A 227968-nucleotide genomic window follows, 5' to 3' on the forward strand; every position below is an offset into this window, starting at 1 on the left:
ATCTTGTAGAGGTCGTCTTTCAGCAACACACGCTCGGCAAGGCTATGGCCAGCGGCTTTCAAGCGGTCAACGAACAGTTGTCCGGAGGTGTCGGTTTCCAGCGTGCGGGTATCGCTGACGGTCAGAACGGCGATATTCAGGGGCACGAATGGCGCATCGGCCTTGTGGCTCATGGCAGGCTTCCAGTTGTCGTGAACAATGGCCGGTGTTATACCACAGCGCCACCGCCGGAGACCCTGCCATGCCTACTTCAGCCCCGCCCCAAAGCCTCTCGGTGGTACTGCTCGCAGGCGGGCGCGGTCAGCGTATGGGCGGCCGCGACAAGGGCCTGGTGCACTGGCAGGAGCGGCCAATGATCGCATGGCTGCACGACCAGGTTCGGCCACTGACCGACGACCTGATCATCTCCTGCAACCGTAATCACGAAGCCTACGCGCCCTACGCCGACCACCTCGTCGGCGATGACAGCGCCGACTATCCGGGTCCGCTGGCCGGTATTCGTGCGGCCCTGCAGATCGCCCGCCACCCTCTCCTGCTGGTGCTGCCCTGTGACGCCCCCAGAGTCGACCGCACGCTGCTCGATGAACTCCTCGCGCTGGCCGGCGATCGCCCGGTCATGGCCAAGCGCGACGGCCATTGGGAACCGCTGTTCGCGATAATTCCCCGCAGCCTTCTACCCTCCCTGGAGCAGGCCTGGCAGGCCGGTCAGCGCAGCACCCAGCGCTGGCTGAAGGATCATCAACCTGTGGCGCTAACCTGCGCGCCAGACGATCCGCGCCTGAGCAACGTCAATTCACCGCAGCTCATTGAGTAGAACGGACTTGCAGTGCAGGCCAGCCAAGCAGTAAATACAGTGGAACTTGGGCTCGAAGCGCCCGTCTTAGCCCAAGTAATCATTCAGCTTCGATTTAAGGAGACATGTCATGAAGCAACGGACTACCGCTGCATTTCTACTCGCGTTCGGCCTGGTTACCCTGGTCGGTTGTTCCACGCCGTCGGTCATCACTCTGAACGATGGCCGGGAAATCCAGACCGTAGATCGCCCTGATTTCGACGACGACACTGGCTTCTACGAGTTCGAACAACTAGATGGCAAGCGCACCAAGGTCAACAAAGACCAGGTTCGTACCGTCAAAGAGCTGTAAGCACCTTTGACCCATCGTGGGCGTAAGCACCAAGCGCTGCGCCCCGATTTAAAATTTTTTGCTAAGCCCTTGTGCTGTAAAACTTTTTCAGTACAATTCGGCGCATTCGGAGTGTAGCGCAGCTTGGTAGCGCGTCTCGTTCGGGACGAGAAGGTCGCAGGTTCGAATCCTGCCTCTCCGACCAGATCCCGGTTTCTAGCAGCTCAAACCTGCTACGAAACACCTCAACAAAGCCCGCCTTGTGCGGGCTTTGTTGTATCTGGCTGCTGGACTAGACCTCGGTATGACAAAGCTCTGCTAACCCCCTCGCGCGTCTGCCACCCGTGAAATCCGCGCTGGTCGAAGCTAGCCGCTACTAGCGCACCCATGGCAGCAACCAGCCAGAAGCGCTGATAGGTCGACATCTGAGGGCGTAATCAGGCTCATGCTGGATGATGGCGCTCTACTTTCTCCGATGTGAAGCACTCGCCCCATGCGGCGCCTTTTTCGGTATCTTCGCAACACCAAGTTGTTCTCTATCCTGCCCAGAGCCTTTGAGCGTGCCTAGATTCCGTCTGTTTTCAGTGGGAGGCGGCTTCTGCCTTGCCGTCTTGCTGGGCCTCCTAGTGGTATTTCTGCTCGATCCGCTGCCGGTACAGAAAGTCCGCAATGCGGTTTTCGACCAGTATCAGCGTTGGCAGCCACGCCATTATCAGGATGCGCCAGTGCGTATCGTCGATCTGGACGAGGAAAGCCTCAAGCGCATCGGCCAGTGGCCCTGGCCTCGCACGCAGGTCGCTGCGCTGGTGGACAAGCTCGAGCAGGCTGGCGCGGCTGCAGTGGTGTTCGACGTACTGTTCGCCGAGCCGGATCGCACCTCACCTACCCAGCTTCTGCGCAACAACCAGTTGCCAGCCGAGTTGGCCGCCGGGCTGGCAGCCTTGCCGGATCATGATGCACAGTTCGCTGATGTACTGAAGCGCGGTAACACAGTGCTCGGATTTGCCGCTGAGCGAAGCGGTCGAGAGGTCGGGCCACCGCTGAGTCGCTTCGGCATGGTGCTGCAAGGCCCCTCCCCGCTTGCGTTCGTGCCGGCCTTCCAGGGCGCTACGCGCCCGTTGCCACAGCTGGAGCAGGCGGCTCGTGGCATCGGTGCCATGACGTTCAGGCCCGATGCTGATGGTGTGGTTCGACGCGTACCGCTATTCGTATCGCTGGCTGGTGAGTTGCGCCCATCGCTGGTGTCGGAGGCCCTGCGTGTTTCACAGCGCACCGGTCGCTACCGGATCATCAGCAGTGAGTCCGGGGTACAGCGGGTCGATATTGGCCAGCTGCAGATTCCGACTGCTGCCAGCGGCGAACTCTGGGTGTATTTCACCCCTCCACAACCCGAGCGCAGCATCCCGGCCTGGCAAGTGCTGGACGGGTCGGCGCCGCCCCTTGCAAACAGCATCATCATGATCGGCACCTCCGCCCAGGGCTTGCAGGATCTGCGCTTCAGCCCATTGGGCGGGATCATTCCTGGGGTAGAGGTTCACGCCCAGGCGCTGGAACAGGTGCTGACGGACACCTTACTGCTTCGGCCGAGTTGGGCGCTGGCGGTGGAGAGCCTGACCCTGCTGCTGGGCAGCCTGGTACTGGGGCTGCTGGCGCTGAACGCTCCCGCCCTGGCATCAGCTGTGCTCATGGTGATAGTGGTCGCGCTGCTCAATGCTGCTGCCTGGTATGGCTTCGTCACTCATAGGCTGCTGCTTGATCTGTTTACCCCATCGATCGGGCTGATGCTGGTGTACGGTGCCACCAGTATCGTGCGGCACATGGCTGCCGAGCGCGAACAGCGCTGGATACAGGCCGCCTTCTCACGCTACGTGTCCCCCAATCTGGTCAGCCATCTGGTGGCACACCCGGAGCGGCTGACACTCGGTGGTCAGCGGCAACTGTGCAGCTTCGTGTTTACCGACATCACCGGGTTTACTTCGATGATGGAACGCCAGACTCCCGAGGCGGCGGTAAGCCTGCTCAATGATTACCTGGAGCAGGTCATTGGCATTGCGTTCCGCCATGAGGGCACGCTGGATCGAATCGTCGGGGATGCGGTGGCGATCATGTTCTCCGCCCCAATCCCGCAGGCCGATCATCAACAGCGAGCGCTTTCCTGCGCACTGGAGATCAATCGTTTTGCCCAGTCCTACGTCGCGTCGTTGCGCGAGCAAGGCATCGAGTTCGGCCAGACGCGCATTGGTGTGCACTGCGGCGAAGTGGTGGTGGGCAATTTCGGCGGCTCGACGATCTTCGATTACCGCGCGCTGGGCGATCCGGTTAACACCACGTCGCGCCTGGAGAGTTTGAACAGGCAGATAGGCACCCTGCTGTGCGTGTCCGAGGCGATTCGTGAGAACTGCCCTCAAGTGCCGATGCGACCGGTTGGCGAAATCGTGCTCCAGGGAAAGGTCGAAGCCGTGCAGGTATTCGAGCCGCTTGAGGCGATGGTCGTGCCCGTTGTTACCTGCGACCAGGCTTACGAGGCCGCCTACCTTCTGCTGGAGAGCGCCGATCCTGATGCGTTGGCGGTATTCGAGAGCCTCAGCGAAGAGCGCCCGGGGGACGGGCTGGTCGCCTTTCACCTTCAACGCCTGCGCAACGGTGAGCAAGGCACCCGCCTGGTGATGGCCCGCAAGTAAAGGCCAGCCGATGCAGGCTTCAGCGGACGGTGACTTCGACCCGCCGGTTGGCGGGCTCCGGTTTGTTGTCCGGGGTTTTCACCAATAGGTTGCCTTCGCCATGGGAAGTAACCACGAGCTCCAGCGCCTGAAGACCATTGTCTTGCAATTGGCGGGCAATGGCACGGGCACGCAACAGCCCCAGTTCTTCGTTGTATGTCTTGCTGCCAACGGTGTCGGTATGGCCGATCACTGAAACTGCCGAAGGCCCGCGTTCCCTGACGGTCTGCAGCACTTCCGGAATTTCCGCCTGAGACTTCCTGGTCAGGCTGGTGCCGCCCGTATTGAAGTACAGCAGATAGCTTTTCGGCAACTCAGGCTGTGCTGCCCGTGCGGCGGAGAAATCCTTGTCGAGCCTGGGTTCATCCACCTGGAACGGCTTGGCGCTGCTGCCGTCGAGGTTCACGGCATAGCCCTTCTGGTCGACGCGAGTGAGACCTTTATCGGTTTTGACCTCAATGGCGCCTGTACTTCCGTCGGGGCTTTCTACCAGCACCACATAAGATTTGGAGGCGCATCCACTGCCCAGCAATGCGAAGAGAAGAACGGCGATTACGTACGTATAGGTTGGAGGCATGCCGTATTCGAACTCAATCGACCTTGACGAGGAAGTGGGTGCCACGCACGCCGATGGTGCCGGTAGGGGTGTTGATCTCGACGGCCTTGGGCTTGAGCTTAGCGATAGTGCCGGAAATGTAATCAAGCGTGCCGTGAGTGATCTTGGCACTGAGTTTCAATTCGTCCTGTGCCGGATCGAAGAGGAACTCGTCGATAGTCAGCTCGCTATTGGGGCCGAAAGACATCACGGTGTTGTCCTTCAGGGTCACCCCCATCGAGCCCGCCGAACCGGTTTTCACCACGCTACCGACGTACAAAGGTGTGCCAATCGTCGCCGATTGCGTTGTGCCATCTATGCTGACGGTGGCCTCTCCCTGTACCTTCATCACGTAACCTATTGATGTAGCTGGCTCAACTGCGAGCGCTGCCGATGCCAGCAATGCGCTGGCAAGTGGCAATATCCTGAAGCGAGCAAACACAGTAATCTCCTTCTTCATTCTATTTCCCTGAGTTGAACTGAGCGTTGCACATCCAGCCGCAGCACCGCTGCGTGGCCGGATGTACGAAGTAGTACGCGATGGGACTCTAGCGCAGGTTGCAGCATGTCATCAGGGCAAATCAAGCCGAGATTCAGACTACGGTTCAAGAGCAGTAAGCTGGTGGTCACCACCTTCCTGCTTTTGCAGCTGGTGCCTATATTGGCGCTTACCCTGGGTGTTCCGCCAGCGGTCTCGCTTTGCCTGTCCATTGTGATAGTGCTGTGCACGATGCCGCTGGTGCTGGGCGGCATGGAAAGCATTGATCGCACCATCAAGTTGCTGATGCAGGACACCCAGAAAATCCGCCAAATGGATTTTTCCGGCGAACTGCCGCCGGCTTCGATGTTCGCCGAAATCGAGACCCTCAATCGCAACCACATCGAGATGAAAGCCGCCCTGCAAAGCCAGACCCAGGCGTTGCAGGCTTCACAGATGAAGCTTTCCAGCCTGGTCGAGAACGGCTTGCTGTTGTCATCCGAGCGTGACCGGGATGCGCTGCTGCGCCATATCCTGATGCAAGGAAAGCGCATCTGTAATGCCCAGGCCGCCACCATGTACCTCAAGACCGAGCACAACACGCTGCGCTTCGCGTTGCGCTCCATGGACGATGAGCTGCCGACCATCGAACTGCCCCTGCATGATCCGCAGACCGGCCTGCCCAACGAACGGCATGTGTCGACCTACGCTGCACTGCACAACGAAACCGTCGTCATAGACGACGTATACGCCGAGAGCCGCTTTGATCTCAGCGGCACCCGCGGTTTCGATAGCGAGTCCGGCTTTCATACCGTCTCCATGCTGACCGTACCGCTGGCGCCACGAGGCGGCGAAGTGATCGGGGTGCTGCAGTTCATGAACGCCCTGGACGTCGAAACAGGCGGCGTGATCGCCTTCTCACCGCAAGTGATGTCATTCATTGGCGCGCTGGCCTCCCAGGCGGCCGTCGCGCTGGAGAACCATAACCTCATCGATTCGCAGCGTGCCCTGATCGACGGCATGATTGAAGTACTGGCCGGCGCGATAGACGCCAAGAGCCCCTACACCGGCGCGCACTGCGAGCGTGTACCGGAGCTGGCGATGATGCTCGCCGAGGCGGCCAGCGATGTCAGCGAAGGGCCGCTGGAGCACTTCCGCTTCACCACTGCAGACGAATGGCGCGAGTTCCGTATCGGCGCCTGGCTGCATGACTGCGGCAAGATCACCACGCCTGAACATGTGGTCGACAAGGCCACCAAGCTGGAGACGATCTACAACCGCATCCACGAGGTGCGCATGCGCTTCGAGGTGTTGTTGCGCGATGCGCAGATCGAGCGCCTGCAGCGAGTGCTCGACGGTCAGGATCGGTTGCAGGCCGATGCGCAGTATCAGGAGCTCGCCCAGGCGCTACAGGATGAATTCGCCTTCATTGCCGGGTGCAATATCGGCGGCGAGCTCATGAACCCCGAGCATGTGGGCACCCTTCACAAAGCGGCAGAGCGAACCTGGTTGCGGCATTTCGATGACCGCCTGGGGCTCTCCCCCGCCGAGTTGGCGCGCGTCGCCGAACTGCCTGGGGCGCCTCTGCCTGCCGTTGAACGGCTACTGGCAGACAAGCAACAGCATATCTTCCCGCGCCCGGAGACCAAGGCGCTCGACCCCAAGTACGGCTTTCAGGTCAGCGTTCCCGAGCACCTCTACAACCATGGCGAGCTCTACAACCTGAGTATCAGCCGTGGCACGCTGACCGCCGAAGAGCGCTTCAAGATCAACGAGCACATCATCCAGACCATCGTCATGCTCGAAAATCTACCGCTGCCTTCGAACCTCAAGCGGGTGCCGGAGTATGCCGGCACCCACCACGAAACCCTGCTCGGAACGGGATACCCGCGAAAGCTGGACAAGAGCCAGCTGTCCATTCCGGCACGCATCATGGCCATCGCCGATATCTTCGAAGCGCTGACCGCCTCCGACCGCCCCTACAAGCAGGCGAAGACACTGTCAGAGTCGATTGAAATCCTGGCTAGGCTTCGCGACAAAGGCCATATCGATGCCGACCTGTTCGCACTGTTTCTGCAGGCAGGACTGCCGATGCGTTACGCCGAGCGCCACCTGCACGCCGACCAGATCGACACCATCGACGTTGATCGTTTCCTGCTGGAGTAACTAGCCCGTAACGCTGCCGAAGGGTCGCACCCTCTTTGAGGGTTCTGTTTGGGACAACCGATATCAACCTAGGGCTGGCGTCTTTGGCTAAATGTTGGTGGAAGTGGGCGGCAGTTACCGGCAAAAACCGTCGTTTGGCGTTTTTGTCATTTCTCTATATAGCCTGCAGGCCAAACGATCAGGACGTAGTTTATGTATATAGGTGAGCTTGCTAAACGGGCGAACTGCACGCCGAAGGCTATCCGTTTGTATGAGCGGATGGGGCTGATAGCCCCTCAGCGCCTTGGCAGCTATCGGCTCTACACCGCACATCATTTGAAGCTTGTTCAGATGATCCGCCAGGCCCAGGCCGTGGGATTCAAACTGGCGGAAATGAGCGAGCTGCTGGCCGCCAAGCAACACCAGGTGCCCTTTCCCCTGGCCCTTGCCAATCAGGGTATCGAAGCCAAGCGCGTGGAGCTGAACGTAGAAATCCAATCCCTGTTAAGTCGCCAAGCTAATCTCACCCAGCTACAGCAACAACTCAACGAGCAATTCGGCCCCGCTTCAGGTGTCAACGCGCCAGCAGGTACGTGAACGCTTGCGTCAGCGCTTCTTGCGCAGGGCGTGGCTGATAATCCAGTTCGGTGACCGCTTTTTCGATGCTGTAACGCTGCTGCACGCCGTAAAACATTCGTACCTGACTTCGCAACAATTCGGCTGGTTTGCCGGTGATGGCTGCACGCTGCTCTTGTAGCCAGGCGATCAGCAGGAGTAATGCCTTGGGTGCACGCGGTGGCAGTCGATAGCCGGGGCAGCAGGCGTTAAGCGCTAAAATCACTTCGGCCAGTGATGATGCTTGCGAGTTCGCCAGAATGTAGCGTTGGCCAGGGCGGCCGCTCTCAGCCGCGCGGATCAAGCCATCGGCGACGTCACGAACATCGACAAAATTGAAATGAAAATTCGGATCAATTACCAGCCTGCGCTCAAGAACGGCAGCGAGAAAGCCCATGGTGTCGGTCAGCCGTGTAGCATTCGGGCCGATGATCGCTGACGGCAATATGGCAACCATCGACAGATCGAGAGCTTTTGCGGTTTCCCATGCAGCACGCTCAGACAGAATCTTCGAAAGGTAGTATGGATTCTGCGCCTCGGTGTTCCAGATAGTTTCATCCAACCGCTTGCCGTTGTGCCCCACGGCGGCCACCGAGCTTACATACACCACGCGTTTGACGCCCGCCTCGGCAGCAGCATGCAATACGTTTCGTGTGCCCTGCACATTGACCTCAACGATTTCGGCGTACGGTTTTTTCGCCCAGTGCTTGAACACAGCTGCCACTTGGTACAACACGTTGACGCCTTTCAAGGCATGGCGCAACGAGTCTGGATCTAGCAATTCGGCACGAACCACATGGCAGCCGAGCGCGTTCAAATCGGTGGGCTGTTGCGGGTCACGAACGCCTGCGCGCACCTGCTGCCCTCTGGCGAGCAGTTCCTTGACCAAGGTGTTGCCCAGATGCCCGTTGGCACCGGTGACCAACGATAGCGTTTGCATACATAGCCTTATCCACGAAACGTGGAATTCGAAGCGGATAAGACATCGTGAGGGTTGACCATAGGGGCAGAGTCAACGAGAACGGGAGCAGATTGATTTTCTACTTTAAAAAGCCGTTCTTGGCATCCGCTTTCGGCCAGAAGCGGTTCCTCAAGTCTGCGTGTCCAACGTCTGAAGTCGACGCCGGGGGAAGATGCTTTTACGGCGCATCACACGCAGGTCGACCAGTTCGCGCAGGGGCAGTAAGAGGAATACCTTCCGCCGCATGATGTTCCCATGGTGGGCAAGGCGACCAAGCCTCAACAAGCTTATCGATGAAGAGTCGAATTTTTGGAGAGAGGTGCCGCTTGCTAGGGTAGATAACCCGAATAGGCTCGGCAGCCTCCGCATATCCTGCAAGCAATTGAACAAGCTTGCCGCTCCGCAAATCATCGTTAACCACGTAGGAAGGCAGAGTCGCAATACCCAGGCCAGCTAAAGCTGACTGGTGTAATGACTCAGCACTGTCCATCTGTAGCCTTCCACCATGAGTAACGGACACAGAGCCACCATTCACGCGAAAATTCCAAGGAAGCAATCTCCCACCGCTCACGAAATGCAGGCACTGGTGCTCGGATAAATCCTCAGGCGTTTTAGGCTCGGCATGCTCAGCCAAATACTTGGGGGAAGCGCAGGTAATCATTTGTTGGTAGGCCACAGTGCGCGTTAACAACCGAGAATCTTCCTTCGGTGACCCGATGCGCATGGCCAAATCAAATCCCTCATCGATCAGATCGACCAGCCTGTCAGAAAAGGTGATATCCACGCTCAGGGAGGGCCAATCCTTAAGACAGCACTCAATGTGCTGAAGGACATGGAGTCTACCCAACGCAACCGGCAGACTCATCCGCAGTCGCCCACTGGGTGTCGAACGACGAAACGCAAGGGCATCCTCCACGTCATCCAGATCCTGAAGAACGCCCACACAGCGCTCATAAAGAACCTGGCCGTCATCGGTCATGCTCAAACTACGCGTGGTGCGATTCAGTAGACGTACCTGTAAACGAGCCTCGAGCCTGACTATCGACTTTCCCACTGCAGAGCGCGTGAGGCCAAGCTGTTTTGCCGCCGCAGTAAAGCTTCCAGCGTTTACCGAGCTTACAAACGCGGCGATATCATTCAGGTTATGGAGTTCCATGCGACCTCTGGGGGTCTCAACGTTCGGGCGGCTTAGCACCTGTTATGGGGAACCCTATTCCCCAATACTAAGCATAGTATCTCAATTAGACAATCCACTCCCAACAATCAATTGAGGTCATTATGAACACTAAAGTACAAGCAGCCGTCCAAACCTGGGCCAACAGCCTTAGCGATCTGGTACCCGTTCTTAAGGGAATCGATACCACCACAAAAATGAGCGACATCCGCGACTCTTACGCAAAAATGCTCGCGCAAAATCCAGCGCCAGCTGGCGTTAAATTCGAAGCAGTCGACATGGGCGGCGTACCCGGCACACTGGTCACTCCGGACGAGATCAAAACCGATGCGGTTGTGATGTACATCCACGGCGGCGCCTACATTGTAGGTCGTCCAGACGGCTACCACGGCATCGGCGGCAACTACGCGAAAATGCTCGGTGCACGTGTGTACATGCCGGACTATCGCCTTGCCCCTGAGCACAAGTTCCCAGCCTCTATTGACGACACACTGCGCGCCTACGAGTGGCTGCTTGAGCAGAAAATCCCGGCTAACAAAATTGCATTCTGTGGCGAGTCGGCTGGCGGCGCGATGGTTGTCAGCGTCATGGTTGCGGCTAAATCGAAGGGGCTTCCATTGCCTGCGGTTGGCTCCTCCATCTCGCCATGGGCGAACCTTGAACACACCGGTGCTTCCATGAGCAACCGTGAAGGTCTGGATCCTCTGAACTCCAAGCCTGTCTTGGACATACTCGCCAGAGCATTCCTAGGCGGCACATTGGCCAATCATCCTCTGGCCTCACCAGTGTTCGCGGACGTCACCGGTCTTCCACCAATCTTGGTGCAGATCGGCGAGAACGAGCTGATGTTGAGTGATGCAATGCGCCTTGCAACTCACCTGGCTGATAACCGCGTTCGCGTGAACCTGGAAGTATGGCCTGCGATGTTCCACGCCTGGCACTTCTACGCCACCATGCTGCCAGAAGGTCAGCAGGCTATGGAGAGTTCCGTTCGCTTCATCGAGAGTGGCTTGGCCGACGCTAACCGCTAAAGCGCAGACCGACCGTGACAGTTTCCGGCTGTCGCGCCTCGCCCTTTGGCATTCAGCGAGTCCGCCTCGCTCATGGCATCCACCACGGCCTTTGCGCTACGCAGGTAGGCGGCGCCTTCTTCAGTCAAGGTGAGCATCCGGGAGCCGCGCTGGAACAAGCGCACCTGCAGCCGATTCTCCAGCCGGGTGATCAGCTTGCTCACGGCCGATGGCGTCATCTTGTGCACCCGGGCAGCGGCCGAGAAACTGCCACATTCTGTGGACCAGATGACGAAGGAGTCATAGCGCTTCTTGGTGCAGAACCACCAATAGATCGAGAAGACGATGATCATCGGCACCGGGAACAGCAGAAACGCCAGGCGCCAGTTCTCCGGGCCGTAGGCATTGAGCAGCGCACTGATCGCCAGACCGCCAATCAGTGTGCCCCATGGATACCCGGTGTGGTGCAGGCCCAAGGCAAAGCCACGGCGCTCTTTAGACCACCACTCGGACACCGAGGTGACCTCAATGGCCTCCCCGGCACCACCAAATGCGTGGGAAATAATCTGCAAGGCCACCAGCATGCCCAGCGAGGCGGTCAGAAAGTTCAGGCCCGTCAGGAAGGTAAACAGCGTGTAGGCAATGACTATAGGCAGGTGGCGATACTTGCGCATCCAGCCCTGCCCACCCTTGTCCGCCCAGATCATGCACGGTACTGCGATCAGAGACGTGGCGACCGTGATGATGGCGGCCAACAACCCCGTCAACTCAGGACTGGTCTTGAATTCGCTGGTAATGGAGGGCAACAACATGAAGAACATCTGGCGAGAGTTCGCGTCCATGGCATAGACCAGCCAGAGCAAAATCATCGCGCCCCAAGAAGCGGCGCCCGCGCCCTTGGAAACTTTTTTCAACGACAGCATGACACCGGCTTTTTCTTGCGCGAGTCCCATAGGGGAGTCTCCGGATAATTTTATTTTTATTGTTCCGAGTGATCGTGCAGGGCGAGCATCGGACTACCAGTGGCGAGGGAAAGCGTCCCGATCCATTGCGCTTGAGACTACGACTGATAAATATCCATCCGATATAGGCAGAAAATCATACCTGCTTTGAATTTTCGGTACAGGTCGGTGCTGTAGCGCCGGAAACGACACCGCGCTGCCCGGCTCAAACAAGCCAAGCTGCGAATGTGCTGTGTTTGGTACTGCAACGCGAAAACACCATCCGCACACCGGGCGCGAGTAAGAAAAACACAGTGGCGTGATACGTCTGTTTAACCCAATCTATGACCATCCTGCTGGCACCCGATGTCGGGTTGGCGAAACGGGTGTTCCTGATCGCTCTATAGAGAGTCGCGTTTAGATGCTCGACCTGAACGACGTTGCTTTATTCGTGCAAGTGGTTCGCAGCGGCAGCTTTGCCGAAGCCGCACGGCAGTTGGGCATGCCGCCCAACACCTTGAGCCGACGCATTCAAATGCTCGAGGCCCACCTCGACACACGCTTGCTGCAGCGCTCGACTCGCAAGCTGACGCTCACCCACGCAGGTCAAGCTTTTCATGACCGCAGTGTGGGTCCAATTGACGGGCTGCTGGGTGCAGGCCAGGAGCTCATCACTGGTAGTCAAGAACCCATCGGGCGCGTGCGTATTGCGGCTATGGCTGACTTTTTCGACTTTTTCCCGATGGAGTGGGTCGGCGGCTTTCTGAGCGTACACCCACGGGTTCAGCTTGATTTCGTGCTCAGTGATGGGCGTGCCGACCTGATCGCCGACCGCATTGATGTCGCGTTTCGCGGAGGCCCGCTACCTGACTCGGGCTATGTTGGCAGGCAGCTCATCCATGCCAGCCGCGAAGGGTTGGTGGCCAGCCCAGCCTATATCGCGACACACGGAAACCCTGGCGCACTTGCAGATCTGCTCGACCATGACAGTGTTAACTTCGGCAATCCCAGTGGTTTCACGACCTGGCGCCTTGTCGGGCCGAGCGGTACCGAGGAGGACGTACAAATTCCCACTCGGTTTACCGCCAACACGGCGCAAGCCTTGCGTAAAGCCACCCTCGCAGGCTTAGGTATCGCGTTGCTTCCACCCGCGCTCACCAGTGTCGACCTCAAGGCCGGCCGGCTAGTGCCAGTGCTGCCGCAGTACCACCGCAAGAGCCACGGCTTACATGTGCTCTATCCAAGCCGTCGGCATTTGCCATTGGCGGTCTCGGCTTTTATCGGGCTGGTGATGGACAAACTCAAGGCAGAAGCCTTCCCGGCCGAGCCATCGCAGTCCGGTTGATGGCTAGGTGTGCAGCGCTAGGGTTTGCGCGCAGAGGCCCAGCGCAATTCTGCTTGGCATCGAACGGCCACTTGCCAAGCGATGTAGAAACTTGCGCGAAAAAATAGCCGTCTTGGAAGATTCTCCAAGCGCCCATCAAAAGATAAATGCGCACCTCCATTACACTCCTAAATGGACGAGTGCAATCCAACTTGGCCATCTTATCTAGTAAACGGGTTAGCCATATTCTTGCGACATCGAGGGCCGACGCTCTCCCACCAATGTCACGAGGATGCCACTCTATGAATACCCCCACTCCCTTGCACAGCTATCAAGATCATGAGCTCGGCTACACCACAGAGCGTACCTACGAGAAAGCGCGCGCCATCGTCCACCGTACTCACGGCCGCGCGCATGGACTGGTCACTCGCCTGGTAAGCCCAGGTGATCTCGGTCAGTTGCTGAAGCCGTTTGTCTTTCTCGATATTTTCAGCACACAGCCGAACGCCAAACCTCAAGGTTTTGGCATGCACCCGCACTCTGGTATCGCCACCCTGACCTTCATGGAAGCAGGCGAAGTGATCTATGAAGACACCACCGGCAAAAAGGGCGTACTACCCACCGGCGGCGTGGAGTGGATGCGCGCTGGTAACGGCATTTGGCATTCGGGCACGCCGGTCGGCGAAGGCGCCATGCGCGGATTCCAGTTGTGGGTCGCCCTGCCCGCGGCGCTGGAAAATGCCCCCCCTGAAAGCCACTACCTCGCCCCTGAGCAGGTTCCCCAGGAAGGCCCGGTGCGGGTGCTGCTCGGTCGCTACGGCAATGCTCAGAGCGCTATCCCGGCACCCGCGGACATGACCTACCTGGCCATCACTTTGAAGGAGGGCGAGCAGTGGCGCTACACGCCGCCAGCCGGTCACGACGTGGCCTGGGTGGCTGTCAGTGAGGGTCAGCTCAAGACAAACAGCACGATTCGTTCTGGCGAACTGGCGGTGTTCGAGGAGTCGAACCAAGCCATCAATTTTGCTGCTCTGGGCAAGACGACCTTTGTCTTGGGCTCGGCCGTTAAGCACCCGCATGAGCTGGTGACCGGCTACTACTCGGTTCACACCAGCAAGGAAGCCCTTGCCCAAGGCGAGGCGGAAATTCAGCGCATCGGTACAGTCCTGCAGCGCAAGGGTTATCGGCCCTGACGCGAGGCGGCGCAAGGATCAAGCATACGAACGCAACCACTTGCCAGGAGTTAACCATGCACATTCTTCACATCGACTCGAGCATCCTCGGGGCCCATTCGGTCAGCCGCACGCTGTCTGCACAACTGGTCATAAAACTGCAGGTGGATACACCGGATGCAGTGGTGACCTACCGCGACCTGTCGGCCGCCCCCATCGCCCACCTGTCCGGCGCCTATCTCGGCGCGCTGCAGAGCCCAGGGAGCGAACAGACACCCGTGATGCAGGACGATCTCACAACCGGCGCCGCCGCGCTGCAGGAGTTCCTTGCCGCCGACATCGTGGTGCTGGGTGTTGCCTTCTACAACTTCACCGTCCCTAGCCAGCTCAAGGCCTGGATCGATCGCGTCCTGGTTGCCGGACAAACCTTCCGCTACACCGCCGAAGGGCAGTTGGAGGGGCTTGCTGGCGGCAAGCGGGTCATTCTTGCGGTTGCCCGTGGTGGCCACTACGGGCCGGAATCGCCCATCGCAGCGATGGAGCACGGTGAAACCTACCTGCGCAGCGTGCTCAGCTTTATCGGTATCCATGACCCGCAGGTCATTGTTGCCGAGGGTATTGCCCTGGGCGCTGAGCAGCGCGCCGCCGCAATCGCTGCCGCAGAGCAACAGATCAGCGCACTTAACGCCTGACCATTCTGGATCGCGCAGCACATACAACAACGCCATAGGTAGGGCCAACCCAGGCAATGCCTGACAAAGCGCTGCTTAGCCTTCAGGGCGCTGACAGCGCTCAACTTTCCGAACCTTCGTTATCAGGAGAACACCATGAGTATTGGCATTATCGGTTCCGGCGCCCTCGGCTCCAACATCGCACGAGCGCTCGCCCAAAAAGGCATTTCCGCCACCCTCTCCAACAGCCGCGGGCCTGCATCATTGGCCGCACTGGTTGCAGAACTCGGCCCCACCATCAAAGCAGGCACAGTCGAAGAAGCCGCACGCGCAAATATCGTGTTTGCCGCTGTGCGCTGGAGCGATGCCGAAGCGGTAATGAGCAGCCTGCCAGCGTGGAATGGCCGTATCGTGGTTGACGGCACCAACCCCGTCGAGTTTCTCGACCCGGATTCGCCCGATGCCAACGACCCGAGCAACCCGCTCGCAGCCTACGGTATCAAAGCAGTCGATCTGGGCGGCAAACACTCCAGCGAGCTGTTCAGCCAATTCGTCCCAGGCGCACGGGTGGTCAAAGCGTTCAACCACCTCGACGTTAATGTCCTGCCAGAGCCAGAAGTCGCGGGCGGCAAACGCGTGCTGTTCTACTCGGGCGATGATGCTGCAGCAAAAGCAGACGTGCGTCAGATCATTGAAGACGCCGGTTTCTACCCGGTAGACCTGGGCTCGTTGGATGTCGGTGGGCCGCTGGCTTCACTGCCCTTCGGTTCGCTGGCCGCACAGAACTTCATCAAGATCTAAGCGTAGCGTTGAGCGCCGGCTCTCGTGGGGGTTGTCTGCCTGGTGCAGCAGCCCTCAGAGAATAGACGGCTGCACTCAGCGATCACCTGCCTGACGCTGTTGCTCACTGCTCGCCAACAGCTCGACGAAGGCACGAACCTTCGCTGGGCGAAAGCGCGCCGCCGGGAACACTGCATGGATACCACCGCTAGGCAGGCGCCACTGCGGCAGCACCTGGATCAGGCGACCATTAACAAGGTCGTCGGCAATCACGTAGTCCGGCAGCACCGACAAACCCGCACCTTGGCACACGGCTTCACGTACAGCGAGTGTGGCATCGAGAAAGATCGAGGCCTGCAAGGTGACAGTCTGCCGCTCGTGTTCGCCGCGTGAAAAAGTCCAGCGCAGGTGCTCGCGCAAAGCCGTATTGGCCACGAACGGCAGTTTGCCGATTTCCTGTGGTTGCGCGAAGCCTGCCACCTGGGCTGCCAGACTCGGCGCGGCAACCAGCAGTTGCTGGAAGGCGCCGATCTTACGCGCTTGCTGGCCGGTCTCCGCCAACCAGCCTACGCGAATGGCGAGTTCGATATTGCCCGACATCATGTCCAGCGTCTGATCACTGAACGTCGCATCGACCTTGCACCCCGGGTAACGCTGGGTAAACGCGGCAATCGCAGGAACCACGACACCGACGCCATAATCAAACGGAGCGGTGATGCGTAAAGTGCCCGTCGGTTCCTGAGACGCATCGCCCAGCTCGTCGAACGCCTCCTCCGCCTCACGCAAGATCCGCGCGCAACGCAGATAAAACGCCTGGCCCACCTCCGTAGTACGCACGCTACGTGTGGTGCGCACCAAAAGAGAGGTTTTGAACTCCCGCTCTAGCCGCGCCACCTGCTGGCTGACCACAGCTTTGGTAATACCCAGGCGCTCGGCCGCCGCCGTGAAGGAGCCGGTTTCCACCACGGTTGCGAAGTAGGTGAGGCGCCGCAGGTTGCTGAAAGCGCCGAGGCCTGTTTCGCCTTGATTGTATGTCTTTAGCATACTCTTCATATATCGCGTGTGTATTTAATAGTCAATCGGCAGCGCCTAAGCTAAGCCTCAAGAAACGGAGGCATCCCCATGAGCAAAACCCTGCAGTATTTGTACGACCCACTATGTGGCTGGTGCTACGGCGCCATGCCAGCGCTTGCCAAGTTGCAAGGCGTGGCCGGCCTGACCCTCGAACTGCTACCGACGGGCTTGTTTACCGGCCAAGGCGCCCGCGCGATGGACACTGATTTCGCCAACTTCGCCTGGTTCAACGACCAGCGTATCGCCACACAGACAGGACAGGATTTCAGTGAGGCGTATCGGCAGTTGGTGCTGGCTGATCGTCAGCAACGCTTCGACAGCGGCCCGGCCACCCTGGCGCTTAGTGCCGTGGCTGCGACAGCCCCGGCTCGGGAGTACGACGCGCTCAAGGCGATCCAGTTGGCGCGCTACGTGGGCGGCCGCGATGTCACCTCAGCAGTTTCACTCGTTGAAATTCTGCGTGCGCTCGACCTGAGCGAAGCCGCTGCACTGCTGGCCCATCCAGAGCCGGCGCTTGTCAGCCTCAATAAGGCGCGCACAAGACAAGCGCAGGAGTTGCTTCAGGCCTTTGCTGCCCGCGGCGTTCCTACTCTGCTTCTCGAATCCGCCGGGCAGCGCTCCGTGCTGAATAGCAGCGCCTTGTTTGCCAACCCAACGGCGCTTATCGAGCAGCTCGCAGCAGCCTGAAACTGTCCACCCCATTGTCAATTGCGCTGTCAGCGCAGCAGGAGAAACTCCATGACCACACGTCGCACTGTCATCAAAGCTGCCGCCACTCTCGGTGCCGCAGCCGCAGTTCTAAGCAAAGGCGCTTGGGCTACCGGCACCGGGCTGAGCTGGCGGCATTTCCCCGCAGGCGAGAACGGTTTCTTCCGCGCGCCAGTACTACTCTCGGGAGCCCGTGAGGCCGTGCTGATCGATGCTGGCTTTACCCTGTCCGACGGCCAAGCCATTGCGCAAGCCATCAAGGGCAGCGGCAAACAGCTGACCACCATCTACATCAGCCAGAGCGACCCCGACTATTACTTCGGCCTGGGCCCGATCAAAGCCGCGTTCCCCGACGCACGGGTAATTGCTGCGCCCGCTACCTTGACCGCCATCCAAGGCAACGTAGCCAAGAAACTGGCAACCTGGAGCCCGCAATTGAAAGAGAACGGGCCGCAGACCCTGGCAGACATCGTCATGCCTGAGGCATTCGACGGCCCGACACTCACACTGGAAGAACATGCCATCGAGATCGTCGACGCCAAATACCTGGCCAACCGTCGCTACCTGTGGGTGCCGTCGCTGAAGGCCATTGTCGGTGGCGTACTGGTGTTCGCCGATGTGCATGTCTGGACCGCCGACACCGCTGGCGCGGAAGGCCGTGCAGCCTGGATCCGTAACCTGGATGCCATGCTCACCCGTAACGCGGCCGTGGTCGTCCCCGGCCACATGAAACCTGCCACGGTGACCGACGCCTCGGCCATCCGCTACACCCGCGATTATCTCCTGGCGTTCGAGGAGGAGCTGGGCAAAGCAGCAGACAGCGCTGCACTGATCGCCGCAATGACTGCGCGCTACCCGGATGCCGGCATGGGCGTTGCCTTGCAAATCGGTGCCAAAGTTGCCAAAGGCGAAATGCAATGGGGGTAACAGTATGAACAATCTGGAGATTATTCGCGCAACCTATGAAGGCAGCTCAGAGGACAATGGCAAGCACCTGCTTGCTACCCTGGCACCGACGGCCACCTGAACCGAGGCAGCGGGCTTTCCGTACGCGGGCACTTATACCGGGCCGGACGAAATTGTCGCCAATGTGTTTAGCCGATTAGCGAGCGAATGGCTGGACTACCGCGCCACGGTTCACACCTACCTCGCCGATGGCGACCGGGTCGCGGCCTTTGGTGTGTATTCTGGTACCTACCGGGCCACCGGCAAAGCCATGAGCGCCACCTTCGCGCACCTATACCGCCTTGAGGACGGCAAGATCGTCAGCATGGAACAGTATGTCGACAGCGCGATCGTTCGACAGGCGATGCTGGGGTAATAACCTCTGCTGAGCATATCGAGGTTCCACGCCTGCGGCTCCTCGTCTAGTAACGCGTGATAGGCCGGATCGAGAAGGTACTTGCCATTGGTGGCACGGTTTGGTGAAGACATCAAAGATTCCGGCAATGGACAGGTATCACCCGCCAGGCTCACCCAAACCGCAGAGCAATCACCAGCGACAGGAAAATAGGGGCAACCACGTGACCGGGGATCAAGGCCGACGCAACATTTCCGGTTCCTGGCGATAGCGTCCGGCAGACATGAGCACTGCATTCTCAGTCCGCTCGCGTGTCAATCCCGTGCTGCTATACCGTTCAAGGCGTAGTAGCTGCGGATGATCTGGCTGTCGTCTGCGCGACCCTCTCCGCGCCCCGAGGTGGCTAGAAAAAGCTGATGCGCGACTGAGGCAATCGGTAGCGCTGCTTTCGCATCGCGCCCAGCCTCAAGGACGATGCCCAGATCCTTGACGAATATATCAACGGCGCTGCTGACCTCAGGATGGGCTTGTAGCATTCGTGGCCCGCGGTCTTTGAGCATCCAGCTCGATGCCGCCGAGCCACCCATGATTTCCAGCAGCACAGGCAGATCGACACCTACCTTGGCTGCGAGCGCAAAGGCTTCGGCGACCACAGCGATGTGCACGCCGCACAGTAGTTGGTTGACGGCCTTGACCGTGGCCCCCTGCCCGGCTCGCTCACCGACATGAAAGATACGCTGGCCAATGCCCTCGAATGTTGGCTGCACCGCTTCGAAGGTGGCGCGTTCGCAGGCGGCCATGATGGTCAGCGAACCGGCCATAGCGCCTGCGGTGCCGCCTGACACCGGGGCATCGACGAAACGGCGCCCCGTTGCCCTCACCCGCTCGGCGATACGCTCGACGGCGGCGGGTGGACAGGTGGCCATCAAGCAGACAATGCCATTCTCGGCCAACGCGGCCAGCGCATCGTTGTCGAACAGTACCTGCTCGGCCTGGACGGCATTGACCACCATCAGAATCAGCACCTCGGCGCCATCGCAGGCGGCCGCCGCGCTCGCTGCCGGCTCACCACCAGCCTCCGCAAGTTCGGCCAGGGCAACCGGGTTGAGATCTATCCCGCGCACAGGGTGGCCGGCGGCCAGCAGGTTCTTGGCCATGGGCAGCCCCATCGAGCCAAGCCCGGCAATTGCAATAGTAGTCATGAGAACTCCTTGCATGACGCGCCCCCGGTGAAAACCGGGGGCGCACCGATCAGTAGAGGATTAAGGCAGGCACGAACGAGACCAAGCCGAGCACGATGATGGCTACCAGATAGAACGGCCAAAGCTCGCGCACCACCGCACCAACCTTCTCGCGTGAAATCGCCGAGGCGATGAACAGCGTGGTACCCACCGGCGGGGTGAACAGGCCGATGCTGAGGTTTACCACCATCATGATGCCGAGCTGGGTCAGGTCGAGACCGATGGCGTTGCCGATGGCGACGAACGTCGGCCCAAGCAGCAGGATCGCTGCTGGTAGGTCGAGGAACATGCCCACCACCACCATGATCAGGTTGAGCATGAGGATGACCATCCACGGCGAACTCAGGGTTTGCGCCGGTCCATTCAGCCACGGCGGTCGGCACGGACTCCACGGTAAGGACATAGCCCACTAGGCTCGAGGCGGCGATCACCAGCATCACCACACCGGTGGTAATGGCGGTGTGTACTAATGCGTCATAGAGCCGGCGCAGGGTCAGGTCGCGATAGACCAGCATGCTCACCATCAAGCCATAGAACACTGCCAGCACACTGACCTCGGTCGGTGTCGCGATGCCGGCGCGCAGCAGGATCACTATGAATGCCGGCATCGCCAGCGCCGGCGTTGCCGCAACGGTAACTCGCAGCACCCCTTTCATGGTGACTTCACTGGCCAGCCGTTTGAAGCCACGCAGGCGCCCCGACAGGTAGCAGGTCAGCATGAAGCCGACGCACAGCAGTAGCCCAGGAACCAAGCCGGCGAGAAATAGCGCGGCAATCGATTGGTTTGACACGGCAGCATAGAGAATCAGCGGAATCGACGGCGGAATAAGCCCGGCGATGGTCGAAGACGATGCTGTGGCGGCAGCAGCAAAAGCGCCAGGGTAGCCCTCGCGCTTCTGCCAGGGAATCAGCATCGAGCCGAGCGCCGACGCCTCTGCTACTGCGGAGCCGGAAACCCCACCAAACACGGTGGAACCCACTACCGTGACCTGCCCGAGCCCGCCATGGAAACGGCCGACCAGCATGGTGGCGAAATCGATCAGGCGCTTGCCCAGCGTACCACCCATCATCAGGCTGCCCGAGAGCATGAAGAATGGAATAGCCAGCAGCGGGAAGCTCTGCGTGGGCTGAAAGATCTTCACGATTGCCGCTACGCTGGGGATGCCGCCGACGGTGACAGCCGCAACACCCGAACTGATCAGCAACGCGTAGCCGACCGGCAACGCCAGCCCCAGCAGTACGGCGAAGACCAGAAGCATCATGAGCGTCATACGTCGTCCTCGATTTGATGTGCGCGAACAGCAAGGGGATCACCGGCATACAGCAGGTGAACCAGCGTGGTGAGTGCGGTGAGGGCAAGGCCGACGAAGCCAACGATCATGGCAAGATACGCCCACTTGGCCGAGATTCCGGTGACCGGATATATCTCACCACCAGTGATCTCGATCACATCGAGACCAACCCACGCCAGGTAGAAAAAGGTGGCGCAGATCAAAGCTTGATGGCCGACCAGCAACACCCGATTGCCACCTCGACCGATCCAGCTCTGGATGGCGGTGACGGCGATGTGCTGACCGCGTTGGGCAGCCAGCACGATGCCGCCCATAACCAACCAGGGGAACAAGATGTTGGGCATCTCGGTGGGCCAGCCCATGCCCTGATTGGTCAGGTAGCGCACGACCACCTCGGCCATCAACGATGCGAACATGGCCACCAGCGCGGTGATCACGGCGACCACGCTGAGCGCCACGATCACGTTGTCCATCCACCTCGCCATCTGCGCCAGAGCGCCGGACTGCAACGGCTCGTTGCTGGAGGTTTGGACGGCCATCATTGCTTACCTGCTTCCGAAACCATCAGCTCCACCAGCTCGGGGTATTGCTTCGTCCACTTGTCGTAGACCGACTTGGTCTTGGGGGCGAATGCGGCCTGGTCAATTTCGTTGATCTCCACACCGGCCTCGGTCAGCTTGGTCCGCAGTTCTATATCCGCCGCCAGCGACATCTCGCGATTCAGCTTGCCGGCTTCCACCGCCGCTTCCTTGATCGCCGCCTGATCGGCCTTGGATAGGCCGGCCCAGATCATTTTGCTGGCCAGCAGCGGCGTGGTCTCGTACTTGTGCCCGGTCAGCGAGATGTACTTCTGCACCTCGTAGAGTTTGGACGAATAGATGTTCATCAGCGGGTTCTCCTGACCATCGAATACCCCCTGTTGTAGGGCGATGTATAACTCGGAGAAGGCCAGCGGGCCTGGGTTGGCACCCAGTGCCTTGAAGATGTCCAGGGTCATGGCATCTGGTGGGGTGCGCACCTTGATGCCCTGCAAGTCTTCGGGTTTTACGATCGGGCGCTTGTTGTTGCTGGTGTGTCGGATGCCGTTATCCCACAGCGCCAGTACCACCAACCCCTTCTTGTTGGCGGCCTCATCGAGCTTTGCACCGACCGGGCCATCGACCACCTTGTAGGCATGTTCAAGATCGCGGAACAGGAAAGGCAGGCCGACCACGTTGAACTCCGGCACCACACCTGCAGTGCTGCCCTGGGAGTTGGTGCTGAAAGCAAGGGTGCCCAGGCGCATATTGGTCAGCGATTCGACATCATCGCCGAACTGCGCGCTGCCGCCCACCTCGACCTTGACCCGACCTTCGGTCTTCTGCTCGACCAACTCGGCGAACTTCAGGGATGCCACCGCCTTCGGGTTGCCCGGTGCGGCGTTATGGGAGAGGCGCAGCACTTGCTGTGCCCAACTGGTGGAGGCAGTAGCCAATGCAAAGGTTGCGGCCACAGCAATCAGTGTCTTTTTCATGAGCTTTACCTTGCGTTTCTTATTGATATTGTCTGCATGTCTTGCTTGTTGCAGGTCGTCCGTGCGGACCTTATGACAGTGCCCGCACGTGGCCAACCCGGTGCTGCTCAACCGTGGATGAGCATGCCACCGTTGACGTCAATCACCGCTCCGGTGATGTACGCCGACAGGTTCGAGGCGAGGAAAAGGTAGGCACCTGCTACCTCCTCGGCATTTCCCAGGCGATTGAGCGGGATGCTAGCGGCGATCTCGGCCTTCTGCTGATCGCTGAGCTTGCCGGCGCTGATATCGGTCTGGATCAAGCCAGGGGTCACGCAGTTGACGCGGATGTTGCTCGGCCCGAATTCGCGTGCCATGGCCTTGGCGAGCCCCAGCACACCGGCCTTCGCCGCCGAGTAGTGCGGGCCGCCGAGGATGCCGCCACCACGCTGAGCCGACACCGACGACATGCAGGCGATAGAACCACTGCCCTGCGCCTGCATGTGCGGAATAACGGCCTGAGACAGGTACAGTACGCCACGCAGGTTGACATCGAGGATGCGATCCCAGCTCGCCGGATCGATTTCCAGAGTCTTCACCGGCTGGGTGATGCCGGCGTTGTTGATCAGTACATCGATCTGGCCGAAATCGGCGATGGCGCGTTCGGCGGCCTTCAGACAGGCGTCCTTGTCCGTCACGTTGCAGGCATAGCCGCGATGCTCGAGGCCGATGGCAGCCGCTGCTTCGACAGCGGCTCCTTCATCCAGGTCGAGAATTGCCACCTTAGCGCCGTGACTGGCGAACAGGCGAGCGGTGGCCAGGCCGATGCCGCGCGCCGAGGCCGCGCCCGAGATCATGGCGACCTTGCCATCGAGAAGAAGAGCGTTGTTCATGCAAAATTCCTTGCGGTGGCGCCGGTAGCCGGCGCGTAGAGAGAGTGGTTAGCGGGACGCCGCGGTCAACCGAGCCAGCCCTTTATGGTTGCCGACATCGCCTCGGTAGAAATCCCGTAGCGGTCATGCAGGGTCGGCAGCGCACCGGCATCGAGGAAGGCATCGGGCAGTGCAATCTGACGAAACTGCGGGGTCACGCCGGCAGTCAGCAGCGCCGTCGCGACGGCTTCGCCGAGCCCGCCAACCGTGCTGTGGTTTTCCGCCACGACGACCAGGCGTCCGGCGCGACCTGCTTCACGCAGGATGGTCGCCACGTCGAGCGGCTTGATGGTCGGTACGTGCAGCACGCCGACGTCGACCTTGTCCGCTTGCAATGCCTTGGCCACTTCCAGTGCGCGCATGGTCAGGATGCCGGACGAGATCACCAGCACATCTCGGCCGTCGCGCAGCATCTTGGCCTTGCCCAGTTCGAAGCTGTAGCCGTACTCGTCGAGCACCAGCGGCACGTTGCCGCGCAGCAGGCGCATGTATACAGGGCCGTTGTGGTTGGCGATCTGCGACACGGCCTGTTCGGTATCTAGGGCATCGCAGGGGTCGACAATGGTCATGCCTGGGATGCCACGCATTAACGCGATGTCCTCGGTGGCCTGGTGGCTGGGCCCGTAGCCGGTGGTGAGGCCAGGCAGCGCGCAGCACAATTTGACGTTGAGGTTTTCCTCGGCGATCACCTGGTGCACGAAATCAAAAGCGCGACGGGTACCGAACACCGCGTAGGTGGTGGCGAACGGCACGAAGCCTTCCTTGGCCATACCGCCGGCTGCGGCCATCAGCAACTGCTCGGCCATGCCCATCTGAAAGAAGCGATCTGGGTAGGCTTGGCCGAACAGATGCAGGTCGGTGTATTTAGCCAGGTCAGCGGTGAGGCCGACTATTTCGGGGCGGTTGACGGCCAGTTCGACCAGGGCCTTGCCGAACGGAGCTGACTGCACGCGCTGCCCTTCAGAGGCAATCGACGCGATCATCGCCGAGGTGGTCAGGCGTGTTTTTTTGACGGTGGTGCTCATTGGGCAGCTCCCTGGGCTTGGTCGAGAATGTCGAGGGCCTGCTGCCACTCAGCCTGGTCGACACGAATGAAGTGATTCTTCTCACGTGCTTCGAGGAACGGCACGCCTTTGCCCATCAGGGTGTCGCAGAGGATCACGCGCGGTTTGGCTTCGGTGAGATTGCGCGCGGTGTCGAAGGCAGCGATCACCGCAGCGAGGTCGTTGCCGTCAACGCGCTGTACGTGCCAGCCGAAGGCTTCCCACTTGTCGGCGAGCGGCTCGAAGCCCAGCACCTTGGTCGAGGGACCGTCGGCCTGCTGGTTATTGATGTCGACCAGGCAGATCAGATTGCCCAGGCTGTGGTGGGCCGCGCTCATAGCGGCTTCCCAGGTTGAGCCTTCATCCAGCTCACCATCGGACATTGAGTTGTAAACGAAAGCCGGGTTGTCCTTAAGGCGCAGGCCGAGGGCTATGCCAACCGCGATAGGCAACCCCTGACCGAGCGAACCGCCGGACATTTCCATGCCTGGGGTGTAGGTGGCCATACCCGACATCGGCAAGCGGCTGTCATCGCTGCCGTAGGTCTCGAGTTCTTCTTCGGGGATGACTTTCGCCTCGATCAGTGCTGCGTAGAAGGCGATGGCGTAGTGGCCGTGGGATAGCAGGAATCGATCTCTGCCCTCCCAGTCCGGGTCTTCGGGTCTCAGCGTCATCGCATGGCAGTAGGCTGTTGCCAGGACATCGGCATAGCCCAGCGCCTGGCCGACATAGCCCTGTCCTTGCACTTCGCCCATCCGCAGCGCGAAACGGCGGATGCGGTAGGCACTTTCAGCGATCCTGGCGTGGATCGGTGAGATACTATTTTGCACGGCATTCTCCTTATTATTAGTTCGGCGTTGCAGTTCGCTGGAAGGTCATCATTCGTCCTATTTGGCAAATGAGCCGTCGCACTGCGTCTCTCACTTAGCAGCGCTTTTGGCGAGTAGAAGAGAGCCTATTCCCTTGCTTTTTCGTGCTCAAACGAATAGTTATGACGGATAGGTGAACTGAGCTCATGTGAAACTCAATGCACAATCGGATATCTCTTAAGGCTGTACAGGCTTTCGAAGCCGCGGCTCGGCTGTCGTCATTTGCACTGGCGGCTGAAGAATTATTCGTGACTCCATCGGCGGTCAGCCATCAGGTAAAGTTGCTCGAAGAGCAGTTCAGCGTCCGTCTGTTCCACCGTGTTCACCGCGCAGTGGTGCTGACCGATGCAGGGCGCATCTATGCGGAAGAGGTCTGCGCTTCGTTTGCGAAGATAGAGATGGCGACGCGCGAGTTGGGGCGTACGGCCAAGAGCGATATCCTGACCGTGCACTCGACGCCCAGCTTTGCCACACAATGGTTAATGCCACGTCTCGCACGCTTCAGCGCTGTAGCGCCAGACATCGACGTACGACTCAACGCCTCTTATCCGCCCGCCGCGGATCTGTTGACGCAAGGGGTGGATATCGACATTCGTTATGGCATGAAGCGACTTCAGCCCGCAGGGACGATGGTGTTGCCCTTCCCGCCGGAGACTATCGTGCCCCTCTGTGCTCCTTCGCTGGCAGAAGAGCCGCATCTAATCCGCGCGCCCGAAGATCTGCGTCATCACACATTGATCCATAGTGAGGTGTGCTTGGTGAGCTGGCGAGACTGGATGCGCCAGCACCGCAAGGTGCCGCTCGACATCTCGCGCGGGCCCCGTTTCGATCGCTCTTTCATGGCAATCAGCGCAGCGGTCGACGGTCTTGGGGTGTGCCTTGAAAGCCTGTTGCTCGCGCAGCGAGAGCTTGAGACGGGCCGCCTTGTTGCACCACTCGGGCTCACTGGACCTAAGGTGCAGGGCTATACGTTTAACGTGCTGAAGTCGCGCGCTGAGCTGCCCAAAATACGCAGCTTTCAGGAGTGGCTTTTTAACGAGCTCGAAAGCCGCGTCCCACGGATGTAAGCTTACGACCGCAATTAACCGGCGGTTAGCAAATTCTGACCTTCGATTAGACGTGGTGTAACTGAAAAACATAACAGTGTTGCCCATTTCAGGCGAGCGCGTGCACCAGGTCATAGCGGGGTAAAACGGGGCTACTTGTCCTGATCTGGTTGCTAACCCTGAGGACTGCTTTTAGAGACGGATTCAACCGGTGGCTTCCACCAAGAGTAGACGCTTGGTCTCAGGCGCAAAGCCCTTTCCCACCGACGCCCTAATTCCCAAGTAGGAGTCGAACCAGCTTAGGGGATGCTTAGTGATAAGACTTAATAACTGCCACGCCGCAATTGTCTACACTTACGAAAGTGCGGGTCGCATTAAATTCTTTTGCGACTCCGTTTTTTGTTGAATATTGTACCTTGTGAGAAAACTCAAAAACACCGTCACCGGCGCCTCCGACACGCTCCCAGAAGCCAAACCAATCACCTTCGAGCAAACCCATGTACGACTACAGCAAGCTGGATTGGCCTTGAAAAATTCTGACTCACTAGGGTAAATCAGCAACTTGAAATTCCCCCTCATAAATTCATGACCAACCATACTTCCATTACTATTTTTTTCAATGTACGCCATCTCATGAAAATCAGTAGAGTCTTGATTTTCTAAATATTCATCTACTGCAATATTCAAGCGCTCATCTGTGGTTAGCTTAACGTCATGCACTTTTCCTGCACTAACGCAGTATCCTTGATAGTTATGAACCCCAACGTAAGCCCAGCTTCCGAAAGCATAAAAAACCAACGCCGCCACACAAAGCATGAAAACAAAAACAACTCTCCAAACAACTTTCACTGGCATCAGTTGCCTCCTTGCAGCGTTAAAAATGCGACGCGAGCACACATCCATACAGGGCAAACAGGACGGACTTACTATTTATGCACCGATGTTGCCCAATACATAAGTCTGCCCCACCTCCCCATCAACAGCGCCTAGATCAGCGTAGATCGCGCCTGGTCTGCGTAATCTTCCTCCCCACACTCAACGCGATTGCGCCCTAACATCTTGCCTCGGTAGAGCGCGGCATCGGCTTGCTGCATTGTTTCGTCCAGCGCTTGCGTACTGGTGAAGTTATCCGAAACGCCGATGGTTGCCGTACAGCGGATCGGTTGGTGCAGGCCGATGCCAGGCACTTCGATTTGCTCGATTGCCGTACGCATGCGTTCTGCCAGCTGCCTGGCACCAGCCCCGTCAGTGCCGAGGCAGACGACCGCGAATTCCTCTCCGCCCAGCCTGCAGGTCAGATCGCCTTCGCGGGCGGTAGCGCTGAGAGCCTCGGCAACATGGCACAGCACGAGATCGCCCACTTTGTGGCCGTAAGTATCGTTGATGCGTTTGAAGTGATCGATATCCACAATGAACACGTACGCAGGCCCGGCCGTTCGGGAGCGGAAATGCGCGTCCAGCCCATCCGTCAGCCCGCGCCGATTGAGCAATCGGGTGAGCGGGTCATGTGCGGCCATGCTGCGCAGCTCGTCGGTAAGGCGGCGCAGAACCAACCAGACGACACAGGGAGGAAGCACCGTACCCAAGAACGACATGTAAATGTAGAAGATCTTCTGGAAGCTGGTGTTCATGTCGAGCGCCTCCAATCCCCCGCCGAGAATCATCACCAGCTTTGCCGCATTCAGGGCACAGATGCCGCCGATCAAAACGGCAAACACGACCATTTCGACGCGCAGATCCCTGGCCAGGTTTTGTCTGACATGGAGAGCCGTCGCTGCCATGGCCAGAAAAAGCACCGCGCACGAACCCGCCAGCAACGCATGGCGTGCCTCCAGCCCGAGCGTCGATTGCACCAGCAGTTGCACTGCCGTGTAGGTGCCTGCCAGCGTGAGCAGTGGCCGCCATACCGAGGTTGGGCGGCCAAAGAAACGCATGGCGCCCAGGACATACGCAACGGGGGCGCAGAGCGTCAATGTGTGGTTGACGACACTGATCACCCCACCACTCGCAGGCCCACCGAGCAACTGCAAGATGTAGGCGAGCCCCAGCAGAAGGTTGCCTAGTGCAAAGACATCCATGCCCAACTTCTTGCCGCTCAGCCGGGTACTGATCAGCAGGAACATCACGCAAAAACACAGTAGGTGCACGCAAAGCATGCCAAGGATGACGGTGGTGACCATGGGTTCGCGCATGTGGAGAAAGGGTAGGAGCCGGGCAATGAAGGGGTGGCGAAAACGCGCGCATCCCGCTTTAACGCACTCGGCTATCTAAGGCTGTAAATAGTAATCGCATATAGCCATATCAGGGCAATCAATCAACTCGCGGTAAGGCCAAGGCTACGAGGACGGGGACGGGGACGGCCGCCTCTAACGCCCTGAGGGGTTTGGCACAAACTACCGGCATTGTGTGACCAGCATTGCATCGCTCCGAGGTCGACGCGCCTGCATCGGCTAAGGCTTGCCACTCCCCCACTCTAAAACCAACGTTGGAGAATAGTAGCAATGCGCCCTACCCGCTTCATGTTGGCTTCTTTCACTGCGGGATGATTCACGCGCCCCGAGCATTGGTCATGTGTTTTCGTCGCTCATAAAAAAGCCCGCCACAAGGGCGGGCCAGGTGACCTCCCCCTAGCCGGGAAGGTCGACGACATCAGCTATCAGGAAGCCTTGCCAGCGGTTTCGCCAGGCAGGGTCACGATATCCGGACGACCACCGGAAGCCAGCTCGCGCTGCAAGGTGTCTTCGTCCAGCTCTTTACACCACTTGGCGACCACGATGGTGGCGACGCCGTTACCGACCAGGTTGGTCAGGGCGCGGGCTTCGGACATGAAACGGTCGATACCCAGGATCAGTGCCAGGCCAGCGACCGGCAGGTGACCAACCGCAGAGAGCGTAGCGGCCAGGACGATGAAACCACTTCCGGTCACGCCGGCTGCGCCCTTGGAGGCCACCAGCAGCACCAGCAACAGGGTGATCTGGTGAGTGATGTCCATCGGCGTGTCAGTGGCCTGAGCGATGAACACCGCGGCCATGGTCAGGTAGATCGAGGTACCGTCGAGGTTGAAGGAGTAACCAGTAGGAATCACCAGGCCGACGACCGACTTGTTGGCACCGAGTTTTTCCATCTTGGTCAGCATGCGTGGCAGCGCCGACTCGGACGACGAGGTGCCCAGCACGATCATCAGTTCTTCACGGATGTAGCGGATCAGGCGCAGCACGCTGAAACCGTGAGCGCGGGCGATGCCGCCGAGAACCACGAGCACGAAGAACACGCAGGTAATGTAGAAGCAGATCATCAACTGACCGAGCTGTACCAGCGAGCCGACACCGTACTGACCGATGGTGAAGGCCATGGCGCCGAAGGCACCGATAGGCGCGAGCTTCATGATCATGTTAATGATGCCGAACATCACGTGAGCGATGCGATCGATGAACTCGAGCACCGGACGACCGAACTCACCCATGCGCTGCAGGGCGAACGCGAAGATCACCGAGAAGAACAGCACCTGGAGGATGTCGCCGTTGGCGAACGCACCGACCACGGTGGACGGGATCACGTTGAGCAGGAAGCCGATGGTGCTCTGCGCTTCACCCGCCTGGGCGTAAGCAGCGATCTTGCTGGCATCCAGAGTGGCTGGGTCGATGTGCATACCGACGCCTGGCTGCACGACGTTGACCACGACCAGACCGATGATCAGCGCAATGGTGGAGACAACTTCGAAATATAGCAACGCGTAACCGCCGGTCTTACCGACGGCCTTCATGTCCTGCATGCCGGCAATGCCGCTAACGACGGTGCAGAAGATGATAGGCGCGATGACCATCTTGATCAGCTTGACGAAACCATCGCCGAGCGGTTTGAGGGCAACGCCTGTTTCTGGGTAGAAGTGACCGAGAAGGATGCCCACGGTGATGGCAACCAGCACCTGGACATAGAGCATTTTGTAGAACGGTTGACGGACAACATCGTTCGCTGTGGCAGTCATGGTGAATCCTCGTGGGCGCGGCAATGACATCCTGCGACGTCCGCACCACCTTTCTTGTTTAGGCGCCAACCCTCCTGACCTGAAGGGATTTGTTATAGGCACGCTTATCGCGACCTTGAACCTGCAAAAGCAAGCGCCATGCCACACAAGAAAAACTGGATAAACCTTTGATAAACAGGCCTTTTAGACAAGACCTTTGCGTTGCAAAGAAAGCATTTGGCGGTTTTCCGCACGGTGCCTCAGGCAAGCGTGGCGGATTCCCACCAAAGCAACTGAAGAACGTCTCGGGCGTGTTCGGGCTTACTGTGACGGCCTACCACTCGGTGAGTCGGGGAGACGCTCGAAGCGACTCTAGATCCGCACCCGAAACGCCGCGCCGCCCAGTTCGGAGTCCTCAAGAAATAGCTCACCTTCGTAGCTCTCGAGGATATCTTTGACCACCGCGGTGCCGATGCCCTGCCCCGGATGTTGAGCATCCAGACGCTCACCACGGCGCAGAATGCGCTCGCGCTGGTTGACCGGCACACCAGGCCCGTCGTCTTCTACACACAGCTGGCAGACGCCATTTTCGATACTGGCGCAAATCCGCACCTGGCCCAGACACAGCCGGTAGGCGTTCTCCAGCAGGTTGCCAAGCAACTCGAGCAGCGCCGCGCGTTCCATGGGGATTTCCAGCCAGGGCTCGAACTGACGCTGCACCGTCACCTGTTTGTCGCGGTAGACCTTGTCGAGGGCATCGCAGAGGTTGTCCACCACACCGGCCATGGACACTCGGTGGCGCACCAGGCCGCTCTTGCGCAGGCTGGCCCGCTGCAGCTGATAGCCGATCTGCTGGCTCATGCGCTCGATCTGCCCCTGCAGGATCTGCGACTGCTCACGGTTTTCCGGCTTGGCGGCGATCACCTCGGCGGCGCCCTGCAATACCGACAGCGGAGTTTTCAGGCTGTGCGCCAGGTCGTCCAGGGAGTGACGGTAGCGCTCGCGCTGCTGACGTTCGCTATCGAGCAGGCGGTTCAGCGAGCCGGTGAGGCGCAGTAATTCGCGGGGATGTTCGTCGCTGAGGCGCTCGCGTGTGCCACCCTCCACTTCGTCCAGCTCCTCGCGCAACCCACGCAGGCTGCGAAATCCCCAGGTCAGGCCGAACCACAAGAGGCCGAGAAGCAGCAACAGGGCGCCACCGAGCCACAGGTAGAGCTGCGTCATGAAATCGTTGTAAAGGGCCTGCGTGTCGCTGGCCGGCTGCATGGTGACGATGCTGAAAGCAGCGCTCTCACCGCGCAGCAGTTTGATCTCCACGTCATAGATATAGAACTCCCGGCCCTGGCGATCTATGACGCGCAGCAGTTCATCACCACGGCCGTCATAACGCGGCATGTAGGACACGGAAATGTCCCGTGTCGAGGGCGACTGCCAGACCAGGCGCCCGCCACGGTCATAGATGAAGCCCAGCAACTGGGCGTCGGGAATGTCGAATTCCTCGTCAGGCAGCTTGCTCGGCATGCGTAGCTGGCCGTCGTCGGTGCGAGCCGCGGAAATCAGCGCGCCGGCGTCGGCGGCCAGGCGTTTCTCGACGGATTTTTCCAGGGCGATCAGGAAGGCGCCCCGCAGAGCTGGCAGCAGTGCCAGCATGAACAGCACCGCCAATACGGTGCTGCCAAACATCAGGCGCAGACGCAGGGAGGAAATCCAGCGGCCTCGCAATCGCCTGAAGCCTGGTGTCATCGGCAGCGCTCGGTGAACAGGTAGCCCTGACCACGAACCGTTTCGATGGGTTTGAAGCCGTTGCTGCTTTCCAGCTTGCGGCGCAGACGACCCACCAGCACTTCGATCACGTTGGGATCGCGCTCATCGTCATCGGGATACAACTGCTCGATCAGGCGTTCCTTGGGCACCACCTGCTGATGGTGGCGCATCAGGTATTCGAGGATGCGGTATTCGTAGGCGGTCAGGCCCATGCCGGTACCATCAATCAGCGCCTGCTTGCGATTCATGTCCAGCAACAGGGGGCCGGCTTCGATGGTCGACTGAATAAAGCCGGAGGATCGGCGTAGCAATGCATTCAGGCGCGCCTCCAGCTCTTCGAACTGGAATGGCTTGACTACGTAGTCGTCAGCGCCCGATGCCAGGCCTTCGACCTTGTCCTGCCAGTTGCCACGGGCAGTCAGGATCAGGATGGGAAAGGTCTTGTCACGGCTGCGCAACTGGCGAATCAGATCCAACCCGCTGATGCCCGGCAGGCCGAGATCGACCACGGCCAGATCATGGTGGTATTCATCGACGCGATACAGCGCCTCTTCGGCGTTGGCGACCGCGTCCACCACGTGGCCCTGTTCGCCGAGTCGGGTATACAGATGGTGACGCAACAGCGCCTCATCCTCCACGACCAGCAATTTCATCGTTGCATGCCCTCTTCATCAGGAGTGAAGCCGGGTCACCCGTCGAGGTGACCCGAACCCTCTACAACAGATTTAGAACTTGTAGTTGGCACCCAGATACCACTGACCGCTGCTATGCAGGTCGAGGGAGCCGACCTTGCCCTGCTCGTGCGGGGCGAACTCGGTGCTGGCGTTGGTGCGCAGATAACGATAGCCACCTTCGACGGAGGCATTTTCGTTCACTTCCTGCAGCAGCCCAGCCTGCAGACCGGCAGCATACCCGACATTGGTATCACGCGAGACACCCGGGCTGTTCTGCTCCAGTTTAACCAGACCCAGCGTGCCACCACCGAACAGCTTGGTGCCGTTCTCGTTCAGCGGCAGGAAGGCGTCGTAGCTGCCGAGCAGGTTCTGCTGGCGCAGCTTGAGGCCGTTGTTACTGCCGGAGATGTATTCGTAGGTCGCGTAGTAACGACCAACGTCATTCTGTTGGCCGGCACGAACACCCCAGGTGCTGGTGTTGTTGATGACGCTGTCGAAGTTCGGATTGCCCATATTGGCGTTAAGCGCCGAGGACTTCTGGATGTTGTTGCTGGTCTGGCCCCAGGTCAGGCCAGCGAAGTTGTTGTCGGCGTGGGCAACTGTAGCAGCGCCGAACACCATGGAAGTCGCCAGAGCCAGCTTGGTAAGAGTCGATTTCATGAGATGCCTCTCGAATGGCAGTGGGTGAATGAAAAACTCGAGAATCATCTTGCCTGGCGTCGACTGAACCTCTCCTGAACCCTTCCTGAACCCCGCCTGAACACCCCACCCACTCCCCGCTTCGGTGGTCTGCCACGGAAAAACCACGCGGGATATTGATTCGCATCACTACCTCACAGGTCAGTGAGATTAAGGTCGAGGCCTGGCCAGTGGCGAAGCCACCTGCATCGACTGCCACAACGACATCGCTCACAAGCTGCCTGACATGAGCGGCGTACACGGCTGGTAAGGACGTGGCTGGCGCGGCAGAATGCCGGCCATGAATACAGCCCACCTGCCCCGCTGCTGCAGCCCTCTCGACGATCACTGGCCGTTCTCGCGGCCGTTAGTTGGTGCGCAACTGATCAGCACGCATTTCGACTCCGCGCTAGTCGATGAAACCGACTACTCGGCCGCTGGCGTACCCCCGGTTCGCGGCGTCGCCAAGCGTCAGGCAGAACACCTGGCAGGACGCGTGTGTGCTCGCGAGGCCTTGTATCGGGTAACGGGCGTGGCAAGCGCGCCAGCGGTCGGTGAGGATCGCGCGCCCCAGTGGCCGGAACAGGTCAGCGGCTCGATCACCCACGGCCAGGGCTGGGCAGCCGCAATCGTTGCGCCAACGCAGCAATGGCGCGGCTTGGGTTTGGATGTCGAGCGGCGTCTGTCGAGCGAACGTGCCGAGCGGCTGGCGGGTGAAATTCTCACCGCAGACGAGCTAAGCCGCATCACGCATCTAACGTCCGAGCAGCGGGCTTGGCAGATCAGTCTGACTTTTTCCCTCAAGGAAAGCCTGTTCAAGGCGCTCTATCCGCTGGTACTCAAGCGCTTCTACTTTCAGGACGCTGAGCTGCTCAGTCTCGACCGCACGCAGAGCACCGCACGTTTGCGCCTGCTGATCGACCTGAGCGAAGAATGGTCAGCCGGTAGCGAGCTGACCGGCCTGTATGCCGAGCGGGACAATCAGCTGCTCAGTCTAGTGGCCGTCGCAGCGGATTGATCAACGGCTCCTGTAGCCTGCGGTTGAGCGCAGCGATACCCAGGAGGGGATTCACATAACAAGCCGACTTCAATACGGCTCCCGGGTATCGCTTCGCTCAACACCGGGCTACCTGAACTGATCCCAGCATACGCAAGGAAACGTCAACAGCGCCGGGGGCAAATCCGATAAACTCGGCGTATTGCCGTCCGGAGTGCCCCATGCGCGAAGAACTGAACCAAGGCCTGATCGATTTCCTCAACGCCTCACCTACCCCCTTTCACGCGACCAGCAGCCTGGCCATGCGCCTAGAGGCAGCTGGTTATCGTCACCTCGATGAACGCGCGCCCTGGCAAACCGAGCCCGGTGGCCGTTACTACGTGACGCGCAACGACTCCTCGATCATCGCCTTCAAGCTGGGCATGCGCTCACCTCTCGAAGGCGGTATCCGGCTGGTTGGCGCCCACACCGACAGCCCGTGCCTGCGCGTGAAGCCGAACCCGGAACTGCAACGCCAGGGCTTCTTCCAGCTCGGCGTAGAAGTCTACGGCGGCGCTCTGCTCGCGCCCTGGTTCGACCGTGATTTGTCCCTGGCCGGCCGCGTGACTTACCGCCGCGATGGCAAGGTGGAAAGCGACCTGATCGACTTCTACCAGCCTATCGCCGTGATCCCCAGCCTGGCCATCCACCTCAACCGCGAGGCCAACCAGGGCTGGGCGATCAATGCGCAGAACGAACTGCCGCCAATCCTCGCCCAACTGGCGGGCAGTGAAAGCGCCGATTTCCGCGCCCTGCTCAGTGAGCAGTTGGCCATGGAACACGACTTTAACGCCGATGCGGTGCTCGATTACGAACTGAGTTTCTACGACACCCAGAGCGCCGCGGTAGTTGGCCTCAATCAGGACTTCATCGCTGGCGCGCGCCTGGACAATCTGCTGTCCTGCTACGCCGGCCTGCAGGCCCTGCTGGACGCCAGCGACGATGAAACCTGCGTGCTGGTCTGTACCGATCACGAAGAAGTCGGCTCCAGTTCGGCCTGTGGCGCCGATGGCCCGATGCTCGAGCAAGTGCTGCGCCGCGTGCTGCCGGAAGGCGATGGTTTCGTGCGCACCATTCAGCGTTCGCTGCTGGTTTCCGCCGACAACGCCCACGGCGTGCACCCGAACTACGAGAGCAAACACGACGGCAATCACGGCCCCAAACTCAACGCCGGGCCGGTGATCAAGATCAACAGCAACCAGCGTTACGCCACCAACAGCGAAACCGCCGGCTTCTTCCGTCACCTGTGCCTGGAAAACGAAGTGCCCGTACAGAGCTTCGTGACCCGTAGCGACATGGGCTGCGGCTCGACCATCGGCCCGATCACTGCAAGCCAGCTCGGCGTGCGTACCGTGGATATCGGCCTGCCGACCTTCGCGATGCACTCGATCCGCGAACTGGCCGGTAGCCAGGATCTGGCACACCTGGTGAAAGTACTCGGCGCCTTCTACAACAGCCATGACCTGCCCTGAGGCCAGCATGATCGAACATATCCGCAACAGCCTGATCGAAGCCCAGCGTGCGCTCGATGCATTTCTCGGCAACGAGCAGACGCTGGCCAATATCGAACACGCCGCCAACTTGCTGGTGACCAGCTTCGAGGCCAAGGGCAAGGTGTTCTCCTGCGGCAATGGCGGCTCCATGTGCGACGCCATGCACTTCGCCGAGGAGCTTACCGGGCGCTATCGCAAGAACCGCCCGGGCATCGCTGCGGTATCGATCAGCGACGCCAGCCATATCAGTTGCGTGGCCAACGACTTCGGTTACGACCACATCTTCTCGCGCTACGTGGAATCCCACGGCCGTGAAGGTGATGTGCTGCTGGCCATCAGCACCAGTGGCAAGAGCCCCAACGTGGTCAAGGCCGCCGAAGCGGCCAAGGCACTGGGCATCAAGGTGATTGCTTTGACCGGCAAACCCGGCTCGCGGCTGGAAAGCCTGGCCGACGTCAGCATCTGCGCGCCGGGCGGCGATTTCGCCGACCGCACCCAGGAGCTGCATATCAAGGTTATCCATATCCTCATCGAGCTTGTAGAACGCCAGCTCAGCCCTGAAAACTACGCGTGAGTGAGGTGCGCCGTCGGTTGAGGGCGCTCCTTGAAATCCCGCCCGCGTGATGGAGAACTCGCGCGTGATCCGCCTCAACAATCTGCTGCCCCATCTACTGGTTCTGCTCCTTCTGGCCCTGCCCTACTCTGCCGTTCAGGCGGCGGGCATACCGGGTCTGTTCGGCACGGGCAGCAGCGGCAGTAGCCAGACTCAGGCGGATCAGCCGCTGGATCGTTCGCTCGATGAAGTGATCCAGTCGCTGGAGAACGACAAGCAACGCGCGCAACTGCTCAATGACCTCAAGACCCTGCGCGACAGCACACAAAAAACCCAGCCGGATACCCCCGATGGCGTGCTCGGGCTGATCGGCAGCACCCTGACGGGCATCGAAAAGCAGTTTTCCGGCGACCATAGCCCGCTGGCGCGCTGGCAGCTGGAGATCGGCCGTAGCCAGGACGAGCTGGCGGCGCTGATGCCGGAAGCTGGCGAGCGCCTGGCGCTAGTCAGCAACTTCGCCCTGATTCTCGGCATCTGGAGCTTACTGGCCTTCGGCCTACGAGCCCTAAGCCATCAGGTGCGCCTGCGTTTCGGCCTCGCCGAAGAACTGCCGCAGAACCCGCGGCCCACCGACCTGCTGCGCTTCGCCCTGCGCAAGCTCGGCCCCTGGTTCGCCGCACTGCTGATCACCGGTTACCTGAGCTATGTGCTGCCAGCCTCGCTGGGCCGCGACCTGGCCATGGTGCTGGCCTACGCCCTGGTGATCGGTACCTGTTTCTCGGCAATCTGCGTGATCGCCTTTTCCCTGCTCGACGGCCCGCACCGGCGCACGGCCCTGAATATTTTGCGCCGTCGCGCGTTCCACCCACTGTGGCTGATCGGCAGCTTCGCGGCCTTTGGCGAAGCGCTCAGCGACCCGCGTCTGATCGCCAGCCTGGGCGCCAACCTGGCGCACACCACCGCGACCCTGACCAACGTGCTGGCGGCGCTGTGCACCGGCCTGTTCATCCTGCGCTTCCGTCGGCCAATCGCCCACCTGATGCGCAATCAACCGCTGGCTCGTCGCCTCAAACAGCGCGGCATCAGCGAGACAGTGGAGCTGCTCGGCAGCTTCTGGTACCTGCCGGCCCTGGCGCTGGTGGGCATTTCACTGGCGGCCACCTTCGTGTCCGCTGGCGACACCAGCACCGCCTTCCGGCAATCGCTGGTCTGCACCGTGCTGCTGGTGACCTGCATGGTCATCAATGGGCTGATTCGCCGGCGCATGCACAAGGCCCGTTTGCGCCATCGTCGCCATGCCGCCTATTTCGAGCGTTTCCAGAGTTTCTTCCACTTCCTGCTGAGCCTGATCATCTGGTTGTTCTTCATCGAACTGGGGCTGCGCGTGTGGGGGCTTTCGCTGATCCGCTTCGCCGAGGGCGACGGCCACGAAATCAGCATGAAACTGTTCGGCCTCGGTGCCACCCTAGCGTGCGGCTGGCTGGTGTGGATTCTCAGCGACACGGCGGTGCATCACGCCCTGACACGCTCACGCAAGGGCCAGACCAACGCCCGCGCGCAGACCATGATGCCGCTGATCCGCAACGTGCTGTTCATCAGCATCTTCATCATCGCGTTGATCGTCGCCCTGGCCAACATGGGCATGAACGTCACGCCGCTGCTCGCGGGCGCCGGCGTCATCGGTCTGGCCATCGGTTTCGGCGCGCAGTCGCTGGTAGCGGATCTAATCACCGGGCTGTTCATCATCATCGAGGACTCACTGGCCATCGACGATTACGTCGACGTCGGCGGCCACCTCGGGACTGTCGAGGGCCTGACCATTCGCACCGTGCGCCTGCGCGACATCGACGGCATCGTGCACACCATCCCGTTCAGCGAGATCAAGAGCATCAAGAACTACTCGCGGGAGTTCGGCTACGCCATCTTCCGCGTCGCGGTGCCCCACGACATGAACATCGACGCTGCCATCAAGCTGCTGCGCGACGTGGCCAGCGAGCTGCGCAACGACGTGCTGATGCGCCGCAACATCTGGTCGCCACTGGAGATCCAGGGTGTGGAAAGCTTCGATTCGGGCAACGCGGTACTGCGCGCGCGCTTCAAGACCGCGCCGATCAAGCAGTGGGAGGTGTCTCGTGCCTTCAACCTGGCGCTCAAGCGGCACCTGGACGAATCCGGCCTGAGCCTGGCAACGCCGCGCCTGAACATCCAGATGAGCGCCGTCAGCCCGACCAACTACGGTCCCCAGCCGGACGCTGACTGACAACGCGACCCCGCTCACATCCAGAACAGGATCATTCGGCCTCCTGCGCACGGCCTGACGTACTTTCCGCTACCATGGCGGCACATTTTTCCAACCGATAGGGACATCTCATGGATATCTCCACCCTCATCATCATTGCCGTACTGGTCGCGGTGGTGTTCTACGTGATCAGCATCTACAACCGCCTGGTCAACCTGCGCAACCGTTACCAGAACGGCTTCGCGCAGATCGAAGTGCAGCTCAAGCGCCGCTACGACCTGATTCCCAATCTGGTAGAAACCGCCAAGGCGTACCTGTCCCACGAGCGCGAAACCCTGGAAGCCGTGGTTGCCGCCCGGAACGGTGCGGTGGAAGGCCTCAAGCAAGCCTCGGAGAATCCCGGCGATGCCCAGAGCATGAACCTGCTGGCCAACGCTGAAGGCGTGCTGAAGAACGCCATGGGTCGCCTCAACGTGACGGTCGAGGCGTATCCGGATCTCAAGGCCTCGCAGAACATGCAGCAACTCAGCGAGGAGCTGAGCAGCACCGAGAATAAGGTGGCTTTCGCTCGCCAGGCCTACAACGACGCGGTTACCGCCTACAACGCCTATCGTCAGAGCTTCCCGCCGGTGGTACTGGCCGGCGCCTTCGGCCATGGCAGCGATGCCGCCCTGCTGGAGTTCGCCGACAGCGTGGCGATCCAGGAAGCCCCGAAAGTGTCTTTCTAAGCGCGGCGGATTAGATGGACTTTTTCGAACAACAGGATCGGGCCAGGCGCAACAGCTCACGCTTGGTCATGCTGATGATACTGGCGGTGATTACCCTGATTGGCACCACCACCCTGGTGATTGCCATTGCCTGGCAGGTCTTCCAATACGGTAATTACAGCCTGCAGGCGCTCAGCGGCGAGCTGCTCGCCAGCGTGGCGGTAGTCGTGATCGGCGCTGTGTTCCTCGGTTGGGCATTCAAAGCTCTGCAGTTGCGATCAGGCGGCAAGGTGGTTGCCGAACGGCTCGGCGGGCGCTTACTCAACCTGAACCCGCAGGGCCTGCACGAGCAGCGCGTGCTCAACGTGGTGGAAGAAATGGCGCTGGCGGCTGGCACGCCGGTGCCACCGGTGTATCTGCTCGAGGAGCCCTCGATCAATGCGTTCGCTGCCGGATTGCGGCCGGAGAACGCAGTGATCGGGGTGACCCGCGGCGCCATCGAAAAGCTCAGCCGAGATGAGCTCCAAGGTGTCATCGCCCACGAGTTCAGCCACATCCTGCATGGCGACATGCGTCTTAATACGCGTCTGGTAGCGGTGCTGCACGGCATTCTGCTGATCGGTCTTATCGGTGAACTGGTGCTGCGCGGCGGCAGCCACACCCGTCACGCGCCGCGCAGCAGTTCCAACGACAAGGGCAAAGGCAATGCCGTCGCGCTGGTTATGGTGGTCGGCCTGGCGCTGTTGATCATCGGCTACGCCGGTACCTTCTTCGGCAACCTGATCAAGGCGGCGGTGAGTCGCCAGCGCGAGTTCCTCGCTGACGCCTCGGCCGTGCAGTACACCCGCAACCCTAACGGCATCGCGGGAGCGCTGAAGAAGCTCGGCGGCGGATCGCAGATCGAAGCCGGGCATGCCGCCGAGTACAGCCATATGTATTTCGGCCAGGGTCTGGCGCTGAGCAAGATGATGGCCACTCACCCGCCACTGGAAGAGCGCATCCGCCGCATCGATCCCAACTGGGACGGCGTGGTGCTTGGCAACGAAGTATTCGAACGCCCCGCTCGCCCATCAGCGAACGTCCAGGAGGAAACCTCAGGCTTCAGCGCTGCTGCTGCGGGCGTGGCCATCGCCAGTATCGGTGAGCCGCAGTCGCTGCATATCGAAGAGGCACGCGAGAGCCTGGCGCAGATCGACGAGCGTCTACGTAATGCGGCTCATGATCCTCACGGCGCCCTGGCGATCCTTTATGGCCTGCTGCTCGGCCGTGATGCCGACACGTGCCAGCAACGCATGACCTGGATGCAGGCCAACCTGCCGCCGCTGCTGTCTGATTGGCTGCTTGAATTGGAACCGATGCTGGAGCAGTTACCGGACGGCCGACGTCTGCCGTTACTGGAACTGGCGATTCCGGCACTCAAACAACTTGAGGCCCAGGATTTCGTCAGCCTCAAACGCGACATCGGTACCCTGCTGATCAGCACGAAACAGCTGGATCTGATCGAATGGGCGCTGCTGCGCATCGTCGAACGCAACCTGGGTATGCAGCGCGCCGTTCAAGGCCGCTTGCCGCTAGCGGCATTGGGCACCGAAAGCTGTGTGCTGCTGGTAGCGCTGTCGCGGGCTGGCAATGCCAGCGAAGAAGCGGCTACCGAGGCGTTCCAGGCGGCCTGGAGTACCCTGCCGTTTACCCCACGGGTATTTGCCGAACAACCGCAGGCGAGCATCACTCAGTTGAACGATGCCCTCAACCGCCTCAACCAGATGCGTCCACTGCAGAAGCCACAGTTGCTCAAGGCCATGGCCCGTTGCATCGAACACGATGGCCGCATCAGCGCCAGCGAAGCGGAACTGATGCGTGCAGTCGCCGACACACTGGACTGCCCGATGCCGCCGCTGTTGAGTGATGCTCAGGCTTGAGTGCCAGGGTGATAAGCCACTAGCCATTCATTCGCACTCGGTGGAATGGCTGCTATTGGTGGGCTGAAGCGGATCGCCGCCCGGCCCACCCTACGTTAGGAAGACGGCGCCTGCGTAGGGTGGGCTTTAGCCCACCAAATCTATGCTAATCCTGCTTAGAGGCCTGACCGCCCCGCCGCGCCAAACACCTGCGTCCAGTAGATGGTCGCCTGGCTCTGCGGGTTGCTGGCGTAGGCGGCGCCCATGTCGCGAAAGTCCGGGTTCATCAGGTTGTAGCAGTGCGAAGGGCTGGCCAGCCAGCCTTCGACCACCTGCTGCGCACGGCCCTGGCCGGCAGCGATGTTCTCGCCGATCACCGTCCAGGCATAACCGGTTGAAGTAGCGCGAGCACCCACCAGGCTGCGGTCGCTGCCCTGGTGGCTGAACAGGCTGTTCATCGCCATGTCGCGGCTGTGGGTCAGCGCGGCTTGGCCGAGAGAATCGTTCCAGCTCAACGGCTCGGCGGCATCGAACGGCTGATCGCCACAACGCCTTGCAGTGCCCCGCGCTTCATTGACCGCCGCCAGAATCGCCTTGCCTTCTTCCTGCCAATCGCCAAGGCGTGCCGGTAGTAGCGCGCGACCGAGTACCACCTGCCAACTATTGCCTTCGTGCAACACGCCGACATCAGCAAACTGGGCATCCAGCAATTGCGCGCAGTACGATTGCCGCAGCATGGCCATGGCAGCCTCGGCACTGTCCGGCCCCGTCACCCTGATCAATTGCACGGCCTCTGGCTGGTAACCGGCCTGTTGCAGAGCCTGCTGCAGTTGCTCGGACGAGTTGACCTTCTGGCCTGCCAGACGCCTGTCGGGTGCCAGCGGGCCGGCCGCCGGGCTCGGCTGCCCATCGCACCCCTGCCCTGCTTCCCGGTAGCCGTTGATCAGCTTGGTCAGTTGCACCGCATCATCAGCCCATGCGCTACTGGCGACGCTCGCGCATAACAGCATCACCACAGCGGCCACTTGCCGAACGTGCTTGGGTGAATCACTCATCCATGCTTCCTCTTAATCCGCACTGCCTATCTGTTCATGGACAGTGGCTTAGGCCAAACGCTTCACTCAATCGCCTGATCAAAGCGAAACCGCGCTAAACTCGGGCCCATGATTGTCACCGAAACCACCTTATCCCTCGACCCTGAATCCCTGCTGGAGAGCCTCTCAGGCACCGATAACCTGCTGATCATCCAGGATCTGGATGGCGTCTGCATGAGCCTGGTGCGCGATCCGCTTACCCGTACCCTGGAGCATCGCTACATCCTCGCGGCCCGCGATCTGGATGGTCATTTCCAGGTGCTCACCAATGGTGAGCATATCGGCAATCGTGGTGTGAACAGCCTGATCGAACGCGCCGTCGACACGCCCGGGCAATGCCGGGAACAGGGTCTTTACCTGCCAGGGCTGGCTGCTGGCGGGGTACAACTACAGAATCGCCACGGACAGGTCTCTCACCCAGGCGTCAGCGCCGCAGAGCTGGCCTTTCTGGCTGCGGCGCCTCAACGCCTGAGCGAGTCGCTGCAGCAGCTGCTGAGCCAGCCACCCTACAGCCTGGCCAAGCCGCTTATTGATCAACTGCTGGCAAGCAGCGTGCTCGACAACCCGGTTTCGCCCACTCTCAACCTGAACGCCTTCCATCACCACTGGCACGAAAGCCCAGCGCTCTACGCCCGCTTGCAGGTGGATAGCGCAGACCTCGTACAGGCGTTGCTCGAAGATGCCGCCAGGCAAGGACTGCAGCAATCGTTTTTCATCCACTACGCACCCAACCTGGGGCGGGATGCCGAGGGCCGCGAACGCATGCGGCCAGCGAGCGCCAGCAATGCCGGCACCACGGATCTGCAGTTCATGCTACGCGGCGCCGTCAAGGAAGCTGGCGTGCTGGTGATCCTCAACCGCTTTTACCAACAGCGCACTGGAAACTATCCACTGGGCGAGGACTTCAACGTACGCCAGGCACCCACCAATATCGACGCGCTATTGCAACTGGCCCGCGAGCGCTTCGACCCGCTGCATATGCCGCGCCTCGTCGGAGTCGGCGACACCCTGACCAGCTCTCCGCTCGAGGCCAATAGTGGCGCAACAGCCTGGCTGCGCGGCGGCAGCGACCGTGGCTTTCTCACCCTGGTGCAGGACTTGGGCACCGCGTTCGGGCAGGACAATCGCGTGCTGTATATCGACAGCAGCCGTGGCGAAGTGCAGCGCCCAGGCGTGGATGCAAACTACCTGCGTGAACACCCGGCGGAGCCCTGGCCGGCACTGCTGGGCATCACCGATCCCCAAGACCCGCTGCGCCTGAACAGCATTTTCAGCGGTGGGCCCGAGCAGTACATTGATTTTTTCTGCGCGCTGGCGAAGGCACGTCGCAACCGCTGACTCCTGAATTTCAGAACCTTTGTCACCGCTTCACGTTCGAAGCTCTGCACTTTCGCTTTCATCCCTGCAGAGAATCCCACGTGATGCACTCGATCACCCGCGGTTATCGCTACCTTTTCAAGACCTTTGGTTATGTTGGCTGGTCGCTGTTCTGGCTGCTGATCTGGGACATCATCGTCACCGTGGACTACATGCTGTTTCTGGATCGCAAGATCAATCTGCCCTCCATGCCGCTGACCCTGCTCGGTTCAGCCCTGGTGGTATTGACCAGCTTCCGCAACAGCAGTGCCTACAACCGCTGGTGGGAGGCGCGCACCATCTGGGGCGCACTGATCAACAGCTCGCGCAGTTTCGCCCGTCAGGTGCTGACCCTGATAGACGACGATGATGGCGGCAACTCGGTGAAAGTGGTGCTGCTGCGCCGCCATGTGGCCTATATCAGAAGCTTGTCGGCGAGCCTGCGTAACGAGCCCTGCGCCGACGAAGTACGCTCCTTCGTGGCGGCTGACGAGTTCGAGCGTCGGCATACCACCAATAATTTCCCCAACGACATTCTCAACGGCTCAGCCGCCATGCTGGCCAGTGAATACAAGGCTGGACGCCTGGACAGCATTCGCCTGACCCGACTGGAGTCGACGTTGGTCGACATCTCCAATTGCCAGGGCGGTCTCGAGCGTATCGCCAACACACCGTTGCCCTATCCCTACGTGTATTTCCCGCGCCTGTTCATCACCCTGTTCTGCATGATCGTGCCCATCGGCCTGGTGGAAAGCCTGGAATGGTTCACCCCGCTGGCATCGACCGTGGTCGGCTTCATGTTGCTGGCGATCGAGCGGGTAGGCAGCGACCTGCAGAGCCCGTTCAAGGCCAGCGAACACCAGATCCAGATGGATGCACTCTGCGAGACCATCGAGAAGAACCTCGAATCGATGCAGCGCGATGCTCAGCGCGAACGTGATGGGCGCCTCTTCGCCAGCTGACCCGATGGTCATTTTTAGGCGCAGCAGACACCTCGGATCAGATTTCCAGCAATCTTGTAGTGACTTTAAAAAAACACTACAAAACCTATTGACGACCCCTTCGCGCTTTTGCATGATGAGCCTGCCTCCCCTGACGGGAGCCCTGACAAGGGCACTTGGGCAAACTCGGTAACACCAGCCGAGCGTTCCACGATATGTACTGCCCACAAGGCAGATTGATGAAGTCGAGCGTCCTGCGAGGACGAGAGCGTTAGCGAGACATTGTCATGATGCCTGTGGCTGATCCTGCGGATCACCTGCATCCGGCCCCGTCTCAGCTGATTTCCTCTCCCCGCATCGTCCCGACCTCCGTTAGCCGCCGCTGCGTAGCGATACCTACACATCGCTACACGGTCTTCGGCAGCACTCAAACGCCACGGGCAATGACGGCACCGCACCGCAAGCGGGCGCCTTAGACAGATCAGCGAATGAAGGGGTACACGCCATGAACCTGAACAAGAAACCGACCATCGAAGACCTCGCTCAACTGTTCGCCAAGCGCAAGGACAGCCTGGACAACCATATCCTCTGGGTCTGTGAGTCGGGCGAAGTTCGCATCGACTGCCTGCCGGCGGATCAGGAGGAACACGAGTTCGTCAGTCAGCGGCCGAACATGCGCACTCGCCTGCGCACCTACCGCCGTGGACAAGGCTACGTAGGCCGCCGCGCCGCCGCAGACCGCGACTTCCTGGGCAACGTACTGCGCACCCTGGAGCATGAGTGGACAGGCCAGCCGGCCAAGCAGGATCGCCTGCTCGATCGCTACTGCTGAAAACCTGATGCGGTGGGCTGCCTTGGCCCACCGCTTTCAAGATCCCCGCCCTGCTGCGCCCAGCCATTGCGCTGTAAACTGCCATGCACTCCTGAAGGAGTCGTTCGTCACCGCGCAATACGTGATGAACGCTAAACCATCACGCTGCCTGACAGGGCAGTGTCTGCGAGAGCAAGGTCAATGGATAACCTGTATCAAACGCCCAGCGCCCCACTACTGGTCGACGAACGCCCCCGCGACAGCTTCTTCGTCACCTCCACCAGCAAACTCTACGCGCTGTTCTTCACGACGCTCGGGTTCTACGCGGTCTACTGGGCCTACAAGCAATGGGATAGCCAGCGAGCGACCATGCGCCCTAAGAAGATCAGCCCGGCAGCGCGCTCGATCTTTCATATCTTCTTCATCCATTCACTGTGCCGGCTGATCCTCACACAACTGCAGGCCAAGGGTCTGGGCGACTGGAAATATGCGAGCGCGGCGTGGATGTACATTGTCCTGGTCTTCGCCAGCAACGGCCTTTCGCGCCTGGACGGCCATATCGGTGTGCCCCTGGAAATCTTGCTGCTGCTCGCTGGCACCATGCTGCCGGCGTGGCCGCTGTCGATCATCCAGGAGAAAGCCAACCTGGCCAGCGACGATCCAACCGGCCAGAGCAACAGCCGCTTCAGCACCGCGAATTATCTGTGCATGCTACCGGGCAGCCTGCTGTGGCTGCTGATCATCATTGGCTCTTACATCTGATTTCCCGGATCGCCGCTACGGAGGTCAGGGACGAAGCGCTTTTCCATCGACCAATAAAAAGCCCCGGCACTGGCCGGGGCTTTTTTGTCAGCGCAGTGCTGCTGTCAGCGCTTGTCATCCTCGCGCGGATTGTTCAGATCCATCACGCTGGAAACACGCTCCGGTGCTACCGGTGGGGCGATCTCGGCTTTGGCCTCAGGCTGTACCTGCGGCTCAGGCGCTGCAGGCTGAGGCTGCTCCTTCTTCTTTCCTGTCATGCGCCGCCATACCCAGCCAATCAGCAGTACGGGCAGGAACCACGCCTTCTTGAGCAATATCAGTGCGGCAGCGAACAGGCCAACCTTGGCAGCGGCCTTGCCGGCGATCAGCGCGCCGAGGCCATAGGCCGCGACTTCGTCGAGATCGGGGTTGAAGTCGGCATAGCGGTTACCGTCGTTGAAGTCGGTCATGGCCAGCACTGCCGGCAGGTTCTCTTCTATCTGCGGCAACTGATGCATGCCGGCGATGAAGTTCAGTACCAGTACGCCTTTGCGGCCCAACACGCGGATGTTGTAGTTGAGGATGTGCTCTTCGCTATCGCCGAATTTCACTTCCTTGGCCCAGTGCAGCTTCTTGCCGGCGGCATCGTAGTGCGGTGCGGAGGCCCAGCCGACGATAGCGATGGGCTCGTAACCGTTTTCGGTGCGCCACTCGTTCTCGGCCTTGGCGCCGTCCTGCAGATCCTTGAGCATGTCGGCGTAGTCGATGTCCGCGGCGTCCTCGTCGGACACATAGCCGTTTTCTTCGTACTCCACGGTAACGGCCCAGGATTCGTCCGCCATCGGCGATACACCTTTGGGCAGAATCATGCCCAGCGGCAGCTTGTCGTCTGGCGGGTTGCCCCAGGCTTCGACCAGCACGCGCTCGGCGTCGGCACCGTCGAGAAACACCAGATTTTCCGGGAGATCGAGGGTCGCCAGGTTGCTGCCGACCACCACTTTGCCGGAACGGAAATCGAGGCTGTCGAGAAACTGTTCCTCGCTGATGTAATCGCTGTCAGCGGCTTCGGCAGCGGGGGCTTCCTGTTCGGTGGGTGCCTGGTTGGCCCAGGTCAGGGGAACTACCGTGGCCAACAGGCTGGCCAGCATCAACTCCTTGAACAACATGTAACGCTCCATGAGATCGGCTTGAATTTCGGGCGCTAGCCTACCATCGACAGAGGAATCATTTAGTAACTTCCTGTCATTTTTGGATACATCTCACAAAGTGGCGCCCAAATCTCCTGCTTTATGAAGCCCGCACGGTCAGCTGAACCAGGCGCAGCACCACAGGCCGAACGCCCATCACGCAAACGAACGCCACCGGCATAGCCAGTTGGTAAGCCTCCAGCACCGCTCCCAGATAGCCATCGCTGAAACCGCGGTTGGTGGCGGTGATCACCAGGCTCATGAGAAACGCCATGATGCCGGACATGAAAAAGGCGAAGGCCACCGGCGACAGCTTGGCCGGCAACTTCCAGTTTCGGCGAGTACGGCTGCGGGTTGCTTCAGGCATGGGCTAAATCCTTCGAATAGTGAGATGCCGCCAAGGTGCGGCAGAGGCGGCCATTATCGCGGCGGCCCGTTGCAGCGAGTAGCGGGCCGCAGGTAAGGTCAGTACCAAGCTAACCTTATCAATTCGACCATCAGTAGAAAGCTTTACCATGGATACCTTGCGCGGCATCGAGAGTTTCGTGAAGGCGGTGGAAACCGGCAGCATCGCTGCGGGCGCTCGCCTGCTGGGTATCAGCGCCGCTGCAGCCAGCCAGAACATCGCCCGACTGGAGTCTTCCCTCGGCGTGAGGTTGCTGACGCGCACAACCCGTAGCCTGGCACTTACCGAAAGCGGTACGCTGTATTTCGAGCAGGTGCGCGATGTGCTGCGCGACCTGGAGCTGGCACGCAGCACGGCCACGCAAGCACACGACACGCCTCAAGGTCGGTTGCGGATCGCGTCCAGCGCCGCATTCGGTCGGCATGTCCTCGCGCCGTTGCTGCCCGCCTTCACCGCCCGCCACCCGCGTATCGCCTGCGAGCTGGTCACCACCGACCGCAGCGTCAATCATATTCAGGAGTCGGTGGATATCAGCATCCGTATCCCACAGCAGCTCGAAGATGGCCTGGTGGCACGGCATATTGCCAGCGTGCCATCGATCTACTGCGCGTCGCCGGCCTATCTGCACAAAGCCGGAACGCCAGTCACCCCAGAAGACTTGCGCGAGCACGATTGCCTGGCTTTCAAGGTTGCCGTGGACGGACGCCTGATGCCTTGGCGGTTCGTACGCGATGGGATTCGCTTCGATGCACAGATTCGCGTGGCGCTGGTCAGCAACGATATCGACGTGCTCGCCAGGGTTGCCGCCAACGGTGGCGGTATCACGCGCCTGGCTGCCTTTGTCGCCGAGCCCTATCTGGCCAGTGGTCGCCTTCAGGAGTTGTTTGCCAACCCGCAGCATTCGAGAAGGCAGGCGCTTACTGAACCTCTGGACTACTACCTATGCGTGCGTGATCGCTACGAACTGACGCCCAAGGTGCGCGCCTTCGTGGAGCATCTGCAAGACAGCCTGCGCGACGACTGGCGCCCCTAACGAATTTGACTCACCGAATGAATCCGGTACGCTCGGCAGCTCATTTGAATGGAGTGTTTCCCCCATGGCCAAAGCCACTGCCCGTCACATCCTGGTTGCTACCGAAGACAAGTGCAACGAACTGAAAGCTGCCATCGAAGGCGGTGCCGACTTCGCCCAGGTCGCCAAAGACAACTCCAGCTGCCCGTCCAGCCGTGACGGCGGCAACCTCGGCTCGTTCGGCCCGGGCCAGATGGTCAAGGAATTCGACACCGTCGTGTTCAGCGCGCCGGTCAACGTGGTTCAGGGCCCGGTGAAAACCCAATTCGGTTATCACCTGCTCGAAGTGACCAGCCGCCAGGACTGATCATCCCGCGCCTGGTGCCCCACGGCACCAGGCCGCTCGCCCGCTTTCCCCGGCACGCCGCCCTGGCCACAGAAAATGCCGGAACCGCCCCACCACCGCACCACTCTATCGCTCCGGTAGTTCCCACCTTCCGCGAGGCCATGATATGAACCGGTTCTTCCAAGCCCTCGGCCTGCGCATTGGCGATTCGGCAAAACAGGCTCGCACGCCCAGCCAGAAGGCATTGGGACAATGCACCTGCGGCCAGCCGATTTTCTTCCGCAACAGTCAGTGCCTGGCCTGCCAATCGCCGCTGGGCTACGAGCCAGAACGCGGCCAGGTGGTAACCCTGGTGGCCAGCGAGCAAACCGACGTATGGCGGGTGGACGGTGATCCGCAGGGCTGGCGCTACCGGCGCTGCGACAATCTGCATACCGCCGCGGGCTGCAACTGGCTGCTACCGGCCATGTACGGCGCCGGTCTGTGCACGGCCTGCCAGCTCAACCGCACCATTCCCGACCTGTCGGTGCCGGACAACGATAGGCGCTGGGCGCGCTTCGAAACCGCCAAGCGCCGCCTGGTGGCGCAGTTGCTGACCATGGGCCTGCCGCTGATCAGCAAGACTCAGGACGAGATCAACGGCCTGGCCTTCGACTTTCTCGGCCCGGATGCCGAAGGCAAGCAGCCCACCACTGGGCACGCCAATGGCTTGATCACCCTGAACATCGCCGAAGCCGACGACGACGTGCGCGAGCAGACCCGCATCCAGTTGCGCGAGCCCTACCGCACCCTGCTCGGCCACTTCCGTCATGAAGTCGGCCATTACTATTGGGATCGGCTGATCGCCAACAGCCAGTGGCTGAACGATTACCGGATGCTGTTCGGTGACGAACGTGCCGACTACGGCACCGCCCTGCAGCGTCATTATGAGCAGGGCGCGCCGGCCGACTGGCAAACTTCCTTCGTCAGCGCCTACGCCACCATGCACCCCTGGGAAGATTGGGCGGAAACCTGGGCCCACTACCTGCACATGATGGATACCCTGGACACCGCCCTGAGCTTCGGAATGCGTGCCGGTGACGTGGAGCTGGAATTCCGGCCCTTCACCCGAGCGGCGTTGTATGACCCGAACGATCCACTGGCAGAAGAGTTCCTGCAGTTCGTCAACGCCTGGATCGAACTGGCTGCCATGCTCAACGAACTGGCGCGCAGCATGGGCCAGAAGGATCTCTACCCCTTCGTGTTGCCCGCCGCGGTGATCGGCAAGCTACAGTTCATTCATCGTGTGGTTCAGGGTGCGTCTCCCATCCAGTAGGCGCGCAGCGGCTGCACCGAACCACCGGCTAATTTTTAGGAGCGCGCAGCATGGCTCATCTTGAGAAACACGGCAGATGCCTGTGTGGGGCGGTCAGCCTTACGTTGCGGGTCAGCACTGCAAACGTGAGCGCCTGCCACTGCGCAACGTGCCGCAAATGGGGCGGTGGCCCGCTGCTGGTGGTCGAAGGGGAAACCGCGCAGTTCAGCGGGCAACAGCATATGCGCACCTACGCGTCTTCAGAGTGGGCCGAGCGTGCATTCTGCGCGGAATGTGGCACCCACTTGTTCTATCGTCTCACCAGTGGTGGGTTCTACGCAGTGCCGGTGGGCCTGCTCGACGGCGAGGAGAACTGGCAGTTCGAAAGCCAGGTATTCATTGATGCCAAACCCGCTTACTACTGCTTCGCCAATCAGACGCGGGAGCTGACCGGCGAACAACTGTTCGCGCAATACAGCTCCACATGACAATGCCTCAATCGGCGTCCAGCGACGGGCCGACCATAGCCGCCAGCTGTTCGTAGACACCCGGCGCGGCGACCAGATAGGGATTACCGCCGAGCAGCCCATCGCCACGCAGAAAATCGTTATGCCGACCACTGGCCTCGCGTACCAGCACCAGGCCGGCCAGGCAGTCCCAGCTTTTCAGGTGGGTTTCGTAATAACCGATCAGGCGACCAGCCGCCACATAGGCAGTCATCAGGGCGCCGGAACCGTTGCGCAGGAACATGCCACCCTCATCCAGCAGCGCACCGACGAAGGGCAAGAAGTTCTCCTTGCCCGCCCGGTGAGTAGTGCCCACGCCGACCAGCCCCTCACGCACATGGCAGGCGCTATGAACCGCCAGCGGCGTTTTGTTGACGAACGCACCGTGGCCGATGAACCCATGGAACAGCTCATCGTGATTGGGATCGGCAATCGCCCCGAGCAGCGGCTGCCCATCCACCAGCAGACCGATGGACACGCACCAGTTGTGCAAGCCATTGAGAAAGCACGCGGTGCCGTCGATGGGATCGATCACCCAGATGCAGCGAGCCTCCAGGCCACCGCTACCGCCCTCCTCGCCAACGATGCCGTCCTCGGGAAAATGCGCGGCCAGCTCGGCGCGAATGAAGGCCTCCACGTCCTGATCGGCGATGCTCACCACATCCTGCAGGTCATCGCCCTTGTGCTGCACGGCCAGGCTGTGGCGCCGTGCGTAGTAGCTCATGCCGCGCTCGGCGGCTTCCACGGCTACGCGTTTGGCAAACGCGTAACGAGCGGTCAGATCCTGGTTGGTTACGTTGCTGGCGTTCGACATGCTCGGGGCACTCCTGAGTGACAGCGGGAATCAGCCGACTTGCGATGCAGCGGCAACAGCCTCTACCCTGCGCGCTTCCTGATCGGGCTGCAGTGCAATGACCCTCGTCGACCTCTTGTTGTTCGCCATTCCGGCAGTTTTTCTCACCGGCCTTTCCAAAGGCGGCTTCGGCGGCGCGCTGGGCGGCATCGCGGTGCCGTTGCTGGCCCTGGCCACCTCACCGATGCAGGCGGTGGCGGTGATGCTGCCGATACTCTGCCTGGCCGACGTGGTCGGGCTCAAGGCTTACTGGGGCAAGTGGGACGTGGCCAACCTCAAGGTCATGCTGCCCGGCGCGCTGATCGGCATCGCCATCGGCTCGCTGACCTTCGAGCTGCTCAACGAGAACCTGATCGGCCTGCTGATCGGCCTCATCGCCATTTCCTTCGTGTTGATGGGGTTGCTCAAGACCGACCCAGCACCTCGCCCACTGCAGCCAAAGCGCGGCTTGATCCTCTCGTCGCTGGCCGGCTTTACCAGCTTCGTTGCTCATGCCGGCGGGCCACCGGTGATGATGCACCTGCTCCCGCAGCAGTTGGAAAAAGTGCGCTACGTGGCCACCATCAATATGTTCTTTCTGCTGACCAATGCCATGAAACTGATTCCCTACACCTGGCTCGGGCAGTTCAGCCGGGAGAATCTGCTGCTCAGTCTGATGCTCGCGCCCATCGTACCGCTCGGCGTATGGACGGGCCTGTGGCTGCAGTCGCGGATCAACCACACCTGGTTCTACCGCATCGCCCGCATAGGCATGCTGGTCGCAGGGCTGCAGCTGATCTGGAAGAACATCTGAACTACAAGGCCGACAACGTGCGGTATTCGTCCTGTGCATGCTGATCGGTCATGCCGCTGATGAAATCCTGCAGCAAACGGCAGCGGTAGTAGAACTCCCAGGCGGCCTGATCGCTCCCGACTGACTCGCGCACAGCCTGACGGTAGGCCTTGAGCAGTTGCCCCGGCAGGCGCCGCACAAGCATCTGCAGATAGGCCTCACGACGGCACTGACCCTCGGTCAATTCCAGAAAGGTCTGCGCATCGACGCGCAGCAGCGCGCCATAGCTGTCCAGCAAGCCCTGGATGATTCGGTAGCCCTGCAACTGCAGGGTTTCCACCTCGCGGTGGCAGAACACTCGCGCCATGGCGACATCCTTGAAAGTCTGCACGATGGCGTGAGGCAGGCTGTCGTCCTCGATCAGCGCACGGTCCAGTGTGCCGGCGTATACCGATTCGATGTTATCGATGAACTGACGTGCAGCGTGCTGCACCAGCGGGTGGATCATGCTGACCCGTAGCTTGACGAAGAACTCACCAGCCTTGTTGATTTCTTCCTGGTGATAGCTCTCCAGCGCCTGCTCCACCAGGCTGCGGAACGAGTGAAGCGAGCCGGGAATTTGCACATCGGGCGACTGCATGCCTGCGAAGGTGTCGATCAGCAGCGGCGCCAGCTCGGCAACGCCAAGAATGCCCTTCTCCACCGAATCCTCGATATCGGCGAGGCAATAGGAAATGTCATCGGCCGCCTCCATGATGTAGGCCACCGGATGGCGCGTCCCCGGCTGCTGACCCAGCTTCTGCTGCAGGCCCGTGACGAAGTCTTCCTCGGAAAGATAGAAGCCCGGTTTCTTGTTCAGGTAGGCGTTGGCAGCCCCTTTGGCAGGCTTCGGCTGATAGGCGGGGCGCAGGTATTTGAGCAGACCCGCGGTCTGGGTGTAGGTCAGGCGCAGGCGCTGCAGGTTGACCACCAGCCTCACGGCCTGGGCATTACCTTCGAAATTGCGCAGGTCGGCACGCATTCGGGTGTGCAGTTCGTCGTTGTACGGCGGTTGCGGTAAAGCTACGGCAAACAAGCCGTCCAGCCCACGATCGAACCACTCACCGATGGCGAACTCACCAAAGTGGCCAAACGGCGGATTGCCGATGTCATGCATCAGACAGGTCATTTCCACCAGGCTTTCCAGCGCGCCCTGCAAGCCATCCAGGCCGTAATCCACGGCGCGCTCACCTAGTTGCACATACAGCGTGCGGACGATGAAGCGCCCTGTCTGCTGCACTTCCATCGAATGGGTCAGGCGGCTGCGCACCGCGGCGTTTCGCTCCAGGGGAAATACCTGGGTGCGCTGTTGCAGACGGCGGATGGCCGCAGAATTGATGATGCGCCCACGGTCGCTTTCGAAGGCATAAAACAGATCGACATCGGCTGCTACGCCAACCTGATCGCCAGGGCGCAGTGCAACAATCCTGTCTTTGAAATTCACCACTGAAAGCATCGCTTGAGTCTCGACCAGGCGCAGAAACCGCGAGCCTAACGCGCAAGGAGCGGTTTACCAAGCATCTGCACGTGGCGAGAATGGGCACCACGCCCATTGAACCGCAAGAGATCTCGCTATGAGCCGCGCCGACTTTCACCAGCAACAAGCCGAGCAGGCCAGCGCCGAAGCCCTGCGTCTGCTGGAGCAGCAGGCGGCGCTCGGGCCTCGCTGGCTGGGCTGGGTAGCCAGCGAGCTATACAGCCTGTCGCCTCCCGAGTACGCGGCCATGGTCAGGCGCGAGCTGCAGCGCCTGACGGAGGTTTAGCTAAACCGGCTTGCTCTCGTGTAGGCGCACGTTGAGCTCATCGACCACCGGCGCCCACTCGGCGTCTTCGAGCAGCTCTTCTTTCAGAAACGCCGCCTGGGATTCGTTCCAGAACGGCGCCTCGGACACCTTGACCTCATCGGGCAATGGATAGTGCTCGGCAATGAAGGCGTCGATGCTGGCCGGGTCGGAATCCAGCCCCAGCTGTGCGAACAGGGTGCCGAGGTCTTTATTGGGAAGTTCCATGTAGGTCTCCGTCAGGTAAGTCGGTTTTCATGCACGTACGCAATAGAGCGACGTCGACGAACGACAGTTCAACCTCTCCGGCCCACGGTTCAGCGGCTGCTCGCTGCCGTTATCGGCTATGGTTGAAGCCAACAGCCATGATCGGGAAAGCACCATGAGCACCAGAGCCGCATGCCGCAACGCCCTCGTTCTACCCGCAATCGCCCTGCTGCTCGGTGCCTGCGCCAGTTCGCAGACACCTCCGGCCGAAAAACCCGAGCGGATCGGCCGTGCCCAGGATCTTTACGAGCTGCGTCCGGCCTACCAACCTGGCACCTACCGGCACATGGACGAGCTGTTCTTCACCCGTACCGTGCCCCGCGGCCCCAAGGTCTATCCACTGCCAGCCCGTGCCGAAGTACCGGTGCAGTACAGCGTCGACGGCCAGTCACTGGGTGTCGACGAGTTCATGCGCCGCAATCAGGTCGGCGGCGTGCTGATCATCAAGGACGGCAAGGTCGCGCTGGAAAAATACGCCATGGGTAACGACGCCAGTACCCGCTGGACGTCGTTCAGCGTGGTCAAGTCGATCTCCTCGACGCTGATAGGTGCCGCCGTGCAACAGGGCAGTATCGCCAGCGTGAAAGACCCGCTGACCCGCTACCTGCCACAACTCAAGGGCGGCGCCTATGACGGTGTGAGCGTCGAACAGATGCTGCAGATGAGCTCGGGCGCGGCCTGGGACGAAACCTACCGCGACCCTAAATCCGACCGGCGTCGCATGTTCGAGCTGCAACTGGCCAACAACCCTGGCGCCCTGCTCAAGCAGATGTCCGGGCTCAAGAAAGCCCACGCCCCAGGCACGACATTCGCCTACAGCACGGGTGAGTCCCACCTGCAGAGCGAACTGGTTCGCGCAGCAACCGGCATGACCACCAGCGATTACCTCTCCGAGCGCATCTGGTCGCGCCTGGGTATGGAGCGCGATGCCTTCTGGCAACTGGACAGCCGTGCTGGCCAGGAAATCGGCAGCAGCGGCCTGTCCGCAACCCTGCGCGATTACGGACGCTTCGGCCAATTCATCCTCAATGACGGGGTGATCGACGGCGAGCGCATCCTGCCTGCCGGTTGGCTGGTAAGTGCCACCCGCGCCACCCCAGGTTCGCACCTGGAACCCGGCAAGCTGTATGACGGCGAATACGCGCTCGGCTATGGCTACCAGTGGTGGCTGTTCCCCACCGGCGCCGCAGCGCTACCGGAGCACGACGGTGGCGCCTTCGAGGCCCAAGGCATCTTTGGCCAGTTCCTTTATATCAACCCCAAGGAAAAGGTCGTGGCGGTGATCTGGAGCACCTGGCCAAAGCCGGAAATGGATGAGCGGGAAATGGAAACCTATGCCTTCATCGGCGCTGCGGTGAAGGCATTGCGTTGATCGGGCCGGCTCGCGCGCACCACAAAGATCGTCGGTTGGTCGAACCCGGCGACGCCGTGCTGGTCGATACATCAGATTTGCCTGAGGGATACCTATGATTGATTGCCGACACGGCGTTGGCTGCCTGCTGCTGAGCCTGATGCTCGGTGGCTGCGCCTCCTCGACTTCCTGCGACGAGCCCCTGAGCGGCGACAGCTGCCGCGACCAACAACTGCTTTACCAGAACGATATGCTGCAAGCCAAGATGCTGGTGGCGTCCGGCGACATGGAAAGCCACGAGCTGGTCAACGCCCTGCTACGCCGCGCGGAAAGCCTGGATGAACGCGGAGAGGTCGAGTTCTATCAGGCGATTCTGATGATTCGCGAAGGCCCGCAGACCGAAGAAGTGCTCAAGAAGCTGGAAGATGCTGCCGCGCAGCAGCAACCCTATGCCGTGGCCCTGCTCTACAAGATCTGGTCGGAGCCCTACCTGGTCGACGAGGCCGACCTCATACGCGCGGAGGAATATCGCGCCGACTATTCCGAACTGGACGTCGCCAAAAGCGGTTACCCATCATTCGAAAAGGCGCTGGAACTGGTCAATCAACTGGTGCAGACGCCCTGACGCTGGCATTGCTGCACGCGTTATGAGGCTGTAAAGCAATTTGCAGGGTGCCAGCGCGGCGACGACGGATTAAAATCCGCCACCAGATTCGCCGCGCAGCCCTTACCCGCCAACGCAAGGCTGCGCCTATCCATCATCCGCATAGTCGAGAGAACAGACATGGGCGCCCAGTGGAAAGCCAAACCTAAAGAAGCCGCCGCCAACGCCAGAGGCAAGATTTTCGGTCGCCTGGTCAAGGAGATCATGGTCTGCGCGCGTAACGGCGCCGATCCGGACATGAACCCCAAGCTGCGTCTGGCCATCCATCAGGCCAAGAAAGCCTCGATGCCCAAGGACACTCTGGATCGGGCGATCAAGAAAGGCGCAGGTCTGAGCGGCGAGACGGTCAACTTCGAACGCACCACCTACGAAGGCTTCGCACCGCACCAGGTGCCGCTGATCGTCGAGTGCCTGACCGACAACGTGAACCGCACCGTAGCGGAGATTCGCGTGCTATTCCGCAAGGGCCAGCTCGGCAGCAGCGGCTCGGTCGCCTGGGATTTCGACCATGTCGGGCTGATCGAGGCCTCCAGCGAGAGCGGCGCCGACCCGGAACTGGCGGCCATCGAAGCCGGCGCTCAGGATTTCGACGAAGCCGATGAAGGCAACACCCTGTTCATCACCGAGCCGACGGATCTCGATCTGGTCAGCCGTGCACTGCCGGAACAAGGCTTCACAGTGAACTCGGCTAACCTCGGTTACCGCCCGAAAAACCCGGTCGCGAACCTGACGCCCGAGCAGCGTGAAGAAGTCGAAGCCTTCCTCGAAGCCATCGACAACCATGACGATGTACAGAACGTCTATGTAGGTCTGGCAGGCTAACAGAGGCCAATTGCGGCAGTTCATCACGGTATTGCCGCAATAACCGGCTATACTGTGCGGCTTCCTTCTTTGCGGATAAATCGCAGAGCGGAACATTGCCGCACAGGAGCTGCATCTTGCACAAGTCACTCGTTCTCGCCGCCTGCTTAATGCTTGGAGCTTGCAGTAGCGCGCCTCAATCGTCGTCGCCCTCCACCACGGCCGACCACGACACTATCGTTCGTAGCAACCTGGAAGCGATCCACAACGCCCAGGTTGTTCCGCTGCCGCTTAATGCGCATTCCGCTCTGCCACCTGGCAAGGTCGGGAGCGCGAACATGCAGTTTGGCAGTTCGCTGTCCAACTACCGTTTGTATTCCCTCCAGTTGAAACAGGGCGAGCGCTATCGTCTAAACGTCAACTCGCTGTGCGATCACACCTGCATGGGCATCAACAAGTTCGCCCTTAAGCCGCACGCGGTTCTGATGGACGCCTACGGCACGGTGATTCCCAACAAGCCCGCCCGCTCGTCTAGCGTAATTGGCATGACCACTCTGGGTTGGGATGGCGAAGCACCGGAAGACGGTACCTACTACCTGCTCGTGGCTGCCGACAAGGAAGACATCGGCCGCACCATCGTCATCGACAATGTGTGGATCAACAACTCGCCACTGATGGCAGTGAAAGTCGGCCTGCTCGACGACCTGATGCAGCCAAAGAATCTGCACTGAGCCATGCCCCCACGTACTCTGCACATCGCAGCAGCCTGCCTGTTCGACGAAACGGGTCGCCTGCTTCTGGTGCGCAAGCGCGGCACGCACATGTTCATGCTGCCCGGCGGCAAACGTGATGAGGGCGAAACACCGCTGCAGACGCTCCTGCGTGAACTCCACGAAGAGCTGGATCTGCATCTGCCCGAGTCGGCGTTCGTGCAGTTGGGCCATTTCGGCGAAGTCGCCGCCAACGAAGCGGATACCCGGGTCGAGGCCGATATTTTCAGGGCCCTGCTCCCACACCCGGTACTGCCCGCAGCCGAGCTGGAAGAGCTGCGCTGGCTGAGCGCCCACGACCCGCGCACCGACGACCTGGCGCCGCTGCTGCGCCGCCCCGCAGTCAGCCGCTGAACGACCTTACACAAACGCCGAGGTCAAGCAGTTCGCCCTGGAGATGATCAGCCGCAGCGGCCTTTCGTACGAGGATTACGAAAAAATCCGCAGCGCCCTGCAAGCGCCGAACTATCGGGCCTCCAACTCGATTCGCGATGCAGACCTACCGCGCGGCATCGATCCCGAAGGCTGAGTGCATCAGGCCTATCGACAGCCTCGATCATAGGGCCAGGGTTTCCACCGCAATCCGAGCTTCTGCGACAAGGCGTCCACTGAACCGCCTGCCATCCATTGATCTGCAGCAAGGTCTCTTTGTTTCCAGTGCGTAGCCTGTGGTGATCCGCTCCGTATCCTCGAGGGTTCACCATGGCTATCACTTCTGCCGACATCTGCGCAGCCGCCGACCAGTTGAAAGGGTTCGTCGGCTTCAACGTCAAGACTGGTCAGCACATCGTGCGTTTCAGTGAAGACTCCTTTGGCCTCAATATCGCCGAAGACAGCATCACGCCGACCAGCGAGTTCGTCTGGGCAGTTGGCGAGACGCCCGAACTGATGACCCTGAAACGCGAACGCCTGGGCCTGTTGTCCGATCTGCGCATCGACGAACGCCTGAACCTCGGCGAGCCGCTACGCATCTACCTGCGTCGCGAGGATCTGCCGGAAATCAGCGCGCAACGGCAACTGCAAGCGAACGGCTGATCAGGCGCGAACCACTGGTTTCACTCTCGCCCGCAACTTAGACTGGCCAGCCATTCAACGCTGCAGCCTGCCATGCCCGTGTTCTGCCTGTTGCCCGATCATCTGCGCCCATTGGCGGACAAGTTCTATCGCAGCCACCGCTCCGCCATGCGCACCCGCGGCGACCATCAGGTCTGGGTCGCCAGGGACGGCGAGATTGTTGCCGCACTTTGTCTGCAGGAGGCAGCTCACGGCCACTGGCTGACCAGCCTGCTGGTCGCGCCAGCGCGGCGCCAACAAGGCCTGGCCAGCACCTTGATCGCCGCGGCGCTAGAGGAGACAGATAAGCCTACCTGGCTGTTCTGCCACCCTGACCTGCAGCCGCTCTACGAGCGCCTGGGTTTTCAGCCCTGTGACGAGCTGCCCTCGCCGCTGGCCGAGCGCCTGGCCCGCTACCGGCGTACCAAAACACTGGTCGCCATGCTGCGCTGAAGTGCACCGTTCGTACTTCCTGGCGTATATGCTGGCACTTTGACCACTTCCCCCACTTGCCGCCCGCCAAAGCGCTCGCCAATGTGAACGGCTGACCGGGGTTGAACTCCTATGGGCAGCGACCTGTCCGTAGTCATCGAGCATGCGCGTCCACAACAAGAATGAAAGCACCATGGCTATTCACGTGAAGCGTCTGCTTGCGCGGCTGCGCAAGGACTTCCAACTGTCGATCATCACCCTCATGGGTCTGTTCGGCGTGCTCGGCATTTCGCCCTATGCCGTCTATCGAGCCCTGCACGGCAACTACCTGGTCAGCATCGCCGATACGGTGATCGTGCTGTCGACCATCATGGCCGTCATCCATGCCTGGCGCACCGGCGACACGGTCAAGCCCGGTGTCTGGCTGGCCGGCATCTTCTCGCTATGCGCCACGCTGATCACCATCAATCTGGGGGTCAACGGGCTGTTCTGGATCTACCCGTTGATCCTCTTCAATTTCTTCATGGTGTCACCGCCAAGGGCGCTGCTCGCCACCGTACTGGTGGTCGCAGCGCTGGCGGTGTACGCCCTGCTGTTGCCGGGTACGGTATTCGAAAGCCGTTATCAGATGCTGTCGTTTCTGGTCACCGCGCTGATGGCCAGCGTGCTGACCTTCATCTTTGCCTACCGCACCCAACATCAGCGCGAACAGCTACACGCCTGGGCCACCCGCGACCCGCTGACCGGTGCCCGCAATCGCCGGGTGATGAACGACGAGTTGAAGATCGCCATGGCCAACCTTCGCCGGCATGACATCAGCGCCGCGGTACTCCTGATCGATCTCGACCATTTCAAGCAGATCAACGACCGCTTCGGCCATCAGGCCGGCGATCAGGTGCTGGTGGATTTCGTCGAACTGGCCCAGCGCAGCGTCCGCCAAGAAGATCGGCTGTTTCGCTTTGGTGGTGAAGAGTTTTTGCTGTTGCTGGGCAACACCGATCAACAAGGGCTGCTCTCGGCTGCAGAGCACTTGCAGGCGCAGATTGCCGAGCACCTGAGCAGCCCTGGCGGCGCGGTGACGGTTTCCATGGGTGGATCGGTGCTACGAGCGGGCGAACGATGGGAAAGCTGGCTGGAGCGTGCGGATCAGCAGCTCTACCAGGCCAAGGGCGCAGGCCGTAACCGTATCCATATTGATCGCGACACAACGCTCGAGCCAAGCTAGGAACAACCTCAAGCGCAGGTGCCACCTATACAAGAGCTAGCCTTAGCAGGCCGTTGAAAAACGTTGGCGAGGCAGCCAGCGCAAGGCAAAAACAGGCGAAAAAGCGGAGTTTACGTGTTGTAAATGAGCATTTTTAGCCTGTTTTTAACGCCGCGATGGCCACGCAGGTAGTTTTTCAACAGCCTGCTAGCCCGACGGCGCAACACTGCAAACGCACCTGGCCAGCTAACGCCTGATTGCCAATCGCAACAAAAGAAAAGGGCGACCCTCAGGTCGCCCTTTTCCTTACAGCAGGATCGATCAGTGAGACGAAGCGCCACTGGCGCCCAGGCCGGTGTGCGAACGTACGAACTGCGGCAGGAACAGCGCACGTTCCTCTGCAGCCGATTCGGACTTGTCGGTGATCGAGAAGAACCAGATACCGACGAATGCCACGATGATGGAGAACAGCGCCGGGTATTCGTACGGGAAGATCGCCTTCTCGTGACCGAGCACCGTGACCCAGATGGTTGGACCGAGCACCATCAGCACCACGGCAGTGATCAGGCCGAGCCAGCCACCGATCATTGCGCCACGGGTGGTCAGGTTCTTCCAGTACATGCTCAGGAACAGCACAGGGAAGTTACAGCTCGCCGCGATGGAGAACGCCAGGCCCACCATGAAGGCGATGTTCTGCTTCTCGAAGAGAATCCCCAGACCGATGGCCAGGACACCCAGGCACACAGTGGTGATCTTCGATACGCGCAGTTCATCCTTCTCGTTGACGTTGCCCTTCTTGATCACGCTGGCATACAGGTCGTGGGATACCGCCGAGGCACCGGCCAGGGTCAGACCGGCAACCACCGCGAGGATGGTGGCGAAAGCCACGGCCGAGATGAAGCCCAGGAAGATGCTGCCACCCACGGCGTTGGCCAGGTGCACCGCTGCCATGTTGTTACCGCCCAGCAGAGCGCCAGCAGCGTCCTTGAAGGCCGGATTGGTGCTGACCAGCAGAATCGCGCCGAAGCCGATGATGAAGGTCAGGATGTAGAAGTAACCGATGAAGCCGGTAGCGTAGAACACCGACTTACGGGCTTCCTTGGCGTCACCCACGGTGAAGAAGCGCATCAGGATGTGCGGCAGACCGGCAGTACCGAACATCAGCGCCAGGCCGAGGGAAATCGCCGAAATCGGGTCTTTCACCAAACCGCCGGGGCTCATGATCGCTTCGCCGTTGGCGTGAACCTTGATTGCTTCTGTGAACAGGGTGTTGAAGTTGAAGCCAACGTGCTTCATCACCATGAACGCCATGAACGACGCACCGGAGAGCAACAGCACTGCCTTGATGATCTGTACCCAAGTGGTAGCCAGCATGCCGCCGAACAGCACGTACATCACCATCAGGATACCGACCAGCACAACCGCCACGTGGTAGTCGAGGCCAAACAGCAGCTGGATCAGCTTGCCGGCGCCGACCATCTGCGCGATCAGGTAGAACGCCACCACCACCAGCGAACCGCTGGCTGACAGGGTGCGAATTTCCTTCTGCTTGAGGCGATAGGACGCCACGTCGGCAAAGGTGTACTTGCCCAGGTTACGCAGGCGTTCGGCGATCAGGAAGAGGATCACCGGCCAGCCGACCAGGAAGCCGATCGAATAGATCAGACCGTCGTAGCCGGACGTGAACACCAGGGCGGAAATACCCAGGAAGGACGCCGCCGACATGTAGTCACCAGCGATTGCCAAGCCGTTCTGGAAGCCTGTGATACCGCCCCCCGCGGTATAGAAATCAGACGTGGACTTGCTACGTTTGGAAGCCCAGTAGGTGATGCACAACGTGCCACCGACGAAGGCCAGGAACATCAGAATTGCGGGCGTATTGACGGCCTGACGCTGTACTTCACCAGTCAATGCATCGGCGGCCCACAAAGCTGGGGCCAGGGCCATAAGGGCCAGAGCGGAGAGGATACGGCCGATCATTTGCCCACCTCATCCAGGATCACCTGGTTCAAGTGGTCGAATTCACTGTTGGCACGACGTACGTAGATACCTGTCAGCACGAAGGCCGAGAGGATTACGCCGAGGCCTACGGGAATACCCCAAGTGATCGGAGAGCTATCAGTGATACGTGTGCCGAGCCAGCCGGGCACGAAGGCGATCAGCAGAATGAAGCCGATGTAGATGCCAAGCATGATGGCGGAGAGTATCCAGGCGAACCGCTCACGCTTGGCTACCAGCTCCTTGAAATGCGGACTTTGCTCGATCCGCCGATAAATGCTGTCGTTCATTTTATTGTTATCCTCACCCAGCTGGATGCTGGTTGGGATAACTGTAAATCTGTGCTCAGCCTGCGACAGACGACCTTAGTCGAAGCCCAGTGCTTTTTAGACCAAAGTCTAATGCCCGATGCAGCATCAGCGGCGCTGCTGATATTGCTGCGTGCCCTGCCCCGGATAGCGCTGAACCTCATAGCCGTTCGGATATTCGGTGCTCTGGCGAATGCCGCCGCGGCTCTCGAAGGTCGAGCTGCGCTGGCCACTTTCATAACGGCTTGAATCGATACCTTGCGGTATGCGCTGGCCACCATAAAGGTTGTAACGTTCCTGACGCTCATAGGTGTCGACGCTGCCACTGGCGCCTGGGCTAACGTAAGCCTTGGGAATCACGCGGATGGTCTGCGGCGAGCGCTCGTCGGCGGATGCGCCCGTGGCGGTCAGCACAGCCAGCATCAGGGTAAAACCGATCAGTGATTTCATCTCGAACTCCGGTAGCCGTTGAGGCGCCAGGCAATGGCGCCTTCGCCTCATGCCCTGCTAAGACAACACGCAGCGCGGATCATTTGCGGCTCAGCGCCTCGCCGATCCCATAAAAGTGACCGCCGGCTACGTGATGGATGCTGCGCCAGGCAGGATCGGCGTCCTCGAAGTGCCAGCGTCCGTCGCTAAATACTCGAGAATCGGCCCATGCACCGGTCACCTCGGCGATGAACAGGTCATAGGTCTGCTGGTTGTGCGGCTCGACGATCAGGCGGCAGGCCAGCCACGCAGAGCAGCCCGCGACGAAAGGCAGATCCTGATCGCTCAGGGTGATGAGTTCGACACCGGTAGTGGCCAACTTGTCGGGCTCGTCGTTGAGGCTGCGCGAGCCGACCTGATGGGTCAGTTCCAGCTGCGCGACCGTGGGCACCTGAATGACCAACTGGCCGCTACGCTCGACCAGCACGCGGGTCGCGGTGATCTTGTCCAGCACCACGGTCAGCTTGGGCGGATCGAAATCCAGGGCACAAGCCCAGGCGGCGGCCATCACCCCGTCCACGCCGTCATGGCGGGCCGACACCAGCACCGTGGGGCCGTGGTTGAGCAGCCGGTAGGCTTTATCCAGGCTCACTGGCTTGATCGGGTTGTCCATCGCTGCGCATCTGCGAAAGTCGAAAACGGCAATCTACAGTATCGGACGTCGGGAACCATCCCCGGCGAGGATCGACAATGACTTGATCGCCCGGGCGGCCCCTCGCGCGCTAGAATCGGCGCCCGTGCCGGCTTTGCTCGAGCCCTCCATCCCCTTCAGGTGCAGCATGACGCCAGACGTCGCCCGCCTGTCAGCAACCAGTGGTGAGATCATGATCGAGGTAACCGAAGTTTCCATTGCCCAACTGCGCGCCGCGCTCGAGACTGGTCGCACCACGGCGGTCGAACTGGTCAAGGCCTACCTCGCCAGGATCGATGCCTACGACGGCTCGCAAACGGCCACCGCGCTGAATGCGGTGGTGGTGCGCAACCCGGACGCGCTGCTCGAGGCCGAGGCATCCGACGCACGCCGCGCCCGTGGCGAAACGCTAGGGCCGCTCGATGGCATCCCCTACACGGCCAAGGACAGCTATTTGGTCAAAGGGCTGACCGCCGCCTCGGGCAGCCCGGCCTTCAAGGATCTGCTCGCTCACCGCGACGCCTTTACCGTCGAACGCCTGCGCGCTGCCGGCGCTATCTGCCTGGGCAAGACCAACATGCCGCCCATGGCCAACGGCGGCATGCAGCGTGGCGTCTACGGCCGCGCCGAAAGCCCGTACAACGCCGAGTACCTGACCGCACCGTTCGCCTCAGGCTCATCCAATGGCGCAGGTACCGCCACGGCTGCCAGCTTCGCCGCCTTCGGCCTGGCCGAGGAAACCTGGTCGAGCGGCCGCGGGCCGGCTTCCAACAACGGCCTGTGCGCCTACACACCGTCACGCGGAGTGATCTCGGTGCGCGGCAACTGGCCGCTGACGCCGACCATGGACGTGGTGGTGCCCTACGCGCGCAGCATGGTTGATCTGCTCGAAGTGCTCGACGTGGTCGTCGCCGATGACCCCGACACCCGTGGCGATCTGTGGCGCCTGCAGCCCTGGGTGCCGATTCCCAGCGCCTCCTCGGTGCGCCCCGACTCCTATCACACACTGGCTGCGGATGCCGGCGCACTGGCCGGCAAACGCTTCGGCGTACCGCGCATGTTCATCAATGCCGACCCCGAAGCGGGCACCAGCGAGTCGCCAGGCATCGGCGGGCCAACCGGGCAGCGGATCAATACCCGCGCCTCGGTGATCGCACTGTGGGAGAGCGCCCGTAAGGCACTGGAAAGTGCCGGTGCCGAAGTGATCGACGTCGACTTCCCGCTGGTTTCCAACTGCGAGGGTGATCGCCCTGGCGCCTCGACGGTGTTCAACCGTGGCCTGGTTTCCAAAGAATTTCTGCATGACGAACTCTGGGAGCTGTCGGCGTGGGCCTTCGATGATTTCCTGCGTGCCAATGGTGATCCAAAACTCAATCGCCTAGCCGACGTCGATGGGCCGCTGATTTTCCCCCACGACCCAGGCACCCTGCCCAACCGCGAGGATGATCTGGCCGCCGGGATGGACGAGTACGTGCGCATGGCCGAGCGCGGCATCACCCCGTGGAACGAGATTGCCACGCTGCCCGATGGCCTGCGCGGGCTGGAGCAGACCCGGCAGATCGATCTCGAGCAATGGATGGACACGCTCAAGCTCGACGCCGTGCTCTTCCCCACAGTCGCCGACGTGGGCCCGGCGGATGCCGACGTCAACCTCGCCTCTGCGGACATCGCCTGGAGCAACGGCATCTGGGTCGCCAACGGCAACCTCGCCATTCGCCACCTCGGCGTGCCCACAGTCACCGTGCCGATGGGCGTGATGGCCGATATCGGCATGCCCGTCGGGCTGACCTTCGCTGGCCGCGCCTACGATGACTCGACGCTGCTGCGCCTGGCCTGTGCCTACGAGTCGACCGGCTCGAAACGCCAGATTCCACCGCGCACCCCGCCGCTGTCAGAGGCAGAGTAATGAGGCCCCGTCGATTACTGGAGCAAACGGCTTGAGCAAATCGCATTGAATCTTCCCGGCTGCATTCGTAATTCGAATAACAGGCAGCTGAATTATGCGATTTACGGGAAGAATACACCCGACACATACTTTCCCCATGGGCTCACCGCACCCTGTGCGGAGAAAGTCGAATCAACAGCGCTAGCGGAGAGATCACGACTGCGCCGTAGATGAGCGCAGCGGATGCATAAACAGGAACGATATGTTGTCGAACAGCGGTAAAGACCTGCAAGCAATCAACCTCTCTATCGCCTGGGATGGGTTCAAGGCATTCCTGCCTATTTCGGCCTTCGTCGTGTTGTTCGGCCTGGCTTTCGGGCTGGCCGCCACACAGACGGGGTTGAGCACCGAGACCAGCCTCGTCATGAGCGCACTGGTCTTCGCCGGGGCATCACAGTTCGCGGCGCTGGATCTGTGGGGCACCCACATACCGCTAGTGCCTCTGGCGCTGACGGTGTTCGCGATCAATGCCCGTCACCTGCTAATGGGCGCAACGTTGTACCCCTGGCTGAGCAACCTGCCGCCAGCCAAGCGCTACGGCGTCATGCTGGTCGCGTCAGACGCCAACTGGGCCATGTCCATGCAGGCCTTCGGCTCTGGCAAGCCGGGGCTGGGGCTGCTGCTCGGTGGCGGCGTGGCGCTGTGGGCAGCCTGGCTACTGGGAACCTGGCTGGGTATCTACTTCGGCAGTGCAATCGACGACCCGGTGAGCTTCGGCCTGGACATGGTCATGGGCTGCTTCCTGCTGGCCATGGTGGTCGGCGGCCAGAAGAACCTGCGGATTCTGATCATCTGGACGGTCGCGGCCTGCGCCTCGCTGCTGGCCTACTGGTATTTACCCAGCAATAGCCATGTAGTCGTCGGCGCACTGGCGGGCGGCATGCTTGGTGCCCTGTGGATGGAGAAGAAAGCATGATGATCGAATCGACCGGTGCCGGCGCCATGATCGTCGTCGCCGTGATGGCAGTGGTGACGCTCGCTACCCGCTGGGGCGGTATTTTCGTCATGTCGTTCGTGCCGATAAACCTCAGAACCCAGCAGTTCATCAGCGCCATGTCCGGCTCGGTACTGGTGGCACTACTGGCCCCCCTGGCGCTGGAGGGTGACAACGGGGCACGGCTGGCATTGGCCAGCACGGCGATCGTCATGCTGCTGGTCAAAAAACCACTGCCGGCGATTGCTGCCGGGATACTGGTTGCCGCTCTCGTCAGGCAAACGGGGCTCTAAGGCAGCAGCTTGGTGGATCGGCCAGACTGCCCCCCTTCAGGGCCTGCCGAACATTGCATAAATGCATTGAAGGCTTGCCGATTCGCCAATTTTCCATGCACAGACGCTAACTTATACTGACTGGCCCATATCAATCGAGCTGGCCAGTTTCTCCTCCCCAGGCTCCTGCAATGCAGGTGCAGGAACTGCTCCGTCAGAGCCTGTCGTTAGCCAATCCGACTACCGTTCCTGGCACCAAGCCCAGGGAACCGGCCAGCCTAAAGATAGTTTTTGAGTCTCCGACGTGACAGATCTCGCCCTGGCATTTCGCCCCAGTACCCGGTAATCGATCATGAACACAGAACAAGGCATCCTGCGCCTATCAATCGCCGTCACCCTGCTGCTGGCGGGTGGAGGTATCGTCTTCGGCCTCTTGTCGGGCTCCTTCTCCATCGTCTTTGACGGCGTCTATTCGCTCGCCGATGCCAGCATGAGCGGCCTGGCGCTGATCGTGGCCACCCTGATTCGCAAGCACACGTCCAACAGCGACGCCAACCGCCGCCTCGCCGAACGTTTCAATATGGGGTTCTGGCACCTGGAGCCCATGGTGCTCGCGCTCAACGGCACGCTGTTGTGCGGCGTGACGCTGTACGCGCTGATCAACGCGGTCGGCAGCCTGCTGGCTGGCGGCAAACCCCTCGATTTCGGCTTCGCGATCATCTACGCGCTCGTTGCAACCGTCGCCTGCTTCAGCCTCGCCGTCCTGGAGTTCCGCGCCAACAAACTCATCCGCTCGGAATTCGTGGCCCTGGACGCCAAGGCCTGGGTCATGTCCGGGAGCATCTCGCTGGCATTGTTGATCGCCTTCGTGCTGGGCGAACTGACCGCCTCGAACGTCTATGGCTGGCTTGGCCCGTACATCGACCCTGCTGTGCTGGCGATCATCTGCCTGGTGATTCTCCCCATGCCGCTGCTGACCATCCGCCAGGCGCTGGCCGATATTCTGCTCGTCACGCCGCCAGCGCTGAAGATGCACGTCGACGAGGTGGCTTCCGGCGTGGTGGCCCAGCAAGGCTTCATCGGCTATGAGGCCTACGTGGCCAAGGTGGGCCGCGCCCTGCAGGTAGAGCTGTACTTCATCGTGCCTGCGGACTGGCCGGCCCAGACCCTGGACGACTGGGATAGGCTGCGCGACGCCATTGGTGAAGCGATTGGCGATGAAGGCCCCAACCGCTGGCTGACCATCGCCTTCACGACCGATCCGCAATGGGCTCGATAGTAAGACGTCTTCCATTGGCTCTGCGAGGGCGACTATTCAATCGTCAGCTCGGAATACGCGCAGTTCATGATGACCCGGCGAGCCCAGAACCAGCCTCACACCGCCAGGTGCGTGGACAGAAAGTCGATCAGCGCGCGTAGCGCTGTCGGCATCCGCTGCCTGGACAGGTACACGGCGTAGATGCCCAGCGGCTTTATCTCCGCTGCCGGGAACAGGCGTACCAGGCGCCCGTCCCTGATCGCTTGTTCGGCAGCGAAATGCGGCAGCATGGCGATTCCGGTTCCACTCATGGCCGCACGTACGACGATGGACGCCTCGTTGGTGCTGAAGCACCCCGTGACCGGCACCATGGTGTTTTCGCCGCCGCTATTGAAGTGCCAGATGCTGCGCCCGTAGTAGGCATAGGTGAGGAAATTGTGTGCCGCCAGATCGCGGATATCGCTCGGCCAGCCGTGGCGCTCGAGGTACGCCGGGCTCGCGCAGATGAACGAGCGCACCTCACCGAGCTTTTTCGCGATCACGCTGGGATCGAGCTCGTTGGTGACCCTGATCGCCAGATCGATTCCGTCTTCCGCCAGATTGGTCATGCGATCGACGATCTGCAGATCGATGGAAACGGCCGGGTGCCGCTGCAGGAATGCCATCAGCGTATCGGTCAAACAGTACTCGGCGAAGATCGAGGACGCGGTGATGCGCAGCAACCCCTTGGGTTCACGCTCGGCCTCCACGCCCAACGCCCGCACATCATCGGACAAGGCCACCAGCGATCGGCAAATCGGCAACACCTGCTCCCCCGCCGCCGTCAGGCTGAGCTTGCGGGTGGTGCGATGCAACAGGCGCGCTTCGGCCCACTCCTCCATGGAAGCGATGTAGCGGGTTGCCATCGCTCGCGACATGTCGAGGTGAGCCGCGGCCGCCGAGATGCTGCCACGCGCGACCGTCTCCAGAAGCACCTTGGCGGCCGTGATGCGATCCATATGCTCGTCTCAAGCAACAAAGCGTCAACTATAGGCCCGTATATCGCCGCCCAACAAACAAATACAGTGCCGCCATCAGCATTCCACGAGGGCTTTTGGCCATGGCATCCGTTCGTTTTCAGTACATCTTCGATCCCCTGTGTGGCTGGTGCTACGCCAGCTCCCCAGCACTGACCACGCTGGCACAGGCCTGGCCTGAGCGGCTCGAGATGTGCCCCAGCGGCTTGTTCTCGGGCTTGGGGGCGCGGGAGATGTCGGCCGATTGGGCGGGCTATGCGTGGAGCAACGATCAACGCATTGCCGCGGCGACCGGCGAAGTGTTCAGCGAGGCATACCGTGACAAGGTGCTGATGGATAGCGCCACGCCATTCGACTCCACCGCCATCAACCGGGCCCTGACGTTGGTTCAGCTGATCGGCAACGGGCTGGAGCCTGGACTGCTCAGGCAGTTGCAGGTCGCCAGGTATGTGGCGGGCGCGAACACCTCCAGCGCACAGGTCGTCGCCGAGGTGACGGCCAGGTTTCTCAGCGACGCAGGCCACACCATAGACGCCACGGAGCTGGGCCAGCGTCTGGAAACGGACAACGCGCTGGCCCGACAGACGCAGACACGCATCGACACGACTCAACAGCTGATGAACAGGCTTGGCATCCGTGGCGTGCCGCAACTGCTGGTACAGGTCGATGAAAAGCTTCACGCCATTCCCTCGGCAGCGCTGTATCAAGGGCGCGACGTACTGTTGGGCGAGCTGCGCAAAGTGGCTGGCAGCGCACTGGGCTGATCGCGCCGCTAGCGCGTTTTCGAGCCCCCGAACCTCAGGAGATCCCATGTCCGAATCCACCGGCAAGACGCTGCGCCTACTGTTTCCCCAATGGCAGGGCGGCAACAATCCGCCCTATCACTTCGGCTCGCAACTCCTGGCCTGGCTGGCCCCCGAAGCCGACGGCCCGGTCGAGGAAGTGCCTGTGGCAGCGCCGGATGACGCGCCGCTCGCCCTCGAGAACGGCATCGTCGGCCGTAGTGTCCTACTCGCCCAGGCGGCAGCGGCGCGGGCGCTGATCGACAAGCATCGTCCCGACCGACTGGTGGTACTGGGCGGTGATTGCCTCGTCGACCTCGCCCCTTTCGCCTACCTGAACGAACGCTACGACGGCGAGCTGGCAGTCCTCTGGATCGATGCCCACCCGGATCTCATGACCCCGGCGCAGTTCCAGCATGCCCATGCCATGGTGCTCGGCAACCTGCTGGGCAACGGCGACGCCGACTTCGTCAACGCCGTGCCGCGCCCCCTCAAGGCGCAGAACGTTCTGTATCTGGGCCTGCATGATCCGAGCGAGTGGGAAGCAGCAGAGATTCAACGCCTGGGGCTCGGCAATGTCAGCCCCTCCTTGCTCGCCGAGCGAGGCAGCCAGCCGGTGATCGAATGGTTCAAGGCCACGGGCGCCAGACACCTGGCCATTCACTTCGACCTGGATGCGCTGGATCCGGCGTTCTTCCGAGGGCTGCTGTTTGCCAACCCCACAACGCCCGAAGGCGCCTTCGATGGCGTCGCGCAAGGCCAGCTGAGCATGGCGCAAGTCGTCGAGGTGTTGAGTGACCTCTCCGCCAGCGCCGATGTAGTCGGCATCGGCATCGCCGAACATCTGCCCTGGGACGCCCTGGCGCTCAAGACGATGCTGGCCAGGCTTCCGCTGATTGGAACACGCGAATCCGTCCCGCCTTCCCAGCCAATCTAACCGGCGAGTTGCCCCTGCTCAGACGCCTGGCGATCCGCGTGCCCGCGCAATACGGCGATATCCCGCTTGGGCGGCACGCCGAACAGGCGGCTGTACTCGCGGCTGAATTGCGACGGGCTTTCGTAGCCGACCTTGAAAGCAGCGCTGGACACGTCCAGGTGCTCGTTGAGCATCAGCCGTTTGGCCTCGTTCAGGCGTAGCCACTTCTGGTACTGCAGCGGGCTCATGGCCGTGAGTTGGCGAAAGTGATGGTGAAAGGTCGGCGCGCTCATCTGTACACGGGCGGCCAGTTCTTCGACACGCAGCGACGTGGCGAAGTTGAGCTTCAGCCAGTCGATGGCCTTGGCGATGCGATAGCCCTGACCATCGACGGAGGTGATCTGGCGCAGCTTGCCCGCCTGGTCGCCCATCAGCAGGCGATAGTGAATCTCGCGCTGGATCAACGGCGCGAGCACCGGTATGGCTTCCGGTTCATCCAGCAGCGCCAGCAGCCGCTCGAACGACGCCAGCAGCGGCGCGGTGGTGCAACCGATCCCCACCCCAGTGCCTGCGGACCGATCACGGCTGGTCGGCAAACCACCCTCGGCGATCAGCTCGGCCAGCACGCGCAAATCCAGCTTCAGGGTCAACCCCACGCAGGGCCGCTGTGGGCTCGCCACCAGTACTTCGGAGTTGGCCGGCAGATTCAGCGAGGTGACCAGAAAGCGCGAGGGATCATATGGGTAGCCTTCGCCGCCGACCCACAGCCGCTTCTCGCCCTGGGCGACAAGGATGATGCTCGGCTCGACCATGCACACCACCGGTGGCGACGGCTCTTCACGCCTGAAGAAACCAAGCCCGGCAATAGCGGTTTTGTCATCCCCCGGCCGTGCAATGCGCGCACCGATACTCTGCGCGAGCGACTCTTGAAGTGATGCGATTTGCGCGTTGTGTCTGTTCATCATCAAGCCTGTATCTGCGTCGTCATTGCACTCTAACGCGCTCGTCACAACCTTCCCATCGAAAGCCGGCAAGCTCATCGGATCGGGCAAGTAATCCAGTGAAATGCGCTACAGACCGCGTGGGCAGCTACGCAGAATGGCACGGCCTGCGACAGATCATCGATCGCATCACCACCGGAGTGCATTCCATGGACAACTCGTTTTCACGCCTGGGGCTGATCCAGAGCGCCCTCTTTGCCGGCATCGCAGCCTTCGCCAGCGTGCCGGCCGCACTGGCCCAGGAAGCGCAACGCGCGACAGGAGAAAAGACCATGACGCTTACCCAGCAGTGGGACAAGACGTTCCCCCAAAGCACCAAGGTCGACCATCAGAAAGTGACCTTCAAGAACCGCTACGGCACCACCCTGGCAGCCGACCTGTACCTGCCCAAGGAGCGCGGTAGCCAGCCGCTCCCTGCCCTGGCCGTCAGCGGCCCGTTCGGCGCGGTGAAGGAACAGTCATCTGGTCTGTACGCCCAGACCATGGCCGAGCGTGGCTACATCACACTGGCATTCGACCCGTCCTACACCGGTGAAAGCAGCGGCGAACCCCGCGACCTGGCCTCGCCAGACATCAATACCGAAGACTTCAGCGCCGCGGTCGACTTCCTCGGGCTGCAGAAATCGGTCGATCGCCAGCGCATCGGCATCATCGGCATCTGCGGTTTCGGAGGCATGGGCCTGAGTGCTGCAGCGGTGGATACGCGCATCAAGGCCGTGGTCACCACCGCCATGTACGACATGTCGCGCGTCATGGCCAAGGGCATGAACGATAGCCTGACGCCGCAACAACGCGCGCAGACCCTGGAGCAGCTGAGCCAGCAACGCTGGGTCGATGCCCAGAACGGCACGCCCATGCCGGGGCCGCGCATCCTGCCGGAGAAGCTCAGCGGCAACGACGGCGCGATCATCGAGGAATTCTTCGACTACTACCGCACGCCGCGCGGCTTCCACAAGAACTCGCCGAACTCCAATGGTGCCTGGACCACCACCACGCCGCTGCCGTTCATGAACCTGCCGTTGCTGACCAACATCGCGGAAATTTCTCCACGGCCGATTCTAATCATCGCCGGTGAGCATGCGCACTCGCGCTACTTCAGCGAAGACGCCTTCAAGGCCGCCGCACAGCCCAAGGAGCTGCTGATCGTCAAGGATGCCAACCATGTGGATCTCTATGACCGACTGGACAAAATCCCCTTCGAGACGATCACCAATTTCTTCGACAAGAACCTGAAGTAACCACAAGCAAGACTGGCCGAACGCCACATGCCCCCGTCCGGTCAGTCTCCGCTCTACAACTGCAAACGCCCTTCCCTGGCCTTCGCGGCCACCCCGAATAGGCCATTCGCCGGCCCGTTGCGGCTGGCCATTGCCACACCGGACAGCATCCGGGAAACACAGGATTCATTCATGCCCCCCACACCTCTTTCGTCAGCGCCCCAGGCCCCCCACGCCTGGGGCGCCGTACTTGCCATGTCGCTCGCCGCGTTTGCCCTGGTCGCCTCGGAGTTCATGCCGGTCAGCCTACTCACGCCGATTGCAGCAGACCTGCAAATCACCGAGGGCCAGGCCGGCCAGGGCATCGCCGTGTCAGGGCTGTTCGCCCTGCTCACCAGCCTGGTCATCGCAGCGCTGGCGGCACGCGTCGATCGCAAGCGGCTGCTCCTCTCGCTGACGCTGCTGATGATCGTCTCCGGAACGGTGGTGGCGTTCGCGCCGAACTACCTGATCTTCATGCTGGGCCGCGCCCTGATCGGTGTCGCCATCGGTGGCTTCTGGTCATTATCGGCGGCAACGGCGATGCGCCTGGTACCCACGGATCAAGTGCCTCGGGCACTGGCTATCGTCAACGGCGGCAACGCGCTGGCAACAGTGATTGCAGCACCTCTGGGCAGTTTTCTCGGCTCGCTGATCGGGTGGCGCGGCGCGTTTTTCTGCATCGTGCCGGTCGCCGCGCTGGCTGCTATCTGGCTGCTGCTTAGCCTGCCCTCGATCAAAACCGAGCGCAGCGGCAAAAGCAGCAATGTCTTCCGGCTGATGAAAAGCCTGCCCGTGGCGCTGGGCATGATCGCCGTGAGTGTCTTTTTCATGGGCCAGTTCATGCTGTTCACTTACCTGCGCCCGTTTCTGGAAACCGTCACCCACGTCGGCATAAACACGCTGTCATTGATGCTGCTGGTACTGGGCGTAGCCGGTCTGGTCGGTACCTTCGCAATCGAGGTATTCCTCAAAAGAGGCCTGTATCGCACGTTGATCGCCATCCCGCTGCTGATGGCAGCAATCGCCATGGCGCTGATTTCCTTCGGTGCCTCGGCGGCAGCCACTACCCTGTTGCTCGGCCTCTGGGGGCTGGTGGCGACGGCGGCGCCAGTCGGCTGGTGGACATGGCTGGCGAAAACCCTGCCAGACGATGCCGAAGCAGGCGGTGGGCTGATGGTGGCGATCATCCAGCTGGCGATAGCACTGGGCGCCACTGTGGGTGGGCTGGTGTTCGACCTGAGCGGCTACCGTGCAACGTTCGAGTTGAGTGCCGCGCTGCTGGTGGTCGCGGGTGTGCTCGCCTGCCTGGCAGGGCGTGCCGCGTTGCAGGCGCCGTCGATGGTATCGCGTGCGGCAGCATAAGGTGAGCGAGGCAAGGCACGCTTGCCGCTGCTATCAACGCCACTCGGCTCTCACCGTTCGCGCGGCAGCGGTTTCGCTTACAGCCAACGAGAAAAAGGCACCTGCGTACAGGTGCCTTGCTGTTGCCGAGTGACCTTTACTTGTTGCCGGTCAGGGCCGCGTAGCTGGTCATCAGGTTGCGGTAGTCAGGGATGTGATCGGAGCAGATCTTCGCCAGCCCCTCCACATCGTTGCGCCAGTCGCGGTGCAACTCGCAGGCCACGCCGAACCAGTTCATCAACTGGGCGCCAGCGTTGGACATACGGTTCCAGGCCGCGTCACGGGTGATCTGGTTGAAGGTGCCGGAAGCGTCGGTGACCACGAATACCTCGAAGCCCTCCTCCAGCGCCGACAGTGCCGGGAACGCCACGCACACCTCGGTCACCACACCGGCGATGATCAGCTGCTTCTTGCCGGTGGCCTTGATCGCCTTGACGAAATCTTCGTTGTCCCAGGCGTTGATCTGGCCAGGGCGAGCGATGTACGGCGCATCCGGGAACAGCTCTTTCAGTTCGGGTACCAGCGGGCCGTTGGGGCCGGTTTCGAAGCTGGTGGTGAGGATGGTCGGCAGGTTGAAGAACTTGGCCAGGTCAGCCAGGGCCAGCACGTTGTTCTTGAACTTGTCCGGGTCGATGTCGCGCACCAGCGAGAGCAGGCCAGCCTGGTGGTCGACCAGCAGAACGACGGCGTTGTCTTTGTCGAGGCGGTTGTAGGTGAAGGAAGTAGTCATGGCGCGATCCTCTATTTTCAGTTGGCTGCCGAGTCGTTCGGCTGGATTTGGTTGGTGTCGTGCAGTTGTCGCTGCATGTGGTAAAGATTAAATTCGACACCCTCAACGCACCAGATGGCAAAAATCGTCTACAGCGTTCCATTTTCAGAACGGTATATCGATGGAAGATCTCAACACCCTCTACTACTTCACCCAGGTGGTAGAACACGGCGGCTTCGCGCCCGCCGGCCGTGCTCTGGATATTCCCAAGTCCAAACTCAGCCGACGCATCGCCCTACTCGAAGAGCGCCTGGGCGTGCGCCTGCTGCACCGTACCAGCCGCCATTGCTCGCTGACGGAGATCGGCCAGGAGTACTACCAGCGTTGCGTGGCCATGCGCGTGGAGGCGGAAGGCGCTGCCGAAGTGATCGAGCGCAACCTCAGCGAGCCTCGCGGCCTGGTGCGTCTGGCGTGCCCGACCACCCTACTCAACTCCTGGGTCGGGCCGATGCTGACGCGCTTCATGCTGCGCTACCCGGCCGTGGAGCTGTTCATCGAGAGCACCAACCGCCGCGTCGACCTGCTCCACGAAGGCTTCGACATCGCCCTGCGGGTGCGCTTCCCGCCGCTGGAAAACACCGACATGGTGATGAAGATACTGGGCAACAGCCGCCAGTGCCTGGTTGGACGCCCGGACTTTCTCAAGCAGTTGCCGGAGCAGTTTCAGCCTGCCGAACTGGGCCAGTTACCAAGCCTGCATTGGGGTGGCTCGCAACGTGAATACCAGTGGGAACTGTTCGGCCCGAATGAGGGAAAGCTGCTGATCCCCCATCGCCCGCGCATGGTCACCGACGACCTGATCGCTCTGCGCCACGGCGCCCTGGCGGGCGTCGGCATTGCCCACGTCCCGCGGGTCGCGGTGCGCGAGGATCTGGACGCCGGCACCTTGGTAGAGATGCTGCCGGGCTGGGAACCAAAATGCGGCATCGTCCACGCCATCTTTCCGTCCCGCCGCGGCCTACTGCCCTCGGTACGCACACTGATCGACTTTCTGGCCGAGGAGTTTCGCGACAGCGATATGGCCTGATCCGCACGCACCAGGCCTTACCGTTACGCCTGATCGTTCCCCGCGCTCCGCGTGGGAATGCATCCCGGGCGCTCTGCGTCCCTGCTGACCAGGCAACGCCGGCGCAGCGCGACCAGGCCGGGGCTCTCACGCTGGGCCGTGGGAGCCATCAAAAGCTAGGCACCAGGCCGGAGAGTGCGGCGCAGCAGCCATCGATTCGCACCCGGGGCGACGCTACGCATGGGCCTCTGACTAGCCCCAGCCCACGCCACCAACGCAGCGACTTGCGCCATCCCCTCCCCCCTAAACGACCGGATGGAGCTGAGAAGCCGCGAGACCGAACACCGCCGCCAGGGCGATCAGCAGCACCAGGTTGAGCAGAATCCGCCGCCCTTTGGAAAGGCCGGCAAACTCCTTGGCAACACTCGCGACGAAGACGGCAGCCACCACCACAAAAGCAGGCATGGAAACCAGCCAGTCGGCGAGCTGGCTGTTCATCAGCCGCTCGCTTTCCGGGTAAAGCCCCTGGCTGATGGCCATATAGTCGGGCCTGGCATCGGCAAGGCCCCAATAGGCCGCCACGGTGATCAGTTGAAGCACCAGCAGGAGCAGGTTGCAGAATGTCTTTAGGCGGGAGAAGCGTCCCACGTCACGGCTGTGCACAGAGCGCGCTCCCGTTCTGGGTCTTGCCCATCATGTCCTTGATCACACCACGAATCTTGGTGTCCGCCAGTTGCCCACCTTTGGACTCGACCTTGATTCGGCTGAGAGAGAACGTGGATTCGTTGTTCGCATCAAAGATGGTGAAGTTCACGTCCACAGTGCCACTGAATGCCAGTGTCCCCTTCAGCTCCACCTCGCCCAACTTGCCGACCAGGGATGATCGACTGCACAGCCAGGCGTGCTTGGTCGTGTCGATCTTCATCCAGGCCGTTTCGATATGCCCGGCGATCAACGTGCCGCTGTTGCCACCGATCTCGAACCCCGAGGCGATACCGAACGTCTGAGGTTGATCGGCGCTGGAACGTCTTAGCTGGATATAAACACCACTGAACAGGCTGAAACCAATGCTGGTCTTGGGTAGAGCTGCGCCAATACCGCTGGCCAATATCTTCATTTCCATCACATGCTCCTTATGTGTACGCAGGTCGGTGGCGATGTCGCTGAACAAGCATGACGAAGCAACACGCAATCCACCGTGAATGACCACGCACAAAAGAAATAAATCCCTGGTGCGCCGCTCAATCCACGATCACATTCGTAGAGCCGTGGGTGACCATGCTGCGCCTGATACGATTCGCCCATGAACCACCTCACCTGCATTCAGACTCTGCTCAGCACCGACGAACATCGCTGGCGAATACTGCAGCACCTGCGCGACCTGCACCTGCCGGATGGCTGGGTGGCCGCGGGCTTCCTACGCAGTGCTGTCTGGGATCGCCTGCACGAGCGGACGCATTCACCCTTGCCGCCTGACATCGATGTGATCTGGTTCGATACGGACAGGGCGTCGCAAGAGCAAGACAGTCAGCTCGAAGCCCAATTGCAGCGCGTCGACAACACGCTGAACTGGTCGGTGAAAAACCAGGCACGCATGCACCTGCGCAATGGTGATCGACCTTATGAATCAGCGACGGATGCAATGACGTACTGGCCCGAGACCGCAACGGCAGTCGCGGTGCGCCTCGATGCCAACGACGAACTGCAGATTGCCGCGCCATTTGGCCTGGAAGACCTGTTCGACCTCGTGGTACGGCCAGCCGGAAAGTTTCGAGACGAGAAAAGGCGTCTGTTTCTGGAGCGCCTGCAAAGCAAACAGTGGCTAGCCAGATGGCCTGATCTGACCGTGATCGACTAAACCAGCCTACCAGGCAAGCCGCCTGGGTCGAGTGCAGCGTTACCGAGGGCAAGGTCGACGCGCCTGCCCATGGGCCTGGCCGTAGGGTGGACAACGCTTTTATTGTCCACCGTTCCAGCACCGCGATGGTGGCTGGGTTAAGCGTCAGTCCCCTAGCCGGGATCATGTGACGGCTAGCGACAGCGACCAAGCGAGGCGACCAGTTCAGCTTCCACATCGCCTTCGCGGGCGTCTTTCTGAAACACCGCGCAGGTCGCCGTGCCGGCATCCGTGGTGCAGCGGTACACCGCAATCACACTGCCCGGCCCAACCCCGGTATGACCGCTGAGAACCAGGCCACCCTCGACGTCGCCCTGCATCAAACCCAAGGCATAGCCAGCAACGATCCATGGTCGCCCTGGAAGAGGCCCACCCAGAACGCGCCGTGCCTGCATTTGCTCCAACAGCTCCGCAGGCAGCAGGCTGCCACCCAGCAGCCGATCCAACAGCAAGGCGGCATCGGACACACTACCGACCAGCAAGCCGTGATAAACCCAGCCAGGCTGGTAGGCGGCAGCGCTGCCCATATCGACGTCGCGCAAGTCGGCAGGCGTCTTCGCCAGGCGAACAGAAGACACGCCGAGCGGCTGCAACACCCGCTGCTCGATGGCGCTCTCGAGTGAGCTGCCACTGAGCTCCTCGATCAATCGGGTGACGTACAGGTAGCCGACATTGGAATAACCCCAGCCGACGCCAGGCTGATAACGCAGCCGCGCAGCATCGAGGCGTTCCAGCATTTCACTGGCTGACCAGGGCACATCACCACGGGCGACGGCGGCGTGGTAGTCGGCGAGCTCGGCGTAATCCGCCAGGCCGCTCTCGTGTTTCAGCAACTGGCGCAGCGTGAAGGGGCCACCCAGCACCACCTCGTCGAGCGATACCAGCCCATCACGCACCAGGGTCAGGGCAGTCGCCGCCAGTACGGTTTTGGTGAAGCTCCACCAGGGTACGAGGGGTGCCTGGCGCTCAGCAGCCGAGAGCTGACCGTTCACCACGAGTGAGCAAGCAAATGTCGACATCCAAATCTCTCCTGATACACCCAATCCCTACAAAAGCCCCCGGTATCAACCCTCGACCTGACTCCACTGCTTGCTCAGGCGCTTGTCCGACACCGCCATCTTCGTGCCCAGCTGCTGGGCGAACAGCGACACGCGGTACTCTTCGAGCATCCAGCGGTAGAGCACCAGGTTGGCGTCGCGTTTGCCTTCCTGCAGGTGCTTGCCGAGGCGCGCCTGGTACTGCTCCCAATAACCGGCCAGTTCGCCACTCCACACCCGGTCGCGTTGCAGCTGCGCGGCGATCTTGTCGAAGCGTTGTTCGATGGCCTTGAGATAGCGCGGCACTTCCTTGAGCCATTCGCCAGGCGTTTCGCGGACAAAACCGGGATAGACCAGATTACCCAGCTGCGCCTTGATGTCGTTGAGCGCCACTGCCTGGGCCAGGTCGATCTTGCCCTTGAAGCGCTTCTGCAGGCCGTGCCAGAGCTTGAGAATTTCCAGGGTCAGACGGGCCAGCCGCTCGGCGTGGTCGGCCCAGGCACCGCGCTTTTTCTCGGCCAGGGCGGCAAGCGCCGCACCGTCACGGGGCAGCGGCTGCTCGCCTTCGAGAATGCAGCTGTCGAGGCTGGCCAGCAGAATGTCTTCGACCAGCGCATCGACCCGGCCCAGGTCGCGGTGCAGCAGGCCCAGCTCGGTCAGCCCCGGTAACTTGCCGCGCAGGAACTTGGCAGGCTCCGCCAGTTGTTGCAGCAGCAGGCGCTGTAGGGCGCGGCGGTGCTGGAACTCGGCTTCGGCCTGGGTCGGGAAGCGCCCTTCCTTGACCACACCGCCCTCTTCCACCAGCGCCGGGAACACGGTCAAGGAGAGCCCTGCAACCTTTTGCTGAGTCTTCTCGGCGACCTGGGCGAAGCCCTTGGCCTCAACCGGTTTCTGCACCTTGTCCGTTTGCGGAATAGCCAACGCGGCCTGGCTGGCCTCGGCGAAGCGCGCGGTCAACTCGGCCAGATCCCGACCTTCACCGAGCAGCTTGCCGTGGGTGTCGACCACTTCGATATTCATCTTCAGGTGATGTTCGAGCTGGCGGGTTGCCTCGACCCACGCATCACTGTCGATACGCGCACCGGTCATGCGCTGCAGCTCGCGAGCCAGGCTTTCCGGCAGGCTGCCCTGGCCGAAGGTGAGCTTGCTCAGGGCCGCACCGACGAAGTCCGGCACCGGCACGAAGTTCTTGCGCAGCGCCTTGGGCAGGCCGCGCACCAGGTCGATGGCCTTGGCCTCGATCAGCCCTGGCACCAGCCACTCCAGGCGCTCGCCCGGCAGCTGTGGCAACAGCGGTGCTGGCACGCGCAGGGTCACGCCGTCGCGCGGGTGGTTGGGTTCGAAGTGATAGGTCAGCGGCAACTGCAGCTCACCGATATGCAGGGTGTCGGGATACTGGGCGGCGGTGACTTCCAGCGCCTCGCGGGCCAGCACGTCTTCCTCGCGCATCATCAGCAGCTGTGGGTCTTTGGCGCTCTCGCGCTTGTACCAGCTCTCGAAGGTTGCCGTCTGGTAGATGTCCTGGGGAATGCGCGCCTCGTAATAGGCGAACAGGGTTTCCTCGTCGGCAAGAATATCGCGGCGGCGCGCCTTGGCTTCCAGCTCGTCGAGCTTCTCCAGCAGCAGTCGGTTGGCGCTCAGGCACTTGGTGCGGCTATTGATTTCGCCACGCACCAACCCTTCACGGATAAACAACTCACGCGCCACCAGCGGATCGATGGGCCCGTAATGCACGGGCCGGCGGCCGATCACGATCATCCCGTACAGGGTCACCTGCTCATACGCCACCACCTGGCCGCGCTTCTTCTCCCAGTGCGGCTCGAAGTGGTTCTTCTTGATCAGATGACCAGCCAGCGGCTCGATCCAGTCCGGCTCGATCTTGGCGACCTGGCGAGCGAACAGCTTGGTGGTCTCGACCAGTTCGGCGGCCATGATCCAGTTGGGTTTCTTGCGGCCGATCACCGACGACGGGTGCACCCAGAAGCGCCGCTGGCGGGCACCGAGAAAATCGCCCTCCTCGGTTTTCTGGCCGATCTGGCTGAGCAGACCGCTGAGAATCGCCTTGTGCACAGCCGCGTAACCCTTGGCGCGCTGCGCGGCTTCATTGGCCTCGGCCTGTTCGCGGAGAATCACATTGACCTTGGTGTCGGTGGTCGGCTGCGGACGCGAGTCGCCGCCATGGGTATCGCGTTGCTCCGACGCTGCATCCGCATCTTTCGTCGGATGGCGTTGAGCGGAGCGATACCCATCGAGCTGCAACTCCTTGGCCAACAACACCAACTGGCGATGGGAATCGCGCCACTCGCGTAAACGCATGTAGTTGAGGAAGTTCTTCTTGCACCAGCTACGCAGCGGGCTGGAGCCAAGCTCCTGGCGTTTTTCCTCGAAGCCGCGCCACAGGTTGATCAGCGCGGCGAAGTCGGAATCCACATCCTTCCACTGCGCATGGGCCTGATCGGCCGCCTGCTGGCGATCCATCGGTCGCTCGCGCGGATCCTGCACCGACAGCGCGCTGGTGACGATCAGCAGCTCCTGCAGGCTGCCGAGCTTGGCGGCCTCCAGCACCATGCGGCCGAGGCGCGGGTCGATGGGCAAGCGTGCCAGCTGACGCCCCAGCGGGGTCAGTTGTCCTTCGCGGCTGACCGCCGACAGCTCCTGCAGCAGGTTGAAACCATCGCTGATGGCCTTGCCATCCGGCGGCTCGATAAAGGGAAAATCCTCGATGCTGCCCAAGCGCAGGTGCAGCATCTGCAAGATCACCGCCGCCAGGTTGGTGCGCAGAATTTCCGGATCGGTGAACTCGGGCCGACCTAGGAAGTCCTCCTCGGCGTACAGGCGCACGCAGATGCCCGGCTCGACCCGGCCGCAACGGCCCTTGCGCTGGTTGGCACTGGCCTGGGAAACCGCCTCGATGGGCAGGCGCTGCACCTTGGCGCGGTAGCTGTAACGGCTGATGCGCGCCGTACCGCTGTCGATCACATAGCGAATGCCCGGCACCGTCAACGAGGTTTCCGCGACGTTGGTGGCCAGCACGATCTTGCGCCCACCCATGGGCGCGAAAATCTTCTGCTGCTCGGCTGGCGTCAGCCGCGCATACAGCGGCAGCACTTCGGTGAAACGCAGGTTGGCCTTGCGCAGCACTTCCGCAGCATCGCGAATCTCGCGCTCACCCGGCAGGAAAATCAGCACGTCGCCCGGGCGCTTGCCCTCGGCATTCTCATGGGCGGCGATCTCGTCCAGCGCGGCGAGAATGCCCTGATCGACGGTGAGATCGTCGAGCAGCCGCTCGCCCTCCTCATCCACTTCGGCAGCCAACGGCCGGTACCAGGTTTCCACCGGATAGGTGCGGCCGGATACTTCGACGATGGGAGCGTCCGGAAGGCCGGCCCCACCAAAATGCTTGCTGAAGCGATCCAGATCGATGGTCGCCGAGGTGATGATCACCTTGAGGTCGGGCCGCCGCGGCAGCAAGGTCTTCAGGTAACCGAGCAGGAAGTCGATGTTGAGGCTGCGTTCGTGGGCCTCGTCGACGATGATGGTGTCGTACTTTTCCAGATAGCGGTCGTGCTGGGTTTCGGCGAGCAGAATGCCGTCGGTCATCAGCTTGATCAGCGAAGTGTCCTTGCTCTGATCCTCGAAGCGCACCTGATAACCGACCAGCTCGCCCAACGGCGTGCCTATCTCCTCAGCCACCCGCGTCGCCACACTGCGCGCCGCCAGCCTGCGTGGCTGGGTATGGCCGATCAGGCCGTGCTGGCCACGACCGATCTCCAGGCAGATCTTCGGCAACTGGGTAGTCTTGCCCGAACCGGTTTCGCCCGCGATCACCAGCACCTGATGCTTGGCCAGCGCCGCCTTGATCTCATCGCGCTTGGCCGCGATCGGCAACGCATCGTCATAACGCATCACCGGCACACTCAACCGCCGCGCCTCGACCTTCGCGCAAGACGCCTGAAAACGCTCCAGCCACTGCGCCTGCTTGGCTTCGTCGGGCTTCTTCTGCAGCTCATGCAACTGCCGACGCAAACGATGGCGGTCGGCAATCATGGCGTGGTCGAGGTTGTTCTGCAGGGCAGCGATATCGAAGGGGACGTCGGTCATCAGGCTCGGGCGGGTCGCGGAGAAAGGTGGGATTGTCGCAGATTCCACGCCAAGGCGTGCAGGGTGGGGCCGTCGATAGACGGAGTCTGGCGACCCTACACGGGCAGCAACCCTCGGACTGCATGCCGACGGGCGGTTGCCTCCTCATTGACATATCGGTAAATCTCGATATTATCAGGCTCATGGAATTGATCGATATATTCAAAGCCCTCTCAAACCGTACGCGTCTTGAAATCCTCAAGGGGTTGAAGGATCCGGCGAAGAACTTCCCTCCACAGGATGAAGGGGACGTTCATACGGTGGGCGTCTGCGTCAGTAGCATTCAAGAAGGCGTCGGCCTGTCGCAGTCGACGGTGTCCGATTACCTTGCGACGCTGCAACGAGTGGGCCTGGTCGAAGTCCGGCGCATCGGGCAGTGGACCTACTACAAGCGCAATGAAGCAAACATCAGTGCTCTTGCCGAGATCATAGGTAAGGAGCTGTAATTTTTTACTCTTATATATCGACAAATCCCGATATCCCTTTTTACCGAAACGAGGATCTACTAATGAAAGCGATGATACTTAAATCATTTGGCGGGCCGGAATCGTTCGAGTTGCGCGACGTGCCCAAACCAGTGCCGGGTGCAGGGCAAGTCCTGGTGCGGGTACACGCAACCTCCATCAACCCCTTGGACTATCAGGTTCGACGTGGCGACTATGCCGACCTGGTGCCACTGCCGGCCATTACCGGACACGACGTATCGGGCGTTGTCGAAGCAGTTGGGCCGGGTGTGACGACCTTCGCGCCGGGAGACGAAGTCTGGTACACCCCGCAAATATTCGACGGGCCAGGAAGTTATGCCGAGTACCACGTTGCGGCCGAAAGCATTATCGGGAAGAAGCCGCCATCACTGAGCCATCTTGAGGCCGCAAGTCTGACCCTGGTTGGCGGGACGGTGTGGGAAGCACTGACCGTGCGAGCGGCGCTCAGAGTGGGGGAAAGCATTCTGATCCACGGCGGCGCGGGAGGCGTCGGTCATGTCGCGATCCAGGTGGCAAAAGCCATTGGAGCGCGGGTATTCACGACCGTGCGCGAAGCCAACTTTGAGTTCGCACGCAGCATGGGCGCCGATGTGCTCATCGACTACGAGAAAGAGGATTACGTCGACGCCATCCTGCGGGAAACCGGTGGACACGGCGTCGATGTGGTGTTCGACACCATCGGCGGCAACACATTGTCGCGTAGCCCCGACGCGCTCGCACAACTTGGCCGCGTGGTATCAATTGTGGACATTGCCCAGCCACAAAACCTCGTGCAGGCCTGGGGTAAGAACGCGAGTTATCACTTCGTTTTCACCAGACAGAACCGCGGCAAGCTCGATGAGTTGAGCGCATTGGTAGAGCGCGGTCAGCTGCGCCCGCACGTTGGCGCGGTCTATTCGCTTGCCGACCTTGCGCTCGCCCATGCCCGGCTGGAGAGCCCAAACAACGGTCTCCAGGGAAAAATCGCGATTGCAGTCGAGCCATCGCTCATCTCGTAAGTGCGTACTTTTAACTGTTTAAGTTATTTTGGAGGAACACCATGATTTATGAGATCGCTCTACTCCCCGTTCACAAAGAACGCACTGAAGCGTTCAGACGTGCATTCGCCGAAGTTGCGCCTTTGCTCACCCGCGCAAAGGGTTACGGCGGCCACATGCTCGCGCAAGGAATTGAAACCCCCGAGCAATTCAACCTGATAGTGCGCTGGGCTTCACTCGAGGATCACACGCCGGGCTTCGAAGCGAGTGAAGACCATCGGATATTCATGCTGGGCTTGGAGGAATATTTTTCGGAAGAACCGAAGGTTTACCATATCGAGGGGGCGGCTTTTACTACTGGAAAACATGATGATCAGAATTGGCCGCTGTCAGAAACATGCAGGCCAGATGTCGCTCATTTGTAGTGATCGCGATTTGATCTGACAGTTACCTGCTTTGAAGCCTATGACTGTCAGATCAAATTCAGCGGTTCAGTGTGGCGATTTTATTGCGATCAGGCTGGATCGCCATTGATCGGAGACTATATCGACTGACCGCACCTGGCCGGTAGCAGCTGGTGACGACGGGCAGCTACCGGCCCAGGGTGTGTAAAAACGCTTCGTCAAAATTGAAGTGCGCATCTCTACGTGAAATCTGAAATTTATCGGCGCGTCAGCAGATGTGGATTTCGCCCAGATGCGCGATTTCCAGTCCGGTTTTGAGTACCTGTCGCGCTCAAAAAAGTTTTTACACAGCCTCGGCCAGAAGCGGTCATTCCGGAAGAAAAATAAATCTGTCACCGTTTCAGTCACCTTTTCACCGTTGCGCTTGACCCTATTCCCTCCTTGCGGCCACATACGCGTACTGATCCAAAAACAAGGAAGACTCTCACATGCCCCGCCTGGCTTGGCTGCGTGACCATATGCAACACAGCGACACCCTGGCGCAGTGGCTGCATCAGCAGTTCGCATACGAGTTTGTTGAGCAGCCATTGGCCGATTGGCAACGCGAATTCGCGGAAGGCCAGGGCAACGGTGATTGGCAATGTCTGATCGCCCTAGAGAATGACCAGCTACTTGGCGGCGCTGCACTTGCCGCCAACGACTTGCCCGAACGCCCGGAGCTGGGGCCCTGGCTAGCCTGCGTCTTTATCGCCCCGCAGGCAAGGAAGCGAGGGTTGACGGAACAATTGATAGAAGGCATCTGCGACGCCGCAAAGGCCAACGGCACCACGCGGTTGTACTTGCACACCTATGATCGCAGCGACTACTACGCCAAGCGTGGATGGCAGGTGCAGGAGTTTTTTCGGGCGTGGGGTAAGGAGCAGCGATTGATGCTGCGGGATCTTTGAACTCGCTCAGGTTTGCAGCATAAGATGGAGAGCAAACGCCTGGGAGCGCGGATGTTCGCAACAGGGACGAAAGGCTAGAAGCTGCTAATTCAGGAATGTCCGCCGCCAAAAGCAGTCATTGATAGATCCTATATGGCGGTAATTTAAGATTTGCGCCTTTACGCGTTAGTGATCTGCGCTCTAGCGAACTAATAGGGCTTTAGCTTTTCGATCTGCGCAATGGAGTGACAGAAAGGAAATCCAAATTTTATTTGGCCGGCGAAGTGTATGATTACGCCAGCTGTATACTTGAAGGTGATGATCTTTATGTTTGCCATGAGACGTCATGCGCGACGGAGAGCGCTTTAAGTAATTGTTTTAGGGAAATAAGCTTAACAGCCTTCGGCAGGAAGCTACTCATTGGCCTGCATCAACTCCAGAGTGATATGATCTGGCCCGGTCACATATACAACTAGAGTTCCCTTGCGTGGGCCTGCGGGAATCGCTTGAGGCTTGCCTCTTGCTTTCCAGCCTGATTGCTCAATGCGTTCGAGTGCGGCGTATATGTCTTGCACTCTCAATGCCAAATGCGCCGAACCAATCGCTGATGCCGTAGGTGGAGTGATACCGTGGCGGTCACCCTGCGAATACTCCAGCAACTCTACTCGGCTGCCATCCGGGCCTTTGACTATCGCCGTTCGCACGCTCGGATCGGCGGTGCCGGTTACTTGCAAAATGAATGATCCGCCCATTTCCGACTGACGCTCAAGAGTGAACCCAAGTCCAATTGTCCAGAAGCGAATGGCTTCTTCCAATGAACTGACTGCGAAGCCAATATGATCGACGGCATGCACCATGTGGTTAGAATTCATCAAATGATCCTTTAAAGGTTCACGGGCAAATAGGGAGGTGAGCTTGCGCATCCAGCTGTTACGGCCAAAACACAGAAAATAAATGTGTGAGAGGTACGCATAATCAGGCCAATCCAAGAGAAGCAACATTTGCGATTTTTAGACATTGAGTATTCCTCTGACCGGTCTTATTCTCCATTAGGCATTCAGGATATGGCTACCTCGGATATGACATTGGATAACGTAAACCAGCCATGAACCGCGCGCTTATGCCACTGTTGGCGATAGAGCAATGCGACCGGGCGATCCGCGAAACGGCGCCCCACACTCATACGACAGGCCAACTAATCGCAAGCCTTGCCGGCCTGCTTTCCGTCAGCACTGACGGCGGCTCATGGATAGTGCCGGCTACCCATGCCATTTGGATACCTCCCCGTGTCGCACACGCGATGATGTCACATGGCGCTTTTGCAGGAGCGATGGTCTATATCGCGGAGCAAGAGTGCGGGATCCTGCATCAAATGCCATGCACATTTAGGGTCAGCAGTTTGCTGCGCGAAGCGGTAAGCCGCGCTGCGTCGTGGGGACAACCACCCCGCAACGAAATGGAGTCGCGGGTTGCAGCAGTCATCTTGGATGAAATTGCTACCTCACCCGCTGAACCCATCGGTCTGACGCACCCCAATGACCCGCGCTTGAGGCGTATCACCGATGCGATACTTGCTCAGCTTGATGACAATAGATCACTTGAGGATTGGGCTGCTTGGTCAGGTATGGCACCTAGAACACTTGCCCGGCGTCTGGTCGCTGAAACCGGTTTTAGTTTTTCTGAATGGCGACAACGTGCACGCACGTTGCGCGCAATTCAACTATTGGTCGAGGGGATGTCAGTGACGACAACGGCGATTGAGCTTGGCTACGAAAATATTAGTGCTTTCATTGCCATGTTCCGTCGGATAATGGGTGTTACGCCAGGACAATATGTGCGAGCGCAGACACTGATTAGCAAAGAGGCAATTTCTAGATCAAGTTGATGGGTGTAAGAACCGCTGTACCATCCAACCCGATCCTGCACGCTACAGGCTAGACCTTCAACCATGTGCCGGAACAGATGAAGAAAGAAATGCCAGCTACTTCAGGAGTCGCCAGAGCATCAGTTTTCTTTTAACTGGTGGGGCACTCACGCTGCACTCAGCTGGCGCTTGTAACTTCAACCGTGCTAGTTGCGTATCCCCCCCCCCAATACCACCACAAGCACTCTACGAGCTGTTCGTTAGTGCATTGGCTCAAGCATAACGTTAGTGTACGCGAAGTCCATGCTTCGCCTAATTGTGCGGCGCCAAGTGCTAAGGTGCTTTTGTAGAGAGTGCTGCGCGCACCACGCGATAGCCTTGCGTACGCCGCAATGATGTCCATTGGGAAAAGAGAACAGATTTATTTCTCTGCTCTAAACGTCCGCTTCTGGCCGGTAGCGGCCAGTTTCCAGAGTCCGCTTCCGGCCAAGCCGCGACTCTGCCTCATCCTTCAGCAGTCCAGGCCATTGTTTGTACTCGGATATGCGGATGACTCTCCAGGCTCTCCCACTCATCCAGAAATGAGAACCCTTGCCTTAAATAGAACCGTGCAGCACGCGCATTTTCCGGGGAGACATCCAGGTATACGCGCTCATGGCCTTGTTCCTGGGCGAGGGCTTTGACCGAATCAACCAGGCGTGGTGCCACTCCGAGGCCTCGTGCAGCCGGTTCGACCCACATGCCGATCAGGTTGAAGCGCCCCGCTTCGCTGACCGAAGCTCCGATCATTCCCTGTACCTGGTGATCGGCGATCGCCAACCAGAAAACCGTACCCGTCGATGAGGCTCGTTGTTTCCACTGCTCGTCGCAGTAATCGGCGGCCGCCTGATAGCTCACGCCAAAGGCTGTGGGTGAATCCAGAAGTGCAGCAAGCCGTACCTGCTTCAAGCGCAACCAGTCTTCGATTGTGGTCAGCCGAATTTCCATGCTCCGTCCGTATTCGTGCCGATAGGGAGGGCAGCATAGCAAGTCGTCTCCGTGTATTGACCTGTTGCTCAGAGCGTTATCGCCATAGGCCGGAAACTTCCTTTGACTAAGGTCGGCTACCGGTCTGTAGCAGACAGATCGTGATCGTTCTACAGTCTCGGCGCTTTGTATCAGCCAGCAGAGCATTAGCGCAGAGAGGAAAAATACTGTGTAGGCGGTTTACCCAAGGCTTTCTTGAACATCGTGATGAAGGCATTAACAGAGTCATATCCCAGAATGCCCGCCACACGCTGCACGGAGACTCCTTCCGCCAGATGACTCAGTGCGATCATCAAATGCAGTTGCTGGCGCCAGCGTCCGAAGCTCAACCCGGTCGTGCTTTCCACAAGTCTGGCCAGCGTTCGTTCACTGGTTGCAAGCCGGGTAGCCCACTCGCGCAAAGTGGTTCGGTCGCCGGGGTCTGTAAAGAGCGTATCCGCGATTTGTTTGATCTTGGGGTGGTCGGATATCGGCAAATGCAGCTCTTTCAGTGGCGCATCGGAAAGCTGCTCAAGTAGGACTGCAACCAGCCGTGCTGTCTTGCCTTCGGAAAGATAAGAAGGTTCCTGTTCAGCAAGATGCAGGATCAACTCCCGGACAAGGGGCGTGATGGCAACCGTACAGCACGCTTCAGGCATGACTGCCGCGCCGGGCTCAACGAACAGAAAGCAGGTTCGGGCGTTCTCGGTCACGCGGCAACTATGCGGCGTGCCGCCGGGAATCCATACCGCGTGCTGGGGAGGGACAAGCCAAAGTGCATTTTGCACCTCACAGCTCACCGCACCGTGCAAAGACAGGATCAGCTGGCCTTTACGATGATCATGCGGGCTGGCACCCGAATGATTGAGTTTGGGTGCAACCTTGAGGGCAATCGCTGCTTGTGCAAAAAGGTCTGAATCGAAATCTTCTGGCGAGGAAACGACATTGTTTGAGATTGGCATAATATAGGTATCGGCTGTCTTGATATCTATATTAGATAATTCTGAAGCTCTCTACAGTTGTCTTCTTTTCAGAGGACAGATAGAGAATATGTCAGACACAAAAAACAAGTGGCATGACATCGCGCTCGTCGCGGGCATTCTACTTATTGCCGTAAATCTGCGCGCTCCCTTTACGGGCATCGCGCCCGTTTTGCCGCTCATCCAGAATGATTTTGGCTTGAGCGCATCAGCTCTAGGCCTCCTTACTTCACTGCCATTACTTGCCTTTGCCGCCTTCTCCCCGCTCAGCGCATCGGTCGCCCGCAGGTTCGGAATTGAGCGCACGCTTTTCGGTGCACTGGTGGTCATTTCATCGGGCATCCTGCTCCGTTCCACAGGCAGCGCATGGGCGTTGTACGTCGGTACTATACTGATAGGCACCGGGATCGCCCTGGGAAACGTGCTGCTGCCCGGCCTGATTAAACGTGACTTCTCAACGAAAATGGCGTCCATGACCGGCGCTTACTCCATCACGATGGGCGCAGCGGGCGCTGTCGGTTCAGCCGTTATCATTCCCCTGACCCAGTCATGGGGATGGCCGATTGCCCTGAGTTTGTTAGTCGCAGCCCCGCTGTTGGCTCTGGTTGTGTGGTTGCCGCAGTTGAAAAAACACGATCACGTGAATCTGTCCGGCCCAAAACAATCCGCAACCGTGTCCGTCTGGCGATCGCCACTGGCATGGCAGGTCACACTGTTCATGGGGCTGAATGCGATGCCTTTTTATGTCGCCGTAGGCTGGCTGCCTACCATTTTGATGGATCATGGCATATCTCCCGAGCTAGCAGGAACGGTACACGGCACGCTTCAACTGACCACGGCAATACCCGGCTTGATTCTGGCGGCCACGCTTCGCCATCTCAAAGACCAGAGACTGGCAGCTGTTACCGTCAGCCTGTTAACCACCTTATCCTTGATCGGACTTATTTATGCGCCGGGCTACGCCATGTTGTGGGCCGCGTTCCTGGGCTTCGGCTCTGGCGCCAGCATGATGCTCGGCCTGACGTTCATCGGCTTGCGCACAAAAAATGCCGGCGACACAGCGGCACTGTCAGGAATGGTGCAGTGCGTCGGCTATCTGATGGCAGCCGCAGGCCCCTTGCTGCTGGGCGAACTGCACGACTGGAGCGGTAGCTGGACAGCACCGCTGTTGATCACATCCGCAATCTCCATTGCCGGCGCCTTCACCGGCATGCTGGCCGGGCGTAACGTTCAACTCGAACCCGCTCATCGCTGAGCTGAGTCTGTGTTTTTGAGTCAGGAGAAGGCAGCTTTTTTCTGATCAGCAAGTAGCTGAATCGCCGTCGCGAACGAGCCCGGTGATCCAGTCAGCAAATGCCTGCACGGTTGGCGAAAGAAAGCGCTGATGCGGATATAGTAAGGTGACCAGCACGGACGCAGGCTGCCAGTCAGTAAGCACTTCGACCAGCCGACCTTCTCGCAGATGCTCGGAAACCACGTTCTCGGCGAGTTGCACCAGCCCGAAGCCTTCAAGGCACATCTTTATATAGAGCCCAGTCTCGTTGACAGCCGCTGTGCCGCTCACCGGGACTGAGATCTTTTCGGTGCCACGGGCGAAGCGCATTTCGCCTGTTTGCCTTGCGCGGCCCGAGAAGTAATGGATGGCCCGGTGGTGAGACAAATCCTGCGGAGTTTGCGGAGTACCGTTTTCTTCGAGATAGGCGGCAGACGCACAGGTTACCCAGCGAAACCGGCCGAGTGGGCGCGCAACGAGCGTTGAATCATCGAGCTCGCCTGTGCGAATGACGCAATCCACACCCTCCTGCACCAGATCAACCTGCCGATCATTGACACCTATCATCAGGTAGATATCCGGATAACGCCTGTAAAAGTCTTGCAGGTTTGGCATAACGATGAAGTGTGCAATGCCGCCCGGCATATCGACACGCAAACGCCCCTGCGGTCTTTTTACTGAATCCGTCAGGCTGGTCTCCGTGTGTTCGATCAGCTCCAATATTTCCCGGCATTGCGCCAGATACTGTGCGCCCTCAGGCGTCAAGCCGACCCGCCGCGTGGTTCTGTTCAGCAGGCGCACCTGCAGGTACTTCTCAAGATTTTTAACGCTACTGGTCACCGTCGAGGCCGGCAAAGAAAGCGTCTGCGCCGCCTGGATAAAGCTTCCTGCCTCAGCCACACGCACGAAAACCTGCATCGCTTGAATACGATCCATGACTGTTAGCAGCCTCAAAGCAGTGATCGGAAAAGACGTTATTACTCGCCAATATTGAATAATAAAAACAGTTTAACCATCTTTTTCCCGCAGTATCGCCCTGCGTACATTTCTTCCAACGAAATTTGAAGAGGTGTACTGAAAATGACTGAATACAACCGCAGCATCGTGAAGGCCCCGGCCGCTCCGGCCGCCCGCACACTTATCCGCGGCGCCACTGTGCTGAGCATGGACGGCGATATCGGCAATCTGGCGTGCGGCGATATCCTTATCGAAGGCAGCACCATCACGGCCATCGGAGAAAACATCGAAGCCGGCGACGCTGTGGTGATCGAGGCATCCGGCATGATTGCCATGCCCGGCATGGTCGATACCCATCGTCACTCCTGGGAAGGGCAACTGCGTCGAGTCAATCCGAATGCCGAAACCTTGGAAGACTACTGCAACGCCACGCACTTCTCGTTCGCCAAATACTACCGCCCGGCTGACATGTATATCGGCAATCTGCTGACCGCATTGGGCTGCATCGATGCGGGCATCACCACAGTGGTGGATAACTCGCATAACAGCCGTACCGGCGCTCACTCCGACGCCGCGGTCGAGGCGCTGCTTGATGCTGGTATCCGCTCTGTACACGCCTCCGGTGCGCCAGTTTCTGGTGAATGGGACAAAGCCCATTGGCCCGGCAACTTGGAGCGCCTGCAGGAAAAATACGTCAAGAACGGCGACAACCCACTGCTCTCGCTGGCGGTGATGGCGCAGCTGGAACCTGAGCTATGGGCTGAAGCCCGGCGACTGGGCCTGCCGATCATTACCGAGTTTTTTGGCGGCGCGATGGCGGCCGAGCTCGAAGGGCTGCATCGGCAAGCAATGCTGGGCCCGGACAATATCTTCAACCACTGCACCGCGCTACCCGACGCGGGATGGAAAATCCTTCGCGAGGCTGGCGTGCGGGTCAACGTATGCCCGCGTTCAGATGCCCACTACGGCATTGAAGATGGAATGTTCGCCATGCAGTCGGCCCAGCGTCACGGCATCAGCCCGGGGTTGAGTGTCGATAACGAAACCTCCTACAGCGGTGACATGTTCATGGAGATGCGGGTGGCGTTCTACCTGCAGCGCGTCATGGGCATGCACCAGCAGCGCTGCTGCGGTGCAGAACATCATCCGGTGACCCTGCCCGCTCATGGCCTGCTCAAAGCCGCCACTGTTGACGGTGCCACCTGTGCCGGATTGCAGGACAAAGTCGGCAGCCTGGCCCCCGGCAAACAGGCCGACCTGATCCTTATAAACGCGCAGGACATCAACCTTTACCCGTCAGGCAACGCATTCGGCACCGTTGTACACGCGGCCGAACGCAGCAATGTCGACACGGTCATCATTGGCGGTCGCATCGTCAAGCGCGGCGGCAAGGTGCTGGGCGTGGACAGCGAGCAACTGCGGGCCGCAATCGACGAGTCCCGTGAGCATCTGTTTGCTGCTGCAGGCTATCAGCAGGATATTTTTGCCGAGACATTCCTGCCCCTGAGTCAGCCAAGTAAGGAGGCGTGAGATGAACGCAGCCTACTACCTCCTGGCCGTCTGCGCGGGGCTTGGCATCACCCTGCAGACAACGCTGAATGGCCAACTCGCTAAAGGTGTGGGTGGAGATTCCGTAGCGGCGGCGCTGTTCTCATTTACTGCCGGTGCGGTATGCCTGGGCGTCTTTTCATTGATGCGCGGCGGGATAGTGGCCTCACTGGCGGCTATACCTGCCCAGCCCTGGTGGAGCCTGCTGGGCGGTCTGCTGGGTGCCGGTGCCTTGCTTAGTTATGTGGTGCTTGCGCCAAAAATCGGTCTGTCAGCCCTGCTGGGCCTCGCTATTGCCGGGCAGATCATTTCGTCACTTGTGATCGATCACTTCGGATTGATGGGGGCACTGGAAAGGCCGGTGTCTCCCGTCAAGCTGATCGGCACGCTGGTGATGCTCGCCGGCCTGGCCATCGCCTTGTTCAGTGACAGGTGGTCAGCGCTTTTCTCCGGCTAGTATGGAAATTGCAATCCCAAAGATCCGCTTCTGGCCGAAAGCAGCCTGTTGCGGGTGTCCGCTACCGGCCAGAAGCGCTCGTTACAGCCAATAAATAAATCTGCCCCCTCTTCTGAACGTAACTATCTAGCCTCGCCCACATCGAATAGATGGGCACCATGCTAGCTTCAGCTTACGCAAGCAGTTGCCGAATGGCTCCCGGTGACTGCCCGGTAATTCGCTTGAATGCCCGACTGAACGCAGCTTGAGAGGTATAGCCAAGACGATGAGCTACGGTATCGATCGACAGCTTCTCTTGGCTGAGCCACTCGCTGGCAAGGCGCATTCGCAATTCCGTGGCATAGCGCAGCGGCGGCACGCCTATCGTGGCCTGAAATCTTTGGGCAAATACAGAACGCGAGACATAGGATTGTGCAGCCAACTCAGCAACAGTCCACTCTTTACCGGGCTGACGATGCAGGGCCAATATCGCACGTGCGAGACGTGGGTCGCGCAACGCTGCTACAAGGCCGGAGGCGTTCTCACAACCGCACTCAATCCACCCACGAACGATCATCGCGGCAGCTACTTCTGCCAATCGAGCAAGAATCCCAGCAAAGCCGATACGCCCAGAGCAGACCTCACGTTTCATAGCGTCCAGAATGGGCAGGAGGCCAGCGTAACGTTGCCCTTCGGTGTCAGCCACCATGACGCTAGGCATCAGCTTTCCAAGGCCATGCATGCCGCCCAGGTCGAACTCCATGCAACCGTAAAAAAGTACTGCGCTTGGCGTTGGGTGAGTACTGGGGCATGTATCGACCCCGCTAACAGCCTCCCCTAAAGGCACGGCCTCGAAGCTGTCGATCTGTTTAGATGACATCTGCGTGTCCGAAAGCAACTGATGCTTTGTACCTTGAGGCATGAAGACTGCGCTGCCCGCCGAGAGCACGTTTACAGCACCGTCACCGGCAAGCAGGTAGGCCGTACCAACCGCGAGATAATAAAAGTGCGCGTGTTTCGGCCTGTCATCGAAGCCCAGGCCAAACGACGGGCCGGTTTGAATGCGGCGATACTGGACACCGCGCAGACGCATGCCCGTCAACAGCTCGCTGATGAGATCGGACGACAAGGCAAATTGTTCGACTTCAGCCATATTCGGTGTTTCGATCAAAAAAACTGGACTCGGCATCATAGTTCATCCTAGCTCCCGCCCCTAGACTTTCGGCTGTAATCGTTATCTAGGATCTATTCAGATGAGCAATGATGTGATTGATACTGCACCAGGCGATGCGGTCAATGTGGAGTCACCAGGGTCGGCCTGGATGGCCGTATTTTCTTTAGCGATGGGAGTATTCGGGTTACTGACTGCAGAATATCTACCCGCAAGTCTATTGACCCCGATGGCTAAAGACCTTGGCGTTTCGGAGGCTCTTGCCGGCCAGGCGGTGACCGTAACGGCAGTGGTGGCGCTGTTCGCTGGCCTGCTGGTTCCTGGCCTGACTCGCAAGCTTGATCGGCGTCTGGTGCTGCTGGGCTTCACCGTACTGATGATAGTCTCCAACCTACTGGTGGCGCTTTCTTCAAGCCTCACTGTACTCCTAGCGATGCGAGTCCTATTAGGCATCGCATTGGGTGGGTTCTGGAGCATGGCTGCAGCCATTGCCATGCGCCTGGTTCCGGCGAATCTCGTCCCACGTGCGCTGTCCATCATTTTCAGCGGTATTGCCGTCGGTACCGTAGTCTCGGTACCGCTAGGAAGCTACATGGGCGGACTATATGGATGGCGTAGTGCTTTTGTAGCGGCAGCAGCTGTTGGCGCTCTGACTCTGCTCTTCCAGCTATTCACGCTCCCCGTCATGGCGCCACGCAAAAGCGTACGAACAGCATCGGTGATGGAGTTGCTCCGCCGCTATGGCATAGCAATGGGAATGCTGGGATGCATACTGGCGCATACGGGGCAGTTCGCACTGTTCACCTACATCCGCCCTGGCCTCGAAAGCATTGCTGCAATTGACGTAGATGGGTTGTCTTTGGTGCTGCTCGGGTTCGGTGTAGCCAACTTCGTAGGTACCCTGCTGGCCGGCTGGCTAATGCAGCGCAGCTTGCGTACCACTCTGATATTGATGCCTGCACTGGTGGGCGTAGCAGCGCTTGCCATGATCTGGCTCCCCGTCCAGACAGCAGGCCTGGTGCTGCTGGTGGCGCTGTGGGGATTGGCATTCGGTGGCGTCCCGGTAGCGTGGTCTAACTGGGTCGCACGCGCTGTTCCGGATCAAGCGGAAACAGCGGGCGGCATGGTGGTCGCCTCCGTGCAATTCTCGATCGCAGCGGGCGCGGCGTTGGGTGGACTTGTCTTTGGATTGGGCGGCGTGACCGGTGTATTTATTACCGGAGGCGGTGTAATGCTGCTCGCCGCTCTTTTCATCGGGTTTAAAGTTCGGGTCGAGATGCCACGGCACGATGAGGCTGCAGGTCGCGCAGTACACGTTAGGCAATAGGCCACTCTATCCGCGACTCCTGACTGAAGCGTCCGGAAGTAATCAGGGATAGGCCACGATTAATTTCAAGCCGTGGTCTGTCCCCGATTCACACTGCCCCTCACACCACCGCAGCCGCCACAGTTCGAGATCGCCAAGCAAACCCCAACACCATCAACAACCCCAACCCCGCCATCGCCGCCCCCGCCAGTGAAATCGCCGGGTATCCCAGCCCTGCGTTGATCACCGCGCCGCCCAGCGCAGCGCCAATCGCGTTGCCGAAGTTGAAGGCGCCGATATTTACCGCCGAGGCCAGGTTGGGTGCGCCCTTGGCGGCCTCCATTACGCGCATCTGCAGCGGCGGCACGATGGCGAAGCTGGCGATGCCCCAGATCAGGATGGCCACGGCGGCCGGCAGCGGCCAGCGCATCAGTACGGTAAACGCCAGCAGTACAACAATCAGCACGCTCAGCGAAACGATCAGGGTGCGGTCGATGGAGCGGTCGGCGGCCTTACCGCCCCACATGTTGCCCAGCGTGAGGCCCACGCCGTACAGCACCAGCATGGCGGTGATAAAGGCCGTGGACGCACGGGTCTCGCTGCTGAGGATCGGCGCGATATAGGTGAACACGGTAAACATCGCACTCGAGCCGACCACGGTCAGCGCTAATGCCCCCAGCACCGGGCCACGGCCCAGCGCGCGAACTTCGGCCATTACACCAACGCTCTTCGGCGCCGGCAGGTTTGGCAAGGCGAACCACAACGCGGCCATCGCCACCACGCCGAGGCCGGTGATCCCCCAGAATGCGGTGCGCCAACCGAGCACTTCGCCAAACCAGGCAGCCAGCGGCACACCGCCGATGGTCGCCAGGGTCAGGCCCATGAACATGGCCGCCACCGCCCCGGCACGTTTCTCAGGGGCGACCACGCTGGCGGCGACGATGGAGCCAACGCCAAAGAACGCACCGTGGTTCAGTGAGGTGACCACCCGGGCGACCATCAGGCTGTAGTAATCGGTCGCCAGGGCGGACATCAGGTTGCCCAGGGTGAAGATCGCCATGAGCCCGATCAGCAGATAACGCCGGGGAATCCTGCCGGTGGTCAGTGTCATCAGCGGCGCGCCGAGCAGTACGCCCAACGCGTATGCACTGACCAGCAGGCCTGCCGCGGGAATGGAAACACCGAGATCCGTGGCGATGCTCGGCAACATGCCCATGGGGGCGAACTCGGTAACGCCGATGCCGAAGGCACCAATGGCGAGTGCTACTAGGGGTGGATTGATGTGCATGAGCGGCTCCTTATCTATGCTGCGAATGCTACGATCAAGCCTTTTCAGGCGGTAGATAGCATTTCTGGAAAGCACTTTTGCTTTAGGAGCACAAATGGACTTCAACGGCCGCTCAGGTGAAATGAGCGTGTTCGCCACGGTGGCGCAGGAAGGCAGCCTGTCGGCCGCCGCGCGTGCATTGGGGCTGACACCCTCGGCGGTCAGCCGGATCATCGCGCGTACCGAACAGCGTCTTGGCACTCGCCTGCTGTTGCGCACCACCCGGGCGATCACCTTCACCGCCGAGGGCGAGGCTTACCTGCGTGGCGCCCGGCGTATTCTGGCGGACATGGCCGAGGTCGAAGAAGCCATCGCCGACCAGGGCGTACCCAGGGGCCGTTTACGGGTCAGCGCGGCCCTTGGCCACGGGCGGCTGGCCATCGTGCCCCTGGTGGCAGCCTTCAGCGCGCGCTACCCGAACATCACCGTCGACCTGACCCTGGGTGACGAAGTGGTCGACATTCTCGGCGGCCAGGCCGACGTAGCAGTGCGCTTTGGCAATCTGCCCGACAGCCCGCTGACCGCGCGCAAGATCGGCGACACCGGCCAGGTGGTGGTGGCCTCGCCGGATTATCTGAAGCGCCATGGCCTCCCCCAGGAACCGGAAGACCTGCTGGGGCACAACTGCCTGCGCTTCAACTTCCGCCGTGCCGAACCCAACTGGCCGTTCGTGCGCGATGGAAACGAGTTCTTCATGAAGGTCAGCGGCAATATCGAATGCAGCAGCGGTGAAGCGCTGGCACAACTCGCCCGGGTAGGTGCTGGCATCGCCCGCATCGGCGAGTTCAGCGTGAGCGAAGATCTGCAGCGAGGCGACCTGATACAGCTGCTGGAAGCCTGGAACCCCGGCGACCGGGAGCCGATTCACGCGGTGTTCGTAGGCGGCTCGGCCATGCCGGTGCGGGTGCGGGTATTCGTGGACTTCCTGATCGAGCATCACCGGATGTAGGCGCAGAGCCGATCGTTCCTCACGCTCCGCATGGGAATGCCTTCCAGGACGCTCCGCGTCCGCTGTTGGGTGACTTCATGGGCCCATACGGGCGCGGAGCGCCCTGGACTGTGCTACCACGCTGGAGCATGGGAGCGATCCTGACGTAGGGTGGATCACACTCTAATGAGCCAGCGCCGCAACCACCCGATGGTGGACGAATAAAGCGTCGTCCACCCTACGCCCTGCCCATCCAGAGAATCACTTCGCCTTGGCACTGAGCTGCACAGGCTCTGTTTCAAGAAGCTCCTTGGACAAGATCATTCCACTGGTCGTCTTCAGATACTTTTGAAAATGAGGCGATGCTATGTGGCTCTGATAAGCGGCTTCATCGGCGTATATCTCGAAGAAATGGAGCTTGTTCGGGTGATCCTTCTCCGCAACGGAGTAGATCGCCAGAACGCCAGGCTCCAGGCGAACCGAGTCGGCCATCTCTTCCTTTACAGCTGCGTGATAGGCAGCGAGCTGTGCTGGATCTATAACAAGCTGGGCGATACGAACAACCGTTCCCGCTGGCTCCATCGAAAACGCTGGCCCGGCAAAAATGCAGGACAGCACCATGGCGCCCAAGAGCATCGATATACGCATGATGTCATTCCTCTTCAGTGACTAATTTTTTATCGTTCACACGCTCTGCATGGGAACGCTGCCTTCGACGCTCCAGCGTCTACTGCAGTGGTTTATATGCCGGAGACCGCCTGAAGTTGCAGGCTTGCATGCCAACCGGCGCGTGGCCAGCGATCACACCTGGGCGATCAAGCCGATGATCAAGGTTCTGAAAGACGTGTGTTCGCCGCCGTTCATTCACCCGACTGCAGACTAACCAACAGCTTGCCGGTGAGTGCATGCAGCTGCTGTTTTTCCTCGTCACTGAGGGCTGCGAGAACGTGCTGCAGATTATCAACATGGGCACTGAGCATGCTGTCGATCAGTTCAAAGCCTGCCGCCGTCAGCGCCACCAGAATGCCGCGACGATCGCTGGGGTGGCGGCGGCGCTCGATCAGCCCGGCCTTTTCCAGGCGGTCGATACGGCTGGTCATGCCGCCTGAGGAAATCATCGCGCTTTCGTACAGTGCGGTGGGCATCAGGGCATAGGGCTCGCCGGAACGGCGCAGGGTGGCGAGCAGGTCGAACTCACCGGCCTGCAAGCCGTAAGCGGCGAAGAACGGCAGCAGGTGATCACGGCTGACCACCTGGCTCAACTCACCTAGGCGACCGATCACCGCCATGGAGAACCCGTCCAGATCCGGGCGTTGCTGTTGCCACTGCTCGGCGGCCAGTTGTGCACGATCCTGCATGTCGCCCTCGATTTATCTTGCCATCAAGATACTTTTCAAAAAGAATGTTGCCATCTTAGCGTATTCATCCGATGGAACCAGCCATGTCCCCCTCCAATTCACGACCACTTCTCGCGCTGCTGCTGTTGCTCGCCATCGGCGCGCTGATGGGACTGACCAGCAATCTGGTCAAGCTGGCCAGTGCAGCAGGCTGGGCGCCGGTAGCCTATCTGTTGTGGAGCCTGCTGGGTGGTGGTCTGCTGTTGCTGGTGTTCACCCGCCTGCGTGGCGAGGCGCCGGGCCTAAGCCCTCCCCTGCAACGCTACTACCTGGGCTCGGGCCTGCTCAGCATCGCCCTGCCCAATGGCTTGCTGTTCAGCTCGATTCCCCACGTCGGTGCCGGCTTCGCCTCCATGTGCCTGGCGTTTCCGCCGCTGATCACCTACCTGCTGGCACTGGCGCTGCGCATGGAGCCACTGAGCCGCGTGCGCCTGCTGGGTATCTGCATTGGCCTGGGCGGCAGCCTGCTGCTGGCGCTGGACAAGCTGCACAGTGGCGACAGCCCGCTGCTGTGGATCATCGCCGCGCTGGCCGTGCCGGTGTTTCTGGGCCTGGGCAATATCTACCGTTCGCGCTATTGGCCGGCAGGTGCCAGCCCACTGTCGCTGGCGCCCGGCATGTTGCTCGGCGGCGCCCTGCTCCTGCTGCCTCTGGCACTGTTCGACGTCAGGCTCGCCCCCACCCTGAACAGCGGCCTGGCGATCACCCTGCTGTTGGTACAGATGGCATTGTTCGCCATCGTCTACGCCCTGTATTTCGTGCTGCAGAAGCTCGCTGGCGCGGTGTACCTCAGCCAGATCGGCTCGGTGGCGGCGATGCTGGGCGCGGCCATGGCGGTGACGCTGCTGGATGAACGCGGCAGCCTGAACATGCTGCTGGCGGCGCTGTGCATCGTCGGTGGTGTGCTGCTGGTGGCCTGGCGTGGTGCGCAGGAGAACAAACGATGAAGCGCCAGTCATTGCTGTTGATCGCCATCGTCCTGCTCGGCCTCAACCTGCGCCCGGTGCTGGCGGCGCTCGGCCCTTTGCTCGACCGTATCCAGCTCGACACCGGCCTTGGCCATGTTGGCGCCAGCCTGCTGACCAGCCTGCCAATCGTGATCATGGGCCTGGGTGCACTGGCTGCCGGTTTACTGCGCCGGCGCCTGGGTGAGAAGAACGGCATCCTCGTCGGCGTTGTGCTGATCGCCCTGGCCTGTGCGATCCGAGGAGTGCAGCCGCACGCGACACCGCTGATCGTCAGCGCACTGTTGGCCGGCGCTGGCATCGCTTTCGTACAGGCGCTCTTGCCTGGCTTGATCAAGGCACGCTTCAGCAACGACAGCGGCCGCCTGATCGGCTTTTACAGCTGCGCCATCATGGGCGGTGCCGCGTTTGGCGCGGCCCTCACGCCGTGGTTCGCGCAGTGGGTCGGCTGGGGCTGGGCTCTGGCGCTGTGGGCTTTTCCGGCGGTCGGTGCGGCTCTGCTCTGGAACAAAGCCGCACCCACTGACAGTGCGCCGCCGAGCGGCGAGGTGGAACATCTGGATGCCTGGCGTTCGCCCAGAGCCTGGTTGCTGATGGCGTTCTTCGGCGTCGGCACAGCCGGCTACACCCTGGTGCTGGCCTGGTTGCCGCCCTACTACACCGCATTGGGCTGGAGCGCTCAGTCCAGCGGCCTGCTATTGGCAGCACTGACGCTTTGTGAGGTGACCGCCGGGCTGCTGGCATCGAGCCTGCTGGCGCGCTTTGCGGATCGCCGCATTCTGCTTGCCGTCGTGCTGCTGTCGTTGCTGGCCGGCCTGTTGTGCTTGCTATTGGCACCGCTGCAGTTGGTGGTGCCGATCTGCATCCTGGTGGGCATCGGTATCGGTGCGCTGTTCCCGCTCTCGCTGGTGGTGGCCCAGGATCATCTCGACGACCCACGCCAGACCGGCGACCTGCTGGCCTTCGTGCAGGGCGGTGGTTACCTGATCGCCGCCTGCGCCCCGCTGCTGGCTGGCCTGCTGCGCCAGTACACCGACGACTTGCGCCTGAGCTGGCTGGCCATGGCCGTCGCCACGTTGGCGCTGATGGTCATGGCAGCGCGCTTCAAGCCGGGTAGCGGGCACTTTCAGACGCGAACCGGCTAAGGCATTCAGGCGCGGCGGTCACGCAAATACTCGATCACCGATGCTTCGTCGCCGGCAAACACGATGCGCTCGGCCTTGGCCTCGCGCTGGTAGGCGTACATAGGGTCGTAGTATTCGCGCAGCAGGCCTTCGATCCAGCCGCGGTGCAGGTCGACCTTGCCGCTGCGCTGTTGCTCGTCCAGAGCGGCCTGCATGATCGCCAGCAGGCGCTGGTGCCGTTCGCCACCCAGGCGCTTATAGATATTGTCGAGGCTCTGTAGCAGTCGCTCGGCGAACAGCTCGAAGCCGTTTTCCGACCCATACGTGGCGATGAACTCGGCGCACAGGTTGACCACGTAATCACGCAGGATGCGCTCGACACGGCTGTCGAAACTGTCCTCCAGCCAGACTAGCGGATAACCCTGCATGCCCTGGTATAGCGCTAACGGCACATTGCAGCTACCGACGATACGGCCTTCATCCTCAACCACGAACTGCTCGATACCCGCCGCGCGCTTTCTGAGGATGTCGACGGCCAGGGCGTTCTCGAAGTCGATCTGCGCAGGCTGGCCGGTGGCACGCTTGCCGAAGCTGGAGCCGCGGTGATTGGCATGGCCTTCGAGATCAAGCGCGTTAGGCAGTTGCGCCAGCACGTCGGTCTTGCCGGTGCCGGTCATGCCGCCAAGCACGACGAACTGGCACTGCTCCACCGCCTGCTCGAGGGTTTCCAGCAGAAAGGTGCGCATGGCCTTGTAGCCACCGACCACACGCGGATAGTCGATGCCGGCTTCCTTGAGCCATTGCTGAACGATCTGCGAGCGCAAACCGCCGCGAAAGCAATACAGATAACCCTGCGGATTGGCCCTCGCGAACGCTGCCCAGGCCTCGACACGCTCAGCCTTGGTCTGGCCGCCGACCAGTTGGTGGCCCAGCTTGATGGCGGCATCCTGGCCGTGCTGCTTGTAGCAGGTGCCGACCTTCTGCCGCTCAAGGTCAGTCATCAATGGCAGGTTGAGCACACCGGGAAAGGCACCTTTGCCGAATTCCACCGGAGCACGGGTATCCATCATCGGTACGTCGGTGAGAAAAAGGTCGCGGTAGTTGCGGGCGTCATCACGCATCAGAACACCTCTACCGCGTGGCGCTGTCGCTCAACCAACACGCCGATAGGCGCCAGCTCCAGCCCCAGCTCGGCGGCAACCGCAAGGAACTCGGCCTCGCCCTGCTCGCTGACGGCGATTAGCAGACCGCCGCTGGTCTGCGGGTCACAGAGCAGGTCACGCTGCTCGTCACTGAGCGCCTCGATGCGCTCGCCGTAGCTGTCGAAGTTACGCAGCGTGCCGCCCGGCACACAGCCCTCGGCGAGGTAGTGCTCGACGCCCGGCAGGCGCGGTACGGCGGCGTAGTCCAGACGTGCGCTGAGCCCCGATCCGTCGGCCATTTCCACCAGGTGGCCGAGCAGGCCGAAGCCGGTCACGTCGGTCATTGCGGTGACGCCTTCGAGCTTGCCGAAACGGCTGCCCGGCTTGTTGAGGGTACACATCCAGTCACGGGCCAGGCCGACATCTTCGGCACGCAGCTTGGCCTTTTTCTCGGCAGTGGTGAGGATGCCGATGCCCAATGGTTTGGTCAGATACAGGGTGTCGCCGACCTGGGCGGTGTCGTTGCGCTTCATGTGTCGCTTGTTCACCACGCCGGTCACCGCAAGGCCGAAGATCGGCTCCGGAGCATCGATGGAATGCCCACCGGCCAGCGGAATACCGGCGGCATCACAGACTGCGCGGCCACCACGGATCACTTCGCGTGCGACTTCAGGCGGCAGCAGATTGACCGGCCAGCCAAGAATGGCGATGGCCATCAGCGGATCGCCACCCATGGCGTAGATATCACTGATGGCGTTGGTAGCGGCGATGCGGCCGAAGTCGAACGGGTCATCGACGATGGGCATGAAGAAGTCGGTGGTCGACACCACGCCGCGCTCGTCGTCGAGGGCGTACACCGCAGCATCGTCACGCGAGGCATTGCCCACCCAGAGGTTGGGGTCAAGGTTCTGTGCGCCGCTGCCGGCGAGAATCACGTCCAGCACCTTGGGGGAAATCTTGCAGCCACAACCGGCACCGTGGCTGTACTGGGTCAGGCGGATTGGCTCACTCATGGCAACGCTCTCGGTAACGGGAAACAGGTCGCGGATTATAGGGGCTGCGGCTCTTTCATTCACGGCCGCGACAGCTTGGCCCTACAGGTTTCGCTAAAACGTCAACAAACCCTGGCAAAGCTGGTCTTTCTCACGACGCCTCCTATAATCGCCGCGCTCTCTAACGAATCATTCGAAGCGCCTGTCTGGGCGTTTCTATCCGCTTTTTCCGCTATTGAACCGGAGAACTCCCATGCTCAAGCGCACTCTGGCGCTCGCCGCCGGCCTCGCCCTGTCCGTTTCCGCCCTGACCAGCTTTGCAGCCGAAACCCTGCGCGTGTCAGCCATTCCCGACGAGGCGCCGACCGAGCTGCTACGCAAGTTCAAGCCGCTGGGTGCCTACCTGGAACAGCAACTGGGAATGAAGGTGGAGTTCGTCCCAGTGGCAGACTACCCCGCCGTGGTCGAGGCGCTGGCTACTGATCGCCTCGATCTGGCATGGCTGGGCGGTTTCACCTTCGTTCAGGTACACCTGAAAACCGGCAACGCCATTCCATTGGTGCAGCGCGAGCAGGATGCCGAGTTCACCAGCAAATTCATCAGCGCCGATCCGAGCGTGAAATCCCTGAGCGACCTCAAGGGCAAGACCTTCGCTTTTGGCTCAGTGTCGTCCACCTCGGGCAGCCTGATGCCGCGCTATTTCATGTTGCAGGACGGCATCAAGCCGGAAGCATTCTTCAGCCGTGTAGCCTACTCGGGTGCCCATGACGCCACCGCTGCCTGGGTACAGGCCGGCAAAGTCGACGCTGGCGTACTCAACGCCAGCGTCTGGGACAAACTGGTCACCACCGGCAAGGTCGATACCGACAAGGTCAAGGTGTTCGCCACCACGCCGGCTTATTTCGACTACAACTGGACGGTACGCGGCACCCTCGACCCGGCGCTGGCCGAGAAGATCAAGCAGGCCTTCCTTGCACTCGATCCGGCCAACCCGGAGCACAAGGCAATCCTCGACCTGCAGGCGGCGAGCCGCTTCATCGACACCAAACCCGAGAACTACAAAGGCATCGAAGAAGCTGCACGCGCGGCCGACCTGCTGAAATGAGCCTACGGCTGTCCGGCATCGGCCTCAGGCACGGTAACGGCGTTCAGGCGCTCGAGGATCTGCACCTGAACATCGAGCGCGGCGAGCGGGTAGCGATCATCGGCCCGTCGGGTGCCGGCAAGTCGAGCCTGCTCAATCTGCTGGCTACCGCGCTGGCACCGAGTACGGGCGAATTGCAGGTGCTTGGTGAGCATCCCTGGCAGCTATCCAGCGGCCAGCGCCAACGTCTGCGGGCACGTATCGGGCTGATTCATCAGGCGCCACCGCTGCCCTCGCGGCAACGAGTGGTAACCGCGGTGCTGGCCGGTAAGCTCGGCCAGTGGGGCCTGGGCAAGAGCCTGCTGAACTTGCTGCATCCACTGGACATTCCCGGTGCGCGTGCTGAGCTGACCAAGCTGGATCTGGCCGACAAGCTGTTCGCGCGCTGCGGCGAATTGTCTGGCGGCCAGTTGCAACGGGTCGGCATTGCCAGAGCGCTGTATCAGGCGCCAGAGCTGCTGCTTGCCGACGAGCCGGTGTCGGCTATGGATCCACGCCTGGCAGATCACACCCTGTCACTCCTGTGCAGTCACGCACGGGCTAATCAAGTGACATTGGTCGCCAGCCTGCACTCCGTGGAACTGGCCCTGGCGCATTTTCCACGAGTGATTGGCATCCGCGATGGGCAGGTGGTCTTTGATCTGAGTGCCGCTGAGGTCGACAGGCAGCGGCTGGATGCCCTGTATGCCAACGAGCAGCTCGACCCGCCCGCGCACCCGCACAGCGAGGCTCCCGCCAGCACCTGGGCGCCACGATGCTGAGAGGCGACCGACGCGATCCCGCTGCGGTTCCACGCCTGCTCCTGAGCCTGCTGGCCATTGCCCTACTATGGCCGGGCATTCGGCTGGCCGAGTTGGATCTGGCGGTATTGCTGCAGGCGGACAGCACCCAGTCGATGGGCAGCTTTCTCAAGGACTTCTGGCCACCGGCGCACGATGCCGATTTCCTTGCCCTGCTGCTGGAAGCCACCCTGCAGACCCTCGCCATCGCCACCGCCGGCATGGCCCTGGCGCTGCTGCTGGCGGTGCCGGCCTGCCTGCTGGCAAGCCGCGCGCTGTCGCTGTCGGCAGCCGCTCGCGACGGGCGACCCAGCCTGCTCGGCCAGTGCCTGCGCTGGCCGGTGCGCGGCTTGCTGATCATTCTGCGCAGCGTGCCGGAAATCGTCTGGGCGCTGCTGTTCGTGCGTGCCGTCGGCCTGGGCCCTACCGCAGGCGTGCTGGCCATCGCCATCACCTATGCGGGGATGCTCGGCAAGGTCTATGCGGAAATCTTCGAGTCGGTTGATCAACGCCCGATGCATGCCCTGCTGCAATCAGGCAGCGGACGCCTGGCGGCCTTCGCCTACGGGGTGTTACCCAATGCGGCCGGCGAACTGACCTCTTATACGGTGTACCGCTGGGAGTGCGCAGTGCGTGCATCGGTGGTAATGGGTTTCGTCGGTGCGGGAGGCCTTGGCCAGCAGATCGATCTGTCCATGCGCATGTTCGCCGGTGCAGAAGTGGCGAGCATGCTGCTGACCTTCCTGGCGCTAGTGTTGTTGGCCGACCAGCTCAGCCGCTTGCTGCGCGGCAGGTTCGCATGAAGCGCCTGGGCAATGGCCTGCTGGTGCTGGCCATCCTCGCAGCGGTCGGCTGCTCCTTTGTGTACCTGGGTCTGGATCTGCTCGGCCTGTTCAGCGGCGACAGCCTGGGACAGATGGGCAGCTACGCGCTGCGTTTCATGAGCCCGGATCTGAGTATCGAGCACCTGCAGGCCACGGTGCAGGGTGCCAAGGAAACCCTGGCCATGTCGGCACTGGGCACCCTGCTCGCCGCCGTACTGGGTTTGTTCCTCGCCCTGCCCGCAGCAGGTCGTCTGGGCTGGCCGCTGCAGAGCGTTACGCGCCTGCTGCTCAATGCGTTGCGCGCCATTCCCGAGCTCGTCTGGGCGTTGCTGATGGTGCTGGCCGCCGGCCTGGGCCCCAACGCCGGCACGCTGGCATTGGCGCTACACACCGCTGGTGTACTCGGTCGGCTGTTCGCCGAGGCGCTGGAAAACACCCCGCCGGAGCCAGCCGCCGCCATTCGCCTGCAGGGCGGCGGTGCCTGGGTGGCCTTCTGTTACGGCACCCTGCCCAACCTATGGCCACAACTGCTGGCGTACACCCTGTACCGCTGGGAGAACAACATCCGTATGGCCGCGGTCATGGGTTTCGTCGGCGCAGGCGGGCTAGGCCAGATGCTCTACGTCAGCCTCAGCCTGTTTCAAGAGGCCCAGGCCAGCACCGTGATCCTTGCCATGTTGTTGCTGGTGCTTGCCGTAGATGCCTTCAGTGGCTGGACGCGACAACGCTGGGTGCGCAACTAATCCCTGAGCGAAATGCCGTCATCAGCGTCCGATGCCACACAGCGACTTTCACTTCCGAGGCTTTCCATGTCGTCACCCCGCATTGGCTTCGCCTGCCAATACCGTCACCCTGATCGCAGCCTGCCGGCCGGCGAGCTGAAAATCATCGAAGCGGCGTTCAACCCACGCACCACGACCTTGCGCTGGATGGACAGCGTCGCCCAGCCGGTCGCACACGCCAAGCTGGTCGAGATCGTCGAGCACAACCTGCAGGCTCAGTTGCGCCTGCTGGCCTACGTCGCCACCTTGCCAGAGCCGCTGCAGATGCTGCGCCTGAGCAGCGATCTGCTGCCGTTCTACAGCCACCCGAAGGTCGCCGCCTTCTATCGGCAGCCCGTCATCCAGCAGCGACTGATCGAAGGCTTCGCGGCGATTGGCGCGGCTGCGCGTGCGGCGGGTATCCGCCTGTCCATGCACCCCGGCCAGTACTGCGTGCTCGGTTCGGACAGGCCGGACGTGGTCGAGAACAGCGTCGCCGAGTTCGAGTACCACGCCGACATGATCCGCATGATGGGCTACGGGCGGCAGTTCCAGGATTTCAAATGCAACCTGCACATCGCCGGCAAGCTGGGCGGTGACGGTACTCGTGCAGTTTGGGCGCGCCTGTCCCAGGAAGCGCGCCACTGCATCACCTTCGAGAACGACGAGAAGACCTATGGCCTCGACGCCTGCCTGGCTCTCGCCGACCTGGCGCCGGTGGTGCTGGACGTGCACCACTGCTGGATCCATGAGGACGACTACATCGACCCTCACGCTGACCGCGTGGCGCGCATCATCGACAGCTGGCGTGGCGTGCGGCCGACCATGCACCTGTCTCAACCCCAGGAGCGTTTACAGGAGCTGGGGCTGAGCGCCGAGCAGAAACTGGAAATGCCCGAGGTGCTGAAGGTCGTGTCCAAACGTGAGCTCTACGGCCACAGCGCACGCATGTGGAATGGGTGGACGAACGAGTACGTTCTGCAATTTCTTGATCGCTTCGACATCATGTTCGAGTCCAAGGACAAGAACGTGGCGACTCTGGAGTTTTACGAGCGGTATCTGAAAGCCGACTAGCCGAAGCCGTTTTACGTAGCCTGGTCGAGCGTAGCGACACCCGGGGTATTTTCCTGGGTATCGCTTCGCTCAACGCCAGGCTACGGGAGTCGAAACGCCACAATCTCCACAACGCAAAAGGCCCTGCACTGCAGGGCCTTTGCTACGGCGCGAAGGGTTACTTCTTGCCGAGTTTCTTCAACTCTTCATCGCGCAGCTCGCGGCGCAGGATCTTACCGACGTTGGTGGTCGGCAGGCTCTCGCGGAACTCGACCTGCTTGGGTCGTTTGTAGCCGGTGAGGTTGTCGTGCATGTGCTGCAGGACTTGCTCCTTGGTCAGCGTCATGCCCGGTTTGACCACCACGAACACCTTGATCGACTCACCGGAACGCTCGTCCGGCACGCCAATGGCGGCGCACTGCAGCACGCCCGGCAGTGCCACCAGCACTTCTTCCAGCTCGTTCGGGTAGACGTTAAAGCCGGACACCAGAATCATGTCCTTCTTGCGGTCGACGATACGGATGTAGCCATCGGGCTGGATGATGCCGATGTCGCCGGTCTTGAACCAGCCGTTGGCATCGATCACTTCGTCGGTGGCTTCCTGGCGCTGCCAGTAGCCTTTCATCACCTGCGGGCCTTTGATGCACAGCTCGCCGGTTTCACCCAGTGCCAGGTCATTGCCCTGGTCGTCGATCGCCTTGAACAGGGTGGACGGTGCCGGAATACCGATGGTGCCCAGCTGGATATTGGTAATCGGGTTGACCGAGGCCACCGGGCTGGTTTCGGTCAGGCCGTAGCCCTCGCAGATGGCGCAGCCGGTTACTTGCTTCCAGCGCTCGGCCGCCGCTTGCTGCAGTGCCATACCGCCGGACAGAGTGACCTTGAGTTTGGAGAAATCGAGCTTCTGGAAACCCTCGTTGTTGCTCAGCGCGACGAACAAGGTATTGAGGCCGACGAAACCGCTGAACTTGAACTTGGACAGGTCCTTGATCATGGTCGGCAGATCACGCGGGTTGGTGATCAGCAGGTTGTGGTTGCCGCAGTGCATCATCGCCATGCAGTGAAAGGTGAAGGCGTAGATGTGGTACAGCGGCAACGGCGCGACCAGAATCTCGCTGCCTTCGTTGAGGTTCGAGCCCATCAACTCGCGGCATTGCAGCATGTTGGCAATCAGGTTGCGGTGCGTCAGCATCGCGCCTTTGGCCACGCCGGTGGTGCCGCCGGTGTATTGCAGCACGGCGATCTCTTCGGCGCCGGGGTTGGCTTCACTCACGGCCTTGCCACGGCCCTGGCTCAAGGCGTCGGTTAGCTTGATGGCGGCTGGCAGGTTGTAGGCCGGCACCATTTTCTTCACGTACTTGACCACAGCGTTGACCAGCAGACGCTTGAGCGGCGGCAGCATGTCGCCGACCTCGGTGACGATCACCGTCTTCACGCCGGTCTTGGGTACCACCTGTTCGGCCAGATGGGCCATGTTGGCCAGGCAGATCAGCGCCTTGGCGCCGGAATCCTTGAACTGGTGCTCCATCTCGCGAGCGGTGTACAGCGGGTTGGTGTTGACCACCACCAGCCCGGCACGCAACGCACCGAAAACCACTACCGGGTATTGCAGAACGTTGGGCAGTTGCACGGCGATGCGGTCGCCGGGCTGCAGATCCGTGTGCTGCTGCAGATAGGCAGCGAAGTGGCCGGAGAGCTCGAACAGCTCGCCGTAGGTGAGGGTCTTGCCCAGGTTGGTGAACGCGGGCTTGTCGGCAAAACGCTGGCAGGACTGCTTCAGCACCGCCTGAACGTTGGGGTACTGGTCCGGATTGATCTCGGCCGCGATCCCCTCGGGATACTTGTCCGTCCAGAAGTTTTCGGTCATGGACACCCACTCCTAAGCAACTGCTTGTCTTCACCGCGTATGCGGTTGTTTGTTGTATGTATGCCTGCCTGTTCGCCCCTGTGAGGCGCAAAGCGGGCCGAGAGTAGCAGAGTTGCCAGATACCGACCAGAGCTCGAAAAGGCTGATCAGTACTGAAAATGACCAAATAAAAACATATGGTCACAAAGCTTTTTCCCACTCGCGATTGGCTGGCAAAAATCATCGAATGGCAGGCAACGCCCATGATAGACGCCTGCAGCTTTTCCTGTCGGATGAGATTGGCAATTGGAGAGGTGCATGAAACGCAGAAAGCGACGCCAGCCCTCGCTCGCGTCGCCACGGTCTAGCGAAGCGATACCCGGGAAGAACGCCCGGATATCCCCTCGCCATGGGGTTACGCCAACAGCGCCGTCATGGATTGTCGCGCAGCTCGCGTCGCAGGATCTTGCCCACCGGGGTCATGGGCAGCAAATCCCGGAACACGATGTGCCGCGGTACCTTGTAGCCGGTGAAGTTGTCCTTGCAATAGGCCTTCAACTCCTCGGCCGTGAGGCTGGCGTCGCGCTTGACCACGAACAGCTTGACCGCCTCCCCGGATTTTTCATCGGGCACGCCAATGGCCGCGCAACTGGCAACCTTGTCATGGGCCATCACCACGTCCTCGATCTCGTTGGGGTACACGTTGAAGCCGGAGACGATGATCATGTCCTTCTTACGGTCGACGATGCGTACAAAACCGTCCTCATCGATCACCGCGATATCGCCGGACTTGAACCAGCCGTCGCCATCCAGCACCTCGGCGGTAGCATCCGGCCGATTCCAGTAGCCCTTCATCACCTGCGGGCCCTTGATGCACAGCTCGCCCCGCTCGCCCAGCGGCAACTCGTTGCCATCGTCATCGATGACCTTGAAGGCGGTGGCCGGTACCGGAATGCCCACCGTGCCCAACCGCGCATGCTCGCCATAGGGGTTGGCGCTGGCGATCGGTGAGGTTTCGGTGAGGCCGTAGCCTTCGACCACCGTGCAGCCGGTCAGGCTCTGCCAACGCTCGGCGGTCGCCTTGACCAGCGCGGTGCCACCCGAATTGGTGACTTTGAGGTGACTGAAGTCGAGCTTTTTGAAATCCGGATGATCCATCAACGCCACGAACAGGGTATTGAGCCCCAGCAACGCGGAGAAGTCCCATTTGCCCAGTTCCTTGATGAAGCCCGGAATGTCCCGTGGGTTGGTAATCAGCACGTTGTGATTGCCGTTGACCATCATGCACATGCAATTAACCGTGAAGGCATAGATGTGGTACAGCGGCAGCGGCGCGATCATCACCTCCTGGCCGCGCTTCATCAGCGACATGCCGTCAGGCCCGTGCTGGGACATGCAGGCATCGGCCTGCAGCATGTTGGCGATCAGGTTGCCGTGAGTCAGCATGGTGCCCTTGGCCACCCCGGTGGTGCCACCGGTGTACTGCAGCACGGCGATATCATCCTGGGTGGCGCTGACCGGGCGAGCCGAGAGGCTGGCGCCATCGTGAAGCACCTGCTTGAACGACAACGCCTGGGGCAGATGGTAGTCGGGCACCATCTTCTTGACCTTCTTGACCACCGTATTGATGAGCCAGCCCTTGAGCGTGGGCAGCATGTCGCCCATGCGTGCTTCGATCAGGTACTCAATTTCGCTGTCGGGCAGTACCTCCTGCACCAGCTTGCCGAACATGTTCAGGTACACCAGCGCACGCACGCCGGCATCCTTGAACTGATGGCGCATCTCGCGGGCGGTATACAGCGGGTTGGTGTTGACCACGATCAGCCCGGCGCGCAACGCACCGAACACCGCGACGGGGTACTGCAGCACGTTGGGCATCTGCACGGCGATGCGGTCGCCAGGCTTGAGATCGGTGTGCTGCTGCAGGTAGGCGGCAAATGCACTGGACAGTTCGTCCAGCTCGCCATAGGTCAAGGTTCTACCCAGGTTGCTGAAGGCGGGGCGATCCGCAAAGGTCTTGCAGGAGCGCTCGAACACCTCGACCACCGACTGGTAGGCCGACATGTCGATATCGTTGGCCACGCCAGCGGCGCGTTTATCGTTCCAGAAATCAGGCTGCATTGTTGTTGTCCTCATTTCCCTGAATATCCGTTTAGCCTTAAGGCACCAGTCAACCCAGTGAACTTAGCAGCCGACCACCTGCTCGCAAACCTACAATCAATACCGTGAATTTCAGCTCCTGCGCGGTCTACAATGCACGCCACCCGCAGGCTCAAGGAATTGCCATGCAGCACCACACCTTCTGGCTCGACAGCAGTGATGGCGTACCCCTGTACGTCAACCACTGGCATGCCGAGCACGCCCCAAGGGGAGTGGTGATGCTTGCCCACGGTATGGCTGAGCACAGCGGCCGTTATTCGCGCCTGGGTGATGCACTGGTGGCGGCAGGATTCGAACTCTACGCCGTTGATCAACGTGGGCATGGGCGCACCGCGCAGCACGGCATTCTGGGCCACTACGCCGATCAGGATGGCTGGGCGCGAGTGGTCGGTGACCTCTCCACGCTCAATCACCACATCCGTCAGCAGCAACCGCAAACGCCACTCTTTCTGTTCGGCCACAGCATGGGCAGCTATATCGCAATGGCTTACCTGATGCACCAGAGCAGCGGCGTGCAGGGCGCGATTCTCAGTGGCTCCAACTACCAGCCCCGGCGGATTTACCGGGCTGCCGCGCTGATCGCCCGTTTCGAACGCTGGCGACAAGGGGCGACCGGGCGCAGCGCCTTGATCGACCGGCTGTCGTTCGGCGCCTTCAACAAAGCGTTCAAGCCTGCTCGTACGCCCTTCGACTGGCTAAGCCGCGACGCGGCAGAGGTCGACCGCTACATCGCAGACCCGCTGTGTGGGTTTCGCTGTACCAACCAGCTATGGCTAGACCTGCTCAGAGGCCTGCAGAAGATCACCCGAACGATCGAGCTGAAACAAATCGACCCGCAACTGCCGCTGCTGATTATCGGCGGCGACCAGGATCCGGTAAGCCAGGGCCGGCGCCTGCAGGATCTGGCCGATGCCCTGAGCCACTCGGGGCATACCCGTACAACCCTCAAACGTTATCCCCAGGCCCGCCACGAGCTGCTCAACGAGCTGAATCGTGACGAGGTCACCCGCGACCTGATCGACTGGCTGGAACAAGCGCTCGCGCAGCCCCAGCAGCGACCATTACATCCTCAGGAACCCACTCAATGACCCAGAGCAGCAACACCCCTTACGAAGAACTCGAAGTCGGCCGGACCGCTACCTACAGCAAGACCGTTGAAGAGCGCGATATCCTGCTGTTCGCCGCCGTTTCCGGCGACCACAACCCTGTGCATCTGGACGCCGAATACGCAGCCACCACCATGTTCAAGGAGCGCATCGCTCATGGCATGTTCAGTGGCGCGCTGATCAGCGCGGCTGTGGCTTGCACCCTGCCCGGCCCTGGCACCATCTACGTCAGCCAGCAGATGACCTTCCAAAAGCCGGTGAAACTGGGCGACACCCTCACCGTGCGCCTGGAAATTCTCGAAAAGCGCCCCAAATTTCGCGTGCTGATCGCCACCCGCGTGTTCAACCAGAACGACGAGCTGGTGGTCGATGGCGAGGCGGAAATCATTGCGCCACGCAAAGCGTTTACTGTCGAACTGGCGACCCTGCCACCGATCACCATCGGCTAGCAGGCTGTTGAAAAACTACCTGCGTTGCCATCGCAGCGTTAAAAACAGGCTCAAAATGCTCATGTACTAATCGTACACTCCGCTTTTTCGCCTATTTTTGCGGGGCCGCCATCGGTATTGCGCTGGCTGCCTCGCTTACGTTTTTCAAGCGCCTGCTTGTTCATATCTTGCGCAGGTCAGCCGACCTGCGCCTCTAAATCTCTCTGGAGCACACCATGTCCCTGTCCATGCACAGCATCTCGATTCCGGTCTTCACCCGTCAGTTGAACAACCTGTCGACCATCCTTGGTATCGCTGCGGCCAACGCCGAAGCGCGCAAGATCGACCCGAGCGTCTTTCTGAACGCACGCCTCGCCCCGGATATGTTCGCGCTCAGCCGCCAGGTGCAGATCGCCTGCGATACCGCGAAAACCGGTGCCGCCCTGCTGGCTGGCGTCGAAGCGCCAAGCCACGCCGATGACGAAACCAGCATCGCCGAACTGCAGGCGCGCATCGCCAAGGTTCTGGAGTTCGTGAGCAGCATCAGCGCCGCGCAGCTCGACGGTAGCGAAGACCGCACCACCACCCTCAAGCGCCGTGACAAGGAGACCCACTTCCAGGGTCAGGCCTTCCTGCTCGATCACGTGCTGCCGAACTTCTACTTCCACCTGACCACCACCTACGCGATCCTGCGCCACAACGGTGTCGAGATCGGCAAACGCGACTTCCTCGGCACCCGCTGAGTTCGTCCGTGACCTCTTGGTGCATGCCCTGACGGCATCGCACCAAGACAGGTCAACACTGGTGATTCTCAACAAAGATAATCCGCAGAAACGCTGAAAATCCGCATTTCATTGTGCACATCGCACAGCCCGCACTGTACGACCCGCCAACGCCGTCAGTTGGCACGTCACCTGCTATAGCCATGCCTTCTCTCACCCCGTGGAGCTTGGCCATGACGCACCCGACCACCGACAGCGACTACCCTCTGAGCGAGGTTCCCGCAGGCGCCCGCAAGGGTCTGTTCTCCACCTCGATCATGCTGTTCTCCTTCACCTTCTTCACCGCCACCATGTTCGCCGGCGGCAAGATCGGCATGGCCTTCGACTTCAAAACGCTGATCTGGGCCGCCGTTATCGGCAACCTGCTGCTGGGTACCTATGCCGCGGTGCTGGGCCTCATCGCCTGCCGCAGCGGCCTGAACTCGGTATTGATGGGCCGGTTCTGCTTCGGCGAGGCGGGCAGCAAGCTGTCCGACGTGCTGCTGGGCTTCACCCAGATCGGCTGGTACGCCTGGGGCACCGCGACGGTAGCCATCGTGCTGGTGAAAATCCTCGGCCTGCCGCAAGGGCTGACCATCCCGCTCATGGTGCTGTTCGGTTTCGGCTTCTGCGTCACCGCATTCATCGGTTACAAAGGCCTGGATATCCTGTCGCGGATCTCGGTACCGGCCATGCTCGCCCTGCTGATCTGCTCGTTGTGGATCGCCACCGACGACATCGGCGGCCTCAGCGCGCTGATGGCCGTCGAACCGACGCAAAGCATGAGCCTGAGCGTGGCCATCACCATGGTCTTTGGCACCTTCGTCAGCGGCGCCACCCAGGCCACCAACTGGACGCGTTTCGCCCGCAGCGGGCGCATCGCGGTGATCGCCAGCATGGTCGGGTTCTTTCTCGGCAATGGCCTGATGATCGTTGCCGGTGCCTATGGCGCCATCGTCTACCAGCAACCGGACGTCGTCGAAGTGCTGGTGCTGCAGGGCCTTTCCATGGCGGCGGTGGTGATGCTGTTCCTCAACCTGTGGACCACCCAGGACAACACCATCTACAACTTCGCCGCAGCCGGCTGCAACCTGCTGCGCACCGGGCGCCGCAAGACGGTGACCGTGGTCGGCGCCGGGATCGGCACCCTGCTGGCCATCGGCGGCATGTCCGACCTGCTGATCCCCTTCCTGATCCTGCTCGGCTCGATCATCCCGCCGATTGGCGGCGTGATCATGGCGGACTACTTCTACGGCCATAAAGGCAAGTACCCATTGCTCGCCGAGACCCGCCTGCCCGCGTTCAACTGGGTCGGCCTGGGCGCCTATGCCGTCGGTTCGCTGTGCGCCTACTTCTCGCCTTGGGTCGCGCCGCTAGTTGGCATCGCCGTCGCTGCGCTGGTGTACGTCAGCCTGTTCGAGGCGAAGAAACTGTTCGCCGCCCGCGGTGTGGTCGCCGGCGCATGAGCCTGAGCGTCGCCGATGTACTGGCGTTGCCCGGCCTGCATGACCTGCGCCTGCGCGCGGGCCAGGCCGCGCTGGGCAACCCGGTGCGCTGGCCATACGTGGCCGAGAACGAGGATATCGCCGACTGGGTGATGGGCGGCGAGCTGGTCTTCGTGACCGGGATCAACCACCCTCGTGACGAAGCCAACCTGCTGCTTCTGGTACGCCAGGCAGTCGAGCGCGCCACGGCCGGTCTGGTGATTCTCACCGGCGCCGAGTACATCCAGAGCATTCCGGCAACGGTGGTGGCCGAAGCCGATCGCCTCGGCCTTCCGCTGCTCGAACAGCCTTACCAGCTAAAGATGGTGGTGGTGACCCAGGCCATCGGTACCGCGCTGGTGCAGCAACAGATGCTCGGCAGTTCGCGCCAGCACGTGCTGGAGCAGTTGCTGGAAGGCGACTATCAGTCCCTGGAGATCCTGTTGCAGCGCGCCGCCAGCCTCGACCTGCCGCTGGGCGTGCCGCGCCAGATCGCCCTGCTGCGCCTGCAGAATGGCGAGCGTCTGTTCGATGGCGAGGCTGCCGACAGCGGCGAACGCCTGCTGCGCGACAACCGTCAGTGCCTACAGCAACGCCTCGAACACTGCCTGCAGCGCCTCGGCGACGCGCTGCCGCTGATCAGCCAGGGTGAACACTGGATCGCCCTGCTACCCTGCGCCAGCAGCCACGACGAACAACGCAATCGCACGCTGCTGATGGAGTTGCTCGGCGAGTTGGACGAACGCCTCCAGCCACAACGCGCGGTGCTCGGCCTCAGCAGTGGCAGCCATCACCCCGAGCGCTTCGCCCGCGCGCTCGGTCAGGCCCGTCAGGCGCTGGTCGCCGCCCAAGCCTTTCCCGAGCGGCTGGGGCTGTGCAGCTTCAACGAACTGGGCGTGATCGAACTACTGGGCGCCATCCGCGACCGCAGCCTGCTGGAACGTTTCGTCGAACGTACGCTGGGGCCACTGATCGGCGATGATTCGCGCCACGAACCGGTGCTCATGCCGACGCTCGAAGCCTGGTTCTTCGAGAACGCCAACCTGGCCCTGGCCGCGCAACGCCTGGGCGTACACCGCAACACCCTGAGCTACCGTGTACAACGTATCGAAGCGCTGACCGGCTGCTCGTTCGATGATCCTCACGACCGGCTCAATATCAGTATCGCCCTGCTGATTCGCCGCCTGTCGTCTCATAGCCTGCCAAGGAGTACCCCATGAACATCGTCAACGCCCGCCTGCGTGGCCGCGAAGGTCTTTTCCACATCGCGCTGGACGGCTCGAAGATTGCCGCCATCACCTCACAGCCGGCCGCCGTCAACGCGACCGAAGGCGACCTCGACGCAGCCAGCAACCTGGTGATCGCCCCCTTCGTCGAACCGCATATCCACCTGGACGCCACCCTCACCGCCGGCGAGCCGAACTGGAACATGAGCGGTACCCTGTTCGAAGGCATCGAACGCTGGGCCGAGCGCAAGGCCCTGGTCACCCACGAGGACACCAAGACCCGCGCCAAGAAGACCATCGACATGCTGGTCGACCACGGCATCCAGCACGTGCGTACCCACGTCGACGTCACCGACCCGACCCTGGCCGCGCTGAAAGCGATGGTCGAAGTGCGCGAGGAAACCCGTCACCTGATCGACCTGCAGATCGTCGCCTTTCCCCAGGAGGGCATCGAGTCCTACGCCAATGGTCGCGCGCTGATGGAGCAGGCGGTGGAGCTGGGCGCCGACGTGGTTGGCGGCATCCCGCATTTCGAGAACACCCGCGACCAGGGCGTGTCGTCGATCAAGTTCCTGATGGATCTGGCCGAGCGCACGGGCTGTCTGGTGGACGTGCACTGCGACGAAACCGATGACCCGCAGTCGCGTTTTCTCGAAGTACTGGCCGAAGAAGCCCGCGTACGCGGCATGGGCGAGCGCGTCACCGCCAGCCACACCACCGCCATGGGCTCTTACGACAACGCCTACTGCTCGAAGCTGTTCCGCCTGCTGAAGATGTCAGGGATCAACTTCATCTCCTGCCCCACCGAGAGCATCCACCTGCAGGGCCGCTTCGACACCTACCCGAAACGCCGTGGCCTGACTCGTGTGGCCGAGATCGACCGCGCCGGCATGAACATCTGCTTCGGTCAGGATTCCATCGTCGACCCCTGGTACCCGCTGGGCAACGGCAACATCCTGCGCATCCTCGAAGCCGGCCTGCATATCTGCCACATGCTGGGCTACGAAGACCTGCAACGCGGGCTCGACCTGATCACCGATAACAGTGCCCGCACCCTGCACCTGGGCGAGCGTTATGGCGTGGAAGTGGGCCGCCCAGCCAACCTGCTGATTCTCTCGGCACCCGACGATTACGAGATGATCCGCACCCAAGGCTATGCCCTGGTATCGGTACGCCACGGCGAAGTGCTGATACGCAGAACCCCGGCGAGCGTGCAGCGCGGTTGAGCATCGAACACGTACCGGATCGCCAGACGCTGCATTATTTGTAGGAGCCCCGACCCCGGGGCGAATCGTGGGCATGTTTCGGTTTCGGGGTTGCCTGTGCCATTCGCCGCGGGGGCGCGGCTCCTACAGATCCACCCGCACGCTGCTGATCATCCGCGCGTAGCCTGGCGTTGAGCGAAGCGATACCCAGAGCAATGCCCCGGGTTTCGCTGCGCTCGACCCGGGTTACGAAAGAGGGATTTGCGGGTTTATTCCACCCGCACGCTGGCGGTCATGCCGGCACTCAACGGGACGTTTTCCGGCATGGCGTCGAGCTTGATGCGTACCGGGATGCGCTGGGCCAGGCGCACCCAATTGAAGGTTGGTTCGACATTGGCCAGCAACTGGCCGTCCGGGCTGGCATTGCGATCGGTGATGCCGCGGCTGATGCTTTCCACCTCGCCACGGATCTCCTGCTCGCCGCCCATCAACCACACCTCGACCGGCGCACCGACCTGAATGCGTGGCAACTTGGTTTCCTCGAAATACGCCTGCACGTAGAACGACGCGGTATCCACCAGCGCCATCACCGCTTGGCCGGCCGTCACGTAATTGCCCTGAGCCAGCACCAGATTGGTGACCTGACCATCACGCGGCGCGCGCACTTCGCTGCGTGCCAGATTGAGCTGAGCGATGCGCAGGTCGGCCTGGGCCTCGCGAAATTCGCTGCGTGCCATCTCGGCGTTGATCTGCGCGTTCTCGCGCAGCTCGGCACTGATCGCCTGCGAGCCAAGGCTCGCGCGACGTGAGGCTTCGTGCTCGCGCAAATTGAGCTGCTGCTTGCGGATATCCACCACCGCCTGGGCCTTTTCCAGCGCGGCTTGGTAACGGTCGCGGTCGATGGTCATCAGCAGGTCGCCGGCCTTGACCTGCTGGTTATCACGCACCTTGAGCTCGACCACCCAGCCCGAGACGTCCGGCGCGATGGTCACCACGTCGGCCCGCACCCGGGCATCGCGGGTCCAGGGCGAATACATGTAGTGCTGCCAGATCCACGAGCCGGCAAAAATCGCCGCCACCACCATGGCCAGGGTAATGCCGACGCGAATCGTCGAACGCATGCTTTCTCTCCTCAACGTGCCAGCACGGCAATTATGACCGCCAAAACACAGACAAACAGGGCACAGTCGAACAAGGCTTCGTGCCAGATCCAGCGTGCCAATCCAACGCGCTGCAGCCCCAGGCGCAATACGCCGGTCAGCAGCAGTGCCAATACCGCGTAGACCGCCATGGGGCTCAGCAATACGCCGCCCAGCGACCACTCATGCAAGCCCATGGGCCTCTCCTCTCAGGTGGCACCAGTGGCGCCAGCCGGTTTGCAATTGCAGCAGCGCGGCCTCGGCCAAACGCTTATCGACACTGGGCGCACAGGCGCGCAGTGCGTCCTGCAGATCCGCCACGGGGCCATTCAGATCGTCCTCGCGGCCCGGCGCTGGACCGCGTTCCAATACACTATCCAGACGCCGTAGAAAGCGGCGTTGCGAACGGGCCAGCTCGGGATCGGCATGGGCCAGACAGGCGCGCAGGTGCAACAGTTCGTCGCCCAGATCGAGACCGGCCACGCCGTCGTCCCAACGGCTGCGCGCCTGATCCGGGCGCGCCGGATAATGCCGGGCGAGCTGCAGCAAACGGTCGGCCATACGCCCACCGAACCAGTTTTCCGCACGGCCCAGCTCACGCCGGGTCAGGCGGCCAAGATCCACCAGAATCGCATGCATCAGGCGGCGGCCATGCCATACCGGGTTCCGCAGCCCGACCAGACGGAACGCCAACACGGCGAAACCGACGCCCATCAGCAGCCCCGGCGCCTCGTTGAGAAAGAACTCGACGTTGTAGCCGACGCCCGGCGCTGGCAAACACAACACGATGAAGTGCAGGCAGAAGGAGGTCGACGTGGCAGCAATCGGCGGCCTGGCCATCCCCAGCACGCCAAAGAACAGCGGCACGCCGAGCACCAGGCAGAGCATGACGAAACCGTCGATCTGCGGCATCAGGATCTGCCCGACGAAGAACGCCACCGGCAACGCATAGAAAATACCGCGCAAGAACATCATGCCGATCTGCGGCGCCGCCTCGAGCCGGGCGAACAGGCTGCAGACCACGCAGGCCAACAACATGGCGCCGGTAGCGTGGGTCCAGGCGGTCGCCAGCCAGAAGGAGGCCACTGCCAGAAACGCCAGGGCGCTGCGCGAACCGTACACCAGCGCGCTCTGCCAGTCGTAATGCCAGGACAGCGCGCGCGGCGCATCTGCCGGTGCCCTGCCCTGTTCGACGGCGAGCAAGGCCCGGCTGGCATCCTCGATACGCAGCAGCAACACCGCCATGCGCTCCAGGCACAACTGCTGGCCGCTGTTCAGCTCATTGTCCTGAGCGGCCTGGCGCAGACGCTCGATCAGCTCCGGCAGATCGCCCTGGGCCTCCTGCAGTCGCTCGTCCACCTCCTGCAGCCAGGGGGCGACGGCTTCAGCCTCGCCGCTACTCAACTGTCGCCATTGCCGCGCCACACCACGGGCCAGGCGCAGCACGCCAAGCAGGTCGCGACTGAGCACGCGCAGCGCAATGGCGCGCTGGCGACCCCGCTCACCTTCGAACCAGGCGTGCTCACGCTGGGCATCCACGGCGACGATGCGGGCCAACGCTTCAAGTAGCCCCTGTCGGGCTTCGCCCTCACCAGTCAACGCCTGGCGCGCGGCCTTGACGCCGGTCTGCCAGGCATTGCGCGCCTGCTGCGCCAGTTGGCGCTCGACACGCTGCGGCCACAGCAAGGCGCTGCTGAGCGTGGCGCAGACGATGCCCAGGCAGATCTCCGTGGAACGGGCGATGGCCTCGTCGAAGATCACCTGGGGCTTGCCGATAGCCGGCAAGCCGATGATCGCCACCGTATAGCCGGCGAGCACGAAGGCATACGACCAGGAACTGCGCAGCATGGTCGAGGCTGCCGTACACATCCCCAGCCACAGCGCGAAGGCAAGCAGGAACAGCAGCGGCGTCTGGGCGAACAGCGCCATCATCACCACGGCCATAAAGGTGCCGACCAGGGTGCCGAGCAACCGCGCCAGGCCCTTCTGCACCACCATGCCAGACAACGGCTGAGCGACGATGAAGGCCGTCATCAATGCCCACTGCGGCTGCTCCAGCCCCAAACGCAACGCGAGCCAGAGCGCCAGACCACCACCGAGCAGGGTCTTGATCGCGAATTGAATGGCTTGCGAGCTTGGCGCAATGAACGCCAGCAGGGAATCACGCACGATGGTTACCTAAAAAGATCTCAGCTCTGAACATAGCCGTAGCGAAACGGTTCCGCCTCCGTGCAGAGGGGCAAATTATTAGCTAGCTAACTATATACTGTCCAGAGGGCTTTCCCGCATTCACATCTCGTCCGCGCCAGAAAACTGGCCGCCAGGGGTGACGGGCCACAAAAAACGGACAAAAAAAGGGCGACCGAAGTCGCCCCAATGCCTTGCGTGCTCGTGAATCCGGTTTCAGTGCGGCTTTTTCTTGCGCGCATCTCTCCAGATGAAATACGTGAACCCGGCGCAGAAAAGGAGCATCAGTCCCACGGTGCCGATACCGGCGAGAACCACCACATCGACGAACATGCTGCCTCCTGCATCCGTTGCTCGGGTATGGGGCTACGTTAACAGCGCAGGGCTAGGCGCCATTGATCCAGATCAAGGGCAGCGCTACGCCGGCCGCAAACGGCTGGCAGCAGGTGATCTGAATCAACGGAAAAGGATGCGCGCATCCACGAGCGGAATGCGCGGCGGGGAATCAGAGGGCAAAGCAGGCGACAGCAGCGTGCAGCGCGGCGAACCGTCAGCGCTTCTTCGGCTTGCCCTTGGACTTCTTCTTGCCCTTGGGCATCGGCAAGGCCTGCTCGAAGGCATTGCGCATGTCCTCGAGCTTCTTGTCGCGCAGGTCATGGATGCGCTTGTCGCGCTCGGCGGTGAAGTCGATCAGTTTCACATCGTTGCTCATAACGGCGCCCGGATCAGACGAAACGTAAGGTTCAAACGCGGCGCACACGGCTTGCGCGTTTTCGCCACCTGATGCTGCCAATGATGCTGGGTCTTTCCGCCCATGACCAGTAGCGAGCCGTGCGCCAGCGTAAGCGAATGTTCGATGCGGTTGTGGCCCTTGCGGCGCAGATCGAAACGCCGCTCGCCTCCCAGGCTCAAGGAGGCCACCAGCGGCTCATCGCCCAGCTCGCGCTCATCATCACTGTGCCAGCCCATGGAGTCCTGGCCGTCGCGATAGTAATTGAGCAGCGCGCCATTGAGTGGGCACCCCAGCGCATCTACGAGCCGCTGGCGAATCTCGGCGAGCAGCGGCGTCCAGGGCAGCGGCTGATGGATCATCCCGGAGTAGCGATAACTGGCGTCGGCATCGCCATACCAGGCGGTCAGCCTCGGCACCGGATGACGACGGCCATAGAGCACGACCTCGGGCTGCTGCCAGGGCGTCTCACTGACCAGTCGCTCGAGCCAATGATCCGCCGTAGGGCCGTCAAGCCAGGCAGGCAGATAACTAAGGTCGGCATCCGGCAGGTTCAGATCGGGTCTGTCGAACAGGCCGGCCTGAGTGGTCGGGGTGGGATCAGCACTAGTCAAACCTCGACATCCACCCACAGCCCCTGGCGGGGCAATTGTTCGATGGCAGGCTCGTCCGCTTCATCGACATCACCCTCGGCGAGTTCTGCTGCGCTGTAACCCCGCCGTTGCCGACGACGCTGTTCTTCGCGCAGGCGCTCTTCCACTTCCTGAGGGTGACGTTTGTCCAGACCGACCGCATCCTCCTGGGCTGCCTCGGCAGTCGCCGTTACCGGAGCGATTTCCGGGCGAGGCTTGACCACGTCCTGCTGGGCAGTGACCGGGATCAGGCTACTAGGGATGGGTGGCAGCATGGATAAATCCCCTTTTGGGGTATGTCGGCCGTTGAGCAGGCAGCTTTAGTGGGTTCTTACTACACTTTCTGACCGGGTATCCGTCAGTAAGTGCCAAATCCGCACCATGCACCTTTGGCCGAGGCCCGGCGTTTCCGTTACCATAGCCGGCTTTTTCACAGGTGGAGACAGGCAGCATGGCGGAGTATCAACCGGGGCAACGCTGGATCAGCGACAGCGAAGCGGAACTGGGCTTGGGAACCATCCTCATGCAGGACGGCCGCATGCTCACCGTGCTCTACCCGGCCACGGGAGAAACCCGCCAGTACGCAACCCGCAATGCGCCACTGACCCGCGTGCGTTTCTCTCCGGGCGACGAGATCACCCACTTCGAAGGCTGGAAGCTGACCGTGCGCGAAGTCGACGATGTCGATGGCCTGCTGGTCTACCATGGCCTCGACGCGCAGAACCAGAACGTCACCCTGCCGGAAACCCAGCTGTCCAACTTCATTCAGTTCCGTCTCGCCAGCGACCGCCTGTTCGCCGGGCAGATCGACCCGCTGCCCTGGTTCTCGCTGCGCTACCGCACGCTGGAGTTCACCAGCAAGCAGGTGCAATCCTCGCTGTGGGGCCTGGGCGGCGTGCGTGCACAACCTATCGCCCACCAGCTGCACATCGCCCGTGAAGTCGCCGACCGGATCGCCCCGCGCGTTCTGCTGGCCGACGAAGTGGGCCTGGGCAAGACCATCGAAGCCGGCCTGGTGATTCATCGCCAACTGCTCTCGGGGCGCGCCAACCGCGTGCTGATCCTGGTACCGGAAAACCTGCAGCACCAGTGGCTGGTGGAAATGCGCCGGCGCTTCAACCTGGAAGTGGCGCTGTTCGACGCCGAACGCTTCATCGAAAGCGATGCCAGCAATCCGTTCGAAGACGCGCAATTGGCGCTGGTCGCTCTGGAATGGCTCTGCGAAGACGAAAAGGCCCAAGACGCGCTGTTCGCCGCCGGCTGGGATCTGATGGTGGTCGATGAAGCCCACCACCTGGTCTGGCACCCGGAAAAGGCCAGCCGCGAATACAGCCTGGTCGAACAGCTGTCCGAAGTGATCCCAGGCGTGCTGCTGCTCACCGCCACCCCCGAACAGCTCGGCCAGGACAGCCACTTCGCACGTCTGCGCCTGCTCGACCCGAACCGCTTCCATGATCTGGCGGCGTTCCGCGCCGAAAGCGCCAACTACCAGCCGGTCGCCGAAGCCGTACAGGAGCTGCTCGACAAGGGTCGCCTGTCCGCCGCCGCCCACAAGACCATCCAGGGTTTCCTGGGTGCCGAGGGTGAAGCCCTGCTCGCCGCGGTCGCCGACGGCGATATCGAAGCCAGCGCCCGCCTTACCCGCGAACTGCTCGACCGTCACGGCACCGGCCGCCTGCTGTTCCGCAACACCCGCGCCGCGGTGCAGGGTTTCCCCGAACGCGAACTGCACGCCTACGCGCTGCCGAGCCCCGACGAGTACATGGAGCTGCCGCTGGGCGAGCATGCCGAGCTGTACCCGGAAGTCAGCTACCAGGGCCAGGCGGACATCGAGGAAGATCAACGCTGGTGGCGCTTCGATCCGCGTGTCGAGTGGCTGATCGACACCCTGAAGATGCTCAAGAAATTCAAGGTACTGGTCATCTGCGCCCACGCCGAGACCGCCATGGATCTGGAAGACGCCCTGCGCGTCCGCTCCGGCATCCCGGCCACGGTGTTCCACGAGGGCATGAGCATCCTCGAGCGTGACCGCGCCGCCGCCTACTTCGCCGACGAAGAATTCGGTGCCCAGGTGCTGATCTGCTCGGAAATCGGCAGTGAAGGCCGCAACTTCCAGTTCGCCCATCACCTGGTGCTGTTCGATCTGCCTGCGCACCCGGATCTGCTCGAGCAGCGTATCGGCCGCCTCGACCGTATCGGCCAGAAGCACAAGATTCAGGTGCACGTGCCGTACATGGAAAACAGCCCGCAAGAGCGTCTGTTCCAGTGGTATCACCAGGCGCTGAACGCCTTCCTGGCCACCTGCCCGACCGGCAACGCCCTGCAGCACCAGTTCGGTAGCCGCCTGCTGCCGATGCTGGAAAACGCCGACGATGGTCAGTGGCAAACGCTGATCGACGAAGCCACCACCGAGCGCCAGCGCCTGGAAAGCGAACTGCATGCGGGCCGCGACCGTCTGCTGGAACTCAACTCAGGTGGTGCCGGTGAAGGCGAAGCGCTGGTCGAAGCGATCCTCGAGCAGGACGACCAGTTCGCCCTGCCGATGTACATGGAGCAACTGTTCGACGCCTTCGGTATCGACAGCGAAGATCACTCGGACAACGCGCTGATCCTGCGCCCCAGCGAGAAGATGCTCGATGCCAGCTTCCCGCTCGGCGACGACGAAGGCGTGACCATCACTTACGACCGTGACCTGGCGCTGTCGCGCGAAGACATGCAGTTCCTGACCTGGGAACACCCCATGGTGCAGGGCGGCATGGATCTGGTGCGCTCCGGCTCGATGGGCAACACCTCGGTGGCGCTGATCAAGAACAAGGCGCTCAAGCCCGGCACCGTGCTGCTCGAGCTGCTCTACGTCAGCGAAGTGGTTGCGCCGCGCAGCCTGCAGTTGGGTCGTTACCTGCCGCCGGCGGCGCTGCGCTGCCTGCTCGATGGCAATGGCAACGATCTGGCCAGCAAGGTCTCCTTCGAAACCCTAAACGATCAGCTGGAAAGCGTGCCCCGGGCCAGCGCCAACAAGTTCGTACAGGCGCAGCGTGATGCGCTCAACCCGCAGATCGCGGCCGGTGAAGCGAAGATCCAGCCACGCCATGTCGAACGCGTCAGCGAAGCCAAGCGTCGCCTGGCTGCCGAGCTGGACGAAGAACTCGCCCGCCTGACCGCCCTGCAAGCAGTCAACCCGAGCGTGCGCGACAGCGAACTGGTAGCCCTGCGTGAGCAACGCGAACAGGGCCTGGCCATGCTCGACAAGGCCGCCCTGCGCCTGGAAGCCATTCGGGTGCTGGTCGCGGGTTGAGGCATTAATCTCGCCCTCTTTGCGGAGGGTGAGATTGGCTTCAGCGCTGCGCGAAGAATGTCGCCCTATAGCAGAAATCGACTGCAGCCTTGCCGCACATTTGCTGCTGCCTGCGCCATTCGCCGCGGGGGCGCGGCTCCTACCAGGGTCGCGTGTATCACCCACCCTGTGGGAGCCCCGACCTAGGGGCGAATTGACCGTGGCCTTGCCGCGCTATCGGGGCTCGATGCACGGCTCTTGATGGGTATCGCTTCGCTCAACGCCATCCGACGCCCACCTTGCGCTCCAACCTCCCCTACACCATCTGCAACCTCTGTTTGCGCCCTGGCGCGGGGTAGGCGCTGTCAATCACCTGCAAATCGGCTTCGCTGAGCTGCAGGTCGGCGGCGGCGGCATTTTCGGCCAGATGCTGCGGGTCACCGGCTTTGGGAATCACCAACACACCCGGATGGCGAAGCGCCCAGGCCAACGCCACTTGCGCAGCGCTCACGCCATGCTGCTCCGCGACCTGACATATGGCCCGGTTGGCCAGCAACGCCCCGCCCTGCCCCAGCGGACAGTAAGCCATCAAAGGCATACCCTGGCGTTGCTGCCACGGCAACAAGTCGAACTCCACACCGCGCTCTTGCGGGTTGTAGAGCACCTGGTTGGTGGCACAGGCTGGGTCACCGAGTTCTTCCAGGTCATTGAGATCAAAGTTAGACACGCCCCAGCGGCCGATCTTGCCCTGCTCGCGCAGGCGCTCGAAAGCCTCTACCGTTTCCGCCAGCGGGTATTGCCCGCGCCAGTGCAACAGATACAAGTCGAGATGATCGGTGCCCAAGCGCTTCAGGCTGCGCTCACAGGCCGCCGCCACGCCAGCACGGCTGGCGTTGTGCGGGTAGACCTTGCTGACCAGAAACACCTGATCACGCCTGCCAACGAGCGCCTCGCCGACCACCTCCTCCGCGCCGCCCTCGCCATACATCTCGGCCGTATCGATAAGGCGCAGGCCGCGCTCAATACCTTCACGCAACGCCGCTACCTCGACCCGCCGCTGGCCCGGATTCTCACCCATCCGCCAAGTGCCCTGGCCTATCACCGGTACCTGAGTGCCGGCCAATTCAAGTGTTCGCATCATGGTTCCTCCTGCTGATTGCATCCTGACCCGCCGGACACTCGCGGGTTCAGGTCATACGCCAGCGGGTCACGCCCAGCGTAGAGCACCCGCCAAAAGTCGCCGTTCATGTTCCGACACGAGTTTTCTGTTCAGCGGACAGAGCACGACACCGCTCAACGACTACGCTAAAGATAAAGGACAAGCCAGGGCCACTTCACTATGGGCGCACTATGGCGATCCGACTCAGCACAGCCTGTAAGCGAGCGCAAAGCCGCTACCGCGGTGCAGCTCGAAACCCGGCGGCAGTCCCACCCTGTGCGCTGGGCCGTCGGCGTCATCCTGCTGCTCCTGCTGTTGATCGGCGCAGCCCTGCTGATCTATGAGCTGCGCACCGCCTACTTCCAGTCCAGTGAACTGAGCCGCTACGCCGCACAACTGACCTATCAGGTCGAAAACGGCCCCAGCGACGCCATCATCTACCCGGGCGCTGGCCCCTTCGATCAGCGCATGGGCTACAGCCATCTGCCCACCCTCGTCGAACGTCTGCAGAGCAGGGGCTTCGAGGTGTTGCAGCAGAGTCATTTTTCTCCGGCGCTGATGGCGTACGCCGAAAGGGGCCTCTTTCCGCCCTTCGCAGAAAAGTCGCAGACCGGGGTCAACATCGAAGACTGCCGTGGCTCACCCTTCTACACCGTGCGCAATCCACGGCAACGCTACCCGAGCTTCACCGCCATCCCACCACTGGTGGTTGGCAGCCTGCTGTTCATCGAGGATCGCAAGCTGCTGGCGAGCGAACCTGCCGAAGCCAACCCGGCGGTGGACTGGCCGCGCTTCAGCAAGGCGGCGCTCTCGCAGATCGGCAAGTATGTCGGCATGCAGGATCAGTCTGCCGGCGGCAGTACCCTGGCCACGCAACTGGAGAAGTACCGGCATTCGCCAGATGGCATCACCCATGCGCCAGCGGAGAAATTGCGGCAGATGGTCTCGGCCAGCGTGCGCGCCTATCAGGGCGGCCCGCACACCCTCGAAGCCCGGCAGAACATCGTGCGTGATTACCTCAACAGCGTGCCGCTTTCGGCTGCGCCGGGGCACGGCGAGGTGCACGGCCTGGCTGACGGCCTGCGCATCTGGTACGGCGCCGATTTCGCCGCCACCAACCGCCTGCTCGACCCGCAGCGCTCGAACGATACCAGCTTGGCCAAGCGGGGATTGGCACTGCGCCAGGTACTGTCGCTGATGATCGCCCAGCGCCGGCCCTCGTACTACCTGTCGAAAGGTCGTGATGAGCTCGCCGAGCTGACTGACAGCCATCTGCGCCTGCTGGCCAGCGGCGGTGTTCTCGATGAAGACCTACGTGATGCCGCTCTGGCGCAGCAAGTGATCTACCGCGACTGGCAGACCGACCCCAACCTGCAACGCGTTGATAGTGACAAAGGCATCAGCATGGCCCGGGCGCGGTTGGCCGGCCTGCTCAATCTGTCCTACTACAGACTCGACCGTCTCGATCTGGATGCGCGCTCCAGCCTAAATTCGGATCTGCAGCAGCAGGTCAGCCTCTACCTCGAACAGCTCGCCGACCCCGCATTCGCTGAAAGCGTCGGCCTGTTCGGCGACCGCCTGCTGTCACCCAGCAAAACCGCTGACGTGCGCTACAGCTTCACCCTGTTCGAACGCACACCCAGCGGCAACCAAGTGCGAGTGCAGACCGACAACACCAACCAGCCCTTCGATATCAACGAGGGCAGCAAACTGGAACTGGGCTCCACCGCAAAACTTCGGGTTTTGGCGACTTATCTGGAGATGATTGCCGAACTGCACCAGCGCCATGCCGGGCAGACGCCCGCCCAATTGCGCAGCGTGGAGGTCGCCGATCAGGATCTGCTCAGCCGCTGGGCCATCGACTACCTCAGCCGCAACCCGGCCAGCGATCTCTCCAGCATGCTGGAGGCTGCCCTGGAGCGCCGTTACTCGGCCAGCCCCAATGAGCGTTTCTTCACCGGCGGCGGCCTGCACACCTTTGGCAACTTCCGCCGCGAGGACAACGGCCGACTGCCGACCCTGCGTGAGTCCTTGCGTGAATCGATCAACCTGCCGTTCATCCGCCTGATGCGTGATCTGGTGCGCTACAGCACCTACCAGGCACCGGGTAACAGCGCCGAACTGCTCAGAGACGATAGCGATCCACGCCGCCGGGCATACCTGAGCCACTTCGCCGACCGCGAAGGCACCACCTTTCTACTGCGCTTCTGGCGCAAGTACCAGGGCCAATCCGCCCAGCAGCGTCTGGACACTTTTATCGGCGGCCTGCGCCTCACCGACACGCGCTTGGCAGCGGTACACCGCTACCTGATGCCCGACGTTGACCAGGCGACTTTCGCCAGCTTCATCAAAGCCCACTTGCCTAGCGTGAAGGTCAGCGACAAACGCATCAATGAGCTGTACACGCGCTATGGGCCGGGCGCCTTCAGCCTGCCGGATCAGGGCTATATCGCCCGGGTGCATCCGCTGGAGCTGTGGCTACTCGCCTACCTGAGCGATCATCCCCAGGCCACTTTCGGCGACGCCGTAACCGCCAGCCTCGACGAACGTCAGGAGGTCTACGGCTGGCTATTCAAGAGCCGCCATAAAAGCGCCCGGGACAGCCGCATCCGCATCATGCTGGAAGTCGAAGCGTTCCTGGATATCCACCAGCGCTGGCAGAACCTGGGCTACCCCTTCGAGCACCTGGTACCGTCGCTGGCCACCGCCATCGGCAGCTCCGGTGATCGACCGGCAGCGCTGGCCGAGCTGATCGGCATCATTCAGAACGACGGGATGCGCTTGCCTACCGTGCGCATCGACAGCCTGCACTTCGCCGCCAATACGCCCTACGAAACACGCCTGGGTCATGTACAGGAACCCGGCAGACGGGTCATGGCGCCGGAAGTCGCTGCCGCGCTGCGCGAAGCGCTTTCTCAGGTCGTAGAGGGCGGTACGGCGCGACGCCTGCAAGGTACCTTCACCCTGGCCGATGGCAGTCCGTTGACTCTCGGTGGCAAAACCGGCACCGGCGACAATCGCCTGAGCAGTGTGGCCCGCACTGGCCAAGTGACTAGCTCACGGGTACAGAACCGCACTGCCACCTTCGTGTTCTTTCTCGGCCCGGATCATTTCGGCACCCTCACCGCTTTCGTGCCGGGCCGTGCGGCGGAGAACTTCCGCTTCACCTCGGCGCTGCCGGTACAGGTGCTCAAGGGCATGGCGCCGATCCTCACGCCCTACCTGCAACCGGGCGCTCACACCCTGTGCGCCCCGGCGTCACAGCAGACCGCGCAGTTGGGGCGATAGATAGCCTTAGGATGGGTGCGCAGCCTCTCCTCGGTAGGATGGCGCACGGCCGTAGAATAACGGGAAAAGCTAGCGCTTGAGCTTCAGGTACAGCGCTTCGACCTTTTCCCGTGCCCAGGGCGTCTTGCGCAGAAAGGTCAGGCTCGACTTGATGCTCGGGTCGCTCTTGAAGCAGCGGATATCGATGCGTTCAGCCAAACCGTCCCAGCCATAGTGTTCGACCAGATCGGTCAGAATGGCCTGTAGCGTCAAGCCGTGAAGCGGGTCTTTGGATGTGCTCATGGTGGTCTCCCTATCGCGGCGCGGCAGCTTAACAGACAGCGCTAACGAAAAGGCCCGGAGATGAGTCCGGGCCTTTTGCCAAGCGAATAATCAGACAGCGATCAGAGGTGCGCGTCCTGATACTCCTTCTCGGCCTCGTCGAAGCGCTTGACCATCGTCGGCGTTGCCGGGCGACCGATCTTGCTGAACACCACGATAGCCAGGGTGGCGAAAATGAAGCCTGGGATGATCTCGTACAGGCCCAACCCAATGAAGTTCTTCCACACCACCACGGTTACCGCACCGACCACCATGCCGGCCAGCGCGCCGTTGCGGGTCATACCTTTCCATACCAGGGACAGAATCACCACCGGACCGAAGGCCGCACCGAAACCGGCCCACGCGTAAGACACCAGGCCCAGCACTTTGCTATCCGGATTGGAGGCGATACCGATGGCCACCAGCGCAATCAACAGCACCATGCCACGACCGACCCAGACCAGTTCGGTCTGGCTGGCATCCTTACGCAGGAACGCCTTGTAGAAATCTTCGGTCAGGGCGCTGGACGAGACCAGCAACTGACAGCTCAGGGTGCTCATTACCGCCGCAAGAATGGCAGACAGGATCAGGCCGGCAACCCAGGGATTGAAGAGAATCTTGGTCAATTCGATGAACACGCGTTCGCTGTTCTCGGTCACCGGGCCGGCCAGCGCCGGGTTGTTGGCGAAGTAGGCGATACCGAAGAAACCAACGGCTACCGCACCACCCAGGCTGAGGATCATCCAGGTCATGCCGATGCGGCGCGCGGCCGGTATCGACTTGACCGAGTCAGCGGCCATGAAGCGCACCAGGATGTGCGGCTGGCCGAAATAACCCAGCCCCCAGGCCAGCAACGAGATGATGGCGACGAAGGACAGGCCGCGGAACATGTCGAAATTGGCCGGATTGGCCTGCTCGATGGTCACCATGGCAGCATCGAAATCGCCAAGGGCGAGGATGACGAATACCGGGGTGATCAGCAGCGCGAAAATCATCAGCGTCGCCTGCACGGTGTCCGTCCAACTCACCGCCAGAAAACCACCGACGAACACATAGAGGATGGTCGCTGCCGCGCCGACCCACAGGGCCGTGTCGTAGCTCATGCCGAAGGTCGACTCGAACAGCCGCGCACCGGCCACCACGCCCGAGGCGCAGTAGATGGTGAAGAACACCAGAATGACCAGCGCCGAAAAAATCCGCAGCAGCTTGCTGTTGTCTTCAAAGCGGTGGGTAAAGAAGTCCGGCAGGGTCAGCGCATTGTTGTTGTGCTCGGTATGCACACGCAGGCGACCGGCGACGAACAGCCAGTTCAGCCAGGCACCGAGGATCAGGCCAATGGCGATCCAGCTTTCGGAAATACCGGCGATGAAGATCGCGCCCGGCAGGCCCATCAGCAGCCAGCCGCTCATATCCGAGGCACCAGCCGACAGTGCGGTGACGAAACTGCCGAGGCTGCGGCCACCGAGGATATAGTCGGAGAAGTTCTTGGTCGCGCGGTAGGCGATGAAGCCGATCAGCACCATGGCCAGGATATAGACCACGAAGGTGACCAGCATGGGAGTACTTGCAGTCATTTGGGGAATGCCCCTCTCGTTTGTTTTTATTCGAACCGGGGGTTACCCGGCCCAGTTGGCACATCACGACCATCGGTCACGGTCGCGCTCCAGGCATGCCACTCTGCTGGTGGCATTACCGATTCGGGGCATACGCCCCCAATAGCAAAACGGGCAGAAACCTGATGATTTCTGCCCGTTGGTATCACTCGTCGCCCAGCGACAGCAGTGAGGCGTTTCCGCCCACCGCAGTAGTGTTCACCGAGGTGGTGCGCTCGTTGACGAAGCGCAACAGGTAGCTCGGGCCACCGGCTTTCGGGCCGGTACCGGACAGGCCGCAGCCGCCGAACGGCTGTACGCCGACCACCGCACCGATCTGGTTGCGGTTCACGTACAGGTTGCCGACCCGTGCCAGGGCTTCGATGCGGGCGGCAGTTTCCTCGTTTCGGCTGTGGATGCCAAGGGTCAATCCATAGCCGGTGGCGTTGATCGCCGCGACCACTTTTTCCAGATCGCCCGCGTCGAAGCGCACCACGTGCAGCACCGGGCCGAACTGTTCCTTCTTCAGCTCGTGAATACCGCCGATCTCGAAAGCGACCGGTGCGATGAAGTGGCCGTTCAGATCGGCACGCAGCGAGGCTTCGGCAATCAGCTTGCCTTCGCCCTTGAGCTGATTGATATGCGCCAGCAAACCTTCACGGGCCTCAGCATCGATCACCGGACCGATATCGTTCTCGCGCAGATGGGTCGGGCCGATCTTCAGTTCGGCCATGGCGCCCTTGAGCAGGTCGATCACCCGGTCGGCGATATCACGCTGCACATACAGCACGCGCAGTGCCGAGCAGCGCTGACCGGCGCTGGTGAAGGCCGAGCCGACGGCATCCTTGACCACTTGCTCGGGCAGTGCGGTGGAGTCGACGATCATGGCGTTCTGGCCGCCGGTCTCGGCGATCAGGGTGGCAATCATGCCGTCCTTCTCGGCCAACTGACGGTTGATGATCCGTGCTGTGTCGGTAGAACCGGTGAAGCACACGCCTGCGACGCGCGGGTCGCGGCAGAACACGCCGCCCAGGGTGGCACCGTCGCCCGGTAGGAAGGCGATCACATCCTTCGGCAGGCCGGCTTCGAACATCAGCTCCAGGGCACGAGCGGCGATCAGGCTGGTCTGCTCGGCCGGTTTGGCCAGCACCACGTTACCTGCCACCAGAGCGGCGCTGATCTGGCCGAGGTAAATGGCCAGCGGGAAGTTCCACGGGCTGACGCAGACGAAAATTCCGCGGCCTTCATGGAACAGCTCGTTGCGCTCGCCGGTCGGGCCCTTGAGTTCTTCGCGGCCCAGCTTGAGGCGCGCTTGCTGTGCGTAGTAACGGCAGAAATCCACCGCTTCGCGGACTTCGTCGATGCCATCCTGCATCGACTTGCCGGCTTCCACGGTGCACAGCGCCATCAGCTCGGCACGGTTGCTTTCCAGCAGGTCAGCCAGGCGCTCGAGAATACCGGCGCGCTCGTCGATAGCGACGGCATTCCAGCGCGGCCAGGCGGCGCCCAGGCCATCCAGCGCCTGGGCGGCCTGAGCGGCGCTGGCGAACTGGGCTGTGCCGACCACCTTGTTCAGGTCGAAGGGGCAGCGAACTTCCTGGGCGGTGCCGCTCAGGGTCTGGCCGTTAATCACAGGGGCAGCCTGCCATTGACGGTCGAGTTGCGGCTTGTAGGCGTTTTCGAGCTCGGTCAGCGATTTCTGGATGTTCATGTTGATGCCCTGAGAGTTTTTCCGTGTGCCCCCGTACAGCGCCGGCGGGAGTGGGATTTTGTTATTGCCGAGGCTGGCGAATTTGCTCAGTTGGGTGACCGGGTGATCGATCAGCGATTCGACCGGCACGCTCGGGTCGACCAGTTGGTGCACGAACGACGAGTTGGCACCGTTCTCCAGCAGACGACGCACCAGGTACGGCAGCAAATCCTTGTGAGCACCCACCGGCGCGTAAATGCGTACGGTTTTACTGTGCTTTTCCAGCACCGTGTCGTACAGCGCATCGCCCATGCCGTGCAGGCGCTGGAACTCGAACTCGCGCGGCGACGACTGCTCGGCAGCCATGGCCAGGATGCAGCTGACGGTGTGCGCGTTGTGGCTGGCGAACTGCGGGTAGATCACGCCGCGGGTGAATTCGCTGAGCAGGTAGCGAGCGCAAGCCAGATAGGAGGTATCGGTGCCTTCCTTGCGGGTGAATACCGGGTAGCCATCGAGGCCCCACACCTGGCACTGCTTGATCTCGCTGTCCCAGTAGGCCCCCTTGACCAGGCGCAGCGGCATCTTCTCGCCGAGCTCCCTGCCCAGCAGGGTCAGCCAGACCAGCACCGGCAGACAGCGCTTGGAGTAGGCCTGAATCACCAGACCGAACTCGCCCCAGCCGGCAACGGCCGGATCACGCAGCAGCTTCTCGTAGAGTTCCAGGGACAGTTCGAGGCGATCCGCCTCCTCGGCGTCCACGGAAATCCCGACGTTCAGCTTGCGCGCGCGGATCACCAGCTCGCGCACGTTGGCGAACAGCTCGGTGAGCACGCGCTCGCGCTGGGCCACTTCGTAACGCGGGTGCAGTGCCGAGAGCTTGATCGAGATCGATGGCTTCGGGCCTGGGCCGACCTGCGGTTCGGCACCCACGGTGTCGATAGCCTTGCGGTAGTCGGCCATGTACTTCTCGGCGTCTTCGGCGGTCAATGCCGCTTCGCCGAGCATGTCGAAGGAATAGGTGTAGCCCTTCTCGCGCTCCGGGCGGCCGTTCTTCAGCGCTTCGCTGATGGTACGGCCGAGCACGAATTGCTTGCCCATGAGCTTCATGGCCTGGTTCATGGCCGCGCGGATCACCGGCTCACCAGAACGCTGAATGAGGCGCCCGAGCACCTTCTTCGGGCGGCCATCGCTGGTCTGCGGATCGACCACCTTGCCAGTCATCACCAGGCCCCAGGCCGCGAAGTTGACCAGCACGCTGTCGCTCTTGCCCAGGTGGCGCTCCCACTCGGCGGCGTTGAGCTTGTCGCGGATCAAGGCATCAGCGGTGGCAGCATCCGGCACCCGCAACAGCGCTTCGGCCAAGCACATCAGCATCAGGCCTTCCTGGGTATCCAGGCTGTACTGACGCAGCAGCGCATCGAGGGTATCGACTGCGTTGTCGCGACCACGCACGTCCTGAATCAGGCTGCGCGCCTGCTGACGAACGGCCTCGATACCGGCAGCACCGGGATCGGCCAGCTGCAGCAGTTCGCCGAGATAGGCTGCCTCGTCAACGCTGTAGTTGGCGCTGATGACAGGGAAAAAATCGGCGGCCTTAGCAGCGGAGATCCGGTCAAGGAACTCCTGGTGCAAGACGTGACTGGCTTTGAACATCACGCCCATCCTCTTGTTATGCAGATTATCTGTGGGATACCCCTGCTTTGGGTCTAGCTCAGATACGGGTATCTGGCGACCTCATAACGCAGAAGCGGATGACGGAATGTAGAGGTAGATGGGTGATGGCTTCTTGCGGAAAGCTCTGGAGTTTTTGTGGAAAGCTCTGGAGGGTGACGTGCAGGTAGGTGGGACGCCGCGGAGCTGAATGCCACTTGCTCAACAACAGCTAATTATAAGGCCAGCTTTCGGCCCGGTATGTGTGTGTGTAAAAAGGCTCTACCCAAACCGAACTACATACACCAGCGTAAAACCTAAGAGCTGTCGCTAGCTCAGCAGACCAAGGTTTCGCATAGAGGCTTGATTTTTAGCTCTGTTTCAGGCGCCCTGTGTGCTCAAAAGCGTTTTTACACAGCCTGGGCCAAAATCGGTCGCTTGGAGATTGAGACAAAACCTGCTTAGCAGGTTTTGTCTGGCACCGTTTAGAAGAAGCCCAGCGGATTGATGTCGTAGCTGATCAGCAGGTTCTTGGTCTGCTGATAGTGGTCGAGCATCATTTTGTGGGTTTCACGCCCGACCCCGGACTTTTTGTAGCCGCCAAAGGCAGCGTGCGCCGGGTACAGGTGGTAGCAGTTGGTCCATACGCGGCCGGCCTTGATGCCACGGCCCATGCGGTAGGCGCGGTTGATGTCGCGCGTCCACACGCCGGCGCCCAGGCCGAACTCGGTGTCGTTGGCGATGGCCAGGGCCTCGGCTTCATCCTTGAAGGTGGTCACGCCGACCACCGGGCCGAAGATCTCCTCCTGGAATACGCGCATCTTGTTGGTGCCCTTGAGTAGGGTCGGCTGGATGTAATAACCGCTGGCCAGGTCGCCCTCGAGCTTCTCGGTGGCGCCGCCGGCGAGCAGCTCGGCACCTTCCTGCTGGGCGATCTCCAGGTAGCTGAGGATCTTGTCGTACTGCTGCTGCGACGCCTGGGCGCCGACCATGGTTTCGGTATCCAGCGGGTTGCCGCGCTTGATGACCTTGATCTTCTTCATCACCTCGACCATGAACGGCTCGAAAATCGACTCCTGCACCAGCGCGCGGGACGGACAGGTACACACCTCGCCCTGGTTGAAGAAGGCCAGCACCAGGCCTTCGGCGGCCTTCTCGATAAACGCCGGCTCGGCCTGCATGATGTCTTCGAAGAACACGTTCGGCGACTTGCCGCCCAGCTCCACGGTGCTCGGGATGATGTTGGCGGCAGCGCACTTCATGATGTGCGAGCCGACCGGCGTGGAGCCGGTGAAAGCGATCTTGGCGATGCGCGTGCTGGTGGCTAGCGCCTCGCCGGCTTCACGGCCATAACCCTGAACGATGTTGAGCACGCCCGGCGGCAGCAGATCACCGACCAGTTCGGCGAATACGGTGATCGACAGCGGCGTCTGCTCGGCAGGTTTGAGTACCACGCAGTTGCCGGCCGCCAGGGCTGGCGCGAGCTTCCAGGCGGCCATCAGCAGCGGGAAGTTCCAGGGGATGATCTGCCCGACCACGCCCAGCGGTTCGTGGAAGTGATAGGAAGCGGTGTGTTCGTTGATCTCCGCTGCGCTGCCTTCCTGAGCGCGAATGCAGCCGGCGAAATAACGGAAGTGGTCGGCGGCCAGCGGCACGTCAGCGTTTAGGGTCTCGCGCACGGCCTTGCCGTTGTCCCAGGTTTCCGCCACGGCGAGCAGTTCAAGGTTGGCTTCGATGCGGTCGGCAATCTTCAGCAGAACCAGCGCGCGATCCTGCACCGAGGTTTTGCCCCAGGCATCGGCGGCGGCATGGGCAGCGTCCAGCGCCTTGTCGATGTCCTTGGCGTCGGAGCGAGGGAATTCGCCGATCACCGAGGCATCCACCGGGCTGGTGTTGGTGAAGTACTGGCCCGCGACTGGCGCGACGAATTCGCCACCGATGTAGTTGCCGTAGCGCGGCTTGAGGGTGACGACGGCGCCAGGTAATCCAGGGTTTACGTAGATCATGGTGATCACCTCTTATTGTCGGTTGGCCGCTACATCGCGACCGAGTGTGGGGCAGTCAGCCTTTGCCGACAGCCCCAGAGATACATCGTGCAGGGCTCAGGTGTTTTGCGGCACCTCGCCTCTCAACAGGCGGGCGTTGATGTCATCGATCACCGCTGGCAGATCGGCGATGGTGTCGATCAAGTAGTGTGGACGCGAGCCTTCCAGCATGCGGCCAATGCGAATGCGCTCCTGATCCAGCTTGTCCTGAGGCGTGTTCTTGTACTGCTCATACGTCATGCCAAGGGCATTGCCCGAACAGGTCAGTGCCACTGTCCACATGCCAGCGCTGCGGCCTTCCAGAATGCCAGGCCAGGTATCGTCGACCTTCACGCAGGCTGCTACATCGCTGATACCAAGCGCGATGACGTTGGCCAGTGACTGAGCCGGATAGGGGCGACCATTGGGCACTTCGTCGGTGGCTACGACGTGATCCGGCACGTAACCATTGTGCCGAGCCAGCTCCACGACCTTGGCCATCACTACCGCCGGATAGCCGGAGCAGGTGCCGATCTTCAGACCCTTTTCGCGCAACGCCGCAATGGCATCCAATGCACCGGGAATCAATGCAGAGTGCAGGCCGATCTTGGCTATCTGCAGCGGCATGAAACGCTCGTAGATGGCTGTCACGTCAGCATCGGTCGGAGTTCGATCAAACTTCGCGCGGTAACGCTCGGCAACGGCAGGCAGGTCGCAGAGCGTGCGGATGTGATCCCACTTACCCATGCCCATGGGCCCGCGCGCTTCCTCAAGGGAAACCTCGACGCCGAACTCGCCGAAGGCTTCAACGAAGATCTGCGTTGGGGCGAAAGAACCGAAGTCGACGACGGTACCTGCCCAGTCGAGAATCGCGGCTTGCAATTGAGTGGGCTGCTTGTAGTTCATGGTGTATCTCCAAACGAAGGATGAGTGAGGCCTGTCCTCCCCGTCGGCAGGGCAGGCTGGGTTATGAATTCGGTTGCAATCAGGTCGGTGGCGGTAAGCTGCTCTCGAACAGCTCGGCGATCATCGGTCGGTTACGACGTATGCCCAGGCAGCACAGGTGGTATTCGATATGAAACGGGTGGTCGACGAAGGTGATCGGCCGGGTGCCAGGCGTTTCTGCATACTCGACCGCCGACACGAAGCCGATGCCGATTCCTTGAGCAATGGCATGCACGATTGCCTCCCGGCTGTTGAGTTGCATCGCGCAGTCCAGCTCGATACCGGCTCGCTGACAGGCTTCCTCCACCAACTGCCTGGTGCGCGAGCCGCGTTCGCGCAAGACCACCCGTTCGCCGCGAATCTGCTCAATTCGAACCTGCTCCAGACCAGCCCACGGATGGTCATCGCGAACCACGCCGACAATCGGATAGCGCCGATAGAGCTGTGTGTGCAGGCGATGATCGAACTCCGAAAGCGCCAGGATCGCCACATCGATATCGAAGTTGTAGAGCCTTTCGAGCGTCTCGTGCTCTGAAGAAAAAGACGTTTCCAGCTCCACATCCGGGTATTGCTGCATCAGGGCGTAGGTAAGACTCATGGCGATGGGGGGAGATACCGCGCCAAGGCGCAGCATTCCTGCCTTACGCTGCCGAAAGCTCTGCAGTAATTGCATGGCCTCTTCTTCTTGGCCAAACACCCCCTGAGTGATCGCGTACAGCTGACGCCCAGCTGCGCTCATTTCGATGAACCGGCCGCGACGATGGAACAGCTCGACGGAGAACATGTTCTCCAATGCGCAGACCTGTTCGCTAACCGTCGGCTGCCCTACGCTCAGGTACTCAGCAGCAGATGTGAAGCTACCGGTTCTGGCCACCGCATGAAAGGAACGCAACCACTTGTGATACTGAAACATCGCTCTGTACTCCGGTTCTCAGCGCCGCACGAACAGGGCGACCAGCGCACTGCAGCCACAAGCGATGGCGACTACTACGAAGATCAACGAGGTATTACCAGTGCTGTCCAGTATTCCGCCAATCAGCGGTTCAGCGAGACCCGCGAACAGGTAGGAAGAGAAATTCATGATCCCGGTTGCGGTACCCGCGCGCTTGGCGCCGACCAAGTCCGGGCACAGCGCCCAGAAGCTGGATGCCGGGCCGTAAACAAAGAAACCGCAGAGGAACAGAGCGACCAGGCCAATGGTGCTGTGTGCCGGTAGACTCCACATCCACAAGCTGGTGGCTGCACCGAGAACCATGTATAGCATGATTGCCTTGTAACGCTTGGAGCCGAAAAGTTTATCCGAGACCCAGCCATTGCTTAGCGCGCCCACAGCCATGCCGACCGGCAGGGCCACCGTAATCCACTTGGGGTCGATCCAGCCGTCACCGCTTTTCCAGTCGGCACCTAGAAAGTGCACCGGCACCCAGACGATCAGGCCGTAGCGCGCGGCGTTCTGGAAGCCTAGCGAAACAGCCGCAATGATCAGGCGTGCGTTCTTCAAAACCGCCTTGTAGCGCTGCGCTGAGGTCTCTACTTCGTCGACAGAGGCCTCTTGCGAGACATCGTCCTTGTTTGCCACACCGGTATCGGTCAATGGCTCAAAACCGAGATCCTGCGGACGCTCTCGAGCAATGATGAAGAACAGAATCCCCCCTGCCAGCATTAGCAGTACTGGCAGACGAAAAATCCAGCGCCACTCCAATTGCAGTACTTCCAGTACTACTATCGAAGTGACGTAAGAGAGGATTGAGGCGCAGCCGGCTGCGAACACATAAAAGCCATACACCTTGCCGCGCTCATGAACGCCCCACCAGTTGGAAAGCAGCCGGCTGCCAGGCGCCCAGCCAAGCGCCTGAAAGTAGCCATTGAGCCCCCAAGGCAGAATTAGGCTCATAAAGCCTGTGGCAAAACTGGTTATCCAGTTCGCGCCACAGGACAGGACGGCCCCGAGGCTCATGATGCGACGGCCGCCAAACTTATCCGCAAGGTTACCGTTGATAGCCTGGCCAATGGCATAGGCCCAGAGCATGGCGGCGGAGATCCAGCCAAGCGTCTCCTTGGTCAGCCCAAACTCGGCCTGCATGCCAGGTATGGCGAACCCAAAGGTTTGCCGACCGGTATAAAAAAACAGGTAGCAGAACATTGCCGCCAGCAACATTCGCCACTGAGCGACGCGAAAGGATGGGTTGGCGGGCACAGCGAGACCAGACAGAGAATGCTCACGATTCATCATATTTTCCTTCTTGTTACGCTTCCTCCAACCAGGCTGTTGAAGGAACGGCACTCTTATTCGGTGCAACAGGAAACAGGCGGCCTTAACAACCGCCCACGTTGAGTAGGCGGTGTATCAGGCGGCACGCGAGCCGATGAAATTTTTACCGCGAGCGCCTTGCATGGCAAAGAGGATCATCTCCTGCGCTTCGGCCTCCGTCACCCCGTAGTCGGTGAACTCGGTCTTTACGCCAAGGCGGTGGAGGAAACTGCGCAAGCGCGCTTGAGCCTCGGCGAGATCAGGCCCGAACACACGCTGTAGTGTCTGATCCCGAACCGCATCTCGCCCCCAAGCCAGGCCCAGCACGTAGGGCAAGGTGAAGGAGCATGCGATGCCGTGTGGCAGGCCGTGGCGTAGAGTCATTTCATAGGAAATGGAATGAGCCAGCGCGGTTTTGGTATTGGAGAAGGCCATCCCGGCCTTGAGTGCCGCCAGCGCCATGCGCGCACGTAGTTCGCGGCTTCCCAGGTTTTCGCGCAGCTCTGGCAGGCATTCGAGAATATCTTCAATCGCGGAAATCGCGAAGGTGTCGGAGATCGGATTGGCATTGACGTTCCAAATCGATTCCAGCGCATGTGACAGTGCATCGAGCCCGGTAGATACCGTCACGCCGGCTGGGACTGTAAGCATGAGATCAGGATCGATGATTGCCGCTTTGGGCCAGGTGCACTCCAGATGCAGCGAATACTTTTTTTGCTGCCCCGCGTCCCAAATGGTCGCCCATGGCGTCACTTCACTACCGGTGCCTGCGGTCGTAGGCGCTGCGATTAGCGCCTTGCAGCGCGCAGGTGTGAAAGGTTTGCCACTGCCGAGCAGCGTCAACAGCTCATCAAAACGCCCGGACGCCGTGCCGACGATCAGTGCTTTAGCGGTGTCGATGGCACTGCCGCCACCGACCGCAAGCACCGTTTCGCAGCTGCCAGCCTGCGCCCAGAAACGCTCGTATGTCGCACTCAGTTGTGCGACATCCGGGTTAGGCTGCACGTCTTCCACCACATGAATCAGACGCTCGCCCAACAGCGCCTGGATCTTGTCTATCACACCCAGACCGCGCGCCTCGGGGAAAGTCACCAGGGCGACCGTCTGGCCTTCGGTGAGCGCTGCGATCTGGCTCAGGCTGCCACTACCAAAATAGGTAGCAACTGGATTGTGGAAGTGGGCAGGCATGGCAGTTCCTTTATTGTTGTTTGAATGTGGGGCCATGTTCGCCGCCAGGCTAATTCGGCTCAAATCGATTGATTCGAGCTCCGCATCGGCTGAGCCGATATCATTTGTCGTAGAGAAGACGTGCGTCACCGCTGCGATGCTCCGCTCGATTAGGTTGTGTGTAGTTGCCTGGAGAGACCGCGCTGGTTAACACAGCCTTGTGGAGTAGCTGCCGGAAGGCTGCTCAGTGCCTACCGTTTTGTTGAATCGAGGCGCGCAGTCGATTCGAAATCATGTCGGCGGCAATCACCATCAGCGTGATCACGATGATGCAGGTGGCCGTTTCCTGATATTTGAACAGTTTGATGCTACTGACCAATTCGAAGCCGAGACCGCCCGCACCGACCATGCCGAGCACGGTTGCCGAGCGCAGGTTGACCTCGAAGCGGTAGAGGATCACGGCAATCCAGGCCGTGATGACTTGCGGTAGCACACCAAACACGATCACTTGCAGAGGCCGAGCACCGGTGGCGCGAAGTGCCTCAAGGGGCCCCTGGTCTATCTCTTCGATGCTTTCAGCGAAGAACTTACCGAGCATGCCTACGCCATGTACTGCCAGCGCCAAAACACCGGGAAATGGCCCCAAGCCCACAGCGGACACGAAGACCAGAGCGAGGATCAGCTCGTTGATACTGCGAATGATGTTGAGCGCTTGCCGGGTGCCTTGGTACAGCCACCAGTTGCTCTGCAGATTGCGAGCAGCGAGAAAGGCCAGAGGTACAGCAAAGAGGATCCCCAGCAGCGTGCCCCAGATTGCGATCTGCAAGGTTTCTAAGGCCGGTGCGATCAACTTGGGCAAGATATCCAGATTTGGCGGCACCGAACGCGAGAGAAAATCGCCGATTTGCGGAAGGCCTGACGCCAATTCGCCCCAACTGAGCTGAGCGCCATTTGCACTCCAGTGCAATACGACCACCAGTATCAATACCAGTGAGGCAGTTGAAGCCCAACCGCGCAGGCTGTCTGGAGTTTTTACCATCCAGCGGTAATTTTGGGTGCGCATGTCAGCCTCCCAGACCAGTGCTGTAACGCAGCTGCGAAGAGCATTCGGCGTCGACCGGGTTGTCTTCGTTCGCGCCGGGATAGATGCGATGCAGCGTAGGCTGGTCGAGACCATCCGCGTCGCCGTCGTAAACCAGACGACCATGTGCCAGACCGATGATGCGATCGCCAAACTCGCGAGCGAAGTCCACCTGATGCAGGTTGCAAACCACGGTAATTCCCAGATCCCGACTGGCATCACGCAGGTATTGCATGACCAGGCGCGCAGTCTTCGGATCAAGGCTCGCAACAGGCTCGTCGGCGAGGATAACCTTGGGCTGCTGAGCCAGCGCGCGCGCGATACCGACCCGTTGCATTTGCCCGCCGGAAAGAGAGTCAGTGCGGGCTTCAGCCTTGTGCATCAGCTCTACCCGGCGCAAACACTGGTGCGCCAACTCCACATCGGCTCGGCTGAAAAGCTGCAAAACCGAGGCCAGTGTCGACAGCGATCCCAGGCGCCCAGTAAGCACGTTCTTCAACACCGAGAGGCGAGGTACCACATTGTGGTGCTGGAAAATCATCGCCACCTGGCGGCGTAGGGCACGCTCATCACGCGCTTGCATGGCATCGATTCCGGCGACCTGGAGCGTGCCGCCATCTGCATGAGCCAAGCGGTTCATGCAGCGCAGCAGCGTGGACTTGCCCGCGCCAGACTGGCCGAGCACCACGACGAACTCGCCAGCGCCGATCTGCAGATCGATGCCCCGCAGTACGGGGTTGTCCCCATAGCGCTTGGTAAGCTGGTGGACGCTGATCATTTCATTTTGCTCAGGTCGAGATCGAGCGCCTTGGCGGTGTCGCGAACCACGTCGTAGGCGCTGTCACTGGTCGGTTGAAAGCCGTTGAGCATGCCCTGATCCCCCCAGGGAATGTCCTTGACCTCGGCGAGTGCTGCAGCCAGCTTCTGCTTCAGCGCCGGATCCAGATCCTTGCGCCAGACCATCGGCGACTCGGGGATATCTGAAGAGCTCCATACGACGCGCAATTCGTCCTGTTTGACCTGGCCCTGCGCCGTGGCGGTGGCAAGAATACGGTCGGCCACAGCCGCCGCATCCACCTTTCGATTGGCCACCGCCAGGATGCTGGCATCGTGTGAGCCCGAGAAAATCACCCGTGAAAACAGTTCATCTGGCTGATAACCGGCCTGCTCGATACCTGCTTTGGGGAAGAGATGACCAGAGGCAGAGCTTGGATCGACGAAGGCGAACGTATGGCCTTTTAGATCTGCCAGCGATTGGATGTCGCTGCCAGAGCGCGTCACGACAACACTGCGATACGCGCTCTTCCCAGTTTTCTTCGTCACTGCAACGGCGAAAGCCTCAACATCGGCTACCTTGCTCGCGAGCACGTAAGAGAACGGCCCCAGATAAGCGACGTCGAGTTTCTTCGAGCGCAAAGCCTCGATCACACCGTTGTAATCGGTCGCCACGAATGGTTTGACCGGCATACCCAGCTTGGCCTGCAGTTGATCAAGCACCTGCTGGCTGCTCTCGATCATCGACTGCGAGTCTTCGGAGGGGATGAGGCCGATCCTCAATGCCGTTTCGGCAAACACTTCACTACTGACTAACAGCGGCAACGACACACTGACAGCGCAAAACAGCTTGCGGAGAGTTTTCATGGCATATCCGAGTTGTGGTTGGAATGCCGCCTACCCTAGTTTTGTAATGTGACCGTCATGCCATCGATTCAATATTGGTTTTCTCGCAAAACTATTGAAGGAATCTATAGTTGTCGAACAGTAAGCTACGTGCCTTCCTGGCAGTGGCACGCCAGGGCAGTTTTAGCGCGGGTGCACGATCACTCGGACTCAGCCAGCCGACCGTAACGACGCAGATACTGGCTTTAGAAAGGCTGCATAATCTCGAACTGTTTCACCGCCGTGGTCGCCGTGCCGAACTGTCGACGGTTGGCCGGCAGCTACTGCCAATCGCGCAGCAACTGATGGCTCTTGAAGCGGAAGCACACGGGCTATTACGAGACTCAGGTGCGTTGGTCAGAGGGCAACTGCGTCTGGGTGCAGTTGGGCCGTTTCACGTTATCGAGATGGTCGATGCCTATCGTCGAGATTACCCCCAGGTCGAGTTGTCTATTCGCGTGGGTAACTCAGCGTCGGTGTTAGCTGACCTGGAGAACTACGTGACGGATATCGGGGTATTGGCTGGCCTGCATGAGGATCCAGCTTTCCACTCGACGTTGTATGCCCGTCATCGCATCATCGTATTCGCCCATCATGAACATCCCTTGGCTCAGCACGACACGGTGCGAATAGAAGAGCTGCAGGGCCAGCCAATGTTACGACGCGAGCAAGGTTCGACCACTCGCCTGGCGTTTGAGCAGGCGCTGGCCGAGCGCGAAGTGACGCCGCGCATGATCATGGAAATTGGCAGCCGTGAGGCACTGCGCGAGGCGGTGGCGCGAGGTATTGGATTGGGCGTAGTGTCAGAAGCCGAGTACATCCCAGGCCCCAACCTCAAGGCTATACGCCTGGAAGGCGACCCAGTGCACACCGAGACATATCTGTATTGCTTAGCCGAGCGCCGCAGTCAAGTAATCGAGACATTCCTGGCCTGTGCAGATCAGGCCCGCCTCAGGCGCCCCAACGATTTGCTTTAGCGGCGCCAGTAGGTACGCTTCGGCGGTGGTTACAGGCGGGCAATTCATCAAACTTAGCTTCGCCAGCCAATTTGTTGACCGGTGCATCACTGGGCATATTGGCTCGGCTCGTATAGCACAAGCCTGCTAATCAATACGTTCGGCACTCTACTGGTGAACGGTAAGCAGAAGGTCAATGTGATTGTCGTAGACTTCGACTTCATACGCTGCCTGCTCAACGCCCTCATCTTTGCATAGTCTCGACAGCGCTTTTCGAGTTCGCGTTGCCTAAGCTCAGCTCGACGGGATGCTGCCTGCATTGAACGCAGTGTGCCTTTCCAGACCATGAAGAGCCCTCTCCACTGCTAGTTTTTGATGGCAATCATCTTGGTATCGCGCATTCAGGTTGTCTAGCAAACTTCAAAAACGCCCCTTCTTATAAACCAAAACGCCGCCGCCCATTACTGGGTCGGCGGCGTTTTCTGATCCCCGACGAAGAGAATCAGGCAGTCAACCGAGTCAGCGCCTCGCGGTATTTATCGGCGGTCTTCTGCGCGACATCGGCTGGCACGGCAGGGGCTGGCGGCTCCTTGTTCCAGCCGGTGGATTCCAGCCAGTTGCGCACGAACTGTTTGTCGAAGCTCGGCGGGTTGGTGCCTTCGGCGTAGCTGTCGGCTGGCCAGAAGCGGCTGGAGTCTGGAGTCAGCACTTCGTCCATCAAGGTCAGGGTGCCGTTTTCATCCAGGCCGAATTCGAACTTGGTGTCGGCGATGATGATGCCGCGGGTGGCCGCGTACTCCACCGCGGCCACGTACAGGGCGATGGAGGTGTCGCGCACTTTGGCGGCCAGTTCGGCGCCGATGATCGCTTCGCACTGGGCGAAGGAGATATTCTCGTCATGGTCGCCCACGGCGGCTTTGGTCGACGGGGTGAAGATCGGCTGCGGCAGCTTGGCGGCTTCCTTCAGGCCGGCGGGCAGCTGGATACCGCACACGGTGCCGCTCTTCTGATATTCCTTCCAGCCAGAACCGACGATGTAACCGCGCACGATGGCTTCCACGGCAACCGGCTTGAGTCGCTTGGCGACCACGGCACGGCCCTCGACCAGCGGCAGCTCGGCAGCCGGCACCACGTCTTCGACGCGATCACCGGTGAAGTGATTGGGCACCACGTGGGCCAGCTTGTCGAACCAGAAGTTGGAGATGGCGGTGAGAATCTTGCCCTTGTCCGGAATCGGCTGTTCGAGGATCACGTCGAAGGCCGACAGGCGATCGGTCGCGACCATCAGCATGCGTTTGTCATCAATCTCGTAGAGATCGCGGACTTTGCCCGAATAGATCTTTTTCAGGCTCAGGGAAGGTGTGGTCATATCGAGATTCCGCCTTGTCGCGTGAAAGTCGCGCCGCTCTTCGTCAAAGGTGACGACCGACGGCCGGGTAAGTAACAACAGCACCGGAGGGCATCTCTAAAAACTACCTGCGTTGTCATCGCTGCGTTAAAAACAGGCTCGTGTGCGAGTCCAATCAAATTGCTCATTTACCACTCGTAAACTCCGCTTTTTCGCCTATTTATGCCTTGCGCTGACTGCCTCGCCTACGTTTTTAGAGGCCCCAGTTGGCCTGCCTGTGAAAACAAAAGGCGAAACCCCTGGAGGTTTCGCCTATCGCCAACCACTCGCCCAAGGTTACTTAGCCGAGGTTTTCCTGAATCATGCCAAGTACACGACGTGCCACATCAGCAGGCGCAACGGTATTGAGGTCTTTCTCGACCGTTACCTGCACGGTGTCGCCAACGGCGGTCAAGCGAACCTGATAGCGCTCGGCGCGGGCCTCGATTTCGTCCTTGCTGTCCGAGCCACCAAACAGGCGGCTGAAGAAGCCAGGCTTCTCGTTGGCACGCTGCGGGCCTTCGGCCAGGTTGACGTAGTAAACACCCAGGGTACGGTTGATGTCGTCGACACGCAGTTCAGCCATGCGCAGCGAGCGGCCAACGCCGGACCAGGCGCGGTCGAAGTCGGTATTCAGGTTCAGTATGGGGTTGCCGTTACCGTCAGCGGACAAGCTCACACGGTTTGGTGCGTCGTAGTCACGACCGGCCAGCAGCGATACCGAACCGCCCTGCTCGACGCTGCGCGTCAGGCTGGTCTGCAGTTCATCAAGCAGTGCGGCGTCGAGGGTCTTGTTGACGCTGCGCTCGGTGAACGGCACTTCGGTGGTGCTGCCCGCGGGGCGCTGCGCAGTCACCACGAAGATCTCGCTGGTATTGCGCTGCACACCCGGCTCGAGGCGCACGTGCACACGGGTTTCAGCGTTGTTATCGAGACCGGCAACGCGGCCGCTCAAACGACTCTGCATGCTGCTGGACAGCGCGTCGAAACGCTTCCAATCGGTGCTGAATTCACCGGTCTGCGGGCGCTCGTCGACGATACGGAAACCGCCATCCTCGAAGAATTGACGGGCACCCGGCCAGACTTCAGCTGGAACACGCTGAGCGACCAGCCAGCTGGAGTCACCGCTGTTCTGCAGGCTGAACTCGCTGACGTTCTCGCTGACAGCGAGTGCTTGCGGACGCGGTACGTCGTACTCGCCCTGCACGTCACTGTTGCGGATTTGATTGGGCACGGGCAGCAGTGGATCGAGGCGCTTGGCCTCGACATCGGCCGGCAGTTGCATCGGCGCAGTCTGCCGTGCGGTCAGGTAATCGCTACCGCGATCACGGAAGTAGCCATTTTCGCCCCAGACCCAGCCACAGCCACTGGTGCTGGTGATGATCAGAGCAAGTGCGGAAAGTCCGGCCAGTCGCTTCATGCGTCGTAATTCCTCGATTAGACCAATACACCGGACTGGCGCAGGGCCTGACGCAGCGGTTCGTGACAACGGGGGCTCAGCCAGGTCAGCGGCAAGCGAATGCCGTCGGCCATCATGCCCATTTCGTTCAGCGCCCATTTCACCGGAATCGGGTTGGCTTCGATGAACAGGTTCTTGTGCAGGGGCATCAACCGATCATTGATCGCCCGCGCGATCGCCGCTTCACCGCGCATGGCAGCCGAGCACATGTCGCTCATCGCCCGCGGAGCCACGTTGGCCGTCACGGAGATGTTGCCCTTGCCGCCCAGCAGGATCAGCTCGACCGCTGTGGCGTCGTCGCCGGAGTAGAGCAGGAAATCCGCGCTGACCCGGTCAAGAATGTCACGGGCACGCTGCAGGTCGCCGGTGGCTTCCTTGATGCCGATGATGTTATCGACCTTCGACAGCCGCTCGACGGTTTCCGGCAGCATGTCGCAGGCGGTACGGCCCGGCACGTTGTAGAGAATCTGCGGAATGGCCACGGCTTCGGCGATATGGCGGAAGTGCAGGTACAGGCCTTCCTGAGTCGGCTTGTTGTAGTACGGCGTGACCAGCAGGCAGGCATCGGCGCCAGCGCTCTTGGCGTTCTGGGTCAGTTCGACCGCTTCGCGAGTGGAGTTGGCACCCGTACCGGCGATTACCGGAATGCGCCCGCCGACCTGACCGACCACGCGGCGGATCACTTCGATGTGCTCATTGACATCGAGTGTCGCCGACTCACCGGTGGTGCCGACTGCCACGATGGCATTGGTGCCCTCTTGCAGGTGGAAATCCACCAGTTTGCTCAAGGCGTCCCAATCGAGATTACCCTGTGCATCCATGGGCGTGACCAGTGCCACCATACTGCCCGCAATCATGCAACCGCTCCTGCCGAAAAAGAGAGCCGTAATGGTACTGGCGCTACCAGCCTTGCACAAGCGAAGTAGCAGGCGGTGTGAGCGGCCGTGACTTCTGGCATTGAGTGCAATAATGCGGTTGGCGATAGCGGTATCTGGTCATTCCCCTGGCGGGCGCTTTTCGCTACCCTGCGTGTTTGTTTGGCACTGTCTATAGCGCCGAGCGCTCAACGTTTAGGAAGGCTGCATGTCCACCCCCCCAGTTCGCGAACAATTCCTCGTCATCAGTGCTCTCGGCACCAACGCCATGGAGCTGACCAACGTACTGTGCCGAGCCAGCCATGAAAACCGCTGCGCGGTCGTCAGCACGCGCCTGAGCCGTCATGGAGACTACAGCGCACTGGTGCTGCAAGTATCGGGCAACTGGGATGCGCTGGCACGCCTGGAGACGGGCCTGCCGGCACTTTCCAAGAAGCATGAGTTCACCGCCAACGTGATCCGCAGCGCCGCCTCGGAGGTGCGTCCTCAGGCACTGCCCTACGTGGCCTACATCAGCTCGGTGTACCGCCCGGACATCCTCAATGAACTGTGCCAGTTCTTCATCGACCACCAGGTCGAGTTGGAGGCCCTGACCTGCGACACCTACCAGGCTCCGCAGACCGGCGGCACCATGCTCAACGCCCAGTTGACCGTCACCCTCCCCGCCGGCACCCAGATCAGCTGGCTGCGCGATCAGTTCCTCGACTTCGCCGATGCACTGAACCTCGACGCACTAATCGAACCCTGGCGTCCCCAGAATCCATAAGGAGCGCTTCATGACTGTCGCTATCGACTCCCCGGTTGCAGATTTCAGCGCCACCGCCACCGGCGGCGAGTTCAACCTGGCCGCCTACAAGGGCAAGCAGTTGGTGATCTACTTCTATCCGAAGGACAACACCCCGGGCTGTACCACACAGGGTCAGGGCTTTCGGGATGGCCACGCGGCCTTCACTGCGGCCAACACGGTGGTCATCGGCGTATCGCGCGACAGCCTGAAGACTCACGAAAATTTCAAGGCCAAGCAGGGCTTCCCCTTCGAGCTGATTTCGGACAAGGACGAAAGCGTCTGCCAACTGTTCGACGTGATCAAGCTGAAGAAGCTCTACGGCAAGGAATACCTGGGCATCGACCGCAGCACTTTCCTGATCGACAAGAGCGGCGTGCTTCGCCAGGAATGGCGAGGTGTCAAGGTACCCGGCCATGTCGACGAAGTACTGGCCGCGGCCGAAGCCCTCAACAAAGCCTGATACATATGAAAATGCCGCTCTCGAGCGGCATTTTTCATTGCAGAACATTCAGCCCGGCATCACGCCTTGCGCAGCCAGTAACGGAACACCTCGCCCTCGGCCTCCTCATGCAGCAGCTCATGGCCAGCCAGCCGCGCGAATGCCCGAAAATCGCGCTGCGACCCGGCATCCGTGGCCAGCACCTTGAGCACGTCACCGCTGGCCAGGCCGTTGAGGGCCATCTTGGCCTTGAGCAAAGGCAGCGGACAATTCAAGCCACACGCATCCAGCTCGGCCTGATGCTCGCCCTGCCACACCGCACCATCCCCCATAACGCCCTCCGTTTTTCCAGGCCGACAGCATAACCCAAGGCCCGCCAACGCTGGTCAGGCAAGTGCCTCCCGGCTACAGTACGGCACTGATCCAACAAGAGCTCCATGCATGAATGTTCTGCGCCCTACCCTGCTGACGCTCGCCTGCTTGCTGGCACAACCAACGATGGCCAACGACCTGCCATCACTCGGCGACGCGAGCTCTGCCATGGTTTCTCCGCAACAGGAATATCAACTAGGCCGCGCCTGGCTGAGCATCGTTCGCGGCCAGGTCAGCCAGCTGTCGGACCCTCAGTTAAAGGACTTCGTTGAAAGCAGCGTCTACCGTCTGGCGGAAACCAGCCAGGTACAGGATCGGCGCCTCGAATTCGTCCTGCTCAACAGCCCACAGATCAACGCTTTCGCCGCGCCAGGCGGGATCATCGGCGTCAACGGCGGGCTGTTCCTCTATGCGCAGACCGAAGGTGAATACGCCTCGGTACTCGCTCACGAACTCGCTCACTTGTCGCAGCGCCACTTCGCCCGCGGCCTGGAAGCCCAGCAGCGCATGCAGTTGCCGGTCATGGCAGCGATGCTCGCCGGTATCGTCGCAGCCGCAGCAGGTGCCGGCGATGCCGGTATCGCCGCCATCGCGTCGACCCAGGCAGCGGCGATTCAGGAACAACGCCGATTTTCCCGGCAGAACGAGCAGGAGGCTGACCGTATCGGCCTGGTCAACCTGGAAAAGGCCGGCTACGACCCACGCTCGATGCCGAGCATGTTCGAGCGCCTGATGCGTCAGTACCGCTACGACCGCATGCCACCCGAATTCCTGCTGACTCACCCGGTTTCCGAATCGCGTATCGCCGATACCCGCAACCGCGCCGAGCAGTACCAGACTGGAGGCACCGAGGACAGCCTGCGCTACCAGCTGATGCGTGCACGCGTACAACTGACCTATGAAGAAACGCCGGGCATCGCTGCCAAGCGCTTCCGTGCCCAGCTCGATGAAAACCCCAACATGGACGCCGCCCGCTACGGCCTGACCATCGCCCTGATCAAGGGCAGCCAGTTCGATGAAGCACGCGATACGCTAGCGCCCTTGCTGCAAAAAGCCCCAGACGACGTCACCTACAACCTGGCGCAGATCAGCCTCGACTCGGCAGCCAACAGCCTCCCAGCGGCCGAGCAACGCATCAAGCGATTACTCGACCTGTACCCCGGCAATTACCCGCTGAACCAAGCGCGTATCGACTTGCTGCTCAAACAACGCAAAATCCCCGAGGCGGAGCAAGCACTCAATGATCTGCTCAAGCGCCGCGTGAAAGATCCGGACGTCTGGTATCAGGTGGCGGAAGTTCGCGGCCTTAGCGGCAACACCATCGGCCTGCATCAGGCCCGGGCCGAGTTCTTCGCGCTGGTAGGGGATTTCAACCAGGCCATCGAACAGCTCGACTTCGCCAAGCGCCGCGCCAGCAACAACTTCCAGCTGGCCTCACGCATCGACGCCCGCCAGAAAGAGCTGATCGAAGAAAAGCGCATGACGGAAGAAATGCTGCGCTGATCACGCCGCCTCAAGTTGCAGCGCCGGCGAATTCGGGGAGATTGCACATCGGCGTAAGCCACAAGCGCCTTACTTGACGCTTGTGGCTTGCCGCTCAAAGCCGCTGTCAGGCGTTTCCTGCGAGTTTCAGGCGTGCCGCCTGGGTAAAGTCCAGCATACGCTGGAGCGGTTTGATCGCCCGGGGGATCAGCGCCGGATCGACGAACACTTCGTTACTGCCCTCGCGCAGGCACTGCAAGGTGCGCTGCAGAGTGTTCATCGCCATCCAGGGGCAACTGGCGCAACTGCGGCAGGCGGCGCCATTGCCGGCTGTCGGCGCCGCAACGAACTCCTTGTCGGGACACAGCTGCTGCATCTTGTAGAAGATGCCGCGGTCGGTGGCAACGATGAAGGTCTTGTTCGGCATCCGCTGCGCAGCGGCGATCAACTGGCTGGTCGAGCCCACGGCATCGGCCAGGTCGATCACCGCGGTCGGTGACTCTGGATGAACCAGTACTGCCGCGTCCGGATACAGAGCCTTCATTTCTTCCAGCTGACGGGCCTTGAACTCTTCATGGACGATGCAGGCACCGTCCCAGAGCAGCATGTCGGCACCGGTCTTGTTCTGGATGAAACGCCCAAGGTGCTGATCAGGCGCCCAGATGATGCTCTCGCCGTTATCCATCAGGTGCTCGACGATCTCGACGGCACAGCTGGACGTCACCACCCAGTCGGCACGCGCCTTCACCGCCGCCGAGGTATTGGCGTAGACGACCACGGTGCGTTGCGGATGCTGATCGCAGAACGCGGCGAACTCATCGACCGGGCAACCCAGATCAAGCGAACAGGTAGCCTCCAGCGTCGGCATCAGCACACGTTTTTCAGGGTTGAGGATTTTCGCCGTCTCGCCCATGAACTTGACGCCGCCGACTAGTACGGTCTGCGCCGAGTGCTGATTGCCGAAGCGGGCCATCTCCAGCGAGTCGGACACGCAGCCACCCGTTTCTTCGGCAAGCGCCTGCAGCACCGGATCACAGTAATAGTGGGCGACCAGAACGGCATTCTGGCGCTTCAGTTCTTTGCCAATTTCATCACGGTAGAACGCTTCCTGCTCCGCCGTCAGCGTCTCTGGCTGTTTGGCATCGAGATGAGCTTGGACAAGAAGTCGTTCGGCAATCTGCGTCATGTCGTCAAGCCCTATCGAGGTCTATGAGCACGGAACGCTGAGTATACCGCCAGACCCGTCAGGCTGGTCGGAACACGCAGAGGGGTGTCGCAGGTTAGACAGCAGCGGGCTGCAAACCTTGCGCGGGCGCGCATGTTAAGTGCATTGCCGGGCGATTTTCAATCACACGGACGACCTCGCGTCGATCCACAGGTTGATCGCCACGATAATCCGCCGCATCATCAGCATCAGGACACGGCTGCCTGGGCGAGCGACAGCTAGCGGCCAGGCAAGACGGCCATACATGGCCGACCAGATTCAGTACCGCAGAGGCCGGATGCGAACTCTGTATGGATCATCGTTATCACTACTCTGGAAAACATCGACTGCGCGCGTGCCCCGCAGTGGTCGTTCAGCAATTGAGGATGTCATGGCTTACGAAAGCATCGAATGGGACAAGCTGGGTTTCGACTACATCAAGACCGACCAGCGCTACCTGTCGCACTGGCGCGACGGCGAGTGGGATCAGGGCAACCTGACTGAAGACAACGTGCTGCACATCAGCGAGGGCTCCACGGCCCTGCACTATGGTCAGCAGTGCTTCGAAGGCCTCAAGGCCTACCGCTGCAAGGACGGCTCGATCAACCTGTTCCGCCCGGATCAGAACGCCCTGCGCATGCAGCGCAGCTGCGCCCGCCTGCTGATGCCGGCACCTTCCAGCGAGCAATTCATCGAGGCCTGCAAGCAGGTGGTACGCGCCAACGAGCGCTTCATCCCACCGTACGGTTCCGGCGGCGCGCTGTATCTGCGCCCGTTCGTGATCGGCGTTGGCGACAACATTGGCGTGCGCACCGCGCCCGAGTTCATCTTCTCGGTGTTCTGCATCCCGGTAGGCCCTTACTTCAAGGGCGGCATGAAACCGAACAACTTCGTGATCTCCAGCTATGACCGCGCCGCGCCACAAGGCACTGGCGCTGCCAAGGTCGGTGGCAACTATGCAGCCAGCCTGATGCCGGGCTCACAAGCCAAGAAGAACAACTTCGCCGACTGCATCTACCTCGATCCGCAGACCCACACCAAGATCGAGGAAGTGGGCTCGGCTAACTTCTTCGCCATCACCCACAACGATGAATTCGTCACCCCGAAATCACCATCAGTGCTGCCAGGCATCACCCGCCTGTCGCTGATTGAACTGGCACAAAGCCGCCTGGGCCTGAAAGTTATCGAAGGCGACGTGTTCATCGATCGCCTGAGCGATTTCAAGGAAGCCGGCGCCTGCGGCACTGCGGCGGTGATCACCCCGATTGGCGGTATCGAGTACGAGGGCAAGCTCCACGTCTTCTACAGCGAGAAAGAGGTCGGCCCGATCATCAGCCGCCTGTACAGCGAGCTGACCGGCGTGCAGTCCGGCGATGTCGAAGCGCCGCAAGGCTGGATCGTTAAAGTGTGATGCAAGCCGCTAACGGCTTTCACGAGCCGTCAGCGGGCTTTAGCCGCAAATATTACACGCAATAAAAAGCCCGGATCTTTTCCAAGATCCGGGCTTTTTATTGCGTCTTCGCAAGGAAGACTTTAAATGGTGGGTCGTGTGGGATTCGAACCTACGACCAATTGGTTAAAAGCCAACTGCTCTACCAACTGAGCTAACGACCCGTGCTGCGGGCGCTATAATACTGATTTAAATCAGAAATTCAACACCCAGCAGAAAATAATCTATTGATAACGCGTTGGATCGAGTATGCCGGCGGTGGCAAAGCCGGCTGAGCGCAAACGGCAGCTATCACATTTTCCACATGCACGCCCGTCGCCATCGGCCAGGTAGCAAGAGACGGTCAACGCGTAATCGACACCTAAACGCGAGCCCGTCTGGACGATTTCAGCCTTGCTCATCATCTGTAACGGAGCCCGAATAGAGATGCGTCGCCCCTCCACTCCCATCTTGGTTGCGAGGTTCGCAACGCGCTCGAATGCCTCGACGAATTGCGGCCGGCAATCCGGATACCCGGAATAATCCACCGCGTTAACCCCGATAAAGATGTCCTGAGCCTCCATTACCTCGGCCCACCCCAAAGCCAAGGCTAGAAAAACAGTGTTGCGCGCCGGTACATAGGTCACTGGAATTCCAGTCGTGGGGGACTGCGGTACATCGATACTGGCATCGGTCAGCGCCGAGCCACCGATACCGCCGAGATCCATGCCGATCACCTTGTGCTCGACCACGCCCAATTGCTGCGCGACACGCTCGGCCGCCTGCAACTCGGAACGATGTCGCTGCCCATAGTCGAAGCTCATGCTATAGCAGCTGTAACCCTGCTCCCTGGCCATCGCCACCACCGTCGCGGAATCGAGGCCACCGGACAGTAGGATGACTGCTTTCTTTTCACTCATGTCAGTGCCCCGGCTCGTCGTTCCAAAGAATCTTGTGCAACTGCAGTTGCATGCGCACCGGCAGATTGTCGGCAATCACCCATTCAGCCAGCTCGCGCCCACTCACCTGCTGGTGGCTCGGCGAAAACAGCAACTCGCCGGCGCGTTCGGCCAGACCGTACTGGATGATCTTGCTCACCGACCAGTCATAATCCTCCCGCGAACAGATCACGAACTTGACCTGATCCCGCGGCTGCAGATACTCGATGTTCTCGTAGCGGTTGCGGGCCACCTCGGCCGAACCTGGGGTTTTCAGGTCAATGACCTTGCTGACCCGAGTATCGACAGCGGAAACGTCCAGCGCGCCACTGGTTTCCAGAGACACGTCGTAACCGACGTCACACAGACGCTGGAGCAAGGGAATGCAGTTGGGCTGCGCCAGCGGTTCGCCACCGGTAACGCACACATAGCGCGGACGGTAGCTCGCCACCTGCTCGAGAATGGCGTCCAGCGAGAGGATTTCCCCGCCACTGAAGGCGTAGGCGGTATCGCAGTATTGACAGCGCAGGGGGCAGCCGGTCAGGCGCACGAATACCGTCGGCAAGCCGGCAGTACGCGTTTCCCCCTGCAACGAGAAAAAGATCTCGGTAATGCGCAGGGTATCTTTCATAGGGGCCACGGGCGTGACGGCGAAACAGGCCATCCGCCTCCGTTGCGAAAAAGGACGGCGATTCTAAACGAAAAAAATGGGCGGTAGCCATTTTTGACATCGCTGGCGACGACCTGCCGGCCAACTCCCCGCTTGCAGGCAACAAAAAACCCGCGACAGGCGCGGGCTTCGTTCAAAGCCGAGGCTTACTGGATGCGCTGCAGATCACGCTGAGCCAGCTGGGCAGCCGAAGTGCCCGGATACTGGGCGATGACCTGCTGCAAAATGCCCTTGGCCTTGTCATTGTTGCCTAGGCGAATTTCCACATCGGCCAACTTGAACAGCGAATCCGGCACTTTGGAGTGCTGCGGATAGGCCTGGCTGACTTTGGCGAAGGCCTGGCCGGCACCCTGCAGATCACCCTTGGCGAGGTTAACTTCACCCAGCCAGTACTGGGCATTGCCCGCATACTGGCTGTTCGGATAACGACGCAGGAACGCTGCGAAGGCTTGGCTGGCCTTGTCGAAATCCTTGGCCTTGATCAGGTCAAAAGCTGCATCGTAAAACAGCTTTTCCTTCGCCGGGTCTGCCGGCTCGCCGGAGGCCTGCGCTTGCCCTGCGTCACCAGCGGAGGAACCACCGGTGCCATTGCTGGCACCTGCGGCTGGAGAATTCTGTGTGGCTGCAGCACCAGCTGCGGCACCACTGCTCAGACGCTTATCAAGATCCTGGTATCGCTCCAGGCCTTCTTGCTTCAAACGCTGAATATCGTTCTGCTGCTCTTCAAGCATGCCACGCAGTTGCGCGATTTCCTGCTGCATCTGCTGGAGCTGATTGAATAGCATGCCCTGCGCCGAAGATGGGGTTTCCACCCCACCCCCAGCGTAGGCGCCAGACGTGCCGTAACCGGCATTCGGACTGGCACCACCGTTACCGGTACTGCCATCCTGTACGGGAATCTGAGCCCAAGCCGCAAGCGGCAGGCTCAGCGCCATAACGGTTACTACACGTCGGCACATTCGCATATCGAATTACTTACGCAGTTCGACGCGACGGTTCTGAGCCCAGGATTGCTCGTCGTTGCCGGTAGCAACAGGACGCTCTTCACCGTAGGAAACCAGTTCCAGCTGAGCAGGGGAAACGCCCTGCAGTACCAGGTAACGCTGAACGGCCTTGGCGCGACGCTCGCCCAGAGCCATGTTGTATTCGCGGGTACCGCGCTCGTCAGCGTGGCCTTCCAGGACGACGCGAGCGCCATTGCCTTTCAGATCCTTGGCATGAACGTCCAGAGCGCGCATGGCTTCCGGCTTCAGGTCAGAGCTGTCGTATTCGAAGTAGAAAGTGGTGATAGCGCGCAGAGCGGCTTCTTCACTCAGGCTGCCGTCGACAGCGCCGGTGTTTGCACCGTAGCCAGCGTTCGGGTCTACAGCGCCTTCGCCAGCGGTATCACCGCCTTTGGAGGAACAACCAACAGCCACTGCCAGAGCCAGGCTCAGCGCAGCAAATTTGCCAAATTTCAGCATTTCCATGTGTAACTCCTAATGAACCCCAGTGTGTTAAGCATACAAACAGGTGAAGCACCGCGCATCAGTTCAGGAAGGGGGACCAGGATGGCTCTCGAACTTCGCCTTGAGCGGTAGGTAGAGGGAGCCTAACGCGACCGTTAACGGACGCTAACATCAGGACTCCCCGCCCCTGCTGGCGGGTAGCGTAGATTATCATCGTTCCATTGGGCGCAACAGTAGGCGACTCATCCAAACTTGTATCTGAAAGAATGCGCAGATTGCCACGCTCAAGATCCTGTGCAGCTACCTTGAACACGGTGTAACCATCCTGGCGATGAATCATTACCAGGGTCTTCTCGTCGGCAGACAATTTAGGGTTGGCATTGTAGTTGCCGACGAAGGTCACTCGTTCGACCGCACCAGAATTGATGTTGGTCTTATAAATCTGTGGCTTGCCCGAGCGGTCAGAGGTGAAATAGATCGTCTGACCGTCCTTGCCCCAGAAGGGCTCGGTATCGATGGCGTAGTGGTTGGTAACGCGGCGCAGGTTCTTGGAAGCTATATCCATGACATAGACTTCCGGGTTGCCGTCTTTCGACAGCGTGAACGCCAGCTTACTGCCATCAGGCGACCAAGCCGGAGCGCCGTTGAGGCCTTCGAAGTTGGTGACCTGCTCGCGACGACCGGTATCAATGTGCTGCACGAATATGCGCGGACGTTTCTGTTCGAAGGAAACGTAGGCGATACGCTTGCCATCGGACGCGAACGACGGCGACAGGATCGGCTCACGGGACTGCAGGAGGGTAACTGCGCGAGCACCGTCATAGTCCGAACGCTGCAGAGTGTAACGGGTGTTGTTTACTCCGAAGCGCTCTGCAGTGACGTACAGCATGCGAGTGGAGAACGCGCCCTTGACGCCGGTGAGCTTCTCGAACGACTGATCGGCGATATGGTGAGCCATGTCGCGAAGTTGATCGGCACTGCCGCCAACGTTGCCGGTCAGTACCTGCTGTTCGGTGGCTACGTTGAACAGAGCGAACTGAATCTGCAAACGCGCACCGTTAGGCACGATGTTGCCAACCAGCACGTATTGGGCGCCCAGCGCTTTCCAGTCACGATAGATGACTTCGCTGCCTTGAGTCGGCAGGCTGATCATGTTCTGCCGTGGAATCGGCTCGAACACACCGGAGTTGCGCAGATCATTGCCAACGATAGTGGCGATGTCTTCGGGCAGCACATTGCCGCCCTGCCAGCCGAACGGCACCACGGCAATCGGCGTGGCTCGATCGGTGCCGGTGCTGATCACCAGGGGATCAGCCGCCTGCACGCTACCGACCAGCATGGCCAGCCCCAGTACAACGATTCGCATCAGGGTATTCACAGACCTAAATCCTCCGGTTTGAAGACGGCACGACGCTGCCGGTAAAGCCGATCGAACGTGGCACGATCAAGTTGCTGCATTTCTGCAATACGCCCCACGTTGCGCACTGCCTGTACTGCTGAACTGTCGAACGGTGAGTCACCACTGGAGCGACTGACACTGGCATTAGTGATGGTGCCATCGGGCAACATCTCGATCAGCACTTCAACACTCATACCATTGCGCGCCGACGGCGGCCGCCGCCACTGCTCGCTTACCAGCTTGACGATCAGATCATCGAGGCTACCTGCAACCTGATCACCCTGAGTCTCGGCGAGCGCCTGCTGCCGCTCGGTGTCATCGGACAGCAGCTCGGCCAAAGCCGCTGCTTTCTTGTCCTCAACCGCCTTGCGCTCAGCTGCCTGGGCATTGGCTTTTTTCTTGGCATCCTCGGCAGCTTTCTTTTTCGCTGCATCGGCTGCTGCTTTCTTCTTGGCCTCTTCGGCGGCCTTTTTCTTGGCATCCTCCGCGGCTTTTTTCTTCGCTTCCGCTTCAGCGGCCTTTTTCTTGTCGGCCTCAAGCGCGGCTTTTACCTTGGCGACATCAGCCAGCTTCTTCTGCTCGGCTGCTTTCGTCGCGGCATCTGCCTCTGCCTTCTTCGCCGCATCGGCCTTTTGAGCTTCCTCGACTTTCTTTTGTTCCGCTGCTTTAGCGACCTGCTGTTTCTGCGCTTCGGCCTGGGCCTGCTTTTCCTGCTCGGCCTTTTTCTGTTCGAGCTGTTCAGTCTCGAATTGCGGTGCTGCGGTTTTCTTGGCCTCGCCCGCAATCTTCTGGTTGGTCTGGGTAGTTGCCTGGCTCTGCGACTTCAGTTGGTAAAGGGTAGCCTGCACGATCGGTCTTGCTGGCGGCAGTTCAGGGGCAAAGGCAAAACTGACGAACAGCATGCCAAACATCAGCACGTGCAAACCTACGGCCCAGACCACCGGCCAGAACAGATTTTCCGAAGGTGAGCGTTCACGCTGCCGCATTAGGGCGCCTCGGTAATCAGACCGACGTTACCTACGCCAGCCTGCTGCAAGCCACCCATAGCGGACATCACCGTACCGTAATCGACGGCTTTGTCACCACGTACGAACACCTGCACCTGCTTACCCTGGCTGCGGGTCTGAGTGATGATGGCAGTGACGGCACGCGTCATCTCATCCAGGGTCAGAGCGCGATCCTGCACGGTATCGGTGTCGACTTCCGTACCCATGTTCCAGTAGTAGGACTTGTCGGACTTGATGGAGATGGTCAGTACCTGGGAGTCGTTGTCCTGCGGCAGCACTTCGCTGCTGACCTGAGGGAGGTCGACCTTGACCCCCTGATTGAGCATCGGCGCCGTAACCATGAAGATGACCAGTAGCACCAACATCACATCGATGTAAGGCACCACGTTCATCTCGGCGACGGGCTTGCGTCTATTGCGAATTCTGGCCATGGCTCTGAAAACCTATCTATGAATGCCTAAGGCTTATTCTTCACTGCTATGCACTTTACGGTGCAGGATCGCCTGGAACTCGTCGGCGAATGTGTAGTAACGAGAAATCAGCATCTCACCGCGGGCAGCGAAACGGTTGTAGGCAATAACGGCAGGAATCGCAGCGAACAGGCCGATAGCTGTAGCGATCAGTGCTTCAGCAATACCGGGCGCGACAGTTGCCAGGGTGGCCTGCTGTACCTGAGCCAGACCGCGGAAAGAGTTCATGATCCCCCATACGGTACCGAACAGACCGATATACGGACTGGTGGAACCGACGGTGGCGAGGAACGGCAGGCTCTGCTCGAGCTTCTCTTCCTCACGAGAGATGGCGACGCGCATGGAACGGGCAACGCCGTCCATGACCGCATCCGGATCCATACCAGGCTGCTGACGCAGGCGGGAGAACTCCTTGAAACCGGCACGGAAGATCTGCTCCAGGCCGGAATCCGGATCCGGGTTGCTGCCTGCCTGACGATAAAGCTTGGACAGGTCGATACCGGACCAGAAGCGCTCCTCGAAGTTGTCCAGCGCACGCTTGGCGCCACGCAGCAAACTACTGCGCTGGAAAATCATGACCCAAGAAGTGACCGATGCGGCCACCAGGATCAACATCACCAACTGCACCACCAGACTGGCGTTGCTGATAAGACTCCACATAGACATGTGGTCAACGGCGTTGGCTTCCACGCTTACTCTCCTGCAGTAGATGTACCGGTACCATCCTGTTCGGCGAAGGCTGTTCGCAGAGACGGAGGCATGGCCCGGGGTTTGAAATTATCGGCGCGCACACAGGCCACCAGAAACTGCCCCTCGCAGAGCAGCGCGTTATCCATCACCCGCCTCACCTGTTGACGAAAGCGCAGGCTGGCACGGTTCAATTCAGTTACCTCAGCACTCACCAGCAATTCGTCGTCCAGCCGCGCCGGCGCGTGATAGCGCGCCTCGCTGGAGTGCACGACGAACAACAGGCCCTCACCCGCTAGCGTCGACTGGGCGAAACCCAGTTCGCGCAGCCGCTCGGTGCGAGCCCGCTCCATGAATTTGAGGTAGTTGACGTAATAAACGACGCCACCGGCATCGGTATCTTCGTAGTAAACACGACAGCGATGGGCGAACGGCTGAGCAGCGTATTGCGCGCGCATACTCTAGTGCCCGCACCGAGTCTTGCCAATCGGCGCGACAAGTATTTTTTTCATTGACCCTCTCCATCGGTAAACAGGTCGAGCACTGGCCGCTCATCCATGCGTTTCGGCGTATTCAGACCAAAATGCAAGTAAGCATGCCGGGTCACCACTCGTCCTCTCGGCGTACGCATGATGTAACCCTGCTGGATCAGGTAGGGCTCCAACACATCCTCAATGGTGTGCCGCTCCTCGCTAATCGCCGCAGCCAGACTATCGACACCAACCGGGCCGCCATCGAACTTCTCGATCATGGTCAGCAGCAAGCGGCGATCCTGATGGTCGAATCCCCGTTCGTCCACATCCAACAAGTTCAAGGCCAGGTCGGCTATCTGCTGGGTGATCTCGCCCTGCCCGCGCACTTCGGCAAAATCGCGCACGCGGCGCAGCAAACGGTTGGCGATACGCGGCGTACCGCGGGCCCGGCGCGCGATCTCGAACGCCCCTTTGGCCTCAATCGGCAAGCCCAGAATGCCGGCGGCTCGCATGATGATGGTCGCCAGGTCTTCGGTGTTATAGAACTCGAGACGCTGCACGATGCCGAAACGGTCACGCAGCGGATTGGTCAGCATCCCGGCTCGGGTGGTCGCCCCCACCAGAGTGAAAGGCGGCAAATCGAGCTTGATCGAACGAGCGGCAGGCCCCTCCCCAATCATGATATCGAGCTGAAAATCCTCCATCGCCGGGTATAGCACTTCTTCGACGATGGGCGACAGACGGTGAATCTCGTCAATGAACAGCACATCACCGGGCTCAAGGTTCGTCAGCAGCGCAGCCAGATCACCTGGACGCTCAAGCACGGGACCCGAGGTACTCTTGATGGAAACGTTCATTTCCTGGGCGATGATGTTCGCTAGGGTGGTCTTGCCCAACCCTGGCGAGCCGAAGATCAGCGTGTGATCGAGCGGCTCCTTGCGACCGCGGGCCGCCTGGATAAACAGCTCCATCTGCTCGCGGACGACGGGTTGCCCAATGTACTCGGCCAGCGACAGCGGTCGAATCGCGCGGTCGACCTGCTCGTCGCGATCACGGTCGCGGCTACCTGCCGTAACCAGCCTATCTGCCTCGAGCATCTACAGCATTCCCTTCAGAGCGCGACGAATCATGTCTTCACTACTCAACCCATCTTCTTTGACCGCCGAAACGGCGCGACTGGCTTCCTGCGGTTTGTAGCCCAGGGAGATAAGCGCACTGACCGCGTCATTCTCCGCGCTTGTGACTGCGCCACCCACACGAGGTTCAACCACCAGGCTTGCCATGCCAGGTACGGTCTCCCATGTTTTGAAGCGATCCTTGAGCTCGACCAGCAGGCGCTCGGCGGTTTTCTTACCGACGCCAGGAATCTTCACCAGCACGGCCGTGTCCTGAGCTTGCACGCAACGCACCAACTCATCGACCTCCAAACCCGACATCAACGCCAACGCCAACTTTGGGCCTACGCCATTCAGACGAATCAGCTCGCGGAATAGCTCGCGCTCGCGCTTCTCGAAAAAACCATAAAGCAGATGCGCATCCTCGCGCACCACCAGATGGGTGTGCAGCGTCAGCGGCTCACCCACCGAGGGCAAACGGTACAACGTGGTCATGGGGACTTCCAGCTCATAGCCCAGACCATTCACATCCAGAATCAAATGTGGCGGCTGCTTTTCCGCCAGGGTGCCGCGTAAACGTCCGATCACCGACGCATTCCTTTCAATAGTAGAGAACCTGGAGCCTGCTCATGATCTAGCGAGCTAAAGCTTGCTTTTGACGCAGCAGCGCCGACGCGCAGCAGATCATGCGCGGGTTACAAGCGAAGCCGCCCACCGCGCCGCTTGGCGCTGGCCAGACCATGAGGGATAAGACTCTGCCGATGATGAGCGTGACACAGGGCGATACCTAGGGCGTCCGAGGCGTCGATTTGCGGCTTCTGCATCAGCTTGAGCAGGTGCATCACCATCATTTGCACTTGCTGCTTATCGGCAGCACCCGTTCCGACCACGGCCTGCTTGACCTGGGTGGCAGTGTACTCACTGATTTCCAGGCTTGCTTCCATCGCAGCGACGATCGCGGCACCGCGAGCCTGTCCGAGCTTGAGTGCCGAATCGGCATTACGTGCCATGAATACCTGCTCGATACCCATGGTCACTGGACCAAAGGTACGGATCACCTCACTGACGCCGCGGAAGACGATCTGCAAACGTTCCGGCAATGGCCCATTGCCTGTCCGAATACAGCCTGACGCCACGTATTCACACGTGCGCCCGGTATCGCGTATCACACCGTACCCGGTAATGCGGGAACCCGGATCGATCCCCAGAATCAGCGTCATGCCTGTCATCCACCAGTGGCATTGGCTGCCACACTGTCTATTTATCCAGGCGTGAGTATAGGGTCGCCGATAGCCCGCCGTCATCCACAGAACCCACAGCCTGTCGGTCATAAGCGTCCACAGGCCCGCTTTTCACCATGAAAGTGGCTCGGGAAGCGACCGGCTATAAAAAAGCCGGAAGCGCCAATGGCGACTTCCGGCTTTCAACAACGCCGTGGAATCAGCCGAGCTGCTCCATGATCTCGTCGGAGACTTCGGCGTTGTGGTAGACGTTCTGCACGTCGTCCAGATCTTCGAGCATATCGATCAGCTTGAATACCTTCTGCGCGGTTTCCAGATCGGTGATCGGCGCGCTGATCGACGGGATCATGGCGATATCCGCCTCTTCACCCTTGAAACCGGCGGCGTTCAGCGCTTCGTTCACCGCGTGGAACTCGGTGAAACTGGTCGAGACCAGCGCAGCGCCGTCATCGCCCATCTCCACGTCATCGGCACCGGCTTCCAGCGCAGCTTCCATCAGCGCATCTTCGTCGACACCCGAAGCGAAGCCGATCTGCCCTCTGCGTTCGAACATGTAAGCCACCGAGCCATCGGTGCCCAGGTTGCCGCCACACTTGGTGAACGCGTGGCGCACTTCGGCAGCGGTGCGGTTGCGGTTGTCGGTCATCACTTCGACGATGATCGCCACACCACTCGGCGCATAACCTTCGTAGCTGAACTCGACGACGTTGTCGGCTTCGTTGTTGCCGGCACCGCGGGCGATGGCACGGTCGATCACGTCGCGGGACATGTTGTTGGTCAACGCTTTGTCGACGGCCAGGCGTAGGCGCGGGTTGTCCGCCGGGATGGGCCCGCCATGCTTGGCGGCGACGGTCAGCTCACGAATGAGCTTGGTGAAGATCTTGCCGCGCTTGGCGTCCTGGCGCCCCTTGCGGTGCTTGATGTTGGCCCATTTGGAATGACCGGCCATATTCCACTCCAGTTTTTTCAGATTTCACAATGAACGAGCCCAGGTTTCCCTGGGCTCGGCATACCGTTTGGCGCTTACTCCGCCTTGGGTTGCTCGCGAAGGCGAATGTGCAGCTCACGCAGCGATTTGCCGTCTACCACACCCGGCGCCTGAGTCATGACGCAGGCAGCGCTCTGGGTTTTCGGGAAGGCGATGACTTCGCGAATCGAGCTGGCACCGGTCATCAGCATCACCAGACGATCGAGGCCGAAGGCCAGACCACCATGGGGCGGTGCACCGTACTTGAGGGCGTCGAGCAGGAATCCGAACTTCTCCTGCTGCTCGTCTTCGCTGATGCCCAGCACGCGGAACACGGTCTGCTGCATACCCTTGTCGTGGATACGGATCGAACCGCCACCCAGTTCGGTACCGTTGAGCACCAGGTCATAGGCACGGGACAACGCTGCGGCGGGGTTGGCCTCCAGCTCTTCGGCCGAGCATTTCGGCGAAGTGAACGGGTGGTGCATGGCAGTCAAGCTGCCATCGTCGTTCTCCTCGAACATCGGGAAGTCGACAACCCACAACGGCGCCCACTCAGCAGTCAGCAGGTTCAGGTCATGGCCGAGCTTGATGCGCAGCGCACCCAGAGCATCGTTGACCACTTTGGCGCGGTCAGCGCCGAAGAACACGATGTCACCGTCAACCGCACCGACGCGATCGAGGATGGTGTTGAGGTTCGGCTCGGCGATGTTCTTGACGATCGGCGACTGCAAGCCTTCAACGCCCTTGGCGCGCTCGTTGACCTTGATGTAGGCCAGGCCACGGGCGCCATAGTTGCCGACAAACTTGGTGTAGTCGTCGATCTGCTTGCGCGGCATGCTCGCCCCGCCCGGTACGCGCAGCGCGGCAACGCGGCCTTTCGGATCGTTGGCCGGGCCGGAGAAGACCTTGAAGTCGACATCTTTGAGCTGATCGGCAACGTCGACCAGCTCCATCGGGATGCGCAGGTCGGGCTTGTCGGAACCGAAACGACGCATGGCTTCGGCCAGGGTCATGTGCGGCAGCTCGGCGAACTCGACGTCCAGCACTTCCTTGAACAGGTTGCGGATCATGGTCTCGGTGAGATGCATGATGTCGGCTTCGTCGAGGAAGCTGGTCTCGATGTCGATCTGGGTGAATTCCGGCTGGCGGTCGGCACGCAGGTCTTCATCGCGGAAGCACTTGGCGATCTGGTAGTAGCGGTCGAAGCCGGCGACCATCAGCAACTGCTTGAACAGCTGCGGCGACTGCGGCAATGCGAAGAAGCTGCCAGCGTGGGTACGGCTCGGCACCAAATAGTCGCGGGCGCCTTCCGGCGTGGCGCGGGTGAGGATCGGCGTTTCCACGTCGAGGAAGCCGTTCTCGTCCAGGTAGCGACGGATGCTGCTGGTGATGCGCGAGCGCAGCTTGAGCTTCTCGGCCATTTCCGGGCGACGCAGGTCGATGAAACGATAGCGCAGGCGGGTTTCTTCACCGACATCGGAGTATTCGTTGAGCGGGAACGGCGGGGTTTCCGCTTCGTTCAGCACTTCCAGCTCATAGCCGAGCACTTCGATAGCGCCCGAGGCCATATTGGCGTTGACCGCACCAGCCGGACGCAGGCGTACCTTGCCGGTGATCTTGACCACGTATTCGCTGCGCACACGGTCAGCCTTGGCGAAGGTGTCGGCGCGATCCGGGTCGAACACCACCTGAGCCAGGCCTTCGCGGTCACGGATATCGAGGAAGATCACACCACCGTGGTCACGGCGACGGTGAACCCATCCGCAGAGGGTGATTTCCTGGCCTTCCAGGCTTTCGTTCAACTGGCCGCAATAGTGGCTGCGCATCATGGGGATAATCGCTTCTCTTGAGTCTGAAATTCATTGAACCGCGAGCCGGCGTCTTTCGTCCGATCCAGCAATACGCATTGCGTGGATTGGCGCGGACAAGCCAGACGGTCTGTCGCTGCAGCAAAGCAGCCGATTATATATGGTTAAGCAGGTCGGCGCAGCCGAGCAAGTGACTGACACTGCCACACATAGTTTTGCGCAATGGCTGCCATTGATACAAAGCACATCGCGTCCTTTAACCACCGTGATAGGCTCTGTCCATTGCCTGGGCAGCACGCCCTCCCTCATCAAATCAGGAGAAAAATCCATGGAAATCAACATCGGAATCGCCGAACAGGATCGCGCATCCATCGCCGAAGGCCTGTCGCGTCTGCTGGCCGACACCTACACCCTGTATCTGAAAACCCACAATTTTCACTGGAACGTCACCGGGCCAATGTTCAACACCCTGCACCTGATGTTCGAAGGGCAGTACACCGAACTGGCACTGGCCGTCGATCAGATCGCCGAGCGCATTCGCGCACTGGGCTTCCCGGCTCCAGGCACCTATGCGGCTTACGCTCGCCTGTCGTCGATCAAGGAAGAAGAAGGCGTGCCCAACGCCGAAGAAATGATCAAGCTGCTGGTGCAGGGCCAGGAAGCGGTCGTGCGTACCGCCCGCGGCATCTTCCCGCTGCTGGACAAAGTCAGTGACGAGCCGACCGCAGACCTGCTGACCCAACGCATGCAGGTTCACGAAAAAACCGCATGGATGCTGCGCAGCCTGCTGGCTTCCTGATTCGGCTCTGACGATGGTCACCACTCTGGCGGCCATCGTTCTGATGCCTGCACATCTATTTCCCCGGCAGTAACAGCACGCTATCAGCGCCGCTGATTTGAGAAGCCCCTTCCTTTGCTGTTAAATACGCCCCGTGCCGTCAGCCCAGCCTTGGGAAGACGCATAGGCTGGCCCTCTCGTTTATTCCATCGCCCTTACGTCACGGCAAATCGCGTGGAGCCAGCTCTTCCTGGTGTTCCTTTATTAAGTGAGTGCGTTGAACATGTTGAAAATCGTCCACCTTCTAGTCGGGCTATCCGCCCTGCTGCTGTCCACTACACCTAGCCTGGGTGATCAAGCCCAGCCGTTCCTACAGAATCCAGACGCCCTGTGCCTGGCTCTTTTTGGCTTTCTCAATCTACTGCTGGCCACTCAATTCCCCATCTGGCACAACAGCCTGCGCCAACAGCTACAAAATCTGGTGTGCGCCCTGTTGATTCTAGGCACGCTGCTGCAAGCGCTGATTCTGCTCGCCCCACTGCCTTTGATCGCCGAACAACCCGCCCTATTGTTCAGCTTGCTGACCATCGCCATCGCCGTTGCTCTGCACCTGGCCACCAACCTGCGTTTTGAGCGGCATAAGGCATCGGTAGCGCAGGATCTGGGTGATCGCGAAACCGGTACGGTCAAGTGGTTCAACACCTCCAAGGGCTTTGGCTTTATCTCCCGCGATGTCGGCGAAGATATCTTCGTGCACTTTCGCGCCATCCGCGGTGAGGGCCACCGCGTTCTGGTAGAAGGCCAGCGCGTGGAGTTTTCCGTGATGCAACGCGACAAAGGCCTGCAGGCCGAAGACGTGATCGCCGCGCTGCCGACCAGACGCTAAGTCACCGGCACAACAAAAAACCCGCAGCAATGCGGGTTTTTTCGTTTCGAGAGCAGGCACTCAATAATGAGGCGGCGGCGCTTCATCCTGAGACGCGCCGAAAGGGCTGACCTCGTCCTGCCGCTTGGCAAGCGCCTGCATATGCAGTTGCAGCCGTTCAATGAGCTTCTGCTGCTCCACCAGCGCATCGTTGAGCGCCTGGATGGTGTCGTCCTGGAAGGCCTGACGGCTCTCCAGCTCGACGATGCGATCTTCGAGTACCTTCACTTATACGTCTCCGAATCGAAACTGTGCCGGCATGACCGACTGCAGCCTGTCGCGCAGGGCGGACACCTGCTCTTGCTCATAAGGCTTTGCCGGGTGGCGCCCCCACACGGGAGCGGGCCAGGCATCGTCGGCGCGATAACGCACGATCACATGCATATGCAGCTGGCTGACCACGTTGCCCAACGTGGCAATATTGATCTTGTCCGCCTGGAACGCATCCTTCAACACTTCGGCCAGCAGAGCGGTTTCCGCCCACAACGCGCGCTGATCTTCTGCATTGAGCTGGAAGACCTCACTGACGTCCTCACGGCGCGGAACCAGGATGAACCATGGATAGCGTGCATCGTTGCTGAGCAACAACCGACTCAGGGGAAATTCGCCCAGCACAAAGGTGTCCTGCTGCAGACGGGGATCCAGAACGAACATCAACTCACCACTCAACGATTGAGGTAGCCGCCGAAAGTATGAAGGCGACCGAATTAGGCATCCAGCATACCGGGCATGCCCTGGAAATTTAACCCTGCCGATAGCGCACCAAAAAGCCGCACAAATGCTACGAACAGTTTTTTGCGCGCACCATATTGTTTCCCAAAGTAAACATCAAAGAAGTTCCCGGACGCTCAATTAAAAATCATTATCAAATAAGCAAAGACAAAGATTTGAGCCTATTAATAAGCAACCTATCAACCAAGGCAAAAATGAGAAATTTAGGTCGGGTATTTGTATTTTTGATTGGTGAAGCTGCCCTTTCACGGCCCTGATACCTAATTAATTTGCAGCTTTGGCATTTTGAGCACGAGTCTTGCTTTATGGCTTGCAACGCGCTTCTTCAGGGCAACGTGGTAACGTAGCCGCGCCCTGATCAAGAGCTGAGAAATAGTCGGTAGGTCATGCACGCGGGGAAATCTGTAAATTGCGGCACGCTCTACCCGCTCTGTGAGGAGCTGTAGCGCGCGACCAATGGATAGATTGAAACTATCGCCATACAAAGCGCCGTGCTATAAGTTCCATCCGACACAAAAAGAAATAGAGCTGCTCTCCATAACAACCAATTGAGCAGCGGAAGTACTCTTCTAAACCAAAGGAGCAAATCACGATGCGAGTGATGAAGTGGAGCGTAATCGCCCTGGCAGTAGCCGCGGGTACCTCTCAAATGGCAGTGGCTTCGGATCAGTCCGAATCCAAGGGTTTCGTGGAAGACAGCAGCCTGTCGCTCCTTGCGCGCAGCATGTACTACAACCGTGATGCCCGTAACGGTGCTTCTCGCGGTACTCAAGGCAATGGTTACTCCGAAGAGTGGGGCGCCAGCGCTCGTGCTCTGTTCGAATCCGGCTTCACTCAAGGTACCGTAGGTTTTGGCGTCAATGCTTACGCTGGCGCTCTGTGGCAGCTCGACACTGGCGGCGGCCGTCGTGGTGTTGGCATGTTCCCGGAGAACGAAGGCAAAGACCTGAGCATCGCTAACGCTGCGGTCAAGGCTCGTTTCTCCAACACCGTAGTGACCTATGGCTCGCAACTGCCAGCCCTGCCAGTACTGGCTTACGATGACGGCCGTCTGCTGCCGGAAACCTTCGAAGGCACCATGATCACCAGCACCGAGATCGAAGGTCTCGAGCTGAATGTTGGTCGTTTCACCGCGCAAAATGCGATGAACCAGTCGGGCCGCGATAGCTTTGACGATGGCGTTCTGAAATCCATCGACGTATATGGCGGTTCTTACGCTGTAAGCGATGATCTCAGCGTCGCTTACTACCACAGCGATCTGGAAGATGCCTACAAGCGCCACTACGGTAACGTAAATTACACGCTTGCGTTGTCTGAAGAGCAGTCCCTTGGCTTCGACTTCAACGTTTACAAGAGCGACTACGATTCCCAGTTCGGCAATGGTGGCGACAACACCATCTGGAGCCTGGCGACTACTTACAGCGTAGGCGCTCACTCCTTCATCCTGGCTCACCAGCGTAACACCGGCAGCCAAGGCTTCGACTATGGTGTTGGTGATGGCGGCGGCGCAATCTTCGTAGCCAACAGCTTCCTGTCTGACTTCAACCAGGAAGACGAGCGCTCCTGGCAGGCAAGCTACGAGCTGGACTTCGCCACCTATGGCGTTCCAGGCCTGAGCTTCAAAACCGCTTATATCTGGGCAGACAACATCACCTCGCGTGATGACGACGGCGCAATTTCCGCCACCGATGGCAAAGAGCACGAGCTCTTCAACCAAGTGCGTTATACCGTTCAAAGCGGCGCGGCCAAGGATCTGTCCTTCCGTCTGCGTAGCTCGGTTCTGCGCGGCAACTCTGAAGTGGGCACCGACACCAACGAAGTCCGCTTCTACGTGAACTACCCGCTCAGCGTTCTGTAATCTCGCGCAAGCCTGATAACAGTTCAGAAAACCCGGCTTCGGCCGGGTTTTTTATTGACTGCAAGAAACCCTCAAGGCAAATCAGCCACGACCAAGCACATTGAACCGGCCAATGATCGATTCCGGGCAGCCACAGACGCACCAATACGGACTATCAATTCAAAACCAGCGCCCCACTTTGGCGCGCGCACCCTCGTTGCCATCCCCCCGATACTCTGCGTCCTGTACGCCACAGAGCTGTCGCCGTACAATGCCGAGTCATAAAAATCCCCTTTGCAACCGACAGAACGGCCCATCATGCGTACCAGTCAGTTCCTGCTTTCGACCCTCAAAGAAACGCCTTCCGATGCTGTCGTCATCAGCCACCAGTTGATGCTGCGCGCCGGGATGATCCGCAAGCTCGCCTCTGGTCTTTATACCTGGCTGCCAATGGGTCTGCGCACCCTGCGCAAGGTAGAGAAGATCGTGCGTGAAGAGATGGACGCTGCCGGCGCTCTGGAAGTGTTGATGCCCGCCATTCAGCCTGCCGAACTGTGGCAGGAGTCCGGCCGCTGGGTGCAGTATGGCCCGGAACTGCTGCGAGTGAAGGATCGCCATGACCGCGAGTTCTGCGTTGGCCCGACCCACGAAGAGGTCATTACCGACCTGGCCCGCAACGAGCTGAACAGCTACAAGCAGCTGCCGTTGAACATGTACCAGATCCAGACCAAATTCCGCGATGAAATTCGCCCACGCTTCGGTTTGATGCGTGGCCGTGAATTCATCATGAAGGACGCCTACTCCTTCCACGCTGATCAGGCTTCCCTGCAGCAGACCTATGACCGCATGCATCAGGCCTACTGCAATATCTTCACCCGCCTGGGCCTGAACTTCCGCCCGGTGGTAGCCGACAACGGTTCGATCGGTGGCGCTGGCTCCCACGAGTTCCACGTACTGGCCGACTCCGGCGAAGATGACATCGTATTCAGCAATGTCTCCGACTACGCCGCCAACATCGAGAAGGCCGAAGCGATTCCTCGCGAGGCCACTCGCCCGGCAGCCAGTGAAGAGCTGCGCCTGGTCGACACACCGGATGCGAAAACCATCCAGCAGTTGGTGGATGGCTTCGATCTGCCTATCGAGCGCACCATCAAGACACTGATCGTGCATGCTGAAGAAGAAGGCAAGCTGATCGCACTGATCATCCGTGGCGACCACGAGCTGAACGAGATCAAGGCCGGCAACCAGCCGGGCGTTGCCAGCCCGCTGGTAATGGCTTCGGATGCCGAGCTGCGCGCAGCCATCGGTGCCGGTGCCGGCTCTCTGGGCCCGCTGAATCTGCCGCTGCCGATCATTATCGACCGCTCGGTGGAGTTGATGAGCGATTTCGCCATCGGCGCCAACATCGACGACAAGCACTATTTCGGCGTCAACTGGGAGCGCGACCTCCCTGTGCCGACCGTTGCCGACCTGCGCAACGTGGTGGCCGGCGATCCGAGCCCGGACGGCCAGGGCACCCTGGAAATCAAGCGCGGCATCGAAGTCGGGCACATTTTCCAGCTGGGTACCAAATACAGCGAATCGATGAACTGCCAGGTACTGGGTGAAAACGGCAAGCCGGTCACCCTGAGCATGGGCTGCTACGGCATCGGTGTTTCCCGTGTGGTGGCAGCTGCCATCGAACAGAACTCCGACGAGCGCGGCATCATCTGGAACGACACCCTGGCACCCTTCCAGATCGCTCTGGTACCGCTGCGCTACGAGACCGATGCGGTACGCGAGGCGACCGACAAGCTGTATGCGGAGCTGACCGCTGCCGGCTTTGACGTATTGCTCGACGACCGTGACAAAAAGACCAGTCCGGGCATCAAATTCGCGGACATGGAATTGATCGGCATCCCGCATCGCATCGTGGTCAGCGACCGCGGCCTCGCCGAAGGCAATCTGGAATACAAGAGCCGCGTAGAAATCGAGGCTCAGCCGGTTGCCGTTGCCGATGTCCTGTCGTTCATTCAGAACCGTATCCGCCGCTGACCCGCCAAAGAGCCGTCATGTTCAAGCGAAGCACCTTACGCCTCGTCGGCGCCACTACCTGTGGCGCCTTGTTCCTCACCGGCTGTGCCAATCATTTGCCACAGCGCAGTGAGCACGAGGAGCGCGTCGAGCGCAAACTGTTGAGCCACAGCCTGCAGATCGACGTCGGCCAGCCTCAGGTTCTGGAGCTGCCGCAGCGTCGTGTGCGGGTGCACGAGCAGAAGGTCTTCGAAGTGACGCCCTTCGAGGTCACACGCCACTATGATCGCTACACACCCTATCAACCCTGGCGCGAGATCTACGAAGTTCCGCTAGGTGCGGTGGCTATCGTCGGCGGCGTTGGCGCCAATGTCCTTAACGTGGTGGCCCTCGGCCGCCTGCCGGATACGGCGACCAAGGACTGGATCAGCTACGGCGTGGCGGGCATCAACCCGTTCATGAACGTCGAGTCCAACGGCCGCTCGCAACAGAACCTGGCCGGAATCGACGAAAAGCGCCAGGAAACCCGTACCGAATACTCCAGCCTGCCGTGGGCAGAACGGCCGGTAATGATCAAAGCCGACGAGCAAACCCACGAACTGCTGACCGACCGTAACGGCGTACTGCGGCTGAACCTGCTCGACGCCCCCTTCGCCGATCAGGATATCGCCCGTATCGGCACACTGCTATTAACGGTGACGGACGATCAGGACTCCACCAGCGCAGAGGCCACCGTGTTAGTCAGCCGCACACTGCGCGGCAAGCTACGTGAGGCCCATGACCTGGTCTATGACGACCTGGAAGGCGCGGAAGTCGAACAGTGGGTGCATCGCGTCAAGCGCTTGTCTGAACTAGGACTTGAAGAAGAGGCCAGCGAACTCGAGCAGAGCCTTATCGAGCTGACCCGCAACGATCCGGAATTACAGGCGGAGTTTCTCAAATCGCTCACCGATAACGCAGGCCGCCTGGTCGCCGATCCCGGCGAAGACTAGAGCCTGTCACACCGTGCAGCAGCTCTTCGGCCTGCGCACTAGCGTCGACGGGCTGCAGACCTCACCACTGTACGCCGAACTCCGTGTGCCCTTGCCAGGGCTGCTCCTGCAGCTCGAGCTCGGCCACCCTCGCCTGCGGCGTTCCGCTCTCCAGCCAGCTCGCCAATGCCCGTACCGCAGCCAAGTCACCTTCAAAAGACACTTCCACCCGGCCATCGCTCAGGTTGCGTACCCAACCAGACAGCCCCAGTCGCAAGGCCTCTGCAGCAGTACTCTAGCGAAAGCCAACGCCCTGAACGCGCCCCGTCACATAGCCGTGCAGACTCAGACCGCCCAACGCATCATCCCTCCTGCCGCAACGCGCTCAGGCGCGCCTTGAGGCCTTCGGCATTCTGTTCGCCAAGCAACCGCTCGCGCACCTTGCCCTTGTCGTCGACGATGTAGGTCACCGGCAGCGCATCGCTGGGCGGCAATCCATAGTGCTCGGCGGGATCCTTGGCCAGTACGGTGAACTCGATGCCTAACGCCTCGGCAGCACGGGCGAGCTCATCACCCTGTAAACCATCAAAGTTCACGCCAAACACACCTATCGACTGTTTCTCCAGCTCCGGGGTCAACGCATTCAACTCGGGGATCTCGGAACGACAGGGGCCGCACCATTCAGCCCAATAATTGATAACCAGCCACTGGCCTTCGAGACGCTCAACCGCTACCTTTCGCCCATGCTGGTCGACACCGAAGTCATCCCCACATCCCGCCAGCGCCAACCCGGCGGCGAGCACCATCATGATCCGAATGACTGACTGGAGTCGCTTTACCATGGAAACGGTCCTCATACCGGTAGGGTTGCTATGACACTGGATGCCTCGCAGCTCGACGTGCCCGACGCGCCGCAGACCAATTCGATCACCCAAACCGAACTGGCCGAGCGCCTCTGCGCAGCGCGCCAGCAGGCTGTAGAAGCAGGATTGCAGGAGACGCTGGCTCTGCTTGCGCGCCTCAACCGCAGTGCAATGACCTTACTCGAAAGACAACGTACGCTGCAAAATTTCAGCGATGAATATCGCCATTACAACGCAGTTGGCCACGCTATAGCCTCAGCGTCACTGCGCATGTTGTGCAGTGAACTGGCCATTGGCTTCAAACGCCTGCTGCTGCAGATATTTCAGGGGCACAAGCCATCGCGCCCGCATCTGGCCTGGTGCCTGTATATGGCTCAGCACTTCATTGCACAGACGCTTCTGCGCCATTATCAACAGTATCGTGAGCCCGCACCCGAGCTTTGGCGCGATAGCCACTTGTTGTACTGGCTAGGCGAACAGCAGGACTGCCTCGACGAGCCCGTGGCAGCAGCGTTTCTGCCAACGCCCGCCGACACGCTACGCGGCCTTTACCAACAGACACTGTTACTGGCTCTCAGCAACCCGCCGCATCTGCATCCAGAAGAAAGCGAGCGGCTGTTCACTGCCCTGGCACCGCTGGCAGCGACCGCCAGACTGCTGCCATGGGATACAGAGGACAAATCCGAAGGCGCGCTGATCGACCTGACGCTGGCTCAACCCTGCCTCACCTATCTGCAACGACCGGAAGCAGGCTCCGACACATTGCGGCGCCTGGAACTGGGCGCCCTACTGGTAGCGCTGAGCGAACCGGCACCACTGCAGAGCGCCGCAGAACGCGAGTTGCTCGAGCGGGTGCAGCAGCACTGGCAAGGCAACAATCAACGCCGGCACTTGCGCACACCGCAGCAAAGCGATTGTCGACTGGCGATTGGCGTACCGGCCATTCATGCCCAGTTGCTCGAACAACGCCCGCAGTGCACGCCTGGGCAGATTCTCGATATCGGCCCAGGCGGCGCACGCCTGCTGTGCTCGGCCAAGGCGTCGGGCACACTGCCCATCGGCCAGTTGGTGCTGCTGATCGCCGACAGCGACGTTCTCGCGCTGATCTGCTGGCGGCATCTGAATGCCGAAGGCCTGCATCTCGGCCTGCGCTACCTGAAGGGCCTAGCGCAACCGACCTGGCTCAGGCGCACCCCCAGCAGCCAGTCCCATCTCGGCATACTGCAAAGCACACCAAAGCCCCGTAACGGCTGGCACCACGGCCTGTGGGTGCCGCGCGATCAATTCGCCGACGAAGAGAATCTCTGGCTGCAGCTACCCAACGCGGTCAGCCAGAACCGACTTCAACTGCCTCCCTGCAACCTGGCAAGCGCCACGGTGAGCCGCCACCCTCTCGAACTGCCATAAATGAGAGCCAGGTCACACCGAAGGCCGGCCTGGCGCACAGTCTTGGAACAGGTGGGCTCTTTATAATTTCCCGCTGAAGTCCTTAGCAGCCAGGGAAAGCCCCATGCCCAACGCTCACGACACGCTGATCGGCCAGGTACCCGCACACCTCATCGAGGGCGCGCACCTGCAGCTCACCGCTTACGATGGCCGCGTGGCCGAATTCAACATCGCCGCCTGGCTGCATCTACCAGGTCAAGCCAACAGCCTGGTATCCCTGCAGGTCAGCTACCGCGACGCTGGCCAACTGCGTTCGGTGAATCTGGATCACGCCAAAGTGGGCGCCCAGGACAGAATCCTTCTGTCAGGCATAGCGCGCCTACCCGTTTCGCAGCGCATTGAGGACATGCAGATTCGACTGCGTACGGCGCTGCCGCGAATCGAGGTGAAGGTGGAAGAGCTATTCGTACAAGCCGTCGAGCCAGTGATCGCGCAAACGCAAGGAAATCAGGCGAACGCCTGACTGGCGGGTGCACCAGCGCCTGACTCAAGGGGGCTCGAAAATGCGCCTGGTGGCGTGCCCATTTGCGCGATGCAAACGAGAGACTCGGGCCAGCGGCTGAATGTGAGCCCGGTGATGCGATTCAGGCTTTCCAGCGCGGCCTTACTATCACGTGAATGGAGCATGACAACCTTCCCTGTAGCGTTACTCATGGCATGCATTCCCCGACTCGGATATCGAAAACCTATTGAGTATGGCACTTAGCCAGAATCATGCCATTGTGCTGACGCCAGTTAAACGTCGAAATAACCATGCTTCATCGAGCGTCGCAACAGCATCCTTGCCCAGCCGAGCACTCAACTGGCGCGCAATCTGTCATTTTTTGTCACTCCCATCCCCTTCGAGCCAGTGCGCCAGACTGTCACCGAACAGCAGCGTCTGCTCCTCATGAAGGCGCTGCAAAGCTTGGCGCAATGCGGGATACCAGGGCTCGTCCAGCTCTGCCGGTAACTGATTGAAGTGCGGTAGCGGCCAAGGACTACGCTCCAGCAACTGCTGCAACGAATAATGATCAAGGTCGCGGCTGAGCATCCAGCTGTCTCCCCCGGTACAGGCAACCAGACGCTGACTCTCGAGAAAGCTCAACACCTCCTCCCATTCATGCCCCGGCAATAACCAGCCCTGCCGCTGCACATCGCGGTGACGCACCTTCAGCCCCGTTCGCTGCCGCGACTGGAAAACCCGCAGAATGCCCAACAGCACCAGCACGCGGGGCATCGCCTGCTTGCGCCAATGGTGGGACACGCCCAAATTGCACACCAGCTCGGCGCCGACCAGCACGATCAGCCAGGACATGTAGATCCACAACAGAAACAGCGGCACCGTGGCGAACGCCCCGTAGATCAATTGGTAACCTGGAAACAGGCGCACGTAGATACCGAAAAGCGCCTTGGCAAGCTCCAGCAGTATTGCGGTGAAGAGCCCACCCCAGAACGCATGTCGCAGCGGCACACGGGCGTTGGGTACAGCGGCGTAGAGCAGTGTGAAAGCCGCAACGCTGAACAACAACGGGGTGAAACGCAGCAGTGTCTTGGCACCCACTACAGCATCTGGCCCGCTGAGCAGCGAAAGCGAGGCAATATAGGTGCTGACGGCAAACCCGGCGCCGAGCAGCATCGGCCCAAGGCTGAGAATCGCCCAATACAGCAGGAAGGTCGAAATACCCCGACGCGGCTGCCGAACCCGCCAGATGGTGTTGAAGGTGCGCTCGATGGTCACCAGCATCCAGAATGCCGTCACCGCCAATACCGCGACGCCGATCCAGGTCAGTTGACGCGCCTGCGTGGTGAAATCACTCAGGTACTCCTGCAGTGCTTCACCCGCTGACGGCACAAAGTTGTGGAAGATGAATGCCTGGATCTGCTCACCGCTGCCCTGAAAAGCGGGAACCGCGGACAGCATGGCAAAGGTGACCGTCATCATCGGCACCACGGCAAACAGCGTGGTGTAGGTCAGTGCCGCCGCATTGTCGGCACCACGGTTTTCGAAAAACCGATGCCAGAGAAATCGCACGAACTCCCACCCGTCGCGCAAACGTTGCTGCATACCTACCTCTCGGAACCGATCCATATCTCGCGAACTACCGTCCTACAGACATCACGCTCAGCACGGCGTCAGTGCGCTGCGCCAGTGAATCGAAAAAAGCCGGGTAGCGTTGAGGCCAAAGCACCTGAAAGCCCGCCGAAATCGGGCAAGGGCGATGCAGCCAACGCATAACAGACGCTGGGCGCGCACTTAGGTTCGTATCTATTGACGCACCCAGTTCAGCGCAGGGCGCCTACGCGGTTAGAATAGCGTCCACCTGCCGCCAGAAGCGACCACCTCATGACCAATCTGACGCTCTACCACAACCCGCGCTGTTCCAAATCTCGCGGCGCCCTGCAACTGCTCGAAGAGCGCGGCGTGCAGCCAACGGTTTTGCTGTATCTGGAGACGCCACCGAGCGCCACGCAGTTGCGCGACCTGCTGACCAAGCTAGGCATCCCTGCGCGGCAACTGCTGCGTACAGGCGAAGACGAGTACCGCGAGCTGAATCTGGCGGACGAAACGCTCAGCGAAGCGCAACTGATCGAGGCCATGGCCTCTCACCCGCGCCTGATCGAACGCCCGATCCTGATCGCTGGCGACCGCGCAGTGATCGGTCGCCCTCCCGAGAACGTACTGGATCTGCTGCCATGAGCAATGACTACATCCTCGTGCTGTATTACAGCCGCCATGGCGCCACTGCCGAGATGGCCCGCCACATCGCTCGCGGCATCGAGATGCAGGGTCTCGAAGCACGCCTGCGCACCGTACCGGCAGTGTCTGCCGAGTGCGAGGCGGTCAGCGATACGATTCCGGCCGAGGGCGCACCCTACGCCACCCTCGATGACCTGAAAAACTGCACAGGCCTGGCCCTGGGGAGTCCGACCCGCTTCGGCAATATGGCGGCGCCGCTGAAGTACTTCCTCGACGGTACCAGCAACCTGTGGCTGACCGGCAGCCTGGTCGGCAAGCCCGCCGGCGTATTCACCTCCACCGCCAGCCTGCATGGCGGCCAGGAGAGCACGCTGCTGTCGATGCTGCTGCCGCTGTTGCACCACGGCATGCTGATCGCCGGCCTGCCCTACAGCGAATCGGCACTGGTCGAGACACGCGGTGGCGGCACGCCCTATGGCGCCAGTCACCACGCAGGTGCCGACGGCAAGCGCGCGCTGGACGAGCACGAAATCATCCTGTGCCGCGCCCTGGGCCAACGCCTGGCGAGCATCGCCGTCAAACTGGGAAATGACCGTGGGCAGCACCGCTAAGCCGCTTCCCAGCGTCGACTGGCTGCTGCCACGTCTGCGCTTGTGCCGCTACCTGAGCCTGGCCAGTTTTATGGGCCTGGCGGCGCTGCTGCTGATCTGGAACCTGGGCTACGCAGCGGTGCCCAGCTCACTATTGTGGGCGGTGCTGGCCTTCCAGATGCTGCCATTGCTGCTGCTTGCACCGGGCATCATCGGCGGCCATCCGCGGACGCATTCCTGGGCCTGCTTCGTGGTCAACCTGTACTTCATCCAGGGCGTGCTCGCGGCCTTCGACCCGTCCAAGCAACTGTTCGGGTGGCTGGAAATCATCCTCAGCCTGAGCCTGTTCACCAGCGCGCTTTTCTACACCCGCTGGTGCGGGCAGTACCAGCGCATCGGCGCTGCCGGGGAATAGGATCGCCCGCAAGCGGACTCCTGCATGACCGTGGCCGATGAAGATCCGTAGGAGCCGGCTCGCCGGCGAATGGTCATCACGCTGCGGATTGGGCTGAATGCCTGCGGCAAACGGGCCAGAGCCCCAACGCCGACTACCAGCCAAGGGTTTCTTTCAGGAAGGGAATGGTCAGCTTGCGCTGGGCCTGCAATGAGGCCTGATCGAGGCGTTCGAGCAGTTCGAACAAGGCGCTCATGCTGCGCTCGCCACGGGTGAGGATGAAGCGCCCCACGTCGTCGCTCATATGCAGCCCGCGCCGCGAGGCGCGCAATTGCAGCGCGCGCAGCTTGTCTTCGTCGGATAGCGACTGCAGCTGGAACACCAGTGCCAGGGTCAGCCGTGATTTCAGATCAGGGAGCTTGATCGGTAACTCGCGGGGCGAGGCATTGGCCGCCAACAGCAAACGGCGGCCGCTGTCGCGCAGGCGGTTGAACAGGTGGAACAGGGCTTCTTCCCAGATGCGCTGCCCGGCGGCAGCTTCGAGATCATCCAGACAAACCAGCTCGAATTGCTCGAGATTGTCGAGAATTTCCGGACCGTACTGCACCACCTCGGCCAGCGGCAGGTAGACGGCGCGCTCACCGATCTGCTCGAAACGCAGGCAGGCGGCCTGCAACAGATGGCTGCGACCGACTCCCTCACCGCCCCACAGATAAATAAGGCTCTCCGTCCAGCCAGCATCGGCTTCGCACAGACGCTCGACATAACCCAGGGCTGCGGCATTGGCGCCCGGGTAGTAATTGGCAAAGGTGGCGTCGTCACGCAGACGCACACCCAAGGGCAACTGAATCGGCTTCATGCTGGGGGCAAGGCTCGTCGGAGCCAGATCGAGGCTCTGGATAAAGGTGGCAAAGTCTATACCCTTGGAGGCGCCCTGTCATTGCCGTACTTTCCAAGGCAATACAAGGGTTTACACAACCAAAGCGATGCCGAGATTTTCAGACTCCGGGCTTCTCTCCACTGTAAGCCTCGGACTGCTTGTACAGGTCGTGCACATGGCGCAACAACACCATGATCACCGCCGCCACTGGCAATGCCAGCAGAATACCGGTGAAACCGAACAACTGGCCGCCCGCCATGATGGCGAAAATCACTGCCACCGGATGCAGGCCGATGCGATCACCGACCAGCAGCGGTGTCAGCAGCATGCCCTCGAGCATCTGCCCCACGATAAATACCCCTGCGATGGCGAGCAGCGGATAGGGATCGCCGCCGAACTGGAACAGACCGGCAATCAGCGCCGAACCGATCCCGACCACCACACCGAGGTAGGGCACGATGCTCGCCAGGCCGGCCAGCAGACCGATCAAAAGGCCCAACTCCAGCCCGATGGCCATCAGGCCGACCGAATACATCACCCCCAGCGCGAGCATCACCAGTAACTGCCCACGCAGGAAGGCGCCGAGCACCTCATGGCACTCAGCGAACAGCTTCACTACAACGCCTTCGTTGTCGCGCGGCACCAGGCTGCGCAGCTTGGCGACCAGCAGATCCCAGTCGCGCATCAGGTAGAAGCTGACCACCGGAATCAACAGCAGGTTGGCGGCCCAGGCCATCAGCGCCAAGCTCGAAGCCGTCACCTGGGAAAGAATCAGCCCGGCTATATCAGTGGTCTGCCCCAAGTGTCCGGAGATCGCCGCCTTGAGTTGATCGAAACGCCAGAAGCCCTCGTTGAGCCCCAGTTTGACCTGAACCCACGGCAGCGCCTGGTTCTGCGCCCAGTCGAGCATCTGCGGGAGCAGTTCGTAGAGGCGCGCCAACTGCTTGCCGAGCATCGGGATGAGCACCAGCATCGCCAGCGCTATCAGCAACGTGAACAGCGTGAACACCACGATCACGCCCCAGGTGCGCGACAGCTTCAGACGCTCAAGACGATCCACCAACGGATCGCCGAGGTAGGCGATCAGGATGCCGATCAGAAAGGGCGAAAGGATCGGATGCAGTACGTACAGGAAGCCACCCAGCACCAGCAATGCAGCTATCCATAGCCAGCGAGACGAAAGGGGCATGCTCAATCCTCAGAGGGGAAGTGACAGTTCACGGCGCACTCGACTGCTACCGGGGCAAGCGGCAGCAGCCCGGAGCAATCGATAGTGAAACGGTTCGGTTTATATTGCTGGCAGTCTACCAGCGAAAACGCAGCACATCGTCACGCGGCACGATAGCGGGCGCAGTAGGCGCTGCCTGAGGTTCGACAGGCACCTGCCCGGCATCCACGGGCACTGGCGCCTCGGCTTCGGCCGGCGCCTCGGCAGCCAGTTCGGCGGCGGAGACTTCACGCAGTTGCAGCAACGCTAGCTGGGTACGCAGTTGCTCGACGCTGGCGCTGACCTTGTAGGTCAGGTGATCGCCCTGCACCGACTGCAACTGCGCACCGAAGGGTTCGAGCACGCGCTGCAGCTCGGAGTAACGCGACAGATCGGCACCGATGATTTCTACGGTCTGAGTAGTGCTTGCACCCGGCGCGACGACAAAGCGCGGTGCCAGGCGCTCGCTCACCGCCAGCAGCACGGCATCGGCCAGAGCTGCCTGATCGGCACCTTCGGCCTTGCCCTGCTCGCGCTCTTCGCCCAGCCACAGCTGCCAACTGGCCTGCCACTTGCCATCAGCCTCGCTGGCACGAACCGCCAGCAACGCATCGGCACCGTAGCGCTCCGAGGCCGAGCGCAGAGGAGCAGGATCTTTGGCACCGAGGTTTTCGTCGGTGGCCAGCAATTGCTCGCTGAGATCCGCCAGCGGCAGGCGCAGCGGCAGGCCGCGGTGCTGGGCAGCGAGGCGCAAAGGTTCAGCGCTGGCCTGACCATCACCGACCATGTTCGAACCATTGGCCGTATCATTCAGCCACCAGGCCAGAATGGCCGGGCGATTGACCCCCCACAGCGGCAGCCCTGCCTGGCGCAGCGAGCGATCCGTGGAGACGGCATCGAAATCGACCACCAGGTGATCACCTTCGTAACCATACTGACTGACAATCTGTTGAGGATCCTTGCGCAGCTCCGCGAGCGCATTGCCCTTGGCCGCCTCCGGCTTGCCGGTCAGGCGCAGCACCAGCGTCTCCACGGCGCGCTGCAAGGCAGCATCACGCTCCTCGGGTTGCTGGCTGGCGACCGGCTCCTTCACCTGATAGAGGTCACTGACCGTAGCCGCCAGGGTCGGCAGGCTGAAGAGCGACAGGCAGAGAAGCAGCGGGCGGAAGGTCGGGCGCATGAATTGGGACTCTCGACGGAAAGAAGACGGCGCACGGCAGAAGCCGAGGCGTTATACCTTAGGGGCTGTTGCTATCGCATCGCAAGCCGCGTTGCCACGCAAGACGCTGACGCCGTGCTCGTTTGTGACCTGCTCCCAGGACATGGGTTTCATTTTCAACCCTGACAGGACACATCGATCAGCCTCCACCCAGCGCTGTGGCTGGCCGCTGCCGGGCAAGCCTGATAAAATCGCGCGCCTTCGCAGAACGGCCCCGAGGGGCCGGTGCTATTCCGACTTTTCCCCTTCCAAAGGCCTGGATCTATGAGCAAGCAACCCTCCATCAGCTACAAGGACGCAGGTGTAGATATCGACGCAGGCGAAGCCCTGGTCGAGCGCATCAAGGGCGTAGCCAAGCGCACCGCCCGTCCTGAAGTCATGGGTGGCCTGGGTGGCTTCGGCGCCCTGTGCGAGATCCCGGCCGGCTACAAGCAACCCGTACTGGTGTCCGGCACCGACGGCGTGGGCACCAAGCTGCGCCTGGCCCTGAACCTGAACAAGCACGACAGCATCGGACAGGATCTGGTCGCCATGTGCGTCAACGACCTGGTGGTCTGCGGTGCCGAGCCGCTGTTCTTCCTCGACTACTACGCCACCGGCAAGCTCAACGTCGACGTGGCGGCTACCGTGGTCACCGGTATCGGCGCTGGCTGTGAACTGGCTGGCTGCTCGCTGGTGGGTGGCGAAACCGCTGAGATGCCCGGCATGTACGAAGGCGAAGACTACGACCTGGCCGGTTTCTGCGTCGGCGTCGTGGAGAAAGCCGAAATTATCGACGGCTCCAAGGTCGCCACTGGCGACGCACTGATCGCGCTGCCCTCCTCCGGCCCGCACTCCAACGGCTACTCGCTGATCCGCAAGATCCTCGAAGTATCCGGCACCGACATCGAGAAGACCGAACTCGACGGTAAGCCGCTGGCTGATCTGCTGATGGCACCGACGCGCATCTACGTCAAACCCCTGCTCAAGCTGATCAAGGACACCGGCGCGGTCAAGGCCATGGCCCATATCACTGGTGGCGGCCTGCTCGACAACATCCCGCGCGTGCTGCCGGACAACGCCCAGGCAGTGATCGACGTGGCCAGCTGGCAGCGTCCGGTGGTATTCGACTTCCTGCAGGAAAAAGGTAACGTCGACGAGCACGAAATGCACCGCGTGCTGAACTGCGGCGTGGGCATGGTCATCTGCGTGGCTCAGGAGCAGGTTGAAGTCGCCCTGCAGACCCTGCGCGCTGCGGGTGAGCAGCCCTGGGTCATCGGTCAGATCGCCGCGGCCGCCGAAGGCGCAGAGCGCGTCGTGCTGAACAACCTGAAAAGCCACTGATGCCGCGACCCTGCAACGTGGTGGTGCTGCTGTCCGGCACCGGTAGCAATCTTCAGGCGCTGATCGACAGCATCGACCAGGGCGAAAACCCGGCGCGAGTCGCCGCGGTGATCGCCAATCGCAGCGATGCCTTCGGCCTGCAGCGAGCGCGGGACGCGGGCATCGCTACCCGCGTTCTCGAGCATGGCGAATACGACGGGCGCGATGCCTTCGATCAGGCGCTGATGCAGGCCATTGATGACTTCGCGCCACAGCTGGTGGTGCTGGCCGGTTTCATGCGCATCCTCACCCCCGGGTTCGTGCGCCACTACCACGGGCGCCTGCTGAACATTCACCCATCGCTGCTGCCTCGTCACAAAGGCCTGCACACCCATCGACGCGCCCTGGAGGCTGGAGACGCCGAGCATGGCTGCAGCGTGCACTTCGTGACGGAGGAACTCGATGGTGGCCCTCTGGTCGTACAAGCAGTAATCCCGGTACAGTCGCAAGACACTGCCGCCAGCCTGGCGCAGCGGGTTCACGTGCAAGAGCATGAGATCTATCCGCTCGCCGTACGCTGGTTCGCCGAAGGCCGTCTGCGCCTCGGCGAGTCGGGCCCGCTGCTCGACGGCAATGCATTGCCGGCCACCGGCTACCTCATCAACTGCAAGGAGACTCCATGCGCCGCGCCCTAATGTTAGCCCTGGCGTTGTTCAGCCTGCCTGCCCTAGCCGAAGAGCCCAAGCCCTTCTCCGCCAGCTATACCGCCGACTGGAAACAGGTACCGGTCAGCGGTTCGGCCGAACGCAGCCTGCAGAAACTAGACGATGGACGCTGGCAGCTGGTCTTCAAGGCCTCCATGCTGGTCGCCGGACTGACCGAGCAAAGCACCTTCACGGTCGAGGACGATGCCTTCCTGCCGCAGAGCTACAAGTTCGAACGCAGCGGTCTCGGCAAGAGCAAGGATGTCGAATTCGATTTCGACTGGTCGCAAAAACAGGTGATCGGCAGCGATCGTGGCGACCCCGTGCGCTTCCCGCTCAATCGCGGCATGCAGGACAAGTCTACCTACCAGCTCGCCCTTCAGCATGACGTTGCCGCTGGCGAGAAAAGCATGAGCTACCAGGTAGTCGACGGTGACGAAATCGAAACCTACGACTTCCGCGTGCTTGGCGAAGAAGTGGTACGTACCAGCGCCGGCCTGATCGATGCCATCAAGGTCGAACGCGTGCGTGACCCGACACAGAGCAGCCGTAAGACCATCCTCTGGTTCGCCAAGGACTGGGACTACCTGCTGGTGCGTCTGCATCAGGTGGAGAAGGACGGCAAGGAATACCAGATCATGCTCAAATCGGGCACGGTCGACGGCAAGACGGTCGAAGGTCGTCGCGACTGACCTCAAGCCGCAGCAAAGAAAAACCGGGCATGTCCCGGTTTTTTTGTGCCTGCAAAACGCAGACAGACTGTGCTGTTGCAGCGCCACAGCAAATCCGCAAACGAAGCGCTTGCGGAACTTGTAACTAATTACTACAGTCGTAATCGTGTCGTTGCTTAGCAGCCTAAGCGCGACCGTAAAGGCTTTGCGCCGCATCTATCCGGCAAAACTGGAGAAAGAATAATGAGCGTAGTAGTAGTGACCGAGCGTGACGAACACCACATGTCTCATGAAGCCCAGGCCGAAGGCAAACGCATCTGGGACGTCCACCAGAACGACCAGCTGGTCGGCATATTCCCCTCTGAAGAAGAGGCAGTCGCCTACCAGGCGGAACTGAAGTCATCCGAAGTCGCCCACTCGCACTGATCGGAATCGCAACAAAAAGCCCGCAGATCGCGGGCTTTTCAATTTTCAATGTCAGGCACTCACCACATCAGGTCGTCAGGCACCTGATACGCAGCGTACGGATCATCCTCGTCCGGCGCTTCGGTTGGCGTGTTGAGCAACAGGATACGCTGCGGGTCGCGCTCCTGGATCTTCAGCGCCGCTTCACGGGGAATCACTTCATAGCCGCCGCCATGGCGGACGATGGCCAGGGAGCCTCGGCTCAGCTTGTCGCGCATCAGCGTATTGACCGAAAGGCGTTTGACCTTCTTGTCGTCGACGAAGTTGTAGTAATCCTCGGTGGTCAGCTTGGGCAACCGGGAAATCTCGATCAACTGCTTGATCTGCGCAGCACGGGCTTTCTGCTCGGCCTTTTCCTGCTGCTGACGGTTGAGCTCCTGGTCACGGGCAGCCTTCTCGACCTTGGCCTGCTGGGCGGCCAGTTGACCGGACTTGTCCTCCTCGGCCTGCCCCTTCTTCACCATTCGTTGCTGCTTGTGCTGTTGCTTGCTGGCTTGCTTGACCTGCTTCTCGTTGACCAACCCGGCCTTGAGCAACTGGTCACGTAATGAAATCGCCATAACCTTCCTATCCGCAGACAATTTAATGAGATGGGACACGCCCATCGGATTTCTATCAAGGTGGCTGTGCCGTCCTGAGTCAGCAGCCTCGCAGCTTCTCGTTTTTCTTGGCCTCGCCCCACAGGGCATCGAGCTCATCCAGCGTGCAATTCTCGATGGGGCGCCCTGCTTCGCGCAATGCCTGCTCGATAAAACGGAAGCGCCGCTCGAATTTGCCGTTGGCTGCCCGCAGCGCCGATTCCGGATCGACCTTCAGGTGTCGCGCCAGATTGGTGGCACTGAACAGCAGATCACCGATTTCCTCGGCAATGGCTTCGGGATCATTTTCACTGATCGCCTCGAGCACTTCATCCAGCTCTTCGCGCACCTTGTCGAGCACCGGCAGCGCATCAGGCCAATCGAAGCCGACGCGGGCGGCACGGCCTTGCAGCTTCTTGGCTCGGCTCAGGGCTGGCAATACATTGGGCACGTCATCGAGCAATGACAGTTGCTGGGGTGCCGCTGAGCGCTCGGCACGCTCTTCGGCCTTGATGGTATCCCAGCGCTGCTTGACCTCTTCTTCACTCAGCCGCGGCTGATCCACAGGGCCGTACAGGTCACCATCGGGAAACACGTGGGGATGGCGACGAACCAGCTTGCGGGTGATGCCATCGACCACATCGGCGAACTCGAAGCGCCCTTCCTCCCGGGCCAGCTGGCTGTAGTAAACCACCTGAAACAGCAGGTCGCCGAGTTCGCCAGGCAGTTCGGCAAACGCCTCACGCTCGATGGCGTCCGCCACTTCGTAGGCTTCTTCGAGGGTGTGCGGCACGATGCTGGCGTAGGACTGGCGCAGATCCCAGGGGCAACCGTGCTGCGGATCGCGCAGGCGGGCCATCAGGTTGAGCAGGTCGGTAAGTTGGTACATGCACTATTCCAGTCGGTGCAAACGCGAGACGCAGGTGCGCCTCGCGCTTGTCTGGCGGGTCAAGGCGCCCGGTGACGACGCGCCTCGATGATATTGGGCAACTGTGACAGACGGCCGAGCAGGCGACCAAGCGCATCCAGCCCCGGAATTTCAACCGTCAGCGACATCGACGCGGTGTTGTCTTCCTTGTTGGAGCGCGTGTTGACCGCCAGCACGTTGAGCTTCTCGTTGAGCAACATCTGGGTCACGTCACGCAGCAGACCGGAGCGGTCGTAGGCGCGAATGATGATGTCCACCGGGTAGGTCTGTACTGGCACCGGCCCCCAGCTGACCTGGATGATCCGCTCCGGCTCGCGCCCACCGAGCTGCAGGACAGCGGCACAATCCTGACGGTGGATACTGACACCGCGCCCAGCGTGATGTAGCCAACGATGGGGTCGCCCGGCAGCGGCTGGCAGCAACCAGCCATCTGCGTCATCAGGTTGCCGACACCCTGGATCTGGATATCACCACGCTTGCCCGGTTTGAAGCCTTGAGCCTTGCGCGGAATCAGCTCGAGCTGCTCATGGCCACGCTCGGGCTCGACAAGTTGCTGCGCCAGGTTGACCAACTGAGCCAGGCGCAAGTCGCCAGCACCCAGGGAGGCGAACATGTCCTCGGCGGTACGCAGATTGGCTTTCTCGGCGAGCTTCTCGAAGTCCACCGTCGGCAATGCAACCCGCGCCAGCTCGCGCTCGAGCATCGTTTTGCCGGCTGCGACGTTCTGGTCGCGGTCTTGCAACTTGAACCAGTGAACGATCTTCGCCCGCGCTCGCGAGGTGGTGATGTACCCCAGGTTGGAGTTCAGCCAGTCACGACTCGGCGTGCCCTGCTTACTGGTGATGATCTCTACCTGCTCGCCGGTCTGCAGGCTGTAGGTAAGCGGCACGATACGGCCATTGATCTTGGCCCCGCGGCAGTTGTGGCCAATCTCGGTATGCACCCGGTAGGCGAAGTCCAGCGGCGTAGAGCCCTTGGGCAGGTCGATGGCATGGCCGTCGGGAGTGAATACGTACACCCGATCCGGCTCGATATCGACACGCAACTGCTCGGCCAAACCGCCGATATCACCCAGCTCCTCATGCCATTCGAGCACCTGACGCAGCCAGGAAATTTTCTCCTCGTAATGACTGGAACCAGACTTGACGTCGGTGCCCTTGTAACGCCAGTGGGCGCATACGCCGAGCTCGGCCTCTTCGTGCATGTTGGAGGTGCGAATCTGCACTTCCAGCACCTTGCCCTCGGGACCCAGCACCGCAGTATGCAGGGAGCGGTAGCCGTTCTCCTTGGGGTTGGCGATGTAGTCGTCGAACTCCTTGGGGATATGCCGCCACAGGGTGTGCACGATACCCAGCGCCGTGTAGCAATCACGCACCGCCGGCACCAGCACGCGTACTGCGCGCACGTCATAGATCTGGCTGAACTGCAGGCCTTTGCGCTGCATCTTGCGCCAGATCGAATAGATATGTTTCGCCCGGCCGCTGATGTCGGCCTGGATGCCAGTGGCTTCCAGTTCCTCGCGCAGTTGCTCCATCACTTCGTTGATGTAGTGCTCACGATCCAGCCGACGCTCGTGCAACAGGTTGGCGATCTGCTTGTACTGCTCGGGCTCGAGGTAGCGGAAGGACAGATCCTCCAGCTCCCACTTGATATGGCCGATACCCAGACGGTGGGCAAGCGGTGCATAGATATCGAAGACTTCACGGGCGACGCGCTGGCGGCGGTCTTCGTCGGTGTCCTTCACCGCGCGAATCGCGCAGGTTCTCTCGGCCAGTTTGATCAGGGCGACACGCACGTCATCGACCATCGCCACCAGCATTTTGCGCAGGTTGTCGACCTGGGCCTGAGACCCCAGCACCAGAGACTCACCACGCGGATTGAGGCTGGCGCTGATGGCGGCCATGCGCAGCACGCCTTCGATCAGCTTGCCCACCACCAGGCCAAAACGCTGACGAACGTCAGCCAGAGGAATTTTGCCTTCGCGTACGCCGCGGTAAATGACACCCGCAACCAGAGAATCCTGATCGAGCTTGAGGTCGGCGAGGATCTCAGCGATCTCCAGCCCGGCACTGAAGCTGGAGGCACCTTCAGTCCACAGGTTCTGCGCCGCATTGGCCTGCTGCTCGGCTGCTCGAGCGAACTCGCAGGCGTCACGCAGGGCATCGCGATCAAGTGCCGGATCGACACTCGTGACGTGCTCCAGCCAAGCCTCGAGATTGATACTGCCATCATCGTTGGTGGGCTGGTGCGCTCTAACCTGAACCATCTTTACCTTCCCTACAGCGGGGCGTGCCCCGCTAAATGTCGCCAGGCTTCTGCGAGCCGGTCGGTTTGACCACATCGGCGCAATCCCTTTACGCCATTGCACTTATTATCTATCTACATCCTGAAACCTGCTCAACAGCTAGCGAGCCAGCCGCTGAGACGATACACAACGCTTGCTGAGTAGACTCTCAACGCTCGAACAGCGCCATCGCCTCAACATGTGCCGTTTGCGGAAACATGTCCAGAATACCGGCTTTTTTCAACCGATAACCCTGTTGCAACAATTCGCCACTGTCCCGCGCCAGGGTCGTCGGGTTGCACGATACGTAAACCAATCGTTTAGCCCCTAGACGCGCAATCTGCTGAACCACCTGCAGCGCACCATCACGCGGCGGGTCGAGCACAATGGCGTCGAAACCTCCCGTAGCCCAGCCCGCGTCAGATAGCGGTTTGGACAGGTCCGCCTGATAAAAGTGCGCATTGGTCAGGCCGTTGGCGCGGGCATTGTCTGCCGCGCGCTCGACCATGGCCTGCACACCTTCCACGGCAATCACTTCGCGCGCCTGCTGGGCCAGCGGCAACGCGAAGTTGCCAAGGCCGCAGAAGAGATCCAGCACTCTCTCATCGCTACGCGGCGCCAACCACTGCAAAGCCTGGGCCACCATCGCCTCGTTAACGGCGGCATTTACCTGCACGAAGTCGCCAGGGCGATAGGCCAGTTGCAGGTTCCAGGTGTCCAGGCGGTAGCCCAATTGCTGCGTAGCGTCCACCGCTTGCGGCTCACCTTCGCCCTGCAGCCATAGCTGGGCGTGATGCACCGAGCAGAATGCCTGCAGACGAGCCAGATCCACTTCACTCAATGCTTCGGTGTGGCGCACCAGAACGGCGCTGGCGGTGCCTTGGAACAGCTCGACATGACCTATCGCACGAGGCGCCTGCAGCCCGCCCAGCAGAGCTGGTAAAGCACGCAGGATCGGCTGCAGCGGTTCGACCAGCACAGGGCACTCACCAATAGCGACGATGTCCTGGCTGGCTGCTGCGCGAAAGCCGACTTCCAGGCGCTTGCCGCGCATATCCCAACGCACGGCGATACGCGCACGACGGCGGTAAGCAAATTCGGAGCTGGTCAGCGGCTCGGCCCAGACTTCGGGTTGCAAGCCGCCAAGACGCTCGAGCTGCTCGGCAAGCATGCGCTGCTTCAGAGCAAGCTGTTCGCCATGGGGAATGTGCTGCACGCTGCAGCCGCCACACACGCGGGCGTGTACGCACGGCTCGTCGCGCCGGTCGGGACTGGCCTGAAATACCCGCTCGGTGCGCGCCTCCACCACCTTGCTACGAGCGCCGAGCACCCTGGCTTCGACCTCTTCACCGGGCAGCGCACCGCCGACGAACCAGGTTCGGCCCTCGATGAACGCAATACCGCGGCCGTCGTTGGCCAGGCGCTCGATCTTCAGGCGCTGTTTCTTGCCGACCGGCACCTGAGCGGCACGCGTGCCGCCGCTCGGCTGGAAGCGCAGACCGCCATTCTTGCCGGCCATCAGTTCGCCGTGGCGTCGTACACGCCAGTGGACAGATAGCGGTCACCGCGATCACAGATGATGGCAACCAGCACCGCGTTCTCCAGTTGCTGGGACAGGCGCAGCATGGCCGCGACCGCGCCACCAGAGGAAACGCCGCAGAAGATGCCTTCCTCGCGCGCCATGCGGCGCATCACGTCCTCGGCTTCTGCCTGTGCCATGTCGACGATGTGGTCGACGCGCTCGGACTCGAAGATCTTCGGCAGGTACTCTTCCGGCCAGCGACGGATGCCCGGAATCGCCGAGCCTTCCATCGGCTGCAGACCGACGATCTGCACGCCTGGGTTTTGCTCCTTGAGGTAACGCGACACGCCCATAATGGTGCCGGTGGTGCCCATGGAGCTGATGAAATGGGTGATCTGCCCGCCCGTCTGGCGCCAGATTTCCGGGCCGGTGCCGGTGTAGTGGGCGACCGGGTTATCGCCGTTGGCGAACTGATCGAGCACCTTGCCGCGGCCGTCGGCCTGCATGGCGAGAGCCAGGTCACGGGCACCTTCCATGCCCTCCTCCTTGCTCACCAGGATCAACTCGGCGCCGTAGGCGGTCATCGCCGCCTTGCGCTCGGCACTGGAGTTGTCCGGCATGATCAGGATCATCTTGTAACCCTTGATCGCCGCAGCCATGGCCAGCGCGATGCCGGTATTACCCGAGGTCGCCTCGATCAGCGTGTCGCCGGGTTCGATATCACCGCGCAGTTCGGCACGGGTGATCATCGACAACGCCGGGCGATCTTTCACCGAGCCGGCCGGGTTGTTGCCTTCGAGTTTCACCAGCAGGGTGTTGCTGGTGGTGCCAGCCAGTCGTTGCAGGCGAACCAGAGGCGTATTGCCGACGCATTCGGCGATCGTGGGGTATTGCGGGGTCATAGCGTCGATCGAGTCCAGACGGCTGCAGGGGGCCGTAATGATACCGGCAAAAGGGCCCGAGCCCTACTATCAGCTGCATCGACATCGACCGGCTCGCAGCGATTGCCTAATAGTGCTGGAGCCCTTGTTCCCTGCCTCGCAGACACACGGGAAAAGGCTTGCGAACAAGCGGATCTAAGCTAATAACGGATTGATCTAGCGCCTCGTGACACCCGCGATCACCGGTGTGCCGCTGAGCGGATCGCGCATCAGCGTGCAACGTACGTCGTAGAGCTCCTCGACGAGTGCCGGAGTGACGATCTCGGCGGGCGCACCCTCGGCGATGATCCGCCCAGCCTTCATCGCCACCAGATGATCGGCGTAGCGGCAGGCACTGGACAGGTCATGCACCACCATGACCACGGTCTTGCCTACCGAAGCCAGATCACGAATCAGCTCGAAGACTTCGATCTGGTGACCAAGATCCAGGGCCGAGGTAGGTTCGTCGAGCAACAGCAATGGCGTCTGCTGCGCCACCGCCATGGCGATCCAGGCGCGCTGGCGCTGACCACCGGACATCGACTCCAACGGGCGCTCGGCCAGTGCTTGCAGGTCGGCTACACGCAGCGCTTCTTCGACGATGGCCTGATCTTCCGCCGACCACTGACGCAGCAGGCTCTGGTGCGGCTGGCGACCAAAGCGGATCAGTTCGGAGACGGTCAGGCCGTCGGGCGCATTGGCGTCCTGGGGCAATAGCGCCAGTTGCCGCGCCACCTGCTTCGACGGCAGGCTGCCGATGGCCCGGCCATTGAGCAGCACCGCACCCGCACTGGGTTTGTGCAGGCGAGACAGGCCGGCCAGCAATGTCGACTTGCCGCAGCCATTGGGGCCGACGATGGCGGTCACCTGCCCTGACGGAATGCGCAGCGACAGCCCCTCGATGATCGACGCATGGGGATACCCCAGGCTCAGGTTCTCGGCCTGCAGGGTGACCTCGGCCGCGGGCCGGGTGGCGAACAGGTTAGACGTAGTCATCGGCTCAACTCCGCAACAGCCGCCGAATGGAGGCGGCCTTTCATGTCAGCCTGCGCGACGGCTGGCGCAACAGGATCCACAACAAATAGGGCCCGCCAACCACGGCGGTGATCACCCCGACGGGAATTTCGATGGGCGCCAGCCAGGTGCGCCCGATCCAGTCCGCAGACGTCATCAACAACGCACCGGCCAACGCCGAACAGAGCACGGGCACGCCGCGATGACCGCTCAGGTAGCGCGCCATCTCTGGCGCGGCGAGGGCGACCAGCCCCACCGGGCCGGCCACTGCCACGGCCAGCGCGGTGAGCAGCACGGTGGTGATCAACGTCAGCAGGCGCATGGCTCTAAGACGCACACCAAGGCCCACCGCCACGCTGTCGGAAAAACGCATCAGTTCCAGACGCTGAGCCAGGTACTTGACCAGCGGCAGACTGAGGATCAGGCCGATGCCCAGCAGCCAGATGGCCTGCGCCGGCCGCGCGTTGAGGCTGCCGACCGTCCAGGGATATGCCACGTTAGCGGCATCGATATCGGCGCGTGCCAGCATCAGATTGGTCAGCGCTCCGAACACCGCACCCACGGCGATACCGACCACGATGAAGCGATAGCCACGGGCACCCGCGCCAGCACTCAGGCCGAAAGCCAGCACCGCCGCAGTGGTAGCGCCGGTAAGCGCCAGCACGGAAGGTGCCAGGGTCGTGGGTACGGCAACGATGGAAGCCACGGCGAAGGCAGTGGCCCCGTCGTCGATGCCGATTACCCCCGGAGTAGCCAGACGGTTACGCGCCAAGGTCTGCAGCAGGCAGCCACCGATCCCGAATGCCGCGCCGGTAAGCAGGCCGGCGACCAGGCGCTGCAGACGCAGCTCCTGAACCAGAAACACGTGCATCGGCTCGCCCTGGCCGAACGCAGCCGCCAGAGCCGTCCACGGCGACAGGCCAGCGGCGCCGGATGACAGGCTGACGCCGGTGATGAGCACGATCGCAGCCGAGAGCCCCAGCGCGGCGAACACACCGCGCCGGTTCAACAGCACCCGCAGCGAGCCAAGTGCCAGCAGCCAGTATCCGCTCGGTGCCTCGGGCATTGACGACAGAGGGCTGTTCATAAGGTCGGCAACCTGTGGCTGCGCACCACGGCGATCAGCACCGGTGCCCCGATCAATGCGGTCACCACGCCAATCGGCAGCTCGTAGGGGCTGACCAGCAGGCGCGAAAGGATATCGGCGAACAACACGATGATCGGCCCGAGCAACAGCGACAAACCGATGGTGCGGCGGATGTCCGGCCCGACCAGACGGCGCGCCACGAATGGCACTACCAGGCCGACGAACGCCATGGGCCCCGCCGCCGCCGTGGCGGTACCGACCAATACGGCGACGCCCAGCAAGGCGCCAAGACGTGTCAGGCCAGGATGGTGGCCGAGACCGGTGGCCATCTTCTCGCCGAGGGCCAACGCAGCCAGCGGGCGGATCAACGGCACGAGCAGCAGCAAGCCCAGCAACAGGCCGGGCGCACTCCAGGTCAATACGTCCTGAGGACGACCGGCCAGGGCACCGATGATCCAGAAGCGAATCTCGTCGGCGCTGCGCTGGTCGTGCAGCAGAATCAAGGTGCTGATGGCGGTCAGAATCCCCGAGAAGGCTGCACCGGCCAGCACCAGACGTACCGGGTCATCACCGACACCGCGCACCTGAGTGACCAGCAATACCAGCAGGCAACCCGCCATCGCGCCAGCGATGGCCACGCCGAGATTCAGGGTGGCCGCGCTGGCGCCCAGGCTGATCGCCACCACCACGGCGAAGGACGCACCGGCACTCACACCCAGCAGACCGGGCTCGGCAAGCGGGTTGCGGGTGGCCGACTGCAGCACCACACCCGCAGCACCCAAGGCGACACCGACCAGCACGCCGAGCAACGTGCGTGGCAGGCGCAACTCGAACAGCACGAAGCGCGCTTCATCATCCGTTGCGCCAAACAGCGCCAGCAGGCTGCGTGCGATGCCGACCTCACCCGCTCCGATCAGCAAGCTGGCAACGCACAATAGCGCCAACGACGCGGCCACCCACACCAGCGCATTGGCCAGTGGCAGACGACCGCCCTTCACATCGCCGGTCATTGCGAGGCGACGGCCTTCTCCACGTCATCGAGAATCACGTTGGCCGCCAGCGGCCCGCTGCCGCTGCTCCAGATCTGCCCGTCGACGCTCTGCACATGGCCGCTGCTGACCGCCTTCAAACGGGCGAATGCCGGCTGCTGACGGGCCTGCTCCAGCGCCTTGTCGCCATCGGCGTTGAGGGTCGCGAGGAACAGCCAGTCACCGTCGATGCGCGACAGATTTTCCAGGCTCAAGGCATCGCTGTGAGGCTTCTTGGTCAACTCCGATGCCATCGCCGTGCCCTTGAAGCCGAGCTGGCTCAGCAACTGGCCCACGAACAGGTGCTGGGACATCACGCCCGGCCCCTGCGGGCTCCAGCGCACCACGGAAGCGACCTGACCCGGCTCGATCTTGCTCTTGAGACTCTCGATGCGCGTGTCGACTGCCGCGATGGCGGCTTTGGCTTCATCAGCCTTGCCCAGCGCCTCGCCGTAGAACTCGACGTTGTTGCGCCAGTCCTGAAACGAGTTGCCCTTGGGCACCACGGTCGGCGCGATCAGGCTGAGTTTCTGGTACTGATCCTTGGTGAGTTCCGGCGAAGCCAGAATCAGATCCGGTTGCAGAGCGAACACCGACTCCAGATTGGTTTCCCGGGCGGTGCCGACGATCTTGACGTCGCCCGCCCTGCCCTTCAGATATTCCGATACGTCACTGCCGCCGCGCGTGGCAACGCTGCCCAGCGGCTTGACGCCAACCGAGAGCGCCACATCCAGCGCATTCTCGCCCAGGGTGACCACGCGCTGCGGCGTGCCCTGCAACTCGAGCGCACCAAAGGCCGTATCTAGGGTGCGTGATTCGGCCAGCGCAGTGCCCAGTGGCAGCAGCGCGACCAGGCCGGAAAACGCCAACAAACGTGAGCATCGGGATAGGCTAGCAATCATCGGAATATCCTTTCTTTACGGTGAAACGAACGGCTGCAACCTGGCAGCCGGCCGCAGTGCAATGACGATGGTTGTGGTTTGTCAGCAGCGGCAATACTGCGGCAAAAATGCTCGGTATTTTCATTTACACATGTAAAGCCGGGCGTCTTCATGAGGCCACCACGCCGGGTTGTTGCCAGATGGGTAGCGAGAACGGCACTCACCTTTTATGCATCACAGCCGTTCCGCAGGTCGCCACCAGGCTCAGGCCTATCGACTCGGACGCCAGCCACTCATCGAACCTGGCAGACGCCGTGGCAGTGTTTTTATCCGCACGTAACGGATGCACATAACTGCCCCACATCAACATCTGTAACGCCTGCAACAAGACACCGGGTTCTGCGGAAAACGCCGGCAAGTGACGCAAGTCGAAAAATGATTTTGGCCCCGAGCCAAGCGCCCGCAGCAGCGGATCGAAAATCGCTTCCGGCCCCGGAATCGACCCGATCGGCGTGGCAAAAACCAATCCGCCCGACGGTGGCATCGAAGGTAATGCCATGAACTGGAGACGATCCAGTTCGGCGAGATGTTGCTCGGCGCCGATGGCCTGAGCTTGTCGTTGAAACACGTCCAAACGCTGGTGCTGATTGCGGGCGGTGTCCTTGACCGTCTCGCGCAGAGCGGTCGACGGCAGACCGGCAAGAATCGGCTGAATATTGCCTGGAATGGACAGGCTATCCATGTTCTCGAAGCAGTCTGCACTCCCGATATAGGTCAGCTCGGCCTGCGCCACGATCCGATGCACGTCGGCGCAATGTTGTGGCCGCCAAAAATCGGTCAGGAAGTCATGAGCCAGATAGGTCAGGTGCTCTTTTTCCAGCGCTGCCAACTCATCCTTGAGGCCCGGGTTGTCTTCGAACGCCCCTGCGCCGTTATCCGCCAGACTGCGAAGAAGCTCAACGCCGTGACGAACAGCCTCTGCCGAATCGCCGGGCATGGCCAAGGAGACCTCATGCAGCACCTTCTGAATGGCGGTCAGCCGTGTCGCACCGGGGTAACACATATAGTGCAGATAAAAGAGGCCGCCCGGTTTCAGGTAGCGGTGCAGTGCCTTCAAGATGCTGGCCTGAGCCTGAGGCGGCAACCACGACCAGGTGCCATGGCAGGCGATGAAGTCGAACGGCTGCTGATCCTGCTTGGCGAAGTCAGCAAAGCTGGCTTCGATGAACTCTACATTCGTCAGCCCAATGCTCTGCGCAGCCTGCCGGGCCAGTGCAATATGCCCAGCATTGAAGTCGACACCCACGAACTCCCCTAGAGGGTTGCTCGCAGCCGCCACCAACAGGTTGATGCCTGCGCCACAGCCAAGCTCGCAGTATCGATACGGGCGAACGATATCCGGAGCTCTACACGCCAGGCTGGTCGCTATGTAGCTCATCCACACCGGCTGCATTTCCTTATGGAAATGCAGCGGATAGGGAACGTCGATCACATAGCCCTCTCGGCGGCTCATTGGCAATCTCCAGTCTTGGTAAAAGCAAACGCATCAAAACGCCAAAATCCAGCTTCCTCATACGCTCGGCGTAAGAGGAAGCTGGATGTGCGGTTCATACAGCCCGATTAGAAACGGCTGGTAAACCCGACGTAGAACGTGCGCGGGTCGCCGTCACCGTAATCGTCGTCGGTTTCCACGGCGTCATTGAAGACGTTCTGTACGCCAGCGCGCAGCGTCAGGTTCTTGTTGACGGCATAGTTGCCACCCAGATCCACCGTGGTATTAGCTTCAGCGAAGCTGTCGGCCCCAGTCGCGGAAGGCCGGTATAACTGCTTGCCAAGATATTGAGTCGATACGTAGGTGGAGAGCTGGTTGTTGACCTGCCATTCGAGCAGCGCATTGGCAGTCCACTCTGGCGTCATCAACAACGCTTCGCCTGTCGTGGTGTTCTCCGACTCGATCATGTAGGTCGCGTTACCGCTGAACGACACTGTGGTGCTGATCGGCACGCCGAACGACATCTCAACGCCACTGGTCTTGGCTTCCTCGATGTTGTACTGCTGGGTGTACCAGATTCCATTGACCTGACCCAGGAAGCCGTTCTGCATCATGTCCTTGATTTTGCTGGTGAAGTAGGTGGCTTCGAACCGGTATTCGTTTTCGTCGAAAGCTACACCCAGCTCATAGTTGGTGCTGATTTCGGGCTCCAGATCCGGGTTACCAACCATGAAGCACTGGCCGCCCATGTAACCGAGCGGTGCCAGTGACGTACACCCCATCCCCATCGACGAAGTGCCCGAGCTCAAGGAACGCTCTTTGAGGTTCGGTGCGCGGAAGCCTTTGGAAACCCCGCCCTTGATCGTCCAGGCCTCGGCAGGGTGATAAACCAGATAAGCACGAGGGCTGGTGTGGGCGCTGAAACCATCGGTGCGATCAGTGCGCAGACCCAGAGTCAGCGTCAGGTCATCACGCAGGAAAATCTGATCCTCGGCGAACACTGCCCAGGCCCATCCTTCCGGGTTCTTGTCGGCAGTCAATGCCTCGGCCTGGCCTGGAGGGATGAACGCAGCGATGTTGCCGATGTTGCCAGGGTTCTCAACCTCCTCTTCCTTGTATTGCAGGCCTGCGGTCAGCCATTGGCTGAAGCCCAGCTCGAAAGGCACGTCGAACTTGAAGTCGGCGACGGCTTCCTTCGACTTGGCGCCGCCATTGGCACTTTCGAGCTCATCAGCTTTGTTCTCGAAGGTGTTGACGTAGAGATCGAGCTTGGTACCCACCTCGCCAAAACGGCCTTCGTGGCCGATGCCGAAACCGCGGCTGATCATTTTCGAAGACCCGAACGTCTCATTGGTATCGCCTGCGGCTGCGCGCGCCTCCACGTCATCGAACGAGCGGGCACGCTCCTCACCAGCGGATGCGTCGACACTGAAACTGTGGTTCTCCGAGGCCTGCCAATTGAGCTTGGCATTGACGTTTTTCGACAATGCGCCGGTCGACCCCGTGGAGCCCGAATCTGACTCACGATCACTGAAGCTGCCACCAAGGCGCAGCCCGAGACTATCGGTCAGCGGGCCACTGACGTTGACGCCGATCTGCGATGTGTCGCCCGAGTCGCTGGGCTGCGGCCGGCTGTAGTTGGAGGTGATCGAACCACCCCACTCGGGTGAGACCTTGCGTGTGATGATATTGATCACCCCACCCATAGCCTCCGAACCGTACAGCGATGACATGGCGCCACGTACCACCTCGATACGCTCGATGGACTCGGGCGATAGCCAGTCCAGATCCTGAGGAATGGTGTCAGGGCGGTGGCCCAACAGCTGCGAGCTGCCGATGCGCTTGCCGTCGATCAGAATGAGGGTGTATCGATCCGGCATGCCGCGAAAGGAAATCTTCGAACCCGCGCCGGTTGCCGAGTAACCGCCAGTGACACCAGGCAGCGTGCCGAGCACTTCGGCAATGCTGGCCATCGGCTTACGCTCGATGTCTTCGCGCGTTACCACGCTGATACTGGCTGGGGCATCACGCAGATCCACTTCCGTACCTGCAGCGGTCACCACCGTGGAGCCAAGCTCCATCGCAGGATTTTGGCTCTCGGCGACATGCAGAATGGATGCGTCGTCAGCGAGATCATTTTCGGTAGTTTGCGCAGTCACCGCCGCTGGCGCACTGAACGCCAGCATGATGGCCGTGGCCAGCAGGTTCGGTTTGTATTTCGGATTCATAGACGTCCCTTCAACCCCATACGCGTCACGCCCAAGTGGGCAGAAATCGGCGGACGGGGATGTCGGAACTGATTACTCAGGCAGCCATTCTAGAGGCGTCCCCGCCGTCACAACGGCGCAAATGATAGTAAATATCATATGAGAGTAAACGTCATTTACACTCTATACACTTTGCTCGCGAAGCTGGGCGGCCGGTAGCAGCAGGTGCATTTGCAGGCCGCTCCCAGGCGGGCTTTCGGCCCACAGGCGGCCGCCCTGCAAGGCGATGGCGCTGCGAGCGATGCTCAGGCCAAGGCCAAAACCACCATCACCAGGACGCGCGCTATCCAGGCGCGCGAAGGGTTCGAAAATGGTTTCCAGGTAACGGACATCGATGCCTGGCCCGCTGTCGACCAGGCGCAGGTGCCAGTTATCCCCTTCCTGCTCTCCCAGCAGACGTACGCTGCCATCGGCTGGTGAGTGGCGGATGGCATTACGCAGCAAATTCTCCAGGGCCTGGGCGAGACTGGTCAGGTTGGCGGCGACCAGACAGCTTTCATCCACCTGGAACAGTAACTGGTCGCTCGACCAGCCCGTTTCGAAACAGGCATCCTCGACCAGCATGTCCCAGAGCTGCACCAAGCGAATCGGTTCACGGGCGAACTGCGGGCGCTCGGAATCCAGCCAAGCCAGCTCCAGAGAGTTTTCCACCAGGCGCTGCATGATGGTGATTTCCCGATCCAGGCGCTGACGCAGTACCTGCGGATCGCTCTCGCCGTCAGCCGCCACGCGCAGTCGGCTCAGTGGCGTTCGCAGCTCGTGGGACAGGTCGCGCAGCAGGCGCCGCTGGTAGGCGACGGTACCCTGCAAGCGCTCGGCCATATGATCGAAAGCGCGTCCCAACTCGCCCAGCTCGTCCTTGCGGGCGGCTACCGGTGGCCCGACGCGGGCGCTCAGGTCACCGGCGCTCAGGGTGGTGGCCTGTCGGCGGAGAATCACCAGTGGCGCGATGAACAAGCGGTACAGCAACGTGCCAAGCAGTATGGCGAGCGATGCCGGCAGCACCTTGCGCAGGAGAAACTCCCACAACGGCTGGTAATAACGCGGATCCAGTCGCGCAGGCAGTTCCATCACCAAACGAGTGTGACCGTCGCTGAAGGGCACATAAAAGGTCGGTCTGCCGCCTGGCCGGCCGACCTTCTGGCCGAGAGCACGCACGAAGTCCAGGCGCAACACTTCCTCTTTAGTAAGCGCCTGTGAGGACAGCGACAGGTGATCGTCATTAACCACCATGGCCCAGACCTCCTCACGCTCGCGCAGCTCATGAAGAAAGTCGTCCAGCCCAGGGGTTCCTCGTTCTTTCCAGGCGCTTTCGGCCTCTTGCGCAAAATCCCTCAACGCTCGCTGGCTGGACTCGGACAAAACGGACATCGAATCGTAGACGCGCTTGTCCAGATCCACATGCAGGCTGATGATCAGCAGGCAGAACAGCGCCAGCCCGAAGACCAGTTTCCAGAACAGCGAGTGCCGGCCTGGCATCTCAGGATTCCCGGCCGGTCAGCACGTAGCCTTTGCCCCAGACCGACTCCAGGCGCATGCCGGTGTAGCCGATGTGTTTGAGTTTGCGGCGCACGTTGCTGACGTGCATGTCCAGGCTACGGTCATGCTGGGCATAACCGCGGTGCAACACGTGCTGATAGAGGAAGGCCTTGCTGAGCACCTCTTCGGCATGTCGGGAAAAGGTTTCCAGCAGACGGTACTCGGTAGGCGTCAGCAACGCCCAGTGACCGTCGTGGCAGACATCGGAGCGATCCTCGTCATATTTCAGCGCGCCCTCCTGCAAGGGAGGCGGCTGCTCACGCCGCTCGTAGGCCACCCGGCGCAGGATCGCCTCGATACGCACGCTGAGCTCGCCCAGGCTGAATGGCTTGGGCAGATAATCGTCAGCGCCCTTGCTGAACCCGGCGATGCGATCCTGCTCGGCGCCCAGCGCAGACATCAGAATCACCGGCACACGACGCCTTTCACGCAGGCGCTGCAGCACGTCCAGGCCATTGCTGCCGGGCAGCAGAATGTCCATCAGGATCAAGTCGAAATCCTGCTCCTGAGCCAGACGCAGCCCCTCGCTACCATCGCGGCTGACGGTAACCTCGAAACCGCAATCCTGCAGATGAGCCTGCAGATGAGAGGCGAGAGCCGGGTCATCTTCTACCGCGAGAATACGGATGGCATGGGTGGCTGGGGACATCATGACGAGTGCGCTCTGAAAGCAAATGTGAACGATTCTACTATTTAGCAGCATTCCCGGTAAGCCGCCAAACGCCAGGCAAGCGTCTGCGCAGCGGAATCGCTACACTGCCTGACATCGTTGAAAGGGGACGTCGCGTGTTCAAGGATATCGGCATCAAGGGCCGGGTACTGATGCTTACCCTGCTGCCTACCAGCCTGCTGGCGCTGGTGCTGGGTGGCTATTTCATCTGGATGCAACTCTCCGGGCTGCAGGCGCAACTGCTGCAGCGCGGGCACATGATCGCCGAGCAACTGGCGCCCCTGGCGGCGCCTGCTCTGCTGCACAGCGACGAATCGCTGCTGCAACGCATCGCCAACGAAGCCCTGGAACAGCCGGACGTGCGCGCGGTGAGCTTCCTCACCACGCAGAACGACCGCCTGGCCCATGCCGGCCCCAGCATGCTCAATGAACGTCCAATCATCGACAGCGATACCGTGGGTGTCGCCCAACTTAGCAGCCAGGACGCGACCCGTTTTCTGCTGCCGGTAATGGCCCAGCACCTAACCCTTAGCGGAGAAGAGCAGCCCGCCTCGGTGGCCGCTCCGATCGGCTGGGTGGAGCTGGAACTGTCGCATCACAACACGCTACTCAGCGGCTACCGCAGCCTGCTGACCAGTCTGCTGTTGGTGGTGACCGGGCTGATCATCACCGGTTTGCTGGCGCTGCGCATGAGCCGCAGCATCAACGACCCCCTGCTGCGCATCAAGAATGGCGTCGCCCTGCTAAAGGATGGCCACCTGGAAACCCGCCTGCCACCACTGGGCAGCCATGAGCTGGACGAGCTCGCCTCGGGCATCAACCGCATGGCCGAGTCCCTGCAGAATGCCCAGGAAGAAATGCAGCACAGCATCGACCAGGTCACCGAGGATCTGCGCCAGAACCTGGAAACCATCGAGATCCAGAACATCGAACTGGACTTCGCCCGCAAGGAGGCCCTGGAGGCGAGCCGCATCAAGTCGGAGTTCCTGGCCAACATGAGCCACGAGATCCGCACCCCGCTCAACGGCATTCTCGGTTTCACCAACCTGCTACAGAAAAGCGAACTGAGCCCGCGCCAGCAGGACTACCTGAGCACCATCGAAAAATCCGCCGACAGCCTGCTGAGCATCATCAATGAGGTGCTCGACTTCTCCAAGATCGAGGCCGGCAAGCTGGTGCTGGAAAACATACCGTTCAACCTGCGCGACCTGCTGCAGGACACCCTGACCATCCTCGCTCCTTCCGCTCACGAAAAGCAGCTGGAACTGCTCTCGCTGGTCTATCGCGATACACCACTGTCGCTGTCCGGCGATCCACTGCGCCTCAAGCAGGTGCTCACCAACCTGGTCAACAACGCGATCAAGTTCACCCGCGAAGGCAGCATCGTCATCCGCGCCATGCTCGAAGAAGAAACGGCAGATCGCGCGCAACTGCGCATCAGCGTGCGCGATACCGGTATTGGTTTGGCGGAAGAGGATTTGCGTGCGCTGTTCCAGGCCTTCAGCCAGGCAGACAATTCCATGTCCCGCCAAGCCGGCGGTACCGGCTTGGGCCTGGTGATTTCCAAGCGCCTGATCGAGCAAATGGGCGGCGAAATCGGCGTGGACAGCACGCCCGGCGAAGGCTCCGAATTCTGGGTCAGCCTGAGCCTGCCCAAGGCCCGCAGCGATGCTGAAGACCAGCCCCGCGCCCTCTCGGGACGTCGAGCCGCCATTCTCGAAGCCCACGAATTGGCCTGCCAGGCACTGCAGCATCAACTGGAAGATTGCGGACTGCACGTCAGCGTATTCAGCGACCTGAACAGTTTGTGCGAGGCTGTCAGCACGGCCAGCCAATCTGCACAGCCTTTCCACTGTGCAGTGCTCGGCGTAACGGCCAGCCATTTACCACCCGAGCAGCTCGGCCGGCACACCTGGGATCTTGAGCACCTGGGCTGCAAAACCGTGGTGCTTTGCCCCACCACCGAGCAATCGCACTACCAAGACTGTGTGCCCGACTGGCATAGCCAACTGCAGGCCAAACCCGTCTGCACGCGCAAGCTGCAACGTACGCTGACCGAACTGATCGTCCCCAAGCAAATACGCCAGCAGGCGCGGCGCAGCACCACACACTCGCCGACCATCCTGTGCGTCGACGACAACGCCGCCAACCTGTTGCTGGTGCAAACCCTGCTCGACGGCATGGGTGCCCAGGTCACGGTCGCCAGCAGCGGTTTCGACGCCTTGGCGATCGCCCGGGAACAAGAATTCGACCTGGTGTTCATGGACGTGCAGATGCCAGGGATGGATGGTCGCCAGACCACCGAGGCCATCCGTCAGTGGGAACACGATATCGGCCGCACACCGATGCCCATTGTCGCCCTCACCGCCCACGCCCTAGCCAACGAAAAACGCACCTTGCTGCAGAGCGGCATGGACGACTACCTGACCAAGCCGATCAGCGAACGGCAACTGGCTCAGGTCGTACTCAAATGGACAGGTCTGTCGTTGCAGGGCGCCAATCAGAACCATGCCCCTGCCGACATCGTAGCGCCGCCCACCGCGGTACTGGATAACGAGGAAGGCCTGCGCCTGGCGGCTGGTAAGGCCGACCTGGCGGCTGACATGCTGAGCATGCTGCTGGCCGGGCTGCCAGGAGATCTCCAGGCCATCCGCAAGGCCCGCGCCGATGGCGACCGCAATGCCTTGATCGAGCGCATCCACCGCCTGCATGGCGCCACCCGTTACTGCGGCGTGCCGCAACTGCGCGCAGCCTGTCAGCACAGCGAAACTCAGCTCAAGCAGGATCAGCCCATTCGCAGCAGCAGTTTGGATGAGCTGGAGCAGGCCATAGAACGCCTGAGCCAAGAAGCGAACGTCGATCAATGACGCGCTGCCGCCACCGATGAACAGCCATCCAATGTCCCACTGCCAGCCCTGTGCAAGCCCGCTTCCCGGAACCGTCAGATGACAGCAGCTCCCCCCTCCACCGCACAACTGCCGCTGACCAAACGCCTGAAAGCCGGCACCAGCCGCGACCATGACAGCGTCGACACACTGGTCATGCAGGCTCGTCCGTTCGAGAGCCTGCTGCGCTATGGCTATTTCCTGCGCCTGCAGCATCGTTTCCATGGCTCCATTGATGCGCTGTACGACGATATCGAACTCAATCGCCTGCTGCCGGGCCTGAGTGAGCTGCCGCGTTTCGAGGCGGTTTGCACGGATATGGCCGACCTGGATCTGCTGGTGCCACCTGCCCCGCCAGCGGTGGTGCCCACCAGCACGCATGCGGCACTGGGCTGGCTGTACTGCAGCGAAGGCTCCAACCTGGGCGCGGCCTTTCTGTTCAAGGAAACCCAGCAAATCGGCCTCGATGCCGAGAATGGTGCCCGCCACCTGGCGGCCCACCCGGATGGTCGCGGCCTGCACTGGCGCCAGTTCGTCGCTCTGCTCGATGGCCTGGAACTGACCGAGGATCAGCGCGAAGAAGCAGTCAGCGGTGCCGTTGCGGCGTTTGACTTCTATCGCGCCGCGCTACGCGAAATCTTCCCAGCAGCCTGAAGATCCAGCAGCGAAACGTGATCAAACAACGTTTCGCCGCGCCGCCCTCCTGAATCACGGCCTGCTAGAATGCCCTCCTCACCCGGAGGAACCATGGCCGAACACGATTTCCGCTACAACCTGCTCAACCCCGAACACACCCTGATCGAGTGCCGTGCGCTGGCTCCCGGCCGCTACCAGGTCACCGGTAACGGCGGCTCGATCAAGAGCAACGACGCCCTGGTGGTCAGCCTCAAGGGCAGCCGTGACCTGAGCATGCGCTTGCAGGTCGATAAGGTTCGCCACCTGATCAATCCTCCCGGCCAGTGGGTCGCGGTCGCCCATGGGCCTGCCTTTACCGAACTGTCGATTTTCAATTGGCAAGTCACCTGTGACAGTTGCAACAAGCAACTGGACTTCGAATTCGCGGTCGATAGTGCACTGGGCAAGAAAGCCCAGACGCCCGCTGCCGATGCTCGCCTCGTGGAGCTCGGCTGGCGTAAACAGCAGGAAAAACACCTGTGCCCTGCGTGTCTGAAAAAGGAGGCCTGATGAAACCGCTTCTCGCCCTGGGCTTGGCTGCCGCTGCCCTGGCTGGCTGCGCCGGCAAACCGGTGCAACTGGAAACCGAACGCGTCTACCGCGTCGAATGGATTGGCGAACGTCCGCTGATCGACAACAGCCATCTGACCATCACCCTGGGTGACGACGGCCGCGCCTACGGCAACGCCGGCTGCAACCACTGGTTCGCCAGTTACCAGCGTGACGGCAACAAGCTGACCTTCAGCGAAGCCGGCAGCACTCGCAAAATGTGCGCACCGGCACTCATGGAACAGGAAAGCCGTTTCCTGCAGAGCCTGAGCACCATCGAACGCTGGGATATCTCGCCGATCGAGCAACTGCGCCTGTGGCCGGCCAGTGGCAAACCGATCCGGTTGTGGCCTGACGAGTAAGAGCAGTGGTCAAAGTGGCGATTGGCGGGAAACCCTGATCGCCCGCAAGCGGGCTCCTACACGGTGCGGTGTCTGGCAACTGTTGTGCACGGATCCTAAACCGTAGGAGCCGTGGGGGCGCCTAGCCCTTGCCAGTTCTGCACAGACCACACGTAGGGGCTGGCTTGCCGGCGATGCGCTTTGGGGACTACTGGCACAGCTCCGCCTATTTACGGCTCACGCTGCGTGAACAGATCCAGCTGCTCATGCTTGCCACGCAAATCCTGTAACCGCACACCCACGCCCAGCAAGCGCACTGGTCGATTGCCGCGCGCATGGGCGTTGCTGAGCAGGACTCGATAGCTGTCCAGATCACGAGCAGCGCCGGCCTGCTCAAGGGTGGTCTGGGTAAAGTCGTGGAACTTGACCTTGACGAAAGGCTTGCCCACCCGATAGCTGCCGTCCAGGCGGGTCATGCGTCGTTCCAGCTCTTCCAGCAGCGCAGGTAATTGCGCCAGGCAGGCATCCAGATCTGGCAAATCCTGATCGTAGGTATTTTCCACGCTCATCGACTGACGGCGGCTGTCCGTCTGCACCACACGCTCGTCGATACCATGGGCCAGGCTCCAAAGGCGTTCGCCGAAACTGCCGAACTCGCGCACCAGCCGCAACTTGTTCCACTGGCGCAAATCACTGCAGGTGCGTATGCCCAGGCGGGTCAGCTTGTCGGCGGTCACCTTGCCTACGCCATGCAGTTTGGTGACCGGCAACTCGGCGACGAAGTCCTCGACCTGATCGGGGGTAATCACGAAGATGCCGTTGGGTTTGCGCCAGTCGCTGGCGATCTTGGCCAGGAACTTGTTCGGCGCGACCCCTGCCGACACGGTGATGTGCAGGTCGCTGGATACCCGACGACGGATGTCCTGGGCGATACGTGTAGCGCTGCCGCCGAAGTGCTCGCAGTTGGACACGTCGAGAAAGGCCTCATCCAGGGACAGCGGCTCGATCTGATCGGTGTAGTCGCGAAAGATCGCGTGAATGTCCCGGGACACAGCGCGGTAGACGTCGAAGCGTGGCTTGACGATCAGCAAGTCAGGGCACAGTTTCAGCGCATGCCCCGAGGCCATGGCCGAACGCACGCCGTAGGCACGTGCCTCGTAGTTGCAGGTGGCGATCACTCCACGCCGATCCGCCGAGCCACCCACCGCCATGGGTTTATCGGCCAGAGCTGGGTTGTCGCGCATTTCGACAGAGGCGTAGAAGGCGTCACAGTCGACGTGAATGATCTTTCGCTGCGCCATAAACCTGAAAACGAGAAAACTGGCCGACCACGAACAGCGGCGGGCAAAGGTGGATAGGCACCTTACTGTATATAAGAACAGCCTTCCAGTTCGAAGTTACGCATTTATAACCTACCCGCACCCGACGCGCTGGCGCCATAAAACCGCCTGAAAGGCCCGCATGGCAGGGGCTGGGCGACTCCCGGCAGTTGCGCAGCGCCGCTAACTGATTGAACGGAAAACAGTTTTTTCCGAGATAAGCGTTGACAGCATGCCTCAGATGAATAGAATGGCGACCGCGGGATGGAGCAGTCTGGTAGCTCGTCGGGCTCATAACCCGAAGGTCGTCGGTTCAAATCCGGCTCCCGCAACCAGATACTCAGAAAGGCCACTCAATCGAGTGGCCTTTTTGTTTTTCCGCTCTGTCAATTTAACTTATTGATTGAAAAGCATAAATCGATTGACAGAAGTCCACTTTTGTATAGAATTGCCGGCGCGGGATGGAGCAGTCTGGTAGCTCGTCGGGCTCATAACCCGAAGGTCGTCGGTTCAAATCCGGCTCCCGCAACCAGATACTCAGAAAGGCCACTCAATCGAGTGGCCTTTTTGTTTTTCCGCCCTGCCGATTTAACTTATTGATTGAAAAGCACAAATCGATTGACAGAAGTCCGCTTTTGTATAGAATTGCCGGCGCGGGATGGAGCAGTCTGGTAGCTCGTCGGGCTCATAACCCGAAGGTCGTCGGTTCAAATCCGGCTCCCGCAACCACCTTCGAAACGAAAGCCCTGACAGCCTAGCTGTCGGGGCTTTTGTTTTATGGGCGCCTGAAAAGCCCCACCCTCCTCCCGCACAACCCCACCTGAAGCACTATCCTCTTCTTGCAGATAAATCTTTCATAGCGTCCGGCATGGACACCTTGAAGCGGCACGCCTGTACCCATACATTATTTGTCACACAAAGAAACTTGGCTTCCGCCTTCCAATCTGAGCCGCACTACCCAAGAGGTATCCGATGCGCGCCAGCTCCGACGCTACTGCTCCACCTTCCCTGCCCAAATCTCAACTCCTGTTATGGCGCCAACGCCTGGATCGATACCGCCAGCCGCTGGGGCTGAGTGTCGCGCTGCTGCTGTTCGTGGTGGCGCTGCTTGCCTGCCGGCATCTGCTTGATGAACTCGATCCCAGCGCTCTGCACCAATCCATCCTGGCTGTGCCGACCGTGAACCTGTTCGGCGCCGTTGGCTTGACCATTCTGGGCTTCATCGCCCTGCTCGGTTACGAATGGTCGGCCAGCCGCTACGCAGCCGTCAGCCTGCCAGCCCGCACACTGGCCACCGGCGGCTTCTGCGCATTCGCCATCGGCAATGCGGTCGGCCTGTCGATGCTTTCCGGTGGTTCGATTCGCTATCGCCTGTATGCCCGCCACGGCATCGGCGCTGGCGATGTGGCGCGCATGACGGTATTCGCCAGCCTGTCACTCGGCTGCGCCCTGCCCCTGCTGGCAGCCCTTGCGGCCCTGGCTGATCCTGGCGCAGCGGCAGCCGCCCTGCATCTGCCATCGCCGGTATTGATCGGCCTCTGCCTGGTACTTCTGGCCCTCGGCGCGGCGCTGCTTCTGGCTCTGCATCGCGCTCGCCTGGCGGAAAGACCAGCCCCGGACTGCGTGACCGTGCGACTACGCAGGCACCTGCTGCGCCTGCCCGACACACGACTGACCCTGCTCCAAGTACTGATCACCCTTATAGATGTCAGCGCCGCAGCGGGTGTACTGTATCTGCTGCTGCCCGAAGCGCCGCCCTTCACTACCTTCCTGCTCGTCTACCTGCTGGCTCTGGCCGCTGGCGTCCTCAGCCACGTACCCGGCGGTGTGGGCGTGTTCGAGGCGGTGCTGCTGGCGGCTTTCGCCAACGAGCTCGGTGCTGCTCCATTGGCTGCGGCGCTGCTGCTGTATCGCCTCATCTATATCGTGCTGCCGTTGCTGGTGGCGTGTCTGCTGCTGCTAGCCATGGAGCTGCGTCGCCTGGTCGATGCGCGCCAGGCGATTCGTGCCGCCAGCGGTCTCGCCGCTCCAGTCCTGGCGCTGCTGGTATTCATCTCGGGGATGGTGCTGCTGTTCTCTGGCGCGACGCCGAGCCTGGATGAACGCCTGGAGATTCTCGACTTTCTCATTCCGCACCGACTGATCGATGCCTCGCACTTCGGCGCCAGCCTGATCGGCCTGCTCTGCCTGCTGCTGGCCCAAGGGCTGCGCCGTCGTCTCTCTGCGGCCTGGGCGATGACCCTGGGGCTGTTGATCACCGGTGCGGTGCTGTCGCTGCTCAAGGGCTTTGACTGGGAGGAAGCGTTGCTGCTGAGCATCACCGCTGGCCTGCTGGCCTTGTTCCGCCCCTACTTCTATCGCCCCAGCCGCATAATGGAGCTGCCCTTCTCGCCCTGGCACCTGGCGGCCAGCGCCTGCGTGCTCGGCGCCTCCATCTGGCTGCTGTTCTTCGCCTATCAGGACGTCCCCTACGAACACCAGCTGTGGTGGCAGTTCGCGGTCAACGCTGACGCACCACGTGGCCTGCGTGCCGCGCTCGGCTGTGTGTTGCTGCTCGGCGTGGTGTTCCTCGCCTGGCTGCTGCGCGCCGCACCACCGGCCATCACTCTGCCGAGCAGCGAAGAGCTGGATCGCGCAGCGCAGATCGTCAAAGCGTCCGGTCAGGCCGATGGCGGCCTGGCGCTGACCGGCGACAAGGCACTGCTGGTACATCCGCAAGGCGATGCCTTTCTGATGTACTCGCGCCGCGCCCGCAGCATGGTCGCCCTGTTCGACCCCATCGGTACGGCGCAGCGGCGTGCCGAACTGGTCTGGCAATTTCGCGACCTGTGCGACCGCCATCACACCCGCCCGGTGTTTTACCAGGTGCGCGCCGAGAACCTGCCGCTGTACATGGACATTGGCCTGACCGCCATCAAGCTGGGTGAAGAAGCCCGGGTCGACCTGAATCGCTTCGACCTGGAAAGCACCGGCAAGACCATGAAAGATCTGCGCTACACCTGGAACCGCGGGCAGCGCGACGGCCTGGCGCTGGAATTCTTCGAGCCCGGCCAAGCGCCTCTGGACGAATTGCGCGGCATCTCCGACGCCTGGCTGAACGGCAAGCAGATGCGCGAGAAAGGCTTTTCCCTCGGTCGTTTCGATCCCGCCTATCTGCGCCACTTCCGCATCGTCGTCGCGCGAGTCGAAGGCCGCGCCGTGGCCTTCGCCAATCTGCTGGAGACCGACAGCCGGGACCTCGCCACTCTCGATCTGATGCGTGTGCTGCCGGATGCACCAAAGCTGACCATGGAATTCCTCATGCTCGGCTTGATCCTGCATTTCAAGGCAGCCGGCTTCGCCCGCTTCAGCCTCGGCATGGTGCCGCTTTCCGGCCTGCAGCCACGTCGCGGTGCGCCGCTGGCGCAGCGTCTTGGCGCCCTGGTGTTCCAGCGCGGTGAGGCGTTCTACAACTTCCAGGGCCTGCGCCGCTTCAAGGACAAGTTCCAGCCGGACTGGGAGCCCCGCTACATGGCCGTACCTGCCGGACTCGACCCGCTGGTGGCGCTGACCGATACCGCCGCGCTGATCGCCGGTGGTTTTACCGGACTGGTGAAACGTTGATGACCCCTACTGCCAAACGCCTGATACCGATACTGATCCTCCTGCTCGTACTGCTCGCTGGCGGTCTCTACTACTGGCTGCGGCCGCCCGCCGAAGCCAGCCTGGCACGCCAGCCACTGGCCACCGGCGGCGACCTGGTGCTCGCCACGCCGGGTGATAGCGTGCAACGTCGCGTGCTCCTGGCCCTGCCCACCGACCAGCAACTCAGCGATGCCGAGCTGTTGGAACTGGCGCAATCCAATCACGCCATGATCGGTCAGTACCAGGCCACGCAGCAGAGCTGTGAGGCGCAGGCCAAACGTCTGCAAGAAGCCACTGCACAGATGGACGGCCCAGTGAACCTGTTCGCTGGCAGCGACAACGCCGCCATGCTCGCCTGGCGCTGGCTTGCCGCCCAGACCGACGACAAGGCTCAGGCCCTGTCAGTCGGCTTCTCGCTCTCCAAGCCCGATTGCGGCACACCTCCCCCGGCCAGCAGTGCCCACGGCCACTGGTTGGCCGTATGGAACGACAACCCGGATGACGCCAGCGCCCGCTTCGTCCGCCAGCAGAGCAACGCAGAAACCCTGATCGGCGACTACCAGACCGCGCCCAAGGCGCTGCTCACGGCCCAGTTGCGTCGCCTGCTGCAAGGCACTGGCGATGCCCTGCCGGTGGTCGAAGTACCGGCAGCCCAGCCCGGCGATACAGTAAGCCTGTTCTACTCCGGTGATGGCGGCTGGCGTGACTTGGACAAGGCGGTCGCCGAGCAGATGGCCGAGCGTGGCTACCCGGTGGTTGGCGTCGATACCCTGCGCTACTTCTGGCAGCGCAAGAGCCCCGAACAAGCCGCCAGCGACCTCTCCGAATTGATGCGCGAGTACCGGGAAAAATGGCACGCCAAACGCTTCGTGCTGATCGGCTACTCCTTCGGCGCCGACGTAATGCCAGCGCTCTACAACCGTCTGCCGGACAGCGACAAGAGCCAGGTAGACGCCGTTCTGCTGCTAGCCCTGGCGCGCAGCGGTGCTTTCGAAATTCGTGTTCAGGGCTGGCTCGGTAAAGACGCCAGCGAAGCGGCCACCGGGCCGGAACTGGCCAAGCTACCGGCGGAAAAGGTGCTGTGCGTCTACGGCACAGAAGAAGCGCCCGAGAGCGGCTGCACTCAACCCGACGCCGTCGGCGAGAACCTGCAGCTGCCCGGTGGCCACCACTATGACAAGGATTACCCGGCGCTGGCCCAGCGGCTTATCACGGCAATCCAAAAACGCCAGGGCGGCACTCACTGACTGCGGCCAAACGAATAGCGGCACGCGCACGCAATCGACGTACGACGCTGGTGTTAGCGCAGCCATGCCGCTAGAATTGCGCACTTTTTGATCAGAGGCGCCCGAGCGCCCGCATCATCTCAGCCTGAGGTTCGCCCGCATGACCACCACCGCCACCCCGAAAGTTGGGTTCGTCTCCCTTGGCTGCCCGAAAGCACTCGTCGATTCCGAGCGCATTCTCACCCAGCTGCGCATGGAAGGTTATGAAGTCGTGCCGACCTACCAGGACGCCGACGTAGTGGTGGTCAATACCTGCGGCTTCATCGACAGTGCCAAGGCCGAGTCGCTGGAAGTGATCGGTGAAGCGATCAAGGAGAATGGCAAGGTCATCGTCACCGGCTGCATGGGCGTCGAAGAAGGCGCGATCCGTAAGGTGCACCCCAGCGTGCTGTCGGTCACCGGCCCGCAGCAATACGAGCAGGTGGTCAACGCGGTGCATGACGTGGTGCCGCCACGCCAGGATCACAATCCACTGATCGACCTGATTCCACCGCAGGGCGTCAAACTCACCCCGCGCCATTACGCCTACCTGAAGATTTCCGAAGGCTGCAACCACAGCTGCAGCTTCTGCATCATCCCGTCGATGCGCGGCAAGCTGGTCAGCCGCCCAGTGGGCGACGTGCTGGGCGAGGCCGAGCGCCTGGTCAAGGCCGGCGTCAAGGAGTTGCTGGTGATCAGCCAGGACACCAGCGCCTACGGCGTCGACCTCAAGTACAAGACCGACTTCTGGAACGGCCAGCCGGTCAAAACGCGCATGAAAGAGCTCTGCGAAGCGCTCTCCAGCATGGGCGTTTGGGTGCGTCTGCATTACGTGTACCCGTACCCCAACGTCGACGACATCATCCCGCTGATGGCTGCTGGCAAGATCCTGCCGTACCTGGACATCCCCTTCCAGCACGCCAGCCCGCGCGTACTCAAACTGATGAAGCGCCCGGCCTTCGAAGACCGCACCCTGGCGCGCATCAAGTCGTGGCGCGAGCAGTGCCCGGACCTGACCATCCGCTCGACCTTCATCGTCGGCTTCCCCGGCGAAACCGAAGAAGACTTCCAGTACCTGCTCGACTGGCTGACCGAAGCCCAGCTCGACCGCGTCGGCTGCTTCCAGTACTCGCCGGTGGAAGGCGCGCCGGCCAACGATCTGGATGTGGATATCGTCCCGGATGACGTCAAACAGGATCGCTGGGATCGCTTCATGGCCCACCAACAGGCCATCAGCACCGCACGCCTGCAGATGAAGATCGGCCGTGAAATGGACGTGCTGATCGACGAAGTCGACGACCAGGGCGCCGTAGCCCGCTCCTGCGCCGATGCCCCGGAAATCGACGGCAGCGTGTTCATCGAAGGCACCGACTTCCAGCCGGGCGACAAGGTGCGCGTGCGTATCGTCGACGCCGATGAATACGATATGTGGGCTGAGCGGGTTTAACCCCTACCCTCACGACAAACGCCCATCGGGTCGGGAATGACGCACAGCGTCAGCCTGGTTCAATGGGCGTTTTTGTATCAGGCCCTCTGGCCTCAAAGCAGGTAGACCATGAACCGCCGCAAGAAGATCAAGCAGCTGTTAGAGGCCCACGCCAAAAAGGCCAATGCCAAACTGGCGCCTAAGAACAAGCCCAAGTACATCTGCAAGGCCGACAGGCTGAAACAGGCCAATGAGGCGGCCGAGGCGCCAGCCGTTTTGCCTGAGAGCTGAGCACTCACAGGCTGAATGGCGCCTGTGGCTAATACGCCATACAGCTTCCTGGCGCGGGCTAAAGCCCCTCAACCAAACGTCGGCCGCAGAGGTAGTCATGTGCAAGCCATGGAAGATCAGCACTGTTTATGCGCTTTGTTTTTTGCTCAGTGCCTGCATCGGTTCAACACCGCCCCAACCCTGGTTCGAGGGCGAGGCCGCATGGCCAAGTGTTCACAGATTTACAATCAGCACCGGGGGCACGCCGCAGCCCTTCGAGCTCGCCACGAAAATTCATTATGTAGACACGTCCAGCACCTGGATCTATCTGTATGTGAATGACTTCAAAAGAGGCTCGGCCTCTATGAGTTACTCAGCCAAAGACGCCTATATAAAAAAGGAAAACGGCGAACGCATCACGCCAACGCTTTACATAACCAGCCCGGACGCGGAAAACATAACACCTGGGCTTCCATGGGCAGGGAAAATTCCGGATATCGACGTACGCGAACCGGCAGTCAATCCCAACGATAGCGGCGGAATGTACGGCGGCGTTGATTTGCGCTTCAACACCGCACCACCCGAGGCAGGATCGCGCTGGATCTTGCACTTGGGCAACGTGACCATCGGCGATACGGACGTCGAAATCCCGGAACGAACGATAACTCTCAGAGCCAGGCAGTGGTACACCGTGCCCGTGCAGTGACTAAGTAGCCCCGCCATGTAGAGTGGATCGGGGCGCGTAGCCAACGCGAAGCGTGTCCACCGCGCTCCTTACTGAACCAATCTTTCAAGATTCAATGCCGCCTATGAAGTACATCGTACCCGTCAGTGAACAATCATGCCCCGACGGTCTCTACACCGGCCCGGTCGCGCCAGAAGACGCTGGCTACCTCACCCGCTGCGTGATCCCTCATCTGCAACCGCTGAGCGATGAGGAGTATCTCGACGGGCCGGCAGCGATACTGCAAACCGGTGCTCGTTACAGTTACCTACTCAGTGCAGGAGCCATCTACTGGTGCGTCGAATGGCAACCGGGTCTTGTCGTGGTGAGGTTTTCGCCCGATACCAGCATGGCTTGGGTAGCGTTGCGCTCGCCCGTCCCTAACTTCGGAGGCCGTGTCGCCCTGGAAATCGATACTGCCCAATACGATGAAGACGACGAGGATCATCAATACAACCTGGTGTTCAGAAGCTGGGACGCGCAGTTCGACGAATACCACAGGGTTCGGGGCGCCTTTGAATCTGCCTCGGCCAGCGAGGAGGCTTCGTTCAACGCAGCTATAAGGCACGCCAACAGACTGTCGAATCAGGATCACAGCGATGACACGGAGCGCCGTGATCGTCTGGAGCTTTTTACCGCCCGCTGCGGCGAAGGCATTCGGGTGAAATAGTAGCGCCATGCTAAAGCGTCCCGAGCCAACGCCGTGCGGACATACCGGCACACCGACAAGCAGCCCCTTTAATGGCCGCCGGAAAAACCCAAGAGCGTTGGTGGCATGCCTGGCCTACAACCTATTCAACTCGGCTCTGCTCTCTCTATTCGTCAGAGAGGCGCTGATAATCCGCGGTGATGGGCCAAGGGGCTTTGGCGAGTTGATTCTAAAGTTACTTATGTCCCACATAGCGCTTGCTCTGCTGGCCATGGGACTGATCGCTTCCATCAAGGCCTTTCGCGCCGACAAGGGCAGCGGTTGGCTGACAATCGCATGCGTCGTGTCGACATCGATCCTTTTGGGCTTCTCGTCAATCGCGGTCATGGAAGCATGCATGGATGATCGTGGGCATTGTCGAGCGTGGCATTGGTATATCTAGCCTTCACATAGCGGCCCAGCACTGTTCCGGCAGATTTAGCTGCTGGCGGCGATCCTCCAGTAATCGCCTCGAGTTCCCGGGCCATGCGACCACGCTGTCTCACTTTGTCCAACCTTTACGCCCATGGATGCATACGATTCGCGCCTGCAAACGATTCGTAAGGAATATTCCATGCACGCGCCCTTCCCTCGCCGCCGTATTGGCACCCTGATTCGCCTGGCGACTTTCTGCCTGGCCACTGGCAGCACCTTCGCCTATGCCGACACCGTCGAGCTGGACGACATGGTGGTGACCGCCTCCGGTTTTGCCCAGAATCTGGAAGACGCCCCGGCCTCGGTCACCGTGATCAGCGGTGATGATCTGCGCAAGCGCTCGGTGCAGAACCTCGGTGATGCGGTGCGTGACGTGGAAGGCGTCGTCGTCAACGGCGGTGCCAACGAGACCGATATCCAGATCCGCGGCATGCCTGGCGACTACACGCTGATTCTGGTCGACGGCAAACGCCAGAGCGGGCGCGATTCGCGGGTCAATGGCAACCGTGGTTATGAGCAGAGCTTCGTGCCGCCGACTGCGGCCATTGAGCGTATCGAAGTAGTGCGCGGGCCGATGTCGTCGCTGTACGGTTCGGATGCCATCGGTGGGGTGATCAACATCATCACCCGCAAGGTATCGCCCGAGTGGGGTGGCAACATTTCCTATGACTACTCGGCGCGCCCGAATAGCGATCAGGGCAATGCCCGCAACACCCAGTTCTACCTCAATGGCCCACTGATCAACGAGGTGCTCGGCCTGCAGGTGTGGGGCAGCTACCTCGACCGCCAGGCCGATGATGACGCCGAAGCCAACGAAGGCTTCGCCAAGTCCGACAACAAGAGCCTGACCGCTCGCCTGGCCCTTACGCCGACCGAGAATCATGACTTCCTGCTCGAAGCGGGCGCCTCGCGCCTGAAGAATGGCGATGGTCTCAGCGCCAACTGGTCGACCCGCGAACAGAAGAACAACCGTGATCACTGGTCGCTGACCCACGACGGCCGCTGGGGCTGGGCGGATTCGACGCTGTCTTTCGCCGAAGAAACCACCAGCCGCGAGGGCAAGGCGACACCGGCGCAGGCTGACGTGTTCGGGCGCAAGCCGGAGATCCGCAACCGCGTGCTGGACGGCAAACTGGTGATTCCAACCGACTACCACATCACCACCACCGGCGTGCAGTGGAACGAAGCCACGCTGACCGACTGGAACCAGGCCAACCGCGGCACCTCCCGCGAGCGTGAGAACGAGGAATACTCGGTTGTGCAGAAGGCCCTTTTCGCCGAAGACGAGTGGTCGATCACCGACGATTTCGCCCTCACCACTGGCGTGCGCCTGGATCATCACGAGCAGTACGGTAGCCACGTCAATCCGCGCGTCTATGGCGTCTGGCACCTGAATAACGAGTGGACGCTGAAAGGCGGCGTAGCCCGCGGCTTCAAGGCGCCCGAACTGCGCGCGGTGATCGATGACTACGCCGTGGTGCGCCGCAACCGCTTCGTGCAGTTCGGTAACTCCAACCTCAAGCCCGAGAGCAGCACCAACTACGAGCTGAGCGCGATGTGGTCGAACCGTGACGACCTGTCGGCCGGTGCCACGCTGTTCTACAACGACTTCAAGGACAAGCTGTCCACCGTCACCACCGCCGAACAGTGGCAGGGCCTGACGGTGATGGAGCGAGTCAACGTGGACAAAGCGGTGATCCGCGGTCTGGAGTTGAGCGGCAGCTGGCAGGCACTGGCCAACGTGGCGATCAAAGGTAACTTCACCTATCTGGATTCCGAGCAGAAGAGCGGCGTCGACAAGGGCCGGCCACTGTCGCTGACACCCAAGCGCAAGGCGAGCCTGCGTGCCGACTGGGACATCAATGACCGAACCCTGGCCTGGGCTGCGACCAACTACAGCGGCGAGGAATATGGCGCCACGCTGACCGGCCAATCGTCCCGCGCCTACACCACTGCCGACATCGGCGGCTCGTACAAGCTGACGCAGAACCTGACGCTCAACTCGGCCATCTACAACCTGGGTAATAAACGCCTTAACGATGAGGACGACGGCACGGTCAATTATGGCCGCACCTATTGGTTGGGTGCGTCGCTGGACTTCTGATGCCCTGAGCGCTCCGCACCCGCTACTGCACCTGAGTCGGACGCGGAGCGTCCTGCAAAGGCATTCCCACGCGGAGCGTGAGGAACGATCGATGTGGTGGGCTAAAGCCCACCCTACTCCCCAGAGGCGTGAACCGTAGGGTGGGGCTTTAGCCCACCAAAGCCATTCAACGCCGATGGTGGCTGGCTATTTGATCGTTCCCACGCTCCGCGTGGGAACGCAACCCCGGGCGCTCCGCGCCCGCTTCCGCACCGGAGTAGGACGCAGAGCGTCCTGCAAAGTCATTCCCACGCAGAGCGTGAGGAACGATCATTAGTGACTGGCCAGCAGCACCTTCGTGCCCTCTTTCGCCTCCGGCGTGGCGCGTTTGCTCATCTCGTCGGCCTGCCTGCCCAGGTACCAGCCGAGTGCTCCCCAGACCAATGCGCAGAGCGCACCCACGATTGCCACCAGCACCGCACCCTGGCTGAGCATGTCCAGGCCACTCTTCAACCAGCCACTGATCGCATCGCCAGCCCGATAGACGACGGTGTCGATAAAACCCTTCGCCTTGTATTTGCTCTCGGCATCCAGCGGCGCGAAGAGCATTTCCCGACCTGGCCTGACGAAGGCGTACTCGCCGATGCGTCTGACGATCATCAGCCCCGCCAGCATGGCGAACGTCGGCGCCAGGGCAAGTCCGATAAAGCCCACGCAGACCAATATCGGCACGATTGCCAGCAGCATGCGTACGCCCAGTTTCTGAGCGATGCGCCCGGTAATGAACAACTGCGACAGCAAGGCACCGGCCTGTACGATCACATCGATGATGCCGAATACCCGGATCTGCGACTCGCGATCAGGAAAGCGCTCAGCCACCAGGCGCGCCTGCTCGAAGTACAGAAAGGTCGTCACGGTCGCGAGCAGCACCACGAAGCCGGCGATCGCCAACAGGTAAGGCGATTGCAGAACACGAGTCAGGCCGCTGAATGGATTGCCCGTCACCGGCTTGCGAGTGCTCTCCGTAGGTGCAGCGCCCGGCCTGCCAGCGCCGCCGACCTCCCGCCAGCGCATCAGCGGTGCCTTGAGCGCCAGGGCGGCGCCTAGCAGCATGGCCGCCAGTAGCATCAACCCGGACTCGCCGATAACGCCGACCAGCAGCGCACTCATGGCCGGCCCTACCAGGCCGCCGACACTGGCGCCAGCCGCGATGAACGCAAACAGTCGTTTGGCCTGACGCCCGTCGAACACATCAGCCATCAAGCTCCAGGCTACCGAGACCACGAACAGGTTGTAGACCGAGATCCACACGTAGAACACCCGTGCCAGCCAGACGTTCTCATCACTGAGCTGAAACAGCCCGGCAAAGGCCAGCAGGTTCAGGCAGAAGAACCCGTAGACCCAGTCGACGAAGTGGATACGCGGCACCCGGGAGCTGAGCCAGGCGAACGACGGCACCGCCACCAGCATGACCACGAAGGTGGCGGTGAACAGCCATTGCAGGTTCTCGATACCGGCCATGATGCCCATCGACTCGCGAATGGGCCGCAGCATGAAATAGCCGGAGAACAGGCAGAAAAACAGGGCGAACCCCGCAAGTGCGGGACTCAGTTCGTGGCGTTCGGCGTTGATGGCGACGCCGAAGCGCCGCACCAGATTTGCTGAAAACATGATCGGCGCTCCTGGCGTTGGTTCAGCGGTAGCTGACGCCGGTCAGTTGTTCGGCAACCTGCCACAGGCGAGCCGCTGCTTCGGCGTCCTTCGCCGCAACTGGCACGGTAGCCAGCCCCAGCGGCCCACGCTTCTCCTCCTCACCGATCGGTCCGTAGTAAGCACCGCCCCGCGCGTCCGGCGCAGTGGCTGCATACAGGGTCGGCAATGCGCCTTGGGCAGCGGAGTGATAGCGCTCGCGATCCTTGGCCCATTCGCGCCCAAAGTCGCTATCCAGACCAGGCCCGCGCTTGATCAGCTCGGTCACGGCAACACCTGGGTGCGCGGCGATGCTCTGGATGCCCCAACCTTGCGCCTCGCTGCGGCGTTGCAGCTCGAAGGCCCACATCAGAACGGCCAGTTTGGACTGGGCATAGGATGCGTAAGGGTTGTAGGCCTGCTCGGATTGCAGATCCGCGAAGTTGATGCTGCCGCGCCCGACCGCAATGCTGGATAGCGTGACGACACGAGGGGAGTTGCTCTTACGCAGCAGCGGCAGCACATGGCCAGTCAGGGCAAAATGTCCCAGATAGTTGGTGGCCAGTTGCAGCTCGAAGCCATCTGCTGAAGTGGCTCGCTCTGGGGGCGCCATCACAGCGGCGTTATTGATCAGGCCATCGAGGCGCGGCAAGGTCGCATTGAGGCGTTCGCCCAGCGCTTTGACCGATGCCAGATCAGCCAGATCGACCGCCTCGAACTGCACTTGGGCACCCCGAACTTCCTGTTTGATGCGGGTAATGGCTTCTTTTCCGCGCTCTGGGTTGCGTGCAGCAATCACCACCTCGGCGCCAGCCGCTGCAAGGGCCTTGGCATCTTCATAGCCCATGCCGCTGGTACCGCCGGTAACGAGGAAGATACGCCCGCTCTGCGAGGGCATGTCAGCCAGGCTCCAATCCGGTTTTGGTTGACTCTGGGCGTTGGAGACACCAGCTTCCAGCATGCAACTGAGGGCGAGGCCAACGGTTGCCAGGCCTTTGCGCCACGCGGCGCTGACGGCGCTCAATGGGTTCATCTGCAGGGTTATGTTTGTCATTGTTCGATCCTCACGTAGGTAATGATCTGACGAGCCGCTGCGAAGCGATGCGTCGACGTGAGGCATTGTTCACCCTGGAATTACCTGCGATAAGCCGTATAAAAATGGACGCTATGTACGACCACTCGTACAATCCAATTTTCTCTGCGGAGCAGCACAGCCATGCGCCAGCCCAACCTCACGGATGTCGCACTGTTTGCAGCGGTCGTGGAAGCCGGCGGCTTTCGGGTAGCGGCGCAAAAGCGTGGTATGTCGGCGTCATCGATCAGCGATTGCGTCCGCCGACTGGAAAGCGACCTGGGCGTGCGCTTGCTCAACCGCACTACGCGCAGCGTAGTTCCGACGGATGTGGGTGCTCGGCTGCTGGAGCGGCTGCGCCCTGCCCTCGACGAAATCGGCGCAGCCTTCAGCGACCTCGATGACGATGCGCTACACCCGGTCGGTACGCTACGCCTCAACGTCCCGGTGCCGATTGCCCGCTTCGTGCTGCCGCGGCTGATCCCCACCTTTCTTGAACGCTATCCCGGTGTGAGCGTGGAAGTGACGATGGACAACACCTTCATCGACGTCATCGCTGCCGGCTACGACGCGGGGGTGCGCTATGAGGAACGTGTCGCCAAGGACATGATCGCGGTGCCCATCGGGCCTCGCCGGCAGCGCTTCGTGGCAGCCGCATCGCCTGCTTATCTGCAAAAATACGGCACACCGCTGCACCCCAGAGACCTGCTCAACCACCGCTTGATCGGTCATCGCTTCGAAAGCGGCAAGCTGGGCGTGTGGGAGTTCGAAAAAGACGGTGCCGTCGTGCGTGTTCCGCCGCAAGGGCCGCTGCTCTCATCGTCCCAGGATCTTGAAGTGGGCGCCGCTATCGGTGGCGTGGGCATCATGTACACCTTCGAGGAATACCTCGGGCCACTGTTCGAGCAGGGAACGCTATTGCCGGTACTGGAAGACTGGTGGCAGGCATTCGATGGTCCCTACCTGTATTACAACGACCGCCGCCACGTGCCCTCGCCGCTCAGAGCATTCGTGGACTTCCTCAAGGCCGAAAACCAAGGCTGAGCGCATCAGTGTCAGCGAGATGTTTGATCGTTCCCACGCTCCGCGTGGGAATTCGGCCCTGGGCGCTCCGCGCCCGCCACTGCACCCGGATTGGACGCAGAGCGTCCTGCGGAGGCATTCCCACGCGGAGCGTGAGGAACGATCGGAGCGCAGCCTGGCGGCGCAATTCAACGCCCCTCCACGGGTAAACGCAACACCGCGCAAAGGCCAGCGGGCGGGCGGTTTTCCAGGGTCAGTTCGCCACCGTGGGCCTGCACGCACGCGCGGGCGATGGCCAGACCGAGACCCAACCCCCTCGCGCTTTTCTCGGCATTGAGCTGCACGAACGGCTCGAACACCTGTTCCAGTCGCGCAGGATCGATGCCCGGCCCGTGGTCGAGGATCTCCAGGCCTATCTCGCCCGTTTCGATACGTTCCAGGCTGATCATCGCATCGCCGCCGTGTTGCAGGGCGTTGTCGATCAGGTTGGTGAGCGCGCGCTTGAGCGCCAGCGGTCGGCAACGACAGAAAACCTCGGGCCCAGCCTGCCAACTGACCGGCTGCCCCAGGGTGCGATAACGCCGCCCCAAGTCATCGAGCAACCCGGTCAAGGACAGGCGCGCCGTCGGTTCCTGCACGGCATCGTCGCGGATGAAGTCCAGCGTCTCGGCAACCATCGCGCGTAGCTCGTCGAGGCTGTCGAGCAAGTCCTCGCGCAAAGGGCCGTCATCGAGCAACTCGAGCTGCAGGCGCAGCTCGGTCAAAGGCGTGTTGAGGTCATGGCTGAGCGCGGCGAGCATCCGAGTACGCCCTTCCACGTGCCGAGCCAGGCGCTCCTGCATCAGGTTGAAGGCCTGGCTCAGTTCCTGCGCCTCGCGCGGGCCGAACAGCGACAACGGTGCGATGCGCTCGCCCCGGCTGATGCGCTCGGTGGCGGCGGCCAGCGTCCTGAACGGGCGCACCACTCGGGCCATGAAGAACAGCAGGATCAACAGAATCGGCACGATGCTCACCGGCAAGGCGTACGCCAGCAGGCGGCTCCATTCATAGGCGCCGGATGGATGCTGCAACGCATTGAGGTACAGCCCCGACGGCAGCCTGATACTGCTGCGCAGGCGCAACGGCTCCCAGCCGGCGGGGCTCAGCACATCTTCGCGAGCGGGCCCGCCGCCGATGCGTTCGAGCTGCATGTGGATCAGGTCTGCAGGAGCCTGCAGCTCATTGGCCAACTCGGCGGTCAGGCGTAACTCTTCCGGGTGCATCTCGAAGCCCGGAACATCCGCCTCGGCGGCGATCCAGAAACGCGCCTCGACGCCGCCCATCGATATCAACAGGCGCTCGCCATCGCCGTGATTCAATTCCACGGCCGCGTGGTAAGCGGTACCCAGACGCTCTAGTACCTGGGCACGGGACAGCGGATGCACCAGCGCGCCGGTGCGCTGCAGCAGCAGGACGGCAATAGCATGGGATGCCAGCAACGCGACGATCAGCAACACCGCCAACTGATGAACCAGCCGCTGCGGCCACAGGCGCGCCAGCAACCTCATGAGCGCGTCACCTCCGCGACCAGCATGTAACCGCCGCCCCACACGGTGCGCAGCAGATCGTCACAGCCGGCGCTGTCGGTCAGCTTGCGACGCAGGCGGCTGACCTGGCGGTCGATGGTGCGATCGAACACATCGCTGTCCGGGCGAGCCGTCAGGTCGATCAGCCGGGCGCGATCGAGCACCTGATTCGGGTGGTCGAGAAAGACCTGCAGCAAGCGCCCTTCCGCCGTGCTCAGACGGGTCGCCTGCCCGTTGCTGTCACTCAGGCTGCCACTGCCGCTGGCGAACGCCAGGCCGGCGAACTGGTAATGGCGCACCAATGGCTGCGGCGCCGACTCGACCGGCGCAGGCTCGGCGCTGACCGCGCCGCGCCGGCGCAGCACGCTGTTGATGCGTGCCACCAGCTCCCGTGGTTCGAAGGGCTTGGTCAGGTAATCATCGGCGCCCAGATCCAGCCCACGGATGCGGTCGCTGGTGGTATCGCGAGCGGTCAGCAGAATCACCGGCACGCCGTTGCGCCGGTGCAAGCGGCTGCACAGTTCGAAGCCATCACCGTCCGGCAGCATCACATCCAACACCACCACGTCGAACTGCTGAGCATCGAGCAACTGCCACATGCCCTCGGCGCTTTCCGCGGTACGCACG

Annotated in this window: 214 protein-coding genes, 5 tRNA genes and 7 pseudogenes (2 of these 226 cut by a window edge); 111 read left to right on the forward strand and 115 right to left on the reverse strand. The window is 61.0% G+C overall.

Annotation, left to right across the window (positions count from 1 at the left end; all coding sequences use genetic code 11):
• Positions 1–173 carry the beginning of a molybdenum cofactor biosynthesis protein B gene (gene moaB / locus ACZ0AI_RS09410; RefSeq protein ID WP_225833648.1) on the reverse strand. 367 nt of this gene lie to the left of the window's left edge, so only the first 173 of its 540 coding nucleotides appear in the window; the start codon lies at positions 171–173; its stop codon lies beyond the left edge, outside the window.
• Positions 174–241: 68 nt separating this feature from the next.
• Here moaB and mobA point away from each other — a divergent pair, with 68 nt between their 5' ends.
• The 4 genes from mobA (at position 242) to ACZ0AI_RS09430 (ending at position 3805) form a co-directional block, all read left to right on the forward strand.
• A complete protein-coding gene (gene mobA / locus ACZ0AI_RS09415; RefSeq protein WP_463565512.1) occupies positions 242–814 on the forward strand; it encodes a molybdenum cofactor guanylyltransferase MobA in 573 nt (190 codons plus the stop codon).
• Positions 815–923: 109 nt separating this feature from the next.
• Positions 924–1145 (forward strand): YgdI/YgdR family lipoprotein, encoded by a 222-nt coding sequence (locus ACZ0AI_RS09420; RefSeq protein WP_225833652.1) that lies wholly within the window; start codon positions 924–926, stop codon positions 1143–1145.
• Positions 1146–1252: 107 nt separating this feature from the next.
• A tRNA-Pro gene (locus tag ACZ0AI_RS09425) sits at positions 1253–1329 on the forward strand.
• A 355-nt stretch (positions 1330–1684) separates the two neighbouring features.
• Complete coding sequence (locus ACZ0AI_RS09430) at positions 1685–3805, forward strand: CHASE2 domain-containing protein (protein ID WP_463565513.1); 2121 nt, start codon at positions 1685–1687, stop codon at positions 3803–3805.
• A gap of 19 nt (positions 3806–3824) precedes the next feature.
• On the opposite strand, the gene ACZ0AI_RS09435 is transcribed toward ACZ0AI_RS09430, so the two are convergent.
• Together ACZ0AI_RS09435 and ACZ0AI_RS09440 are read right to left on the reverse strand one after the other, a co-directional pair.
• Positions 3825–4421, reverse strand: a complete 597-nt coding sequence (locus ACZ0AI_RS09435) for an OmpA family protein (RefSeq protein ID WP_463565514.1) — start codon at positions 4419–4421, stop codon at positions 3825–3827.
• Positions 4422–4434: 13 nt separating this feature from the next.
• On the reverse strand, positions 4435–4899 hold the full coding sequence (locus ACZ0AI_RS09440; protein WP_225833658.1) for a FecR family protein: 465 nt from the start codon (positions 4897–4899) through the stop codon (positions 4435–4437).
• 162 nt (positions 4900–5061) lie between these two features.
• Between ACZ0AI_RS09440 and ACZ0AI_RS09445 the strand changes: the two genes are divergently transcribed.
• Entirely contained in the window at positions 5062–7083 is a 2022-nt protein-coding gene (locus ACZ0AI_RS09445) for an HD domain-containing phosphohydrolase (protein ID WP_463565515.1), read from the forward strand.
• A 192-nt stretch (positions 7084–7275) separates the two neighbouring features.
• Positions 7276–7659 (forward strand): MerR family transcriptional regulator, encoded by a 384-nt coding sequence (locus ACZ0AI_RS09450; protein WP_463565516.1) that lies wholly within the window; start codon positions 7276–7278, stop codon positions 7657–7659.
• Here ACZ0AI_RS09450 and ACZ0AI_RS09455 read toward each other — a convergent pair.
• Positions 7637–8617 carry an NAD-dependent epimerase/dehydratase family protein gene (locus ACZ0AI_RS09455; protein WP_463565517.1) on the reverse strand — a complete coding sequence of 327 codons (981 nt, stop codon included), beginning with the start codon at positions 8615–8617 and terminating at the stop codon, positions 7637–7639. The two genes, ACZ0AI_RS09450 and ACZ0AI_RS09455, sit on opposite strands and share 23 nt — an antisense overlap.
• Positions 8618–8816: 199 nt before the next feature.
• Positions 8817–9794: a LysR family transcriptional regulator gene (locus tag ACZ0AI_RS09460; protein ID WP_463565518.1), complete on the reverse strand. Its 978-nt coding sequence runs from the start codon at positions 9792–9794 to the stop codon at positions 8817–8819.
• A 122-nt stretch (positions 9795–9916) separates the two neighbouring features.
• Between ACZ0AI_RS09460 and ACZ0AI_RS09465 the strand changes: the two genes are divergently transcribed.
• The gene (locus ACZ0AI_RS09465; RefSeq protein ID WP_463565519.1) at positions 9917–10843 is read left to right on the forward strand and encodes an alpha/beta hydrolase; all 927 of its coding nucleotides are present in this window, start codon (positions 9917–9919) and stop codon (positions 10841–10843) included.
• A gap of 53 nt (positions 10844–10896) precedes the next feature.
• On the opposite strand, the pseudogene ACZ0AI_RS09470 reads toward ACZ0AI_RS09465, so the two are convergent.
• Both ACZ0AI_RS09470 and ACZ0AI_RS09475 read right to left on the reverse strand, forming a co-directional pair.
• Positions 10897–11112, reverse strand: a pseudogene (locus ACZ0AI_RS09470) (LysR family transcriptional regulator); the annotation flags it as partial.
• Between the two features lie 42 nt (positions 11113–11154).
• Positions 11155–11775: pseudogene (locus ACZ0AI_RS09475) on the reverse strand (MFS transporter); the annotation flags it as partial.
• A 409-nt stretch (positions 11776–12184) separates the two neighbouring features.
• On the opposite strand from ACZ0AI_RS09475, the gene ACZ0AI_RS09480 reads away from it, so the two are divergent.
• The 4 genes from ACZ0AI_RS09480 (at position 12185) to ACZ0AI_RS09495 (ending at position 15731) form a co-directional block, all read left to right on the forward strand.
• Entirely contained in the window at positions 12185–13108 is a 924-nt protein-coding gene (locus ACZ0AI_RS09480; protein WP_463565520.1) for a LysR family transcriptional regulator, read from the forward strand.
• Positions 13109–13389: 281 nt separating this feature from the next.
• Positions 13390–14280, forward strand: coding sequence for a pirin family protein (locus tag ACZ0AI_RS09485; RefSeq protein WP_463565521.1), 891 nt, complete (start codon positions 13390–13392; stop codon positions 14278–14280).
• Between the two features lie 56 nt (positions 14281–14336).
• Entirely contained in the window at positions 14337–14951 is a 615-nt protein-coding gene (locus tag ACZ0AI_RS09490; protein ID WP_463565522.1) for an FMN-dependent NADH-azoreductase, read from the forward strand.
• 135 nt (positions 14952–15086) lie between these two features.
• Complete coding sequence (locus ACZ0AI_RS09495) at positions 15087–15731, forward strand: NADPH-dependent F420 reductase (RefSeq protein ID WP_463565523.1); 645 nt, start codon at positions 15087–15089, stop codon at positions 15729–15731.
• A gap of 75 nt (positions 15732–15806) precedes the next feature.
• Here the strand turns inward: ACZ0AI_RS09495 and ACZ0AI_RS09500 are convergent, their stop codons facing one another.
• Entirely contained in the window at positions 15807–16754 is a 948-nt protein-coding gene (locus ACZ0AI_RS09500) for a LysR substrate-binding domain-containing protein (protein WP_463565524.1), read from the reverse strand.
• A 78-nt stretch (positions 16755–16832) separates the two neighbouring features.
• Between ACZ0AI_RS09500 and ACZ0AI_RS09505 the strand changes: the two genes are divergently transcribed.
• From ACZ0AI_RS09505 to ACZ0AI_RS09515, 3 genes and pseudogenes are all read left to right on the forward strand, one after another.
• A complete protein-coding gene (locus ACZ0AI_RS09505) occupies positions 16833–17471 on the forward strand; it encodes a DsbA family protein (RefSeq protein ID WP_463565525.1) in 639 nt (212 codons plus the stop codon).
• A 51-nt stretch (positions 17472–17522) separates the two neighbouring features.
• Positions 17523–18419, forward strand: a complete 897-nt coding sequence (locus ACZ0AI_RS09510) for an MBL fold metallo-hydrolase (RefSeq protein WP_463565526.1) — start codon at positions 17523–17525, stop codon at positions 18417–18419.
• A gap of 130 nt (positions 18420–18549) precedes the next feature.
• A pseudogene (locus tag ACZ0AI_RS09515) lies at positions 18550–18813 on the forward strand (nuclear transport factor 2 family protein); the annotation flags it as partial.
• 293 nt (positions 18814–19106) lie between these two features.
• On the opposite strand, the gene ACZ0AI_RS09520 reads toward ACZ0AI_RS09515, so the two are convergent.
• From ACZ0AI_RS09520 to ACZ0AI_RS09550, 7 genes are all read right to left on the reverse strand, one after another.
• Entirely contained in the window at positions 19107–19994 is an 888-nt protein-coding gene (locus ACZ0AI_RS09520) for an NAD(P)-dependent oxidoreductase (RefSeq protein WP_463565527.1), read from the reverse strand.
• A complete protein-coding gene (locus ACZ0AI_RS09525) occupies positions 19991–21256 on the reverse strand; it encodes a TRAP transporter large permease (protein ID WP_463566121.1) in 1266 nt (421 codons plus the stop codon). The genes ACZ0AI_RS09520 and ACZ0AI_RS09525 overlap by 4 nt, the downstream gene beginning before the upstream one ends.
• Positions 21257–21300: 44 nt before the next feature.
• On the reverse strand, positions 21301–21867 hold the full coding sequence (locus ACZ0AI_RS09530) for a TRAP transporter small permease (protein ID WP_463565529.1): 567 nt from the start codon (positions 21865–21867) through the stop codon (positions 21301–21303).
• A complete protein-coding gene (locus tag ACZ0AI_RS09535; RefSeq protein ID WP_463565530.1) occupies positions 21864–22838 on the reverse strand; it encodes a TRAP transporter substrate-binding protein in 975 nt (324 codons plus the stop codon). Before ACZ0AI_RS09535 ends, ACZ0AI_RS09530 begins: the two co-directional genes overlap by 4 nt.
• Positions 22839–22945: 107 nt before the next feature.
• Positions 22946–23710 carry an SDR family NAD(P)-dependent oxidoreductase gene (locus tag ACZ0AI_RS09540; protein ID WP_463565531.1) on the reverse strand — a complete coding sequence of 255 codons (765 nt, stop codon included), beginning with the start codon at positions 23708–23710 and terminating at the stop codon, positions 22946–22948.
• A gap of 65 nt (positions 23711–23775) precedes the next feature.
• Positions 23776–24774, reverse strand: coding sequence for a transketolase family protein (locus tag ACZ0AI_RS09545; protein ID WP_463565532.1), 999 nt, complete (start codon positions 24772–24774; stop codon positions 23776–23778).
• Positions 24771–25622 carry a transketolase gene (locus ACZ0AI_RS09550; protein WP_463565533.1) on the reverse strand — a complete coding sequence of 284 codons (852 nt, stop codon included), beginning with the start codon at positions 25620–25622 and terminating at the stop codon, positions 24771–24773. Before ACZ0AI_RS09550 ends, ACZ0AI_RS09545 begins: the two co-directional genes overlap by 4 nt.
• A 197-nt stretch (positions 25623–25819) precedes the next feature.
• Here ACZ0AI_RS09550 and gcvA point away from each other — a divergent pair, with 197 nt between their 5' ends.
• A complete protein-coding gene (gcvA, locus tag ACZ0AI_RS09555; protein WP_463565534.1) occupies positions 25820–26728 on the forward strand; it encodes a transcriptional regulator GcvA in 909 nt (302 codons plus the stop codon).
• A gap of 333 nt (positions 26729–27061) precedes the next feature.
• Here gcvA and ACZ0AI_RS09560 read toward each other — a convergent pair whose 3' ends face one another.
• The 6 genes from ACZ0AI_RS09560 to ACZ0AI_RS09585 all read right to left on the reverse strand — a co-directional run bounded on the left by ACZ0AI_RS09560 (position 27062) and on the right by ACZ0AI_RS09585 (position 33769).
• A complete protein-coding gene (locus tag ACZ0AI_RS09560) occupies positions 27062–27562 on the reverse strand; it encodes a hypothetical protein (protein WP_463565535.1) in 501 nt (166 codons plus the stop codon).
• 131 nt (positions 27563–27693) lie between these two features.
• Complete coding sequence (locus tag ACZ0AI_RS09565) at positions 27694–28887, reverse strand: GGDEF domain-containing protein (protein ID WP_463565536.1); 1194 nt, start codon at positions 28885–28887, stop codon at positions 27694–27696.
• 476 nt (positions 28888–29363) lie between these two features.
• The gene (locus ACZ0AI_RS09570; RefSeq protein ID WP_463565537.1) at positions 29364–30692 is read right to left on the reverse strand and encodes a dicarboxylate/amino acid:cation symporter; all 1329 of its coding nucleotides are present in this window, start codon (positions 30690–30692) and stop codon (positions 29364–29366) included.
• A 351-nt stretch (positions 30693–31043) separates the two neighbouring features.
• Positions 31044–32414: an ATP-binding protein gene (locus ACZ0AI_RS09575; RefSeq protein WP_463565538.1), complete on the reverse strand. Its 1371-nt coding sequence runs from the start codon at positions 32412–32414 to the stop codon at positions 31044–31046.
• Positions 32411–33088 (reverse strand): response regulator, encoded by a 678-nt coding sequence (locus ACZ0AI_RS09580; protein ID WP_463565539.1) that lies wholly within the window; start codon positions 33086–33088, stop codon positions 32411–32413. Before ACZ0AI_RS09580 ends, ACZ0AI_RS09575 begins: the two co-directional genes overlap by 4 nt.
• Before the next feature lie 72 nt (positions 33089–33160).
• Entirely contained in the window at positions 33161–33769 is a 609-nt protein-coding gene (locus tag ACZ0AI_RS09585) for an outer membrane protein (protein ID WP_463565540.1), read from the reverse strand.
• A gap of 202 nt (positions 33770–33971) precedes the next feature.
• Here ACZ0AI_RS09585 and ACZ0AI_RS09590 point away from each other — a divergent pair.
• From ACZ0AI_RS09590 to ACZ0AI_RS09620, 7 genes and pseudogenes are all read left to right on the forward strand, one after another.
• Positions 33972–34058, forward strand: a pseudogene (locus ACZ0AI_RS09590) (NapC/NirT family cytochrome c); the annotation flags it as partial.
• Positions 34059–34079: 21 nt separating this feature from the next.
• Positions 34080–34805, forward strand: a complete 726-nt coding sequence (locus tag ACZ0AI_RS09595) for a 4'-phosphopantetheinyl transferase family protein (RefSeq protein WP_463565541.1) — start codon at positions 34080–34082, stop codon at positions 34803–34805.
• A gap of 200 nt (positions 34806–35005) precedes the next feature.
• Positions 35006–36295 carry a M18 family aminopeptidase gene (locus ACZ0AI_RS09600; RefSeq protein WP_463565542.1) on the forward strand — a complete coding sequence of 430 codons (1290 nt, stop codon included), beginning with the start codon at positions 35006–35008 and terminating at the stop codon, positions 36293–36295.
• A gap of 7 nt (positions 36296–36302) precedes the next feature.
• On the forward strand, positions 36303–36890 hold the full coding sequence (lpcA, locus tag ACZ0AI_RS09605) for a D-sedoheptulose 7-phosphate isomerase (protein WP_463565543.1): 588 nt from the start codon (positions 36303–36305) through the stop codon (positions 36888–36890).
• Positions 36891–36939: 49 nt separating this feature from the next.
• On the forward strand, positions 36940–39129 hold the full coding sequence (locus ACZ0AI_RS09610) for a mechanosensitive ion channel family protein (RefSeq protein ID WP_463565544.1): 2190 nt from the start codon (positions 36940–36942) through the stop codon (positions 39127–39129).
• A 110-nt stretch (positions 39130–39239) separates the two neighbouring features.
• Positions 39240–39836 (forward strand): LemA family protein, encoded by a 597-nt coding sequence (locus tag ACZ0AI_RS09615; RefSeq protein WP_463565545.1) that lies wholly within the window; start codon positions 39240–39242, stop codon positions 39834–39836.
• Between the two features lie 14 nt (positions 39837–39850).
• The gene (locus ACZ0AI_RS09620; protein ID WP_463565546.1) at positions 39851–41734 is read left to right on the forward strand and encodes a M48 family metallopeptidase; all 1884 of its coding nucleotides are present in this window, start codon (positions 39851–39853) and stop codon (positions 41732–41734) included.
• Positions 41735–41889: 155 nt separating this feature from the next.
• Here the strand turns inward: ACZ0AI_RS09620 and ACZ0AI_RS09625 are convergent, their stop codons facing one another.
• Positions 41890–42768 (reverse strand): CAP domain-containing protein, encoded by an 879-nt coding sequence (locus ACZ0AI_RS09625; RefSeq protein ID WP_463565547.1) that lies wholly within the window; start codon positions 42766–42768, stop codon positions 41890–41892.
• A gap of 108 nt (positions 42769–42876) precedes the next feature.
• On the opposite strand from ACZ0AI_RS09625, the gene stpA reads away from it, so the two are divergent.
• The 4 genes from stpA (at position 42877) to ACZ0AI_RS09645 (ending at position 46677) form a co-directional block, all read left to right on the forward strand.
• Positions 42877–44145, forward strand: a complete 1269-nt coding sequence (gene stpA / locus ACZ0AI_RS09630) for a glucosylglycerol 3-phosphatase (protein ID WP_463565548.1) — start codon at positions 42877–42879, stop codon at positions 44143–44145.
• 83 nt (positions 44146–44228) lie between these two features.
• Positions 44229–45125 carry a bestrophin family protein gene (locus tag ACZ0AI_RS09635; RefSeq protein ID WP_463566087.1) on the forward strand — a complete coding sequence of 299 codons (897 nt, stop codon included), beginning with the start codon at positions 44229–44231 and terminating at the stop codon, positions 45123–45125.
• Between the two features lie 484 nt (positions 45126–45609).
• Complete coding sequence (locus ACZ0AI_RS09640; RefSeq protein WP_463565549.1) at positions 45610–45936, forward strand: hypothetical protein; 327 nt, start codon at positions 45610–45612, stop codon at positions 45934–45936.
• A 180-nt stretch (positions 45937–46116) separates the two neighbouring features.
• On the forward strand, positions 46117–46677 hold the full coding sequence (locus ACZ0AI_RS09645; protein ID WP_463565550.1) for an MFS transporter permease: 561 nt from the start codon (positions 46117–46119) through the stop codon (positions 46675–46677).
• A gap of 104 nt (positions 46678–46781) precedes the next feature.
• Here the strand turns inward: ACZ0AI_RS09645 and ACZ0AI_RS09650 are convergent, their stop codons facing one another.
• Complete coding sequence (locus tag ACZ0AI_RS09650; protein WP_463565551.1) at positions 46782–47822, reverse strand: DUF2167 domain-containing protein; 1041 nt, start codon at positions 47820–47822, stop codon at positions 46782–46784.
• Between the two features lie 121 nt (positions 47823–47943).
• Complete coding sequence (locus tag ACZ0AI_RS09655) at positions 47944–48210, reverse strand: DUF2798 domain-containing protein (RefSeq protein WP_463565552.1); 267 nt, start codon at positions 48208–48210, stop codon at positions 47944–47946.
• A gap of 148 nt (positions 48211–48358) precedes the next feature.
• On the opposite strand from ACZ0AI_RS09655, the gene ACZ0AI_RS09660 reads away from it, so the two are divergent.
• The 4 genes from ACZ0AI_RS09660 to ACZ0AI_RS09675 all read left to right on the forward strand — a co-directional run bounded on the left by ACZ0AI_RS09660 (position 48359) and on the right by ACZ0AI_RS09675 (position 51389).
• Positions 48359–49282, forward strand: a complete 924-nt coding sequence (locus tag ACZ0AI_RS09660) for a LysR family transcriptional regulator (RefSeq protein ID WP_463565553.1) — start codon at positions 48359–48361, stop codon at positions 49280–49282.
• Between the two features lie 64 nt (positions 49283–49346).
• A complete protein-coding gene (locus ACZ0AI_RS09665; protein ID WP_042554371.1) occupies positions 49347–49628 on the forward strand; it encodes a peptidylprolyl isomerase in 282 nt (93 codons plus the stop codon).
• 145 nt (positions 49629–49773) lie between these two features.
• Positions 49774–50922 (forward strand): zinc-binding metallopeptidase family protein, encoded by a 1149-nt coding sequence (locus ACZ0AI_RS09670; protein ID WP_463565554.1) that lies wholly within the window; start codon positions 49774–49776, stop codon positions 50920–50922.
• Positions 50923–50972: 50 nt separating this feature from the next.
• Complete coding sequence (locus ACZ0AI_RS09675; protein ID WP_463565555.1) at positions 50973–51389, forward strand: GFA family protein; 417 nt, start codon at positions 50973–50975, stop codon at positions 51387–51389.
• Positions 51390–51396: 7 nt separating this feature from the next.
• Here ACZ0AI_RS09675 and ACZ0AI_RS09680 read toward each other — a convergent pair whose 3' ends face one another.
• Positions 51397–52221: an inositol monophosphatase family protein gene (locus ACZ0AI_RS09680; protein ID WP_463565556.1), complete on the reverse strand. Its 825-nt coding sequence runs from the start codon at positions 52219–52221 to the stop codon at positions 51397–51399.
• Positions 52222–52318: 97 nt separating this feature from the next.
• Between ACZ0AI_RS09680 and ACZ0AI_RS09685 the strand changes: the two genes are divergently transcribed.
• On the forward strand, positions 52319–53053 hold the full coding sequence (locus ACZ0AI_RS09685) for a sulfite exporter TauE/SafE family protein (protein ID WP_463565557.1): 735 nt from the start codon (positions 52319–52321) through the stop codon (positions 53051–53053).
• A gap of 1 nt (position 53054) precedes the next feature.
• On the opposite strand, the gene dgt is transcribed toward ACZ0AI_RS09685, so the two are convergent.
• Positions 53055–54527 (reverse strand): dGTPase, encoded by a 1473-nt coding sequence (gene dgt, locus ACZ0AI_RS09690; RefSeq protein WP_463565558.1) that lies wholly within the window; start codon positions 54525–54527, stop codon positions 53055–53057.
• 118 nt (positions 54528–54645) lie between these two features.
• Between dgt and ACZ0AI_RS09695 the strand changes: the two genes are divergently transcribed.
• Entirely contained in the window at positions 54646–54834 is a 189-nt protein-coding gene (locus ACZ0AI_RS09695) for a hypothetical protein (RefSeq protein ID WP_463565559.1), read from the forward strand.
• Here the strand turns inward: ACZ0AI_RS09695 and ACZ0AI_RS09700 are convergent, their stop codons facing one another.
• Positions 54835–55080, reverse strand: coding sequence for a DUF2789 domain-containing protein (locus ACZ0AI_RS09700; protein ID WP_463565560.1), 246 nt, complete (start codon positions 55078–55080; stop codon positions 54835–54837). It abuts the gene before it with no gap.
• Between the two features lie 154 nt (positions 55081–55234).
• Between ACZ0AI_RS09700 and ACZ0AI_RS09705 the strand changes: the two genes are divergently transcribed.
• The 9 genes from ACZ0AI_RS09705 to ACZ0AI_RS09745 all read left to right on the forward strand — a co-directional run bounded on the left by ACZ0AI_RS09705 (position 55235) and on the right by ACZ0AI_RS09745 (position 61415).
• Positions 55235–56491 carry a serine hydrolase domain-containing protein gene (locus ACZ0AI_RS09705; protein WP_463565561.1) on the forward strand — a complete coding sequence of 419 codons (1257 nt, stop codon included), beginning with the start codon at positions 55235–55237 and terminating at the stop codon, positions 56489–56491.
• Positions 56492–56585: 94 nt separating this feature from the next.
• Positions 56586–57095: a hypothetical protein gene (locus ACZ0AI_RS09710; protein WP_463565562.1), complete on the forward strand. Its 510-nt coding sequence runs from the start codon at positions 56586–56588 to the stop codon at positions 57093–57095.
• Positions 57096–57254: 159 nt separating this feature from the next.
• Complete coding sequence (locus tag ACZ0AI_RS09715; protein ID WP_042554383.1) at positions 57255–57956, forward strand: YebC/PmpR family DNA-binding transcriptional regulator; 702 nt, start codon at positions 57255–57257, stop codon at positions 57954–57956.
• Positions 57957–58273: 317 nt separating this feature from the next.
• On the forward strand, positions 58274–58666 hold the full coding sequence (locus ACZ0AI_RS09720; RefSeq protein WP_463565563.1) for a hypothetical protein: 393 nt from the start codon (positions 58274–58276) through the stop codon (positions 58664–58666).
• Positions 58667–58669: 3 nt separating this feature from the next.
• A complete protein-coding gene (locus ACZ0AI_RS09725) occupies positions 58670–59059 on the forward strand; it encodes an NUDIX hydrolase (protein WP_463565564.1) in 390 nt (129 codons plus the stop codon).
• A gap of 43 nt (positions 59060–59102) precedes the next feature.
• Positions 59103–59234 carry a hypothetical protein gene (locus ACZ0AI_RS09730; RefSeq protein ID WP_463565565.1) on the forward strand — a complete coding sequence of 44 codons (132 nt, stop codon included), beginning with the start codon at positions 59103–59105 and terminating at the stop codon, positions 59232–59234.
• A gap of 173 nt (positions 59235–59407) precedes the next feature.
• Positions 59408–59740, forward strand: coding sequence for a DUF2025 family protein (locus tag ACZ0AI_RS09735; RefSeq protein WP_463565566.1), 333 nt, complete (start codon positions 59408–59410; stop codon positions 59738–59740).
• Between the two features lie 72 nt (positions 59741–59812).
• Entirely contained in the window at positions 59813–60211 is a 399-nt protein-coding gene (locus ACZ0AI_RS09740) for a GNAT family N-acetyltransferase (RefSeq protein ID WP_463565567.1), read from the forward strand.
• A 172-nt stretch (positions 60212–60383) separates the two neighbouring features.
• Entirely contained in the window at positions 60384–61415 is a 1032-nt protein-coding gene (locus tag ACZ0AI_RS09745) for a GGDEF domain-containing protein (protein ID WP_463565568.1), read from the forward strand.
• A 300-nt stretch (positions 61416–61715) separates the two neighbouring features.
• Here the strand turns inward: ACZ0AI_RS09745 and ACZ0AI_RS09750 are convergent, their stop codons facing one another.
• The 4 genes from ACZ0AI_RS09750 to ACZ0AI_RS09765 form a co-directional block, all read right to left on the reverse strand.
• Entirely contained in the window at positions 61716–63374 is a 1659-nt protein-coding gene (locus tag ACZ0AI_RS09750; protein WP_463565569.1) for a cation acetate symporter, read from the reverse strand.
• Positions 63371–63682 (reverse strand): DUF485 domain-containing protein, encoded by a 312-nt coding sequence (locus ACZ0AI_RS09755; RefSeq protein ID WP_463565570.1) that lies wholly within the window; start codon positions 63680–63682, stop codon positions 63371–63373. Before ACZ0AI_RS09755 ends, ACZ0AI_RS09750 begins: the two co-directional genes overlap by 4 nt.
• A 126-nt stretch (positions 63683–63808) precedes the next feature.
• Positions 63809–64150, reverse strand: a complete 342-nt coding sequence (locus tag ACZ0AI_RS09760; protein WP_463565571.1) for a hypothetical protein — start codon at positions 64148–64150, stop codon at positions 63809–63811.
• Between the two features lie 79 nt (positions 64151–64229).
• The gene (locus ACZ0AI_RS09765) at positions 64230–64802 is read right to left on the reverse strand and encodes a flavin reductase family protein (protein ID WP_463565572.1); all 573 of its coding nucleotides are present in this window, start codon (positions 64800–64802) and stop codon (positions 64230–64232) included.
• Positions 64803–65013: 211 nt separating this feature from the next.
• Between ACZ0AI_RS09765 and ACZ0AI_RS09770 the strand changes: the two genes are divergently transcribed.
• The 4 genes from ACZ0AI_RS09770 (at position 65014) to ACZ0AI_RS09785 (ending at position 69250) form a co-directional block, all read left to right on the forward strand.
• On the forward strand, positions 65014–66726 hold the full coding sequence (locus tag ACZ0AI_RS09770) for an amidase (protein WP_463566088.1): 1713 nt from the start codon (positions 65014–65016) through the stop codon (positions 66724–66726).
• 241 nt (positions 66727–66967) lie between these two features.
• Positions 66968–67681: an AzlC family ABC transporter permease gene (locus ACZ0AI_RS09775; RefSeq protein ID WP_463565573.1), complete on the forward strand. Its 714-nt coding sequence runs from the start codon at positions 66968–66970 to the stop codon at positions 67679–67681.
• Positions 67678–67992, forward strand: a complete 315-nt coding sequence (locus ACZ0AI_RS09780; RefSeq protein ID WP_463565574.1) for an AzlD family protein — start codon at positions 67678–67680, stop codon at positions 67990–67992. Before ACZ0AI_RS09775 ends, ACZ0AI_RS09780 begins: the two co-directional genes overlap by 4 nt.
• Positions 67993–68323: 331 nt before the next feature.
• Complete coding sequence (locus ACZ0AI_RS09785; protein WP_463565575.1) at positions 68324–69250, forward strand: cation diffusion facilitator family transporter; 927 nt, start codon at positions 68324–68326, stop codon at positions 69248–69250.
• Positions 69251–69345: 95 nt separating this feature from the next.
• Here ACZ0AI_RS09785 and ACZ0AI_RS09790 read toward each other — a convergent pair whose 3' ends face one another.
• On the reverse strand, positions 69346–70227 hold the full coding sequence (locus tag ACZ0AI_RS09790) for a LysR family transcriptional regulator (protein WP_463565576.1): 882 nt from the start codon (positions 70225–70227) through the stop codon (positions 69346–69348).
• 101 nt (positions 70228–70328) lie between these two features.
• Between ACZ0AI_RS09790 and ACZ0AI_RS09795 the strand changes: the two genes are divergently transcribed.
• Both ACZ0AI_RS09795 and ACZ0AI_RS09800 read left to right on the forward strand, forming a co-directional pair.
• Complete coding sequence (locus ACZ0AI_RS09795; protein WP_463565577.1) at positions 70329–71009, forward strand: DsbA family protein; 681 nt, start codon at positions 70329–70331, stop codon at positions 71007–71009.
• 46 nt (positions 71010–71055) lie between these two features.
• Positions 71056–71964 (forward strand): arginase family protein, encoded by a 909-nt coding sequence (locus ACZ0AI_RS09800; RefSeq protein WP_463565578.1) that lies wholly within the window; start codon positions 71056–71058, stop codon positions 71962–71964.
• On the opposite strand, the gene ACZ0AI_RS09805 is transcribed toward ACZ0AI_RS09800, so the two are convergent.
• A complete protein-coding gene (locus tag ACZ0AI_RS09805) occupies positions 71961–72905 on the reverse strand; it encodes an AraC family transcriptional regulator (protein ID WP_463565579.1) in 945 nt (314 codons plus the stop codon). The two genes, ACZ0AI_RS09800 and ACZ0AI_RS09805, sit on opposite strands and share 4 nt — an antisense overlap.
• 188 nt (positions 72906–73093) lie before the next feature.
• Here ACZ0AI_RS09805 and ACZ0AI_RS09810 point away from each other — a divergent pair, with 188 nt between their 5' ends.
• Together ACZ0AI_RS09810 and ACZ0AI_RS09815 are read left to right on the forward strand one after the other, a co-directional pair.
• Positions 73094–74182, forward strand: coding sequence for an alpha/beta hydrolase (locus ACZ0AI_RS09810; protein ID WP_463565580.1), 1089 nt, complete (start codon positions 73094–73096; stop codon positions 74180–74182).
• A gap of 171 nt (positions 74183–74353) precedes the next feature.
• Complete coding sequence (locus tag ACZ0AI_RS09815) at positions 74354–75565, forward strand: MFS transporter (RefSeq protein WP_463565581.1); 1212 nt, start codon at positions 74354–74356, stop codon at positions 75563–75565.
• A gap of 136 nt (positions 75566–75701) precedes the next feature.
• Here ACZ0AI_RS09815 and ycaC read toward each other — a convergent pair whose 3' ends face one another.
• Entirely contained in the window at positions 75702–76334 is a 633-nt protein-coding gene (ycaC, locus tag ACZ0AI_RS09820; protein ID WP_463565582.1) for an isochorismate family cysteine hydrolase YcaC, read from the reverse strand.
• A 160-nt stretch (positions 76335–76494) separates the two neighbouring features.
• On the opposite strand from ycaC, the gene ACZ0AI_RS09825 reads away from it, so the two are divergent.
• Positions 76495–77400: a LysR substrate-binding domain-containing protein gene (locus ACZ0AI_RS09825; RefSeq protein ID WP_463565583.1), complete on the forward strand. Its 906-nt coding sequence runs from the start codon at positions 76495–76497 to the stop codon at positions 77398–77400.
• 282 nt (positions 77401–77682) lie between these two features.
• Here the strand turns inward: ACZ0AI_RS09825 and ACZ0AI_RS09830 are convergent, their stop codons facing one another.
• A complete protein-coding gene (locus tag ACZ0AI_RS09830; RefSeq protein ID WP_463565584.1) occupies positions 77683–78042 on the reverse strand; it encodes a hypothetical protein in 360 nt (119 codons plus the stop codon).
• Positions 78029–78502 (reverse strand): hypothetical protein, encoded by a 474-nt coding sequence (locus ACZ0AI_RS09835; RefSeq protein WP_463565585.1) that lies wholly within the window; start codon positions 78500–78502, stop codon positions 78029–78031. The genes ACZ0AI_RS09830 and ACZ0AI_RS09835 overlap by 14 nt, the downstream gene beginning before the upstream one ends.
• Positions 78503–78682: 180 nt before the next feature.
• Between ACZ0AI_RS09835 and ACZ0AI_RS09840 the strand changes: the two genes are divergently transcribed.
• Positions 78683–79237, forward strand: coding sequence for a nucleotidyltransferase family protein (locus ACZ0AI_RS09840; protein ID WP_463565586.1), 555 nt, complete (start codon positions 78683–78685; stop codon positions 79235–79237).
• 173 nt (positions 79238–79410) lie between these two features.
• Here the strand turns inward: ACZ0AI_RS09840 and ACZ0AI_RS09845 are convergent, their stop codons facing one another.
• Both ACZ0AI_RS09845 and hrpA read right to left on the reverse strand, forming a co-directional pair.
• The gene (locus ACZ0AI_RS09845) at positions 79411–80295 is read right to left on the reverse strand and encodes a serine hydrolase domain-containing protein (protein ID WP_463565587.1); all 885 of its coding nucleotides are present in this window, start codon (positions 80293–80295) and stop codon (positions 79411–79413) included.
• A gap of 45 nt (positions 80296–80340) precedes the next feature.
• Positions 80341–84414 carry an ATP-dependent RNA helicase HrpA gene (hrpA, locus tag ACZ0AI_RS09850; protein ID WP_463565588.1) on the reverse strand — a complete coding sequence of 1358 codons (4074 nt, stop codon included), beginning with the start codon at positions 84412–84414 and terminating at the stop codon, positions 80341–80343.
• Positions 84415–84596: 182 nt separating this feature from the next.
• Here hrpA and ACZ0AI_RS09855 point away from each other — a divergent pair, with 182 nt between their 5' ends.
• The 4 genes from ACZ0AI_RS09855 to ACZ0AI_RS09870 all read left to right on the forward strand — a co-directional run bounded on the left by ACZ0AI_RS09855 (position 84597) and on the right by ACZ0AI_RS09870 (position 87266).
• A complete protein-coding gene (locus ACZ0AI_RS09855; RefSeq protein ID WP_463565589.1) occupies positions 84597–84899 on the forward strand; it encodes an ArsR/SmtB family transcription factor in 303 nt (100 codons plus the stop codon).
• A 62-nt stretch (positions 84900–84961) separates the two neighbouring features.
• Positions 84962–85936: a zinc-dependent alcohol dehydrogenase family protein gene (locus ACZ0AI_RS09860; RefSeq protein WP_463565590.1), complete on the forward strand. Its 975-nt coding sequence runs from the start codon at positions 84962–84964 to the stop codon at positions 85934–85936.
• A 41-nt stretch (positions 85937–85977) separates the two neighbouring features.
• Entirely contained in the window at positions 85978–86340 is a 363-nt protein-coding gene (locus ACZ0AI_RS09865; protein WP_463565591.1) for an antibiotic biosynthesis monooxygenase family protein, read from the forward strand.
• A gap of 467 nt (positions 86341–86807) precedes the next feature.
• Positions 86808–87266: a GNAT family N-acetyltransferase gene (locus tag ACZ0AI_RS09870; RefSeq protein WP_463565592.1), complete on the forward strand. Its 459-nt coding sequence runs from the start codon at positions 86808–86810 to the stop codon at positions 87264–87266.
• A gap of 392 nt (positions 87267–87658) precedes the next feature.
• On the opposite strand, the gene ACZ0AI_RS09875 is transcribed toward ACZ0AI_RS09870, so the two are convergent.
• A complete protein-coding gene (locus ACZ0AI_RS09875; protein ID WP_463565593.1) occupies positions 87659–88117 on the reverse strand; it encodes a VOC family protein in 459 nt (152 codons plus the stop codon).
• Between the two features lie 233 nt (positions 88118–88350).
• Here ACZ0AI_RS09875 and ACZ0AI_RS09880 point away from each other — a divergent pair, with 233 nt between their 5' ends.
• Positions 88351–89130: an AraC family transcriptional regulator gene (locus ACZ0AI_RS09880; protein ID WP_463565594.1), complete on the forward strand. Its 780-nt coding sequence runs from the start codon at positions 88351–88353 to the stop codon at positions 89128–89130.
• A gap of 483 nt (positions 89131–89613) precedes the next feature.
• On the opposite strand, the gene ACZ0AI_RS09885 is transcribed toward ACZ0AI_RS09880, so the two are convergent.
• Positions 89614–90096 carry a GNAT family N-acetyltransferase gene (locus ACZ0AI_RS09885; RefSeq protein WP_463565595.1) on the reverse strand — a complete coding sequence of 161 codons (483 nt, stop codon included), beginning with the start codon at positions 90094–90096 and terminating at the stop codon, positions 89614–89616.
• 185 nt (positions 90097–90281) lie between these two features.
• A complete protein-coding gene (locus ACZ0AI_RS09890) occupies positions 90282–91076 on the reverse strand; it encodes an AraC family transcriptional regulator (protein WP_463565596.1) in 795 nt (264 codons plus the stop codon).
• 88 nt (positions 91077–91164) lie between these two features.
• Between ACZ0AI_RS09890 and ACZ0AI_RS09895 the strand changes: the two genes are divergently transcribed.
• Positions 91165–92349 carry an MFS transporter gene (locus tag ACZ0AI_RS09895; protein WP_463565597.1) on the forward strand — a complete coding sequence of 395 codons (1185 nt, stop codon included), beginning with the start codon at positions 91165–91167 and terminating at the stop codon, positions 92347–92349.
• A 45-nt stretch (positions 92350–92394) separates the two neighbouring features.
• Here the strand turns inward: ACZ0AI_RS09895 and ACZ0AI_RS09900 are convergent, their stop codons facing one another.
• Positions 92395–93303: a LysR family transcriptional regulator gene (locus ACZ0AI_RS09900; protein WP_463565598.1), complete on the reverse strand. Its 909-nt coding sequence runs from the start codon at positions 93301–93303 to the stop codon at positions 92395–92397.
• A gap of 144 nt (positions 93304–93447) precedes the next feature.
• Between ACZ0AI_RS09900 and ACZ0AI_RS09905 the strand changes: the two genes are divergently transcribed.
• Both ACZ0AI_RS09905 and ACZ0AI_RS09910 read left to right on the forward strand, forming a co-directional pair.
• Positions 93448–94854, forward strand: a complete 1407-nt coding sequence (locus ACZ0AI_RS09905; protein ID WP_463565599.1) for an amidohydrolase family protein — start codon at positions 93448–93450, stop codon at positions 94852–94854.
• A 1-nt stretch (position 94855) separates the two neighbouring features.
• Entirely contained in the window at positions 94856–95329 is a 474-nt protein-coding gene (locus tag ACZ0AI_RS09910) for a DMT family transporter (protein WP_463565600.1), read from the forward strand.
• 172 nt (positions 95330–95501) lie between these two features.
• Here ACZ0AI_RS09910 and ACZ0AI_RS09915 read toward each other — a convergent pair whose 3' ends face one another.
• On the reverse strand, positions 95502–96500 hold the full coding sequence (locus tag ACZ0AI_RS09915) for an AraC family transcriptional regulator (protein WP_463565601.1): 999 nt from the start codon (positions 96498–96500) through the stop codon (positions 95502–95504).
• Positions 96501–96561: 61 nt separating this feature from the next.
• Between ACZ0AI_RS09915 and ACZ0AI_RS09920 the strand changes: the two genes are divergently transcribed.
• Positions 96562–97806, forward strand: coding sequence for an MFS transporter (locus ACZ0AI_RS09920; RefSeq protein ID WP_463565602.1), 1245 nt, complete (start codon positions 96562–96564; stop codon positions 97804–97806).
• A 100-nt stretch (positions 97807–97906) separates the two neighbouring features.
• Here the strand turns inward: ACZ0AI_RS09920 and ACZ0AI_RS09925 are convergent, their stop codons facing one another.
• Positions 97907–99073: an MFS transporter gene (locus tag ACZ0AI_RS09925; protein WP_463565603.1), complete on the reverse strand. Its 1167-nt coding sequence runs from the start codon at positions 99071–99073 to the stop codon at positions 97907–97909.
• Positions 99074–99167: 94 nt separating this feature from the next.
• On the opposite strand from ACZ0AI_RS09925, the gene ACZ0AI_RS09930 reads away from it, so the two are divergent.
• Complete coding sequence (locus ACZ0AI_RS09930) at positions 99168–100061, forward strand: LysR family transcriptional regulator (protein ID WP_463565604.1); 894 nt, start codon at positions 99168–99170, stop codon at positions 100059–100061.
• A gap of 240 nt (positions 100062–100301) precedes the next feature.
• Here the strand turns inward: ACZ0AI_RS09930 and ACZ0AI_RS09935 are convergent, their stop codons facing one another.
• Positions 100302–100688 carry a putative quinol monooxygenase gene (locus tag ACZ0AI_RS09935; protein ID WP_463565605.1) on the reverse strand — a complete coding sequence of 129 codons (387 nt, stop codon included), beginning with the start codon at positions 100686–100688 and terminating at the stop codon, positions 100302–100304.
• A 212-nt stretch (positions 100689–100900) separates the two neighbouring features.
• Entirely contained in the window at positions 100901–101398 is a 498-nt protein-coding gene (locus ACZ0AI_RS09940) for a MarR family winged helix-turn-helix transcriptional regulator (protein WP_463565606.1), read from the reverse strand.
• A gap of 83 nt (positions 101399–101481) precedes the next feature.
• Here ACZ0AI_RS09940 and ACZ0AI_RS09945 point away from each other — a divergent pair, with 83 nt between their 5' ends.
• Positions 101482–102384 (forward strand): DMT family transporter, encoded by a 903-nt coding sequence (locus ACZ0AI_RS09945; protein WP_463565607.1) that lies wholly within the window; start codon positions 101482–101484, stop codon positions 102382–102384.
• The gene (locus ACZ0AI_RS09950) at positions 102381–103547 is read left to right on the forward strand and encodes a cyanate transporter (protein ID WP_463565608.1); all 1167 of its coding nucleotides are present in this window, start codon (positions 102381–102383) and stop codon (positions 103545–103547) included. Before ACZ0AI_RS09945 ends, ACZ0AI_RS09950 begins: the two co-directional genes overlap by 4 nt.
• A 5-nt stretch (positions 103548–103552) precedes the next feature.
• Here ACZ0AI_RS09950 and mnmH read toward each other — a convergent pair whose 3' ends face one another.
• Both mnmH and selD read right to left on the reverse strand, forming a co-directional pair.
• Positions 103553–104647, reverse strand: a complete 1095-nt coding sequence (gene mnmH / locus ACZ0AI_RS09955) for a tRNA 2-selenouridine(34) synthase MnmH (protein WP_463565609.1) — start codon at positions 104645–104647, stop codon at positions 103553–103555.
• Positions 104647–105681: a selenide, water dikinase SelD gene (selD, locus tag ACZ0AI_RS09960; RefSeq protein ID WP_463565610.1), complete on the reverse strand. Its 1035-nt coding sequence runs from the start codon at positions 105679–105681 to the stop codon at positions 104647–104649. The genes mnmH and selD overlap by 1 nt, the downstream gene beginning before the upstream one ends.
• 232 nt (positions 105682–105913) lie before the next feature.
• Here selD and ACZ0AI_RS09965 point away from each other — a divergent pair, with 232 nt between their 5' ends.
• The 5 genes from ACZ0AI_RS09965 to ACZ0AI_RS09985 all read left to right on the forward strand — a co-directional run bounded on the left by ACZ0AI_RS09965 (position 105914) and on the right by ACZ0AI_RS09985 (position 110242).
• Positions 105914–106765 (forward strand): putative selenate ABC transporter substrate-binding protein, encoded by an 852-nt coding sequence (locus tag ACZ0AI_RS09965; protein WP_463565611.1) that lies wholly within the window; start codon positions 105914–105916, stop codon positions 106763–106765.
• Positions 106762–107565, forward strand: coding sequence for a phosphonate ABC transporter ATP-binding protein (locus ACZ0AI_RS09970; RefSeq protein WP_463565612.1), 804 nt, complete (start codon positions 106762–106764; stop codon positions 107563–107565). The genes ACZ0AI_RS09965 and ACZ0AI_RS09970 overlap by 4 nt, the downstream gene beginning before the upstream one ends.
• A complete protein-coding gene (locus tag ACZ0AI_RS09975) occupies positions 107559–108386 on the forward strand; it encodes a PhnE/PtxC family ABC transporter permease (protein ID WP_463565613.1) in 828 nt (275 codons plus the stop codon). Before ACZ0AI_RS09970 ends, ACZ0AI_RS09975 begins: the two co-directional genes overlap by 7 nt.
• Positions 108383–109150 (forward strand): phosphonate ABC transporter, permease protein PhnE, encoded by a 768-nt coding sequence (gene phnE / locus ACZ0AI_RS09980; protein WP_463565614.1) that lies wholly within the window; start codon positions 108383–108385, stop codon positions 109148–109150. The genes ACZ0AI_RS09975 and phnE (ACZ0AI_RS09980) overlap by 4 nt, the downstream gene beginning before the upstream one ends.
• A gap of 66 nt (positions 109151–109216) precedes the next feature.
• Positions 109217–110242: a UV damage endonuclease UvsE gene (locus tag ACZ0AI_RS09985; protein ID WP_463565615.1), complete on the forward strand. Its 1026-nt coding sequence runs from the start codon at positions 109217–109219 to the stop codon at positions 110240–110242.
• Between the two features lie 157 nt (positions 110243–110399).
• Here ACZ0AI_RS09985 and fadD1 read toward each other — a convergent pair whose 3' ends face one another.
• Together fadD1 and fadD2 are read right to left on the reverse strand one after the other, a co-directional pair.
• Positions 110400–112088 carry a long-chain-fatty-acid--CoA ligase FadD1 gene (gene fadD1, locus ACZ0AI_RS09990; RefSeq protein WP_463565616.1) on the reverse strand — a complete coding sequence of 563 codons (1689 nt, stop codon included), beginning with the start codon at positions 112086–112088 and terminating at the stop codon, positions 110400–110402.
• 411 nt (positions 112089–112499) lie between these two features.
• Positions 112500–114188: a long-chain-fatty-acid--CoA ligase FadD2 gene (gene fadD2 / locus ACZ0AI_RS09995; protein WP_463565617.1), complete on the reverse strand. Its 1689-nt coding sequence runs from the start codon at positions 114186–114188 to the stop codon at positions 112500–112502.
• 164 nt (positions 114189–114352) lie between these two features.
• Between fadD2 and ACZ0AI_RS10000 the strand changes: the two genes are divergently transcribed.
• The 6 genes from ACZ0AI_RS10000 (at position 114353) to codA (ending at position 120458) form a co-directional block, all read left to right on the forward strand.
• Positions 114353–115315, forward strand: coding sequence for a lysophospholipase (locus tag ACZ0AI_RS10000; protein WP_463565618.1), 963 nt, complete (start codon positions 114353–114355; stop codon positions 115313–115315).
• Positions 115312–115782 carry a MaoC family dehydratase gene (locus ACZ0AI_RS10005; protein WP_463565619.1) on the forward strand — a complete coding sequence of 157 codons (471 nt, stop codon included), beginning with the start codon at positions 115312–115314 and terminating at the stop codon, positions 115780–115782. Before ACZ0AI_RS10000 ends, ACZ0AI_RS10005 begins: the two co-directional genes overlap by 4 nt.
• A 215-nt stretch (positions 115783–115997) precedes the next feature.
• The gene (locus ACZ0AI_RS10010; protein WP_463565620.1) at positions 115998–116504 is read left to right on the forward strand and encodes a DUF1993 domain-containing protein; all 507 of its coding nucleotides are present in this window, start codon (positions 115998–116000) and stop codon (positions 116502–116504) included.
• Between the two features lie 212 nt (positions 116505–116716).
• Entirely contained in the window at positions 116717–117988 is a 1272-nt protein-coding gene (gene codB, locus ACZ0AI_RS10015) for a cytosine permease (RefSeq protein ID WP_463565621.1), read from the forward strand.
• Complete coding sequence (locus tag ACZ0AI_RS10020) at positions 117985–119226, forward strand: PucR family transcriptional regulator (RefSeq protein WP_463565622.1); 1242 nt, start codon at positions 117985–117987, stop codon at positions 119224–119226. Before codB ends, ACZ0AI_RS10020 begins: the two co-directional genes overlap by 4 nt.
• Positions 119223–120458, forward strand: a complete 1236-nt coding sequence (gene codA, locus ACZ0AI_RS10025) for a cytosine deaminase (RefSeq protein ID WP_463565623.1) — start codon at positions 119223–119225, stop codon at positions 120456–120458. Before ACZ0AI_RS10020 ends, codA begins: the two co-directional genes overlap by 4 nt.
• Positions 120459–120706: 248 nt before the next feature.
• On the opposite strand, the gene ACZ0AI_RS10030 is transcribed toward codA, so the two are convergent.
• The 7 genes from ACZ0AI_RS10030 to ACZ0AI_RS10060 all read right to left on the reverse strand — a co-directional run bounded on the left by ACZ0AI_RS10030 (position 120707) and on the right by ACZ0AI_RS10060 (position 125400).
• A complete protein-coding gene (locus ACZ0AI_RS10030) occupies positions 120707–121558 on the reverse strand; it encodes an efflux RND transporter periplasmic adaptor subunit (RefSeq protein WP_463565624.1) in 852 nt (283 codons plus the stop codon).
• Positions 121559–121569: 11 nt separating this feature from the next.
• Positions 121570–121773 (reverse strand): DUF1656 domain-containing protein, encoded by a 204-nt coding sequence (locus ACZ0AI_RS10035; protein ID WP_463565625.1) that lies wholly within the window; start codon positions 121771–121773, stop codon positions 121570–121572.
• Positions 121760–123745, reverse strand: a complete 1986-nt coding sequence (locus ACZ0AI_RS10040; protein WP_463566125.1) for an FUSC family protein — start codon at positions 123743–123745, stop codon at positions 121760–121762. Before ACZ0AI_RS10040 ends, ACZ0AI_RS10035 begins: the two co-directional genes overlap by 14 nt.
• Positions 123746–123979: 234 nt before the next feature.
• Positions 123980–124096, reverse strand: coding sequence for a cytochrome c oxidase subunit CcoM (ccoM, locus tag ACZ0AI_RS10045; protein WP_463565627.1), 117 nt, complete (start codon positions 124094–124096; stop codon positions 123980–123982).
• A gap of 217 nt (positions 124097–124313) precedes the next feature.
• Complete coding sequence (locus tag ACZ0AI_RS10050) at positions 124314–124475, reverse strand: hypothetical protein (RefSeq protein WP_090423737.1); 162 nt, start codon at positions 124473–124475, stop codon at positions 124314–124316.
• Entirely contained in the window at positions 124472–125107 is a 636-nt protein-coding gene (locus ACZ0AI_RS10055; protein WP_463565628.1) for an alpha-ketoglutarate-dependent dioxygenase AlkB family protein, read from the reverse strand. Before ACZ0AI_RS10055 ends, ACZ0AI_RS10050 begins: the two co-directional genes overlap by 4 nt.
• Positions 125104–125400 carry an aspartate-semialdehyde dehydrogenase gene (locus tag ACZ0AI_RS10060; protein ID WP_225833906.1) on the reverse strand — a complete coding sequence of 99 codons (297 nt, stop codon included), beginning with the start codon at positions 125398–125400 and terminating at the stop codon, positions 125104–125106. The genes ACZ0AI_RS10055 and ACZ0AI_RS10060 overlap by 4 nt, the downstream gene beginning before the upstream one ends.
• Positions 125401–125576: 176 nt before the next feature.
• Between ACZ0AI_RS10060 and rapA the strand changes: the two genes are divergently transcribed.
• Positions 125577–128420: an RNA polymerase-associated protein RapA gene (rapA, locus tag ACZ0AI_RS10065; protein ID WP_463565629.1), complete on the forward strand. Its 2844-nt coding sequence runs from the start codon at positions 125577–125579 to the stop codon at positions 128418–128420.
• Between the two features lie 295 nt (positions 128421–128715).
• Here the strand turns inward: rapA and ACZ0AI_RS10070 are convergent, their stop codons facing one another.
• Entirely contained in the window at positions 128716–129537 is an 822-nt protein-coding gene (locus ACZ0AI_RS10070) for an aldo/keto reductase (RefSeq protein ID WP_463566089.1), read from the reverse strand.
• A 201-nt stretch (positions 129538–129738) separates the two neighbouring features.
• Here ACZ0AI_RS10070 and ACZ0AI_RS10075 point away from each other — a divergent pair, with 201 nt between their 5' ends.
• Positions 129739–132846, forward strand: coding sequence for a transglycosylase domain-containing protein (locus tag ACZ0AI_RS10075; RefSeq protein WP_463565630.1), 3108 nt, complete (start codon positions 129739–129741; stop codon positions 132844–132846).
• Positions 132847–132915: 69 nt separating this feature from the next.
• On the opposite strand, the gene ACZ0AI_RS10080 is transcribed toward ACZ0AI_RS10075, so the two are convergent.
• From ACZ0AI_RS10080 to phnD, 11 genes are all read right to left on the reverse strand, one after another.
• Positions 132916–133128: a VF530 family protein gene (locus ACZ0AI_RS10080; RefSeq protein WP_463565631.1), complete on the reverse strand. Its 213-nt coding sequence runs from the start codon at positions 133126–133128 to the stop codon at positions 132916–132918.
• A gap of 101 nt (positions 133129–133229) precedes the next feature.
• Positions 133230–134720, reverse strand: coding sequence for a sodium/proline symporter PutP (putP, locus tag ACZ0AI_RS10085; RefSeq protein ID WP_463565632.1), 1491 nt, complete (start codon positions 134718–134720; stop codon positions 133230–133232).
• A gap of 184 nt (positions 134721–134904) precedes the next feature.
• On the reverse strand, positions 134905–138081 hold the full coding sequence (gene putA, locus ACZ0AI_RS10090; RefSeq protein WP_463565633.1) for a bifunctional proline dehydrogenase/L-glutamate gamma-semialdehyde dehydrogenase PutA: 3177 nt from the start codon (positions 138079–138081) through the stop codon (positions 134905–134907).
• Positions 138082–138563: 482 nt separating this feature from the next.
• Positions 138564–140084: an acetaldehyde dehydrogenase ExaC gene (gene exaC, locus ACZ0AI_RS10095; protein WP_463565634.1), complete on the reverse strand. Its 1521-nt coding sequence runs from the start codon at positions 140082–140084 to the stop codon at positions 138564–138566.
• 96 nt (positions 140085–140180) lie between these two features.
• On the reverse strand, positions 140181–141008 hold the full coding sequence (gene phnX / locus ACZ0AI_RS10100; RefSeq protein ID WP_179538340.1) for a phosphonoacetaldehyde hydrolase: 828 nt from the start codon (positions 141006–141008) through the stop codon (positions 140181–140183).
• 79 nt (positions 141009–141087) lie between these two features.
• Entirely contained in the window at positions 141088–141960 is an 873-nt protein-coding gene (locus tag ACZ0AI_RS10105) for a LysR substrate-binding domain-containing protein (RefSeq protein ID WP_463565635.1), read from the reverse strand.
• Positions 141961–141978: 18 nt separating this feature from the next.
• Complete coding sequence (locus ACZ0AI_RS10110) at positions 141979–143277, reverse strand: MFS transporter (RefSeq protein WP_179538342.1); 1299 nt, start codon at positions 143275–143277, stop codon at positions 141979–141981.
• A gap of 117 nt (positions 143278–143394) precedes the next feature.
• On the reverse strand, positions 143395–144486 hold the full coding sequence (gene psrA / locus ACZ0AI_RS10115) for an iron-containing alcohol dehydrogenase PsrA (RefSeq protein ID WP_463566090.1): 1092 nt from the start codon (positions 144484–144486) through the stop codon (positions 143395–143397).
• 223 nt (positions 144487–144709) lie between these two features.
• Positions 144710–145528, reverse strand: coding sequence for a phosphonate ABC transporter, permease protein PhnE (gene phnE, locus ACZ0AI_RS10120; protein WP_179538344.1), 819 nt, complete (start codon positions 145526–145528; stop codon positions 144710–144712).
• 1 nt (position 145529) lies between these two features.
• Positions 145530–146324, reverse strand: a complete 795-nt coding sequence (phnC, locus tag ACZ0AI_RS10125) for a phosphonate ABC transporter ATP-binding protein (RefSeq protein ID WP_179538345.1) — start codon at positions 146322–146324, stop codon at positions 145530–145532.
• Complete coding sequence (gene phnD, locus ACZ0AI_RS10130) at positions 146321–147187, reverse strand: phosphonate ABC transporter substrate-binding protein (protein WP_463565636.1); 867 nt, start codon at positions 147185–147187, stop codon at positions 146321–146323. The genes phnC and phnD overlap by 4 nt, the downstream gene beginning before the upstream one ends.
• A gap of 110 nt (positions 147188–147297) precedes the next feature.
• On the opposite strand from phnD, the gene ACZ0AI_RS10135 reads away from it, so the two are divergent.
• Complete coding sequence (locus ACZ0AI_RS10135) at positions 147298–148182, forward strand: LysR substrate-binding domain-containing protein (protein WP_463565637.1); 885 nt, start codon at positions 147298–147300, stop codon at positions 148180–148182.
• A 481-nt stretch (positions 148183–148663) separates the two neighbouring features.
• On the opposite strand, the gene ACZ0AI_RS10140 is transcribed toward ACZ0AI_RS10135, so the two are convergent.
• The 3 genes from ACZ0AI_RS10140 to dapA all read right to left on the reverse strand — a co-directional run bounded on the left by ACZ0AI_RS10140 (position 148664) and on the right by dapA (position 151864).
• Complete coding sequence (locus ACZ0AI_RS10140) at positions 148664–149530, reverse strand: phosphoribosylaminoimidazolesuccinocarboxamide synthase (RefSeq protein ID WP_463565638.1); 867 nt, start codon at positions 149528–149530, stop codon at positions 148664–148666.
• 319 nt (positions 149531–149849) lie between these two features.
• The gene (bamC, locus tag ACZ0AI_RS10145; RefSeq protein ID WP_463569994.1) at positions 149850–150968 is read right to left on the reverse strand and encodes an outer membrane protein assembly factor BamC; all 1119 of its coding nucleotides are present in this window, start codon (positions 150966–150968) and stop codon (positions 149850–149852) included.
• Positions 150969–150985: 17 nt separating this feature from the next.
• On the reverse strand, positions 150986–151864 hold the full coding sequence (gene dapA / locus ACZ0AI_RS10150) for a 4-hydroxy-tetrahydrodipicolinate synthase (RefSeq protein WP_463565640.1): 879 nt from the start codon (positions 151862–151864) through the stop codon (positions 150986–150988).
• Positions 151865–152090: 226 nt separating this feature from the next.
• Here dapA and ACZ0AI_RS10155 point away from each other — a divergent pair, with 226 nt between their 5' ends.
• Positions 152091–152648 carry a glycine cleavage system transcriptional repressor gene (locus tag ACZ0AI_RS10155; protein WP_463565641.1) on the forward strand — a complete coding sequence of 186 codons (558 nt, stop codon included), beginning with the start codon at positions 152091–152093 and terminating at the stop codon, positions 152646–152648.
• Positions 152649–152658: 10 nt separating this feature from the next.
• Positions 152659–153129 (forward strand): peroxiredoxin, encoded by a 471-nt coding sequence (locus ACZ0AI_RS10160; RefSeq protein WP_463565642.1) that lies wholly within the window; start codon positions 152659–152661, stop codon positions 153127–153129.
• Positions 153130–153188: 59 nt separating this feature from the next.
• On the opposite strand, the gene ACZ0AI_RS10165 is transcribed toward ACZ0AI_RS10160, so the two are convergent.
• Positions 153189–153440 carry a sulfurtransferase TusA family protein gene (locus ACZ0AI_RS10165; RefSeq protein ID WP_463565643.1) on the reverse strand — a complete coding sequence of 84 codons (252 nt, stop codon included), beginning with the start codon at positions 153438–153440 and terminating at the stop codon, positions 153189–153191.
• Positions 153441–153549: 109 nt separating this feature from the next.
• On the opposite strand from ACZ0AI_RS10165, the gene ACZ0AI_RS10170 reads away from it, so the two are divergent.
• On the forward strand, positions 153550–154983 hold the full coding sequence (locus tag ACZ0AI_RS10170; protein WP_463565644.1) for a M48 family metallopeptidase: 1434 nt from the start codon (positions 153550–153552) through the stop codon (positions 154981–154983).
• Between the two features lie 106 nt (positions 154984–155089).
• On the opposite strand, the gene nadA is transcribed toward ACZ0AI_RS10170, so the two are convergent.
• Positions 155090–156148: a quinolinate synthase NadA gene (nadA, locus tag ACZ0AI_RS10175; RefSeq protein ID WP_463565645.1), complete on the reverse strand. Its 1059-nt coding sequence runs from the start codon at positions 156146–156148 to the stop codon at positions 155090–155092.
• A 409-nt stretch (positions 156149–156557) separates the two neighbouring features.
• Here nadA and ACZ0AI_RS10180 point away from each other — a divergent pair, with 409 nt between their 5' ends.
• Complete coding sequence (locus ACZ0AI_RS10180) at positions 156558–157577, forward strand: branched-chain amino acid aminotransferase (RefSeq protein ID WP_463565646.1); 1020 nt, start codon at positions 156558–156560, stop codon at positions 157575–157577.
• A gap of 127 nt (positions 157578–157704) precedes the next feature.
• Here ACZ0AI_RS10180 and ACZ0AI_RS10185 read toward each other — a convergent pair.
• From ACZ0AI_RS10185 to aspS, 15 genes and pseudogenes are all read right to left on the reverse strand, one after another.
• A tRNA-Lys gene (locus ACZ0AI_RS10185) sits at positions 157705–157780 on the reverse strand.
• Between the two features lie 60 nt (positions 157781–157840).
• On the reverse strand, positions 157841–158515 hold the full coding sequence (queC, locus tag ACZ0AI_RS10190) for a 7-cyano-7-deazaguanine synthase QueC (protein WP_463565647.1): 675 nt from the start codon (positions 158513–158515) through the stop codon (positions 157841–157843).
• Position 158516: 1 nt separating this feature from the next.
• On the reverse strand, positions 158517–159164 hold the full coding sequence (queE, locus tag ACZ0AI_RS10195; RefSeq protein WP_463565648.1) for a 7-carboxy-7-deazaguanine synthase QueE: 648 nt from the start codon (positions 159162–159164) through the stop codon (positions 158517–158519).
• 185 nt (positions 159165–159349) lie between these two features.
• Complete coding sequence (gene ybgF / locus ACZ0AI_RS10200) at positions 159350–160168, reverse strand: tol-pal system protein YbgF (protein ID WP_225833966.1); 819 nt, start codon at positions 160166–160168, stop codon at positions 159350–159352.
• Positions 160169–160174: 6 nt separating this feature from the next.
• Positions 160175–160672 (reverse strand): peptidoglycan-associated lipoprotein Pal, encoded by a 498-nt coding sequence (gene pal / locus ACZ0AI_RS10205; RefSeq protein ID WP_042553163.1) that lies wholly within the window; start codon positions 160670–160672, stop codon positions 160175–160177.
• A gap of 58 nt (positions 160673–160730) precedes the next feature.
• Positions 160731–162029, reverse strand: a complete 1299-nt coding sequence (gene tolB, locus ACZ0AI_RS10210; protein WP_463565649.1) for a Tol-Pal system beta propeller repeat protein TolB — start codon at positions 162027–162029, stop codon at positions 160731–160733.
• On the reverse strand, positions 162026–163036 hold the full coding sequence (tolA, locus tag ACZ0AI_RS10215; RefSeq protein WP_463565650.1) for a cell envelope integrity protein TolA: 1011 nt from the start codon (positions 163034–163036) through the stop codon (positions 162026–162028). The genes tolB and tolA overlap by 4 nt, the downstream gene beginning before the upstream one ends.
• Positions 163036–163488: a protein TolR gene (gene tolR / locus ACZ0AI_RS10220; protein WP_463565651.1), complete on the reverse strand. Its 453-nt coding sequence runs from the start codon at positions 163486–163488 to the stop codon at positions 163036–163038. Before tolR ends, tolA begins: the two co-directional genes overlap by 1 nt.
• A gap of 33 nt (positions 163489–163521) precedes the next feature.
• Positions 163522–164217: a protein TolQ gene (gene tolQ / locus ACZ0AI_RS10225; RefSeq protein ID WP_225833975.1), complete on the reverse strand. Its 696-nt coding sequence runs from the start codon at positions 164215–164217 to the stop codon at positions 163522–163524.
• Positions 164198–164672 (reverse strand): annotated as a pseudogene (gene ybgC / locus ACZ0AI_RS10230) (tol-pal system-associated acyl-CoA thioesterase). The gene tolQ and the pseudogene ybgC overlap by 20 nt, the downstream one beginning before the upstream one ends.
• A gap of 50 nt (positions 164673–164722) precedes the next feature.
• On the reverse strand, positions 164723–165784 hold the full coding sequence (gene ruvB, locus ACZ0AI_RS10235) for a Holliday junction branch migration DNA helicase RuvB (protein ID WP_463565652.1): 1062 nt from the start codon (positions 165782–165784) through the stop codon (positions 164723–164725).
• Positions 165785–166390 carry a Holliday junction branch migration protein RuvA gene (gene ruvA / locus ACZ0AI_RS10240; RefSeq protein ID WP_463565653.1) on the reverse strand — a complete coding sequence of 202 codons (606 nt, stop codon included), beginning with the start codon at positions 166388–166390 and terminating at the stop codon, positions 165785–165787. It abuts the gene before it with no gap.
• A 107-nt stretch (positions 166391–166497) separates the two neighbouring features.
• The gene (ruvC, locus tag ACZ0AI_RS10245; protein ID WP_463565654.1) at positions 166498–167022 is read right to left on the reverse strand and encodes a crossover junction endodeoxyribonuclease RuvC; all 525 of its coding nucleotides are present in this window, start codon (positions 167020–167022) and stop codon (positions 166498–166500) included.
• A 220-nt stretch (positions 167023–167242) separates the two neighbouring features.
• Positions 167243–167992: a YebC/PmpR family DNA-binding transcriptional regulator gene (locus tag ACZ0AI_RS10250; RefSeq protein ID WP_042551871.1), complete on the reverse strand. Its 750-nt coding sequence runs from the start codon at positions 167990–167992 to the stop codon at positions 167243–167245.
• A 74-nt stretch (positions 167993–168066) separates the two neighbouring features.
• Positions 168067–169842: an aspartate--tRNA ligase gene (gene aspS / locus ACZ0AI_RS10255; RefSeq protein WP_225833988.1), complete on the reverse strand. Its 1776-nt coding sequence runs from the start codon at positions 169840–169842 to the stop codon at positions 168067–168069.
• Positions 169843–170149: 307 nt separating this feature from the next.
• Between aspS and ACZ0AI_RS10260 the strand changes: the two genes are divergently transcribed.
• The 3 genes and pseudogenes from ACZ0AI_RS10260 to ACZ0AI_RS10270 all read left to right on the forward strand — a co-directional run bounded on the left by ACZ0AI_RS10260 (position 170150) and on the right by ACZ0AI_RS10270 (position 171485).
• Positions 170150–170620 carry a Dps family protein gene (locus ACZ0AI_RS10260; protein ID WP_463565655.1) on the forward strand — a complete coding sequence of 157 codons (471 nt, stop codon included), beginning with the start codon at positions 170150–170152 and terminating at the stop codon, positions 170618–170620.
• 262 nt (positions 170621–170882) lie between these two features.
• A pseudogene (locus tag ACZ0AI_RS10265) lies at positions 170883–171203 on the forward strand (cold shock domain-containing protein membrane protein); the annotation flags it as partial.
• 57 nt (positions 171204–171260) lie between these two features.
• On the forward strand, positions 171261–171485 hold the full coding sequence (locus ACZ0AI_RS10270; protein ID WP_165496028.1) for a cold-shock protein: 225 nt from the start codon (positions 171261–171263) through the stop codon (positions 171483–171485).
• Between the two features lie 60 nt (positions 171486–171545).
• Here the strand turns inward: ACZ0AI_RS10270 and ACZ0AI_RS10275 are convergent, their stop codons facing one another.
• On the reverse strand, positions 171546–171752 hold the full coding sequence (locus ACZ0AI_RS10275; RefSeq protein ID WP_463565656.1) for a SlyX family protein: 207 nt from the start codon (positions 171750–171752) through the stop codon (positions 171546–171548).
• On the reverse strand, positions 171753–172178 hold the full coding sequence (locus ACZ0AI_RS10280; RefSeq protein ID WP_463565657.1) for an HIT family protein: 426 nt from the start codon (positions 172176–172178) through the stop codon (positions 171753–171755).
• A gap of 670 nt (positions 172179–172848) precedes the next feature.
• On the opposite strand from ACZ0AI_RS10280, the gene ACZ0AI_RS10285 reads away from it, so the two are divergent.
• The 3 genes from ACZ0AI_RS10285 to ACZ0AI_RS10295 all read left to right on the forward strand — a co-directional run bounded on the left by ACZ0AI_RS10285 (position 172849) and on the right by ACZ0AI_RS10295 (position 177098).
• Positions 172849–174114 (forward strand): OprD family porin, encoded by a 1266-nt coding sequence (locus ACZ0AI_RS10285; protein WP_463565658.1) that lies wholly within the window; start codon positions 172849–172851, stop codon positions 174112–174114.
• A 297-nt stretch (positions 174115–174411) separates the two neighbouring features.
• Positions 174412–176127 (forward strand): proline--tRNA ligase, encoded by a 1716-nt coding sequence (locus ACZ0AI_RS10290; RefSeq protein WP_463565659.1) that lies wholly within the window; start codon positions 174412–174414, stop codon positions 176125–176127.
• A 17-nt stretch (positions 176128–176144) separates the two neighbouring features.
• The gene (locus ACZ0AI_RS10295; RefSeq protein ID WP_463565660.1) at positions 176145–177098 is read left to right on the forward strand and encodes a hypothetical protein; all 954 of its coding nucleotides are present in this window, start codon (positions 176145–176147) and stop codon (positions 177096–177098) included.
• 61 nt (positions 177099–177159) lie between these two features.
• On the opposite strand, the gene ACZ0AI_RS10300 is transcribed toward ACZ0AI_RS10295, so the two are convergent.
• Positions 177160–177354 (reverse strand): acylphosphatase, encoded by a 195-nt coding sequence (locus ACZ0AI_RS10300; RefSeq protein ID WP_463565661.1) that lies wholly within the window; start codon positions 177352–177354, stop codon positions 177160–177162.
• Positions 177355–177439: 85 nt separating this feature from the next.
• Entirely contained in the window at positions 177440–177919 is a 480-nt protein-coding gene (locus ACZ0AI_RS10305) for a TlpA disulfide reductase family protein (RefSeq protein ID WP_463565662.1), read from the reverse strand.
• A 30-nt stretch (positions 177920–177949) separates the two neighbouring features.
• Here ACZ0AI_RS10305 and ACZ0AI_RS10310 point away from each other — a divergent pair, with 30 nt between their 5' ends.
• The gene (locus ACZ0AI_RS10310) at positions 177950–179347 is read left to right on the forward strand and encodes a PilZ domain-containing protein (protein WP_463565663.1); all 1398 of its coding nucleotides are present in this window, start codon (positions 177950–177952) and stop codon (positions 179345–179347) included.
• A gap of 103 nt (positions 179348–179450) precedes the next feature.
• On the forward strand, positions 179451–179849 hold the full coding sequence (locus ACZ0AI_RS10315) for a hypothetical protein (RefSeq protein WP_463565664.1): 399 nt from the start codon (positions 179451–179453) through the stop codon (positions 179847–179849).
• Positions 179850–180203: 354 nt separating this feature from the next.
• On the opposite strand, the gene ACZ0AI_RS10320 is transcribed toward ACZ0AI_RS10315, so the two are convergent.
• Positions 180204–181433, reverse strand: a complete 1230-nt coding sequence (locus tag ACZ0AI_RS10320) for a YihY family inner membrane protein (protein ID WP_463565665.1) — start codon at positions 181431–181433, stop codon at positions 180204–180206.
• A gap of 279 nt (positions 181434–181712) precedes the next feature.
• On the opposite strand from ACZ0AI_RS10320, the gene arsC reads away from it, so the two are divergent.
• Genes arsC through ACZ0AI_RS10335 form a run of 3 tightly spaced genes read left to right on the forward strand, consistent with a single transcriptional unit; the run spans position 181713 to position 183071 of the window.
• Positions 181713–182066: an arsenate reductase (glutaredoxin) gene (gene arsC, locus ACZ0AI_RS10325; protein WP_463565666.1), complete on the forward strand. Its 354-nt coding sequence runs from the start codon at positions 181713–181715 to the stop codon at positions 182064–182066.
• Entirely contained in the window at positions 182063–182677 is a 615-nt protein-coding gene (gene wrbA / locus ACZ0AI_RS10330) for an NAD(P)H:quinone oxidoreductase (RefSeq protein ID WP_463565667.1), read from the forward strand. Before arsC ends, wrbA begins: the two co-directional genes overlap by 4 nt.
• Complete coding sequence (locus ACZ0AI_RS10335; RefSeq protein ID WP_463565668.1) at positions 182661–183071, forward strand: DUF2069 domain-containing protein; 411 nt, start codon at positions 182661–182663, stop codon at positions 183069–183071. The genes wrbA and ACZ0AI_RS10335 overlap by 17 nt, the downstream gene beginning before the upstream one ends.
• Before the next feature lie 133 nt (positions 183072–183204).
• Here the strand turns inward: ACZ0AI_RS10335 and hda are convergent, their stop codons facing one another.
• The 3 genes from hda to ACZ0AI_RS10350 all read right to left on the reverse strand — a co-directional run bounded on the left by hda (position 183205) and on the right by ACZ0AI_RS10350 (position 186317).
• The gene (gene hda / locus ACZ0AI_RS10340) at positions 183205–183909 is read right to left on the reverse strand and encodes a DnaA regulatory inactivator Hda (RefSeq protein WP_463565669.1); all 705 of its coding nucleotides are present in this window, start codon (positions 183907–183909) and stop codon (positions 183205–183207) included.
• A 139-nt stretch (positions 183910–184048) separates the two neighbouring features.
• Positions 184049–185119 (reverse strand): AI-2E family transporter, encoded by a 1071-nt coding sequence (locus ACZ0AI_RS10345; RefSeq protein WP_463565670.1) that lies wholly within the window; start codon positions 185117–185119, stop codon positions 184049–184051.
• A 115-nt stretch (positions 185120–185234) separates the two neighbouring features.
• The gene (locus ACZ0AI_RS10350) at positions 185235–186317 is read right to left on the reverse strand and encodes a DUF2066 domain-containing protein (protein WP_463565671.1); all 1083 of its coding nucleotides are present in this window, start codon (positions 186315–186317) and stop codon (positions 185235–185237) included.
• 303 nt (positions 186318–186620) lie between these two features.
• Between ACZ0AI_RS10350 and purM the strand changes: the two genes are divergently transcribed.
• From purM to ACZ0AI_RS10370, 4 genes are all read left to right on the forward strand, one after another.
• On the forward strand, positions 186621–187679 hold the full coding sequence (gene purM, locus ACZ0AI_RS10355; RefSeq protein ID WP_463565672.1) for a phosphoribosylformylglycinamidine cyclo-ligase: 1059 nt from the start codon (positions 186621–186623) through the stop codon (positions 187677–187679).
• The gene (purN, locus tag ACZ0AI_RS10360) at positions 187679–188353 is read left to right on the forward strand and encodes a phosphoribosylglycinamide formyltransferase (protein WP_463565673.1); all 675 of its coding nucleotides are present in this window, start codon (positions 187679–187681) and stop codon (positions 188351–188353) included. The genes purM and purN overlap by 1 nt, the downstream gene beginning before the upstream one ends.
• Positions 188338–189054, forward strand: coding sequence for a DUF3108 domain-containing protein (locus tag ACZ0AI_RS10365; protein WP_463565674.1), 717 nt, complete (start codon positions 188338–188340; stop codon positions 189052–189054). The genes purN and ACZ0AI_RS10365 overlap by 16 nt, the downstream gene beginning before the upstream one ends.
• Before the next feature lie 222 nt (positions 189055–189276).
• Complete coding sequence (locus ACZ0AI_RS10370) at positions 189277–189459, forward strand: hypothetical protein (protein ID WP_463565675.1); 183 nt, start codon at positions 189277–189279, stop codon at positions 189457–189459.
• Positions 189460–189518: 59 nt separating this feature from the next.
• Here ACZ0AI_RS10370 and ACZ0AI_RS10375 read toward each other — a convergent pair whose 3' ends face one another.
• The 13 genes and pseudogenes from ACZ0AI_RS10375 to ACZ0AI_RS10435 form a co-directional block, all read right to left on the reverse strand.
• On the reverse strand, positions 189519–190058 hold the full coding sequence (locus ACZ0AI_RS10375) for a DUF2058 domain-containing protein (protein ID WP_463565676.1): 540 nt from the start codon (positions 190056–190058) through the stop codon (positions 189519–189521).
• Between the two features lie 79 nt (positions 190059–190137).
• Positions 190138–190965, reverse strand: a complete 828-nt coding sequence (mazG, locus tag ACZ0AI_RS10380) for a nucleoside triphosphate pyrophosphohydrolase (RefSeq protein WP_463565677.1) — start codon at positions 190963–190965, stop codon at positions 190138–190140.
• A gap of 59 nt (positions 190966–191024) precedes the next feature.
• A pseudogene (gene relA / locus ACZ0AI_RS10385) lies at positions 191025–193270 on the reverse strand (GTP diphosphokinase).
• Positions 193271–193457: 187 nt separating this feature from the next.
• Complete coding sequence (rlmD, locus tag ACZ0AI_RS10390; protein ID WP_463565679.1) at positions 193458–194807, reverse strand: 23S rRNA (uracil(1939)-C(5))-methyltransferase RlmD; 1350 nt, start codon at positions 194805–194807, stop codon at positions 193458–193460.
• Positions 194807–195712 (reverse strand): cysteine synthase CysM, encoded by a 906-nt coding sequence (gene cysM / locus ACZ0AI_RS10395; RefSeq protein ID WP_463565680.1) that lies wholly within the window; start codon positions 195710–195712, stop codon positions 194807–194809. The genes rlmD and cysM overlap by 1 nt, the downstream gene beginning before the upstream one ends.
• Before the next feature lie 195 nt (positions 195713–195907).
• Positions 195908–196726 (reverse strand): ABC transporter ATP-binding protein, encoded by an 819-nt coding sequence (locus tag ACZ0AI_RS10400; protein ID WP_463565681.1) that lies wholly within the window; start codon positions 196724–196726, stop codon positions 195908–195910.
• Positions 196727–196766: 40 nt separating this feature from the next.
• Positions 196767–197831 carry a FecCD family ABC transporter permease gene (locus ACZ0AI_RS10405; protein WP_463565682.1) on the reverse strand — a complete coding sequence of 355 codons (1065 nt, stop codon included), beginning with the start codon at positions 197829–197831 and terminating at the stop codon, positions 196767–196769.
• Positions 197828–198841, reverse strand: a complete 1014-nt coding sequence (locus ACZ0AI_RS10410; RefSeq protein ID WP_463565683.1) for a FecCD family ABC transporter permease — start codon at positions 198839–198841, stop codon at positions 197828–197830. The genes ACZ0AI_RS10405 and ACZ0AI_RS10410 overlap by 4 nt, the downstream gene beginning before the upstream one ends.
• Positions 198838–199761 (reverse strand): ABC transporter substrate-binding protein, encoded by a 924-nt coding sequence (locus ACZ0AI_RS10415; protein ID WP_463565684.1) that lies wholly within the window; start codon positions 199759–199761, stop codon positions 198838–198840. The genes ACZ0AI_RS10410 and ACZ0AI_RS10415 overlap by 4 nt, the downstream gene beginning before the upstream one ends.
• A 199-nt stretch (positions 199762–199960) precedes the next feature.
• The gene (locus tag ACZ0AI_RS10420) at positions 199961–201253 is read right to left on the reverse strand and encodes a class I SAM-dependent methyltransferase (RefSeq protein ID WP_463565685.1); all 1293 of its coding nucleotides are present in this window, start codon (positions 201251–201253) and stop codon (positions 199961–199963) included.
• A gap of 107 nt (positions 201254–201360) precedes the next feature.
• Complete coding sequence (locus ACZ0AI_RS10425; RefSeq protein WP_463565686.1) at positions 201361–203460, reverse strand: TonB-dependent receptor domain-containing protein; 2100 nt, start codon at positions 203458–203460, stop codon at positions 201361–201363.
• A 162-nt stretch (positions 203461–203622) separates the two neighbouring features.
• Positions 203623–204978 carry a HAMP domain-containing sensor histidine kinase gene (locus ACZ0AI_RS10430; RefSeq protein ID WP_463565687.1) on the reverse strand — a complete coding sequence of 452 codons (1356 nt, stop codon included), beginning with the start codon at positions 204976–204978 and terminating at the stop codon, positions 203623–203625.
• Position 204979: 1 nt separating this feature from the next.
• Positions 204980–205690 carry a response regulator transcription factor gene (locus ACZ0AI_RS10435; protein ID WP_463565688.1) on the reverse strand — a complete coding sequence of 237 codons (711 nt, stop codon included), beginning with the start codon at positions 205688–205690 and terminating at the stop codon, positions 204980–204982.
• Positions 205691–205824: 134 nt separating this feature from the next.
• On the opposite strand from ACZ0AI_RS10435, the gene ACZ0AI_RS10440 reads away from it, so the two are divergent.
• From ACZ0AI_RS10440 to ACZ0AI_RS10455, 4 genes are all read left to right on the forward strand, one after another.
• Complete coding sequence (locus ACZ0AI_RS10440; RefSeq protein ID WP_463565689.1) at positions 205825–208575, forward strand: ATP-binding protein; 2751 nt, start codon at positions 205825–205827, stop codon at positions 208573–208575.
• Between the two features lie 78 nt (positions 208576–208653).
• A complete protein-coding gene (locus ACZ0AI_RS10445) occupies positions 208654–209247 on the forward strand; it encodes a biliverdin-producing heme oxygenase (protein WP_463565690.1) in 594 nt (197 codons plus the stop codon).
• A gap of 93 nt (positions 209248–209340) precedes the next feature.
• Positions 209341–209778, forward strand: coding sequence for a hypothetical protein (locus ACZ0AI_RS10450; RefSeq protein ID WP_463565691.1), 438 nt, complete (start codon positions 209341–209343; stop codon positions 209776–209778).
• Positions 209778–210179 (forward strand): META domain-containing protein, encoded by a 402-nt coding sequence (locus ACZ0AI_RS10455; protein ID WP_463565692.1) that lies wholly within the window; start codon positions 209778–209780, stop codon positions 210177–210179. Before ACZ0AI_RS10450 ends, ACZ0AI_RS10455 begins: the two co-directional genes overlap by 1 nt.
• A gap of 209 nt (positions 210180–210388) precedes the next feature.
• On the opposite strand, the gene dinB is transcribed toward ACZ0AI_RS10455, so the two are convergent.
• Positions 210389–211459 carry a DNA polymerase IV gene (gene dinB, locus ACZ0AI_RS10460; protein ID WP_463565693.1) on the reverse strand — a complete coding sequence of 357 codons (1071 nt, stop codon included), beginning with the start codon at positions 211457–211459 and terminating at the stop codon, positions 210389–210391.
• Positions 211460–211735: 276 nt separating this feature from the next.
• Between dinB and ACZ0AI_RS10465 the strand changes: the two genes are divergently transcribed.
• From ACZ0AI_RS10465 to ACZ0AI_RS10510, 10 genes are all read left to right on the forward strand, one after another.
• Positions 211736–211812 (forward strand) — tRNA-Met (locus ACZ0AI_RS10465).
• A gap of 120 nt (positions 211813–211932) precedes the next feature.
• Positions 211933–212009: transfer RNA gene (locus ACZ0AI_RS10470), tRNA-Met, on the forward strand.
• 120 nt (positions 212010–212129) lie between these two features.
• Positions 212130–212206, forward strand: a tRNA-Met gene (locus ACZ0AI_RS10475).
• A 243-nt stretch (positions 212207–212449) separates the two neighbouring features.
• The gene (gene mprF / locus ACZ0AI_RS10480; RefSeq protein WP_463565694.1) at positions 212450–215080 is read left to right on the forward strand and encodes a bifunctional lysylphosphatidylglycerol flippase/synthetase MprF; all 2631 of its coding nucleotides are present in this window, start codon (positions 212450–212452) and stop codon (positions 215078–215080) included.
• Complete coding sequence (locus ACZ0AI_RS10485) at positions 215080–216348, forward strand: virulence factor family protein (protein WP_463565695.1); 1269 nt, start codon at positions 215080–215082, stop codon at positions 216346–216348. The genes mprF and ACZ0AI_RS10485 overlap by 1 nt, the downstream gene beginning before the upstream one ends.
• A gap of 139 nt (positions 216349–216487) precedes the next feature.
• The gene (gene rimO, locus ACZ0AI_RS10490; RefSeq protein WP_463565696.1) at positions 216488–217813 is read left to right on the forward strand and encodes a 30S ribosomal protein S12 methylthiotransferase RimO; all 1326 of its coding nucleotides are present in this window, start codon (positions 216488–216490) and stop codon (positions 217811–217813) included.
• Between the two features lie 108 nt (positions 217814–217921).
• Positions 217922–218083, forward strand: coding sequence for a DUF2986 domain-containing protein (locus ACZ0AI_RS10495; protein ID WP_172140611.1), 162 nt, complete (start codon positions 217922–217924; stop codon positions 218081–218083).
• Between the two features lie 97 nt (positions 218084–218180).
• Positions 218181–218768: a hypothetical protein gene (locus tag ACZ0AI_RS10500; protein WP_463565697.1), complete on the forward strand. Its 588-nt coding sequence runs from the start codon at positions 218181–218183 to the stop codon at positions 218766–218768.
• A 103-nt stretch (positions 218769–218871) separates the two neighbouring features.
• Positions 218872–219456 carry a hypothetical protein gene (locus ACZ0AI_RS10505; protein WP_463565698.1) on the forward strand — a complete coding sequence of 195 codons (585 nt, stop codon included), beginning with the start codon at positions 218872–218874 and terminating at the stop codon, positions 219454–219456.
• Between the two features lie 592 nt (positions 219457–220048).
• Positions 220049–222013 carry a TonB-dependent receptor domain-containing protein gene (locus tag ACZ0AI_RS10510; protein ID WP_463565699.1) on the forward strand — a complete coding sequence of 655 codons (1965 nt, stop codon included), beginning with the start codon at positions 220049–220051 and terminating at the stop codon, positions 222011–222013.
• 312 nt (positions 222014–222325) lie between these two features.
• Here the strand turns inward: ACZ0AI_RS10510 and ACZ0AI_RS10515 are convergent, their stop codons facing one another.
• Entirely contained in the window at positions 222326–223663 is a 1338-nt protein-coding gene (locus ACZ0AI_RS10515; RefSeq protein ID WP_463565700.1) for an NTP/NDP exchange transporter, read from the reverse strand.
• A gap of 22 nt (positions 223664–223685) precedes the next feature.
• Entirely contained in the window at positions 223686–224642 is a 957-nt protein-coding gene (locus tag ACZ0AI_RS10520; RefSeq protein WP_463566091.1) for an SDR family oxidoreductase, read from the reverse strand.
• Positions 224643–224897: 255 nt separating this feature from the next.
• On the opposite strand from ACZ0AI_RS10520, the gene ACZ0AI_RS10525 reads away from it, so the two are divergent.
• On the forward strand, positions 224898–225797 hold the full coding sequence (locus ACZ0AI_RS10525) for a LysR family transcriptional regulator (protein ID WP_092364169.1): 900 nt from the start codon (positions 224898–224900) through the stop codon (positions 225795–225797).
• A gap of 167 nt (positions 225798–225964) precedes the next feature.
• Here ACZ0AI_RS10525 and ACZ0AI_RS10530 read toward each other — a convergent pair whose 3' ends face one another.
• Together ACZ0AI_RS10530 and ACZ0AI_RS10535 are read right to left on the reverse strand one after the other, a co-directional pair.
• Entirely contained in the window at positions 225965–227290 is a 1326-nt protein-coding gene (locus tag ACZ0AI_RS10530) for an ATP-binding protein (RefSeq protein WP_463566092.1), read from the reverse strand.
• Between the two features lie 29 nt (positions 227291–227319).
• Positions 227320–227968, reverse strand: the 3' portion of a protein-coding gene (locus ACZ0AI_RS10535; protein ID WP_463565701.1) for a response regulator transcription factor. Its footprint extends 104 nt past the window's final position; only the last 649 of its 753 coding nucleotides appear in the window; its start codon lies beyond the right edge, outside the window — the gene reads right to left on this strand; its stop codon occupies positions 227320–227322.

The organism is Pseudomonas sp. AC355, assembly GCF_979258205.1.

Bases quoted from the DNA above. Each gene is read 5' to 3' on its own strand.
- ACZ0AI_RS09720 (WP_463565563.1), top strand. From the start codon at position 58,274: ATGCAGTTTGGCAGTTCGCTGTCCAACTACCGTTTGTATTCCCTCCAG.
- ACZ0AI_RS09715 (WP_042554383.1), top strand. From the start codon at position 57,255: ATGGGCGCCCAGTGGAAAGCCAAACCTAAAGAAGCCGCCGCCAACGCC.
- ACZ0AI_RS09860 (WP_463565590.1), top strand. From the start codon at position 84,962: ATGAAAGCGATGATACTTAAATCATTTGGCGGGCCGGAATCGTTCGAG.
- ACZ0AI_RS10320 (WP_463565665.1), bottom strand. From the start codon at position 181,433: ATGCAGCAACGTTTGCGCGACGGGTGGGAGTTCGTGCGATTTCTCTGG.
- pal (WP_042553163.1), bottom strand. From the start codon at position 160,672: ATGGAAATGCTGAAATTTGGCAAATTTGCTGCGCTGAGCCTGGCTCTG.
- ACZ0AI_RS09840 (WP_463565586.1), top strand. From the start codon at position 78,683: ATGAACCACCTCACCTGCATTCAGACTCTGCTCAGCACCGACGAACAT.
- fadD2 (WP_463565617.1), bottom strand. From the start codon at position 114,188: ATGCAGCCTGATTTCTGGAACGATAAACGCGCCGCTGGCGTGGCCAAC.
- ACZ0AI_RS09710 (WP_463565562.1), top strand. From the start codon at position 56,586: ATGATTGATTGCCGACACGGCGTTGGCTGCCTGCTGCTGAGCCTGATG.
- ACZ0AI_RS09735 (WP_463565566.1), top strand. From the start codon at position 59,408: ATGGCTATCACTTCTGCCGACATCTGCGCAGCCGCCGACCAGTTGAAA.
- ACZ0AI_RS09700 (WP_463565560.1), bottom strand. From the start codon at position 55,080: ATGGAACTTCCCAATAAAGACCTCGGCACCCTGTTCGCACAGCTGGGG.
- ACZ0AI_RS09535 (WP_463565530.1), bottom strand. From the start codon at position 22,838: ATGAAAAAGACACTGATTGCTGTGGCCGCAACCTTTGCATTGGCTACT.
- ACZ0AI_RS10455 (WP_463565692.1), top strand. From the start codon at position 209,778: ATGAAACCGCTTCTCGCCCTGGGCTTGGCTGCCGCTGCCCTGGCTGGC.
- ACZ0AI_RS10295 (WP_463565660.1), top strand. From the start codon at position 176,145: ATGTTCAAGCGAAGCACCTTACGCCTCGTCGGCGCCACTACCTGTGGC.
- ACZ0AI_RS09895 (WP_463565597.1), top strand. From the start codon at position 91,165: ATGTCAGACACAAAAAACAAGTGGCATGACATCGCGCTCGTCGCGGGC.
- ACZ0AI_RS09925 (WP_463565603.1), bottom strand. From the start codon at position 99,073: ATGCACATCAATCCACCCCTAGTAGCACTCGCCATTGGTGCCTTCGGC.
- nadA (WP_463565645.1), bottom strand. From the start codon at position 156,148: ATGACGCAGATTGCCGAACGACTTCTTGTCCAAGCTCATCTCGATGCC.
- ACZ0AI_RS09965 (WP_463565611.1), top strand. From the start codon at position 105,914: ATGCTCAAGCGCACTCTGGCGCTCGCCGCCGGCCTCGCCCTGTCCGTT.
- ACZ0AI_RS09510 (WP_463565526.1), top strand. From the start codon at position 17,523: ATGACCACACGTCGCACTGTCATCAAAGCTGCCGCCACTCTCGGTGCC.
- ACZ0AI_RS09500 (WP_463565524.1), bottom strand. From the start codon at position 16,754: ATGCTAAAGACATACAATCAAGGCGAAACAGGCCTCGGCGCTTTCAGC.
- ACZ0AI_RS10345 (WP_463565670.1), bottom strand. From the start codon at position 185,119: ATGCCCCTTTCGTCTCGCTGGCTATGGATAGCTGCATTGCTGGTGCTG.
- ACZ0AI_RS09540 (WP_463565531.1), bottom strand. From the start codon at position 23,710: ATGAACAACGCTCTTCTTCTCGATGGCAAGGTCGCCATGATCTCGGGC.
- ACZ0AI_RS09615 (WP_463565545.1), top strand. From the start codon at position 39,240: ATGGATATCTCCACCCTCATCATCATTGCCGTACTGGTCGCGGTGGTG.
- ACZ0AI_RS10160 (WP_463565642.1), top strand. From the start codon at position 152,659: ATGACTGTCGCTATCGACTCCCCGGTTGCAGATTTCAGCGCCACCGCC.
- lpcA (WP_463565543.1), top strand. From the start codon at position 36,303: ATGATCGAACATATCCGCAACAGCCTGATCGAAGCCCAGCGTGCGCTC.
- ACZ0AI_RS09680 (WP_463565556.1), bottom strand. From the start codon at position 52,221: ATGTCGAACGCCAGCAACGTAACCAACCAGGATCTGACCGCTCGTTAC.
- ACZ0AI_RS10075 (WP_463565630.1), top strand. From the start codon at position 129,739: ATGGGCGCACTATGGCGATCCGACTCAGCACAGCCTGTAAGCGAGCGC.
- ACZ0AI_RS10420 (WP_463565685.1), bottom strand. From the start codon at position 201,253: ATGAGCCGCCGAGAGGGCTATGTGATCGACGTTCCCTATCCGCTGCAT.
- ACZ0AI_RS09695 (WP_463565559.1), top strand. From the start codon at position 54,646: ATGAGCCGCGCCGACTTTCACCAGCAACAAGCCGAGCAGGCCAGCGCC.
- ACZ0AI_RS10250 (WP_042551871.1), bottom strand. From the start codon at position 167,992: ATGGCCGGTCATTCCAAATGGGCCAACATCAAGCACCGCAAGGGGCGC.
- selD (WP_463565610.1), bottom strand. From the start codon at position 105,681: ATGAGTGAGCCAATCCGCCTGACCCAGTACAGCCACGGTGCCGGTTGT.
- ACZ0AI_RS09645 (WP_463565550.1), top strand. From the start codon at position 46,117: ATGGATAACCTGTATCAAACGCCCAGCGCCCCACTACTGGTCGACGAA.
- purM (WP_463565672.1), top strand. From the start codon at position 186,621: ATGAGCAAGCAACCCTCCATCAGCTACAAGGACGCAGGTGTAGATATC.
- codA (WP_463565623.1), top strand. From the start codon at position 119,223: ATGAACATCGTCAACGCCCGCCTGCGTGGCCGCGAAGGTCTTTTCCAC.
- ACZ0AI_RS10500 (WP_463565697.1), top strand. From the start codon at position 218,181: ATGTGCAAGCCATGGAAGATCAGCACTGTTTATGCGCTTTGTTTTTTG.
- ACZ0AI_RS09610 (WP_463565544.1), top strand. From the start codon at position 36,940: ATGGAGAACTCGCGCGTGATCCGCCTCAACAATCTGCTGCCCCATCTA.
- ACZ0AI_RS09930 (WP_463565604.1), top strand. From the start codon at position 99,168: ATGGACTTCAACGGCCGCTCAGGTGAAATGAGCGTGTTCGCCACGGTG.
- ACZ0AI_RS10260 (WP_463565655.1), top strand. From the start codon at position 170,150: ATGGAAATCAACATCGGAATCGCCGAACAGGATCGCGCATCCATCGCC.
- ycaC (WP_463565582.1), bottom strand. From the start codon at position 76,334: ATGACTACTTCCTTCACCTACAACCGCCTCGACAAAGACAACGCCGTC.
- ACZ0AI_RS09985 (WP_463565615.1), top strand. From the start codon at position 109,217: ATGTCGTCACCCCGCATTGGCTTCGCCTGCCAATACCGTCACCCTGAT.
- ACZ0AI_RS09805 (WP_463565579.1), bottom strand. From the start codon at position 72,905: ATGAACAGACACAACGCGCAAATCGCATCACTTCAAGAGTCGCTCGCG.
- ACZ0AI_RS09940 (WP_463565606.1), bottom strand. From the start codon at position 101,398: ATGCAGGATCGTGCACAACTGGCCGCCGAGCAGTGGCAACAGCAACGC.
- ACZ0AI_RS09455 (WP_463565517.1), bottom strand. From the start codon at position 8,617: ATGCAAACGCTATCGTTGGTCACCGGTGCCAACGGGCATCTGGGCAAC.
- ACZ0AI_RS09490 (WP_463565522.1), top strand. From the start codon at position 14,337: ATGCACATTCTTCACATCGACTCGAGCATCCTCGGGGCCCATTCGGTC.
- ACZ0AI_RS09725 (WP_463565564.1), top strand. From the start codon at position 58,670: ATGCCCCCACGTACTCTGCACATCGCAGCAGCCTGCCTGTTCGACGAA.
- ACZ0AI_RS09975 (WP_463565613.1), top strand. From the start codon at position 107,559: ATGCTGAGAGGCGACCGACGCGATCCCGCTGCGGTTCCACGCCTGCTC.
- ccoM (WP_463565627.1), bottom strand. From the start codon at position 124,096: ATGTTCGTCGATGTGGTGGTTCTCGCCGGTATCGGCACCGTGGGACTG.
- wrbA (WP_463565667.1), top strand. From the start codon at position 182,063: ATGAGCAATGACTACATCCTCGTGCTGTATTACAGCCGCCATGGCGCC.
- ACZ0AI_RS10450 (WP_463565691.1), top strand. From the start codon at position 209,341: ATGGCCGAACACGATTTCCGCTACAACCTGCTCAACCCCGAACACACC.
- ruvC (WP_463565654.1), bottom strand. From the start codon at position 167,022: ATGACGCTGATTCTGGGGATCGATCCGGGTTCCCGCATTACCGGGTAC.
- ACZ0AI_RS10155 (WP_463565641.1), top strand. From the start codon at position 152,091: ATGTCCACCCCCCCAGTTCGCGAACAATTCCTCGTCATCAGTGCTCTC.
- ACZ0AI_RS09880 (WP_463565594.1), top strand. From the start codon at position 88,351: ATGAACCGCGCGCTTATGCCACTGTTGGCGATAGAGCAATGCGACCGG.
- arsC (WP_463565666.1), top strand. From the start codon at position 181,713: ATGACCAATCTGACGCTCTACCACAACCCGCGCTGTTCCAAATCTCGC.
- rlmD (WP_463565679.1), bottom strand. From the start codon at position 194,807: ATGGCCGGCAAGAATGGCGGTCTGCGCTTCCAGCCGAGCGGCGGCACG.
- ACZ0AI_RS10365 (WP_463565674.1), top strand. From the start codon at position 188,338: ATGCGCCGCGCCCTAATGTTAGCCCTGGCGTTGTTCAGCCTGCCTGCC.
- psrA (WP_463566090.1), bottom strand. From the start codon at position 144,486: ATGCCTGCCCACTTCCACAATCCAGTTGCTACCTATTTTGGTAGTGGC.
- ACZ0AI_RS10525 (WP_092364169.1), top strand. From the start codon at position 224,898: ATGCGCCAGCCCAACCTCACGGATGTCGCACTGTTTGCAGCGGTCGTG.
- ACZ0AI_RS10520 (WP_463566091.1), bottom strand. From the start codon at position 224,642: ATGCTGGAAGCTGGTGTCTCCAACGCCCAGAGTCAACCAAAACCGGAT.
- ACZ0AI_RS09920 (WP_463565602.1), top strand. From the start codon at position 96,562: ATGAGCAATGATGTGATTGATACTGCACCAGGCGATGCGGTCAATGTG.
- ACZ0AI_RS10350 (WP_463565671.1), bottom strand. From the start codon at position 186,317: ATGCGCCCGACCTTCCGCCCGCTGCTTCTCTGCCTGTCGCTCTTCAGC.
- ACZ0AI_RS10315 (WP_463565664.1), top strand. From the start codon at position 179,451: ATGCCCAACGCTCACGACACGCTGATCGGCCAGGTACCCGCACACCTC.
- ACZ0AI_RS10070 (WP_463566089.1), bottom strand. From the start codon at position 129,537: ATGCGAACACTTGAATTGGCCGGCACTCAGGTACCGGTGATAGGCCAG.
- ACZ0AI_RS09420 (WP_225833652.1), top strand. From the start codon at position 924: ATGAAGCAACGGACTACCGCTGCATTTCTACTCGCGTTCGGCCTGGTT.
- ACZ0AI_RS09800 (WP_463565578.1), top strand. From the start codon at position 71,056: ATGTCCGAATCCACCGGCAAGACGCTGCGCCTACTGTTTCCCCAATGG.
- ACZ0AI_RS09620 (WP_463565546.1), top strand. From the start codon at position 39,851: ATGGACTTTTTCGAACAACAGGATCGGGCCAGGCGCAACAGCTCACGC.
- gcvA (WP_463565534.1), top strand. From the start codon at position 25,820: ATGCACAATCGGATATCTCTTAAGGCTGTACAGGCTTTCGAAGCCGCG.
- ACZ0AI_RS10410 (WP_463565683.1), bottom strand. From the start codon at position 198,841: ATGACCGGCGATGTGAAGGGCGGTCGTCTGCCACTGGCCAATGCGCTG.
- queC (WP_463565647.1), bottom strand. From the start codon at position 158,515: ATGAGTGAAAAGAAAGCAGTCATCCTACTGTCCGGTGGCCTCGATTCC.
- dinB (WP_463565693.1), bottom strand. From the start codon at position 211,459: ATGGCGCAGCGAAAGATCATTCACGTCGACTGTGACGCCTTCTACGCC.
- ACZ0AI_RS09625 (WP_463565547.1), bottom strand. From the start codon at position 42,768: ATGAGTGATTCACCCAAGCACGTTCGGCAAGTGGCCGCTGTGGTGATG.
- ACZ0AI_RS10280 (WP_463565657.1), bottom strand. From the start codon at position 172,178: ATGTTCGTTCTGGATCCCCGTCTGCAGCAGGACACCTTTGTGCTGGGC.
- ACZ0AI_RS09945 (WP_463565607.1), top strand. From the start codon at position 101,482: ATGTCCCCCTCCAATTCACGACCACTTCTCGCGCTGCTGCTGTTGCTC.
- hda (WP_463565669.1), bottom strand. From the start codon at position 183,909: ATGAAGCCGATTCAGTTGCCCTTGGGTGTGCGTCTGCGTGACGACGCC.
- phnD (WP_463565636.1), bottom strand. From the start codon at position 147,187: ATGAAAACTCTCCGCAAGCTGTTTTGCGCTGTCAGTGTGTCGTTGCCG.
- ACZ0AI_RS10370 (WP_463565675.1), top strand. From the start codon at position 189,277: ATGAGCGTAGTAGTAGTGACCGAGCGTGACGAACACCACATGTCTCAT.
- ACZ0AI_RS09580 (WP_463565539.1), bottom strand. From the start codon at position 33,088: ATGAAATTGCTGGTCGTGGAGGATGAGGCGCTGTTGCGTCACCATCTG.
- ACZ0AI_RS10170 (WP_463565644.1), top strand. From the start codon at position 153,550: ATGAATGTTCTGCGCCCTACCCTGCTGACGCTCGCCTGCTTGCTGGCA.
- ACZ0AI_RS09770 (WP_463566088.1), top strand. From the start codon at position 65,014: ATGATCGAGGTAACCGAAGTTTCCATTGCCCAACTGCGCGCCGCGCTC.
- ACZ0AI_RS09505 (WP_463565525.1), top strand. From the start codon at position 16,833: ATGAGCAAAACCCTGCAGTATTTGTACGACCCACTATGTGGCTGGTGC.
- ACZ0AI_RS09485 (WP_463565521.1), top strand. From the start codon at position 13,390: ATGAATACCCCCACTCCCTTGCACAGCTATCAAGATCATGAGCTCGGC.
- ACZ0AI_RS09890 (WP_463565596.1), bottom strand. From the start codon at position 91,076: ATGCCAATCTCAAACAATGTCGTTTCCTCGCCAGAAGATTTCGATTCA.
- ACZ0AI_RS09600 (WP_463565542.1), top strand. From the start codon at position 35,006: ATGCGCGAAGAACTGAACCAAGGCCTGATCGATTTCCTCAACGCCTCA.
- dgt (WP_463565558.1), bottom strand. From the start codon at position 54,527: ATGCTTTCAGTGGTGAATTTCAAAGACAGGATTGTTGCACTGCGCCCT.
- aspS (WP_225833988.1), bottom strand. From the start codon at position 169,842: ATGATGCGCAGCCACTATTGCGGCCAGTTGAACGAAAGCCTGGAAGGC.
- stpA (WP_463565548.1), top strand. From the start codon at position 42,877: ATGATTGTCACCGAAACCACCTTATCCCTCGACCCTGAATCCCTGCTG.
- ACZ0AI_RS09790 (WP_463565576.1), bottom strand. From the start codon at position 70,227: ATGGATCGCATCACGGCCGCCAAGGTGCTTCTGGAGACGGTCGCGCGT.
- ACZ0AI_RS09635 (WP_463566087.1), top strand. From the start codon at position 44,229: ATGCACTCGATCACCCGCGGTTATCGCTACCTTTTCAAGACCTTTGGT.
- ACZ0AI_RS10405 (WP_463565682.1), bottom strand. From the start codon at position 197,831: ATGAACAGCCCTCTGTCGTCAATGCCCGAGGCACCGAGCGGATACTGG.
- ACZ0AI_RS09970 (WP_463565612.1), top strand. From the start codon at position 106,762: ATGAGCCTACGGCTGTCCGGCATCGGCCTCAGGCACGGTAACGGCGTT.
- mprF (WP_463565694.1), top strand. From the start codon at position 212,450: ATGCGCGCCAGCTCCGACGCTACTGCTCCACCTTCCCTGCCCAAATCT.
- ACZ0AI_RS09845 (WP_463565587.1), bottom strand. From the start codon at position 80,295: ATGTCGACATTTGCTTGCTCACTCGTGGTGAACGGTCAGCTCTCGGCT.
- ACZ0AI_RS09855 (WP_463565589.1), top strand. From the start codon at position 84,597: ATGGAATTGATCGATATATTCAAAGCCCTCTCAAACCGTACGCGTCTT.
- ACZ0AI_RS10425 (WP_463565686.1), bottom strand. From the start codon at position 203,460: ATGAATCCGAAATACAAACCGAACCTGCTGGCCACGGCCATCATGCTG.
- ACZ0AI_RS09655 (WP_463565552.1), bottom strand. From the start codon at position 48,210: ATGCCTGAAGCAACCCGCAGCCGTACTCGCCGAAACTGGAAGTTGCCG.
- ACZ0AI_RS09740 (WP_463565567.1), top strand. From the start codon at position 59,813: ATGCCCGTGTTCTGCCTGTTGCCCGATCATCTGCGCCCATTGGCGGAC.
- bamC (WP_463569994.1), bottom strand. From the start codon at position 150,968: ATGAAGCGACTGGCCGGACTTTCCGCACTTGCTCTGATCATCACCAGC.
- ACZ0AI_RS09915 (WP_463565601.1), bottom strand. From the start codon at position 96,500: ATGATGCCGAGTCCAGTTTTTTTGATCGAAACACCGAATATGGCTGAA.
- ACZ0AI_RS10005 (WP_463565619.1), top strand. From the start codon at position 115,312: ATGACCCAGAGCAGCAACACCCCTTACGAAGAACTCGAAGTCGGCCGG.
- ACZ0AI_RS09665 (WP_042554371.1), top strand. From the start codon at position 49,347: ATGGCCAAAGCCACTGCCCGTCACATCCTGGTTGCTACCGAAGACAAG.
- ACZ0AI_RS09755 (WP_463565570.1), bottom strand. From the start codon at position 63,682: ATGAACGACAGCATTTATCGGCGGATCGAGCAAAGTCCGCATTTCAAG.
- ACZ0AI_RS10375 (WP_463565676.1), bottom strand. From the start codon at position 190,058: ATGGCGATTTCATTACGTGACCAGTTGCTCAAGGCCGGGTTGGTCAAC.
- rapA (WP_463565629.1), top strand. From the start codon at position 125,577: ATGGCGGAGTATCAACCGGGGCAACGCTGGATCAGCGACAGCGAAGCG.
- ybgF (WP_225833966.1), bottom strand. From the start codon at position 160,168: ATGCGAATGTGCCGACGTGTAGTAACCGTTATGGCGCTGAGCCTGCCG.
- ACZ0AI_RS10435 (WP_463565688.1), bottom strand. From the start codon at position 205,690: ATGATGTCCCCAGCCACCCATGCCATCCGTATTCTCGCGGTAGAAGAT.
- ACZ0AI_RS10310 (WP_463565663.1), top strand. From the start codon at position 177,950: ATGACACTGGATGCCTCGCAGCTCGACGTGCCCGACGCGCCGCAGACC.
- ACZ0AI_RS09785 (WP_463565575.1), top strand. From the start codon at position 68,324: ATGAACACAGAACAAGGCATCCTGCGCCTATCAATCGCCGTCACCCTG.
- ACZ0AI_RS09815 (WP_463565581.1), top strand. From the start codon at position 74,354: ATGCCCCCCACACCTCTTTCGTCAGCGCCCCAGGCCCCCCACGCCTGG.
- ACZ0AI_RS09875 (WP_463565593.1), bottom strand. From the start codon at position 88,117: ATGAATTCTAACCACATGGTGCATGCCGTCGATCATATTGGCTTCGCA.
- ACZ0AI_RS09650 (WP_463565551.1), bottom strand. From the start codon at position 47,822: ATGTTGTTCAAGGAGTTGATGCTGGCCAGCCTGTTGGCCACGGTAGTT.
- ACZ0AI_RS09545 (WP_463565532.1), bottom strand. From the start codon at position 24,774: ATGAGCACCACCGTCAAAAAAACACGCCTGACCACCTCGGCGATGATC.
- mazG (WP_463565677.1), bottom strand. From the start codon at position 190,965: ATGTACCAACTTACCGACCTGCTCAACCTGATGGCCCGCCTGCGCGAT.
- ACZ0AI_RS09705 (WP_463565561.1), top strand. From the start codon at position 55,235: ATGAGCACCAGAGCCGCATGCCGCAACGCCCTCGTTCTACCCGCAATC.
- putP (WP_463565632.1), bottom strand. From the start codon at position 134,720: ATGACTGCAAGTACTCCCATGCTGGTCACCTTCGTGGTCTATATCCTG.
- ACZ0AI_RS09560 (WP_463565535.1), bottom strand. From the start codon at position 27,562: ATGCCAGTGAAAGTTGTTTGGAGAGTTGTTTTTGTTTTCATGCTTTGT.
- ACZ0AI_RS10290 (WP_463565659.1), top strand. From the start codon at position 174,412: ATGCGTACCAGTCAGTTCCTGCTTTCGACCCTCAAAGAAACGCCTTCC.
- hrpA (WP_463565588.1), bottom strand. From the start codon at position 84,414: ATGACCGACGTCCCCTTCGATATCGCTGCCCTGCAGAACAACCTCGAC.
- putA (WP_463565633.1), bottom strand. From the start codon at position 138,081: ATGTTCAAAGCCAGTCACGTCTTGCACCAGGAGTTCCTTGACCGGATC.
- ACZ0AI_RS09935 (WP_463565605.1), bottom strand. From the start codon at position 100,688: ATGCGTATATCGATGCTCTTGGGCGCCATGGTGCTGTCCTGCATTTTT.
- ACZ0AI_RS09760 (WP_463565571.1), bottom strand. From the start codon at position 64,150: ATGAAATCACTGATCGGTTTTACCCTGATGCTGGCTGTGCTGACCGCC.
- rimO (WP_463565696.1), top strand. From the start codon at position 216,488: ATGACCACCACCGCCACCCCGAAAGTTGGGTTCGTCTCCCTTGGCTGC.
- ACZ0AI_RS09495 (WP_463565523.1), top strand. From the start codon at position 15,087: ATGAGTATTGGCATTATCGGTTCCGGCGCCCTCGGCTCCAACATCGCA.
- purN (WP_463565673.1), top strand. From the start codon at position 187,679: ATGCCGCGACCCTGCAACGTGGTGGTGCTGCTGTCCGGCACCGGTAGC.
- ACZ0AI_RS09585 (WP_463565540.1), bottom strand. From the start codon at position 33,769: ATGAAATCGACTCTTACCAAGCTGGCTCTGGCGACTTCCATGGTGTTC.
- tolA (WP_463565650.1), bottom strand. From the start codon at position 163,036: ATGCGGCAGCGTGAACGCTCACCTTCGGAAAATCTGTTCTGGCCGGTG.
- ACZ0AI_RS09570 (WP_463565537.1), bottom strand. From the start codon at position 30,692: ATGACTGCCACAGCGAACGATGTTGTCCGTCAACCGTTCTACAAAATG.
- ACZ0AI_RS10020 (WP_463565622.1), top strand. From the start codon at position 117,985: ATGAGCCTGAGCGTCGCCGATGTACTGGCGTTGCCCGGCCTGCATGAC.
- ACZ0AI_RS10000 (WP_463565618.1), top strand. From the start codon at position 114,353: ATGCAGCACCACACCTTCTGGCTCGACAGCAGTGATGGCGTACCCCTG.
- ACZ0AI_RS10010 (WP_463565620.1), top strand. From the start codon at position 115,998: ATGTCCCTGTCCATGCACAGCATCTCGATTCCGGTCTTCACCCGTCAG.
- ACZ0AI_RS09775 (WP_463565573.1), top strand. From the start codon at position 66,968: ATGTTGTCGAACAGCGGTAAAGACCTGCAAGCAATCAACCTCTCTATC.
- ACZ0AI_RS09750 (WP_463565569.1), bottom strand. From the start codon at position 63,374: ATGATCGGCCGTATCCTCTCCGCTCTGGCCCTTATGGCCCTGGCCCCA.
- ACZ0AI_RS09675 (WP_463565555.1), top strand. From the start codon at position 50,973: ATGGCTCATCTTGAGAAACACGGCAGATGCCTGTGTGGGGCGGTCAGC.
- ACZ0AI_RS10140 (WP_463565638.1), bottom strand. From the start codon at position 149,530: ATGACCACACCTTCCCTGAGCCTGAAAAAGATCTATTCGGGCAAAGTC.
- ACZ0AI_RS09765 (WP_463565572.1), bottom strand. From the start codon at position 64,802: ATGGACAACCCGATCAAGCCAGTGAGCCTGGATAAAGCCTACCGGCTG.
- ACZ0AI_RS09460 (WP_463565518.1), bottom strand. From the start codon at position 9,794: ATGGAACTCCATAACCTGAATGATATCGCCGCGTTTGTAAGCTCGGTA.
- ACZ0AI_RS10035 (WP_463565625.1), bottom strand. From the start codon at position 121,773: ATGGGCTTGCATGAGTGGTCGCTGGGCGGCGTATTGCTGAGCCCCATG.
- ACZ0AI_RS10285 (WP_463565658.1), top strand. From the start codon at position 172,849: ATGCGAGTGATGAAGTGGAGCGTAATCGCCCTGGCAGTAGCCGCGGGT.
- phnE (WP_179538344.1), bottom strand. From the start codon at position 145,528: ATGCGCACCCAAAATTACCGCTGGATGGTAAAAACTCCAGACAGCCTG.
- ACZ0AI_RS09745 (WP_463565568.1), top strand. From the start codon at position 60,384: ATGGCTATTCACGTGAAGCGTCTGCTTGCGCGGCTGCGCAAGGACTTC.
- ACZ0AI_RS10110 (WP_179538342.1), bottom strand. From the start codon at position 143,277: ATGAATCGTGAGCATTCTCTGTCTGGTCTCGCTGTGCCCGCCAACCCA.
- ACZ0AI_RS09670 (WP_463565554.1), top strand. From the start codon at position 49,774: ATGAACCGGTTCTTCCAAGCCCTCGGCCTGCGCATTGGCGATTCGGCA.
- mobA (WP_463565512.1), top strand. From the start codon at position 242: ATGCCTACTTCAGCCCCGCCCCAAAGCCTCTCGGTGGTACTGCTCGCA.
- ACZ0AI_RS09885 (WP_463565595.1), bottom strand. From the start codon at position 90,096: ATGGAAATTCGGCTGACCACAATCGAAGACTGGTTGCGCTTGAAGCAG.
- ACZ0AI_RS10050 (WP_090423737.1), bottom strand. From the start codon at position 124,475: ATGAGCAACGATGTGAAACTGATCGACTTCACCGCCGAGCGCGACAAG.
- ACZ0AI_RS10415 (WP_463565684.1), bottom strand. From the start codon at position 199,761: ATGATTGCTAGCCTATCCCGATGCTCACGTTTGTTGGCGTTTTCCGGC.
- ACZ0AI_RS10080 (WP_463565631.1), bottom strand. From the start codon at position 133,128: ATGAGCACATCCAAAGACCCGCTTCACGGCTTGACGCTACAGGCCATT.
- ACZ0AI_RS10445 (WP_463565690.1), top strand. From the start codon at position 208,654: ATGACAGCAGCTCCCCCCTCCACCGCACAACTGCCGCTGACCAAACGC.
- exaC (WP_463565634.1), bottom strand. From the start codon at position 140,084: ATGATCTACGTAAACCCTGGATTACCTGGCGCCGTCGTCACCCTCAAG.
- phnC (WP_179538345.1), bottom strand. From the start codon at position 146,324: ATGATCAGCGTCCACCAGCTTACCAAGCGCTATGGGGACAACCCCGTA.
- ACZ0AI_RS10060 (WP_225833906.1), bottom strand. From the start codon at position 125,400: ATGCTGCCACCCATCCCTAGTAGCCTGATCCCGGTCACTGCCCAGCAG.
- ACZ0AI_RS09530 (WP_463565529.1), bottom strand. From the start codon at position 21,867: ATGATGGCCGTCCAAACCTCCAGCAACGAGCCGTTGCAGTCCGGCGCT.
- ACZ0AI_RS09660 (WP_463565553.1), top strand. From the start codon at position 48,359: ATGGATACCTTGCGCGGCATCGAGAGTTTCGTGAAGGCGGTGGAAACC.
- ACZ0AI_RS10105 (WP_463565635.1), bottom strand. From the start codon at position 141,960: ATGTTTCAGTATCACAAGTGGTTGCGTTCCTTTCATGCGGTGGCCAGA.
- ACZ0AI_RS09640 (WP_463565549.1), top strand. From the start codon at position 45,610: ATGAACCTGAACAAGAAACCGACCATCGAAGACCTCGCTCAACTGTTC.
- ACZ0AI_RS09730 (WP_463565565.1), top strand. From the start codon at position 59,103: ATGATCAGCCGCAGCGGCCTTTCGTACGAGGATTACGAAAAAATCCGC.
- ACZ0AI_RS09905 (WP_463565599.1), top strand. From the start codon at position 93,448: ATGACTGAATACAACCGCAGCATCGTGAAGGCCCCGGCCGCTCCGGCC.
- ACZ0AI_RS09575 (WP_463565538.1), bottom strand. From the start codon at position 32,414: ATGACACCAGGCTTCAGGCGATTGCGAGGCCGCTGGATTTCCTCCCTG.
- ACZ0AI_RS10305 (WP_463565662.1), bottom strand. From the start codon at position 177,919: ATGGTAAAGCGACTCCAGTCAGTCATTCGGATCATGATGGTGCTCGCC.
- ACZ0AI_RS09825 (WP_463565583.1), top strand. From the start codon at position 76,495: ATGGAAGATCTCAACACCCTCTACTACTTCACCCAGGTGGTAGAACAC.
- ACZ0AI_RS09865 (WP_463565591.1), top strand. From the start codon at position 85,978: ATGATTTATGAGATCGCTCTACTCCCCGTTCACAAAGAACGCACTGAA.
- ACZ0AI_RS09595 (WP_463565541.1), top strand. From the start codon at position 34,080: ATGCCGGCCATGAATACAGCCCACCTGCCCCGCTGCTGCAGCCCTCTC.
- ACZ0AI_RS09910 (WP_463565600.1), top strand. From the start codon at position 94,856: ATGAACGCAGCCTACTACCTCCTGGCCGTCTGCGCGGGGCTTGGCATC.
- cysM (WP_463565680.1), bottom strand. From the start codon at position 195,712: ATGACCCCGCAATACCCCACGATCGCCGAATGCGTCGGCAATACGCCT.
- ACZ0AI_RS10495 (WP_172140611.1), top strand. From the start codon at position 217,922: ATGAACCGCCGCAAGAAGATCAAGCAGCTGTTAGAGGCCCACGCCAAA.
- ACZ0AI_RS09780 (WP_463565574.1), top strand. From the start codon at position 67,678: ATGATGATCGAATCGACCGGTGCCGGCGCCATGATCGTCGTCGCCGTG.
- ACZ0AI_RS09565 (WP_463565536.1), bottom strand. From the start codon at position 28,887: ATGGTCACCACCGTCATCCTTGGCATGCTTTGCGTGCACCTACTGTGT.
- ACZ0AI_RS09870 (WP_463565592.1), top strand. From the start codon at position 86,808: ATGCCCCGCCTGGCTTGGCTGCGTGACCATATGCAACACAGCGACACC.
- ACZ0AI_RS09440 (WP_225833658.1), bottom strand. From the start codon at position 4,899: ATGAAGAAGGAGATTACTGTGTTTGCTCGCTTCAGGATATTGCCACTT.
- dapA (WP_463565640.1), bottom strand. From the start codon at position 151,864: ATGATTGCGGGCAGTATGGTGGCACTGGTCACGCCCATGGATGCACAG.
- ACZ0AI_RS10180 (WP_463565646.1), top strand. From the start codon at position 156,558: ATGGCTTACGAAAGCATCGAATGGGACAAGCTGGGTTTCGACTACATC.
- ACZ0AI_RS09685 (WP_463565557.1), top strand. From the start codon at position 52,319: ATGACCCTCGTCGACCTCTTGTTGTTCGCCATTCCGGCAGTTTTTCTC.
- ACZ0AI_RS10030 (WP_463565624.1), bottom strand. From the start codon at position 121,558: ATGCGTTCGACGATTCGCGTCGGCATTACCCTGGCCATGGTGGTGGCG.
- ACZ0AI_RS09795 (WP_463565577.1), top strand. From the start codon at position 70,329: ATGGCATCCGTTCGTTTTCAGTACATCTTCGATCCCCTGTGTGGCTGG.
- ACZ0AI_RS09465 (WP_463565519.1), top strand. From the start codon at position 9,917: ATGAACACTAAAGTACAAGCAGCCGTCCAAACCTGGGCCAACAGCCTT.
- phnE (WP_463565614.1), top strand. From the start codon at position 108,383: ATGAAGCGCCTGGGCAATGGCCTGCTGGTGCTGGCCATCCTCGCAGCG.
- ruvB (WP_463565652.1), bottom strand. From the start codon at position 165,784: ATGCTCGAGGCAGATAGGCTGGTTACGGCAGGTAGCCGCGACCGTGAT.
- ACZ0AI_RS10485 (WP_463565695.1), top strand. From the start codon at position 215,080: ATGACCCCTACTGCCAAACGCCTGATACCGATACTGATCCTCCTGCTC.
- ACZ0AI_RS09480 (WP_463565520.1), top strand. From the start codon at position 12,185: ATGCTCGACCTGAACGACGTTGCTTTATTCGTGCAAGTGGTTCGCAGC.
- mnmH (WP_463565609.1), bottom strand. From the start codon at position 104,647: ATGCGTGATGACGCCCGCAACTACCGCGACCTTTTTCTCACCGACGTA.
- ACZ0AI_RS09450 (WP_463565516.1), top strand. From the start codon at position 7,276: ATGTATATAGGTGAGCTTGCTAAACGGGCGAACTGCACGCCGAAGGCT.
- ACZ0AI_RS10165 (WP_463565643.1), bottom strand. From the start codon at position 153,440: ATGGGGGATGGTGCGGTGTGGCAGGGCGAGCATCAGGCCGAGCTGGAT.
- ACZ0AI_RS09435 (WP_463565514.1), bottom strand. From the start codon at position 4,421: ATGCCTCCAACCTATACGTACGTAATCGCCGTTCTTCTCTTCGCATTG.
- codB (WP_463565621.1), top strand. From the start codon at position 116,717: ATGACGCACCCGACCACCGACAGCGACTACCCTCTGAGCGAGGTTCCC.
- fadD1 (WP_463565616.1), bottom strand. From the start codon at position 112,088: ATGACCGAAAACTTCTGGACGGACAAGTATCCCGAGGGGATCGCGGCC.
- queE (WP_463565648.1), bottom strand. From the start codon at position 159,164: ATGAAAGATACCCTGCGCATTACCGAGATCTTTTTCTCGTTGCAGGGG.
- ACZ0AI_RS09810 (WP_463565580.1), top strand. From the start codon at position 73,094: ATGGACAACTCGTTTTCACGCCTGGGGCTGATCCAGAGCGCCCTCTTT.
- ACZ0AI_RS09950 (WP_463565608.1), top strand. From the start codon at position 102,381: ATGAAGCGCCAGTCATTGCTGTTGATCGCCATCGTCCTGCTCGGCCTC.
- ACZ0AI_RS09520 (WP_463565527.1), bottom strand. From the start codon at position 19,994: ATGACTACTATTGCAATTGCCGGGCTTGGCTCGATGGGGCTGCCCATG.
- phnX (WP_179538340.1), bottom strand. From the start codon at position 141,008: ATGAACTACAAGCAGCCCACTCAATTGCAAGCCGCGATTCTCGACTGG.
- ACZ0AI_RS10430 (WP_463565687.1), bottom strand. From the start codon at position 204,978: ATGCCAGGCCGGCACTCGCTGTTCTGGAAACTGGTCTTCGGGCTGGCG.
- ACZ0AI_RS09835 (WP_463565585.1), bottom strand. From the start codon at position 78,502: ATGGAAATGAAGATATTGGCCAGCGGTATTGGCGCAGCTCTACCCAAG.
- ACZ0AI_RS10515 (WP_463565700.1), bottom strand. From the start codon at position 223,663: ATGTTTTCAGCAAATCTGGTGCGGCGCTTCGGCGTCGCCATCAACGCC.
- tolR (WP_463565651.1), bottom strand. From the start codon at position 163,488: ATGGCCAGAATTCGCAATAGACGCAAGCCCGTCGCCGAGATGAACGTG.
- ACZ0AI_RS10510 (WP_463565699.1), top strand. From the start codon at position 220,049: ATGCACGCGCCCTTCCCTCGCCGCCGTATTGGCACCCTGATTCGCCTG.
- ACZ0AI_RS09900 (WP_463565598.1), bottom strand. From the start codon at position 93,303: ATGGATCGTATTCAAGCGATGCAGGTTTTCGTGCGTGTGGCTGAGGCA.
- ACZ0AI_RS10400 (WP_463565681.1), bottom strand. From the start codon at position 196,726: ATGACTACGTCTAACCTGTTCGCCACCCGGCCCGCGGCCGAGGTCACC.
- ACZ0AI_RS10505 (WP_463565698.1), top strand. From the start codon at position 218,872: ATGAAGTACATCGTACCCGTCAGTGAACAATCATGCCCCGACGGTCTC.